Source organism: Streptomyces sp. NPDC058274 (assembly GCF_042881375.1).
GTDB lineage: Bacteria > Actinomycetota > Actinomycetes > Streptomycetales > Streptomycetaceae > Streptomyces.
The window spans coordinates 294,599-497,298 of sequence record NZ_JBHVXW010000004.1 but is presented as its reverse complement, the minus strand read 5'-3'; the positions used below and the strand labels follow the sequence as shown (position 1 = coordinate 497,298).

Here is a 202,700-nt window from a genome sequence, read left to right as displayed (position 1 = left end):
GACCGGGCGGCGCCCCACGCCGTACGGCGCTCCATCCAGTCGCGGGATGGCGTGGGGCGACGGGCCCCGCGGCCGACAAGGCGCGGGGCCCGTCGCCGTGCGTCCGCCGAGGACAGCCGGCGTCCGCGCGGCCGCCGCCCTGCTCGGGCTCGTCCTGGCACGCACCGGGCTCGGCTTCCGCATACACCGGGCCCGGCTTCCGCATCGCGGCACCGGTGGTACGGCGGCGGAGGCGGGCAGCGCCTCCGCCGCCGTGGCCCGCCGTGGCCCGCCGTGGCCCGCCCAGGGGTGAAGCCCCGGCGCAGGCGGCGAAGGTCAGTGGCCCGTCTGTGCGGGTCCCCCGGGCGTCGCCTCCAGGTCGGGACCCTTGGCCGCCTCTGCCTCGCTGTAGATGTCCGGCTCCAGGTAGATGACGCGGGCGATCGGGACCGCTTCGCGGATGCGGGACTCGGCGGCGTTGATCGCCGAGGCGACCTCGGCAGCCGTGTCGTCGTGCTGGACGGCGATCTTCGCGGCGACCAGGAGCTCCTCCGGGCCGAGGTGCAGCGTGCGCATGTGGATGATGCCGGTGACGGTGTTGCCGTCGACGAGGGCGGTCTCGATCTTCTTGACCTCGTCGACGCCGGCGGACTCGCCGAGCAGCAGGGACTTGGTCTCGGCGGCGAGTACGAGCGCGATCAGGATGAGCAGGATGCCGATGCAGAGGGTGCCGATGCCGTCCCAGACGCCGTCGTCGGTGAGCAGGGCCAGGCCGACACCGCCGAGCGCGAGGACCAGACCGACCAGCGCGCCGAAGTCCTCCAGGAGGACGACCGGCAGCTCGGGGGCCTTGGCGCGGCGGATGAACTCCTTCCAGGAGTGGTCGCCACGCAGCGGGTTGGACTCCTTGATGGCCGTACGGAACGAGAAGCCCTCGGCGATGATCGCGAACACCAGGACGCCCACGGGCCAGTACCAGTTGTCCAGCTCGTGGGGGTGGCGGATCTTCTCGTAGCCCTCGTAGACGGCGAACATGCCGCCGACCGAGAAGAGGACGATGGAGACGAGGAAGGCGTAGATGTAGCGCTCGCGGCCGTAGCCGAACGGGTGTTGCGGGGTCGCCTCCCGCTGGGCCTTCTTGCCGCCGACCAGGAGCAGGGCCTGGTTACCGGAGTCGGCGAGCGAGTGCACGGACTCGGCGAGCATCGATGACGAACCGCTGAAGAGGAACGCCACGAACTTCGCTGCCGCGATCGCGAGGTTGGCGCCGAGTGCCGCCACGATCGCCTTGGTGCCGCCTGACGCGCTCATGTGTCCGGGGTGTCCCTTCGCCCTCTGTCAGTCACCGGGCCTTTGCCCGTCCTTTGCGATGGGCCATTCTTGCAGCCCGGTCCGACATCGGCGCGGCAGCCCGTCGCGCCGGCCCCGGTCAGACCACCACGGTGGCCCGGAAGATCGTGCCAGGCCCGGACACTTCGGCATGTTCCGCCGCCGGTACGAACACGGACTCGCCCGGGGACAGCGTGAATTCGCCTGCCTGGACGGTCCCGGCCGTGCACAACAGGATCTGCGGGGTGGCACGGGTGAGGTCCCGCGGAGCCGCACCCGCCGGGAGGGCGTACCGGGAGAGGCGGAACTCGTCGATGGGGGTCTCGTAGACCTCCTCGCCGTCCGGGGACGCCTCCGGCCGCAGCACTCCGGGGTCGCTCGCCTCGAAGCGGACGATGCGCAGGAGTTCGGGTACGTCGACGTGCTTGGGGGTCAGGCCGCAGCGCAGGACGTTGTCGCTGTTGGCCATGATCTCGACGCCGAGGCCGCTCAGGTAGGCGTGCGGGACTCCCGCGCCGAGGAACAGGGCTTCGCCGGGCTGGAGTTGGACGTGGTTGAGGAGCATCGCCGCGATGACGCCGGGGTCGCCCGGGTAGTGGTGGGCGATGCCGGCGTACGGCGTGTAGGCGCCGCCGAGGCGGGCGCAGGCGGCCGCGGTCTCGGTGACCGTGTGGGCCATCTCCTCGCGGTCGGCGGTGAGGACCGCCGTCAGCACCTCGCGCAGGGCGGCCTCTTCGGGATGCGCGTGCAGCAGGTCGACGTACGGCTTGAGGGAGTCGACGTCCAGGCCCGCCAGCAGGTCGGCGGCGGCACCGGGCGACCGGAAGCCGCAGAGGCCGTCGAACTCCGTGAGCGCGCAGATGAGTTCGGGCTTGTGGTTGGCGTCCTTGTAGTTGCGGTGGCCCGCGTCGATCGGGATGCCGCGGCGCTCCTCCTCCTCGTAACCCTCCTTCGCCTGCGCGAGGTCGGGGTGGACCTGGAGGGAGAGCGGCGCGACCGCGGCGAGGATCTTCAGCAGGAACGGCAGCCGGGGGCCGAACTTGGCGACGGCCGCCGGGCCGAGCTCCCGCTCGGGGGCCTGGTCGATCACCTGGTTGAGCGGGCCGCGCGCGGTGCCCGAGGGAGCTCCCGGGTGGGCGCCCATCCACATCTCGGCCTGTGGCTCACCGGTCGGCTCCACGCCGAGCAGTCGCGGGATGGCGGTGATCGAGCCCCAGGCGTAGGGGCGGACGGTGTTGTCGAGGCGGTCCATCGAGTGTTCTCTCCGTACGTACGCTGCTCAGCGGGCGCTGGTCGTCAGGCGCGGGCGGGGGCCGGGGGCTCGGCTGTCCGGGGCTCGGCTGTCCGGCTCGGTGGCCGCCCGGCCCGGGTCATGGCTGTCCGGCTCGGTCGCCGTCCGGCCCGGGTCATGGCTGTCCGGGCCTTGTCGCCGTCGTGTCCGGGCCGTGTCGGCCGAGCCGTCCGGCGTGGTCAAGATCAGGCCCCCGAAGCGAGCGCGAGGTAAACAGCGGCGAAATCGGTGATGGCGATCAGTTCGGCGAGGGTCTCCAGTTCGGGGCCCTCCTCCGGTTCGAGCTCGCTGATCGCGGTGTCGTGGCTGAGGGCCAGCTCGCGGGCGGCCGGGGCGGCGGTGAGGCCGCCGATGGGACGGTCGCGGAGCAGCACCACGCGCGCGTGCAGGACCTGCTGTTCCTCGACGCGGTCGCGGAAGAAGTCCTCGGGGTCGGCACCGGCGGCGAGCGCGCCGGAGAGCAGGACACTGTGCGAGGAGAGCGCCTCGGGGAGCTCGGCGGCGAGCGCGGGACGGCCGGCGAGCTCGGCGAGCGCTGCGACGAAGCGGCGCCCGGCGGGGCCGGCGGAGGCTCCCTCGGTCCAGATCACCGGAAGCGCCTCGGCGAGTTCCGAGGCCAGCGTCTTGGCGGGGTTGCTGTACGTCGCGATGGCGGGCCCGCAGCGTTCGGCGACCTGGTCGAGGCGGTCGGCGACCTTCTGCAGGCCGTCGGGCGGCGCGGAGAGCAGACCTGCGCGGTCGAGGATCGCGAGCAGCGGGGTGAGCAGCGCCCACAGGACGCCGGGGGCGGACGCGGCGGCGGGCTGGTCCGCCTCGTACGGGGCCGTGGCCATCGGCACGAACAGGCCGTGCGCGCCGTCGACGGCCTCGGCGATCGGGGTGCCTGCGGGGGCCACGGCGACGACGCTGCTGCCGCGGCGGTAGGCCTGTTCGACCAGGAGTCCGAGGCCTGGTTCGGTGCCGTCGGGGGTGGCGACGAGGACGAGGTCCACCGGGCCCGCCCAGCCGGGCAGTTCCCAGCGCAGGGCGCCTGCGGCGGGGGCCACGCCGGTGGGGTGCAGCCGGGTCACGGGGCAGCCGGCGCCGGCGAGGGTGCCGAGCAGGTCGGCCACGCCCGCGGACGCGATGCCGGGTCCCGCGATCAGGACGGCGCGCGGACGGCCGTCGGGCTTCAGCTCGTTGACGCCGGCTTCGGCGGCGAGCCGGACGGCGGTGCGGACCCGGGCGCCGGCCTCGGCGGCGCCGCGGAGCAGGCCCCGGCGGTCCGCCTCGGACAGTGCGTCAGGGGTGTCGAGGAGCGATTCGTCGAGCATGGGCGGCAGCCTCCGGTCCTCGTCGTTACGCGGGGCGGCGGGCCTCGTCGACGAGGAGTACGGGGATGCCGTCCCGGACAGGGTAGGCGAGGCCGCAGTCCTGACCGGTGCAGACCAGCTCGCTCTCCTGCTCCTTGAGCGGGGCGTGGCAGGCCGGGCAGGCGAGGATCTCCAGGAGGCCGGCTTCGAGCGGCATGGGGTGTCCTTCCGAACAGGTGGATGCGGCCTGGTCAGGGTACCGCCGTGGGCCCGGGGGTGCCCCGGCCGGCAGGACGGTCGCCCGGGGCGCCGGGCGACCACCTGCACGTGTGGCCGTCTGCCCGTCAGGGCGTCAGGGCGTCAGGGCGTCAGGGCGTCAGGGCGTCAGGGCGTCAGGCCGAGGAGCAGGCCCGGTGCCCGCAGGTGGGCCGGCACCCAAGGGCCCGGCGCTCGCGGACCGGCGCCCACGGCGGCGTACGACGCCTCAGCCCCTGATGATCTCCAGCACCTCGTCCCGTACCTTCGCCACCGTCGCCTCGTCCCGCGCCTCCGCGTTCAGGCGCAGCAGGGGCTCCGTGTTGGACGGGCGGACGTTGAACCACCAGTCGGCGGCGGTGACGGTCAGTCCGTCGAGCTCGTCCAGGGTGACGCCCTCGCGGCCCTCGTACGCGGTCTTGATGGCAGCGAGACGGGCCGTCTGGTCGTCGACCGTGGAGTTGATCTCGCCGGAGCCCGCGTAGCGGTCGTACTGGGCGACGAGTCCGGAGAGCGGGCCGTCCTGGCCGCCGAGCGCGGCGAGGACGTGCAGCGCGGCGAGCATGCCCGTGTCCGCGTTCCAGAAGTCGCGGAAGTAGTAGTGCGCCGAGTGCTCGCCGCCGAAGATGGCGCCGGTCTTGGCCATCTGCTCCTTGATGAAGGAGTGGCCCACGCGCGTGCGGACCGGCTTGCCGCCGTTCTCCCGGACGACCTCCGGCACCGACCAGGAGGTGATGAGGTTGTGGATCACCGTGCCGCCGCCGTGCTTGGCGAGTTCGCGGGCGGCGACCAGGGCGGTGATCGCGGACGGGGAGACGGGGTCGCCGTGCTCGTCGACGACGAAGCAGCGGTCCGCGTCGCCGTCGAAGGCGATGCCGAGGTCGGCGCTCTCCTGGCGGACGCGCTTCTGGAGGTCGACGATGTTCTTCGCGTCGAGCGGGTTGGCCTCGTGGTTCGGGAACGTGCCGTCCAGCTCGAAGTACATCGGGACGAGCTCGAGGGGCAGGCCGGCGAAGACGGTCGGCACGGTGTGCCCGCCCATTCCGTTGCCCGCGTCGACGACGACCTTCAGGGGGCGGATGGAGGTCAGGTCGACGAGACCGCGGAGGTACGCCGCGTAGTCCTCCAACGTGTCACGCTGGGTGATCGTGCCCGGTGTGGCGTCCGACTTCGGGGCGCCCGAGTCGACCCAGGACTCGACGAGTTCGCGGATCTCGGAGAGGCCCGTGTCCTGACCGACGGGTGAGGCGCCCGCCCGGCACATCTTGATGCCGTTGTACTGGGCGGGGTTGTGGGACGCCGTGAACATGGCGCCCGGCAGGTCGAACGCGCCCGACGCGTAGTACAGCTGGTCGGTCGAGCAGAGGCCGATCTCGGTGACGTCGACACCGCGCGCCGCCGCCCCGCGCGCGAAGGCACGCGACAGGCCCGGGGACGAGGGCCGCATGTCGTGACCGATCACGATCGCGTCGGCATCGGTCACCTGGGCGAAGGCCGCCCCGAACAGCTCGGCCAGCGTCTCGTCCCACTGGTCCGGGACCACCCCCCGGACGTCGTACGCCTTCACGAGCTGTGACAGATCAGCAGCCACGGCCAACCCTCCTGGAGTTCTCGGCAGTGAACCCAAACTACCCGCACGAACCGACAATCGGCTGTGAAGGAGCTGAGCGGGCACACACCGTTTGACCTGAGGTTCAGGACGACACGCCCTCAGAACCGGACCCACGTGACCGGAACCGCGCGCCTCCGGGCTCACGGCCCACCTCACCCACTCACGGGCTCCCCTGCTCCCCGGCTCACGGCAGCATCCAGTCCAGGACCGGTGAGCTCTGCGCCATCACGATCAGACACATGACCAGCAGCAGCCCGATGCTCCAGGGCAGCACCTTGCGCAGCAGGTCGCCCTCGCGCCCCGCGAGTCCGACCGCCGCGCACGCGATCGTCAGGTTCTGCGGCGAGATCATCTTCCCGAGGACACCGCCGGAGCTGTTGGCGGCGGCGAGCAGTTCGGGCGAGAGTCCGGATTCCCGTGCCGCGCTGACCTGGAGGGCACCGAAGAGCGCGTTGGCCGAGGTGTCGGAGCCGGAGACGGCGACCCCGAACCACCCCAGGACCGGTGACAGGAAGGCGAGTCCCGCGCCGGCCGCCGCCACGAAGTGACCGATCGTGGCCGCCTGTCCGGACAGGTTCATGACGTAGGCGAGCGCCAGCACGGACGTCACGGTGAGGATGGCGAACCTCAACTCGTACACGGTGGCGGCCCACTCCTTGACCGCCACGCGCGCGTGCACCCCGAGAACGGCCGCCGTCAGCAGCCCCGCCAGCAGCACGAGCGTGCCGCCCGTCGACACGATCGGCCAGGTGAAGACGTTCCCGCCGACCGGCTTCCCGTCCGGGCCGACGACGTTCAGGAACGGCCAGTCGAAGACCCGGGTCGCCTTGGCGAGCCAGTCTTTGACCACCGGGATCTGCGCGACCGAGAAGATCACGATGATCAGGACGTACGGGGCGTAGGCGCGGACGACTTCGGGGCGCGGGTCGTCCTCGTCCAGGTCCTCGCTGCGTACGCCGGTCAGGACCGCGACCCGTACGGGCTCGGCGGCGGGCCTGCGCGCCTGCGGTACGGCGACCAGGGCGGCCGCGCCCGCCAAGGAGGCGCCGATGTCCGCGAGTTGCGCGGAGACGTAGTTGGACGCGGCGAACTGGGCGGCGGCGAAGGCGATTCCGCACACCAGGGCGGGCACCCAGGTCTCGCGCAGTCCGCGCCGCCCGTCGACCAGGAAGACGAGCACCAGGGGGACGGCGAGAGCGAGCAGCGGGGTCTGCCGGCCCACTACGGAGGCGACGGAATCCAGGGACAGACCGGTCACTTGGGCCAGCGTGACCACGGGAGTGCCCATGGCGCCGAAGGCGACCGGCGCGGTGTTGGCGACCAGCGCGACGACCGCGGCGCGCACCGGGTCGAAGCCGAGCGCCACGAGCATGACCGAGCAGATCGCCACGGGCGCACCGAAGCCCGCGAGGGCCTCCAGGAGCGCGCCGAAGCAGAAGGCGATCACGAGCGCCTGGATGCGCGGGTCGTCGGACAACTGCCCGAACGAGCGACGCAGGATGTCGAAGTGCCGGGTCCGGACCGTCATCCGGTACACCCAGAGGGCGTTGACGACGATCCACAGGATCGGGAACAGGCCGAAGACGGCTCCCTGAGCCGCACTGGAGAGCGTCTGGCCGACCGGCATGCCGTAGGCGAGCCAGGCGACCAGAGCCGCCGCCAGCAGGCCGATGAGCCCGGCGAGATGCGCCTTCATCCGGATGCCGCCCAGCAGGACGAGGACGATGACGAGGGGCAGGGTCGCGACGAGCGCGGACAGGCCGAGCGAGCCGGCGACGGGTTCCAGTTCCTGGACGTACACGGGCGCCTCCCCGGATTCCGCACAGCGGAAAGCGATTTCTCACGGGCGACGGAATGGTCGGGTCCACGACAGGGTCACGTCAATGGCTGTGCAGGGGTGATCGCAATCGGCACGCGGGGTGCGGGGTGCGGGGTGCGGACGGAAGGGGCCCAGTTGCCCGAGATGACAGCTCGGGGGCGTCAGTTGCCCGAGACGACAGCTCAGGGACGTCAGTTGTCCGGGGAGCGCAGTACCCGCAGATGACCGCGGCGCGCGACCTCCATGGGGTCCGCCGTACGCGGGTTGGCGCCGCCGGCCTCCGCCGTGCGCTGCTGCGGGCGGGCCGCCTCGCGGACCGCGTTGGCGAGCGCTTCGAGGTCGTCGCCGCTGGGGCGCGAGGGAGCCGAGCCGTCGGAGAGCCGGACGACCTCCCAGCCACGAGGGGCGGTGAGGCGCGCGGAGTGCTCGGCGCACAGGTCGTAGCAGTGGGGTTCGGCGTAGGTGGCGAGCGGGCCGAGGACCGCGGTCGAGTCGGCGTAGACGTACGTCAGCGTCGCGACGGCGGGACGGCCGCAAGCGGTTCGCGAACAGCGACGTACAGGGCTCACGACGTTGGACGGTACCGCACTCTTGAGCGGGCCGCGACGACTCTCCCCCGGGTCACTCCACCGTGTCGTGCTGTGAGACCGCTCACGCGCACATCCGAACAGGCGCCGCTGAGCTGGGAGTACGCCCACCGACCCGATCTTGAACGGACCTGAATTCGATCACCACTCGGCGCAAACCCCGTCAATTGCCATGAGATCAACGGTCTTGGAGGGCTACGGAAACGAGCCCAACCTTGGCCGGAATGGTCATCGAGCGACATGAGGTGCGGTGCACGGGCGATGTCCCCCCACGGCGGAGAACACAGCGGCGACGGACCTCCCGGCACGGCACCAGGGGCGCTTCCCGGCGCGGCACCGTGAGTACCTCCCGGTGGCCGCTCCCCCGCCGTCCCCGGGCGGCAGCGTGGGGGCCGGGCGCGTAGTCCCCGCGGGGACTACGCTTCGTCAGTGATGGACAACCCCGTACCGCCCCGCGCCGCAGCACCCGGGCCCCGCCGCCGCGACCGCCACGGCAGGGGCATGCGCGGCCCCGTCGCGCCCCCTCAGGTCCCGCTGGCCGCGAGCCGCGCCGAGGTCTTCGCCGACCTGGTGCAGGACTCCGTGGAGCGTCTGGAGCGGCGCTGGCCGCAGCTCTCCGAGATCGACTTCCTGGTCCTGGAGGTGCCCCGCATCGACGCCCCCGGCGAGACCTGGAACGACGAGGCGGTCCCCCTGGGGGGCACGATCCCGGCGCACGAGGACCGCCCCGCGCGCGTGGTCGTCTACCGGCGCCCGGTCGAGATCCGCACCAAGAACCGCGACGAGCGCGCGGCCCTGGTGCACGAGGTCGTCGTGGAACAGGTGGCGGAGATCCTCGGGCTGACCCCGGAGACGGTGGACCCTCGGTACGGCGAGGACTGAGGGTCGCGGGTAGGGCGAGGGGCGCCGGCACGGCGAGGACAGAGGATCGCGGGTACGGCGAGGACCGAGGATCGCGGGTACGGCGAGGGGCGCGGGCACGGCGAGGACCGAGGATCGCGGGTACGGCGGCACGAGCCGCTCCCCGCGACGGGCCGTCCGCCTGGTCACCTGTGAGGCCGTCCCAGTCACCCGTGGGGCCGTCTTCACCCCGCCGAGGCCGGGTGGGTCACGCGCGCCGACCCACCCGACGCGATCGCTACTTCTGCAGCACCGACAGATCCTGCTCGGCCCTCGGCACCGCCACCGTCCCGCGGTCGTCCGGAAGGGTCTGCACCGTGAAGGCGGGCACGCCCTCGATCGTCTCGGCCAGCGTCCGCGAGGCGTAGACGGAGCCTCCGGAGACCGGCTCCACCGTCAGCGCGTACGTGCCCTTGAGGCCGGCGGGGACGGGCGCGGCCACGTTCTGTGTCGTACCGCCCTTGATCGTGTACGTCTTCGTCACCGCCGTACCGCCCTCGCTGCCCGCCGATGCCGTGACCTTGACCTCGGCGGTACGGCCCGGGGCGGTCAGGGCGAGCGTGCTGCCCTTGGAGCGGTTGTCGGCGACCGTCGCGCGCGTGCCGATCGCGGCGGTGGCCGGGATGAACGCCGTCTCCTGCTTGTCGCCCTTGCCGCGCACCACCCGCAGCGCGGCCACGACCGGCACCGGGGTGTCGGTGGGCGTGAGCACCAGGGAGCCGGCCTCCCCGCGGGTGACGTCGCCGAGGTCGACGGCGGCGGTCATGCCGGCCTTGACGTGCAGCGTCTCGTTCCCGGCCGGGGTGATCGGCCCGGACGGTGAGGCGAGGCGCACCTTCAGGTCGGCGTCGCTGTCTCCGGGCGCGAAGGCGACCAGACGCACCGACGTGGCGTCCTTGGGGATGCCCGGCAGGACGAGTCCGGCCGCCGGGTCGGTGGCGGCCTGCAGCCAGTCGCCGCCGAGCTTGTCGTCGAGGGCCTGCACCGCGGCGGCCACCCGCCCGCTGCGGACACTCACGTGCACGGTCAGGTTGGTCTGCGACTCGTCGCTGAGCGTGGACAGCAGGATCGCCTCGCTGGAGTGCGGCTGGACCGTGATGCCCTCCCCCACCGTGGACTTGAGGGCGCCGTCCTTGCCGTACAGCTCGATGTCGACGACGGCTGCCGAGTCGTCGGGGTTGGTCAAGTGCGCATAGTCCGTACGGTCGTCGGAGGTGCTGGCGCCCGGGAACCAGAACTCCGTGTCCGGAGCGGTGCAGTTGGCGCCGAGCAGCCCGCGGCCGGTGCCCGCGGCGACCTCGGTGGTCTCCTGGACGGTCCAGCCGGGGGCGAACCTGCCCTCCGCGGTGCCGACGAGCGCGGGCGCGTCGGCACCCGAAGTCGCGCCGGTGACCGGCTTGCCGGGCTCCTTGGGCGTCAGGACCGGCTTGTCGGCCTTCTTCTTGCCCGTGCCGCTCTTGGCGCCGTCCGCCGACTTCCCCGTCGCCGACTGGAGTTGGGCCGTACCGCTGCTGTCGGTGCCCTTCGAGACGGGCGTGAAGGACGTGTACGCCGTCTCCGCGAGGTCGGAGGTGCTGGGCTGCGGGCAGAGCAGGCTGGTGCGCTCCACGGGCAGTTGAGCGGCCGCTTTCGCCGTGTCGCCGCCGGAGGCGTCGGGCGCGGTGAGCGCGGCGAATCCGGTGACGGCGGCGAGCGCGGCGGTGCCGGCGATCAGGGACAGGGTCGTGCGGTTCACTGCTGGCTCCCGTCGGGGCGCTCACTGTCGGTGCCATGGGGCGGCTGCGGCGGCACGGGGGGCTGCTCCGGGTCGTACGGCATCTCGTAACCCTGGTGGTACGTCTGGTCGTACGGCGTCGTGCCCCCGTACGCGTAGGGGTCGTACTGGCCGCCCTGGTAGGGGTCCGCCTGGTACGGCTGCTCGTACGTGCCCGCCGGGTACTGCTGGGTGTTCTGGTACTGCTCGCCCCCGTAGGTGCCGTACTCGGCGCCCGCGTAACTCGCCGTGTCCCATTCGCCGTACGCCTGCTGCTGCGGGACGGCGGCGGCCGGGACCTCCTCGGCGGGAGGCGGGAAGGCGGGGTCGTCCGGGTCGGTGAGCTCGGCCTCGGCCTGGGCGCGCAGCCGGCGCGCGCGCCGGCCCTCGCCGGTGACCTCCTGCGCGGGCACGACCGGTTCCTCGGGGAGGTCGTCGTCGACATCGCGGCGCCGGCCCGGCAGGGCGAGCACCACGAGGACGACGGCGAGGGGGCCCTGCACCCACAGCCAGGCGGTGTGCCCGACCGGGTCGTCGAAGGCGACGTCCAGCTTTCCGCCGGCCGCGGGCAGTTCGAAGCCCTGCGCCCAGCCGTCGACCGTGGTGCGGGTGAGCGGCTGCCCGTCCAGGGTGGCCGTCCAGCCCTCGTCGGCCGAGTCGGCGATGCGCAGCACGCGGCCCGCGGCGCCCGCGGGGACGGTCGTGTGCAGTTCGACGGGTCCGGCGGCGACGGCCTGGGGCTCACCGGACTTGGTGACGATGGCGGCCCGGGAGACCTGCCGGTCCACGCGCCACAGGGCGCTGCCGTCCGCCTGGCTGAGCCGGCTCAGGCCCGGCGTGGCGTCCAGGACCCGGCTGACTTCGCGGGGCGCGCCCTTGCGGACCAGGACGTAGCGCACGGCGAAGCCGCCGAGCTGGTCGGCCTGGTCGGCGCCGGAGCCGGCCACGAGGTTGGCGACGACCTTGTCGAGCTTCTGGTTCTCGCCGCCCGCCGCGGCGAGTTCGGCGTCGCCGAGCCGGGCGCCGGAGCCGCGGACGAGGGTGTAGCCCACGCGGGCCGTGGTGTCGCTGTCGAGGACGAGGGTGCGGGCCTGGTCGCGGGTGCCGCTCTCCTCGGCGACGAACGCCGGCACCTGCACCGGGTCGCGCCGCTCCACGGGTCCGTCGGCGCCGCCGATCATCCAGCCCGCGGCGACGAGCAGCGGACCGGCGGCCGCGCTGAACGCGATGAGCGCGGCCACCGGCTGACGCCAGCCGAAGCTCTGCTCGGCCACACGCGCGCGTGCCCCGTCGGCACCGACCGCGGCCGCGGCCAGCAGGGCGAGGCCGTAGACGAGGGTGGCGGGACCGGCCCAGGCGGAGCTGTTCGACAGCGCGGCGAAGACGAGGGCGACCAGGGCGACGGCCCAGGCGCCCCACACCGCCCGCTGCCGCTCGCCGCGCAGCAGGGCGGCCAGCGCGGCCAGCACGATGCCGATGAGCATCAGCCCGCTGACCGTGCCGGGACCGCCCGGGCTGGCGCCGAGCAGATCGAGCGAGGAGGCCGCGCTGTCGCCGTACTCGAGGCCGGCTTCCCTGAAGAAGCCGAACGGAAGGAGCGTCAGCGACCAGGGGGCGAGGATCAGCAGCGGCGTGCCGAGCTGGGCCAGGAAGCGGGGGCCGTAGGCGGTGATCTCGCCGCGGCGCACGGCGAGGAGGGCGATTCCGAGGACCAGCGCGAGCGGCCACACGATCGGCGTGAAGGCGGTCGTGAAGGTCAGCAGGAGTGCGTACGCCCAGGTGGCACGCCAACTGCCGCGCGCACCCGAGGAGTGCGCGAGGCCGCTGGCCGCGACGCCCGCGCGCGCGATGAGCGGGAGCAGGATCGCGAGGACCGCGGTGCCGATCCGGCCGCCGGCGAGAGCGCCGGTGGCGGCGGGCAGGAAGGCGTACGCGACGGAGGCCCAGGCGCGCAGCAGTCGCGACTCGGCGAGGGGCCGCGAAGCGAAGTACGCCGCGAAGCCGGCCAGCGGCACGGAGCAGACGAGGAGCACGGTGACCGCGAGCCCGGTGGAGCCGAACAAGAGGCTCGACAGCATGGCGACGAGTGCGAGATACGGCGGCGCGGACTGCGTACCGCCTGCGCCCACCGGATGCCAGCCGTCCAGATACCGCGACCAGAGCTCGGAGGAGTCGGCGGGCGCGGGCAGCAGCGCGCCGCCGGCCAGCGCGCCACCGCCGAGCAGCGCGCGGCAGGCGATGAGCGAGACGAACAGCAGGACCACGAAGAGCACCGGGCCGGGCTTGCGGGCGACGCGCTTGAGCCGGGCGAACTGTTCGACCTCCAGGAAGTCGGCGTCGTCGCCGCCGGGTCCGGACTCGACCGCGCCGCCGTGCCGTCCGGCGCCGGCGGTGACCTCGGGGTCGGAGCGGCCGACGAGACTGCCCGCGGCCTGTTCGACGGTGGCCCGGACAGTGGCTCCGGGCGGCGGGAACAGCGCGCGCAGCTCCCCCTTGTCGACCTGCGGACGGCCGCGCCTGCGCCGGCCCGCGATGATCCGTTCGGGCCTCAGCAGGGTCCCCAGGAGGCCGCGGATCTCGTCGACGGCCTGTCCGGGGACCTTGCCGACCAGATACGCGACCGTGCGCACCAGGGTGCCGAGCACGAGCCGGATCAGGATCCAGGGCAGCTGTGCCGTACGCGCGTTGACGAGGAGGGTGTAGGCGGCGCCCGCTTTGTCGACCTTGTGCGGGGAGGCGGAGGTGCGGCCCACGCAGTCGACGGTGCGGCGCTCGCGGGAGGCGGCCTCGGCGTGCCGGACGACCGCCTCGGGGGCGACGAGGACGCGGTGTCCGGCGGCCTGGGCGCGCCAGCACAGGTCCACGTCGTCACGCATCAGGGGCAGCCGCCGGTCGAAACCGCCGAGCTCCTCGAAGACATCGCGCCGGATCAGCATGCCGGCGGTGGACACGGACAGCACGGGGTGGACGTGGTCGTGCTGGCCCTGGTCCTGCTCGCGGCGGTCCAGGCCGGTCCAGCGGCGCCCGGAGTTGGCGATGGTGACGCCTACTTCCAGGAGCTGCCGGCGGTCGTACCAGCCGCGGAGCTTGGGGCCGACGACGGCGACTTCCCTGCCGAGCTCCTGTTCGTTCTCCACGACGCGCAGCAGCTGGGCCAGGGCGTCGGGGTCGGGGGCGCTGTCGTCGTGCAGCAGCCAGAGCCACTGCTCGGGCTCGCCGTGCGGGAACTCCGGCAGGTCGTAGGCGTCGTCGCGCCAGGTGCGGGTGACGGGGTCCCACCCGCTGGGGCGCTTCAGATACGGCAGGTCGTCCGGGGTGAGCACGCCCGCGTTGCGGGAGGCCTCTTCCACGGCCTGGCCGAAGCCGGTCCGGCGGGCGAGGTGCAGCACTCGCTCGGCGCCGAGCGCGTCGGTGAGGAGCTGGGCGGAGTCGTCCGCGCTGCCGGTGTCGGCCGCCATCGCGTTCTGTACGGGGCGCTCCTGGCCGAGCAGGCCGGCGAGCGCCTCGGGCAGCCAGCGGGCGCCGTCGTGGGAGACGAGCACCGCGGTCACCACGTGGCGCGGGAACTCAGGAGTGGCAGCGTCGTGTTGGGCTGCCGGATGGCTGTGCACGGACATCGAGGTACAGGCCCCGGTTCGATGGACTGCGGTGGACGTCTGTGTCCGGCGGGGACAGCGGGACGTCTCGGACGAGGGCCCACACTAACGGCTGAGCAGCACAGCGGCCCGCCGCCTGTGGACAACCCACACGCGACGGGCCGGTCTGACGTCTCGGAACGGATCGGTACCCGGAGCCGTCGGCACTCAGGAACGGCGCCGTCCGGTCAGACGGCGGCCTTCTTCAGACGTCGGCGCTCCCTTTCGGACAGACCGCCCCAGATGCCGAACCGCTCGTCATTGGCGAGCGCGTATTCAAGGCACTCGGAGCGGACCTCACAGGCGAGGCAGACCTTCTTGGCCTCGCGGGTGGAGCCGCCCTTCTCGGGAAAGAAGGACTCGGGGTCGGTCTGGGCGCACAGCGCGCGCTCCTGCCAGCCGAGTTCCTCGTCCGCGTCGTCGACCAGCAGTTGCTGCACCAGCTCGGTCATGTGCGCCCCTCGTCTGTCTTTCGCGTCCCCGTGATGCTGCCGTTACCGATTTCGGCTGAACGACACGAGTGAAATTACAAGTGTGCCGATCCGGGCCAGTCAAGCCGAGATCTGCTATTGGGCCCCTTATTCACTCTGCGGAACCAAGGCTATGCGGAAAGTGTTCAAATCGGCATAAACCCAGACAGCCGCAGGACCCAGGCGGGGCGCCCGATCCCTCGAAGGGAGAGACGCCCAGGAGTTCGATCTCGTTCCGACACGTACGACGAAGCGAACCGGATCACATATGGATCACGGGATCGCGGCGAGGTTTGCGCGCCCGGTTGTGCGCCATGTGTCCGGGGAGCCTCCTGAACAAACCTTTCGCCTGCGAGTTGAACCGGATGAGGTGAAACATCTCCCACATGGCGGACGTGAAGTTGACAGTCGAGGTGTGAACCGATGTGCTTGTGGGCATGCTCGCGAACTTGGCGCCCGCCTCGACCCGCACCGCCGGGTCACACGGCGCTGCCCGGGCTCGCTGTTGCTGTTGCTGTCCCAGCTGTTGAGCCGTACCGCGCTCCGGCTGCCTCGCCCCACCGAGGCGACATCCCGCCCGCACCAGGGCGGCCCCTCCCGCCCGTGATCCGGTCGGAACCCGTCTGCGACACCCCAGCACTCTCCCGCCGAGGAACCACCGCACCCATGAACAGCGACAGCGACCTCCAGATCGCCGGGGACATCCTCGAAGTCCCGCACCTGCTCCAGCCGCCGCGCGAACATCCCACCACGGTGGCCGAGTTCGTCGGTCTCGCCCGCTCCATCGCCGCCGACCGCTCCCAGTGGGAGCACCTCGTCCAGTACGACGCGACCTCGCGCTGGTACCACCGGCTGCAGACCGGGCCGGGTTACGAGGTGTGGCTGCTCTCCTGGGTGCCCGGGCAGGGCAGCGGACTGCACGACCACGGCCGCTCCTCCGGCGTACTGACGGTGCTGGACGGCGCGCTGACCGAGCGCACCGAGCGCGGCACGCGCGCGTTGCGCGCCGGAGCACAGCGGGTCTTCGCGCCGGGATACGTCCACGAGGTCGTCAACGACGCGCTCGAACCGGCCGCCAGCCTGCACGTGTACTACCCCGGGCTCACCGAGATGCCCATGCACGCCGCCCGGTGCGCGGTCGCCGAGGTCTCGTAACCGGCTGACACGTTGTCGTAGCCGCCTGCAAGACTGAACCCCATGCGCATTGTGGTTCTGGCAGGCGGCATCGGTGGTGCCCGGTTCCTGCGCGGTCTTCAGCAGGCCGTGCCGGACGCGGACATCACGGTCATCGGCAACACCGGGGACGACATCCACCTCTTCGGGCTGAAGGTCTGCCCGGACCTCGACACGGTGATGTACACGCTCGGCGGCGGTATCAACGAGGAGCAGGGCTGGGGGCGGGCCGAGGAGACCTTCCACCTCAAGGAGGAGCTGGCGGCGTACGGGGTCGGGCCCGAGTGGTTCGGGCTCGGCGACCGCGACTTCGCCACCCACATCGTGCGGACGCAGATGCTCGGGGCCGGCTATCCGCTCAGCGCCGTCACCGAGGCGCTGTGCGACCGGTGGAAGCCGGGCGTCCGGCTGATCCCCATGTCCGACGACCGCATCGAGACGCATGTCGCCGTCGAGATCGACGGCGAGCGCAAGGCGATCCACTTCCAGGAGTACTGGGTGCGGCTGCGGGCCTCCGTCGAGGCGCAGGCCGTGGTGCCGGTCGGAGCCGAGCAGGCCAAGCCCGCGCCGGGAGTCCTCGAAGCCATCGCCGAGGCGGATGTCGTGCTCTTCCCGCCGTCCAACCCCGTGGTGTCCGTCGGCACGATCCTCGCGGTGCCCGGCATCCGGGAGGCGATCGCCGACGCGGGCGTCCCGGTGGTCGGCCTCTCCCCCATCGTCGGGGACGCGCCCGTGCGCGGGATGGCCGACAAGGTGCTGGCCGCGGTGGGCGTCGAGTCGAACGCGGCGGCGGTCGCCGAGCACTACGGCTCGGGGCTCCTGGACGGCTGGCTCGTCGACACGGTGGACGCCTCCGTGGTCGAGCGGGTGGAGTCGGCGGGCATCCGCTGCCGGGCCGTACCACTGATGATGTCCGGTCTCGAAGCCACGGCGCAGATGGCGCGTGAGGCGCTGACGCTGGCGGAGGAGGTGCGGGGCGTTTGAGCGACGACCTGTCCACGCGCGCGGGGGCGGCCCCGGGCTACCGGGTGTGGGCCCTGACCGGTCTCCCGGAGGTGCAGCCCGGCGACGACCTCGCCAAGCTCATCGCCGCGGCCGAACCGGATCTGGCCGACGGGGACGTGCTCCTCGTCACCTCGAAGATCGTCTCCAAGGCGGAGGGCCGGGTGATCGAGGCGGCCGACCGTGAGGCGGCCATCGACGCCGAGACCGTACGCGTGGTGGCACGGCGCGGCGCCCTGCGCATCGTCGAGAACCGGCAGGGGCTCGTGATGGCCGCCGCCGGCGTCGACGCCTCCAACACACCGGCCGGGACCGTACTGCTGCTGCCCGAGGACCCCGACGCGTCCGCGCGCGCCCTGCGGGACGGGTTGCGGGACGTGCTGGGTGCCGACGTCGGCGTGGTCGTCACCGACACCTTCGGGCGGCCGTGGCGGACCGGGCTCACCGATGTCGCCATCGGGGCCGCGGGCGTACAGGTGCTCGACGATCTGCGCGGGGGCACGGACGCGTACGGCAATCCGCTCAGCGCCACCGTCGTCGCCACGGCCGACGAGCTCGCCGCCGCGGGCGACCTGGTGAAGGGCAAGGCCGCCGGGCTGCCCGTCGCCGTCGTGCGCGGGCTGGCGCATGTGGTGGCCGAGGACGGCGGGGAAGGAGCGCGGGCGATGGTGCGCGGCGCGCGCGACGACATGTTCCGGCTCGGTACGTCGGAGGCCGTGCGCGAGGCGGTGACCCAGCGGCGCACGGTGCGGGCCTTCACCGACGAGCCGGTCGACCCGGGTGCGGTCCGGCGTGCGGTGGCCGCTGCGGTGACCGCCCCGGCGCCGCACCACACCACCCCCTGGCGGTTCGTGCTCCTGGAGTCCGAGGAGTCCAGGACCCGGCTGCTCGACGCCATGCGGGACGCGTGGATCGCGGATCTGCGCCGGGACGGGAAGTCGCAGGAGTCGATCGCCAAGCGCGTGAGGCGCGGCGATGTGCTGCGCGCGGCGCCCTACCTGGCGGTGCCCTGCCTGGTGACGGACGGCTCCCACACGTACGGGGACCCGCGCCGGGACGCGGCCGAGCGGGAGATGTTCGTGGTCGCCGCCGGCGCCGGGGTGCAGAACTTCCTGGTGGCGCTCGCCGGTGAGCGGCTCGGCTCGGCGTGGGTGTCGTCGACGATGTTCTGCCGGGATGTCGTACGCGAGGTGCTGGGGCTGCCCGACGGGTGGGACCCCATGGGCGCCGTCGCCGTCGGGCACGCGGCCGAGGAGCCGAAGGCGCGGCCCCCGCGGGACGCCGCCGACTTCATCGAGGTGCGCTGAGTCACCCGGCTCAGACCTCAGGACCGCCTACTCTCGTAGGGCACCCCGAGCCCCCTAGGACCCCATCCGTGGCTGGACGTTTCGCTCCCCGGCCGACGCGTACGACCGTGCGCGGCGGGCATGTCGCCGTGCCCGGAGGCGTGCCGGAAGGTGCGCCGAGGGGTGTGCCCGGAGGTGTGCCACGGCCTGCGGTCGCGCCCGGGCGGCGGCGGACCTGGGTGCCCGAGGGCCCGCTCGACCTCGGACTCGTGCTCGGACCGCTGCGCCGGGGGCCGGGCGACCCGACCTTCCGTACGACGCCGGACGGGTCCGTGTGGCGGGCCAGCCGTACACCCGCCGGGCCCGGAACGCTGCGGGTCGCGGCGCGGGGCGGGGCCGTCGAGGCGACGGCGTGGGGGCCCGGGGCCGAGTGGCTGCTGGAGCAACTCCCGGCGCTGCTCGGGGCGCTGGACGACCCGAGCGCCTTCGCACCACGGCACCGGCTGGTGGCGGTGGCGCAGCACCGGCGCCCCGGACTGCGGCTGACCCGGACCGGCCTGGTCCTGGAGTCCCTGATTCCGTCGATCCTCGAACAGAAGGTCACCACGGACGAGGCGTACCGGGCCTGGCGCTTGCTCGTACGGAAGTTCGGGGAGCCGGCGCCGGGTCCCGTGGACGGGCGGATGCATGTCATGCCGGCTCCGCGGACCTGGGCGCTGATTCCCTCCTGGGAGTGGCACCGGGCCGGGGTCGACAACAAGCGGGCGTCGACGATCCTGCGGGCGGTGCGGGTGGCTCCGCGGCTGGAGGAGGCCGTCGCCTTCGACCCCGTGCGGGCTCAGGCCCGGCTGGAGCTGGTGTCCGGGATCGGGCCCTGGACCTCCGCCGAGGTCGTGCAGCGCAGTCATGGGGCCGCGGATTCGGTGACGGTCGGAGACGTGCACCTGCCCGGGATCGTCGGGTACTCGCTGGCGGGCGACCGCGATGCGGACGACGCGGTGATGCTGGCGCTGCTGGAGCCGTATGCCGGGCAGCGGCATCGGGCGGCGCGGTTCATTCTGCTGGGTGGGCGTACGCCGCCGCGGCGGGTGCCGAAGATGCCTCGATGGGACATCGGGCGGCTCTAGCCGGGAGCGGTGGCCGGCCCCGGCGCCCCTGCGGAAGCCAGTGCGGAAGCCAGTGCGGTTTTCGCCCCCTCCGCCCCTGCCCGTCCCGTGTCCGGGGGCTCCGCCCCCAGACCCCCGTATCGCGCTGCGCGCTCGTCCTCAAACGCCGGACGGGCTGAAACCCAGCCCCTCCGGCGCGAGTGTGGCGCGGCTACTGGTCCGAGGAGAACCGGACCGCGCCCGCCGGGATGCGGGCGTCGCACCACACGCGGACGCCTGCGCGCAGTTCGTTGTCCGGGCCGATGAGGGCGGCGTCCCCGATGACCGCGCCGGTGAGGATCGAGCGCCGGCCGATGCGGGCGCGGGCGCCGACGAGGGAGTCGGTGATGACGGCGCCGGGTTCCACCACGGCACCCTCGAGGATCGTGCTGCCGGCGATACGGGCGCCCTCGCCGACGTACGCGCCCTCGCCCACCACCGTGCCGCCGGTGAGTTTGGCGTCGGGGGCGACCGTGGCCGTGGGGAGGACGAGGCGGTCGCCGCAGCGGCCGGGGACGGCCGGGGAGGGGGCGCGGCCGAGGACGAGGTCCGCGGAGCCGCGGACGAAGGCCTGCGGGGTGCCCAGGTCGAGCCAGTACGTGGAGTCGACCATGCCCTGGAGGTGGGCGCCCGTGGCGAGCAGCTCCGGGAACGTCTCGCGTTCCACCGAGACCGGGCGGCCCGCGGGGATCGTGTCGATGACCGAGCGGCGGAAGACGTACGCCCCCGCGTTGATCTGGTCGGTGACGATCTCCTCCGGGGTCTGCGGCTTCTCCAGGAAGGCGGTCACGCGACCCGAGGAATCGGTCGGGACCAGGCCGTACGCCCGAGGGTCCTCGACCCGGGTGAGGTGCAGGGAGACGTCCGCGCCGCAGGTCTCGTGGGTGCGGACGAGAGCGGGGATGTCCAGGCCGGTGAGGATGTCGCCGTTGAAGATGAGCACCGGCTCGTCCGGGCCCGAGTGCAGGCGCGAGGCCACGTTGCGGATGGCGCCGCCGGTGCCGAGGGGCTCGTCCTCGGTGACGTACTCGATGTGGAGACCCAGCGCCGAGCCGTCACCGAAGTACGGCTCGAAGACCTCGGCCAGGTACGAGGTCGCCAGGACGATGTGCTCCACGCCCGCCGCCCTCGCCCGCGCCAGCTGGTGCGTGAGGAACGGGACCCCGGCCGCCGGAACCATCGGCTTGGGGGTGTGCACGGTGAGCGGGCGCAGTCGGGTGCCTCTGCCGCCGACCAGGAGGATCGCTTCTGTCACCTGTCGTCTCTGCTTCCTGCTGGGGCCGGCCGAACTGAGTTTCGGCCGGCCAGTGTATGCAGACCGTTCGACGGCCGATCCGACGGCCGTTTCCATCGACGTGCGGTGTCACCGGTCCTCATCGGCCCTGGTAGCGGGCCGCCGTGGAACGGGCCGTGCCGAGCTTGCTGTAGAGACGGCGTCCCGGACACTCGGTGGCGAATCCGTCCCGATGGCCGGAGATCACATTCAGTCGTACGTTCTTTCCTTTTCGGTAGAGATTGCCACCACCGGACTTCAGGTATGTCTTGCCGCGCGGATTGGCGCCGAACAAGCCCAGCTTCCAGGCCGTGAGCCTCGCGATGGCCTTCACCGCCGCGGCGGTCGGCTTCGCGGAGCCGAAGCTGCCGAGGACGGCGATCCCCATGCTGTTGGTGTTGAACCCGAGGGTGTGGGCGCCCATCACGGGCTTCGCCACGCCCCCGGCGCGGCCCTCGTAGATGGTGCCGCACTTGTCGACGAGGAAGTTGTAGCCGATGTCCCGCCAGCCGCTGCTCTTGACGTGGTAGCGGTAGATACTGCGGATGACCGAAGGGGCCTGGGAACAGCTGTACTTGTTGCCCGACGCGGTGTGGTGCACGAAGGCCGCCTTGACCTTCCCCGTGTAGATGAAGCCCCGCTCACGGAGGCTCTCGTTCGCTCCCCAGCCCCGGCGCGTGACGATGCGCGGGCGCGGGCCGATGTACGGCTGCGCGCGCCGCTCGCTCTCCTGCTGTACGCGCCGTGCGCTCCCCACCGCGCGCTGCTCACTCCCCTGCGCCGCGCCCGGCGCGCTCCCCGCGTCCCGCGCCCCTTGCGTGGCGAGGAACTCCTCCTCGGTCCGCTCCTTGGAGAGCGCGGGGATCTCGGCGGCGCCCAGGGGCGCGAGATCGGCGTTGGCGGCGGACGCAGCGGCGCTTTCTTCGGCCTGCGCGCCCGCGCGCGGCGCCTCCATGGGGGCGCGCGTGGAGGGTCCCGCGCCGGGGTCGACGAGTTCGAGGTGCAGCCCCCTGGGGAGCGGCGAGTCGTCGGCGGAGGTGGACCGGTCGTCCGTCTCCGCCTGCACCCGCACCTCGACGCCGTTCGAGTTGCCCACCCACAGCGGCGCCGTGGCCCCGCGCACCCGGCCCGAGTCGCGCTCGGCGGTGTCGGGGTCGGCCGCGTGTTCGTGGTTGTGCGTCTCGACGTCCTGCCAGCCGGACCAGCGGTTGCCGCCCGCGGACCGGGTACGGACCTGGACCCGGCCGCGCAGCTCGGTGTCCGGGTCGTCCCAGATGACGCCGACGAGCGAGAACGGCCGTACGTCCCGACGGGTCACGCCCTGTTCGGACGCGGCGGATCCGATGGCGCGGTCGCGGGTGAGCGGGGCGAGCGGGAGGGACTGGGTACTGCCGGGGACGGCCGCTTCCGCCGCGGCGGCGTTGGCGGCGTTCGCGGCACCGGAGGCCTTGGACGCGTTGGAGGCAGCGCGCGTCCCGGCCGGGGACGACGCCTCGTCCGCCAGGAAGGCGGAAGCCGTCCGCCCCCCGGGCACGGAGGCCGAAGCAGGCAGGGCGCCCGGAAGGGCCAGGGCCGCCGCACACGTGACACCGATCGAGGAAGCAAGAAATCCACGCATGCCAAGGATCGTGGACATAGTCATACATATCTGTCCATCGGGGAATTGACGGGCCGTCGGCCCCACTCGTCCGATCCGGCGACCCGTCAGCTCGGACGCGCCCGGCGCCCCCGCGTACGCTTGCCCGCGTGACCGCCACCGACCGCACCCCTGCCGACCTGCTGCGATCCGCGCTCGCCGCGGACCCCGCGCGCCCCCTGGTGACCTTCTACGACGACGCCACGGGCGAACGCGTCGAACTGTCCGTGGCCACCTTCGCCAATTGGGTGGCCAAGACCGCCAATCTGCTCCAGGGCGAGCTCTCCGCCGAGCCCGGCGACCGGGTCGCGCTGCTGCTGCCCGCGCACTGGCAGACGGCGGTGTGGCTCCTCGCGTGTTCCTCGGTGGGCGCCGTCGCGGACGTCGGGGGCGACCCGGCCGCCGCGGACCACGTGGTCGCGGGGCCCGGCGAGTTCGAGGCCGGTCTCGCCTGCTCCGGCGAGCGGATCGCGCTCTCGCTCGCGCCCCTCGGACGCCGTTTCCCGACGCCGCCGGCCGGCTACGCCGACTACGCCGTCGAGGTACCGAGCCAGGGCGACCGCTTCCAGCCGTACGCGCCCGTGGATCCCGAGGAGCCCGCGCTGATCGTGGCCGGGGCCGAGTACACCAGCGCCGAGGTCATCGAGCGGGCCCGCGGCGGCGCGCCCGCGCTCGATCTGACGGGACCGGGCTCACGGATCCTGTCCGCGCTGCCGTACGACACCTGGGAGGGGCTGAGCGCCGGGCTGTACGCGCCGCTGGCGGCCGGCGGGTCGGTGGTGCTGTGCCGCAACCTCGACCAGCTGGGCGAGGACGCCCTGGCGAAGCGGATCGAGAGCGAGCGGGTGACGGCGACGGCGCGGTAGCCCTCCGGGCGAGCACCGGCCCCCGGGGAGCGCCGCCCGCCCGCGGCAGCCGGGGTCGTCCGACCGCGCGACGGCCCCTCCCGGGCAACCCCGCACGCCGCCGGGCACCAGAAAGCCCCGCCCACCCACGAAATCCGGGGCGCCCGGCCGCGCGACACCTCCCGGCGGGCCGGCTCCGGTCACCCCGCGCCAGGCCGCTCCGCAAGCGCCCGCCGTCGCCCGTTCGGCCCACAGCCACCCCCCGCCCACGGGCCCCCCGGCGCCGCCCGGGCGATGGTCGTAAGAGCACGTCACGCACCACGCTCGTACGCCAGGAGGGGTGGATCCAGAAGTGACCGACACGGCAGGCACGCCCTCCGGACGTCCGGACGACGACGCGCCTGAGGCGGCGGCCACGCTGGGACCCGGGGTGGGGGCGTCCCCCACAGGTGCCGGGCTCATACGTCGTCGGCGGCGCTGGCTGCGCTACGCGGCGATCGGCGTCGTCGTCGCGGTCGTCGGTGCCGCGGGGGCCGGCTGGGCGGTCTACGAGAAGCTGAACGCGAACATCACGGCGGACAACGACACCGCCGCCGAGCTGGCGCGCTACGACAAGGAGCGGCCCACGGCGCTGGTGCGCGGTGCGCAGAACATCCTGCTGATCGGGTCGGACTCGCGCTCCGGCGACGGCAACGCCGAGTACGGGCGGGACTCCGGCACCGAGCGCTCCGACACCACGATCCTGCTGCATCTGGCCGCCGACCGGCGCAGCGCGACCGCCGTCTCACTGCCGCGCGACCTGATGGTGGACGTGCCCAGCTGCCGCCGCCCGGACGGCACCCGGACCGACGCGGTCTTCACGATGTTCAACTCCGCCTACGAGACGGGGGGTTCGGCCTGCACGATCCGTACCGTCGAGAAGCTCACGAACGTCCGCGTCGACCACCACATGGTCGTGGACTTCCACGGGTTCAAGGAGATGGTCGACGCGGTCGACGGTGTCCAGGTGTGCCTGAAGGAGCCGATCGACGACAAGGCGGCCAAGCTGAAGCTGCCCGCGGGGAAGGTGCGCCTCAACGGCGAGCAGGCGCTCGGCTACGTACGCGCCCGCAAGAGCATCGGCGACGGCAGCGACACCGACCGGATGGACCGGCAGCAGCGGTTCCTGGGGGCGCTGGTCAACAAGGTGCAGAGCAACGACGTCCTGCTCAACCCCACGAAGCTCTATCCGGTGCTCGACGCCGCCACCTCGTCGCTCACCACGGACCCCGACCTGGCGAATCTGCGCGGGCTGTACCAGCTGGTGCGCGGCATGCGGGACATCCCCACCGACCGGGTGCAGTTCCTGACGGTGCCCCGGACGTCGTACGTCTACAACGCCAATCGCGACCAGCTCGTGGAGCCGGACGCCGACAGACTGTTCGCGCGGCTGCGCTCGGACGCGCCGCTGGAGGTCGTGAAGAACGTTCCGGAGGATTCCGCCACGAAGAGCAGTAATGAGGCATCCCGGAACAAGAAGAACTCGTACGAGGGCGGTGACGAGGAGTCGTACGACTCCTCGTACGACTCCTCCGGCGACGACGCGTACGACGGCGAAGAGGGCTCGTACGACGACGGGAAGCCGGGGAGAAAACGGCCGGACGTACCCGTCGACGCCCCCGATCCGACGCCCACTTTCCGCGGCAACACGGCCGCCGAGGACGGCTGCGGGTAAAGCGCGCACCAAGCCGGGGAACTCCAGTCCCAAGAAATGGGGCGGATTGCCCAGTTGTAGGGAAGTGGAATTTGTCACCGTCGTCGCTCCACGCTGAACTGGGCGGATAGTGTGAGCGATCCGGTGCACCCGGCCACGAGGTCAGTCCTGGGGTCGCGCACTGCATGACCGAGACCCGAGCGCCTTTTTGGAGGGGGAAAAAGGGCGCCGCGTGGCCCCGACGGAGGATTCAGACAACCGTGGACGCGCAAGGCCGTGGGCGGGCGGACGACATCGACCCCGCAGACCAGTGGGTACTCAACCCGACCACCGGTGAATACGAACTGCGACTGACTCCTTCCGCACCGCAATCAGGAGTCCCCAGACCGCGCAGGACGTCCTCCGGTGGATCGGCTCGCACGCGCACCGCGCCGGGCCGGGAGCCGCGTGAGTCTCCCGCACCCGACACGGTGCCCGGACCGCGCAGGCGCCGTGGTGCGCCCGCCGAGCCGCCGCCCGGCCGGCGCCGGTCGCGGACGCAGCCGAAGAAGTCCAAGAAGTCGAAGGCCAAGAAAATACTGCTGTGGACCGGCGGCACGATGGCCTTCGTGCTGGTCGCGGTCTCGGCGGCGGCCTACCTCTACATCAAGCACCTAGAGGGCAACGTCAACACGACGGACGTCGGCAGCGCGGGCAAGAAGGGCTTCAGCAAGGACGAGGCCTTCAACATCCTGATCATCGGCACGGACAAGCGCACCGGTGCGGGCAACGAGGGCTACGGCGACAAGAACAGCGTCGGTCACGCCGACACCAACATCCTGCTGCACGTGGCCAAGGACCGTTCCAACGCGACCGCGTTGAGCATCCCGCGTGACCTGATCACCGACATCCCGGACTGCCCGGTCAAGCAGGCCGACGGCACCGAGAAGGTGGTCCCGGGCACGGACGGCGTCCGCTTCAACACGAGCCTCGGCCAGGAGGACCGCAACGCCGGCTGCACCATGCTCACGGTCAAGGAACTCACCGGCATCGCGCCCGACCACTTCATGATGGCGGACTTCAACGCGGTCAAGACGCTGACCACCGCGGTGGGCGGCGTCGAGGTCTGTGTGGCCCACGCCGTCGACGACAAGGAGTCGCACCTCAAGCTGCCCGCCGGCAAGTCCACGGTCGAGGGCGAGCAGGCGCTGGCCTTCGTCCGCACCCGGCACAGCTTCGGCAATGAGGGCGACCTCGACCGCATCAAGGTGCAGCAGCAGTTCCTGGGTTCACTCATGCGGAAGATGGCCTCCAGCAACACCCTGACGAGCCCGAGCAAGCTGCTGAAGCTGGCCGAGGCCGCCACCAAGGCGCTCACCGTCGACACCGGCATCGGCAATGTGAGCACGCTCAAGGACGTGGCGCTGGAGCTGAAGAAGGTCCCGCCGAAGAACATCACCTTCACCACGCTGCCGGTGCTCGACAACCCCGCCGAGAAGGTGAAGGCGACGGTCGTCGTCAACCCGGCCCAGGCGGACCCGCTGTTCGAGATGATCAAGAGCGACACCTCGCTGACCGAGGTGAAGCAGAAGGAAAAGAAGGAGAAGGCCGAGGACGCCGCCCGCCTCAAGGGCTCGAAGTCCGCCGCCTCCGACATCCGCGTCGACATCTACAACGGCGGCGCCCAGGCCGGCTCCGCACAGGAAACTCTTAACTGGCTGCAGAATGATGAGGGCGTGCTCAAGTCGAGCCAGCTCGGAAACGCTGACGAAACCCTCAGCAAGACGACCCTGGAGTACTCTCCCGACCAGGCCGATCAGGCACGCAAGCTGGCGGACATCATGGGGTTGCCGGGGTCCGCGCTGAAGCCCGGCAAGAGCGAGAAGAACGCTCAGGGTCTGCCCGCGATCGTGCTGACTCTGGGCAAGGACTTCAAGGGTGCCGGGGTGCCGCTGACGGCGCCCTCGAAGGCACCGGAGGGGATCCAGAAGTCCACGGCGGACAAGCAAGAGTGCGCCAGTTGATGACCTGACGGGTCTGTCGAGCGTCTAACAGGACGCAGGCGTCCAACCAACATGGGCGCTCGCGCGTCCAAAGGGACGCGGGACGGACCCGTTTGTCAGGCGCGGGGTGGGGAGGGGCAGGGAGATGGCGCGGAGCAGTGTGCGTGGTGAGGGGGCTCGACCACGTGTCCGGCACGCCGGTGAACTGGGCTGGGACGACAGTCTGTACGACGAGAACGGCGATCCGACTCAACCGGACGGGGATCCGGCTCGACGGGACGGCGATCCGGCTCGGCGGAAGGGCCGTGCGGCGCGGGAGGACGGCCGCCGGACCGGCGGGGACGGCGGGCCGGCCCCGGAGAACGGTCAGGAGAGCGACGACGGGCCACAGCCCGAACCGCAGGGCCGCGGCCGGCACGGCGGCGGCGGGCGCCGCGGCGGCGGAGCACGCCCGCGCCGCAGACGCCGCGCGCTGCGCTGGTCGGCGACGGTTCTGGCGGTACTGATACTCGGCACCGCGGGTGCCGGTTATCTCTACTACCAGCACCTGAACGCCAACATCAAGAAGGACCACCTGAACATCGGCGACGCCAAGGACAGGGCCGCCGAGTCCAAGCCGAACGCGGCGGGCCAGACCCCGCTGAACATCCTGCTGATCGGCTCCGACGCACGGGACTCCGAGGAGAACCAGAAGCTCGGCGGCGCCAAGGACACCTTCGGCGGGGACGCACGCGCGGACGTCCAGATGCTGCTGCACCTCTCTGCGGACCGCACCAACATGTCGGTGGTCAGCATGCCGCGCGACACGCTGCTGCAGATCCCCAAGTGCACCGACCCGGACTCCAAGGAGACGTACGCGGCCAGCACTCTGCTCACGATGACGAACGACTCGCTGCGCCGCGGCGGCCCCGGCTGCACGGTCGCCACCTGGGAGAAGCTCACCGACATCCACATCGACCACTTCATGATGGTCGACTTCGCGGGGGTGGTGTCGATGGCCGACGCCATCGGCGGTGTCCCGGTCTGCGTGGACGCCAACGTCTACTCCCACACCTCCTCCGGCCACGGCTCGGGCCTGAAGCTGAAGGAGGGCACCACGTCCATCAAGGGCAAGCAGGCCCTGCAGTGGCTGCGGACGCGGTACGGCTTCGAGGACGGCTCCGACATAGGCCGGACCAAGGCCCAGCACCAGTACATGAACTCGATGGTCCGCCAGCTGCGCGCGAACGCCACGCTGAGCAACCCGAACAAGCTGCGCAAGCTCGCCGAGACGGCCACCGACGCGCTCACCGTCGACGACGGTCTGGGCACGGTGAAGAACCTCTACGACCTCAGCAACGAGCTGAAGAAGGTCCCGACGAAGCGCATCACCATGACCACCATGCCGTGGGTGTACTCCTCCGACGGCAACCGGGTGCTGCCCAAGCCGACGGACGCGGAGAAGCTCTTCCGGCTGGTGCGCGAGGACATCGCGCTGGACGGCAAGGACAGCAAGAAGAAGACCGAGGACAAGGCGTCGTCGGACCCGGCCGCGGCGGACGACAGCATCGCGGTGCAGGTGCAGAACGGCACCCGGACCAGCACGCTGGCGCCGGTGAGCGGACGGGCGAGCGCGGTGGCGCAGCTGCTCGTGGGCAAGGGCTTCACCACCGCGACGGCCGACTCGACGACGGCGCTCACCGAGGACGAGACGGTCATCCGCTATCCGAGCGCCGACCTGGAAGGTGACGCGCAGCGGATCGCCAAGTCCCTCGGCGTCCCCTTCAGCGCGGTGGAGAAGTCGACGAACGTCTCCGGCGTCACGCTGGTGGTCGGCGCCGACTGGCGGGAGGGCAACACCTACACCCCGCCGGAGGACAACGACAAGACGCCGAAGTCTGCCGATGCCCTCAACGGTTCGGACACCGAGGCGTGCATGCACGTCGACCCGGACTACACCTGGTAGGCGGGCCCGCGCACAACGGCAGTTGGGCCCCTCTCCGCCGGAGAGGGGCCCAACTGGCGTACGACGGGATTCAGTTGGAGCTGCGTACCGCCGGGCGGCGCGAGGCGATGACCCGCTTCGCCAGCGCCCTCGGGCTGGTGAGGTAACCCCAGCCCCACGACATGTGCATGGTGGCGAGGGCGAGCGGGATCTGCAGCCGCGCCTTCAGCGGCAGGCCCTTGCCCGCCGGCACCGAGCCGAGCGCGATGGCCGCGAGATAGCCACCGGGAACCACCAGGCCCCAGGGCGTCAGCGCGAGGCCGACCACGACACCCGCGACTATCGCGCACACCGCGGTCGGCGGGGCGAGGTAGCGCAGGTTGATGGAGCCCTCGTGGTAGCGGGCGACGACATGGCGCCAGCGCCCGTAGTCCTTGTACTGCTTGGCGAGCGCGCGCATCGAGGGGCGCGGCCGGTAGGACACCCGCAGCTCGGGCGAGAACCAGATCAGTCCGCCCGCCTCGCGGATCCGGAAGTTCAGCTCCCAGTCCTGGGCGCGGATGAACTCCTCGTTGTAGCCGCCCTGCTGTTCCAGGGCCTCGCGCCGGAAGACACCGAGATAGACGGTCTCCGCGGGACCGGCCTCGCCGCCCGTGTGGAAGGCGGCGTTGCCGACACCGATCTTCGACGTCATCGCGGCGGCGACGGCGTGCTCCCAGTCGTTCTCGCCCTCGGCGTGCATGATCCCGCCGACGTTCTGCGCGCCGGTCTCCGCGAGGAGGCGTACGGCGGTCGCGATGTAGTTCGGCGACAGCATCCCGTGCCCGTCGACGCGTACGACGACGGGATGCCGGGACGCCTTGATCGCGGCGTTCAGCGCGGCGGGGGTGCGGCCGGTCGGGTTCGGCACGGTGTGGACGCGCGGGTCCTCCCGTACGAGCTCGGCGGCGATCTCGTCCGTACGGTCCGAGGACGGACCGATGGCGATGACCACCTCCATCTCGCCGTCGTACTCCTGCGCCAGGATCGCTTGGACGGCCCCGCGCAGATGCCGCTCCTCGTTGAGGACGGGCATGATCACAGAAACAGCGGGGGCTCGCACGTCAGACTTCTCGCTCATCGGACGTCACGTTACCGCGAATGGGGGACACGGTCGCGCGCCGCCGGCGCTATGGGGCCGGGCCGCAGATCGTATGGGCCTACGGTGCTCACGGATCCCCACGCCCGGCCTACGCGGAGGTGTCCCCCGTGCCCACGCCGCCCCGCTCCCCAGCTCCCCCTGCCCGCCGTCCGCAACCGCCCGGATCCCGGCGGCCGCCCCTGCGGCCGAAGAAGCCGCGCTGGGCCATGCGGATGGTCACCACGCTCTCCGTGGTGGTCCTCGCCTCCGCCGGCATCGGACACGCGGTGGTCACCAGCCTCGACGCCGACATCGCCCGGGTCGACCCCTTCAAGGACATGAAGAACCGTCCCGAGGCGGGCAACGGGATGAACGTCCTGCTCGTCGGCACCGACGGCCGCGACAAGATCACGGAGGCGGAACGGCAGAAGTACCGGCTGGGCGGCGCCCCCTGCCACTGCACGGACACGATCATGATCGTGCACATCTCGGAGGACCGGGAGCGGGCCAGCGTCGTGAGCCTGCCGCGCGACTCGTACGCCGAGACGCCCGCGCACACCGACCAGACCACCGGCAAGCGGCACGGCCCGCACCCGGTGAAGCTGAACGCGGCGTACGCGGAGGGCGGCCCCCAGCTGACCGTGCGCACCGTCGAGAACATGACCCACGTCAAGATCGACCACTATCTGGAGGTCGACTTCACCAGCTTCATGAAGACGGTCGACGTGCTCGGCGGCGTGGAGATCTGCACCGCGGAGCCGATGAAGGACGCGTACACCGGCCTGGACCTGCCGGCCGGCTCGCACCAGCTCAACGGCGGCGAGGCCCTGCAGTACGTGCGCTCCCGGCACGTCGACAGCGCCTCCGACCTCGGCCGGATGCAGCGTCAGCAGCGTTTCCTCGCGGCGCTGATCGAGCGGGCGACCTCGTCCGGGGTGCTGCTGAACCCGATGAAGTTCCGTGACGTCACCCACGCCGTGCTCGGCTCGGTCCGCGCGGACAAGGGGTTCGGCACGGACGAACTCCTCGACCTGGGGCGGGCGATGCGGAACTTCTCGCCCTCCTCGTCCGAGTTCACCACCGTGCCGATCGGACAGATGGCCTTCATGGTGAAGGGCATCGGCGAGACCCTGAAGTGGGACGAGCCGAAGGCGCAGAAGCTCTTCCGGGCCCTGCGCGACGACCAGCCGCTCGCCCGGCACAAGAAGAAGAGCAAGGCGCTGCGGGTCGACGTCGCCCCGCAGCAGATCCGGGTCCAGGTGGAGAACGCGACGCCCACCGAGGGGCTCGGCGGCCGCGTCGACGCCTCGCTCGCCGCCACCGGCTTCCTCACCACCCGCCTCCCCACGGATGCCGCCGACCGGACCGCCCGCCGCACCGTCGTCGCCTACGACCCCCGCTGGGACCGCTCAGCCAAGTCCCTCGCCACCGCCCTGCCCGGCTGCGAACTCCGCGCCGTGAAGGACCAGGGCCCCACCCTCAAGGTGATCGCCGGCGCCGACTACAAGGGCGTCCGCCGAGTGAAGGCGGCCGACCCGTACCAGGGCGAGTTCGGCGTGGTGACGGGCGACCAGGTGGTGTGCCCGTAAGCCCCTGGGAAGGGGCCACCCCCTCTGAGCCCAGCCGGTCGGGCCCGCTTGACGAGCCCACCCAGGCCCCCACAGCCCGTCCGCTTGCCGACGAGCCCGCCCAGGCCCCCACAGCCCGCCTGCCCGACGAGCCCGCCCAGGCCCCCACAGCCCGTCCGGCGCTTGAGGACGAGGCCGTCCAGGCCGAAGCGGGGGTCTGGGGGCGGCAGCCCCCGGGGACGGTCACACCAGGGGGTCGGCCATACCGGAGGACAGTCGCACCAGCGCCCGAGTCACCGGCAAAGTGGGCGACAGCCTAGTCGTCCAGCCCCTCAGCCGCCCGCTTCTCCCGGAGCTCCATGATCGCCCGCCGCCGGGCGAGCCGGTGGGTGCGACGGATCTGCGCCTCCTGGTACCGCCGCTCGTCCCGCTCGGTCTCCGGAAGCACCGGCGGCACCCGCCGCGGCTTCCCGTCGGCGTCGACGGCGGCGAAGACGAGGTAGGCGGAGCCGACCTGGGTGGCCGGAGCGGACTCGTTCCAGCGCTCCGCGAGGACGCGGACACCGACCTCCATGGAGGTCCGCCCGGTCCAGTTGACCTGGGCCTTCACATGGACGAGGTCGCCCACGCGGACCGGCTCCAGGAAGGCCATCTCGTCCATGGACGCGGTGACAGCGGGCCCACCGGAGTGCCGCCCCGCGACGGCGCCTGCCGCATCGTCGACCAGTTTCATGATCACGCCGCCGTGCACCGTACCCAGAAGGTTGGTGTCGTTGTGGGTCATGATGTGGCTGAGCGTGGTCCGGGACGCGGAGGTCGGTTTGCCCGGAATGTCTTCCGGAGCATCTGATTCCGGAACGACGGCCTGATCTGTCATGACCTCCACCTTATGCCGCGGTCATTTTGTGTCAGCTTCGCAACAGCACTGGTCCTATTTTCCTTCGACCCTTGTAAGGCACATAGCCGGGCACTGCACACTGGCGGCATGAGCGATTGGCCCGACGGGCGGGATGACAGGCGGAGCAACCGGTACGGCGCCGGCAGCGCCGGCGCACAGCCGGAGAGCGCCCGCGTGATGCGGCAGGTCCGGCGTGACCCGGCGACGCCCGGTCCGGGCCCGTCGGCGCCGCCGTACAGCGGAGTACCGCAGCAGCCGTCGTACGTCGACGGACAGGGGTACGACGACGGCTACGACAGCGGATACAACACCGGCCAGGTCTACGGCGGCGGCCCGCAGGGACCGGGCGGTCCCGGCGGCCGGGGCCCACGCCCCGCGCCGAACTGGCGCCGGCGGATCAAGTGGACCGCGCTCACGCTGGTCACCCTGCTGATCGTGGTCTCCGTCGGCACGTACTTCTGGGCCGACTCCAAGCTCCACCGTGACGTCGATCTCTCCAAGGTGATCGACCGGCCGGAGTCGGGAGCGGGCACGAACTACCTGATCGTCGGCTCGGACAGCCGCGCCGGCATGTCCGCCGAGGAGAAGAAGAAGCTCCACACCGGGTCCGCCGAGGGCAAGCGCACGGACTCGATGATGATCCTGCACACCGGGAGCAACGGCGACACCCTGGTCTCCCTCCCCCGCGACTCCGACGTCGAGATCCCCACCTTCAAGGGCTCCGACAGCGGCAAGACGTACCCGGGCACGGGCCGGCACGTGAAGCTGAACGCGGCGTACGCGGAGGACGGGCCCGAGCTGCTGGTGCGCACGGTCGAGTACAACACCGGCCTGCACATCGACCACTACGTGGAGATCGGCTTCGCGGGCTTCGCGAACATCGTCGACTCGGTGGGCGGCGTCGAGATCGACATCCCCAAGGGCGGCATGAAGGACACCAAGTCCGGCGCCGACTTCGACGCGGGCAAGCAGACCCTGAACGGCGAGCAGGCGCTGGCGTTCGTACGGACCCGGTACGCGCTCGCGGGCAGCGACCTGGACCGTACGAAGAACCAGCAGAAGTTCCTGTCGGCGCTGGCCAACCAGGTCGCGACGCCGAGCACGATCCTGAACCCCTTCAAGCTCTACCCGACGATGAGCGCGGGTCTGGACACCCTGGTCGTCGACAAGGACATGGGGCTGCTGGACCTGGGTGACATGTTCTGGGCCATGAAGAGTGTCAGCGGCGGCGACGGCAAGTCCATGAACATGCCGATCTCCGGCTCCACCGGCGGCAACCTCGTCTGGGACAAGGCCAAGGTCAAGACCCTGGTGAACGAGCTGAAGAACGACGACAAGGTGACGGTCTCGGGCAACTGAGCCGCACCGCACACGAAGGGCCCCGCCGGACGCACCGGCGGGGCCCTTCGGCCGTAAGGCGGCGGACTACGGCAGGTTGCGCGCCATCACGATCCGCTGGACTTGGTTCGTGCCTTCATAAATCTGGGTGATCTTGGCGTCGCGCATCATGCGCTCGACCGGGTAGTCGCGGGTGTAGCCGTAGCCGCCGAGGAGCTGGACGGCGTCCGTGGTGACCTCCATGGCGACGTCCGAGGCGAAGCACTTGGCCGCGGCGCCCTGGAAGGTGAGGTCGCGGTCGCCGCGCTCGGACTTGGCGGCCGCCGCGTACGTCAGCTGCCGCGCGGCCTCGATCTTCATGGCCATGTCGGCGAGCATGAACTGGATGCCCTGGAAGTCGCCGATCGGCTTGCCGAACTGCTTGCGCTCCTGGACATAGCCCTTGGCGTAGTCGAGGGCGCCCTGGGCGATGCCGAGGGCCTGCGCGGCGATGGTGATGCGGGTGTGGTCCAGGGTCTTCATCGCGGTGGCGAAGCCCGTGCCCTCCTCGCCGATGATGCGGTCCGCAGGGATGCGCACGTTGTCGAGGTAGACCTCGCGGGTCGGCGAGCCCTTGATGCCGAGCTTCTTCTCCGGGGCGCCGAAGGAGACGCCGGGGTCCGACTTCTCGACGACGAAGGCCGAGATGCCCTTGGAGCGCTTGGTCGGGTCGGTGACCGCCATCACCGTGTAGTACTCGGAGACGCCGGCGTTGGTGATCCAGCGCTTCACGCCGTTGAGGACGTAGAAGGCGCCGTCACGGACCGCCTTCGTCTTCATGCCCGCCGCGTCCGAGCCCGCGTCCGGCTCGGAGAGGCAGTACGAGAACATGCCGTCGCCCTTGGCGAGCGGGCCGAGGTACTTCTTCTTCAGGTCCTCGGAGCCGGAGAGGATCACCGGGAGCGAGCCCAGCTTGTTCACCGCGGGGATCAGGGACGACGACGCGCAGACGCGGGCCACCTCCTCGATCACGATGACCGTGGCCAGCGCGTCCGCGCCCGCGCCGCCGTACGACTCGGGTACGTGCACGGCGTGCAGGTCGGAGGAGACCAGAGCGTCCAGGGCCTCCTGCGGGAAACGGGCTTCCTCGTCCACCACGGCCGCGTACGGCGCGATCTTCGCCTCGGCCAGCGAACGGATCGCGTCACGGAGCATGTCGTGCTCCTCGGACGGGCGGTACAGGTCGAAATCAGCCGATCCGGCCAAGGTCTCTCACGCTCCAAAGACGCTAATTACCGTTAAGTAACCCAAATTTTAGGGGGCCGCTCACGGGAGGGATACGTGAGCTTGGCGACAGAGGTCGGGACAAGGGGGAAAGTGCCCGGTGAAGGGGGCCGTCAAGCCCCGACTATGCTCGGGCACCGCACCCACGGCCGCTGAACCCAGGAGCACCCATGGCCCTCAAGATCACCGTGATCGGCACCGGCTATCTCGGCGCGACCCACGCCGCGGCCATGGCCGAGCTCGGCTTCGAGGTTCTCGGTCTCGACGTGGTGCCGGAGAAGATCGAGATGCTCCAGCGGGGCGAGGTCCCGATGTACGAGCCCGGTCTCGAGGAGCTGCTGCGCAAGCATGTCGCGGGCATCGAGGGATCCAGCGGGCGGCTGCGCTTCACCATGGACTGGGCCGAGGTCGCGGACTTCGGCGACGTCCACTTCGTCTGCGTCAACACCCCGCAGAAGCACGGCGAGTACGCGTGCGACATGTCGTACGTCGATGCCGCCTTCGCGTCCCTCGCCCCGCATCTGAAGGGCCCTGCCCTCGTGGTCGGCAAGTCCACGGTGCCGGTCGGCTCGGCGGACCGGCTGGCCCGCACGCTGACCGAGCTGGCGCCCGCGGGTGAGGACGCCGAGCTCGCCTGGAACCCGGAGTTCCTGCGCGAGGGCTTCGCCGTGAAGGACACGCTGCACCCCGACCGCATCGTCGTCGGCGTACGCAGCGAGCGCGCCGAGAAGCTGCTGCGCGAGGTGTACACCACGCCGGTGGCCGGGGGCTCGCCCTTCGTGGTGACCGACTTCCCGACCGCCGAGCTGGTGAAGACCTCGGCGAACTCCTTCCTGGCCACCAAGATCTCGTTCATCAACGCCATGGCCGAGGTCTGCGAGGCCGCCGGCGGCGATGTCGCCAAGCTGGCCGAGGCGATCGGGCACGACGACCGGATCGGAAGGAAGTTCCTGCGGGCCGGCATCGGCTTCGGCGGCGGCTGTCTGCCCAAGGACATCCGCGCCTTCATGGCCCGGGCCGGTGAGCTGGGTGCCGACCAGGCGCTCACCTTCCTGCGCGAGATCGACTCCATCAACATGCGCCAGCGCGGTCAGATGGTGGAGCTGGCGCGCGAGGCGCTCGGCGGCGGGTCCTTCCTCGGCAAGCGGGTCGCCGTCCTCGGCGCGACGTTCAAGCCCGACTCGGACGACGTACGCGATTCGCCGGCGCTGAACGTGGCCGGGCAGATCCACCTCCAGGGCGGCCAGGTCACCGTCTACGACCCGAAGGGCATGCAGAACGCGCGCCGGCTCTTCCCGACGCTCGGGTACGCCGACTCCGCGGTGGAGGCTGTGCGCGGCGCCGATGTCGTCCTGCACCTCACCGAGTGGCGCGAGTTCCGCGAGCTGGACCCGGCGGCGCTGGGCGAGGCGGTCACGGCCCGCGTACTCCTCGACGGCCGCAACGCCCTCGACCCGGAGCTGTGGCGCCGGGCCGGCTGGACGTACCGCGCGATGGGCCGTCCCACGGCCTAGTCCCGGTTCTCCGGGAGGCCACTTCCACCCGCACGGCACGGCACGGCACGGCACGGCAGCAGAACGGCACGCACGGCACGCACGGCAGCAGAACGGGCCATGGCACAGCAGCCGGCCCGGCACAGGAGCAGAGCTACCGGCACCGCACGCAAGGCGGACGCCGGTCCGGCCGAGGCTCAGTCGGCCGGACCGGCGTCCACGCGCATTCTCCCACCGCTCTCCCTCCGCTCCGGCGAGGTGGCCCGGAGGCGTCACTTCGCGCGGTAGCGGCGCATCTTCGCGCGGGCTCCGCAGACCGACATCGAGCACCAGCGGCCGCGGCCGGCCGGGCTGCGGTCGTAGTAGGCCCAGAGGCAGGTCGGGGCCTCGCAGGCCTTCAGACGCAGCCAGGTGCCCGCGACGAGGGCCTCGGCGACCGCGACGGCCACACGTGCGGTGAGCGACTCGGGCCCCGCGACGTCTCCGGAAACGAGGGCAGGCCCGGCAGCCTCCCCCGAAGCAGGCGCGGACCCCGCAGCCTCCCCCGAAGCAGGCGCGGACCCCGCAGCCTCCCCCGAAGCAGGGGCGGACCCCGCAGCCTCCCCCGAAGCAGGCGCGGACCCCGCAGCCTCCCCCGAAGCGGGGGCGGCCCCCACGGTGTCTCCGGAAGCGGGTGCGAGGGCCGCGTCCCCGCTCGCGGACGCGAGGAGCGCTTCCCCGCTCGCCGGCGCGAGGGCCGCCGCGCCGCCCTCGGTGTCCACCGTCACCACCAACGGTGCCCGCGCCAACAGCCGTCCCAGCGGGGTCACTTCGCGGTGCGGGGGATGGCCCGCGTGGGCCAGGCACACCGCGCGCAGCGACTCGCGCAGTTCGCGTGCGTCCGCCACGTCCGCCGCCGCGAGGCCGAAGCGGGCCCGTCCGTCCGCCGTGTCCAGGGCGTCGACGTTCCCCTCGATGTCGAGCGTGTTGACCAGCGCCTGGACCAGAGCCAGGCCACCGGGTGCGGGCGCTCTGTCATTCATGCTTGCGACGTTACCGCCTTTGCGGGAGCATGAGGTAACCGTTGCCGGTTGAGCCCTTCTACCGGTAACCCCTTCAGCGGACGCTGTTCCGCAGACACAGGAGGAAGTCATGGCTCTCGCCCACCTGGGTGCCGTCGTCCTGGACTGTCCCGACCCGCGCGCCCTCGCCGACTTCTACGCCGGCATCCTCGGCGGCACGGTCGAGGGCGAGGGCAGGTGGGTCGACCTGAAGGTGCCCGGCGGCGCGACGCTGGCTTTCCAGGCCGCCCCCGGACACGTACCGCCGAAGTGGCCGGCGGCCGACGACTCGCAGCAGTTCCACCTGGATCTGACCGTCGAGGACCTCGACGCGGCCGAGCGGGACGTGCTCGCGCTCGGCGCCACGGCACTGGACGCGGCCGACCACACCCGCACGTTCCGTGTGTACGCGGACCCCGCGGGGCACCCGTTCTGCCTCTGCGCCTGCTGAGGCAGCAGAGCCGCCGCGCGCCCGGGGCGGCGGCGTCCGAAGCCGGCACCGGCCGGGCCCCCTCACAAGGAGAAGACATGGCACCCGTCGTCAAGATGCGTTCCGTCGTACTCGACTGCCCCGACCCGCGCGCGCTCGCGGACTTCTACGCCGGCGTCCTGGGCGGCACGGTCGCTGCGGAGGACGACACCTGGGTCACGCTCGAAGCCCCCGGCGGCCATCGGATCTGTTTCCAGCAGGCGCCGGGGTACGCGCCGCCGGACTGGCCGAGTGCGGACAGCAACTCGCAGCAGTTCCATCTCGACTTCGACGCCGGCAGCACCTGGGAGGCGCTGGAGGCGGCCCAGGAGAAGGTCCTGGCCCTCGGCGCCCGGCCGCTCGACCTGGACGACGACGGCGGCAAGCGGGACTGGCGGGTGTACGCGGATCCGGCGGGGCATCCCTTCTGCCTCTGCCGGATCGAACACTCCTAGGCCCTGCCGAGCGGGTCCGTCGTCAGCTGTCCAGCTCGGCGATCTTGGCCGTGGACGGTTCGCGGCGCTGCTGGGCGGCACGGGCCGTGAAGTCCGCGCTGCGCAGCACTCGCTGGACATTGCCCCAGGTCAGCAGGGCTAGATCGGACTCGGGCCAGCCGCGGTCGAGGAGTTCCGCGATCAGGTGCGGATAGCAGGACGCGTCGGCCAGATCCTGCGGATGCGCGGTCCCGGAGTCGTACGTCCCCGACAGGCCGACGCACTCCGGGCCCGCGATGGCGCGGATGTGGTCGAGGTGGTCGGCGACGTCGCGCACCGACGGGCCGGTCTGCTCGGCCGTGAGCGGCACCAGGCACAGGCCGTGGGCGACGCCCAGTTCGGCGAGGACGTCGTCCGGCAGGTTGCTGGGGTGGGGGCGCAGGGTGCGGGCCGCGGAGCGGGTGAAGACGACCGGGGCCTTGGAGACCGCGAGGGTGCGGTGGATCGTGGCGTCGGAGGCGCCGGAGAGGTCGGGGAGCACGCCGAGCCGGTTCAGCTCGCGGACGACCTCCTCACCGAACCGGGTCAGGCCCGTCGGGCTCGCCCAGGACGTGCCGGAGAGCGTGAGGAGGCGCAGCCCGAGCGAGTGCAGGGCGCGCAGGATGCCGAGGGAGTCACCGAGCGCGGGGGCACCGGCGGGGCCGAGCAGGACGGCGATACGGCCGCAGTTGCGGGCGTCGGTGATCTGGCCCGCGCTGAAGGCGAGCCGCAGCCCCTCGGGATGCACCTGGACCACCGTCTTCACCAGGTCCAGCTGCTCCAGGGTCGCGCCGATGGCCCGGTCGCCCGCGAGGCCCTCGGGCAGATGCAGCGACCAGAACAGCGCGCCCACATGGCCTTCCCGCAGCCGTGGCACATCCGTGTCGACGGCGCTCTCGCCCAGCTCCAGGTCGTACCAGGGCAGGTGGCGCAGCGCCCAGGGCAGCCCGCTGTAGCCGTCGGCGACGGGGTGTGTGGCCAGGAAGGCGTGCGCGCGCTCCAGGGTGCCGGAGGCAGCGGCTGCCTCCTCCGTACGGAGCTCCGGGCCGGCCCGCCGCACGGCTGCGGCGGGGCCTTCGAGTCCGCCCACCTCGGCGGTGGTGTGCAGTTCGTCCTGCAGGTCTGCCATGGCGGGGCTCCGTACGTCAACGAGATCGCAGTACGGTCACCGTCGCACGGAGCCCCGGGGGCTTCCTGGTGGGTGGGGCGTTCGGGGGTATGCCCGCCGGTTCAGGATCTGTCCGGCGGATCACGCGGCAGGCCATGAGGACGGACCCGCAAGATCCGCCGGTCAGGCCCTAGCCGTCCAGTTGCTCCGGTGTCGCGTTCGACGGCCCCCGGGTCGCCCGGAGACCCCGGGCCACGTCCTCCGCGGCGCCCAGCACCCGTACCGCGTTCTGCCAGGTCAGCTTGGCCAGGTCGGCCTTCGACCAGCCGCGGTCCAGCAGTTCGGCGATCAGGTTCGGATAGCCGGAGACGTCATCGAGGCCTTCGGGGGTGAACGCCGTCCCGTCGTAGTCGCCGCCGATGCCGAGGTGGTCGACGCCGGCCACCTCGCGCATGTGGTCCAGGTGGTCGGCGACCGTGGAGACCGTGGCGACGGGGCGCGGGTGCGACTCCTCGAAGGCGCGGTGGACCTTCATCGCCTCGGCGGTGGTGGCAAGGTGGTGGAAGCCGTGCATGCGCATGTTCTCGTCGGCCGCCGCCGTCCAGTCGACCGCCGCCTGGAGGACGAACTTCGGTACGAACGTCACCATCGCCACTCCCCCGTTGGCGGGCAGCCGCTCCAGGACGTCGTCCGGGATGTTGCGCGGGTGGTCGCACACCGCGCGCGAGGAGGAGTGGGAGAAGATCACCGGCGCGGCGGTGGTGTCGAGCGCGTCCCGCATCGTCGTGGCGGCCACGTGCGAGAGGTCCACGAGCATGCCCTCGCGGTTCATCTCCCGCACGACCGCGCGGCCGAAGGCCGACAGGCCGCCCACGGCCGGGACGTCGGTCGCCGAGTCCGCCCAGGAGATGTTGTCGTTGTGGGTGAGCGTCATGTAGCGGACGCCCAGCGCGTACAACCCCCGCAGCGCGCCGAGGGAGTTGTCGATCGAGTGACCGCCCTCCGCGCCCATCAGTGAGGCGATACGGCCCTCCGCGCGCGCCGCCTCCATGTCCGCCGCGGTCAGCGCGGCGCGCAGGCCGGCCGGGTGACGCTCGATCAACTGCCGTACGCAGTCGATCTGTTCGAGTGTCGCGGTGAGCGCGTCCGGCAGATCCGAGCGCACGTACACCGACCAGTACTGCGCGCCGACGCCGCCCGCGCGCAGCCGCGCCAGGTCGGTGTGCAGGTGCGCGCTCTGGTCGGCGGCGATGTCGCGGGCGTCGAGGTCGTAGCGGACCTGCTCCCGCAGCGCCCAGGGCAGGTCGTTGTGACCGTCGACGACGGGGAACTCGGCGAGGAGTTCGCGGGCGGGACCGAGGGAGGACATGCGCGTCACTTCCCGGAACCGAAGCCGAAGCCGCCGGCCGCGCCCTCGACCTTGGTGCGCAGTCGCTTGCCCTTCTCGGTGGCCTGGTCGTTCAGCTCCTGCTGGAACTCCCGGATCCGGGCGAGGAGTTCCTCGTCGTGGACGGCGAGGATACGGGCGGCCAGCAGGCCCGCGTTGCGCGCGCCGCCGACGGAGACGGTCGCGACGGGGACGCCCGCGGGCATCTGCACGATGGACAGCAGCGAGTCCATGCCGTCGAGGTACTTCAGCGGGACCGGCACGCCGATGACCGGCAGCGGGGTGACGGAGGCGAGCATGCCGGGCAGGTGGGCCGCGCCGCCCGCGCCCGCGATGATCGCCTTGAGTCCGCGCTCCGCGGCCTGCTCGCCGTACGCGATCATCTCGCGCGGCATCCGGTGCGCGGAGACCACGTCCACCTCGTAGGGGATCTCGAACTCGTCGAGGGCCTGCGCGGCGGCCTCCATGACGGGCCAGTCGGAGTCGGATCCCATGACGATGCCGACGACGGGCGACTGCGGGGACGTGCTCATTCGGTGATCGTGCCTCTCAGGTAGCCGGCTGCGTGCCGGGCGCGATCGAGGACGTCGTCCAGGTCGTCGCCGTAGGTGTTGACGTGGCCGACCTTGCGGCCGGGCTTCACGTCCTTGCCGTACATGTGGATCTTGAGCTTGGGGTCGCGGGCCATGCAGTGCAGGTACGCGGAGTACATGTCCGGGAAGTCGCCGCCCAGGACGTTCACCATGACCGTCCACGGGGCGCGCGGGCGCGGGTCGCCCAGCGGGAGGTCGAGGACCGCCCGGACGTGGTTGGCGAACTGGGAGGTGATCGCGCCGTCCTGGGTCCAGTGGCCCGAGTTGTGCGGGCGCATCGCCAGTTCGTTGACGAGGATGCGGCCGTCGCGGGTCTCGAAGAGCTCCACGGCCAGGTGACCGACCACGTCGAGTTCCTTGGCGATGCGCAGGGCGAGTTCCTCGGCCTGGAGCGCCAGTGTCTCGGCGATACCGGGCGCGGGCGCGATCACCGTGTCGCAGACGCCGTCGACCTGCTGGGACTCGACGACGGGGTAGGCGACCGCCTGTCCGTGCGGCGAGCGCACGACGTTCGCCGCGAGCTCCCGTACGAAGTCGACCTTCTCCTCGGCGAGGACCGGGACCCCGGCGCGGAAGGGGGCGGCGGCGTCCTCGGCGGAGCGCACGAACCACACGCCCTTGCCGTCGTAGCCGCCGCGGACCGTCTTGAGGATCACGGGGAACCCGTCGCCCTCGGCCGCGAACGCGGCGACGTCGTCGACGTCGCGCACGATCCGGTGCCGCGGGCACGGCACGCCGATCTCGACGAGCTTCGCCCGCATCACGCCCTTGTCCTGGGCGTGCACGAGCGCGTCGGGCCCGGGGCGGACGGGGATGCCGTCCGCCTCCAGGGCACGCAGATGCTCGGTGGGTACGTGTTCGTGATCGAAGGTGATCACGTCGCAGCCCCGTGCGAAGTCACGCAGCGTGTCGAGGTCGCGATAGTCGCCGATGACGACATCACCGACGACCTGCGCAGCGGAATCCTGTGGGGTGTCACTGAGGAGCTTGAACCTGATGCCGAGCGGGATGCCCGCCTCGTGTGTCATACGAGCGAGCTGCCCCCCGCCGACCATGCCGATTACCGGGAACGTCACCCTCCAAGAGTATCGGCCGCGCCACGGCGGCTGGATTCCGTCCCTCCGAGCCGGTCGCCGCAGGCCCCGCGAGCCGCTCCGCGCACCTTCCCCGATCCCCCTTTTTGCGTGCCCCTGAGCCGGTCTTTGCCCGCGTGTCCCCCTGTACACGGGCGCCGCGCAGGGCCGCTGGTTAGCATGGCTGGGTTGACGTATCCGACTGATGCATCCGACCGACGGGGGCTGGCGACACGATGGGCAGTGGTTCCACGGAGCTGCGCGACCGGCCCCGCAGCGCGGTACGCGAGCGATTCGACCTGCTCGTACGGGAGGTCGCGAAGTTCGGGGCCGTGGGTGCCCTGGGCACCGTGGTGAACTTCGGAGTCTCCAATCTGCTGTGGCACACCACGAGCCTGCAGGCCGTGCGTGCCAACGTGATCGCGACCGTCGTCGCCATCGCCTGCAACTACGTGGGCTTCCGGTACTTCACCTACCGCGACCGCGACAAGAGCGCCCGGACGAAGGAGCTCACGCTGTTCCTGGCGTTCAGCTTCGTGGGCCTGATCATCGAGAACGGCGTGCTGTACGCGGCGATCTACGGCTTCGGCTGGGACAGCCCGGTGCAGCGCAATGTCTTCAAGGTGCTCGGCATCGGCATCGCGACCCTGTTCCGGTTCTGGTCGTACCGCTCGTGGGTGTTCCGCGCGCTGCCGGCCCGGGAGACCGTGGCCAGTGCGGAATCGTTCCTCGACACGGAGCCGGAGCGGCCGCGGCCGACCCACCGGGTGAGCTGAGGACGTCCCGTCCACCAACGGAACGGCGGCGGGGCCGGGGTCTAGCGGACCGTCGGCTCCTCCTCCTGGCTCGCTGACGGCTTCTTCAGCGGCGTACGGGACAGGAAGAGCCCGAAGACCGGGGGCTGGGCCTGGAGCATCTCCAGGCGGCCGCCGTCGGCCTCGGCGAGGTCGCGGGCGACGGCCAGCCCGATGCCCGTCGAGTTGCGGCCGCTGATGGTGCGCTCGAAGATCCGCGCGCCCAGGTCGGCCGGGACGCCGGGGCCCTCGTCCGTGACCTCGACGACGGCCTGGTTGCCGGTGACGCGGGTGCGCAGGGCGACGGTGCCCCCGCCGTGCATCAGGGAGTTCTCGATGAGGGCCGCGAGGACCTGGGCGACCGCGCCCGGGGTGCCGACCGCCCGCAGGTGCTGCTTCCCGGAGCTGACGATGGCGCGGCCCACACCGCGGTAGGCGGGGCGCCACTCGGCGAGCTGCTGCTGGATGACCTCGTCGAGGTCGAAGGAGACGGCGGAGCCGGTCCGCGGGTCGCGGGCGTTGGTGAGCAGCCGCTCGACGACGTCCGTGAGCCGCTCGACCTGCGTCAGCGCGATCGTCGCCTCCTCCTTCACCGTGTCCGGGTCGTCGGTGAGGGTGATCTCCTCCAGCCGCATGGAGAGGGCTGTCAGCGGCGTACGGAGCTGGTGGGAGGCGTCGGCGGCGAGGCGGCGCTCGGCGGTGAGCATGCGCGCGATCCGCTCGGCGCTGCTGTCCAGCACGTCCGCGACCCGGTCCAGCTCCGGGACGCCGTAGCGCTTGTGGCGGGGGCGGGGGTCGCCGGAGCCGAGCCGTTCCGCGGTTTCCGCGAGGTCGGTCAGCGGCGAGGCGAGACGGTTGGCCTGCCGTACGGCGAGGAGGACGGCGGCGATCACGGCGAGCAGCGCGACCGCGGCGATGATCAGGAGCGTACGGCCGACCTCGCGGGTGACCGACGAGCGCGGCTCCTCGACGAGGACCGTCTCGCCCTGCTCACCCCTGGCCGACTTGGAGCGGATGACGTCGCCGGTCGGCTCGGTGCCGACCTCGATCGCCGCCCTGCCGGGGATCCTGATCACGGCGTACCGGTCGTCCGCGACCTGGTCCTTGAGGATCTCCGGGCTGATCCGCTCGTCCCCGAGGATGCGGCTGTCGACGATGCTGGCGAGCCGCTGCGCCTCGGAGTCCACGCGCTCCTGCGCGCTGGTGCTGATCGTGCGGGTCTCGACGATGACGAGGGACACACCGAAGACGGCGATCACCACGAGCACGACGGCGAGCGTGGACTGGATGAGTCGGCGGCGCATGTCTCGTTACCTGTGGGGGCGGCGGAGGGGGTTCAGCTCTTCTCGAAGCGGAAGCCCACTCCTCGTACCGTCGCGATGTAGCGGGGGTTCGCCGCGTCGTCGCCCAGCTTCTTGCGCAGCCAGGAGATGTGCATGTCGAGGGTCTTGGTGGACGACCACCAGGTGGTGTCCCAGACCTCGCGCATCAGCTGGTCGCGGGTGACGACCCGGCCCGCGTCCCGTACGAGGACGCGCAGCAGGTCGAACTCCTTTGCCGTGAGCTGGAGTTCCTCGTCGCCCATCCACGCGCGGTGCGACTCGACGTCGATCCGCACGCCGTGCGTGGCGGGCGGCTGCTGCGGCTCCGCGGCGCCGCGCCGGAGCAGGGCCCGGACGCGGGCGAGCAGTTCGGCGAGCCGGAACGGCTTGGTGACGTAGTCGTCGGCGCCCGCGTCCAGGCCGACGACGGTGTCCACCTCGTCGGCGCGCGCGGTCAGGATGAGGATGGGGACGGTGTGGCCTTCGGCGCGCAGCCGCCTGGCCACCTCCAGGCCGTCCATGCCGGGCAGGCCCAGGTCCAGGACGCACAGGTCGATGCCGCCCTGGATGCCGGCGTCGAGCGCGGTCGGTCCGTCCTCGCGCACCTCCACCTCGTACCCCTCCCGGCGCAGGGCGCGGGCCAGCGGCTCCGAGATGGACGCATCGTCCTCGGCGAGCAGTACACGGGTCATGAGGTGATGGTAGTCCGCCTGGGACAAGAGCTGTTGCCTGATCGGCGCGCATGATTCTTACCTTCGGCGGGAGCCGGGCCGCCGCGCTCCCGCCGGGGCCGCCTGGCGCGGCGACCGCGGTACGACCGCACCCCGCTCCGTGCACATGCCGTGTCGCCGCCGTGGATGTGTCGTGCGGCAGTCGCCGTGGAGGGCACGGGTGGCGCCGGCGGCCGCGGCGAGGCCGCATGGTGGAGGGGGTACGGCTCCACTGTGGACGCGCAGGGACCCGTCGGGCCTGCGGCTGTGGGATGCGATCCTGATAAGCACCTTCGAATGGGTGTACGCGGTTCCATTCTCACCTGTGATCCATGTCTCAAGTCCTTCCATATGCGGCATTGCCATGTCGTATGGTGACCAGACGCCTGTAGCACCACACGGGGACCTTTGGCGCCAGTTCGATGCTGAAGGTCTCTTTTGTGTGCGGGCTGGTGTTCGCCAGCCTTGAAAGGAATGACCTGTGGCCGGGCCCCGAGCGCGCCGATGCGTGAAGGGGCGTGGATCCCGGTGGTCGCCGTCCGCCGCTTCGTGACCCGGAGTGGACTCCCCGTGGGCGTGGGGTGGACGGAGAAACCCCGCCGGTGCCGGCCGCCCCCACCGGGCGCGCATGCTCCCCCAGACTCTCGGCCCCGCCCGAGCCCGGGGACCCCCAGGGCAGCCCGCCCCGACCAGCAAGGAACGACCATGGCGTCCAGCCTGACGAAGGACTCGGTCACTCCGGGCACCCCCGGTTCCGAGAAGTCCTTCTTCGGCCACCCCCGCGGACTGGCCACTCTCTTCATGACCGAGATGTGGGAGCGTTTCTCCTACTACGGCATGAGGGCACTGCTCCCGCTGTACCTCGTCGCTCCGGGTGGCCTGCACCTCAGTGCGGCGACCGCGACCGCGATCTACTCGGTCTACCTGTCCCTGGTGTACCTGCTCGCCCTGCCGGGCGGCTGGGTCGCGGACCGCATCCTCGGCCCCCGCAAGACGGTCGCCGTCGCGGGCCTCGTCATCATGCTGGGCCACCTCACGCTGGCCCTGCCGTCCTCCGGCACCTTCTACGGCGGCCTCGGTCTGGTCGCGATCGGTTCCGGTCTGCTGAAGGCCAACATCTCGACGATGGTCGGCCACCTCTACAACGGCCCGGACGACCCGCGCCGCGACGGTGGCTTCACGCTCTTCTACATCGGCATCAACCTCGGTGCCTTCGTCGCCCCGCTGGTCATCGGCACCGTCGGTGAGAACGTCAACTGGCACCTCGGCTTCGCCCTCGCCGCACTCGGCATGGCGCTGGGTCTGGCCCAGTTCCTGCTCGGCGGCCGTCACCTCAGCGCACGCTCCAGCGTCGTCCCGACGCCGCTGTCCGCCGAGGAGAAGACCGCCACGCTGCGCAAGTCCGCGCTGTGGGCGGGCGTCGCGATCGTGTTCTACGCGATCGTCGGCTTCTCCGGCCACTACACGCTGAACTGGCTGCTGGTCCCGATCACGCTCGCCGGTCTGATCATCCCGATCATGGTGATCGCGCGGATCAAGCGGGACAAGGAACTGGACCGCGTCGAGCAGTCGAAGATGTCGGCGTACATCTGGTTCTTCGTGGCCGCGGCCGTGTTCTGGATGATCTACGACCAGGGCGGTTCGACCCTGTCGCTGTTCGCCGAGGGGTCGGCGGAGAACAGTGTCTTCGGCTGGACGTTCCCGGTCTCCTGGTACCAGTCGGTCAACCCGGTCATGATCATGGCCCTGGCGCCGGTGTTCGCGTGGCTGTGGCTGTCGCTGAACCGGCGCGGCAAGGAGCCGAGCACGGCCGTGAAGTTCGCTTCGGGTCTGATCCTCGTCGGCGCCTCGTTCTTCCTCTTCCTCGCCCCGCTGACGATCGCCGAGGGCGGTCACAAGGCGGCCGCGATGTGGCTGGTCGCGATCTACTTCGTGCAGACCGTCGGTGAGCTGACCGTGTCCCCGGTCGGCCTGTCGCTGACGACGAAGATGGCGCCCGCGAAGTACGCCTCGCAGATGATGGGTGTCTGGTTCCTGGCCGTCACCGCCGGTGACGCCACCACCAGCCTGCTCTCCATCGCCGGGGTCGACCTGAACAAGACGGGCATCGTCACCCTGGAGGCCACGCTCGCCGCGGTCGCCGGTGTCGCGGTGTGGATGTACCGCAAGAAGGTCAAGCAGCTGATGGGCGACGTCCGCTGACGCACCCACGGCCCGGACCGTGAACGGAGGGCCGCCGCACCGGATCGGTGCGGCGGCCCTCCGGCGTTCGCGGGGCCGGCCGGCCCGTCGCCTCAGCGCATACGCCGGCTCGGCAGGAACGTGAAGATCGCTCCGCCGAGGAGGACGACCGTGCCCGCGACCAGGCCCAGGGCCTTGAGGGCGCTGTGGCTCTCGGCGCCCGTCTCGGCGAGGCCGCCGCTGGACGACGTACCGCCGGAGGTGGTGGAGCCGCCGCCCGAGGAGCCGCCGCCCGATGCGCCACTGGCCTGTTCCGTGGTGTCGAGGGTCAGGGAGACCTCGGCCTTCTCCGGGGTGCAGGTGGTCGTCGTCCCCAGGGCCTGCACCGTCAGGACACCCGGCGAGAGGGTGGACTCACCGTTGGCGCCCGGCTTGTAGGTGCCGGTCAGGTCCGGGATCTCGATCGGGTCGCCCGACTTGATCGCCTTGGCGTTGGTGGGCCCCTCGACATGGACCGTGCCCTTGTCCGCGCCGCCCAGGGCGACCTCCATCGAGGGCTTCACCGAGTCCGCGGGGATGTCGGCCGGGCTGTCCATCACGGACTTCTTGAACTCGACGGTGAGGTCGAAACTCCCGCCGTTCTTCCTGGCGTTGATCTGCACGGGAGACGTGGCGTTCTTGTCGCCGATGGGCGTCTTGCAGGCGTAGGCCACGGAGACCTCCTTGCCGGTGAAGTCCGTCTGGCCACCGCCGCCGGTGGAGCCGCCCGTGTCACTCCCCCCGGAGCCGCTCGCACTGGCCGTCGGCGACGGCGAGCCCGTCGGCACGGTCGGGCTCACCGTGGGCGTGCCGCCCGTCCCGCCGCCCGAACTCGCCCCGCCCGCGGTCACCTTGATGGTCGCCGCGGACTTCACCGTCTCCTTCGGGGAGCACTTCGTGTCGGTCGACAGCGGCTTGCTGACGTTGACGTTGTACGCGTCCGGTGTCAGCGTCACCTCGCCCGCCGTCGTCAGCTTGAGCTTGCCGGTCATGTCGGACAGCTTCATGTCGCTGTTCTTGGGGATCGGCGGGTTGGTGCGCGGCCCCTCCATCGCGATGTCGGCCGTCTGCGCGCCGGCCGCCTTGAGGGTGCCGGTCGGTTTGACCGTGTCCTTCTCCAGGTCGAGGATGTCCGGATTCTTGGAGGCACCCTGGACGAACTTCCACGTGATCGTCACCTCGTCGCCGACCTTCGCCTCGGCCTGCGCCGTGATCTCCACCTTCGAGGTGCCCTGGACCGGGGGCAGACCCGAGATCGCGGGCGGAATGCACTCGGTCGCGTACGACACCTCGGCGGCCTGGGCCGGCGCCGCGGCCACTCCCAGCAGGATGCCCGCGCCGGCGAGCATCAGCGCGGCCCCGGCCGCGCCCGTTCGCCGGCCCCCCGCACCGCTTCCCGCCGCTCTCCGGCCGCCCGCCGGCAGAACTCTCCGTTGCGTGCTCACGTGTTTCCCTTCGTCGTGGGGCTGTTCTCTTGCGGTGCGGAGAGCTGACCGGCCGCCGGGGTGCCCGGATCGCTGTCCGGGGTGAACCACGGCAGAGTCGGAGTCGTGGACGTCCGGGCCCGCGCGGACGGGGCCGGGGACGAGGTCGCGGGGGTGATCGACTTGGGCAGTCGTACGGTCAGTTCGGGCAGCCGCAGCCCGCGGTGCCGGCCGCCGCGCCCCGGCCTGCGCGGCCGTACCCGCTCCACCAGGGCCATGCCGATCCGGAACACGGCCGCCGGCACGACGACGCACAGCAGCAGCCAGAAGAGGGTGACGCCCCAGGGGCGGCCGACGCCCCACGGCTGCTCGGCGAGCACCTTCCCGCCGTACTTCAGGGAGACCGAGTAGTCGCCGTGCGCCCCGGCGGAGAGCTCCACCGGCAGGCTGATCCGCGCCTTCTTGCCGGGCGCGATCGTGCCGCGCCACTGCTGCTCCTCCCACTGCGGGGCGAACACGCCGTGGGCGGTGCCGACCTGGAAGACCGGGTTCTTGATCGCGGACGTGCCGGTGTTGCCGACGGTGAAGGCGAAGCTGCGCGAGGGCGGTGCGCCGAACCAGGTCAGCAGGCCGCTCGAGCCGTTGAGCCGGGTGTCCGTCAGCACGGAGAGCCGCCCGCCGGTCTCCTCCGGCGGCAGCGGCTCGACCGAGTGGCCGGCGACCATGAAGATGGCGTCCGCCGCCGCCTTCTCGCCGGTGACCGTGGCGACGTGCACCACGCACGGGCACGGCCTGGGCGGTTCGGCGACGGGCAGCTTCTTGCTGAAGGTGCCCTTCGCGTCCGTGGTGACGGCCCGGCCGTCCGCGTTGGCGCAGGAGTTGGTGCCACCGATCACGCCCCTGCTGGGCACGGACTGGCCGCAGATCAGCATCATCAGCAGCCGCTTCGAGCCCCAGCCGCTGCCGGTCACGGTGATCGAACCGCCGGTGCCCGCCTGGGACTTGGACAGTTTCACGCCGGGCTTGTCCGCCGCCGCCGCGGGTGCGGCGGACAGGGGCAGCAGGACGATGGCGAGCATCGCAACCCACGCCGGAATCCGCGACTTCACTGAAATCCACCTCGCAGGGACGTCTCGGGCACGCCGTTCGGCCTGCTTCTTTGGCCGGGGGTCCGGGGGTTGTCCCCCGGGAGAGCGCGGCACGTCGCCGCTCCCGTCAACTCGACTTCCGTACGCGGCTGTTCGGAGGGTTCACCGACAGGCGCGGGACGCCTGCGCCGTCGTACGGCGAACAGGGCGGCGAGGGCCACGAGGCCGGCGCCGGCTCCCGCCAGGGGTGCCCGGGGCACGAAGCGCGCCGACGCGGACGCCGTGTCGCGTGCCCCGCCCGCCGCCGTCACGGTCAGCCGTACGTCGACCGAGTCCAGCGCCGGGGTGTCGGGCCACGGTTCGCGCAGCGTGATCCGGCGGCCCGGCAGCAGTTCCACGGGGAGGGTGCGCGGGGCACGGTCCAGGACGGTGCCGAAGACGCCGCCCGCGTGGACCGTGAGCCGCGGCACGAGGACGGTGTTGCCGCGGTTGACCAGCTCGTAGGAGATGCGGCCGCCGGACACCGTGACGTGTTCGACGGTGAGCGCGGACAGCGTCGGGCCGCCGACCCGCAGCTGGACGCGGACCGCCGAGGACCGGCCGCCGCCGCTCGCCAGGATCGCGCCGGGATGGTCCCCGGGCACCGCGCCCGCCGGGACGCTCATGGTGAAGGGGACGTCGGCGCGGGTGTGCGCGGGGACTCGCACCGAGACCGTCCTCACCGGCACCCGGCGTTTGCCCTCGGTCCCGGCGAAGCCGATCCACGCGCCGGTGTCCGTCGCCCGCTCGCGGACGGTGAAGCCGCCGCCGGCCGTGTTGTCGGCGTCGGCGCCCCGCAGCCGGACGGTGAGCGGCTGCGCGCCCGGGTTCAGCACGGACACCGTGTCCTGCAGCACGGTGCCCGGCTCGCCCTCCGCGTAGACGTACGGCCGGCCGTCCGCGCCGGACGCGGCCGGCACGGCGGACCAGCTCTCGCCCGCCGCGGCCGGCGGCGCGGCGGCCGCCAGCGTCAGGGCGGCGAGACAGAGGACACGGGCGCAGGCGGGGGCGTACGGCATCGGCGGCTCCTGGTCGGCGTACGAGACGTCAGCGGCGTACCGCCTGATGCCTGCGCGTCAGCCACAGCGCGCCGGCCGCACCCGCGAGCAGCACCGTGCCGCCGAGCGTGCCGAGGGCGATCGCCGAGTCCTCGGGGCCGGTCTGCGGCAGCTCGCCGGAGCCGGAACCGGTCTGTGCCTGGTCGCTGGGAGCCGAACCGCCGCCCGCGGCCGTGACGTCGAGGGTCAGCGAGGGCTTGGGGCTGTTCCCGGGGGTGCACGTCGTGGTCGTGCCGAGCGCCTTGATGGTGAGCACGCCCGCGGTGAAGGTGACCTTGCCGCTCTTCCCGGGCGTGTACGTGCCCGTCAAGTCACTGATTTTGATGGGGGTGTTGGCGGGGATGGCGGCCGCGTTGGCCGGACCCTTCACCGCCACCGTGCCGCTTTCCGCGCCGCCCAGCTTGATGACGGCGCTGGGGTTCATGGCGCCCTTGCCGAGCTCGACCGGGCTGGAGGAGACGCCCTTCTGGAAGGACATGGTGAGCTGGTAGCCGCTGCCGCTCTTGACGCCCTTGATGTCGATGGGCGAGACGGCGCTCTTGTCCCCGATCGGCGTCTTGCACTGGTAGTTGACGTCCACCACGTCGGCCTGGGCGGCGGGGGCGGCCATCAGCACCGCCGAGCCGGCCAGGGCCGCGGCGAACGCGAGCGCGGCGGTTCGTTTCTGGTACATCCGGTACGACACCTCGAGTCCCCTCGTCGCCGAAATTTCTGACGGCACATCAGATTGGGCGCTCAAAGTACGCCCGGGGACTTGGAGAGGGAAGACAAAGTGCGCGCCGGATCTGAGGAGATCCGACGCGCACGAGGCGACGCTTCAAGGGGGATTCGAACCGCGGGTAACACCCTGCCGGTGCCTGGCGGACGCCCGTCGCCGCCGTCCGCGCCGTCGCTGCCGGGCGGACGGCCGGCGCGTCAGGCAGGTGCCCCCAGCTCGGCCCAGACGGTCTTGCCCGCGACGTCCTGGGTCCGTACGACTCCCCAGTCCAGGCACAGCCGCTGCACGATGAACATCCCGTGCCCGCCGGGCCGCCCGGCGCGATGCGGAGTGCGCGGGGCCGGCTGGCCGGTGCCGCGGTCGGAGACCTCGATCCGCAGCACCTTGTTGTCGCAGGCGATCCGCAGCTCGTGCGGGCCCCCCGCGTGCAGACAGGCGTTGGTGACGAGTTCGGACACGACCAGCAGGACGTCCTCTGCGGCGGCCCGCCGATCGGCGGAGTCGGCCGGGAGCCAGCCCCAAGCATAGAGCGCCTGACGGGCGAAGTCCCGGGCGAGCGGGACGACTCCACTGTCGTCGTCAAAGGTCAGCCTGCGGGCGTGGCGGCCTGTCGAGGGCACGGCCGCACCCGCTTCGGACGCCCCGGAAGCGCCGCCTGCGCCCGGCTCCGGGCCGCGGTCGCCCGGCGAGTAAGGCCGGGTGGTGCTCATCAGCGCTTCACCTCACCGATTCACCAGTTCATGATTCAAGACTCGGTCTCAGTACGTTTCGATCAACGGCGCGACCGCCCCGCGGGCTGCCGACATACGTGGTGCCAACATATTCAGGATGTCTCCTGCCCGACCGATCCGTCCGAACACCCACTTGTTCGGCACGGAACCTGTGACGCGGAGAACGCGACCGTCACACAGGGGCATCCGGGGCCCATCTTTGACGCAGAAGGGCTGGTCAAGCTAGTCCGCCTGGTCGGCCAGGGCGGCGTCCAGCGTCTCGTGGACGGTGAAGACCGCCTCCGCCCCGGTGATCTCGAAGACCCTCGCGACCACCGGCAGCATGCCTGCCAGGTGCACCCCGCCCCCGGCGGCCTCGGCCTTCAGTCGCGCACCGAGCAGCACATTGAGGCCGGTGGAGTCGCAGAACTCCAGGCGTGAGCAGTCCACCACCAGGCGTGCGAAGCCCTTGGCGAGGCACTCCTCGAGCGGCTCGCGCAGCAGATCGGCGGTGTGGTGATCCAACTCACCTGCCGGCGTCACGACGGCGCTCGTGCCCTCTTCTCGCACTTCGACAAGAAGCCGGCCCGACTGTGCGCTGCCGACCGTCCCGCGGTCCATGCCGTCTCTCTCCCGACCGTCGTGGCTGTTGCTTGATGCACTCGAACATTACGCCTTCCCCACGCACCCCGACACCCGAACAACCACCCCAAAATGGACATTTCGCAATGAAACGCACTTGCGGCGGTGTTGCGAAACCGGGTAGGGCTAGTAGGGACACCTAATCGACACGGCCGGCTTTGGAGGCGCCGCACACCGCAGTGCACGTATAGGCATCGGCGGCCATATGCCGAGAACGATGGAGGACATCATGTCACCCCGGCTCGACGAATCGCATACCCAGAGGGCGACGTCGACACCCCCTCCGGTCAGTCCGGAGAGCGGGCCCCTGTCCGAGTCTCCTGTGGAGTGCGACGGGCTCGCCGGCCTTCCGGAGATCCCTCCGTACGAGAAGGTGGGGCCGGTTGATGCACGGGCCCTGTCCAAGACACTCTTCGAGCGGCTGGAGTCCCTCGAGGAAGGCACGTACGAATACTCGTACGTCCGCAACACCCTCGTCGAACTCAACCTCGCCCTGGTCAAGTTCGCCGCCTCCCGGTTCCGCTCCCGCAGTGAGCCGATGGAGGACATCATCCAGGTCGGCACCATCGGTCTGATCAAGGCCATCGACCGTTTCGAACTGAGTCGGGGAGTCGAGTTCCCGACCTTCGCGATGCCAACCATCATGGGTGAGATCAAGCGCTTCTTCCGCGACACCTCGTGGTCGGTACGCGTCCCGCGCCGGCTTCAGGAACTCCGCCTCGACCTGGCCAAGGCGGGCGACGAACTCGCCCAGCAGCTCGACCGCGCTCCGACGGTGGGAGAGCTGGCGGAGCGCCTGGGCATCACCAAGGACGAGGTCGTCGAAGGCATGGCCGCCTCGAACGCCTACACCGCCAGTTCGCTGGACGCCCAGCCCGAGGAGGACGACTCCGAGGGCGCGCTCGCGGACCGCATCGGTTACGAGGACCACGGGCTCGAAGGCATCGAGTACGTCGAGTCGTTGAAGCCGCTGATCGCCGAACTCCCGTCCCGGGACCGGCAGATCCTGTCCCTGCGCTTCGTCGCCGGCCTGACCCAGTCCGAGATCGGCGAGGAGCTCGGCATCTCCCAGATGCACGTCTCCCGGCTGCTGTCGCGGACGCTGGTACGGCTGCGGAAGGGTCTGACCGTCGAGGAGTGACGGGTTGGGCCCTGGTCCCCCGGACCGCTGCCCGCCGAGGCCGCCGAAGTCGTCGAGACCGTCGAAGTCGCCGAGACCGTCGTCACCCAAGCCGTCGATCGCGTCCGGTGCCCGCTGTTGGGGCGCCGGACGCGTGGCGTTTTCGGGGGCTTCGGCCGGGGAGTCCCATGCGGGTGTGCGGGCGCCGGACGCGGCGGTGTGCCGGGCCTCGGCCGGGGAGCCCCGGGCCGCTGTTCGGGCGCCGGACACCTCGGTGTTCCGGGCCTCGGCCGGAGAGTCCCCTGCCGTTGCGCGGGCGCCGGACGCGGCGGCGTACGCGGCAGCGTTCGAGCCCTCGTCCGGCGAATCCGGCCGGTATGAGCGCCCGTGCCGGAGCCGGTCGACTGTGGGACTAGTCACAGCTTTGCATCGGGCGCGGTTACCCGTGGAAACCCCTTTTCTCGCAGGGAGCCCTCCACCACCATGGGCACCCCCATACCCACCGGTACGCACAGGCTCCGGCGGGGAGTTGGACAGGGTGCGAGGAGGCGGACATGGCTCGGGCCGGCCGGACCGACGACGACGAGGCCGATGCCGGGGGCGGGAGCGGGAGCGGGATGCACACCGCGGCGTCCGACGCACGGCTCACCGAGCTGCTGCGGGCGGACACCTCGACGGCGTATCCGGCGCTGCGCGAGCTCCGCGTCCGGCACCGGTCCGCCGTCCTCGCCCATGCCCGGCTGTACACCGTGGACGAGCCCGCGGCGCGGCAGCTGACCGCGCAGGCGTTCGCGCTCGCGGCCCGTGACGCGGCGCGCGGGATCGACCCGCGCGGGCCGTGGCGCCACCAGCTCCTGCTGCTGACGGGCCGCGCGGCCGTGTCCTGGGCGGCGGACGAGCGGGCCACCCGGCTCGACCCGGGACTGTGCGCCCGGCTCCGTGAGTCGGGTCACCCGGGACCGACGGGCCTGCGCCGGTTCGGTGCGGCGGCGGATCCGGCCGGCTTCGACGACCTGGACGACCTGGACGACCTCGACGGTCCCCCCGGCTTCGGCCCTCCGCAGCGCGCCCTGCTGCCCGCCGCCGCGCACCACGCCGGCGACCCCTTCGGCTCCTACGGCATCGACGGCAGCGGCGGCCCCGACGTCCTGGTCCCACCGATGCTGGACGCCTTCCACGCGCTGCCGGCCCGCGTCCAGGGCCTGGTCTGGTACGCCGTCGTGGACGAGGAACCGGACGACAGGACCGCCGGCTTCCTCGGGTTCACCCGCGCGGACGTGACGTACGGGAAGGAGCCGGCTCTCCAGGCGCTGCGCCACTCCTGCCTGAAGACCCGCCTCGCCCGTTCCGGGGACCCGCGCTGCCAGGACTTCCGGCGGCTGATCGAGCAGGCGGTCCGCCCGGAGAGCCCCCGCCGCAGCGCCGACCTGGACGCCCACATGGCGCGCTGCGCGCACTGCGGCGAGGCCTACGAGGAGCAGGCCGCCCTGCGCAGCACCCCGCGCACCGCGCTGGCGGAGGGCCTGCTGCCCTGGGCCGGTGCGGCGTACGTCATGGACGCCCGGGCGGGCCGGCGATCCGCCGCCGGCGCGGTGGCCGGCTGGGCCCGGTGGCCCTCGCGCCGCTACGCGCTGGCCTCAGCCGCACTCGGCGTCGCCCTGGCCCCGCTGCTGGCGTACCTGCTGTTCTCGGGTGGACCGGAGCCGGCCCGTACGGCCAGTGCCGTGAGTACGCCCCTGCCGCTGCCGGCGGTGACGGTCACCGCCACCGTGTCCACGACCCCCTCGCCCGAGCACACGGCCAAGTCCCCGAAGCCCACGAGGACTTCGACGCCCTCGAAGACGGCGCGCCCCACTCCCCCGAAGCCGAAACCGAAGCCGAAGCCGAAGCCCACCCGCACCCCGCCGCACCCCCCGAACGGCACCTACGCCCAGGTGGTCAACGTGGACTCGGGCCTGTGCCTGGACATCCGCGACGGCGTGCTGGACCTGGGCACCGACGTCATCACCGTCCGCTGCACCTCGTCCCGCACCCAGCGCTGGCGCGTCGACACCCGCCGCGGAGTCCTCCAGTCCGCGGCCGACCCCGACTACTGCCTCGACAGCCGCGGCTCCACGGACCGGGGCGTCGGGATCTGGGAGTGCCAGGCCGTGTACAGCTCTAACGGCAGGAACCTGATGTTCCAGGTGGACGACCGCGGGCTGATCCGCCCGGCCATCGCCCCGGACCACGCGGTCACCCCGTACGGCGACAGCCTGTTCCTGACCCAGGCGTGGGACCGCGACAACCAGCGGTGGCAGGCGGGACGCGCGTGACGCGGGCTCACGTCCCGGGCTGCCGCACCCCCCGCCGCCACACGTCCGCGACCAGCGGGACTCCGGGCCGGTAGGCCAGGTGTACGTGGCTCGGCGCGTCGAGGAGTGCCAGGTCCGCGTAGGCGCCGGGGACGAGGCGGCCGACGTCGTCCCGGCGCAGGGCCGCGGCGCCGCCGGCCGTGGCCGACCAGAGAGCCTCGTCCGGTGTCATCCCCATGTCGCGGACGGCGAGGGCGATGCAGAAGGGGACCGAGGACGTGAAGGACGAGCCCGGGTTGCAGTCGGTGGACAGGGCGACCGTCGCGCCCGCGTCCAGGAGGCGGCGGGCGTCCGGCCACTCGGCGCGGGTGGAGAACTCGGCCCCCGGGAGGAGCGTGGCGACCGTGCTGCCCTGGGCGAGGGCGTCGACGTCCGCGTCCGTGAGGTGTGTGCAGTGGTCGGCGCTCGCCGCGTCCAGCTCGACGGCGAGCTGCACGCCCGGTCCGTACGACAGCTGGTTGGCGTGGATGCGCGGGTGCAGGCCCTTGGCCCTGCCCGCCGTGAGGATCGCGCGGGCCTGATCGCCGTCGAAGGCGCCCTTCTCGCAGAACACGTCGATCCAACGGGCGTGCGGCGCGCAGGCGTCGAGCATCTCGCCGGTGACGAGGGCCACGTACGCGGCGGGGTCGTCGGCGAAGTCGGGCGAGACGATGTGCGCGCCCAGGTAGGTCACCTCGTCGGTGTGGCGGGCGGCGATGCGCAGGGCGCGGGCCTCGTCCTCGACGGTCAGGCCGTAGCCGGACTTGGTCTCGAAGGTCGTCGTGCCCTGGCGGAGCGCCTCGCGCAGATAGCGGGTGAGGTTGCGCTCCAGGTCCTCGTCGCTCGCGGCCCGGGTCGCCGCGACCGTCGTACGGATGCCGCCCGCCGTGTAACCGCGGCCGGACATCCGGGCGTTGAACTCCTCGGTGCGGTCGCCCGCGAAGACGAGGTGCGAGTGGGAGTCCACGAAGCCCGGGATCACCGCCCGGCCCTCGGCGTCGACCCGGTTGTCAGTGGCGGGTGCTTTGCTTGATTCACCGATCCACGCGACCCGGTCGCCGTCGATGACGACGGCCGCGTCGTGGATCAGACCGAGGGGGGAATTGTCACCGAGGGAGGGGTCGTTGGTGACCAGACTGGCGATGTTGGTGATGGCGGTCGTGCTGCTCATGGCATCCTCGCGGGCCTTGTCGGCTCTGTTGGGGCGGTCGGCTGTGACGGGGCTGCGGGTTCTGTCGGGTCCGACGGCTCGTCCGGCTGCCCGGGCGTCGGCGGGAGCGCGGCGGGGTGCCTGGATCAGGCGCGCAAGGCTTCGACGGCGTCCGCCAGCGCCGTCGCCACATCCGGTACGAGGGTGTGCGCACCATCTCGCACGACCTGCCGGCCGGCCACGACGGTATGCCGCACATCGGCCGCGGTCGCCGCGAATACGGCTGTCTCGGCGCCGAGTCGCGGCACTGGCCCCGCGGTTCTGACCGAGTCGAGCGCGATCGTCGTGAAGTCGGCGAGCGCGCCGGGCTCCAGGGTGCCCGCGTCGTCCCAGCCGAGGGCCGCGTGGCCGTCCGCCGAGGCGGCGCGCAGCAGGGCGGCGGCCGTCCAGTGGCCGCGGGTGCGGGAGCGCAGCCGCTCGTTCAGCTCCATCGCGCGGGCCTCTTCGAGGAGGTCGATCACGGCGTGGCTGTCGGAGCCGAGTGACAGGGGCGAGCCGGCCTGCTGCAGGGCGACGGCGGGTCCGATGCCGTCGGCCAGGTCCCGTTCGGTCGTCGGGCACATGCAGGTGCCGGTCCCGGAGCCGCCGAGCAGGGCGATGTCCTCGTCCGTGAGGTGCGTGTTGTGGACGCCGGTCGTGCGCGGGCCGAGGACTCCGTGGTCGGCGAGCAGCCGGGTGGGGGTGCGGCCGTGCGCGGCCCGGCAGGCGTCGTTCTCCGCGGTCTGCTCGGACAGATGCACATGGAGCGGTGCCCGCCGTTCCTCGGCCCACCGCGCCACCGTCGCCAACTGCTCGGCGGGCACGGCCCGTACGGAGTGAATGGCCGCCCCGATCCGTGCGTGATCCCGCTCCTTGAGAACTGCACAGCGTTCCGCCCAGGCCTCCGCCGACCCGTCGGAGAACCGCAGCTGGTGGCGGTTCGGGGGCTGCCCGAAGCCGGCCGAGACATAGGCGGTGTCGAGGAGGGTGATCCGGATCCCGGCCTCGCCCGCCGCGGCGATCAGAGCCTCGCCCATGGCGTTGGGGTCGGCGTAGGGGGTGCCGCCGGGCGCGTGGTGGACGTAGTGGAACTCACCGACGGCCGTGACGCCGGCGAGCGCCATCTCGGCGTACACCGCGCGGGCCAGCGCGTGATAGGTGTCCGGCGTCAGCTGGTCCGCGAAGGAGTACATGACCTCGCGCCAGGTCCAGAAGGTGCCGGAGCCGACCTGGACGGTCCCGCGCAGGGCCCGGTGGAAGGCGTGCGAGTGGGCGTTCGCCAGACCGGGCAGGGTGAGGCCGCGGAGGATCTCGGCGCCGGGCGGCGGCCCGTCGGTCCCGGTGGCGATGGTGGTGATGCGTCCGTCCGCGACCTCCAGGACGACCCCCGGCTCGACATGGGTGTCGAGCCAGGCGTGCTCCAGCCAGTACGTCTGCGTCACCTGCAGGCCAGCCCTTCCAGTACGTCGGCGAGCGCGGTCACCCCGGCCTCGCAGTCGTCCTCGGCCGCGTGTTCGGCCGGGGAGTGCGAGACACCGGTGGGGTTGCGCACGAACAGCATGGCGGTCGGGATCCTCCCGGAGAGGATTCCGGCGTCGTGTCCCGCGCCGGTGCCCAGGACGGGGACGTTCAGCCCCGCGTTCCGGTCCTTGCCCAGGATGCGGGCGAGCTCGTCCCGCAGGGCGTGCTCGAACTCGACGACGGGGGTGAACGACTCGCGGACGACGTCGAGCTCGACGCCGTGCGCGTCCGCGTACTCACGGGCCGCCTTCTCGATGCCGGTGACGACCGTGTCGAGCGTCGGCTGGTCGGCGGCGCGGGAGTCGAGCCAGCCGCGGACCAGGGAGGGGATGGCGTTCACGCCGTTCGGCTCGACGGCGATCTTGCCGAAGGTGGCGACGGCACCGGCGAGCTGGGCCTCGCGACGGGCCGCCAGGACCGTCTCCGCGTACGACAGCATCGGGTCGCGGCGGTCCACGAGCCGGGTCGTGCCCGCGTGGTTGGCCTCGCCCCGGAAATCGAAGCGCCAGCGGCCGTGCGGCCAGATGGCGCTGGCGATGCCGACGCGGTCGCCGCTCAGGTCCAGCGCGCGGCCCTGCTCGACGTGCAGTTCGACGAACGCGCCGATGCGGTCGAGCCGCTCGGGGTCCGGGCCGATGGCGTCCGGGTCGTATCCGGCCTGTTCCATCGCCCGCGGCAGCGTGACGCCGTCCGCGTCCGTGAGGCGGTGCGCCTGCTCCACGGTGAGCTCGCCCGCGGTGAGCCGCGATCCGACACAGGCGAGCCCGAAGCGGGCGCCCTCCTCGTCACCGAAGTTGACGAGGGCGAGGGGGCGGGTGAACTCGGCTCCGCGGGCGCGCAGTTCGTCGAGCGCGGCGAACGAGGACACGACACCGAGGGGCCCGTCGAAGGCCCCGCCGTCGGGCACGGAGTCCAGATGCGACCCGGTGACGACGGTGTCACCCGCGGTGGGGTCGCCGAGCCAGGCCCACTGGTTGCCGTTCCGGTCCAGCTCGTAGGTCAGCCCGCGCGCCTCGGCCTGCGTCCTGAACCACGCCCGGCAGTCGGCGTCGGCCCCGGTCCAGGCGAACCGGCGGTACCCGCCGGAGGCAGAACTGCGGCCGATCGGCAGCAGCTCCGCCCACATGCTGTGGAAGGTCACGCGTCGTCACCTTCGCGCATCGGGATGCGGACACCGCGCTCGTCGGCGACGGTCTCGGCGATGTCGTAGCCGGCGTCGACGTGCCGGATGACGCCCATGCCGGGGTCGTTGGTGAGGACGCGGCGGATCTTCTCACCGGCGAGCTTCGTGCCGTCCGCGACGGAGACCTGGCCCGCGTGGATCGAGCGGCCCATGCCGACGCCGCCGCCGTGGTGGATGGAGACCCAGGAGGCACCGGACGCCACATTGACCATGGCGTTGAGCAGCGGCCAGTCGGCGATCGCGTCGGAGCCGTCGAGCATGGCCTCGGTCTCGCGGTACGGGGAGGCGACCGAGCCGCAGTCGAGGTGGTCACGGCCGATCGCGAGGGGGGCGGCGAGTTCGCCGGAGGCGACCATGTCGTTGAAGCGCTCGCCGGCCTTGTCGCGCTCGCCGTAGCCGAGCCAGCAGATGCGGGCGGGCAGGCCCTGGAAGTGGACGCGCTCGCCGGCCAGCTTGATCCAGCGGTGCAGGGACTCGTTCTCCGGGAAGAGGTCGAGGATCGCCTTGTCGGTCTTGTGGATGTCGGAGGCCTCGCCGGACAGGGCGGCCCAGCGGAAGGGACCCTTGCCCTCGGAGAAGAGGGGCCGGATATAGGCGGGGACGAAGCCGGGGAAGGCGAACGCGCGCTCGTACCCTGCGAGTTGGGCCTCACCGCGGATCGAGTTGCCGTAGTCGAAGACCTCGGCGCCGGCGTCCATGAAGCCGACCATGGCCTCGACGTGCTTCGCCATGGACTCACGGGCGCGGGTGGTGAAGCCCGCCGGGTCCTTGGCGGCCGCGTCGGCCATGTCGTCGAAGTCGACGCCGACGGGGAGGTAGGCGAGCGGGTCGTGGGCCGAGGTCTGGTCGGTCACGATGTCGATGGGGGCGCCCTCGGCGAGCATCCGCGGCAGCAGTTCGGCCGCGTTGCCGAGGAGGCCGATGGAGAGCGGCCTGCGCTGGTCGCGGGCCTCGACGGCGAGCTGGAGGGCGTGCTCCAGGGAGTCGGCCCTCACGTCGAGATAGCGGTGCTCGATACGGCGCTCGATGGCGCGCGGGTCGACGTCGATACAGATCGCGACGCCGTCGTTCATCGTCACCGCGAGCGGCTGGGCGCCGCCCATGCCGCCGAGTCCGGCGGTGAGCGTGATCGTGCCGGCCAGCGTGCCGTTGAACTTCTTGGCGGCGACGGCGGAGAAGGTCTCGTACGTGCCCTGGAGGATGCCCTGGGTGCCGATGTAGATCCAGGAACCGGCGGTCATCTGGCCGTACATGGTGAGGCCGAGGGCCTCCAGGCGGCGGAACTCCTCCCAGTTCGCCCAGTCGCCGACCAGGTTGGAGTTGGCGATGAGGACGCGCGGGGCCCACTCGTGGGTCTGCATGACGCCGACGGGCCGGCCGGACTGGACGAGCATCGTCTCGTCCTGCTTCAGGGTCCGCAGCGTGCGGACCATGGCGTCGAAGGAGCGCCAGTCACGCGCGGCCTTGCCGGTGCCGCCGTAGACGACGAGCTTGTCGGGGTGCTCGGCGACCTCGGGGTCGAGATTGTTCTGCAGCATCCGCAGGGCGGCTTCCTGCTGCCATCCCAGGGCGCTCAGTTCCGTACCGCGCGGCGCTCGGACGGGGCGGGGTCCTGACATGGTCTGCCTCCTGGCGGACTGCCGCACGCGGGCTGCGGCATGCGGATAGTTGCAGTGGTTATTCACATCCTGGACTCCTGAATAGAGCTAGTCAATACGTTCGTACGTCAGCGAGGGCGCGCCGCGGGTGTTTGGCTGGGATGTATGGGCGCGGACACGGACACGACGGGGGATTCGGTGGGCAACGGGGTGGAAAGGACCGCGGCGTCTTCGGGGACGCCTTCGGGGACGCCTTCGGGGACGTCTGCGGGGACGTCTTCAGCGGGCGGGGGCGAGCGGGGCGGCGACCGGATCACTCGGCGCGACGACGCCGTACGGGCCGCCGTGGAGCAGGGGCTGCTCGGGACGGCTGCCCCCATCGTGGCGCTTCTCGACGTGCCCGGCATCCGGGCCTCGGCGGCCGCGCTGCGGACCGCCTTCGAGGCGGTGGCCGCGCCGGGCACACCGGTGCTGCACGCCTTCGCGGTGAAGGCGACCCCGCTCGTGCCGGTGCTGCGGCTGCTGCGCGAGCAGGGCATCGGCGCCGAGGTGGCGAGCCCCGGCGAGCTGGCCCTGGCCCGGGCCGCCGGCATCCCGCCGGCCCGGACGGTCCTCGACTCGCCCGCCAAGACCCCGGCCGAGCTGCGCGAGGCGCTGGCGCTGAACATCGCCGTCAACGCGGACAATCCGCAGGAGCTGGCCCGCATCGACGGCCTGGTGCGCTCGGCCGCCACCCGCTCCCCCCTCGGGATACGGGTGAACCCGCAGGTCGGCGGCGGTTCCATCGAGGCACTGTCCACGGCGACGGCGACCTCCAAGTTCGGGGTCGCACTGCGGGACGAGGGAGCCCGTGAGTGGATCGTCCAGGCGTATCTGGACCGGCCCTGGCTGACCCGGCTGCACGCGCACTCCGGCTCGCAGGGCATGCCCCTCTCCCTGCTGGCGCAAGGCGTGGCGGAGACGTACGCGCTCGCCGAGGAGATCAACGGGCGGATCGGCCGACGGCAGATCGACACCCTCGACATCGGCGGCGGACTCCCGGTCAACTTCGGCTCCGAGGCCACGGCGCCGACCTACGCGCAGTACGCACGTCTGCTCGCCGAGGCCGTGCCGGGACTCTTCGACGGGCGGTACGGGCTGGTGACCGAGTTCGGCCGCTCCCTGCTCGCCAAGCACGGGACGGTGCTCGCCCGGGTCGAGTACACGAAGAGCGCCGGGGGCCGCTCCATCGCGGTCACCCACGCCGGTGTGCAGATCGCGGCCCGCACGGTGTACGCGCCGGCCGCCTGGCCGCTGCGGATCGCCGCGTACGACGCGAAGGGGCGCCCCAAGCCGGGTCCCGACGTCGTGCAGGACGTCGCGGGTCCCGCCTGTTTCGCGGGGGACCTCCTCGCCGAGGGCCGCGCGCTCCCGCTGCTCGAACAGGGCGACCACGCGGCGGTGCTGGACACGGGCGCGTACTACTTCGCCCACCACTACGCGTACAACTCCCTGGCCCGTCCCGGGATCTACGGCTTCGCTCCGGACGGCGAGGGCGGGGTGCGATTCGCGGTCGTGAGGAAACCGCAGACCCTCGATGAGATCGTGGCGGAGTCGGGCGGGGACCATGCGGCGGGGCTTACGGGGCTGTAGCGGGGCCCCTGCCGGGGCGCCGGGGGCGCGACTTCGGCGCGGTCCTCGCGCCCGTGCCCGGACCCGTGCCGCACCCGGACCGTGCCGCACCCGCACCCGCACCCGCACCCGCACCCGCACAGCCTGGTCGGAGGCCTGCTCGGAGGCCTGACCAGAGGCCCGTTCGGGCATGGTCAACTTGCCGGTAATTGAGGGCAGTTGACCCACCTTAGTCAGTCCGGGCATGTTCCACTGGAAAATGCCGGAACCCTCACCCCTCGCGCACACGTTGCGTAGCCTCTGCGTCACTCAGCCGAACCCGAGGCGGGAGGGGACAGGGTGCCCGGAATCGACGAGTGCCTGCTGGAAGCCATGAGGCTGCCCGGTGCGCGGGGCGCGGCGGTGGTCGACTGGACCAGCGGGCTGGCGCTGGGCACGGTCGGGGACGCCCCGGGCGGAGACCACGAGACAACCGCGGCGGAGGCCGCGGAGCTGGCCCGGCTCGCCGCGGAGCACCACGCCTTCGCACCGGCCGACGGCTCCGACTGGTCCGAGCGGGAACCACCGGTCGAGGACCTGATCATCAGCAACCGCGACAGCTATCACGTCCTCCGGTTCGTGCGGACGACGTTCGACAGCAGCGTCTTCCTGCATGTGTGGCTGGGCCGCGCGGACGGGAATCTCGCGCTGGCCCGCATCAGACTCGGGGAGCTGGCCGGACGGCTGGTGCTGGGATGAGCACGGTCAGAACGCCTCCCCCGCCCGCCCCCGTGCGGGACGACTCGCGGGACACGGCAGCTCAGGACAAGCCGACCGGAACCGGTACGGGCACCCCCACCGGAACCGGTACGGGCACCCCCACCGGAACCGGTACGGGCACTCCCACCGGAACCAGTGCGGGCACTCCGACCAGAACCGATGCGGGCACTCCCACCGGAACCAGGGCGGGCGCTCCGACCGGAACCCGTGCGGCCGTCTCGCCCATGCTCAGTCGGCTCGCCGCCGAGCGGGCCACCGGCGTGCTGATGCGCGAGCGCGGCACGCTCTACCTCTGTGACGGTGAGGTGGTGCACGCCGAGAGCCCGGCGACCCCCGGCCTCGACGTCCTGCTCACCGTCCGCGGGGCCCTGCACGCCGAGGTCTGGCGGCAGGCGGTCGCCGAGGCCGGAGCGCGCCGCCGGGTCGGGCGGTTCCTGGTCGACAGCGGCCGGATCGCCGAGGGCGCGCTGGAGCTGTGCCATCTCGGGGCGCTGTACGACGCGGCGTACTTCGTGCTCGGCCCGAGCAGTTCCCCGGCTCGCTTCCGTTACGGAGCGGCGCACTGGCTCGGCTCCGTCCGCCCGGTCCCGGTGGCCGCGCTGGAGCGCGAGACGCTGCGCCGCCGGGAGCTGCTGCACCGCATCTGGCCCGACCCGGCGACCGACACCGCCCCACTGGTCCGCTCCCGCGGGCTCGCAGAACCGGCGCTCACCCCGCGCCAGAAGGCCGTACTGGACCGGGTGGACGGCGACCGCACCGCGGCGGAGATCTCACTCGCCCTGGGCCGGCCCGCCTTCCACACCCTGGTCGACCTGCGCAGACTGGCCGCCGCCGGGATCATCACGGCGCCGCACGCGTCGGCGCAGGCTCCCGAGCCCGTCGTGGCCGCCCTGCTCACCGGCACGACCGACGACCCCGATGTCGCCCTGCTGCGCCGGCTCAGAGACGCCCTGGAGGCCCTGTGATCCGCGCGCTCCGACAGCGTGCCGAAAGGAGACTGCTGATGGCGGCGGAGACCGAAGTACTCGAAGAACTGCACCGGTTGAGAGCCCGGGTACCCCAGGTGACCGGTGCGCTCGCGGCCAGTGCCGACGGACTGGTGCTGGCCCACGACACCCCCGGAGTGGAGCCGGAGGGCGTCGCCGCGCTCACCGCGGCCGCGCTGGGTGTCGCCCTGCGGATGACGGACGCCACCGGGCAGGGCGACTTCCGCGAGCTGCTCGTGCGCGGGGTGTACGGCTATGTCGCGACGTACGCGGCCGGCGGCTCGGCCGTGCTGACCCTGCTGGCCCAGGACCGGGTCAACGTCGGCCGGCTCCACCTGGAGGGACGCCGGGCCGGGACCCGGATCGGTGAGCTCGTGGACGCCGCGACGGCACGCGGCGAACCGGCGGGGCCGGCCCGGGCCGCCGCGAAGCCGGCCGCCCGGAGCACCGGCGCACGGACCAGGACCCCGCGCACCGCACCGGCCGCCCGCACCCCGCAGACCCCCGCGACCAAGACCCCTACCGGAACCCCTACCGGCAAAGCCCCTACCACCACGGAAAGTTGAAGGGAAAGAGATCATCATGACCAACACCGAAACGGCGTTGAAAGAGGCACTGGCCTCCATCGAGGGCGCGACCGGAGCCGCGCTCGTCGACTACACCAGCGGAATGGCGCTCGGCACGATCGGCGGCAGCAAGGGCTTCGACCTCACGGTCGCCGCGGCCGGCAACACCGATGTCGTACGCGCCAAGCTGCGCACGATGGAACACCTCGGCCTGAAGGCCGAGATCGAGGACATTCTGATCACCTTGAGCGACCAGTACCACCTGATCCGGCTGATGAAGGGGCGCGGCGGCAACGGCCTCTTCCTGTACCTGGTCCTCGACTCCAAGCGGGCCAACCTGGCGATGGCCCGGCATCAGCTGAAGCGGATCGAGGCGGACCTGGAGGTGTAGGGCGTACCCGAGGGTGCGTCGCGGGCCGCGGGAGGCATCGCGCCGCGGTGCGAGCCTCCCGCGGCCGGGAAGACCGGTGGCGCGGACCCTAGACGAGGGCGTCCGTGCGCCGGCGGGAGCCGCCCGGTGCCGCGTCGCCCGCGGCGATGCCGGTGGAGCGGTACGCCTTGACCGGCTTGCCCGCCGGGGCGCCGGCGCGTCGGCCGAGCCAGTCCACGCGCACCCACAGCAGGGCCTGGCCGGCGCGCTCGCGGCGACCGAGCCAGGCGGCCTTCAGCCACAGGCCCACGGCGGCGCCGGCCAGCAGCAGACCGCCCGCCGCGGGCACCGCGAACGAGCTGCCGAGCGCGGCGGCGAAGGCGAGCAGCAGCCACCAGCGGTGCCCCCGGCGCCAGTTGCGTACGGACACGGCACGGTCCTGGAGCACATCGTGCTTGCCCGCGCGGGCCGCGGAACGGGCCAGCGACCCATACCGCTTCCTGCGCGTGTACGTCACGACGGCCGCCGCGACGATGAACAGCGCGGCTCCGGCCATGACCCCGATCCGGCGCCCCGTCACTCCTGGCGGCAGTACGCCGATGCCCGCCGCGAACACTCCGCACCACCACAGCGGTGCCGCCCCGGCCCTCACGACGACCGCCACCCGAGCCAGTCCCTGCCCTCCGCGCACCACGTCCGCCTCCCGTCTCCGCCTGTTCCGGCGGGCAGATTAGCGAGGGAAGGTGAAACGAATCTGAGAATCCGCGGCCGCCCGACGACTCCGGGCACCCTGCTTGCCGCTTCCTGGCTCACCGCGTCCTGCCACGCCCCCTACTCCACGAAGAGGGAGCGGGCGGCGGCCCGCGCGTCGAACTCCTCCAGCCGCGCCTGCGCGTCCGGCAGGTCGTCGCACATGGCCTCCAGCAGGACGCGGCCGAGCAGCATCGGGGCGCAGGCGGTGTCGAAGGCGAGGCCGGTGCCGACGGCGGCGGGCAGCAGCAGGTCCGACACCTTCGCGACCGGCGCGAAGGCGGAGTCCGCGACGGTGACGACGGTCAGCCCGGCCTCCTTCGCGTAGGCGAGCGAGTCCACGACCTCGCGCGGGTGCCGGGGCAGCGCGAAGCACAGCAGGGCGGTGGCCCCGGCGTGCACGGCCGCGTCGATGCGGTCGTGCAGCATCGTGCCGCCCTCGTGCAGCAGCCGTACGTCCGGATGGACCTTGGCGGCGAAGTACGCGAACCCGTATGCCTGGGAGGCGGCGGCCCGCAGGCCGAGGACCGGGAGGGGCCGGGAGGCGGCGAGGAGCCGGCCCGCGCGGGCCACCGGCCGGGGATCGGCCAGCACCTCGGCGAGATGCTTCAGGTTCTCGATCTCGGCCTCGACGGCCTGCTGGTACTCGTTGTACGAGGCGGTGTCCACGGCGGGCTCCGCGGGGGCGACCTCGCGCAGGTGCTTGCGCAGGGCCGGGTAGCCGTCGAAGCCGAGCGCGACCGCGAAGCGGGTGACGGACGGCTGGCTGACGCCGGCGAGTTCGGCGAGCTCGACGCTCGACAGGAACGGCACGTCGGCGGCGCGCCGCACCATGCTGTGCGCGATGCGCCGCTGCGTCGGCGTCAGCCGGCGTCCCTCGAAGAGCGCCTGCAGCCGCGCGGCAGGGCTGTCGGTCACGCTCATTGCGTGGTCCCCCTCCAGATGTCCGTGAACCGGTCGAGCAGTGCGGCCGCCGTCGTCACGTCGTCCGTGAGCGGCCGGTCGGCCTGGTCCGGGTCGAGTGCCGACTCGGCGAGTTCCAGCGCCCGGCCGACCGGCAGCTCCGGGTCGGGCCGCAGGTCGCGCTGGCGCAAGGCCCGTACGGCGGCGACGAGTTCGCAGCCGACGACGAGACGGTACGCACCGCACGCCCGCAGGGTCTGGCGTGCCGCGAGCGAGGCGAAGCTGGCCTGTTCCTCGACGCCCCGGGAGAGTACAGCGTGGCCGAGCGAGGCGGGCGCGGAGAAGGCACGCAGGTCGCCGAGGGCGGCCCCGGCGGCGTACTCCAGGATCATCACGCCGGAGGACGCGGGCTCCTGGTCGGCGAGGAAGGGGCGCAGCCGGGTGTAGGCGGGCTCGTTCAGCGTCGAGAGCCGCGAGGTCGAGAGGCGGGCGACCTGGGTGACGGCCAGCCTGAAGTGGTCGAGGGCGAGGGCGAGTTGGGCCTGGTAGAAACCGCCGTGGTGGTAGGCGGCCAGGTCCTCGGCGCAGATGAGGGGGTTCTCGGCGGCGGCGTTCATCTCGATCGTGAGGACCTCGTCGAGCGCGTCCGCCGCGTCGTGCGCGGGCCCGTGGATCTGCGGGATGCACCGGAAGCCGTACGGGTCCTGGATCCGCCCCAGGGGCGGGGTGGGCCGGTCGGCGGCCCCGATCAACTCCCGCATGCGCCGGGCCACTTCGGTGGACCCGCGATGCGGGCGGGCGGCATGCACCGGAGCCGCGTACGCCTCGTGCGATCCGTCGACCGCGACCAGCGACAGCGCCGCGACGACCTGCGTGGCGACGATCAGGCCCCGCAACTCGTCCAGCGCGAGCGCGGCCTGCCCCAGGGTCAGGGCGTTGCTGCTGATGAGCGCGAGGGCGTCGTTGTTGTCGAGGGCCTGCGGCGCGGGCGGCGCGCCCTTCACCCGGCCCCCGGAAGCCACCCGTCGAACCCGGTCCCCACCGAGCCCGGCACCCGGCGCCACGCCCTGCGCCCCGCTCCCCGGCCCCGAGGGCCGGTCGCCCCCCGGCGGCACGGCGAGAGCCACCGGGCCGGACGCGACCCCGGGCGCCGAACCGATCGCCGAACCGATCGCCGAGCCGGCCGCCACCCCGGCCGGCACCCCGTCCGGCACCCCGTCCGTCGCCCCGCCCGGCACCCCGTCCGGTGCCCTGTCCGTCGCCCCGCCCGGCACCCCGTCCGCCACCCCGGCCGACACCCCGTCCGGTGCCCTGTCCATCGCCCCGCCCGGCACCCCGCCCGGCACCCCGTCCGGTGCCCTGTCCGGCGCCCCGCCCCGCACCCCGTCCGCCACCCCGCCCGGTGCCCGCCACGGATGCTCCCCCGCCAGCGCCAGCCCCACCTGGGCGAGTGCCGCGATGTCCCCCGTGCCCACGGATCCGAACTCGTTCACCACGGGATACGCGCCGCTCTCCAGCGCCTCGCACAGGGCCGTGACCACGCTGGGCCGCAGGCCCGCCCCGCCGGCGAGGACCTGGTTGGCCCGCACCGCGAGCATCGCCCGGACCTCGCGGGCCGGCAGCTCCGCCCCGATGGCGCCGGCGTGGCTGCGCAGCAGGCGCAGGCCGTGGCCGGCGGCGGCCTCGGTCGGGACGTCCTCGTTCCGGTTGGCGCCGACGCCGGTCGAGCGGCCGTAGACCCTGCCGGTCGCGGCGATCTGCCGGGCCGCGTCCCAGGACTCCTCGGCGCGCTTCATCGCCTCGGCGGCGGGTACGGGACGCGCGACCCCGTCGGCGAGACGCACGACGTCGACGGCGTTGACACCGCACCCGTCCAGGACCACGGGCCCGGCCGCGTCCGGACCCGCCACCGCGTCCACCGCGTCCACGATTCGAGACGACATCACGCGCAAACTCCCCTCAACCGCGACAACGGGTCTTACCGGTCGGCCATAAGTAACCAGCGATTAACGCCGGAGCATTGACAACCTATTCAGACACCGAGAACTCTGCATGACGATATGCAGGCCGGGCAAGGGACACCTCATGATCCAGTTCGACGCGGTCCACAAGCGCTTCCCGAACGGCACCACAGCAGTCCACGATCTCTCCCTGGAGATGCCGGAAGGCGGCGTGACCGTCCTCGTCGGGTCCTCCGGTTGCGGTAAGACGACCACCCTGCGGATGATCAACCGGATGGTCGATCCGACGTCCGGGACCATCCGGGTGGGCGGCAAGGACGTCCTGCGCCAGGACGCGGCCGAGCTGCGCAGATCCATCGGTTACGTCATCCAGCAGTCGGGGCTCTTCCCGCACCGCACGGTGCTCGACAACATCGCGACCGTGCCGCTCCTGCTGGGCTGGGGCCGGAAGAAGGCGCGGGCCAGGGCGGCCGAGCTGCTGGAGACCGTGGGCCTGAGCGCCGACGCGGGCAAGCGCTACCCGCACCAGCTCTCCGGTGGCCAGCAGCAGCGCGTCGGTGTGGCCCGCGCGCTCGCCGCCGACCCGCCGGTCCTGCTCATGGACGAGCCGTTCGGCGCGGTCGACCCCGTCGTGCGCACCCAGCTCCAGGACGAACTGCTGCGCCTGCAGAAGGAGTTGAGCAAGACCATCGTCTTCGTCACGCACGACATCGACGAGGCGGTCCGGCTCGGCGACCAGATCGCCATCTTCCGTACCGGCGGGCATCTGGTGCAGTGCGCCGCACCGGCCGAGCTGCTGGCCCGGCCCGCGGACGACTTCGTCGCCGACTTCCTGGGCGCCGAGCGGGGCCTGAAGCTGCTCTCCCTGACGACCCTGAAGGACGTCCCCAGCACCCCCCTCCCCGAGGGCGGCCCCTGGGAGCTCGTCCTGGACGACGCCCGCAGGCCCCGGCACTGGCGCGCCAAGGACGACGAACTCCCCGTACGGCCGCTCAAGGACACCGACTCCCTGCTCGCGGCGCTCAACGAGTCGATCGCCTCGCCGACCGGCCTGGTCGCCCGCGTCGACGCCGACGGTGCGCTGACCGGCGTCACCTCGCGCGACGCCGTGCACGAGTACGCGGGCCGGGCCCACAGCACGGCGGGCACCGGCACGACGGGCACGGGCACGACGGGCACGGGCGCCGGCACAGCGAGCAAGGTCACCGGCACCGGCACCGGCACCGGCACCGCAGACTCCCCGAGCAGCGAGAGCGCCGCGATATGACCATCGACTGGTCGTGGATCGGCGACCACACCGACGACCTCACCACGCTCACCCTCTCCCACCTCTCCGCCGCCCTGTCCGCCGTCTTCTTCGGACTGCTGGTCTCCCTCCCGCTGGCCGTGCTGGCCCATCGGGTCCGCCCGCTGCGCGGCTTCCTGCTCGGGCTCTCGAACGTCCTGTTCACGATCCCGTCGATCGCGGTCTTCGTCCTGCTGCTGCCGGTCTCCGGCCTCACCCGCACCACCACGGTGACCGGCCTGACGATCTACACCCTGGTGGTCCTGCTCAGGAACACCGTCGAGGGCCTCGACTCGGTCCCGGCGAGGACGAAGGAAGCCGCGAAGGCCATGGGCACCCGCCCGCTGCGCACGCTGCTCACCGTCGAACTCCCCCTCGCCCTCCCGGTGATCATGGCGGGCGTCCGGATCGCGACCGTCATGTCGATCTCGCTCGTCTCGGTCGCCACCTACATCGGCGACGGCGGCCTCGGCCAGCTCTTCACCGACGGCTTCCAGCGCAACTTCCCGACGCCGGTCATCGTCGGTGTCGTCCTGACGCTCCTGCTGGCCCTGGTGGCGGACGCGCTGCTGGTCGCGCTGCAGTACGTACTTACTCCGTGGACGAGGCGGCGAGCCTGATGTACGAACTCTTCAAGAACCTCGGCAAATGGCTGGTCAGCGGCGACCAGTGGGCCGGCACGGACGGCATCGCCCACCGCCTCGCCGAGCACCTCCAGTACTCCCTGCTGGCCACGCTCGTCGCGGCCGCGATCGCGCTGCCGGTCGGCCTGCTGATCGGGCACACCGGCAGGGGCGCGTTCCTCGCCATCAACCTCTCGTCGTTCGGGCGGGCGCTGCCCACCGTCGGCCTGGTGGTACTGGTCTTCCTGGCCAGCGGTCTGTCGATGTGGCCGGTGTACATCGCGCTGGTCGCCCTCGCGGTCCCGTCCATCGTGACGAACACCTACGCCGGAATGACCGCCGTCGACCCGGACGTGAAGGACGCGGCGCGCGGCCAGGGCATGCGCTGGCACCAGGTCCTCTTTCAGGTCGAGTTGCCCCTCGCCCTGCCGCTGATCATGACCGGCCTGCGGCTCGCGCTGATCCAGGTGGTCGCGACGGCCACCATCGCCGCGTACGTCTCCTTCGGCGGTCTCGGCCGCTACGTCTTCGACGGGCTCGCCCAGCGCGACCTCGTCCAGGTGCTCGGAGGCGCGGTGCTCGTCGCCGTGGTCGCCGTCGTCCTGGACCTGGCCCTGAGCGGCCTGCAGCGCTTCCTCTTCCTCCCCCACTCTCGACTTCGCTCGACCGGGGGGACCCCCATCGCACCGCGCAGGGAGAACCCGTGAATCGTCGTACTCTCCTCGGCGGCCTGTTCGCCGCGGCCTCCGTCCCCGCCCTCGCCGCGTGCAGCGGCGGCATCACCTCCCTCGACGGTCAGGGAGGCGGCGGCAGCGGCGGTGGCTCCAGCAAGGGCGGTGTCACCATCGGCACCGCCAACTTCACCGAGAACCAGGTGCTCGGCTATCTCTACGCGGCCGTCCTGGAAGCGGCCGGTGTGCAGACGAAGGTCCGTCCGAACCTCGGCACCCGCGAGATCCTGATCCCCGCGCTCAAGGGCGGCGACATCGATCTGCTGCCCGAGTACCAGGGCGCCCTGCTGCACTACCTCGACCCGAAGGCGAAGGCCACGGAGGAGGGCGAGATGCAGAACGCCCTCGCGATCGCCCTGCCCAAGGGACTCCAGATCCTGCCGTACGGCATGGCCGAGGACTCGGACGCGTTCGTGGTCACCCGGGAAACGGCACAGAAGTACGGCCTGACCTCCCTCGCCGATCTGCGCAAGCAGAACGGCAAGCTCGTCATCGGCGCCGCCGCCGAGGTGAAGAAGCGCCAGGTCGGTGTGGTCGGCCTGAAGGACGTCTACGGCGTGGAGTTCAAGGAGTTCAAGTCGCTCGACTCGTCCGGGCCGCTGGTCAAGGGCGCCCTGAGGAAGGGCGATGTGGACGTGGCGAACCTGTTCACCACCGACACCGACATCCAGGCCAACCACTGGGTCGTCCTCACCGACCCGAAGAACCTGGTCCCGGGTCAGCACGTCGTCCCGCTCATCGCGGACCGCAAGGCCGACTCCACGGTCCGCAAGGCGCTCGCCGCACTCGGCAACGTCCTCACGACGGCCCAGCTCACCGAGCTCAACCGCCAGGTCGACAAGGACAAGAAGGACCCGGAGGACGTGGCGAACACGTACGCGAAGCAGCACGGGCTGGCCAAGTGAGGGCGGGCTCCCTCATCGAGCGGCGCTCCATCGACGTGGTGCCCGACGAGGAGCGCCACGGCACCGCGTTCAGCCAGTTCACCCTCTGGCTCGGCGCCAACCTGCAGATCACCGCCGTCGTCACCGGCGCACTCGCGGTCGTCTTCGGCGGTGACGTGGTCTGGTCGGCCGTCGGACTGCTCGCGGGCAATCTGCTCGGCGGCGCCGTGATGGCCCTGCACTCGGCGCAGGGCCCGAAGCTGGGACTGCCGCAGATGATCCAGTCGCGGGCGCAGTTCGGCGTCCGCGGGGCGGTCGTTCCGCTGCTGCTGGTGATCCTGATGTACGTCGGGTTCTTCGCGAGCGGCAGTGTGCTGGCCGGGCAGGCGGTCGGCGAGCTGACGCACACCGGCGACACGGCCGGCATCGTGCTCTTCGCGCTCGTCACCGCGGTGACGGCGGCCGTCGGCTACCGGGTCATCCACACCCTGGGCCGGGTGGCGAGCGTGATCTGCGCGCTGGCGTTCGTGTACCTGGGCATCCGGCTGCTGGACCGCGTGGACCTCTCCGCCCTGCTCGGCGACGCCCACTTCGACCTGCCCGTGTTCCTGCTCGCGGTGTCGCTGTCGGCCTCCTGGCAGCTGGCGTTCGGCCCGTATGTCGCCGACTACTCGCGCTATCTGCCGCGGACGACGTCGGGCCGGGCGACCTTCTGGTGGACGCTGGCCGGTTCGGCGCTCGGCTCGCAGTGGTCGATGACCTTCGGTGTGCTGGTCGCGGCCACGGCCGGCGAGAAGTTCCTGGCGAGCCAGGTCGGTTACGTGGTCGCCCTCGGCGGCACCGGCCTCGTCGCGTCCTTCTTCTACTTCGTGATCGCGCTCGGCAAGCTGACCATCAACGTGCTGAACACGTACGGCGGTTTCATGTCGATGGTGACGAGCGTCAGCGGGTTCCGCGGCCGGCGGGTGCTGTCCCAGCGCGGACGGGCCGTGTACATCGCTGTGATCATGGCGGCCGGCACCGCGGTCGCCCTGCTCGGCAAGGACAGCTTCCTCTCCTCCTTCAAGGACTTCCTGCTCTTCCTGCTGACCTTCTTCACCCCGTGGTCGGCGATCAACCTGGTCGACTACTACCTGATCTCCAGGGAGCGGTACGACATCCCGGCCCTCTTCGACCCCCACGGCCGTTACGGAGCGTGGCGCTGGGACGCGCTCGGGGTCTACGCGACGGGACTGCTCGCCCAACTCCCGTTCCTCGCCACGAGCTTCTGCACGGGGCCGTTCGTGGCGCCGCTGGGCGGTGCGGACGTGTCGTGGATCGTCGGTCTCGTCGTACCGGCGCTGCTGTACTGGCTGCTCGCACGGCGCCACACGGCGCACATCCCGGAGCGGACGGCGGACGCGCCGCTTCCCGATCAAGAGCCGGTATCGCGGGAGCGATGATCTGACGACGAATCAACCAAGTGTCGTTAAACGGACACTCAGGGTGACATGTGCGTGCGTACGGTGAGTGAGCGCTACAAGCACATCTCCTGAGGGAGCGTCATGCCCTCGAACCGCAGGGCTTTTCTGGCGGCGACCACCGCCACACTCGCGGCGCCCCCGGCTTCGGCCGCCGCCGCGATCACCACGACCCCGGTGGCCACGGCCGCTTCCACGTCGCCACCGGACCCACGTCCGGCTCCCCCACCGGACCGGCTTCCGGGCCCCGGCCCGCGCCCGGCCCCGGGTCCGGGACCGCATCCCCGTCCGGCCGACGCCCCGGCCGCGCTCGCCGAACTGCTCGCGGGCAACCGGCGGTACGCCGCCGGGCGTTCGCGGCATCCGGACGAGGGGCGCGCCCGGCGGCAGGTCCTCGCCGCCGGACAGCACCCCTTCGCGGTGGTCGTCGGGTGCATCGACTCCCGGGTGCCGCCCGAGCTGGTCTTCGACCAGGGGCTCGGGGACCTGCTCTGCATAAGGACAGCCGGCCAGGTGCTCGACGAGGCGGTGCTCGGGTCCATCCAGTACGGGGTGGCGGAGCTGGGCATCCCGCTGGTGCTCGTGCTCGGGCACGAGCGGTGCGGGGCCGTCGCGGCGACGCTCGGGCATCTGCGGACCGGAGCGCCGGTGCCGGGGCATCTCGCCCTGCTGGTGGACGAGATCGTCCCGGCCGCGCGGCGGACCCGGGGCCTGCCCGGGGACTGGGCGGACCACACCGTACGGGCCCACACGCGGTGGGTGCGCGACGCCATCCGGGCGGACCCGGCGTTCGCCCCCGCCACGGTGACCGCCGCCCGCTTCGACCTCGACACCGGAATCGTCGGCCTGCTGCCCTGAGCCGCCGTCACCAGGGCAGCGCCGTCACCGCCGGCCGCGCCCGCCTTCCCCCGCCGCCCGACTGCCCACGGCAGGCCCGCGGACGGCTCCCCCTGCCCCCACGCACCCGAAGAAGTCACGCATCCCCCATGAAACAAACTCCCGCCCTCTCCCGGGCCCTGGCCGTCCTGCCCTCGGTATCCGACCTCCGGTCCATGGGCCGTGCGCCGCGCCGGGACCTCCTCTGCGGGCTCACCGTCGCCGTGGTCGCCCTCCCCCTCGCCCTCGGATTCGGGGTGACGTCCGGACTCGGGGCCGCCTCGGGGCTGGTCACCGCGATCGTCGCGGGGGCGCTCGCCGCGCTGTTCGGCGGTTCGGCGCGGCAGGTGAGCGGGCCGACCGGGGCGATGACCGTCGTCCTGGTGCCGATCGTCCACCGCTACGGCGCCGACGGAGTGCTGACCGTCGGGCTGATCGCGGGCGCATTGCTGCTGGTCCTCGCGTTCGCGCGGGCCGGCGCGGCGATGGCGTACGTGCCCGCGCCCGTCATCGCCGGATTCACCCTCGGCATCGCCTGTGTGATCGCGCTGCAACAGATGCCGTCGGCCCTGGGCGTGCCCGTGCCGCACGGGGAACAGGTCGCGGCGGTGGCGCTGCGGGCGGCCGAGGAGTTCGGCCGGTCACCGCGGTGGCCGGCGCTCGCGCTGTCCCTCGGGGCGGCCGCGGTGATGCTCGCCGGCGCCCGCTGGAAGCCGGGCCTGCCCTTCTCGCTGGTCGCGGTGGCGGCCGCGACCCTGGCGGCGGAGGGCCTCGGCCTGCACGTGACCCGGATCGGCTCCCTGCCGTCCTCCCTGCCCGCCCCCTCCCTCGCCTTCTTCGATCCGGCCCGGGTGCCGTCCCTCCTCGCCCCGGCCGCCGCCGTCGCCGCCCTGGCCGCCCTGGAGTCCCTCCTCTCCGCCTCCGTCGCGGACGGCATGCGCCCCGGTGAACGCCACGACCCCGGCAAGGAACTGTTCGGCCAGGGCGTCGCCAACCTCGCGGCCCCGCTCTTCGGCGGCGTACCGGCGACGGGCGCCATCGCCCGTACGGCGGTGAACGTCCGTACCGGCGCGGTCTCCCGGCTGGCCGCGCTGGCGCACGCGGTGATCCTCGCCGGGATCGTGGCCGCCGCTGCCCCGCTCGTGGCCCGGATCCCGCTGGCCGCGCTGGCCGGCGTGCTGCTCGCCACCGCCGTACGGATGGTGGAGACGGACGCCGTACGGGCCATGGCGCGGGCGACCCGCGGGGACGCCCTGGTCCTGACGCTGACCGCGTGCGCGACGCTCGGCCTTGACCTGGTGCGGGCGGTGCTGCTCGGGCTCGCGGTGTCCGTCCTGCTGGCCCTGCGAGCGGCGGTACGGGGCAGCCGGCTCACCCCGGCCGCGGCCGACGAGGCACCGGGATGCGCGAACGTCACCTACCGCTTCGACGGCCCGCTCCTGTTCGCCGCGGCCCACCGCTTCCGGGCCGGTCTGGCGGAGCTGCACGGGGTCACGGCGGTGGATCTGCGGATGTCGGGGCTCACGGCGGTCGACGCGACGGGCGCGCTGGCCCTCAAGGACGCCGTGGGCGATCTGCGCGACCGGGGCATCGAGGTCAGGATCACCGGGGTCGAGCGGGGTCACCGCCATGTGCTGGAGTCGGTCGGGGTCCTGCCGGCGGGGGTGCAGCCCAGCTCCAACAGGGGGGCTATCCCCAGTGTCACCGGGGTCCCGGCTCCCTAATCTGGGTCCCATGACCGGTATGGAAGCCCCTGACGCCGAACTGAAGAAGGAACTCGACGCCACCCTGCACGCGCGCAGGGAACTGGGCGAGGACTACGAGCCCGCACTCGTCGAGTCGTTCCTGGAGAAGGTCGAGCAGCGCCTCGACGGAGCGGTCGACCGCCGGGTGCGCCGGCAGCTCGCGGAGCAGCAGATGGTGGTGGCCCGCGGCGCCCGCTCACCCCAGTCGGCCGACTCGTGGGGCGAGCGCTTCGGCTTCGGGATCGTCTCGCTCGTCCTCGCGGTCCCGCTGTCCGCGATCGGCGGCGGCGTCGCGGGCCTGCCCGGCCTGTTGGTCGCCTGGGTGGGCATCGTGGGCGTCAACGCGGTCCAGGCCCTGCGCCACACCGGCCTCCCGCTGCGCAGGCCCGGCGAGAAGTCCGGCTCGGACTGGGAGGCGTAGCCCACCGGAGCTACGCCTGAGTGGTCGGCAGGACGATGACCTGCCGCAGGTTGACGCGGGGCGGCCGGCTCGTCACGTACGCGACGACGTCCGCGATCTCCTCCGCCGACAGCGCGTCGATCGCCCCGAACATCCCGTCCAGCTCCTCCAAGAGCCGGGCGTTGTCGATGTGACCGCGCAGTTCCGACTCCGTGAGCCCCGGCTCGATGTTGGTGACCCGCACCCCGCGCGGCCCCAGTTCCGTGCGCAGGGACTGCGAGAGATAGGTCAGCGCGGCCTTGGTGGCGCCGTACACCGCGTAGTTGGGGAAGGCGACGTGCGCGCCGATCGAGGAGATGTTCACCAGGTCCGCGGTGCGCCCCTCGGCGGCCGCGGCGAGCAGATCACCGTTGAACGCGCGGATGACCCTGAGCACTCCGGTCACGTTCGTGTCGAGCATCCGCTGCCATTCGTCGATCCGCCCGCCCTCGATGGGGTTGGGCAGCATCACGCCCGCGGAGTTCACGACCAGGTCGACGCCCCCGTACACCTCGTGGACCCGCTCGACCGCTGCCTGGACCGACGCGTCGTCCGTGACGTCGGCGACCACGGCCAGCGCCCGGCCGCCGTCGGCCTCGATCTTCGCGGCGAGTTCAGCAAGGCGCTCCTCGCGCCGGGCCAGCAGAACGACGCGCGCCCCCTGCGCGGCGAGCAGCCGCGCGGTCGCGGCGCCCATCCCGCTCGCGGCTCCGGTGACGACGGCGGTGCGGCCGGCCAGTGTCTCGTACGACATGTGAGTACTCCCCGAGTTCCCGTCGCCCGGTCTCTCCCGGCGACGAGAACCACCCTGGCCGTCCGCACCTCGGCTACCCAGGGCTGAGCTTTTCCTGGGTCTGCCAGTACCAGGCTGCGTTCCGGCCGCGACCTCTACCATCGAACGCATGGACGGGGATCTCGGGGACTTTCTGCGCTCGCGCCGCGCTCGTATCCAGCCCGAGGAGGTGGGGCTGCCCTCGCACGGACGGCGCCGCGTCCCGGGCCTGCGCCGCGAGGAGGTCGCCCAACTTGCGGGCGTGAGCGTCGACTACTACATCCGGCTCGAACAGGGCCGGGGTGCCGGGGGTGCCGCCCGGACGAAGTCCGGAGGAGTCTCGGACGCGGTCCTGGACGCGATCGCGCGGGTGCTGCACCTGGACGAGACGGAACGGGCCTATCTGCACACGGTGGCCCGCCCGGCCAGGAACCCGGCCCGCCCGGCCGCGCTCCGCGTCCGCCCCGGTGTGCAACTCCTGCTCGACACCGTGGAACAGGCCCCCGCCTTCGTCCTCGGCCCCCGGCTCGACGTGCTGGCCTGGAACACGCTGGGCGACGCGGTCACCGGCTACAGCAGGATGACGTCCGAGGAGCGCAACATCCCGCGCCATGTCTTCCTCGACCCCGCGTCCCGCGACCTCTACCCGGAGTGGCCGGCGGTGGCCGCCGAGTCCGTCGCGTATCTGCGCCTGTACGCGGCCCGCCATCCCGAGGACGCGAAACTGTGCGCGCTCGTCGGCGAACTCTCGCTGCGCAGCGAGGACTTCCGCCGGCTGTGGGCGGACCACCTGGTCAAGGAGAAGACGTACGGCGTGAAGCGCATCCAGCATCCCGAGGTGGGTCTGCTGACCTTCCCGTACGAGACGCTGGCGCTGCCCTCGGAGTCCGATCAGCTGCTCGTGGTCTACACCCCCGAGCCGGGCTCGGAGACGGCCGAACGCCTGGCGCTGCTGGGCAGTTGGGCGACGAGCCGCACGGGGTGACGGGGCGGGGCCGCGAAGGCGGCAGCCAGGAGCCCGGAAGAGGGCCGAAAAGAGTTGGCGCGGGGACCGCCGCACCCCCGTTGCCGGGGGGCGGGACGACGGCGGTCCCCGCGAGGGACGCGTGCCGGGTCAGGGCCGGGCTGGCGCGTCCTTGGCGTCCATGGAGGTCCGGGAGCCGCTCCGGAGGTCCTTGACGCCGTTTTGGTGTCGGCCGGGGCGGGGAGCCGCTCCCGCCCTTGCCGACAACCACCAATGTGCCGGACCCGTGTTAAGCGGGTGCTGCGCGGACGTGACGCGCTCGTACCACTTCCGCGAAGTTCCCCGCCGAAAGGGCCGGAAGATCCCTTTCGGCGCGGAACGGGGGAGATCTCGTCCTGTCTCCCGCGGTGTCACTACTGCCTGGCGCCGCCCTTGGCGAGGAAGGCCAGCAGGTCCTGGCGGCTGATGACCCCGGTCGGCTTGCCCTCGACCAGCACGATCGCCGCGTCGGCGGAACCGAGCACGGACATCAGGTCCCCGACCGGCTCGCCGGAGCCGACCTGCGGCAGCGGCGCCGACATGTGCTTCTCCAGCGGGTCGTCGAGCGAGGCCTTCTTGGTGAACAGGTGGTCGAGCAGCTCCCGCTCCACGACGGACCCCACGACCTCGGCCGCCATGACGTCCGGGTGACCGGCGCCGGGCTTCACGATCGGCATCTGCGAGACGCCGTACTCGCGCAGCACCTCGATGGCCTCGCCGACCGTCTCGTCCGGGTGCATGTGGACGAGCGAGGGGATGTGGCCGCCCGCCTTGTCACTGAGCACGTCGGCGACGCGGGCGCTCGGCCCGGTGTCCTCGAGGAAGCCGTAGTCGGCCATCCACTCGTCGTTGAAGATCTTGCTGAGGTAACCGCGGCCGCTGTCCGGCAGCAGGACGACGACGACGTCGTCCGGGCCGAGCCGCTCGGCCACCCGCAGCGCGCCCACGACGGCCATTCCGCAGGAGCCGCCGACCAGCAGCCCCTCCTCCTTGGCCAGCCGCCGCGTCATCTGGAAGGAGTCCTTGTCGGACACGGCGACGATCTCGTCGGCGACGGTCCGGTCGTAGGCCGTCGGCCAGAAGTCCTCGCCGACGCCCTCGACGAGATACGGCCGCCCGGACCCGCCGGAGTACACGGACCCCTCGGGGTCGGCGCCGATGACCTGGACCCGCCCGTCACTGGCGTCCTTCAGGTACCGCCCGGTCCCGGAGATGGTGCCGCCGGTGCCCACACCCGCCACGAAATGGGTGATCTTCCCCTCCGTCTGCTCCCACAGCTCGGGGCCGGTGGAGTGATAGTGCGACAGGGGGTTGTTGGGGTTGGAGTACTGGTCCGGCTTCCAGGCGCCCGGCGTCTCGCGCACCAGCCGGTCGGAGACGTTGTAGTACGAGTCCGGGTGCTCGGGGTCGACGGCCGTCGGGCAGACGACCACCTCGGCGCCGTACGCGCGCAGCACGTTGATCTTGTCGGTGCTCACCTTGTCAGGGCACACGAAGATGCACTTGTAACCCTTCTGCTGCGCCACGATGGCGAGGCCGACACCGGTGTTTCCGCTGGTCGGCTCGACAATGGTGCCGCCGGGCTTGAGGGCGCCGCTCTCCTCCGCGGCCTCGATCATGCGCAGCGCGATGCGGTCCTTCACGGATCCGCCGGGGTTGAAGTACTCAACCTTCGCCAGGACGGTCGCCTGAATGCCCGCGGTCACGTTGTTGAGCCTCACCAGCGGGGTGTTGCCGACGAGACTGATCATCGAGTCGTGGAATTGCACCGTTGTCTCCGGAGCTGTGTATCAAGGGATGGTTCAGCCAGCCTAAGGCCCCACGTGGGAGGGGGGTCCCACGGTTGCTTCCGGAAGGTGCCGCACACGCCGTTGAGATTGGCCGACCCGCTCTACGGGGCAAGCAGTGGTTGTACGGCTACGAGGAGGTGGCGGCTACGCATGTCGAGCTTGTCGAGGGCGAGGGTGGCCCGGCGCATCGCGGCGGGAGCGGCGTACGGCGGCGGCGGGATCGGGCTGGTGGGCGCGGCAGCGGTCGGTGTCGTGCTGGCCGAGGTGCAGCTGGCGAAACGCCATGTGGGAAACGGTCACAGTCATCCGCCGCGCGCGGACGGACTCTACGGGCACGCGTACGCCGGTCTCGACGAGACTCCGCTGCGGCTGGCCATGCTCGGTGACTCCACGGCCGCGGGGCAGGGGGTGCACCGGGCCCGCCAGACACCGGGGGCGCTGTTGGCCTCCGGGCTCGCCGCGGTGGCGGAACGCCCGGTGGAGCTGGTCAATGTGGCGCTGCCCGGGGCCCAGTCGGACGACCTGGACCGCCAGGTAGCGCTCGCCCTCGCGGACACCGGCCGAGTACCCGATATCTGCGTGATCATGGTGGGCGCGAACGATGTCACCCACCGGATGCCGCCGACCCGCTCCGTCCGCCATCTGTCCTCGGCGGTACGGCGGCTGCGGACCGCGGGTGCGGAGGTGGTCGTCGGCACCTGTCCCGACCTCGGCACCGTCGAGCAGGTCCAGCAGCCGCTGCGCTGGCTGGCCCGTCGCGCCTCCCGGCAGCTGGCCGCCGCCCAGACGATCGGCACGGTCGAGCAGGGCGGTCGTACGGTGTCGCTGGGCGACCTCCTCGGCCCCGAGTTCGAGGCGAACCCCCGGGAGCTGTTCGGGCCCGACAACTACCACCCCTCCGCTGAGGGGTACGCGACGGCCGCGATGGCGGTCCTTCCCACGGTGTGTGCCGCGCTCGGCCTCTGGCCGGCGGACGAGGAGCGGCCGGACGTCTCCCGCCGCGAGGGCTTCCTGCCGGTGGCCCGGGCCGCCGCGGAGGCCGCGTCCGAGCCCGGTACCGAGGTCACGGCCGCGATGCCCACGGGCCCGCGCGGCCCCTGGGCCCTCCTCAAGCGCCGCCGCCGCCGGCGCCTCCCCGCCACCGACCCGGCCGCTACGCCGGCCCCGTCCGCCCCGTCCACTTGACCCCCTGGGGGGCTCCGCCCCCAGACCCCCGCATCGGCCTGCACGGCCTCGTCCTCAATCGCCGGACGGGCTGAACCCCTTTCCCTCACCAGGCACCCATGAACTCGGGGAGTGATATTCAGCCCCTCCGGCGTTTGAGGAGCGGGGTCCGGGGCGGAGCCCCAGGTCGGGACGGGACCGGCGGAACCAGGTCAGGGGGCCAAGCCCGGACCCCGCTCAAGGCGCCCACGCCAGCGAAAAGCAAGCGCTTGGAAAGTGCGTCCCGAGTCACACGCCAATATCGGTGACCGAGCGGGTACGGCCGGGTAACTTCCAAGCAGCCGTGCACAACCCCCGTCCCACTGGAGCCGTGATGCCCGAAGCCGTGATCGTCTCAGCCGCCCGTTCCCCGATCGGCCGCGCCTTCAAGGGCTCCCTGAAGGACGTGCGCCCCGACGACCTGACCGCCACGATCATCCAGGCGGCCCTCGCCAAGGTCCCGGAGCTGGACCCGAAGGACATCGACGACCTGATGCTGGGCTGCGGCCTGCCCGGCGGCGAGCAGGGCTTCAACCTCGGCCGCATCGTCGCCGTACAGATGGGCATGGACCACCTCCCGGGCTGCACCATCACCCGCTACTGCTCCTCGTCGCTGCAGACGTCCCGCATGGCCCTGCACGCCATCAAGGCGGGCGAGGGCGACGTCTTCATCTCGGCCGGCGTCGAGGTGGTGTCCCGCAGCGTCAAGGGCAACAGCGACAGCCTCCCCGACACCCGCAACCCCCTCTTCGCGGAGGCGGAGGCCCGCACCCAGGCCGTCGCGCAGAGCGAGGGCGCGTCCTGGCACGACCCGCGCGAGGACGGCCTGCTCCCGGACGCGTACATCGCGATGGGCCAGACCGCGGAGAACCTCGCCCGCGTCAAGGGCGTCACCCGCCAGGACATGGACGAGTTCGGCGTCCGCTCGCAGAACCTCGCCGAGGAAGCCATCAAGAACGGCTTCTGGGAGCGGGAGATCACCCCGGTCACGACCCCCGACGGCACGGTCGTGAGCAAGGACGACGGCCCCCGCGCCGGCGTCACCCTCGAAGGCGTCCAGGGCCTCAAGCCGGTCTTCCGCCCCGACGGCCTGGTCACGGCGGGCAACTGCTGTCCGCTGAACGACGGCGCCGCCGCCCTCGTCATCATGAGCGACACCAAGGCCCGCGAGCTCGGCCTCACCCCGCTCGCCCGCATCGTCTCGACCGGTGTCACCGGCCTCTCCCCCGAGATCATGGGCCTCGGCCCGGTGGAGGCGTCCAAGCAGGCCCTGGGGCGCGCCGGCCTGACCGTCGACGACATCGACCTCTTCGAGATCAACGAGGCCTTCGCCGCCCAGGTGATCCCCTCCTACCGCGACCTGAACATCCCGCTGGAGAAGCTGAACGTGAACGGTGGCGCCATCGCCGTCGGCCACCCCTTCGGCATGACCGGCGCCCGCATCACCGGCACGCTCATCAACAGCCTCCAGTTCCACGACAAGCAGTTCGGCCTGGAGACGATGTGCGTCGGCGGCGGCCAGGGCATGGCCATGGTCATCGAGCGCCTCAGCTAGGACATCTCTAGTCCCGGATGGGTAACCGCAGTTGAACCCTCCGTGACCGAACCGGCCCGGAACCCCGGAAACTTCGGGGCTCTGGGCCGTTTTGTGATCCAATCTCCCCCAGGATGTGACCTATCTCCCTTCGGAGAGCGATTTACGCAGGTCAGAGCCGTTTCACGAGTAAACCCCGGGCCCAAAGTCCTGTCCTATTCGTGACGTTACGCACTGACAGCTGGTTAGTCCGCCCTTCAAGCTGATGTAGGAAGTCGGGGGTCGACTTTGAACCGGGAGTACGTCAGTGAGCGCCATGCCGATTGCTTTGCTGCTCACCACAGCCGCCACCGCGGCTGTGGGCGTCGCCGTTCTGCGCACCCTGCGGGGTCTGCGCCGGCAGGTCGCAGCCCTGCACACCGAGCTCGCCGAGAACCGCGCCTCCGCCGCGCGCGGACTCGTGCCCGCCGCCCGCTCCACCACCGACGCCGAGGAGATACGGTCCGCGGTGGCCGAGGCGCTCGCCGAGGAGCGTGAGCGGGAGCTCGCCGAGGCGCGGGCCTTCTGGGCCGCCCAGGAGGCGCGTGACGCCTCTGACGCGCCTTCGCTGCTCGGCCTGCCCGACAGCGAGCTGTTCCTGCCGCGTCAGTCGGACTTCGTGGGTCTGGAGCACCTGGAGCCGGTGACCGAGCCGGGCCTGGACGCCGACGACTTCACCGGTGAGTCCCCGGAGCTGGCCGCGGCCCGCCGCCGCCACCCCTCGCACCCCGACTTCGTCCCGGTCCAGTCACCCGTCGTGAACGACCATGAGCGCACGGTGGCTTGCCTCGAAGAGCTCGCCGAGTCCCGGACCGAACTGGCCGACGTCCGCCCGGGCCCGCTCGGCACCCTTGACGTCTACGTGTTCGCGGACGGTACGACGCTGTGCATGACCCCGGGCCACCGGGAGACCGCGGAGCAGCTGGCCGCGGCCCTGCAGGCGGGCCACACCCCCGTGCTGCTGGGCGGCTCCGGCGTCTCGGGCGCCTACGCCCTGACCTTCGCGTGCGGCGAGGAGAACGTGTACATCCTCGCGGACCGCGTCATAGCGTCTCTGTAGGCCGCCGTAGGTCCCCGTAAGGGACCGTAGGTGCTGCGGGAACGCCCGCGCTCACTCCGTACCCCCGGCAACGCATCCGCGCCGGAGTCGATCAGACTCCGGCGCGTTTCTGTGCCTCCGCCACGAGTGTCACGGCTTCTGCCAGCTCGTCCTCGTCTTTCAGTGCGAGCGCCAAATCGTGCCCGGCGACCGTGATTTGGTCGGCGGCCGCGAACATGCCCGCGTCGGGCATCTCCCGGGGGGTGCCGTAGGGGTCCTCCAGACGCTGGGCACGCAGTGCCAACTCCCTGGCCAGACCCAGTGCCTCGGTGGCCGCTCCCCGTTGCAGCCGGCTCTGCGACGCGGCCCGCAGTCGGTCGGCGAAATGGTCCACGGCTCGGGTCAGCGGCGTCGTATCAAGCACGCCGCGAGACTACGCGCCGCAGCAGGACTGTTGCCAACACCCCAACCCTCAGGCACCGTGGCGTGAAGGATCGGCTTACATCCCATTGCGTCCGGAGGCGCCGATGTCCCAAGTCTTCTCTGAGGAGACCCATCGCAATCTGCTCGCCCGCATCCCCCACTGCACCGGTCGTGAGATCTCCGACTGGCTTCGCACCGTCGACGACGGCCCCGCTCTCTTCCGCTTCGAGGAGAAGGTCAGCTGGCTCCGCGCCGAGCACAATCTCGCGTACGGCCACGCCAAAGCGATCATTCACGAGTACGACCTGAGGAGGGCCGCGCGCAAACTGCTCTGAGCGCGCACCACCGAGATGACATCGGATCCGACGACGAAGGGCCCGCGAACCAGTGGTTCGCGGGCCCTTCGGACTACCTGTGCACCCTGCGGGCGCGTGTGCCGGACGGGCGCTAGTCGCTGCTGCTGAAGATGGCGGCCAGCCGCAGCATCTCGACGTAGATCCACACGAGGGTCATGGTCAGGCCGAACGCGGCCAGCCAGGCCTCGTCGCGGGGTGCGCCGTACGCGATGCCGTCCTCGATCTGCTTGAAGTCGAGGGTCAGGAAGAACGCGCCGAGGATGATCGCGATGATGCCGACGATCGCACCGAGCGGGCCCATGCTGCGCAGTCCGCCGCCGTCGGCGACACCGAAGACGACCAGCAGCAGGTTGACCGCCATGGCCAGGACGAAGGCGATGGCGATGGCCATGCCGATGCGCGCGTACCGCGCGGTCACCCGGATCCAGCCCGCCTTGTAGACGAGCAGGGTGGCACCGGAGACCGCCATGGTGCCCAGGACCGCCTGGAAGGGCGCGCCGGACCACCTGCTGTTGTACATCTCGCTGATGACCCCGAGGAAGACACCCTCGAAGGCCGCGTAGCCGATGATCAGCGCGGGCGAGGCCTTGCGCTTGAAGGACTGCACGATCGCCAGCACGAAGGCCACGAGGGCGGAGCCGATGGCCAGCCCGTAGCTCGTCGACGACACCGGCAGCAGCGCCCAGGCGAGGATCGCGCCGACGGCGACGGTACCCAGCGTCATGGACGTGCGCATGACGACGTCGTCCATCGTCATACGGCCGGTGGTGACCGGTGCCTGCGGCGGGACGCCGGGGCCGTACTGGTCCTGCTGCGCGTAAGGGTTCTGCGCGTAGGGGTTGCCGCCGCCCTGCTGGGCGTACGGGTTGCCCTGCGTGCCGACTGCTGCTCCCCCGGCCTGCGGCGCGGTGTTGAAGCCCGCGTAGCCGTTGTCGCGGCTGAACCCCCGTCGCGAGAAGACCGGGTTGCTGCTCCTCATTTCACTCCTCCATGGCCACCCTGCGTGGCCTTGGCTCAAGAGTAATAGGTAGGCAAAGGAATGACCCTACTGCTTGGGGAGGATCTTTCCCTTCTGCTGCCAAGGTACGCGGCCGCCCCCTGCCCGGCGAGCACTGGTACTAAGCCGTGACAAGGGCGCTCCGGGGTACCCCGGCACCCTCCTGTTGCCCGCTCAGTCCAGCGGAAACCCCGTGTAGGCGTCCGCGAGGTCCGTCTCGGCCGCGCGCGACGTGGCGACCCGCTCCAGACGGGCCAGCTGCAGCCGGTCCTCGAACGGGGTCGCGTCGGGGGCGCGGTGCAGCAGCGTCGTCATGTCGTACGAGAACCGCTCGGCCTGCCAGACGCGGCGCAGGCAGGTCTCCGAGTACGCGTCGAGCCGCTGGGCCGATCCGGTGTCCCGGAGGTCGGCCAGGGCGCGGGCGAAGGTGACGACGTCGCCGACCGCGAGGTTCAGGCCCTTCGCTCCGGTGGGCGGCACGATGTGCGCGGCGTCCCCGGCGAGGAAGAGCCGGCCGTGCCGCATCGGCTCGTGGACGTAACTGCGCATCGGGGTCACGGACTTGGCGGTGATGGGGCCGCGCCGGAGGCGCCAGTCGTCGGCGGTCTCGAAGCGCCGCTCCAATTCGTCCCAGATCTCCTCGTCGCCCCATGCCTCGGCGTCGGTGCCCTCGGGGACCTGGAGGTAGAGGCGGGAGACGACCGGCGAGCGCATGCTGAGCAGCGCGAAACCGCGGTCGTGGCGGGCGTAGACGAGTTCGTCGTGCGAGGGGGCGACGTCGGCGAGGATGCCCAGCCATCCGAAGGGGTACGTCCGCTCGAAGACGCGGGAGAGCTCGGCCGGGACCGCCCGGCGGGCGACGCCCCAGGAGCCGTCGCAGCCGACCACGTAGTCGCACTCCAGCACGTCCTCGCGGCCCTCGTACCGGAAGCGCACCCGCGGCCGCTCGCTCGCGGCGTCCTCCACGGCGAGCGCCTCGGCCTCGAAGAGCAGCGGGCCGCCCTCCTTGAGCTGGAGCGCGATGAGGTCCTTGCACACCTCGGTCTGCGCGTACACCATCACGGAGCTGCCGCCGGTCAGGGCGGGGAAGTCGACGCGGTGGCGCCTGCGGTCGAAGCGCAGCTCGATGCCGTCGTGCCGCAGGCCCTCCCGGTCCATGCGCTCCCCGGCCCCGGCCGCGCGCAGCACGTCGACGGTGCCCTGCTCCAGGATTCCGGCGCGCTGCCGGTGCTCCACGTAGGCGCGGTCGCGGCTCTCCAGGACCACGGAGTCGATCCCCGCGTTGTGCAGCAGCCGCGCCAGCAGCAGTCCGGCCGGTCCGGCCCCGATGATCCCGACGGTGGTACGCATCGAAACGCCCCTTGTTCCTGAGCCCCGCTCGGCCTTGTTCGCTGTCGTTCGTCCAGTGAAGTTTCTTTCACTGAACACTCCGAGTGTCGGACGACCCTGGCCGACTGTCAATGGGGGCGATCAGCGCGTCTACGCTGTCTCGGAACACGACCCTTGCGCCCATAGCGGTGGTTTCGTCCGCGTGATGGTCGGAGGTGCCCGGAACCGGACTTGAACCGGTACGCCCGCGAGGGGCAGCGAGGTTTAAGCTCGCCGTGTCTGCATTCCACCATCCGGGCAGGCCATGGGCTCCGCATCGAGGTTCCGAGCCTATCGGGGACCATCCCCCGAACGGTCAAAGAGTGACCCGATGTTGTCTTATTTTATTGACGTCTGAGGGTGCATCAGCACTGGGTACGGGCCATCCGCACTTGCCAATAGCCTTTCTGGTCGCCGAACGCCGCGCACACGGAATGACGGAATTTCACCGCCCGGACGTGAACGTTCACCACGCGCGAGGCTGATCGCCCCTCAGGGGTGGCCGTCATCCCCAGGTATGACACAACCGCCCCCGGTCCGCCCCGAGTCTGCCCCGGGAACCGGAACAACGGCTGACTACACGGCGCCGTACGGCCGTGAGGATGGGTGACGTCCCAGAACGTCGTCGTCCCGACAGGAGCACCCTCCCGTGACCACCACTCCCCTCGCCGGCCGGACCACCGCGGTGGCCGCCCGCGCCACGGAACTGTCGAAGGTCTACGGACAGGGCGAGACCCAGGTGGTCGCCCTGGACCGGGTGACCGTCGACTTCCGGCAGGCCGAGTTCACCGCGATCATGGGTCCGTCGGGGTCGGGCAAGTCCACGCTGATGCACTGCGTGGCCGGCCTGGACACCTTCTCCTCCGGCTCCGTGCGCATCGGTGAGACCGAGCTCGGGTCCCTCAAGGACAAGCAGCTCACCAAGCTCCGCCGGGACAAGATCGGCTTCATCTTCCAGGCGTTCAACCTGCTGCCGACGCTGACCGCGCTGGAGAACATCACGCTTCCCATGGACATCGCGGGCCGCAAGCCGGACAAGCAGTGGCTGGACACCGTGATCGGGATGGTGGGGCTCGCCGACCGGCTCGGCCACCGTCCCTCCGAGCTCTCCGGCGGCCAGCAGCAGCGGGTCGCCGTGGCCCGCGCGCTCGCCTCCCGGCCCGACATCATCTTCGGCGACGAGCCCACCGGAAACCTGGACTCCCGGTCCGGCGCGGAGGTCCTGGGCTTCCTGCGCAACTCCGTCCGGGAGCTGGGGCAGACCGTCGTCATGGTCACCCACGACCCGGTGGCCGCCGCCTACGCCGACCGCGTCGTCTTCCTCGCCGACGGACGCATCGTCGACGAGGTGTACGAGCCCACCGCCGACGCGGTCCTGGACCGGATGAAGCAGTTCGACGCCAAGGGCCGTACGAGCTGAGGCGCCCGGCGCCCCCTCCCTCCGTACCCGCCGCCCGGCGCCCCTCCCTCCGCACACACCGCCCGGCGCGCCTTCCCTCCGACACACGCCCGGCCGCGGCGGACACGAGCCTCTACTCTCCCTGGACTGAGAAAACCCATGTTCCGTACCGCCTTGCGCAATGTCTTTGCGCACAAGGCCAGGCTGCTGATGACCGTGCTCGCCGTGATGCTCGGCGTGGCGTTCGTGTCCGGCACGCTGGTCTTCACCAACACCATCTCGGACGCCTACCAGAAGAGCTCCGCCAAGGGCTTCGACCAGGTCGACGTCGCCATCCAGCCCGAGGGCCGGCAGGACGAGGGCGACACGATCGGCAAGGAGCCGAAGCTCACCCAGGCCCTGCTGGCCAAGGCCGCCGAGGTGCCCGGCGCCGAGTCCGCCGTCGGGGTCGTGAACGGCTTCACCGCCATCGCCGACAAGAACGGCAAGCTGATCGGCGGCGGCTTCCAGTCGCAGGGCGGCAACTACTGGGGCGACAAGGACCCGCGCTATCCGCTGACGAGCGGTCACGCGCCCCAGGGCAGGAACGAGGTGGCCGTCGACTCGGAGACCGCACGGCGGGCCGGTTACAAGGTCGGCGACACCGTACGGCTCTCCGTCGACGGACCGGTCCTGAAGCCCGTCATCACCGGCATCTTCACCACCGACGACGGCAACGTCGCCGCCGGCGGCAGCCTCGCCCTCTTCGACACGGCGACCGCGCAGCAGCTCTTCGGTTCGGCGGGCGAGTACGACGAGATCGACGTGAAGGCCGCGGCCGGCACCACCCAGACCGCACTGCGGGGCGCGCTCGACGAGGTCGTGCCGAAGGACGTCGCCTCCACCACCACGGGCAAGCAGCTCGCCGACGACCAGGCCACGCGGATCTCCGAGGCGATGAGCGGGATGAAGACCGGCCTGCTGGTCTTCGCCGGCATCGCGCTCTTCGTCGGCACGTTCATCATCGCCAACACCTTCACCATGCTGGTCGCCCAGCGCACCAGGGAACTGGCGCTGCTGCGCGCCGTCGGCGCCTCCCGCCGGCAGGTCACGCGCTCGGTGCTGCTCGAGGCGTTCGTGGTCGGCACGGTCGCGGCCGTCACCGGTCTGGCCGCGGGCATCGGCATCGGCGCCGGAATGCGCGCCCTGATGGGCACGTTCGACGCCACCGTCCCGGACGGTCCGCTGGTCGTCTCGCCGGGCACCATCGCCACCGCGCTGCTCGTCGGCGTCCTGATCACCATGCTGGCCGCCTGGCTGCCGGGCCGCCGCGCCGCGAAGATCCCGCCGGTCGCCGCGATGAGCAGCGTGCACGCCAAGGCGACCACCAAGTCCCTCGTCGTACGCAACACCCTCGGCGCGCTCTTCTCTGCGGCCGGTGTCGCCGTGGTCCTCTACGCCACCACCATGGACGGCTCCGACGGCCAGGCCCCGATGGGCCTCGGCGCGGTGCTGCTCATCATCGGCGTCTTCATCCTGACGCCCCTGCTGTCGCGCCCGCTCATCGCCTCCGCGGCGCCGGTGCTGCGCGCCTTCGGTGTCTCCGGCAAGCTCGCCCGCCAGAACTCGGTGCGCAATCCGCGCCGTACCGCCGCCACCGCCTCGGCGCTGATGATCGGGCTCACCCTGATCACCGGCATGACGGTGATGGCGGGCAGTCTGCAGTCGGCGATCGACAAGATGGCCAGCTCCGCCGTCAAGGCGGACTACGTGGTGTCGATGGCGAACGGCAACATGCTCTCCCCGGCCGTCGAGAAGAAGCTCGCCGCCACCGACGGGGTCACCGCCACCAGTCCGCTGCGCGACGCGCCCGCGCGCATCGACGGCGAGACCGAGTACCTGACGGGTGTGAACGGCGGGTCCATCACCTCCCTCACCGACCTGACCCTCGACGAGGGCGCCTTCAAGGTCGGCGGCAGCCGGGTGGTCGTGGACGACGACACGGCGAAGTCCCACGGCTGGAAGACCGGTTCGCGCTTCACGGTCTCGTACGAGGACGGCAAGAAGCAGGAGCTGAGCATCGCCGGTGTCTACCGGAGCACCGAGATCATGCGCGGCATCATGCTCGACAACGCGGTCCTCTCGCCGCACCAGAGCGACCCGCAGGACATGCAGGTCATGCTCAAGACGTCCGGCGGCGCCTCCGGCCAGGCCAAGGACAGGCTGGAGAAGGCCCTCGGCAACAACCCGGCCATCAAGGTGCAGGACAAGAAGGACATCTCCAACGACATCGCGCAGATGTTCACCCTGATGCTGAACATGCTCTACGGCCTGCTGGCGATGGCGGTCATCGTCGCCGTCCTCGGCGTCATCAACACGCTCGCCATGTCGGTCTTCGAGCGCTCGCAGGAGATCGGGATGCTCCGCGCGATCGGCCTGGACCGCAAGGGCATCAAGCGGATGGTCCGGCTGGAGTCCCTGGTGATCTCGCTCTTCGGCGGGGTGCTGGGCATCGGCCTGGGCGTCTTCTTCGGCTGGGCAGCAGGTGAGCTGCTGGGCACCAGGATGGCGACGTACGAACTCGTCGTGCCCTGGGGCCGGATGGCCGTCTTCCTGCTGCTGGCCGCGACGGTCGGTGTGCTGGCCGCGCTGTGGCCGGCCCGCCGGGCGGCCCGCCTGAACATGCTGGCGGCGATCAAGTCGGAGTAGCGGTGCACGGCAGGGGGCCCCGTCCGGATGCCGGGCGGGGCCCCTTGTCTGTTCCGTTCCTCTGTTCCGTGCCCCTACGTCCCGGGGTTCCAGGTGCGGGCGCGCAGCGGCAGGCCGGACGTGCCGGGCTCGGGTGTCCGGACCGCCAGTACCTGGTTGACGCCGATGCGGTTGCGCTCGAAGGCGAGGGCGCTGGCGGCCATGTAGAGGCGCCAGACACGGGCGCGGCCGGGGCTGGTGAGCCGTATGGCCCGCACCCACTGTGCCTCCAGGTTGGCGACCCAGCGGCGCAGAGTGAGCGCGTAGTGCTCGCGGAGGGCCTCGACGTCGCGCACCTCGAAACCGGCCCGCTCCAGCTGCATCACGGTGGTGCCGAGGGGCGCGAGCTCACCGTCCGGGAAGACGTACGCGTCGATGAACTCGTCGACGCTGTACGCCGATTCGTCCATCTGCGGGCGACGGGCGATCTGGTGGTTGAGCAGCCGGCCGCCCGGCTTCAGCAGGGCGTGCAGCACCCGGGCGTACTCCAGATAGCGGTCGGCTCCGACGTGCTCGGCCATGCCGATGGAGGAGATGGCGTCGTACGGCCCGTCGGTGACGTCCCGGTAGTCCTGCACCCGGATCTCGACCCGGTCGGTCAGCCCCTCGTCCGCGACCCGCTTACGGGCGTACGCGGCCTGTTCCTGCGACAGGGTGACGCCGACGACGAAGACGCCGTACTCACGGGCCGCGTGGATGGCCATCGAGCCCCAGCCGCAGCCGACGTCCAGCAGCCGCAGACCCGGTTTCAGGGCCAGCTTGCGGCAGACGAGGTCGAGCTTGTCGCGCTGGGCCTCCTCCAGGGTGCCGGCCTCCTCCCAGTAGGCGCAGGAGTACACCATGGACGGGCCGAGGACGATCTCGTAGAAGTCGTTGCCCACGTCGTAGTGGTGGCTGATGGCGCGTCTGTCGCTGCGCTTGGTGTGCAGATGACGGCGTCTGCGGACCTCCTCGCGGGGCGGGGCGGGCGGCAGCGGGGGGCCGCCCATCCGGACGAGCCCGCGTACCGCGGCCCGTACGCCCGGGTCCCGCAGGGCCTCACGCAGCCCCTTGGCGCCCTCGCCGCGCTCCCATACGAGCCCGGCCATCACCTCCAGCGCGGCGTACAGGTCCCCCTCCACCCCGAGGTCCCCGGCGACCCAGGCCCGGGCGAGCCCCAACTCGCCCGGTTTCCAGAGCAGTCGGCGCAGGGCCCTGCGGTTCCTGAGCACCAGCGCGGGGGCGCCCGGGGGCCCTGCCTCCGAGCCGTCCCAGGCACGAATACGCACCGGGACGGGAGTCCCCAGCAACTGCTCGAAAAGGCTCTTCAGCCGCAGCGCGGCGTCGGGCATGGCCACACCTCCGTGACAACAGATCCCGGAACGTCCAACACCACGTAAACACCAACCGCCCCCGCGCGCAGTCCCCCTTCCGCGTTACGGCTGAGCAAAATACCTGTAGATGCCATGCGCTTGGCGCCCCGGGACCCCTGGACCAAGAGGGCCCGGGGCCCCCCGGAAACGCCGAAGAGGCCCCCCGCACCACGGATGGCGGGAGGCCCCTTCGGGGCGTTCAGTGACCGGCGGCCAGGAGACCGGCGGTCGGGCGACCGATGGTCAGTGACCGGCAGTCAGGCGACCGGCGGTCAGTGACCGGCAGTCCGGCGACCGGCGGTCAGTGACCGGCGGTCAGGAGGCCTTCGCCTCGGTCTTCGCCTCGGCCTTGGTCTCGGTCTTCGCCGGAGGCAGCTTCGCCTCGGCCGCCTTGGCCGCGGCCGGCGCCGGCTTGGCGGCCTCGTAGAACTCCTCGCGCGGAGTCTCCATGGCACCGAGCGAGACGACCTCGCGCTTGAGGAACATCTGCAGCGTCCAGTCGGCGACGACGCGGATCTTCCGGTTCCACGTCGGCATCGCCAGGCCGTGGTAGCCGCGGTGCATGTACCACGCCAGCCGGCCCTTGAGCTTGATCTTCACCTTGCCCATGACGATCATCGCGACGCCCTTGTGGAGGCCGAGCCCGGCCACCGCACCCTTGTTGGCGTGCGCGTACTCCTTCTGCGGGAAGCCTCGCATACCGGAGATCACGTTGTCACCGAGGACCTTCGACTGCCGCAGCGCGTGCTGGGCGTTCGGCGGGCACCAGGCGTTCTCCACGCCGGCCTTGCGGGCGGCGATGTCCGGCACCTGGGCGTTGTCGCCCGCGGCCCAGATGTAGTCCGTGCCCTGGACCTGGAGGGTGGCCTGGGTGTCCACGTGACCGCGCGGGCCGAGCGGCAGACCGAAGCGGGAGAGCACCGGGTTCGGCTTGACGCCGGCCGTCCACACGATCGTGCTGGAGTCGACCTCGAGCCCGTTCTTCAGGACGACGTGGCCGTCGACGCAGGAGTCCATGGAGGTGGAGAGGTAGACCTCGACCCCACGGCTCTCCAGGTGCTCCTTGCCGTACTGGCCGAGCTTGGGGCCGACCTCGGGAAGGATCTTGTCCGCGGCGTCGACGAGGATGAAGCGCATGTCCTCGCGCGACACGCTGGAGTAGTACTTGGCCGCGTCGCGGGCCATGTCCTCGACCTCACCGATGGTCTCCGCACCGGCGAAGCCACCGCCCACGAAGACGAAGGTCAACGCCTTGCGGCGGACGTCCTCGTCGGTCGTGGAGTCGGCCTTGTCGAGCTGCTCGAGGACGTGGTTGCGCAGGCCGATGGCCTCCTCGATGCCCTTCATACCGATGCCCTGCTCGGCGAGGCCGGGGATCGGGAAGGTGCGGGAGACCGCGCCCATCGCGATGACCAGGTAGTCGAAAGGCAGCTCGTACGCCTCGCCCACGAGGGGGGCGATCGTGGCGACCTTGCGGTCCTGGTCGATGGTGGTCACGCGGCCGGTGAGAACTTCCGCCTTGGGCAGCACGCGTCGCAGCGGGACGACGACGTGCCGAGGCGAAATGCTGCCGGCGGCGGCTTCGGGGAGGAAGGGCTGGTAGGTCATGTACGACCGGGGGTCGACGACCGTGACGGTCGCCTCGCCGTAGCGCATCTTCTTGAGGATGCGCCGAGCTGCGTACAGGCCTACGTACCCACCGCCTACTACGAGGATCCTGGGACGCTCCGTGGTGCTCATGCCATCGAGTATCCACCTGCATCTGGGGGGTCGCTCGTGCGCCCCTTCACAAGCTTGGGTGGGGCCTCTGCTACACTGCGCGGCTCACGTGACCCAGGTCATGCCCGCGGCGGGGAACCAGCGTGCCGCGCGGACCGTTGTCAACACCGCGTGAGCTGCCGCTCCGGCCCTTCGGACCCGCTGGACCAGGCCCTCGTTTCACACCCCCGAAACACCCCCGGAACACCCCCGCGGGTACCCCTGAAGGCCTATGGGGGCACCGGGAGGGGCTCATGGACCGAAATCCGCGCCCAACAGGGCTGATTTCCTTGTGAAGAACTTCACGAACTTTCCCGACGGCACGTCACCGAGGGGGTCCCCAAGGCCCCTCGGGCGCGCTCATACGTTATATGACCTGCTCAGCCGAGGGCTACCAATGGGTAGCAAAGGTCGGTTCCGAAGCAGTCCCGATCGCTTCCGCAGCGCCCTGCGGGCACCGGCGTCGGCCGCTCAGGCCCTCGCCCCCTGCGCCTCTTCCGCGGCCCGGTAGGCGATGCCGTCGAGGATGTCGTGCTCGCTGACGACGACCTCGCGGGCCCCGGTCCGCTCCATGATCGCGAGGAGTACGAGGGCTCCGGCGGCGATGACGTCCACGCGGCCGGGGTGCATCGAGGGGATGGCCGACCGCTCGGCGTGCGTCGAGGCGAGCAGCCAGTCGCTGATCTCGCGGACCCGGTCGAGGGTGACCCGGGAGTGGTGGATCACCGTGGAGTCGTACGCGGGGAGCTCCAGGGCGATCGCCGCGACCGTGGTGACCGAGCCGGCGAGGCCGACCAGGGTGCGGGCCTCGCGCAGCGGGACCGTCCGCTCGGCGAGGTCCAGCGCGGCCTCGATGTCGGTGCGCACGGCCTCGATCTGCGCGGCCGTGGGCGGGTCGGTGACCACCCCGTCGTGCACGAGATGCCGCTCGGTCATCCGTACGCAGCCGATGTCGACCGACCGCGCGGCGCGCACGTGGTCCTCCCCGACGACCAGTTCCGTGGAACCGCCGCCGATGTCCACCACCAGGTAGGGCTTGTCCAGGTCGTCCCGCCCGGTCAGCTCCCTGGTCGCACCGGTGAAGGAGAACTCCGCCTCCTCGTCGCCCGTGATGACCTCCGGCTCGACGCCGAGGATGTCCAGGACCCCTCGTACGAACTCGTCGCGGTTCTCCGCGTCGCGGGAGGCGGAGGTGGCGACGAAGCGGATCCGCTCGGCGCCGTGCTCCTTGATGACCGCCGCGTACTCACGGCAGGCGGCGAAGGTCCGCTCCAGCGCCTCGGGCGCGAGCCGTCCCGTCCGGTCGACGTCCTGGCCGAGCCGGACGATGGTCATCCGGCGGTCCAGGTCGACGAGTTCACCGGTCGCCGGGTCCGCGTCCGCGACGAGCAGACGGATCGAGTTGGTACCGCAGTCGATGGCGGCGACCCTGGTCATGCGTTCGGTCTCCTGTCGTGATGGATTTCGCCCCGGCCCGTCCCTGGGGGCTCCGCCCCGGACCCCGCTCCTCAGACGCCGGAGGGGCCGGAAACGGGCGGGCGGCTCCGGAGGGGGTCAGCTCTCGCCGGCCGGCACGACACACGCGCCCTTGCGCCACCACTCCGGCAGCAGCGCGATCGCCTCGTCGCCGAGGGGGTTCACACCGGGGCCAGCGGCCAGCGAGTGCGCCACGAGCACATGCAGGCACTTCACCCGGTCCGGCATGCCTCCCGCGCTCGGGAAGCCCTCCAGGACCTCGATGGAGTCGCGGCGGGCGATGTAGTCCTCGTGGGCGGCACGATAGGCCGCGGCCAGCTCGGGGTCGGTCGCCAGCCGGTCCGTCATCTCCTTCATGACGCCGTTCGCCTCGAGGGTGCCGATCGCCGACGCGGCGCGCGGACACGTCAGGTAGTACGTCGTCGGGAACGGCGTGCCGTCGGGGAGCCGGGGGGCCGTCTCCACCACGTCGGGCTGACCGCAGGGGCAGCGGTGCACGATCGCACGCAGTCCGCGCGGCGGCCGGCCGAGCTGCTGCTTGAAGGCCTCGACGTCCGCGTCGGTCGGCTCGGTGCGCGGGGTGTGCGGCGGAGGGGTTTCCATGCCTGTGCTTTTGTCTCTCTAGTCAGTTCAGTGGTCGGAGCGGGTGAGCGGCCGGGGCGCCGGCCCGCTCACCGGGCGGCGCGGTCGGACTTGTCCACACCGTCCCAGACGTTGGCGTACCAGGGACGGGCGGCCGCCCCCTGGTCGGCGCGGGACTGCTTCGCGGCGTCCGGGTCGATCACGATGTAGCCGGTCTCGCCCGGCATCACATAGTGCAGCCGCAGCCGGATCTGCTGCTCGGCGTACGCGTCGTCCTGCCAGCGTGCCTTGAGGTCGCGCAGCTGCTCGACCCGCTCCCTGGCCTGGTCCTGCTGCCGCTCCAGGTCGGCGACCTCGGCGCGCTGGGACACGTACTGCCTTATCGGGTACGCCAGGGCCACGATCAGGGAGCAGAGGACGAGCGCCAGGAGCGCCGCCCGGCTGGTGAGCCGGGAGCGGCGGGCCTGGCGCTTGGTCTGCGAGCGGTAGACCCGGGCCGCGGTCTGCTCACCGAGCGCCCGCAGCCTGGTCGCGGTGGAGAACCGGTCCCGGTCCTTCACGGCCATGAATCCCGCCTCCCCGGAACAAGCCCGTCACGTGCGTACGTCCCCGCACACGGTACGGGACCGAGTACGGGGACGTACGTACGACGCTTCCTACGCGGCTGAGGCTCAACCCTTGCTGTGCTTACTGGTTCGCGGAGCGAAACCGCGGGAAGGCGCTACGGCCGGCGTACACCGCGGCGTCGTCGAGGATCTCCTCGATGCGCAGCAGCTGGTTGTACTTGGCGACGCGGTCCGAGCGGGCCGGGGCGCCGGTCTTGATCTGGCCGCAGTTCACGGCGACCGCGAGGTCGGCGATGGTGACGTCCTCGGTCTCGCCGGAGCGGTGGGACATCATGCACTTGAAGCCGTTGCGCTGGGCCAGCTCGACGGCGTCCAGCGTCTCGGTCAGCGAACCGATCTGGTTGACCTTGACGAGCAGGGCGTTGGCGGAGCCCTCCTCGATGCCGCGGGCCAGGCGCTCCGGGTTGGTGACGAAGAGGTCGTCGCCGACGATCTGGACCTTGTCGCCCAGCTTGTCGGTGATGACCTTCCAGCCCGCCCAGTCGTCCTCGTACAGCGGGTCCTCGATGGAGACGAGCGGGTACGCGGAGACGAGCTCCTCGTAGTACTCGGTCATCTCGGCGGCCGAGCGGGACTTGCCCTCGAACTCGTACTTGCCGTCCTTGTAGAACTCGGACGCGGCGACGTCGAGCGCGAGCGCGATCTGCTCACCGGGGATGTAGCCGGCCTGCTTGATGGCCTCGACGATGAGGTCGAGGGCGGCGCGGTTGGACTCCAGGTTCGGGGCGAAGCCGCCCTCGTCGCCGAGGCCGGTGGACAGGCCCTTGGTCTTCAGCACCTTCTTGAGGGTGTGGTAGACCTCGGCGCCCCAGCGCAGCGCCTCGGAGAAGGACTCCGCGCCGATCGGGGCGATCATGAACTCCTGGATGTCCACGTTCGAGTCGGCGTGCGAGCCGCCGTTCAGGATGTTCATCATCGGGACGGGCAGCAGGTGCGCGTTCGGACCGCCCAGGTAGCGGAAGAGCGGCAGGTCGCTGGCCTCGGAGGCGGCGTGCGCGACGGCGAGGGAGACGCCGAGGATGGCGTTGGCGCCGAGCGAGCCCTTGTTGTCGGTGGCGTCCAGGTCGAACATCGCCTGGTCGATCAGCCGCTGCTCGGTGGCGTCGTAACCGACGAGCTCCGGGCCGATCTGCTCGATGACGGCGAGGACGGCCTTCTCGACACCCTTGCCGCCGTAGCGGTTGGGGTCACCGTCACGCAGCTCGATGGCCTCGAAGGCTCCGGTGGAGGCGCCGGACGGGACGGCGGCACGACCCGTGCTGCCGTCGTCGAGGCCGACCTCGACCTCGACGGTGGGGTTGCCTCGCGAGTCGAGGATTTCCCGGGCTACGACGACGTCGATGGACGGCACGAGCATCTCCTTCTTGGATGTGACGCGGGTACGCGGGGCCGCTCGGCCCCCCAAGCACGGAGCCGCGGTCGGCTCCGCGACATGAGCCTAACCGGCTCGGGGCGATCGGCCAGCCGGTCGACCAACCCATGGACGGAACCGAGAGTAAATTGTTTCCGAACGGAACAAAAACCTGCCCCCTACAAGAATGCGACCCCCGGACACGAAAAAGCCCCGCCCCGGTGCGTACGGGGGAGAACGCACCGGGGCGGGGCAGCCCGTGGGGGACGGGGGGCCCTCACGTGACCTCCACGATGGAGGTCACGGATGTGAGGGCGCTGTGGTTCAGCTGCGAGCTTCCCCAGCCTCGCGACCGGTCCGCCGGCCGGCCGGGGGGCTGTTTCGGCTCAGGGGTGTCAGCTCAGGTGGAGCTGCTGGCCCGGGAAGATGAAGTCGGCGTCGTCGACGATGTCCTTGTTCAGCTTGAACACCTTCTGCCAGCCGCCCTTGACGTTCTTCTTCTCGGCGATCGAGCTGAGGGTGTCACCCTTGACGACCTTGTACTCGCCGTCGCCCTTCTTGACCTTCTTGCCGGTCGGGGTCTCGACGGTCTTCTTGGCCGCGGGACGCTCCTGCGAGCGGGAGGCGCGCTGCTCCTGCGACTGGGTGCTCTGCTGCTGCGAGGGGGTCGTGCTCTGCGAGCTGCCCGAGTTCGACGGGGAGGCGCCGGACAGGCCGGTGCCGCAGGTCGGCCAGGCACCCTTGCCCTGCGCGGCGAGGACCTTCTCGCCGACGGCGATCTGCTGGGACTTGGAGGCCTGGTCGGCGGTGGAGGCGTACGAGGTACCGCCGTACGCGGCCCAGGTGGAGGACGAGAACTGCAGACCGCCGTAGTAGCCGTTGCCGGTGTTGATGGACCAGTTGCCGCCGGACTCGCACTGGGCGACGGTGTCCCACTCGGAGGTGGAGGCGGCGGAGGCGTTGCCGGCCGCCATCAGGGGGGCGGCGATGGCGACGCCGGTGACGCCGGCGAGCGTGGCGACACGGGTGGCCTTGGACGGGCGACGGTGCTTGCCCTTGCTGGAAAGCAGCATGAAGTGATCCCCTCACCGACGCCTGCGAGGTGAGCTGTCGGGTTCGGGCCGAGTGAGTTGCCCGGCCGCGCACTCTTCAGTGCGCGGCTTAACCCCAAGCCGTCCCGGTCAACTGTCCGGTGCGGCACTTACCTTGGGTCCCCCGCTCCTGCCTACGGCGCTTGAAGCGACGACTGTTCCCGTACGGCCGCTGGCAGGATTCGGCGTTGCGACCATCGGGGCCCGCTGTGGCGAGCGGTCACGACCGTAGACACGCGACCGACGGAATTTCAAAGACGATCAGGGCTTCTGAGACCCTTGTCTCATCTCGCCAAACCGGACATTACACGTCGAATCATGACGTGAACTGCCGCTGATTTGTACCCGATTCGCCAGCTGACAGCTACTTAGTCACTACCGAGCTCAAGGCTCTGACCGGGCAGGATGAGGTCGGGGTCGGCGCCGACCGACTTCTTGTTGTCGGCGTAGAGCTCGGACCATCCGCCCTGGAGGTCAAGGGAGTCGGCGATGGTCCAGAGACTGTCGCCGGGGCGGACGGTGTAGGAGCCGTCGGCGGCGTCACGGGCCGCACCGGAGTCGCGTGAGGCATGCCGCCCGGCCGCCCCCACGTCGCGCCCGTCGGACGAGCCGTTCGCATCGCTGCCGTCGGCGCTGTCACCGCGGTGGCGCCCCGAGCCGGCCGCGCCGGTCCCGGTCGCGTCGGTCGCCTCCGAAGAGTCGCCACTCTGCCCGGACTTGTCTGAGTCGTCACCCTTTGCCGTACCGGCGTCCGTGCTCGCCTCATCCGAGCTGCCGCTCGAACCCGAGGAGGCGTCGGACTTCGTCGAGTTTTCAGCCGAATCCGAAGAAGCGCCAGAAGAGGACGAATCGGGCGAGGGGGACTCGGACGGAGAGGAACTGGAGGAATCGGCCGGCGAGGAGTCGAGCGAACCCGACGTGCCGGACGAGTCCGTCGACCCGGACCCGTCGGACGACGAGGAGTCGCCCGCCACCCCCGTGTCGACCTCGACCGAGCCGGAGTCCTTGCTGAGCCCGGAGAGCGGCCCACAGGTGGGCCAGACGGCCAGACCCTCGCCGTCGAGGACCTTCTCGGCGACGGCGATCTGCTGGGAGCGGCTGGCCTGGTCGGCGCTCGGCGCGTACGCGAGACCGCCGTACTTCTCCCAGTTCTCCTGGGTCAGCTGCAACCCGCCGTAGTACCCGTTGCCGTCGTCCGCGCTCCACGTACCGCCGCTCTCGCATTCCGCGACCCGGTCCCACGTGGTGCCGTCGGCCGCGCTCGCGCCGGTGGCGCCGAGCAAGGGGATCGCGATGGCCGACCCGGTCACTCCTGCCGCGACGAGGAGGGCCGGAGCCTGACGGGGGCGACGGTGACGACCGTTCCCGGAGAGCATGCGGTTGCCTTTCGGTGACAGCAGTGAGGGGCGCGACGAAAGATCCATCGCGCTGATGCGTGAACGTAGCCGCACTCGAACGCTTGTCACAAGTCGATGCAGCGTAGATCACGTGAAGATCACATCTTTGACGGTGTGTCAGCTTTCGATCGGTCCGTGTGTCTGTCACCTGCGTGTGAGCCGGCTGTTGGCGGGGGTGCGGATCGGGGGGTGCGCTGCCGTCGGGGGGAGGTGCGTTGCCGTTGGGGGGCATGCGTTGCCGTTGAGGGCGGGCGGCTTGTGGCGGGGGCGGGTTGACTTGTGGTGGGGCGGGCGGCTTGTGGCGGGGGCGGGTTGACTTGTGGTGGGGCGGGCGGCTTGTGGTGGGGGCGCTGGGGAAAGGCTCGCGCGCCGTGCGAGTGGGGCGCGGGCCTGGGTGGGGGGCGTGTTGGTGAGGGGTGCGTGTTGGTGAGGGGCGTGTTGGTGAGGGGTGCGTGTTGGTGGGGGGCGCGCTGGTGAGGGGCGCGTGTTGGTGGGGGGCGTGTTGGTGAGGGGTGCGTTGGTGGGGGGCGCGCGCCCCAGGGCGGGCCGCGGGGCGGCTAGTGGCGAGCGCGCGCCCTCTGCGCGACTCGCGCGCCCCTCAGCACGGCGCGCGCTCGATGGTGCGGCGCGCGCCTAGGCGCGGGGCGTGAACTGCACCGGGAGCGTGCGGAGTCCGCGCATGATGAGACCGCCGCGCCAGCGCAAATCGGCGGGGTCCGCCGCGAGTTGCAGGTCGGGCAGCCGGGTGAGGAGCGTGGCGAGCGCGCTCTGGCCCTCCAGCCGGGCCAGGGGCGCGCCCAGGCAGTAGTGGATGCCGTGCCCGTACCCGAGGTGCTGGTTGTCCCGGCGGGAGAGGTCGAGCGTGTCGGGCCGGTCGAAGCGCTCGGGGTCACGGTCGGCGGCCGCGAGCACGACGAGCACGGGGTCGCCGGCCGCGATGTCCTGGCCGCCGATCCGCACGGCCTCGGTGGCGAAACGCCAGGTGGCGAGCTCGACGGGCCCGTCATAGCGGAGGAGTTCCTCGACGCCGGTCTCCAGCAGGCCGCTCTCCCCGGCGGCGAGGGAGGTCTGCAGCCGCTGTCGCTGTTCGGGGTGGGTGAGGAGGGCGTAGGTCCCGTTCCCGATGAGGTTGACGGTCGTCTCGAAGCCGGCGAACAGGAGGATGAAGGCCATGGCCGCGGCCTCGTTCTCGGTGAGGTGTTCACCCTGGTCCGAAGCGCGGATGAGACCGGAGATGAGGTCCTCGCCGGGCGCCGTCCGGTCGGGCAGCGCCTCTCGCTTGCGGTGGATCAGCTCGGCGAGATATCCGCGCATCTTCTTCACGGACCGGGCGACCCCGCCGCGCGGTCCTCCCCCGTGCCGGATCATCATCCCCGCCCAGTCCCGGAAGTCGTCCTGGTCCTCCTGCGGGACGCCCAACAGATCGCAGATGGCGTAGATGGGCAGCGGAAAGGCGAACTCGTGAATGAGGTCGGCGGAGCCCTTGTCGGCGAACTGGTCGATGAGCTGGTCGGTGAGCGCCTGCACCCTCGGCGCGAACTCGGCCACGCGCCGGGGCGTGAACGCCTTGCTCACGAGCCGGCGCAGACGGGTGTGGTCCGGCGGGTCGATATTGAGCAGATGGGTCATCAGCTCGGCCTTGCGCTCGCCGGGAATGCCGGTCTTGCCCTTGGCGTGGGCCGGCTCGTCGTGGTGAGCCGGATTCTTGCTGAGCCGTCCGTCGGCGAGGGTCTGCTTGGCGTCCGCGTAGCGGGTGACCAGCCAGGCCTCCACCCCGCTAGGCAGCCGCGTCCGGTGCACGGGCGCGTGCTCCCGCAACCAGGCGTACGCCGGGTACGGGTCGGTGGCGAACTCCCAGGTGAAGAGCTCGGGAGCCGGATTTTGGGCGGAAGGCTGGGCGGAGGGCTGGGCAGGGTGCTGGGCGGAGGGCTGGGCAGGGTGCTCGGTCACGCCCCCGACGGTATCCGGGTCGTCCGGGCTTCCGGCGCGGGCCGTCCGGGGTCCTCGCACGGGCGCTTCCGGCGCGGGCCGTCCGGGGTCCTCGCACGGGCCGTCCTAGCTCCCGGCGCGGGTTGTCCGGGTTCCTCGCACGGGCCGCCCGCCCACCGAGGCGACCGCCAGACGCGGTGGCGTCCGCCGGCCATCGCATCCCGGCCGTTGAGCGGTTCCTCCCGGGCTGTCCGGAAATCGCCTGGCACTTGACTCCAGGGCTCGATGACTCCCTACATTCCGCCCGTGGACCCCGAAATACTCAGATCCAGCTTCGCGGTCGTCGAGAGACGGGCCGAGTTCGCGGTCAAGTACTTCTACGCGCATCTGTTCCGGCACAACCCGGACGTCCGCGGGCTCTTCCCGCTGGACTTCCCGGAGGACATGGAACGGCAGCGGGACCGGCTGTTCGCTGCGCTCACGCACGTCGTGAGGCGGCTCGGGGATCCGGCGCTGGCCGGTTACCTGGGAGATCTGGGACGGGACCACCGGAAGTATCTCGCCGAACCGGAGCACTACGCGGCCGTGGGGACGAGTCTGATCGCCGCCTTCGCCGCCGTCGCGGGCTCGGCCTGGAACACCGAGGTCGAGAAGTCCTGGGCGGAGGCCTACACGACCGTCATGGACGCGATGCTCCAGGGCGCGTGGGAGGCCGAGAACGAGGGGGAGCCGCCCTGGTGGGACGCCGAGGTCGTCGCCCGCCGGCGCCACGGGGACGACCTGGTCGTGCTGACCCTGCGGCCCGACCGTCCGCTCCGCTATTTCCCGGGTCAGTACGCCAGCGTCAACTCGCCCCACTTACCTGGCATCTGGCGCCCGTACTCGCTGGGCAACGCGCCCCGGCCCGACCACACCGTCGACCTGCACATCAGCCGTGTCGCCGAAGGCGTCCTCTCCACCGCCCTCGTCCGGCAGACCAGGCCGGGCGATCTTCTCAGGCTCGGCGCGCCCGGCGGCGGACTCGTCCTGCGCACCCCCGCGGAACGGCCCATCACCTTCATAGCGGCCGGCACCGGATGGGCACCCGTCAAGGCGCTCCTGGAACAGCTGGAGCAGGCGGAGCGGCTCGACCCGGCCCAGGACCGGGCCCCGTACGACTCCCGGCTCTTCGTCGTCGCCCGGGACCTCGCGTACGTCTACGACCGGGACGCCATCGAGGAGTTGCAGGCACGGCTCCCCCGTCTCGTCGTCACCTTCATCACCCCCGCGCCCGGCCGGCCCAAGGCGCAGGCCACCGACCGCCTCCTCACCGCCCTGGGCAACCGCGCCAACTGGGCCCAGCACGACGTCTATCTCGCGGGCCCGCCCAAGCTGGTCGAGGAGATCGGTGACGCCCTCCCGTCCCTCGGCACGCTTCCCGAGCGGATCTTCCACGATCTCCTGCCGCCCACCGGGCAGGACGAGCCCCGCCCCCGGGGCGCGGCCGAGTGGCTCCTCGCCCGCCCCCAGCCGAGCTGGCACAACCCGGCGGGCCGCGAACCGGGCCACTAGGACCTGCCCCGGAGCAGGTCCTGTGCCGCGCCGTCCGGATCAGCCCGGACCAGCCGGGGTCACGTCCCGGACGAGCCCGTCCGGGCCGCCCGGGCCGCCTCCGCCGCCCGGATCGCATCCCGGTACGCCCGCGCCGCCGCGCGCAGGGCCGCCTCCGGATCCACGCCGGCCGCCTCCGCGCCCGCGGCTGCCGCCAGCAACTCGTAGCCGACCCCCTCGCCCTGCGGAAGCGCCACGTCGAGGCCCGCCGTACGCACCCGCGAGGAGAGCTTCGCCGCCAGCGCCAGACCCGGCTGCCCCAGCGGAACCCCCTCGGTCACGGACGTCCGCTGCTTCTCGACCGCCTTCGTGCGCAGCCAGTGCTCCTTGACCTCCTCGGGGGTCGAGGCGGTCTCGTCGCCGAAGACATGCGGGTGGCGGTGGATGAGCTTCGCGACGATGCCACCCGCCACGTCGTCGATCGAGAAGGGCTCGCTGCCGTCCTCCGGGCGGCCTTCCTCGGCGATACGGGCATGGAAGACGACCTGGAGCAGTACGTCGCCGAGCTCCTCCCTCAGCTCGTCGCGGTCGCCCTCCTCGATCGCCTCGACCAGTTCGTACGCCTCCTCTATGCCGTACTTCGCCAGGCCCTCGTGGGTTTGGCGGGACGACCAGGGGCACTCGGCGCGAATGCGGTCCATCACCTGGACGAGGTCCAGGAGGCGGGCGCCCGGCAGGTCGTAGGAGGCGGGGAGCAGCTCCAGCTCCGGCATCTGTATGCGCCCGGAACCGGCGAGCCGGGCCAGGCCGTCGGTCAGCCGCGGCTCACCCTCGCCGGTGGCGACGACGACCGCCGTACGGCCGCCGGCGCAGGCGTCGACCAGCTCCTCGGCGGTCGGGGAGGCCTCGTCGACAGAGATGCCCGCCTCGCGCAGATACGGCAGTTGCGGGTGCGTCCCGTCCGCGCACAGGACCCGGTCGGCGCCGTGCAGCGCCTGCCAGGCCGGCCAGGACAGCAGCCCGGGCGCCACACGGTGGCTGGTGGTGAGCAGGACAATGCGGCCGGGCGCGGAGGCGTCCTGTCCGGGGGCGCCGGCGTCAGGGCGGGGGGCGGTGGCGTCGGGGCGGGGGGCGGTGGCGTCGGGACCGGTCCCGTGCGGGTCGCCGTCGAGGCTGGTTGCGTTCACCCTTCGAACGTAACCCACCCGTCCGACGCCACCAGCGGTTATCCACAGGCCGGGCGGCCGACGTGCCCGTGCACAGGTTCCGGCCGCACCCGCCGAGGGTGCACCGCCCGGGTGCCGAACCGTTTGTCCACAGGCTGAGGACGCCGTAACCGCGTCGGTGTCCCGGACGGGTCCTAGGCGGTCTGCTGGGCCGCCGTCGTGACCTCGCGCAGCCAGGGCGTCTTCGCGTCGACGCGGCTGCTCTTCTCGACGTCCCAGGTGCCGTAGCGCGGGTTCAGGTCGACGTCGAGCTTCTTGGAGGCCTCGGACATCGCCTTCCAGAACGAGGCCTTGCCCGCCTCGGTGTTCATGTCGGCGCCCAGCGCGGCGGCGAGCTTCTGGGCCTGGATCTCGGTCCGGAGGCTGTCGTCGAGCCGCTGCGGGGCCACGCCGTACTGCTGGAGCCAGGCCGTCTCCAGCTCCTTGGCGCCGCCCGCCTGCTGCTCCAGGCCGGCGCGCATCTGCTGGGTGTCCTTGCGGGAGACGGTCACGCCGGCGTCCTTGGCCGCACGGTCCAGGACCCGGTCGAGGACCAGGCTGTGCAGGGTGTCGCGGGTGAGGCTGCCGGTCTTGGCGATGGCCTGCTCGTACTGGGCGTCGTCCTTGGTGGCGGCCCGCTGCGCCGTGCGTACCTCGTTCACCCGGCTCTCCAGCTGGCCGACCGTGATCCGCTGGCCGCCGACGACGGCCGCGGCGCCGGGGTGGGCGTCGCTCCCGCAGGCGGTGAGGAGAGGGGCCGCGGCAAGGATCGCGGCGGAGAAGGCGAGCGCGGTGCGACGGCGGCGGTGCAAGGAAGCCTCCCGAGGAGATGGTGAAGACAGGTACGACACGCGCCGTCTCACTAAAGGGTGGCGGTCGGGCGACGGGCGGGCGCACAAGGTCTTGCGGTGATCGATGTTAGGCAGTGGCCCAGCTCTCGGCCACCCATTCGACCAACGATTCGCGAGGACTTCGGGCACCCTCGCACCGGCAAGTCCGCCCACGGGCCGCACGTTGTCCCCGGACCACCCACTCCCCCGCGCCCCGCCGGGCTGCAGGTCAGCCCGTGATCACCTCCGGCGCGTCCCACGCGTCCCACGCGTCCGGCCCACGGCGATCGCGCAACCACCACGCGGCTCACCTTGCTGTCACGGCACACGCGCGTGGCGCCCGGAACGCATGGCACGCGCGCGTGCCGCCCGGAACGTACGGCACGCGTGTGAGGCGGTTGCGAAACCCGGGGACCGTCCCGGTCAGCCGCGTACCTGGCCCAGCCACTGCAGCGTCCGGCGGATCTCCGCAGCGAGCGGGTGCCCGGGGCCCCGCAGCCGCTCCACGTCGTGCAGCAGCCGTGCCAGGGTGTCGTGGGCCGCGGCCCGGTCGCCGAGCGCGAGCAGCAGGTGGCCGATGCGCCGGCGGACTTCGAGCGCGAGCTCGGGGTCACCGGCGACGTACTGGTTCTCGTAGTACGGCAGCAGCGCGCGGTACTCCGCGAGCGCGGCGGCGGGTTCACCAAGCTGTTCGAGGCACTGGGCGGCCTCGTAACGGAAGCGCAGGGACTGCGGGTCGGCCTGGCCTGCCTCGGCGGCGCGTTCGTCGGCGAGACGGCGCAACTCGGGCAGCGCGCGCCGGTACTGACCGTCGTCCATCAGCGTCGCCGCGTACTGCTTGCGCAGGGTGCGCACGACGGGTGAGTGCTCACCGTGCTGTGCGGCGGCGGTGGGCAGGATCGCGCCCAGGATGTCGACGGCCTGGGTGATGCGGCCCTCGCCGAGCAGCCGCTTGACCTCGTCGACGGCTCCGGCGACGTCGGGCTTCTCGACCGCGGGCGGGGAGGCGGACACGGAGGGCTGGGGCGCGGGCGTGCGCGCCCGGTCCGGCCAGGGGGCGTGCGGGCGCAGGAATGGGCGCGTGGGATCCAGGGGGGCGCCCGACGGCATACCGCGCGCCGGGAGCAGCGGAAGCAGCTGTTCGTACGTCTCCTGCGCGGAGGACGGGCGGTGCTGCGGGTCCTTGGCGAGCAGGCGCAGCACCAGGCGCTCGAGGGCCTCGGGGACCTCGGGGCGCAGGCGGCGCACGGGGAGCGGCGGCTCGTAGAGGTGCCGGTGCAGCACCCCCAGGGCCGTCGAACCGGAGAACGGCACGTCCCCGCTGAGGAGTTCGTGCAGCAGCACACCGAGCGCGTACAGATCGGTGTACGGGCCCACCGCGCCACCCATGGCCTGCTCGGGGGCCATGTAGGCGGGGCTGCCGATGGGCGAACCGGTGTGGGTGAGGCGGGTGGTGTCCGTGTCCATGACGGAGGCGACGCCGAGGTCGAGAACCGTGACCGTGCCGTCCTGCTTGACCATCACGTTCCGCGGCTTGAGGTCACGGTGGACGATCGGCACGGCGTGCACGGCGGACAGCACGGCGCACAGTTGTGCCGCGACCGCGACGGCCCACTGCCAGGGGTAGGGATCGTGCTCGGCGAGATGGTCGGAGAGGTCGGCCCCGTCGACGTACTGCATGACGAGGAAGAGCTCCTCGCCCTCGCTGCCCGCGTCGTGGACCGTGACGAGTCCGGGGTGGTCGACCTGCGCCGTGACCCGGCACTCGCGCACGAAGCGGCGGCGCAGTTCGTCGGCCTCCTGGCCTGCGACCTTGTCGGGGCGCAGCAGCTTGACGGCGACGCGCCGGTCGAGGCGTCGGTCGTAGGCCGTCCAGACCTGGCCCATGCCGCCCTGTCCGATGAGCGTGGACAGTTCATAGCGGTCGGCGACCACCCGCCCTGTCGCCACGCTCACCGGCCGTCCTCGGGGTTGCTCTCGTGCTTGCGCAGATAGTCACTGAGCTCGTCGAGCTCGGCGCGCACCTGGTCGATCCGGGCGGGCGCGGGGCGCGCGGGCTGCGGGGGCGGCGCGGGGGTGTGCGGCACGGGGGTCTGCGGCGCCTGCGTGGGGGGCACGGGCGTGTGGATCACCGATGCCGTCGGCTGCTGGTGCGTGGCCCCGTACGGCGAAGCGGACTGCGGGTAGCCGTAGTGCGCGGCCGGGTGCTGGAGCGGCGGGAAGCCTGCGGGGCGCAGCCGGTGGTGGTGGCGTATGTCCGCGTACAGGAAATAGCCGGCACAGGCCGCGGCGTTCAGCAGCAGGATGATCATGCCGATGTTGCCGTTGCGGCTGCTGAAGTCGTCGGTGTGGTCGGTGCTGAGGAAGGCGAAGCTCGTGCCGAGGACCGCGAGCGACGCCAGGAAGACCCACCAGTCCGCCCGCCGGTGGGTCACGAGGGCCACCCGCAGTGTCGCGCCCCAGGCCAGGAACCCGATGCTCAGCAGGGGCAGCGCCGCGAAGATCACGCGCAGCACGACCAGCGCCCCCGTAGAGGGTCGCTTCGGCGGTGGCGGCGCGTAGCCGTGGCCGTGCATGGCTGCTCCCGGAGGCCTGATGGGGACGGACGTACGAGGTGGAAGTCCGAGCGTATAGGCCGACAAGGACAAGCGGTCACGGGTTGTACCGAACCGTTGTCGTGCTGATCACCCCGTCCGCCTCACGGGGGCTCAGCCGGGCGCGACCGTCCCGTCCGTCAGCCCGTCGTACATACCGCGCACGAGTTGTTCACCGAGGCGCCCCGCGAGCCTGAGCGTCTCCTCGAACTCGGCCAGCGCGCGGAACCGTTCGCCGAAGCGGCGCTGTTGGTCGAGCGGGAGCCGGGGCAGCTGGAGGCGGCGCACGTCGAGCCGGGTGGCGGTGGACGCGTAGCTGCTGGCCTGCCGGTTGTTGGCGGTTCCGCGCAGGAAGCCGGCCAGGAACCAGGGGTCGAGCGCCGTGCGATCGGGGCGCAGGAGCGTGAGGTTGCGCCCCAGGGCGGCTCCGGCGGTCTTCTCGTCCACCACGCGCGCGACGGACCCGCCGCCGAGCACGGGGACGACGACGTCGCCCGCCTCGACCAGCACGGGCTCTTCCTCGCCTTCGGGGAGCGTGCCGGAGGGGGCGGTTCCGGAGAGAACGTCCTGGTCGGTGAGCACCGGCACGCGCGCGGGGGCGCTCGTCCCGCCGGCGCGCAGCAAGAGCGCGCCCCCGCGCGCGAGTTCACCGACGGTGGTGAGCGGCCAGCGCGCGCGCCCCTCTTCGTCGACGGCCGCCGGCGCGAGGTCGGCGGTCAGCCGGAGGGTCTCGCCGAGGCGTTCACGGACGGTCGCGAGCTGCTCCGCGCCCCCGGCCCCGGCGGGCGGCGGAAGGTGGCGGGCGGGAGCCAGGTCGACGTCGTCGTCGAGGAGTTCGATGACGGCGACCGAACGGCTGAGGCCCGGGTTCTCGGTCGCCGTACCGGCCCGCTCGAAGGGCCGCCAGGCGTCCAGGACGGCGGCGTGCACGGCCTGCCAGTCGAAGCCGCCGCGGCCGTCGGCGGACAGGGCCGCGGTGTCGGCGAGCAACAGCTCGGGCTGCGCGGGGGACTTGTCGGGCCGGCGCAGTACCCACAGGTGCAGCGGGATGTTGTGCGGGGGCGCCGCGCCGGCGGGCAGGGCGATCACCGCGCGCAGGGCGCCGCGGCGCAGCAGGTCCGCGCGGATACGGCGGCCCGAACGGCGGGAGGCGGCGGCCGGCGGCATGAGTACGACGGCGGTGCCGCCGTCCCTGAGACGGGCCAGCGCGTGCTGGACCCACGCCAGTTCGGACTCCGTACGGGCCGGGAAGCCGTACGCCCAGCGGGCGTCGTAGGCGAGCTCGTCGTGGCCCCAGTTGCGTTCGTTGAACGGCGGGTGACACAGCACCACGTCGGCGCGCAGCGTCTCGTACGCGTCGGCGCGCAGGGTGTCGTCGACGGCACTGCGGACCGTGGCCTTCGTGTGCAGGGCAAGGCGGAGCGCGGTCAGCGCGGCGAGCTCGGGGGCGGTGTCTTGGCCGTACAACTCCTGGTCGGGACGGGGCGCGACGGCGCGCAGCAGTGCGCCGGTGCCGCACGCCGGGTCGAGCACCGTCCGGGCGGGCCCGGCCAGTTCGGCCATCAGCGCGGCGAGGCCGCCCGGGGTGAGCGTGTACTGGCGCGGGTTGGCATCGAGGTGCCGCCCGAGAAGGAACTCGTACGTCTGCCGGGCGCCCAGTTCGGCGGCGAGCTCGGCCGCGCCGCGCAGCAGGGGGGCCGACGGGAGGAGTTCCGCGGCGGACGGGGTGTTCACGGCGCGCTTGCGGATCAGGCCGAAGCGCGGGGTGATCACCTGGTCGAGCGCCGCGGGGAGCAGGGCGGCGAGGCGCTCGTCGGAGCCGGCGCTCAGCTCGAGCCACACGGTCGGGCGGTCATGGATCAGCAGCAGCGCACAGCCGGCGTGCACCAGCGCGGCGACGGGGCCCTCGGGGTGCCCGGAGAGGTGCTGCCCCACGCGCTCGCGCAGCGGGACTTCGGCGAGCTTGCCCTGCCTGCGCAGCCATTCCTCGATCTCCGCCAGTGCGAAGGACGGGCTGGTCTCGGTGCCGCCGACGGGCTTGGGGAAGTCGGCATGGCGGCGGCGCCAGTTGCTGACGGCCGCACGGCCGACCCCGGCCAGCCGCGCGATGCCCGCGGCGGTCACCTCTGTCCCGTTCTCCTGCACCCGCCCGGCTCCCCTCTACCTGGTGTGTGGCGTCGAGCATACCGACGTGCGCAAGATCCCCCGATTCACGGCCGTGTACACAACTGATTCAGTGAACCGTGTTGACTCGGTTCACAGCCTCTGCTGTTATTGACCCACCGAACAGGGTGATCGCCGCACAGAACGCGATCACTGGCACAGGGGGGACCTGTCATGGGTATGAAGGGCAAGATCGCGCTCGGCGCCGTGGTCGGCGTGGCCGTCATCGGCGCGGTATCGGTGAACTCGGCGGACGGCGGCGGCGGTCACCAGAGCGACGGGGACAGCAGCTCGTCCGCCTCCGCCGGCCGGAAGCCGGGCAAGGAGACGGACACCGACGGGCGGACAGCCGAGGAACGGTCCGCGAAGGAGCGGTCGGCCAAGGCGCCGGACGCCGAGAAGAAGGTCGCGTTCCGGGGCGACGGCTCCTTCGAGGTCGGCACGGACATCAAGCCCGGCACCTACCGGACCACCGGCAACACGGACGGCATGTGTTACTGGGAGCGCGCGAAGAACGCTTCCGGCGAGGTCGCCTCACTCATCGCCAACGACAATGTCAGCGGCACGAGTTACGTCACTGTCAAGGCCGGCGACAAGCTCTTCAAGTCCAGCGGCTGCAAGGACTGGGAAGCCGTGGACGGGCGGACCGGGAAGACGAAGAGCCCGGCAGCCACGCGGTTCGAGGGCGACGGCGGTATGTACCGAGTCGGTTTCGACATCGCTCCCGGCACCTACAGGTCCACAGGCAACTCGGACGACCTCTGCTACTGGGAGCGCGCCAAGGACGCCCTGCACTCGATCTACTCGATCCGTGCGAACGACAACGTGACCGGCACCGCCGTCGTCACCATCAGCGCCGGCGACGCCTACTTCAAGACCACGGGCTGCCAGGACTGGAAGAAGACGTCCTGAGGCGCAGGGGCCTGACGCGGAGCGGGACTTGACGCGAGGGGGACCTGAGGCAGGACGGGACCTGAATCGGGACGGGACCTGACCCGCCCGGCACGCGGACCTCAGTCACGTGACGCGCGGCCCGTCCGCCGGTACGGGGATCCGGTCCGCCGACACGCGAACCCGCTCCGACGGCACGGGGATCCGGTCCACCGGCCGCGAACCCGGTCCGCCGACACGCGAACCCGGTCCGACGGCACGGGGATCCGGTCCACCTGGCCCACCGCCCGTCCACCCGGCACCGCCACCACGGACCACCTACGTCACCTGAACTGCCCTGTCCTGCCTTGCCTTGCCTTGTCTTGCGCCGACGCCGACGCCGACGCCGACGCCGACGCCTGCGCCACCTCACCTCACCTCACCTCACCTCACCTCACCTGAAGGAATTCCCATGCGCCGTACCGCATTTGCCGCTCTCTGCCTCGCCGCCGCTGCCACCGTCGGTCTCACCGGCTGCCTGCCGGACGAGGGCAAGGCGGACAGCAAGCCGAAGGGCCCGTTCGCCGGGCTGACCGGGGGCGAGATCGCCAACCGGGCCGTGAAGGCCAGCACGGGCGCCAAGTCGCTTCGCATGACGGGTGATGTCCCCGACGAGGAGGACGGCGGCACGATTCAGATCGACATGGCCCTGAACAAGAAGGGCGAGTGCGCCGGCACGATGAGCCTGGGCGGCCAGGGCAAGGCCGACCTCATCAAGACCGGCGACACCCTCTACATGAAGTACGACGAGGCCTTCTTGCGCGCGCAGGACAAGGGCTCGTCCAAGGAGGAGACCGACGGTGTCGTGGAACTGCTCGCCGACAAGTGGACCAAGATGTCCGCGACCGGCTCGGACGCCAAGGACCTCGCGAGCTTCTGCGACCTCGACACGGTGCTGTCGGGCGCCGAGGACGTGAACTCCGACGCCACCCGGGGCAAGACCACCACGGTCGAGGGCACCCCGGCGATCGTCCTCAACGAGAAGGACGGCAAGGACCGTTACACCCTCTACGTCGCGACCGAGGGCAAGCCCTACCTGGTGAAGGTCATCAGCAAGTCCGCCAAGGACCCGGGGACCCTCACCTTCACCGACTACAACAAGCCGGTGCCCGCCAAGGCCCCCAGCGGCAAGGTCATGGACCTCGACAAGCTGGGCGGCTGACGCCCTGTCCGGGCGCCGGCCCGGAGTGACGGGTCAGCCCGCGTGGAACCGCTCCGGTGCCCGCGTGGGATTGCCGCCCGACGGGAGCTTCTGGCCCGGGCACCCGGTCAGCACCCGCTTCATGGCGTCCTTCTCGGCGCCGGTGACCCAGAGCCCGTACTTCTTCTTCACGGCCACCTGGGCGGCGACATACGTGCAGCGGTAGCCCTTGTTGGGCGGGAGCCAGGTCGCCGTGTCCCCGTCGCCCTTGCTGCGGTTACGGCCGGCGTCGACGGCGAGGAGGTTGAGCGGGTCGTTGGCGAGCGCGATGCGCTTGCTCGCGTCCCACTTCTGGGCGCCCTTCTGCCAGGCGTCCGAGAGGGCGACGAGGTGATCTATGTCCACCTGGCTGCGACCGCGCGCGAAGGTCACCTCCTTGCCGGTGTACGGATCCGGGTCGAGCGTCCCCGAGGAGACCTTGCACTTCCCGTCGCTGAACTTCACGTCCTCCAGGTCCCGTTTGAGGATGTCGTCGCGGGTGTCGCACCGGTTCGAGTCGGTGTCGGCCCAGGCGGTGCCGAACCGGTCCCGCTCGAACCCCGTTTTCGGCGCACGCCCCTTGACGGTCAGCGAGTCCACCGCGGCGAGGGCGGCCCCGCCGGCCGCCGTCTGCTGCGGCCCCTCCTGTCCCACCGAACCCGGCGTCTGCTCCACGCACCCACTGACGGCGAACAGCACAGCGGCAGCGGCCACCCCACCCCTCAGACGCACCACGACGCCCCTCCCCTTGGCTTCCGACTGCTTCCGATCCGCCTCCGCACAGGCGGTTTCCCCTGGCCCCACCGTAGCGGCCAGGGGGTCTTGGCCATACCGGCCCTCGATGGGCAATCGGAGCACGCGGGGGCGCTGTCGGGTCAAGAGCCACCCCAGGTGGGAGTTCTGGTGGGACTCAATCGGACCCGCTGCCCTCAGGTGCCCAACCTTTCCCTACGTCACACCTTCCCGATCCCCAGCGTCGTCTCCGACGGCAGGAGACCGGAGCCGAGGACCGCAACCCAGAACTCGCCGAGGAGTTCGGCGAGACGGGCGGTGTCGTCCGGGCCCAGGGCCTGCCAGGGTGCGGCGGCGAGTTCGTCCGTGTGCCGCTCGATGCGGCGGCGCAGCTCACGGCCTTCCTCCGTGGCGGTGCCCTCCTCGGTCAAGAGGCCGCGCCCGACGAGCCGTTGACGCCCTGCGGCCCATTCCCCGGCGCTCCAGCCGCGGCTCTCGAAGCGCTCCGCCGAGGCCGCGCCAATCCCGGCGAACGACACCAGCGACTCGACCGGGTCCAGGCCGGCGACGAGGAGTGCCGCCAGATGCCCGTCGCCGCGGTGCTCCCGCAGGATCGTCGCCGCGTGCCACAGCTGAAGGTGCGGGGCCACGGGCCAGGCCAACTCCGCGTTGGCCGCGGCCAGGGGGCGGCCCGCCCTGTTCACCGCCTCGGCGGCGCGGCGGGCGAGGGCGGCGGCCTCGGCGAGTTCGGGAGATGTGATGCGGTCGCCGAATATCGCGGCGTACGCCCGGTCGATCCCCCGCTCACGCGCCTTCAGCATGTCGCCCGGGCTCGCCGTGCCCCAGGCCGAGTCCATGTGCTCGGCGACCATGCGCGGGCTGAAGCTGTAGAAGGCGGAGGCCACGCGCTCGCTGCCGACGGGCCCCAACGGCGCCGCGCGCAACGGGAAGTAGCTCGGCCAGCGCTCCCGCGTCGCATACCCGAGCGCGGCCGACTCCTCGAAGACCTCCGGCGCGTAATAGACCACGGCGTGCAAAGGCTCCAGCAGGTGCCACATCTGGCGCACCCGGCCGAGCTCCACGCCGCCGGTCCGCCCCGGCTCGCTCACGCCGCTCGCCTCGACCGCCCCCGCCTCGCCGGCCGTACGTGTCCCGCTGACGCTCTCCGACATGACCCCGTCCCCCTTCGTCGCGCTCTCACTCGCTCCACAACTTGACACTGACAAGATTGCCCGACACTCCTCGAACTTGTCAATGCCTAGATCCCGCGTACGCTGCTGTCCATGACCAGTTCCGAGGACGGCGACCGCCGCCCTTACCACCACGGCAATCTGCGGCGCGCGATCCTCGGCGCGGCCTTGGATGTCATCGCCTCCGACGGCCCTTCCGCGCTGAGCCTGCGCGACCTGGCCCGCCGGGCGGGCGTCTCGCACGCGGCGCCGGCCCACCACTTCAAGGACCGCACGGGCCTGCTGACGGCCATCGCGGCGGAGGGTTTCGCACTGCTGTCGTCAGGCCTCACGGAGGCGGCGGACCTGCGGGACGCCGGCGTCCGCTACGTACGCTTCGCGCGCGAACACCCCGCGCACTTCCAGGTGATGTTCACGCCGGGCCTGCTGCGGGAGAACGACGTCGAGCTGACGACGGCCAAGGCGCTCGCGGCGGAGGGGCTGCGCGCCGCGGTCGCCGCCGTACCGGCCGGGGGCCGCGGCTCCGACAGCCGGCTCGCCGGTGTCGCCGCGTGGTCACTGGCGCACGGCTTCGCCACGCTGCTCCTCAGCCACAACCTGGACGGCCCGGTCGGCGACCAGGACCCCGAGGAGGTCTTCCACGCCCTGACGGGACTGCTCTTCCGGCCGGGCTGAGGGACGCCGGGTCCGCATCGGGCGCCCCGGGCCCACCTCGCGCAGCGGACTCACCTCGGGCGCACCTGTCCCACCTCGGGCGCCGGACTCACAACCCGCCGCCCGACGCCGGACTCACGCTGGACTCACGCCAGGCTCGGCCTCACACCGCGCCGCTGCAGCCCGCCGCCACGCCAACGGTTGACGCGAACGGTCGTCACACCACCTCAACCGCTCCTCCGAACGGTCGCCACGCCACGCCAACCGAGGCCACGACCGGTCGCCACACCACCTCAACCGAGGCTACGAACAACCGTCACAACCCCCGCTACGACCCCAGAATCGTCGCCAGGAACTCCCCGGTCCAGCCCAGCAACTCCCGTCCGACCAGCGGCTTTCCGCCGACCTTCGCCGTCTTCGGGCGGGGGACGAGGAGCTGGTGGGCGGTCGGCTTGATGACCGTTCCCGGGTGGAGCCGCTTCAGGCGCAGCTCCTGCGACTCGCGCAACTCCACCGGTGAGAAACGGATGTTGTTGCCCTGGAGGACGATGTCGCCGACACCGCACGCGCGGGCGAGCATGCGCAGAGCCGCGACCAGCAGCAGGTTCTCGACCGGCTCGGGCAACTTGCCGTAGCGGTCGACCAGTTCCTCGCGTACGGCCTTGATGTCCTCCTCCGTGTTGGCGGAGGCGATGGACCGGTAGGCCTGGAGGCGCAGCCGCTCGCCCGGCGCGTAGTCGTGCGGGACGTGCGCGTCGACCGGGAGCTCGATCTTGACCTCGAGCGCCGGCTCTTCCTCGACGCCGCCTTCGAGGGAGGCGCGGTAGTCCGCGACCGCCTCGCCGACCATGCGGACGTACAGATCGAAGCCGACGCCCGCGATGTGGCCCGACTGCTCGCCGCCCAGCAGGTTTCCCGCGCCGCGGATCTCCAGGTCCTTCATGGCCACGTACATGCCTGCGCCCATCTCGGTGTGCTGGGCGATGGTGGCGAGCCGTTCGTGCGCGGTCTCCGTGAGGGGCTTCTCCGGCGGGTAGAGGAAGTACGCGTAACCGCGCTCGCGGCCTCGGCCCACGCGGCCGCGCAGCTGATGCAGCTGGGAGAGACCGAAGTTGTCGCCGCGCTCCACGATCAGCGTGTTCGCGTTGGAGATGTCGATGCCGGACTCGACGATCGTCGTCGACACGAGGACGTCGAACCGCTTCTCCCAGAAGTCGACGACGACCTGCTCCAGGGCCTGCTCCCCCATCTGGCCGTGCGCCGTCGCGATGCGCGCCTCGGGGACGATCTCGCGCAGCCGCGCGGCCGCCCGGTCGATGGACTCGACCCGGTTGTGGATGTAGAAGACCTGTCCCTCACGGAGCAGTTCGCGGCGGACGGCCGCGCCGATCTGCTTCTCCTCGTACGGTCCGACGAAGGTCAGTACGGGGTGCCGCTCCTCGGGCGGGGTGGTGATCGTCGACATCTCGCGGATGCCCGTGACGGCCATTTCCAGGGTCCTGGGGATGGGGGTCGCGGACATCGTGAGGACGTCGACGTTCGCGCGGAGCTTCTTCAGCTGCTCCTTGTGCTCGACGCCGAAGCGCTGTTCCTCGTCGACGATGACCAGGCCCAGGTCCTTGAACTTGGTCTCGGAGGAGAAGAGCCGGTGGGTGCCGATGACGATGTCCACCGAGCCCTCGCGCAGCCCCTCCAGGACCGCCTTGGCCTCGGTGTCCGTCTGGAAGCGCGACAACGCCCTTACGTTCACCGGGAATTGGGCGTAGCGCTCGGAGAACGTGCCGAAGTGCTGCTGGACGAGCAGCGTCGTCGGGACGAGTACGGCCACCTGCTTGCCGTCCTGCACCGCCTTGAAGGCCGCGCGGACCGCGATCTCCGTCTTGCCGTATCCCACGTCGCCGCAGACGAGGCGGTCCATCGGGACCGTCTTCTCCATGTCCTCCTTGACCTCGGCGATGGTGGTGAGCTGGTCGGGCGTCTCCACGTACGGGAACGCGTCCTCCAGCTCGCGCTGCCACGGGGTGTCCGCGCCGAAGGCGTGTCCGGGGGCCGCCATCCGGGCCGAGTACAGCTTGATGAGGTCGGCGGCGATCTCCTTGACCGCCTTCTTGGCGCGCGCCTTCGTCTTCGTCCAGTCCGCGCCCCCCAGCCGGTGCAGGGTGGGCGCCTCCCCGCCGACGTACTTGGTGATCTGCTCCAGCTGGTCGGTGGGGATGTAGAGGCGGTCGCCGGGCTGGCCGCGCTTGGCGGGCGCGTACTCCACCACCAGGTACTCGCGGGTCGCGCCCTGGACCGTGCGCTGCACCATTTCGATGTAGCGGCCCACGCCGTGCTGCTCGTGGACGATGTAGTCGCCCGCTTCCAGGGTGAGCGGGTCGATGGTCTTGCGGCGGCGGGCCGGCATCCGGGCGCCGTCCTTGACCGCCGAGCGCTGTCCGGACAGGTCGGTCTCGGTGAGGACGGCGATCTTGAGCCGCGGGTCCACGAAGCCGTAGTCGATCGAGCCGCAGGCGACGTGGACGACGGAGGGACTGATGTCGGCCAGGTCCGAGTCGAGCCGGGCCGCGATGCCCTCGCCGCCGAGGACCTCCACGGTGCGGGCGGCCGGGCCGTGGCCCTCGGTGACGAACACCGTGCGCCAGCCGTCCGCGATCCAGCCCTTGGTGTCGGCGAGGGCGCGGGCGGTGTCGCCGCGGTAGGTCTCGGGCGCGTGCATGCCGAGCTTCAGGGTGTCGGCCTCTTCGACGGTCTCGTCCGTCTCGTCGGCCGCGAACGGCGACACCGACCACCACATCATGTCCAGCTCGCGGGCCCGCTCGCGGACGTCCGCGATGGACCAGAGCGAGGCCGCGTCGACGTCGATGGGGGCCTCCCCGCCGCCGGCGGTCGCCGCCCAGGACGCCTGGAGGAACTCCTGTGACGTCGCCACCAGGTCCGCGGCCCGCGTCCGCACCCGTTCCGGGTCGCATACGACGGCCATCGAACCCTTCGGCAGTACGTCGATCAGCAGCTCCATGTCGTCGACGAGGACGGGCGCGAGGGACTCCATGCCCTCCACGGCGATGCCCTCGGCGATCTTGCCGAGCAGTTCGCCCAGCTCCGGGTGCGCCTCGGCCAGGGCGGCGGCCCGCTCCCGTACGTCGTCCGTGAGCAGCAGCTCGCGGCAGGGGGGTGCCCACAGGCCGTGGTCGGCGACCTCCAGGGACCGCTGGTCGGCGACCTTGAAGTAACGGATCTCCTCGACGTCGTCGCCCCAGAACTCCACGCGGAGCGGGTGCTCCTCGGTCGGCGGGAAGACGTCCAGGATGCCGCCGCGGACCGCGAACTCGCCGCGCTTCTCGACGAGCTCGACCCGGGAGTACGCGGCTGCGGCGAGCGCTGAGACGATCTCGCCCAGGTCGGCGCTCTGGCCCGTGCGCAGCGCTACCGGCTCCAGGTCGCCGAGGCCCTTGACCTGCGGCTGGAGCACGGAGCGTACGGGGGCGACGACGACCGAGACCGGGCCGGTCTCCGGGTCGTCGGTGCGCGGGTGCGCCAGGCGGCGCAGCACGGCGAGGCGACGGCCCACGGTGTCGCTGCGTGGCGAGAGCCGCTCGTGGGGGAGCGTCTCCCAGGAGGGGTACTCCACGACTCCGTCGGCCGGCAGGAGGGTGCGCAGCGCGGCGGCCAGGTCCTCCGCCTCACGGCCCGTCGCCGTCACCGCGAGCACCGGGCGGCCGGACTCGCGCGCGAGGGCTGCCACGGCGAAGGGGCGGGCCGCGGGCGGGCCGACCAGGTCGACGTGCATCCGGTGACCGTCGGCTGCCGCCTTCACCGCTTGTGCGAGTGCGGCGTCCTTGACGACGGCGTCGAGCAGACCGTGCAGGCTCATGAAGGGCTTTCCCGTCCGGGGGTGGGCATCGCGAAGCGCCCGGCGCGAGTTTCTGGCCGGGGGCCTCCAGCGTACGTCGGTGGGCTCGACGGTGCCTCGACCTGTGGACAACGTGCTCCTGGCCCCGGGGCCCGCACGGGTTTCGGCTCGGTCTTCGGGTGCCCCCTGTCTTCGGGTGCCCCCTGTGTCTTCGGGTGCCCCCGGTCTTCGAGTGCCCCTTGTCCGGGGCTGGTGTCCCCAGGGGCTCCGCCCCCGGACCCCCGGTCGGCCTGGCGGCCTCGTCCTCAAACGCCGGACGGGCTGAAATCTCTCCCCGCCGGCGCCCGGAGATGCCGCCCTGCCCCAGCGTGGGGCAGGTCCCGGACAGGCTGAAAATCCCCCCGCCGGCGCCCGAAGGTGCCGCCCGGCCCCAGCGTGGGGCAGGTCCCAGACGGACTGAAAACCCCTCCCCACCGACGCCCGGAGGTCCCGCCCAGCCCCAGCGTGGGCAGATCCCGGACGGGCTGGATCACCCGGCTCGGGCTCGTACCGCAAAGACCGGCTCGGGCTCGTACCGCAAAAACCCGCCCGGGCCCGGAGAGCCGAAGCTCTCCGGGGCCGGGCTTCCTCCTCCGCGACCCCCGTACGCGGTGGCTAATCGGTGGCGATGGCGTTCAGGATGTTCATGCGGCCGGCGCGGAAGGCCGGGACGAGGGCGGCGAAGAGGCCTACGAAGGCCGAGCCGATGAAGACGCCGATGATGGTGGGCCAGGGGATGTCGAGGACCTTGAGGCCCTCCAGGGCGAGGAGCTTCTGGGCGGTGGCGCCCCAGCCCATGCCGAGGCCCAGGCCGAGCAGGGCGCCGAAGAGGGCGATGACGACGGACTCCATGCGGATCATGCGGCGGAGCTGGCGGCGGGAGAGGCCGATGGCGCGCATGAGGCCGATCTCGCGGGTGCGCTCGACCACGGAGAGGGCCAGGGTGTTCACCACACCGAGGACCGCCACGATGATCGCCAGGGCGAGGAGGCCGTAGACCATGTTCAGGAGCTGGCCGATCTGGTCCTTGAGCTCCTGCTTGAAGTCCGTCTGGTCGCGGACCTGGTACTGCGGGTACGGCTCCATGGACTTCTTCAGTGCCGCGTAGGCCTGCTTCTCCTGGCCCTTCCTGGCCTCGGCGAACATGATCTCGTTCGGCGGGATCTTGTCCGCGGGGACGTACCGCTCCATCGTCGCCAGGCTCAGGTAACGCGCGCCCTGGTCGATGGAGGTGTCGTCATCCGTGATGGCCGCGACCTTGAGCTCGGCCGTCTTCCCGTACTTGAAGGCGACCGTCATCGTGTCGCCGACCTTGACGTGATGCTTCGTCGCGTAGTCGGAACCGAGCGACATCGCGTTCTTGCCGTAGGCGGCGGACAGGTCACCGGCTGTCGTCTCGCGCCGGAGGTCGTCGGCGTACGAGGGGTCCGCGGCGGTCACCGAGGTGTCCTCGGTGACCCCGTCGGGGGCGGTCAGCTTGGCCTCGACGTCCTTGTAGCGCGTGACGTGGGCCAGGCCGGGCGTCGACTGCATGGCCTTCTCGGCCTGCGGCACGATGCGCTGATTGCCCTGGACGATGAAGTCCGCGCCGACCGTCTTGTCGAGCTCCTCGGTCGCCGAGGCCACCATGGAGGAGCCGACGACGGACAGGCAGGCGACCAGTGCGAGGCCGATCATCAGGGCCGCACCGGTGGCGCCCGTGCGCCGCGGGTTGCGCAGCGCGTTGCGCTCGGCCAGCCGGCCGACCGGACCGAAGGCCCGCAGCAGTACGGCGCTGAACGCCCGGACCACACCGCCCGCGAGCAGCGGGCCGATGATCACGAACCCGATGAGGGTCAGCACCACACCCGCGCCCAGGACCCGGGAGCCGTCGGCCGCCTTGTCCGCGGTGCCCGCCCAGTAGAGGGCGCCGCCGCCGACGACGGTGAGGACCAGCCCGATCAGGCCCCGTACGCGGCCGGCCCTGCCGTCCGCCGGGGTGCCGGCGTCGCGCAGCGCGGCCATGGGAGAGACCTTGCCCGCGCGGCGGGCGGGGAGGTAGGCGGCGAGGACGGTGACGATGATGCCGAGCGCCAGGCCGGCGACGGCGGTCGTCCACTTCACGGTCAGGTCGGCCGTCGACAGTTCCATGCCCATCGACGACATGAGCTTCATCAGACCGACGGCGAGGCCGACGCCCGCGCCGACACCGAGGACGGATCCGAACACGCCGAGCAGCAGCGCCTCGACCAGGACCGAGCGGTTGACCTGCCCGCGGGAGGAGCCGATGGCCCGCATCAGGCCGATCTCCCGGGTGCGCTGGGCGACCAGCATCGAGAAGGTGTTGATGATCAGGAAGATGCCGACCAGGAACGCGATCCCGGCGAAACCGAGCATGGCGTACTTGATGACCTTCATGAACGAGCCGACGCCCGAGCGGTTCTCGTCCGCGGTCTCCTTCTGCGTCTGCACCTTGTAGGTGCCGTCGAGGGAGGCGATGACGTTCTGCTTGAGGCGCGCGTCGCTGACACCGGTGGCGGCCGCGAGGTTGATGTGGGTGAACCGGCCCCTCTCGCCGATCAGTTCGCGCTGCGCGGTCGCGGTGTCGAAGTAGACGACGGCGGCACCGGGGTTGGTCACCTTGAAGGAGGCGACACCGACGATCCTCGCCTTGAAGTCACCGGTGACGGCGATGGTGCGCAGTTCGTCGCCGATCTTCAGGTGGTGCTTGTCGGCGGTGTCGGAGTCGACCATCACCTCGGTGGGCCCGCGCGGGGCGTGGCCCTGGGTGATCTCCATGGAACGCAGGTCGTTCTTCGTCCAGTTGCCGGCGATCGTCGGGGCGCCGGTGGTGGAGCCCATGTTCTTGTTGTCACTGTTGACGACGGTCACGTTCATCGAACTGACCGCGCCCTCGGCGGACTTGACGCCCTGTGCCTTCTTCGCCTGCGCCAGCACGGAGGCGGGCATCGACTCGGGCTTGCCGTTCTGCGGGGTGTCGTCGGTCTTGGCCGCCTTCGGGGAGACCGTGACGTCGGAGGAGGTGGCGGCGAAGAGCTTGTCGAACGTCGTGTTCATGGTGTCGGTGAACACCAGGGTGCCGCAGACGAACGCCACCGACAGGAGCACGGCGACGGCCGACAGGGCCATCCGCCCCTTGTGCGCGAAGAAGTTGCGCATCGAGGTCTTCAGGACGGTCATGACGTGCGCCCCCGGGCGTCGAAGTCCTTCATGCGGTCGAGGACCTGATCGGCCGTCGGCTGGTACATCTCGTCGACGATCCGGCCGTCCGCGAGATACAGCACCCGGTCCGAGTACGAGGCGGCCACCGGGTCGTGCGTGACGATCACGATGGTCTGGCCGAGCTCGTCGACGGAGCGGCGCAGGAAGCCCAGCACCTCGGCGCCGGCCCGGGAGTCGAGGTTTCCGGTCGGCTCGTCACCGAAGATGATCTCGGGGCGGGCGGCCAGGGCGCGGGCCACGGCTACGCGCTGCTGCTGGCCGCCGGAGAGCTCGGTCGGCCGGTGCTTGAGCCGGTCGGCGAGCCCGACCGTCTCCACGACCTGGCTCAGCCAGCCCTTGTCCGGCTTGCGCCCGGCGATGTCCATCGGCAGCGTGATGTTCTCTATCGCGTTCAGCGTCGGCAGCAGGTTGAACGCCTGGAAGATGAAGCCGATCCGGTCCCGGCGCAGCCGCGTGAGCTTCTTGTCCTTGAGGCCGGTGATCTCCGTCTCGTCCAGGTGGATCTGCCCGCTCGTCACGGTGTCGAGCCCGGCGAGGCAGTGCATCAGCGTGGACTTGCCGGACCCCGAGGGGCCCATGATCGCGGTGAACTGGCCCCGCGCGATGTCCACGTCGACGTGGTCGAGGGCGACGACCCGGGTCTCCCCGGACCCGTACGCCTTCACGACCTGCCGCGCTCGCGCGGCAACGGCCGTACGCCCTCCAGTGCCCCCGTGCCTGGGAATGGTCACAGCCGATGTCACGGTAAGTCTCCTATGTCGGTCAGCAGATGGTTCAGAGTGGTGCCGTACGCGGATCGCTCGCGGATGGTTCGCGGTGGTGCCGTACGTGGATCGGTCAGTGACTGATTCACGTGCCGTACGCGGATCGGTCAGCGGATGGTTCGCGGTTGTGCCGTACGTGGATCGGTCAGCGACTGATCCACGTGCCGTACGCGGATCAGTCTGGTCGCGGGAGGGGGTCCGGCGCGCTGGTGCTCAGCGCAGTCTTCTGCTGGGGAAAACCCCACCCCCGAAGGTGCGGTCCGTACGACCCGGCCCGGTCGCGGCCCGCTCCCCAGCGGCATAAAGCCAGGTTAAGGACGGGCCCGGCCCTTCTCGTCCTCCGTCGGTACGAGCCCTCCCCGGGCCGTAGTACGGAGAGACCCCTAGGGGCTGTCCACCCATCGGTGGATCCTTTCTCGGGGTCGCCTCCACCCTCGAGCCCCTTCAGCGTCCACCCTCCCGCGACGTGAGGGTCAAGTGGGAAGCTGTGGTGCGGCAGATAGATGCAGGGGGAAAGAATCAAGCCCCCAGGGCTGAGGGGGAGGCACCCGGTGGACAGCGCGACACCCGGTCTGCGAGCGGCGGCGACGGACCGCTCCCCGAGCCCCCGTTCACGCCGTGCCGTCGTCGCCGCCCTCATGCTGTGCATGGGCCTGGCGGCGCTCGACTCCACGATCGTGTCGACGGCCGTCCCGCAGATCGTCGGCGACCTCGGCGGTTTCTCCGTCTTCTCGTGGCTGTTCTCCGGCTATCTGCTCGCCGTGACGGTCACCCTGCCCGTCTACGGCAAGCTCTCCGACACCTTCGGCCGCAAGCCGGTCCTGATAGCTGGCTCGGTCCTGTTCCTGCTCGGCTCACTGCTCTGCGCGGGCGCCTGGAACATGGCCGCGCTGATCGCGTTCCGGATCGTCCAGGGCCTCGGCGGCGGTGCCCTACAGGGCACGGTCCAGACCCTCGCCGCCGATCTCTACCCGCTCGACCAACGGCCCAGGATCCAGGCCAGGTTGTCCACGGTCTGGGCCACCTCGGCGGTCGCGGGCCCGGCGCTCGGCGGGGTGCTCGCCGCGTACGCCGACTGGCGCTGGATCTTCCTCATCAACCTGCCGCTCGGCGCGGTCGCCCTCTGGCTGCTGGTCCGCCACCTCCACGAGCCCCGGCGTGCGAGGCTCGCACGCCCGCGCATCGACTGGGCGGGCGCGCTCACCGTCTTCGCCTGCGGCGGCATACTGCTGACCGCGCTGGTGCAGGGCGGCGTGGCCTGGCCCTGGCTCTCGGCACCCTCAACGGCCCTGTTCGGCACGGGACTCGCGCTGATCGCCACCCTCGTCCTCATCGAGCGCCGGGCCGCCGAACCGATCATCCCCGGCTGGGTCTGGCGCCGCCGCACCATCGCCGCCGTGAACCTGGCGCTGGGCGCGCTGGGCCTGCTGATGGTGGCCCCGACGGTCTTCCTCCCGACGTACGCGCAGTCGGTGCTCGGCCTCGCCCCGATCACCGCCGGATTCGTGCTCTCCGTATGGACGTTGAGCTGGCCGGTGTCGGCGGCCCTCAGCCAGCACGTCTACCGGCGGATCGGGTTCCGCAACACGGCGATGCTCGGCATCGGCACGGCCACCCTGATCCTGTTCGCCTTCCCCTTCCTCCCGTACCCCGGCGAGGCCTGGCAGCCCACTCTCCTCATGCTCCTGCTGGGCGGCGCGCTCGGTCTCTTCCAACTCCCCCTGCTCGTCGGCGTCCAGTCGACCGTCGGCTGGTCCGAGCGCGGCACGGCCACCGCGTCCGTACTCTTCTGCCGCCAGAGCGGCCAGACGATCGGCGCCGCGCTCTTCGGCGCGGTCGCCAACGGGGTGCTGGCCTCCCGGCTCGGCGGCGCGGGCGACCTGGACTCGGTCACGAAGGCCCTGGACTCGGGCACCCCGGGCGAGGAACTGCGCCGCGCGGTCGCGGCGGCCGTCCACTGGGTCTACTTCGGCGCGGCCTGCGCGGCCGGACTCGCCTTCCTGGTCCTGCTGTTGCTGGCCCCGCGCCGCTTCCCGGTGCTCGACACCCCCGGGGAGTGAACGGCACGCCCGCCTGACGGGTCCCTGGGTTCACCAAGGAAGTTCGGTGAGGCCCTCCTCACGCCCCAGTCACAACCGAAACACAGCAGACGCACAGCCACAGAGGGGTAAACGCGGGTAACACCGCAGGTCACCGCAGCAAGCGCGTACCGACCGATCAGTTTGGTGAAAGGGCTTCGCGCCCGCGCCGGCAACGCGTAGCGTGCCTCGCTCACCGCCCAGCTCCCTGCGGTCCGCCCCCGGACCCGAGCCGCGCAAGGAGATACGGGATGCCAGACGCGTTCTCGTCCCCCGAGTACCAACCGCCCCAGTACCAGCCGCGCCACCAGCAGTCCCCGCCCAACTCGTCCCCGCAATACGCCACTTACCCCTGGCAGCCGCCGGTCCCCGAGCCCGGCCACCGGCGCAGGCCGCGCCACCAGGCCCTCGGGCAGCACAGCGACATCCGTGTCCTGCGCAGCGCGTACCGCTGGCAGCGGCGCGTGGCCACCTTCACGGCGCTCGGCTACTTCACCCTCTTCCTCCTCCTCTCCGCGTTCGCGCCGTCCCTGATGACCAGCACCGTCTCCGGCGGACTGTCCACCGGGCTGCTGCTCGGCCTGCTCCAAGTGCCCGTCACCTGCCTGGCGATCTGGCTGTACGAGCACACGGCGCACCGGCGCGTCGACCCGATCGCCGACCGGATCCGCAAACAGTCCGAGCTGGACGCGAAGCGGGAGGCCGCGCGATGACCGGGTTCAGCAGTTCCGCCCAGGCCATGTCCCTGGTGGCCTTCACTGCCGTCGCCACCATCACGCTGCTGCTGTGCGTGATGACCGGCCCCGACCGCGACGACCTCGACGAGTTCTACACGGGGTACAGCTCGCTCTCCCCCCTGCGCAACGGCCTCGCCATCGCCGGGGACTACATCTCCGCCGCCACCGTGCTCGGCGCCAGCGGCATCATCGCGCTCGCCGGGTACGACGGTGTCGTCCTCGCCCTGAGCACCGCGCTGTCCCTGATGCTGCTGATGTTCCTGCTGGCCGAACCCCTGCGCAACGCGGGCCGGTTCACCATGGGGGACGCCCTCGCGCGACGGATGCCGGGGCGTGCGGTCCGGATGACCGCGTGCGGCGCGACCATCGCCGCGCTGCTGCCGCTGATGCTCGTCCAGCTCGCCGGCACGGGCGATCTCATGGCCTTCATCCTCGGCTTCTCCGGTGACTCACTGAAGACCGGCTGCGTCATCGGGCTCGGCGCCCTGATGATCAGCTACGCGGCGATCGGCGGGATGAAGGGCACCGCTCTCATCCAGATCATGAAGATCGTGATGCTGCTCGGCTCGGGTGCCGTGGTCGCCGTCCTCATCATGAACCGCTTCGACTGGAATCCGGGCGCCCTGCTCGACGCCGCCGCGAAGGGCAGCGGTGTCGGACCGGCCTTCCTGCGGTCGGGACTGCAGTTCTCCGGCGGCCCCAACCCCCGCCTGGACATGATCAGTTCGGAGCTGACCGTGGTACTCGGCGGCGCGTGTCTGCCGCACATCACCATGCGCATGTACACCGCGAACAGCGCCCGGCAGGTGCGCCGTTCGATGTCCTGGGCGGTGCCCGCCGTCGCCCTGTTCGTCCTGGTCCTGTCGGTCGTCGGTTTCGGCGCGACGGCGCTGATCGGCCGCGAGACGATCGCCGCCGCCGACCCCCAGGGCAACACGGCCTATCTGCTCGGCTCCCGGGCCGCGTTCGGGCCCGACGTCTCCACCGCCGAGACCCTGCTGTTCACGACGGTCACCACGGCCATCTTCCTGACGGTGCTCGCCTCGGTCGCCGGAATGATCCTGGCCTGCGCCAACTCCCTCGCCCACGACGTGTTCGCCGCGCGCGTCCAGGAGATGTCACCGCGCCGCGAGATGACCCTGGCCCGGGTATCGGCACTCGCGGTCGGCGTACCGGCGATCCTGCTCGCCACCCTCGTCCAGCACCACAGCCTGCAACCGCTGGTCACGCTGTCGTTCTGCCTGGGCGCCTCCGCGATAGCGCCCGCGCTGGTCTACAGCCTCTTCTGGCGCCGCTACACCCGGGCGGGCCTGCTGTGCACCCTCATCGGCGGCACGCTCACGGTCCTGGTCCTGATGACCGGCACCAACCTGGTCTCCGGCTCCCCCGTATCCGCCTTCCCCGAGGCCGACTTCAACTGGTTCCCCTTCACCACCACCGGCATCGTCTCCATCCCCCTGGGCTTCGCCTACGGCTGGCTCGGCACCGTGGCCTCCGGCCGCCGCAAGTCGGAGGAACAGCGACGCCAGTACGAGGCAGTGGAGGGCTGGATCCTCGCGGGCGCCGTACGCCGGGCCGAGGCGGGGCGGCCTCGCTGACGGAGCGGGGGCGGGGCCTCGCTGATGAGGCGGGGGCGCTGCCTCGCTGATGAGGCGGGGGCGGGCGGCCTCGCTGACAGGGCGCGGGCGGGGCGGGGATGTACCCCGTAGCCCTCGTCCCGGTCGCCGTCGAGGACTCGTTCGGCGGGCACCCGGCCGGCCCAAGCCGTCACCCGACGGTGGGCGCCCGCCGCGGGCGTCACTCCGCCGGCGCCCGGCCCGTCAGGGTCATGAGGCTGTCGCGTACGTGGTCCATCTGGGCGCGTACGTCGTCCCACTCCTCGCCGTGCTCCCGCAGTACGCGCTCGGTGTCGCGGGCGATGCGGTCCTCGCGGATCCGGGCCTCGGCGAGGAGTTCGGCGGCGCGCGCCTCGGCGTCCCGCTGGGACTGCCCGGTCGACTCCTCGGCCTCGGCCAGAGCGCGTTCGGCCTCGGCGAGGGCGGCCTCGGCGCGCCCCTCCCGCTCCTCGTGGTCCGCGTCGAGCGCCGCCGCCCGCTCGGCGGCCGCACGCTCGGCCTCCTCCCAGCGCTCGGCGTGCTCCTTCTCCTGATCGGCGAGGAGCACCTCCGCGCGCTGCCGCGTCTCGCGCAGCGCGGCCAGCGCCTCGCCGCGCCCCTCCTTCACCCCGCGGCGGGCGGAGATACGCAGGTCATCGGCCTCGGCGCGGGCGGCGAGCAGCCGGTGCCTGGCGCGTTCGTCGGCCTCGCCGAGCACTTCGTCGGCGTACGCCTGGGCCTCGTCCCGCAGGCGCCGGCCCGCCTCCTCGGCCTCGCCGACGATCCGCTGCGCCTCCCGGCGAGCGTTCTCCCGTACGCCGTCGGCCTCCTCCTGGGCGAGCGCGAACAGGTGCCGGGCGCTCTCACCGAGGGTCTCGTACGACTGCGGGGCGAGCTGGGCGACGGCCTCGCGCAGCCGCTCCGCGTCGGCCTCCATCTCCCTGGCCAGCACGGTCAGCCGGGCTGCGCGTTCCCAGGCGGCGTCACGGTCCTGGGAGAGCGCCTCGGCGTACGCGTCGACCTGCTCGGGACGGTAACCCCGCCGTACGGCCACGAAGTCGTGCGGCGACATCGATGCGCTGTTCATCCTGGAACCCCTCTCCGCCGGACACACACGAAATGACGAACGATTTCGCGCACATCTTGATGGATCACACAGAAGTGTTCATAACGCGACACTCCGCCCATCCATTGCGGTCGAGTTGCATAAGAAAAGGGGCGGGCCCGGTCATATAACCGGGTCCGCCCCTTGCGTGCGGTCCGCCGACGCTCAGCGCCGCGACGTCACAGCAGGCCGTCCCACATCTGCTCCAGCAGGACCGACCACCAGCTCTCCGGGGAGCCCAGGGCCGCCGGGTCGAGCGAGGCGAGCTGCGCCTGGAAGTCGACGGTCCAACGGCCCGCCTGCTCCTGGTTGAGCCCGAACCGCAGCCGCCACATCCGGCCGAGCAGCGCGAGACACCGCGCGAACTCGGGCAGCCCCGTGTTCACGAACTGCGGCGGCACCGGAGTGCCGCGCGGACCGGCCTCCACAGGCACGGCCACGATGTTCGCCGTGCCGTACTGCACACAGATCGCCTTGCCGAAGTCGCTGCCCATGACGAGGTACGAGCCCGCGTCCGACGCCGGCTGCACCCCTCGCTCCTGCGCCAGTTCCGCGAGTGTCGGCACGGGGCGGCCGGGCTGCGCCTGCGCCCAGAAGAACGGGCCCATGTCCACCGGGAGCCCGGCCACGACCAGCGTGTGCGCCACGATCGGCGGTACGCCCTGCCGGGAGACCGCCGCCTGGTCGAAGTGGAAGACCCCCGGCCCGAACGCCGCCGCCAGCTCCTGCGCGACACCCTCCGGCGGGATCGGCGGCGCGGGCTGCACCGGCGGGATCGGCGCCCGCGCCGGCGCGAGCCGGGCCGGACCGTCCGCGACCTGGTGCAACTCACCCTGGTGCGCGATGAGCTGGTGCATCCCCTGCTGACGGCTCGCATGGTCCGTGCCGTACGGGGCGATGCTGGTGATCCGCGCCTGCGGCCAGGTCTCCCGGATCATCCGCGCGCAGTACGCGCCCGGCAGCTCGCACGACTCCAGCTCCGTGTGCAGCTCCAGCACCTGCTGCGGCGGCACGTTCATCGCCCGCAGCTCGTGCAGGATCTGCCACTCCGGGTGCGGGGTGCCCGGCGCCGAACGCCGGATCAGCTGCTGCTCGGAACCGTCCTGCGCCCGAAAACGCAGCACGGCCTGATAACCGGGCCCCACCGTCGGCTGCCCACCCTGCGGGTAGCCGTACGCCGGAGGCTGCTGCCCCGGCATCGGCTGCCCGGGCATGGGCTGTCCCGGCATCGGCTGACCAGGCATGGGCTGCCCGCCCATCGGCTGCCCCGGCATGGGCTGCGGGGGCATCGGCTGCCCCGGCATCGGCTGAGGCGCGGCCGGGGGCATGCCGGGGGCTTGCGGCGGTGGGGGTACGCCGGGGCCGCCGACCGGGGGGCCGGCCAGCATGGTCGCGGCATGGTGCACGGGGGCGCCCGGGGCGCCTGGTGCGCCGGGCGCTCCGGGTGCACCAGGGGCGCCCGGGGGCCGGAGTGCGCCGGGTGCGCCCGGCGGTTGTGGAGCGCCGGGACCGCCGACTGCGGGGCCGGCCAGCATGGTCGCGGCGTAGTGGGCACCGCCCGGAGGCGTACTGCCAGGCGGATTGGGGGCGCCCGGAGGCGCCTGCGCGCCCGGCGCGGACGGCACACCCGGGGCGCCCGGCTGACCCGGTGCGCCGGGCGGACCCGGCGGCAGGGGAGCGCCGGGACCGCCGACTGCGGGACCGGCCAGCATGGTCGCGGCATGGTGGACGCCGCCCGGAGGCGTACTGCCAGGCGGATTGGGGGCGCCCGGAGGCGCCTGCGCGCCCGGCGCGGACGGCACACCCGGGGCGCCCGGCTGACCGGGAGCGCCCCCGGGGGCGCCGGGAGCCGCGGGCGCGCCAGGCGCACCCGGCCCCGCGAGTCCCTCGGGCCCGTCCGGGCCGAGCTGCGACACGAGTTGCGTCGGCACGTAACCACCCGCCGGCGTGCCCGGAGCACCGGGCCCGGACGGCGGCGGCGTACTGCCAGGACGCGCACCCGGCACCCCGGGGGCGCTCGGCGGAGGCGGCGCGCCCGCACCACTGCCTCGCGCGCCCCGCGGAGGCCGCTGCGCCTTGCTCGTCGCGGCGTCCGCGATGTCACCGGCGTTCGGCGGCAGCGGACGCCCGGGAGCGGCCGAACCGGCGGACGACTGCGGCGCACCGGGAGCGCCGGGAGCGTGCGGGTGTCCGTAGGACGGGTCACCCGGCGGAGGCGTGCCCTGCGGACCACCGGGAACGGGCGCCCCGGGAGGCGGAGTTCCAGGCGCCGCGCCCGGACCCTGCGGGTAGCCGTAGGAGGACGCACCGGCCGGAGGCGTACCGGGAGCACCCGGCGCCTGCGGGGTCCCCGCCGCACTCGGCGGATAGCCGTACGTCGGGCCGCCCGGCGCAGGCGTGCCCTGCGGACCGGGAGCCGGCGGCTGAGCGCCCGCGCCCTGCGCGCCAGGACCCTCCGCGCCAGGACCCTGCGGGGAACCGGACGGAGCCGAGGCGTCGGGGTCGTCCAGCGCGGGCGCCAGCGCCGTACGCGGAAGTTGGCTGCCGCCCGAGATCAGGGCGGTCTTCGCGTCCGGGGTCACCCCGGGCGGCGGCGTGGGCTCGTCGCCGAGGTCGGGCAGCTGCGGCGCGAACACGGTCGCCGGCAGCGGCACGGAACGGTCCTCGCCCGCCTCGGCGTTGGTGTCGGTCCCCGCCCAGGGCGTCGCCCCGGGAGGAGGTGCGGCCGACGGCACCCGGTCCCGCGGAGCCGCGTCCTGAGGCGGCGCGTCCTGCACATCGTCGGCCTCGCCGGCGGCGGCAGGCCACGGCGTGGCACCGCCGGGAGCGGCGGGCGCGCCGGCGCCGGAGGACCCCACGGGCACCCCCGCGCCGGAAGACCCGCCGGTCGCGCCGGCACCCGCGGACGCGGCGCTCACGCCCGCTCCCGAAGACGCAGCGTGCGCCCCCGGCGCGGACGGCACACCGTGCGCCCCCGCATCACCGCGCACGCCCGAATCCGCAGGCGCACCGGCCTCACCGCGCGCCCCCGAATCCACACCCGCAGCAGCACCCCCGCGCACACCGGAATCCGCAGGCGCACCAACACCGTCGCGCGCCCCCGCATCACGGAACGCACCCGGCGCACCGGCCCCCGAACCGCCACCCGCGGAAGCCCCGTTGGACCCGGCACCCACGCCGGCCCCATGAGACCTCCCGGCCCCGTCCGACGCACCCGCACGACGATCAGGAATACCCAGCTTGTCCGCCGCCTCCTGGAGCCACTCCGGCGGGCTCAACAGGAACGACGTCTGATTCAGATCCACCCGTGCCGCAGGCGCCGGCGCAGGCTCCGCGGCCGCGTCCGGCGCCCCGTACTCCTCCTCGTACCGGCGGATCACCTCACCCACCGGCAGACCCGGCCACAGCGTCGCCTCGCCACTGTCCCGCGCGATCACGAGCCGCTGCGCACCACCGTCCGAACGCGGACCCTCGGCACGGTCCTCCGCCCAGACCACGAACCCGAGATCGAACTCCCGCACCCGCACCTCACGATGCTGATACGAGGCCACATCCCCGTTGATCCACTCTTCCGCGCGCTCCTGCGCCTGCGCGAAGGTCACCATCGGACGTTCACTCCCCCACCGAAGAGACGGCCACGGCGTGCGCGAAGCCACCGTCCACCATCAGGTTCGCCACGGTCTCCAGCTCCGGCGGATTACCCGCGAGCCGGGACAGGAACTGGTCGAAGTCATCACCGCACGGCAGCAACAATCGCTGCACCCGCTCGGCCGGCGGCCACGCGTCCTGGTCACGGGCATCGTCGTACGCACAGAACCAGACCGACCCGATCCGGTCGCCCTTCACCTTCACGGCCAGCAGACCGCCCTGCACGAACCCGACACACAGATAGTCCTTGGTCAGATGGTCGCGCAGACACTTGTTGATGTACACGAGGTCATTGACCGCAGCCTCGTCCCGCACCGTGAACAGCGGCTGGTCCACCAGCAGACCCAGCTCCGCGTCGAGCGCGGCACCCACCGGCGCACAACCACCCGCCGCCTTCAGGAAAGACCGATAGGCACCCGGAAGCCGGTACCCCAAGTCCTCCTCCACACCGAGCACCTGCTGCTCGGTCACCGCCACCGACGCCTTCGGCAGCCCGAAATGCGCCGGACGCGTCTCCTGAAGCGGCCGCGTGCCCCGCTTGTCCTGGTCGACGGCCGCCGTGGCGAGACCACCGTGATGACGCAACAACGCCTTCACCTCGACCGGAACCAACTCCAGCCGCCGCGAACCCGGCACGTGATGCCACGTCCACCCGTGCGGCGTCGCCACCGGCGGAATCGTGTCCCACAGGTCATGCCCCGTGGCAGCGAGCGCGGCATTCGCGGACACATAGTCCGTCAGCCGCAACTCGTCGACCCCGAAACCCTCCGGAGGCTCCGCGATCTCCGCGGCTGCACGCGCATACGGCGAAAAGTCGGGAAACCCGTGCTCATCGATCCGCACACCCCTAGGGTGACGGGCGGCCCGGACCGGATCCGGGAAATGCACGACCTGCCCGGCGTAAGCCGCATTCGGCGGCGCGGCTTGCTGCCCGAGCCGACCTGTCGTCATGGCGGTTGCCCCCTGCGGCGTTCTGTATGGCGGTATGGATCGCGGATGTCGACAGCCTATGCGGTACGACGACACCGGTCACCGGGCCTCCAGTTCCGTGACCTGCCGTCACCCCGCAGTGACCGTGCGCCGAAGACCGGGCGTGTCGCGCCGCCCCAGCTTCCCCACCCGCCACGGCGTTTGGCAGTCTGTCTCTCCGCACCGGGGGACGGTCACATCAGTAGCCGCCACCGCGGGTTGGGAGGGGATGACAACCATGAACGCGACACAGACGAGCACGTCCGGGGACCCACGCGTCGGCTGGAGCAGCACCGGCACACCCGAGGCCCCCGACCTCCTCCACCGCCGCGACGGCATACTCCCCACCGTCGCCGCCGCCCTCTCCGTACGCGGCGCCACCCTCACCGGCACCGCCGCCCGCGGCGACCAGCCCCCCGCACTCCACCCCCTCGTCCAGGACTACCTGGACACCCTCGGCACCGCCCAGCGCGACCGCTTCACCGGCCGCTGCGCCGAAGCCATCCTCATCTCCCGCCACATCGCCTCCGTCGACGCCGCCCGCAGCAAACGCGCCGCACGCAAACCGATGACCAACGGCGAAGCCCGCAAAGCACTCAAGCAGGCCAAACTCACCACCCGCCGCATCCGCGAGGACGGCGACCCCCTGCACGGCAGCTTCGCCGCGCCCTGCCACTCCTGCACCGCACTCAGCGACCACTTCGGCGTACGCATCGTCGACCCCGGCGCCCAGGACGACTGAACTCCCCCACAGCACACGACACATCACCGGCACCGCCCCCACGCAGGGACACACCCCCCCCACCCCCGCGCACACACCACGGCGGCCACACCGGCCCACGGCACTCGACGAACGAAGGGCAGATGCACGCCGACCGCACCTCCACCACACGCTTCTCCGTCCCCGTGGACGCCGCACTGCGCGCCGCCGGATGGCAGCCTGGACGCTGGGACATAAAACAAGCCGAATACTGGGCCGACACCCTGCGCGGACACGTTTCCCCCGCCGGACACCGGCACACCGTGTTCCCCGCAGCCGTGGAAGCCTGGGCCGAATTCGGCGGCCTCCTCCTCACCGCACAAGGCCCCGGCCGCCGCATCGCCCCCGTCGCCCTGCACCTCGACCCCCTGCACGGCCTCCACATGGCCCGCACCCTCGGCGACCTCGGCCGCGCCCTCGACACCGAGGTCTGCCCCCTCGGCGAGGAAACCGACACCCGCGCCGCCCTCGCCATCGACACCGAAGGCCGCGTCTACACCCTCGACCACACCGGCGACTGGTACCTCGGCCCCGACATCGACCAAGGCCTCACCACCCTGCTGTCAGGCATCGAACCCGTACGCCTCACCGCCGCATAAACCCCCGGGCGACCAGCCCGCCGCACCGCGGCGGGCACCACACCCCCGGACCCCACTCGCCCGCCGCGCCCCGGCGAGCACCACACCCCCGGACCCCACATGCCCGCCGCGCCCCGGCGAGCACCACACCCCCACCCCGACACCCGGCGCGCGCCCCTGGGAAAAACCCAGGCGATACCCCAGCCACGCCGCCCCCAGCAGCCGGAGAACCCTCAGCCACCCGCCGCCGGCAGCACCGCCGACACCCGGAAACCCCCCGCATCCGTCGGACCGGACACGAACACGCCCCCCAGCGCCGTCACCCGCTCCTTCATCCCCAGCAGCCCGTTCCCACCGCTCGGCAGACCCGCCGACGACGCCGAACCCGGCTCCGGCGGCGGCTCGTTCTCCACCTGCATCGCGATCTCCGACGACCGATGCGCAAGCCGGACATACGTCTTCGCACCCACCGCATGCTTGTGCACGTTCGTCAACGCCTCCTGCACCACCCGGTACGCCGTCTGCTCCACCTCCGCCGCATACACACGCACCTCACCCTCCACCGACAGATCCACAACCATCCCCGCGGCCGCCGACTGCCCCACCAACTCCTCCAGCTCCGCCAGAGACGGGCCGTCCCCCACCTCGTCCACCACCCGCGACGCCGCCACCGCCGCAGCCACCCCCACCGCCGCCAACGGCACCACCGAACTCGCCCCCACCCGCGCCGCCTCGCCCGTACGCAGCACACCCAGCATCTCGCGCAGCTCCGTCAACGCCTGCCGGCCCATGTCCCCCACCAGCGCCGCGTTCCGCACCGCCTTCTCGGGATCCTTCCGCGCCACCGCCTGCAGAGCCGCCGCATGCACCACCATCAGACTCACCCGATGCGCCACCACGTCATGCATCTCACGCGCGATCCGCGTCCGCTCCTCATTACGCGCCCACTCCGCGCGCTCCTCCGCACGCTCCGCGAGCAACTGCAACTCCCGCTCCAGCGAATCCGCCCGCTCCCGCAGACTCTCCATCAGCCGACGCCGCGCCCCCACATACAGACCCAGCAGCACCGGAGGAGCCGTCATCCCCAGCGACGTCGTGATGGAAAGAAACGGAACGAACCAGTCACCTATCGTCAGATCGCCGCGCACCACATCCTGATGCGCCCGCACGAACGTCACGATCAGCGTCCCCACCAGGGACATCCCCGCCAGCGCCCCGATGATCCGCCGCGGCAGCTCGGACGCCGCGAGCGTATAGAGCCCGACAACCCCCATCAGAAAACCCATCTGGGCCGGCGTGATGGCGATCGACACCAGCACGACCGCGATCGGCCACTTCCGCCGCAACACCAGCACGGAACCGGCGACAAGCCCGAACACCATCCCCGCCGCGACCGGCACACCCGCGTCCCGCGCGAACGGAAAACCCTCCGCCGCGCACTCGATCGCCGACGCCAGCGCCAGACACGCGTCCAGCACCGCACTGCGCCACCTCGCCCACCACCACGGCCCTCTCCCGGCCGCGGTGTGGTCTTCCCCCGTCGTGGTCATGCCTCCAGCCTACGGGCGCCGGCCGCCCGTTTTCCGGTGAGTTTCGGGGACTGGCCTACACCACACTCCGTAATCGAACAGAAGCGAAACCTGCCGGTATCCCTCGAACTGCTGATTCGCTCACCGTTCGAACCCGGACGCCCCCATTCCGCCGCGAGGGTATGCCTATGGCACACGCACCCAGCAAATACGCCGACTTCGAAGGACTACGGGAACGGGCGGTGGCATTACGACGGGCGGGGCTCAGCCGGCGCCAGATCCGCGACCGGCTCCAGGTCGACAACAACGACATCCTCAACCGCCTCCTCGACGGCGAACCGGCCCCGGAGTGGACGAAGCGCCCCAACGCGAAGGACGACCTCCGCGACCGGGCCCGCGAGCTGCGGCTCCAGGGCTGGACCTACGACCGGATCCAGCTGGAACTGGGCTGCTCGAAGGGCTCGATCTCCCTGTGGGTCCGGGACCTGCCCAAGCCGGAGCGACGGGATCCGTCCGAGCAGGCGAGACTTGCCGGACGGAAGCGGTGGGAGCACGAACTGGCAGTACGGGACGAGGAGCGGCAGCGTGCGAAAGCCGCCGCCGCCGCGGAGATCGGCGACCTGTCCGACCGCGAGCTGTTCCTCCTGGGGGTCGGCCTGTACTGGGCCGAAGGCGCCAAGGACAAGTCGTACGACCGTCGCGAGAAGGTCACCTTCGTCAACAGCGACCCCGGCATGATCGAGGTCTTCCTGCGCTGGCTCGACCTGCTCGGAGTGGAGCGGGACCGCCTCCGCTACTCCGTCATGATCCACGAGAACGCCGACGTCGCGGGCGCCGAACAGTACTGGGCGAACCTCGTCGAAGCCGAACCCTCCGCCTTCTACAAGACGACGCTCAAAAAGCACAATCCCAAGACGGTCCGCAAGAACGTGGGCGCGGCCTATCACGGGTGCCTGGCGGTCAATGTCCGCCAGAGCGCCGACCTCTACCGTCGCATCGAAGGCGCTTGGTACGGCATAGTGTTGTCCGCGCGCGAAGCCGATCAGCGGAATCGGACATAACGCGTAGACCATCCCGGGTCGTCTAATGGCAGGACAAATGGTTTTGGTCCATTGAATGAGGGTTCGATTCCTTCCCCGGGAGCTGTGCGCGAGCGGGCCCTGACAGTCAAGTCAGGGCCCGCTCTCATGTCCCCCCTGATACGCCCCGGTATCCTGCGGATGTCCACCCCGCCATCAGTAGCCGAAGGGCATCCCGTGAGCGCCAACCGCCCGGCAGCCGTCGTCGTCCTCGCAGCGGGTGAGGGCACCCGTATGAAGTCGGCCACACCGAAGGTCCTGCACGAACTCTGCGGTCGCTCGCTGGTGGGTCATGTACTCGCCGCCGCGCGCGAGTTGGAGCCCCGGAATCTGGTCGTCGTCGTGGGTCACGCCCGCGAGAAGGTCACTGAGCATCTCGGCGGGATCGATCCGGATGTCCGTACGGCCGTGCAGGCCGAGCAGAACGGGACCGGGCACGCCGTGCGCATGGGCCTGGAGGAGTTGGGCGGCCGGGTCGAGGGGACCGTCGTCGTGGTGTGCGGGGACACTCCGCTGCTGCGGGGGGAGACCCTCACGCGGCTGGCGGCCACGCACAGCGAGGACGGCAACGCGGTCACGGTGCTGACCGCCGAGGTTCCGGACGCGACGGGCTACGGCCGGATCGTGCGGGACGAGGCCAGCGGCGCGGTGACGGCGATCGTCGAGCACAAGGACGCGAGTGTGTCGCAGCGCGCGATCCGGGAGATCAACTCCGGGGTGTTCGCGTTCGACGGGCAGTTGCTGGCGGATGCGCTGGGCAAGGTGCGTACGGACAACAGTCAGGGTGAGGAGTACCTGACTGATGTGCTCGGGATTCTGCGGGAGGCGGGGCATCGGGTCGGGGCGTCGGTGGCGGCGGATCACCGGGAGATCGCGGGGATCAACAACCGTGTGCAGTTGGCCGAGGCGCGCCGGATTCTGAATGACCGGTTGCTGGAGCGGGCGATGCTGGCGGGTGTGACGGTGGTTGATCCGGCGTCGACGTGGGTGGATGTGTCGGTGACGTTCGAGCAGGACGCGGTCGTGCATCCGGGGACGCAGTTGGAGGGGCGTTCGCATCTGGGTGCGGGTGCGGAGGTGGGGCCCAATTCGCGGTTGCGGGATACGCGGGTGGGTGCGGGTGCCCGGGTGGACAACACGGTGGCGGATGGCGCCGAGGTGGGTCCGCAGGCGAGTGTGGGGCCGTATGCGTATTTGCGTCCGGGGACGCGGCTTGGTCTGAAGGCCAAGGTGGGGACGTATGTGGAGACGAAGAACGCGTCGATCGGTGAGGGTACGAAGGTGCCGCATCTGTCGTATGTGGGGGATGCGACGATCGGTGAGTACTCGAACATCGGTGCCGCGAGCGTGTTTGTGAACTATGACGGGCAGGACAAGCACCACACGACGGTGGGTTCTCACTGTCGTACGGGTTCGGACAACATGTTTGTGGCGCCTGTCACGGTCGGGGACGGCGCGTACACGGCGGCGGGCTCGGTGATTACGAAGGATGTGCCGCCCGGTTCGTTGGCTGTGGCCCGTGGCCAGCAGCGGAATATCGAGGGCTGGGTGGCTCGTAAGCGTCCGGGGAGCGCGGCTGCGAAGGCGGCGGAGGTTGCTTCTCGGGAGCCGGAGGGCGAAGCCTGACCGGATTCAGGTGCGTCTGACACGGCGTACCGTGATAAGTGCACATCGACACCCCCAGCTGATACCACCTCGCATGACCAGCTGAGAGACCTCTGAGGAGACAGTGCTGTGACCGGGATCAAGACGACCGGCGAGAAGAAGATGATGTTCTTCTCCGGCCGCGCCCACCCCGAGCTTGCTGAGGAGGTCGCCCACAAGCTGGGGGTCGGGGTAGTCCCGACGAAGGCCTTCGACTTCGCGAACGGTGAGATCTATATCCGTTATCAGGAGTCGGCGCGTGGTGCGGACTGCTTTTTGATGCAGAGCCATACGGCTCCGATCAACAAGTGGATCATGGAGCAGTTGATCATGATCGATGCGCTGAAGCGGGCGTCCGCTCGGAGCATCACGGTGATCGTGCCGTTCTATGGTTACGCGCGGCAGGACAAGAAGCACCGGGGGCGTGAACCGATTTCGGCGCGTCTGATCGCGGATCTGATGAAGACGGCGGGTGCGCACCGGATTCTGACGGTGGATCTGCACACGGATCAGATCCAGGGCTTCTTCGACGGTCCGGTGGATCATCTCTTCGCGCTGCCGATCCTGGCGGACTACGTGGGGGCGAAGGTCGACCGGAGCAAGCTGACGGTGGTGTCTCCGGACGCCGGCCGGGTGCGGGTGGCGGACCGTTGGTGCGACCGGCTGGACGCGCCGCTGGCGATCGTGCACAAGCGTCGTGACAAGGACGTCGCCCATCAGGTCACCGTGCATGAGGTGGTCGGTGATGTCGAGGGCCGGGTGTGTGTCCTGGTGGACGACATGATCGACACGGGTGGCACCATCTGTGCGGCGGCGGACGCGCTGTTCGCGCACGGTGCGGAGGATGTCATCGTGACGGCGACGCACGGTGTGCTGTCGGGTCCGGCGGCGGACCGGTTGAAGAATTCGAAGGTGAGTGAGTTCGTGTTCACGGACACGCTGCCGACGCCGGGTGAGCTGGAGCTGGACAAGATCACGGTGCTGTCGATCGCGCCGACGATCGCGAACGCGGTGCGTGAGGTCTTCGAGGACGGTTCGGTGACGAGCCTGTTCGAGGAGCAGTAAAGATCCTTTTGGGTGTGGCCTTCCTGCCGAGTAGACTGCTGAAGTTGCTCGGCGAGGGAGGCCGCACTTTTTTGTGTGGTGCTCCGTTATCGACGCGCTCTTCGTAGCAGGCCGTTCGTGGCCGGGTGACCACCTTCCCCATGTACTACGAGGAGTGAACATGTCCGAGGTCAAGATCGCCGCTGAGACCCGCAGCGAGTTCGGCAAGGGTGCCGCCCGTCGTATCCGCCGTGAGAGCAAGGTTCCGGGTGTGCTGTACGGCCACGGTGCCGACCCGGTCCACATCACGCTGCCGGGTCACGACCTGCTGCTGGCGCTGCGTACGCCGAACGTTCTGCTGTCGCTGGACATCGACGGCAAGAGCCAGCTGGCCATCCCGAAGGCTGTGCAGCGTGACGCGATCAAGGGTTTCCTCGAGCACGTCGACCTGCTGCTGGTCCGTAGCGGTGAGAAGGTCAACGTCGAGATCTTCGTGCAGACCGAGGGTGAGCTGGCTCCGGGTGCCTACCTGCTGGAGCACGTGCTGAACGCGCTTCCGGTCGAGGCCGAGGCCACCCACATCCCCGAGTCGGTCACCGTCTCCATCGAGGGCCTGGAGGCCGGTGCCTCCATCCACGCGAAGGACATCACGCTGCCGTCGGGCACCACGCTGGCGATCGACGGCGACGCGGTCGTGCTGCAGGTTCTGGCCGCGCAGGCCGAGGAGGCCGCTGCGGACACCGAGGGCGAGGGTGACGCGGCCGCCGAGGCCTGATCCCTCCGTATTTCTCAGCTGTCAGCCGCCGCTCCCGTCCGGGGCGGCGGCTGGCGCGTATCAAGGACGTATGGGAGACGCGGACGTGACGACCGATGCCAGTGCCCCTTGGCTGATCGTGGGGCTGGGTAATCCGGGGCCCGAGTACGCCATGAACCGCCACAACGTGGGTTTCATGGTGGCTGATCTGCTGGCGGGGCGGATCGGCGGGAAGTTCAAGCGGGCCGGGAAGGCTCAGGCGCAGGTGATCGAGGGGCGGATCGGTCCGCCGGGTCCGGCGAACCGGCGGGTGATTCTGGCCAAGCCGATGTCGTTCATGAATGTGTCGGGCGGTCCGGTGAACGCTTTGCGGGAGTTCTACAAGGTGCCGGTCGAGCGCATCGTGGCGGTGCATGACGAGCTGGACATCGATTACGGGGTGCTGCGTCTGAAGCTGGGCGGGGGCGACAACGGGCACAACGGGCTGAAGTCGATGACGAAGGCGATGGGTTCGGAGTATCACCGGGTGCGGTTCGGCATCGGGCGTCCGCCGGGCCGTATGCAGGTCGCGGATTTCGTCCTGAAGGATTTCGCCTCGGGTGAGCGCAAGGAGCTGGACTACTTCGTGGACCGGGCGGCGGATGCCGTGGAGTGTCTGGTGATCGAGGGTCTGGAGCGGGCGCAGGGCACGTACAACTCCTGAACCTGTAGGGGGTTTTGGGGGCGGGCCGGCCGGAGGACGCTTTTGCCTCGGGTGTGGCTCTGGGCGAGTTCGGTGGGCGAGGGCGCGGGCTCCGGTGCGGTGGAGCAGGTGCACGGTCAGGACGCCGGCGCCGCAGGCGGCCGCCGCCGGGTATCCGCAGACGCCCCGCCGCGATCGCCGACCAGACCAGCCTCTTCGTCCTCCCCGCCGCCGACACCCGGGAGTGCGGACGCCGACCCCCGCGTGCCGGGCGCCCGACGTACGCGTACAACTGGCGACTTGTCCCCGTCCCACCTCCCGCTCGGGTTGACCGAGCGCAGCGCCATGGCCAAGGATCGCGGCCATGCCTGCCACTGCGTCCTCCCGTCAGAGCGCGTCCACGGCGCTGCGGTTCGGACGGATCGCCGTGATGGGCACGGTCGCGGCGCTGATTCTGGTCGCGGGGGTCTGGGGTTCCTGGGGCACCGCCCAGCACGTGATGCTGACGAAGGGGCGCGAGCAGGGGGCGATGGCCGTGACGGCGTGCGGTGAGGACACCTGCACGGGCCCGTACACCCCGACGTCGGCCGGTTCGCGGGCCCGTGAGCGGGTCGTGATCGAGCGGTCGGTCGCGGTGCGGAAGGGGCGGACGTACACGGTCGCCGTGAAGCCGGGCAGCAGCCATGTCGTCCGTACCGGCCCCGCGGGGCTCCTGTACGCGTGGGTTCCGCTGGCCGGGGCGCTGCTGCTCGCCTCGGTCGTGGTGGCCGGGGGTCTGCGGCTGACGCGCGCGGCGTGGCTGATGGCCGGCGTGGGGGTGGCCTTCCTGACGGCCACGTTCCTGGCTCTTTGACGTCACTCGCCGAGCGCCGCCGAAGGTCACATGGCGGTGCCCCTGCCGGGTCCGTACAAAAGACATGACGGTGCCCCCTGCCCAGGTCCGGGCAGGGGGCACCGTCATGTCAGGAGGCGGGCCCGAGGAAGCGGGCCCTCTGGGGCCGTCAGCCCGTGTTGCGCAGTCCCGCCGCCACTCCGTTGACGGTGAGCAGGAGTGCCCGCGACAGGAGCGGGTCGGGGGCGGAGCCCGCGGCGGCCTCGTCGCGCTGGCGCTTGAGCAGGGCGACCTGGAGGTAGGAGATCGGGTCCAGGTAGGCGTCGCGGATGGAGAAGGTCTGCTGGAGGACGGGGTTGGTGTCCAGCAGCTTTTCGCCGCCCGTGATCCGCAGGACCTCGCGGACGGTGAGTTCGTGCTCGGCGCGGATGTCGTCGAAGACGTGCTTGAGTTCGTCGGGCACCAGGGTGTCGACGTAGTGCGAGGCGATCCGCAGGTCGGTCTTCGCGAGGGTCATCTCCACGTTGGAGAGGAAGTTGCGGAAGAAGTGCCACTGCTCGTACATCTCGTCGAGCACGGTGTCCCCTTCCTGCCGCAGGCCTGCCTCGCGCAGTGCCTTCAGGCCCGAGCCGACTCCGAACCAGCCCGGCACGATCTGCCGTGACTGGGTCCAGCCGAAGACCCACGGGATGGCGCGCAGGCCGTCGAGCGAGACGCCCGAGCCGGGGCGCCGGGAGGGCCGCGAGCCCAGGTGCAGGTCGGCGAGCTGGTCGACCGGCGTGGAGGCGAGGAAGTACGTCGGCAGGTCGGGGTCCTCGACGAGCTTGCGGTACCTGGTGTGCGCCGCGTCGGAGACGACGTCCATGGCGGCGTCCCAGCGGGCGAGGGCCTCGTCGGACTGGCGCGGTGCGGTGTGCAGCGCGGAGGCCTGGAGGGTGGCGGCGACCGTCAGTTCCAGGTTCTCCCGGGCGAGCGAGGGGACCAGGTACTTGTCGGAGATGACCTCGCCCTGTTCGGTCACCTTGATCTCGCCCTCCAGCGTGCCCCAGGGCTGCGCGAGGATCGCGTCGTGCGAGGGGCCGCCGCCTCGGCCGACGGTGCCGCCGCGGCCGTGGAAGAGCCTGAGGCGTACGCCGTAGCGGTGGGCCACGTCGCGCAGCCGGCGCTGGGCGCGGTGGATCTCCCACTGCGAGGTGGTGATGCCGCCGAACTTGGAGGAGTCCGAGTAGCCGAGCATGACTTCCTGGACGTCCCCGCGCAGCGCGACCAGGCGGCGGTACGAGGGGTCGGCGAGCATGTCGTCGAGGATGACGTCCGCGGCGCGCAGCTCGTCGGTGGTCTCCAGCAGCGGCACGATGCCGATCTTCGCCCAGCCGGCGTGCAGGTCGAGCAGTCCGGCCTCGCGGGCGAGGACGGCCGCGGCGAAGACGTCGTCCGCGCCCTGGCACATGGAGATGATGTACGACTCGATGACCTCGGGCCCGAAGATCTCCAGGGCCCGCTTGACGGTCTGGAAGACGCCGAGGGTCTTTTCCCCCGCCGCGTCCACCGGTGCCGGGCTCGGGGCGAGCGGGCGCCGGGAGCGCAGTTCCTTGGCGAGCAGCTTGGTGCGGTAGTCGCGGGGCATGTCGGCGTAGCGCCAGGACTCCTCGCCGAGCCGGTCGAAGAGCTGGCCGAGGGCGTGGTGGTGGGCGTCCGCGTGTTCGCGTACGTCCATGGTGGCGAGCTGGAGGCCGAAGGCGGCGAGCGTGCGGATCGTACGGTTCATGCGGCCGTCGGCGAACAGCGCGCCGCGGTGTTCGCGCAGGGAGCTCTGGATCTGGGCCAGGTCGTGGAGGAGTTCGGCGGTGCCGAGGTAGTCGCGTCCGTCCACGTGGGGGGTCCCGGTGGCTAGCCGCTTCTTGGTGTTCTCCAGCTTCTGGCGGATGCAGGTGGCCTTGAGGCGGTAGGGCTCCTCGGCGTTCAGCCGCTTGTAGCGGGGGCTGATCTCGGGGAGCCGTTCCAGGTCGGTCTGCAGGGAGGTGAGGAGCTCTTCGGTGGCTCCGGTGTACCTGATCGAGTTGGAGAGGAAGCCGCGCAGCTCGTCGATCAGCTCCAGGGCGTCGTTGATGCCGTGTTCGTGCTGGAGGATCAGGACGTCCCAGGTGACCTGAGGCGTGACGTTCGGGTTGCCGTCGCGGTCGCCGCCGATCCAGGTGCCGAAGGTGAGCGGGCGGCTCGTCTCGGGCAGTGTCACGCCGACGCGTTCCAGCTCGGCGGTGAGGTCCTCCAGTACGTCGCCGACCGCGCCGGCGTGCAGCTCGTCGAGGTAGTAGATGGCGTTGCGGGCCTCGTCGGCGGGCTCGGGGCGGACCACGCGCAGTTCGTCGGTCTGCCAGACGAGGTCGATGTTCTCGGCCAGCCGGGTGTCGTAGCGGCGGCGGTCGGCCTCGATGACCGGGGTCTCCAGGAGCGCGGCGATGCGCCGCAGCTTGTTGAGGACCGAGCGGCGGGCGGCCTCCGTCGGGTGGGCGGTGAAGACCGGCCGGACGTTGAGGTGCTTGACGGTCTCGCGCAGGTGGTCGGGGTCGGCGTCCTTGAGCCGGTCCGCCGTCCGGGCGAGGAGTCCGCCTTCGGCGGCCCGCTTGGCGCGTAGCTCGCGGCCGCGGTGCACCTGCTCGGTGACGTTCGCCAGGTGGAAGTAGGTGGAGAAGGCGCGGACCAGCTTGGCGGCGGTCTCCAGTTCCGTGCCGCGCAGCAGCTCGGCGGCGGCCTCGCCGTCCTCGCGGGTCAGGCTGCGGACCTTCTCGACCAGTTCCAGGAGCTCGGGGCCCTCCTGCCGGACGAGGGTCTCACCCAGTAGGTCGCCCAAACGCCGGATGTCGGCGCGCAGCTCGCTGCTGGTCGTCGTGGTCTGATCGTCGGCACTGCTCACAGGTGCGGCTCCTTGCAGTGTTGAAGCTCGTCTGAAGCTCGTCTGGGAGGGAACCCGGGTGGCGACCGCGCGGCGGGTGCCGCATAGGGACCGTGGCATCCGGGAAGAAATCAGAGCGGACCGCGCTGTCCGACCGACTCCAAGGATAGGTGTCCATGCGGACGCGCAGACTCTCGGGCTCTTGCCGCCGGCCTGCGCGCTGCCATACTTACGACGCCGTAGGTTACGGAACCGTAGGGAATCCCGTCTGCTGCCGGGACGCCCCCGGGATCCGTACCCCGGACATCCGTCTCCACCCACGACCCCACAGGGGACGCCCATGACCACGAGATCCGATGTGATCGACGACGCCCCGCAGGCGAACGACGACAACCCGATCCCGGCTGCCACGCTGGGCGGTGAGAAGAAGGGTTCGCTCGAGCAGATCGCGCTTCTCCTCTTCATCACCGTTCCGTTCCTCGCTCTGGTGGCCGCGGTGCCGCTCGCCTGGAACTGGGGAGGAGTGAGCTGGCTCGACCTCGGCCTGCTGGTCTTCTTCTACTACCTGGGTTGCCACGGCGTCACGATCGGTTACCACCGCTACTTCACCCACGGTGCGTTCAAGGCGAAACGACCGCTGCGGATCGCGCTCGCGATCGCCGGCTCGATGGCGGTCGAGGGACCGCTGGTCCGCTGGGTGGCGGACCACCGCAAGCACCACAAGTTCTCGGACGCGGAGGGCGACCCCCACTCGCCGTGGCGCTTCGGTGAGACGCTTCCCGCCCTGATGAAGGGCCTGTGGTGGGCGCATATCGCCTGGATGTTCGACGAGGAGCGGACGCCGCAGGACAAGTACGCGCCTGATCTGGTCAAGGACCCGGCGCTCCGCGCGATCTCCCGTCAGTTCATTTTCTGGACGATGCTCTCGCTGGCCCTGCCACCGCTGATCGGCGGTCTGGCCACGATGTCGTGGTGGGGCGCGTTCACCGGTTTCTTCTGGGGCTCGCTGGTGCGAGTGGCGTTGCTGCACCACGTCACGTGGTCGATCAACTCGATCTGTCACGCGGTGGGCAAGCGGCCCTTCAAGTCGCGTGACCGTTCGGGCAACGTGTGGTGGCTGGCGGTGCTGTCGTGCGGCGAGTCCTGGCACAACCTGCACCATGCCGACCCGACGTCGGCGCGGCACGGTGTGGACCGCGGTCAGGTGGACTCCTCGGCCCGGATCATCCGCTGGTGCGAGCAGCTCGGCTGGGCCTATGACGTGCGCTGGCCGTCACGCTCGCGTATCGATTCCCGCCGCAACCAGGACGGGACCGGCAACCGACGCAAGCCGGAATCCGCCGACGCGGCATGATGGACGCTGTGGCGACCGACTCCAGCAGCACCCCGGGCAACGAGAAACCGCGGCGCACCCGCCGCACCCGTATGACCGGGGCCGAAAGACGGCAACAGCTCCTTGAGATCGGTCGCACCCTGTTCGCCGCGAAGGGCTTCGAGGGCACGTCGGTGGAGGAGATCGCGGCGAAGGCCGGGGTCTCCAAGCCGGTGGTGTACGAGCACTTCGGCGGCAAGGAGGGCTTGTACGCGGTGGTGGTGGACCGCGAGATGCGGCGGCTGCTGGACATGGTGACCAGCTCCCTGACGGCCGGCCACCCCCGCGAGCTGTGCGAGCAGGCCGCGTTCGCGCTCCTCGACTACATCGAGGAGTACACGGACGGCTTCCGGATCCTGGTCCGCGACTCCCCCATCCCGCAGTCGACGGGCACGTTCGCCTCGCTCATCTCGGACATCGCGACGCAGGTCGAGGACATTCTGGGCCGCGAGTTCAAGAGCCGCGGTTTCGACCCGAAGCTGGCGCCCGTGTATGCGCAGGCCCTGGTCGGGATGGTCGCGCTCACCGGCCAGTGGTGGCTGGACGTGCGCCGTCCGAAGAAGGCCGAGGTGGCCGCCCATCTCGTCAATCTGGCCTGGCACGGCCTGGACGGCCTGGAGGCGAAACCGCGCCTGATAGGCCACCGCAAGTCCTAGCCACTGGGCCCAGGCTCCGGCAGCGGCTCCAGGAATTCCAGCCGGTTGCCGACCGGGTCCTCGGAGTAGAAGCGGCGGTGGCCGGGGAGGCCGTCGTCCCAGCTGACGGCCGCGTGATGGGCGAGGAGCCGGGCGGCGTACGCCTCGATGTCGCGCACCCGCAGCCCCGGGTGCGCCTTCTTCGCGGCCCGGAAGTCCGGCTCGATCCCCAGGTGCAGCTGGGCCGCGCCCGCCTGGAACCAGCAGCCGCCGCGGGCGGCGAGCACGGGCGGCTTGGGGATCTCGGTCATGCCGAGGACGTCCACGTAGTAGGCGCGCAGTGCGTCCTGCGAGCCCGGCGGCGCGGCCAGTTGCACATGGTCGACGGCGGTGATCATCGGGCCGGCCTGCGGGCGACGGCGAAGATGCGGCGGAAGGGGAACACCGTGCCGTGTCCGGTGGCCGGGTAGGCCTCGCGGAGGGCGGCGCGGTAGTCGGTGAGGAAGGCCTCCGACTCCGCTCCGAGTTCGGTGAGGATCGGCCGCAGGCCGGTCCCCTTCACCCAGTCCAGCACCGGGTCCTCGCCCTGGAGGAGATGGAAATACGTCGTCTCCCACACGTCCACCGCGCAGCCGAGGGCGGTCAGGTGGTCCAGGTAGGCGGCGGGGGTGCGGACCGCGTCGTCGTGGCGCAGGGTCTCACCGAGGCGGTCCTTCCAGCGGGTGGAGTGGGCGAGGTCGCGCATCAGCTGGTGACTGGGCGAGTCGAAGTTGCCGGGGACCTGGAAGGCGAAGGTGCCGCCGGGGGCGAGGCTCTGCACCCAGGCGGGGAAGGAGTCGGTGTGCCCGGGCACCCATTGCAGGGTGGCGTTGCTGATGATCAGGTCGTACGGCTCCGAGGGGACCCAGGTCCGGGCGTCGGCGGCGGCGAAGTCGAGGCGTCCGCCGCCGGCGGTGGGGCCCTCGTGGCCGGCGCGTGCCGTGGTGAGCATCTCGGGCGAGTTGTCGTAGCCGGTGATGTGCGCGGTGGGCCAGCGTTCGGCGAGCAGGGCCGTGACGTTCCCGGGGCCGCAGCCCAGGTCGGCGATGCGGGCCGGTTCCCCGGGGAGCGCGGGGACGCGGGAGAGGAGGTCGGCGAAGGGGCGGGCGCGGTGGTCAGCGTGGCGCAGGTACTGGGCGGGATCCCAGGTGGGAGCGGGCATGGCGGGGCCTCCTCGACGTCACTGGCTGAGGTACGTCTCCACCCTCACACCCGAAGTATCTTGACGTCAAGAGACTTCATGTCGACACAACCACTACACTGATCGTCATGGAGGACGAGGTCGATCGGCTGGTCGCAGCATGGCGCCGGGAGCGCCCTGACCTCGACGTGGAACCGCTCGAAGTGCTCAGCCGGGTGAGCCGGCTGGCCCGGCACCTGGACCGCGCCCGTCGGCTGGCGTTCTCCGAGCACGCCCTGGAGCCCTGGGAGTTCGACGTCCTGACGTCGCTGCGGCGCGCGGGAGCCCCGTATCAGCTCTCCCCCGGACAGCTGCTCACCCAGACCCTGGTCACGTCCGGCACGATGACCAACCGCATCGACCGGCTGGCGAAGAAGGGCCTGGTCGAGCGGCTGCCCGACCCCAGTGACCGCCGTGGCGTGCTCGTCCGGCTCACCGACGAGGGCCGCGACCGCGCCGACCAGGCGCTGGCCGGCCTGCTGGACCAGGAGCGCGCGATCCTGGCGGAACTGAGCCGCGCCCAGCGGGGTGAACTGGCCGGGTTGCTACGCCAGTTGACCGCCCCGTTCGACAACATCCCCGGTTAGGTCGACCGGCCCGACGCCCGCGCGGCGCGCGAGGGCTACGGCGGCCAGGGTGGAGTGCACCCCGAGCTTGCCGAGGACGTTCTGCATATGCGTACGGACGGTGTGCGGGGAGAGGAACAGGCGCTCGGCGACGGCCTTGCGCCCCAGCCCGGCCACCATGCACCGCAGGACTTCCCGCTCCCTCGGCGTGAGGGACTCCACCAGCCGCTCGCTCTCGGTGCGGTGCTTGCGGGCGGCCGTCAGCTCGCGCAGCACCCCGGTGAGCAGGGCGGGCGGCAGATGTGTCTCGTCGCGCAGGACACCCCGTATGACGGTCAGCAGCCGGGACAGCGAACAGTCCTTGGCGACCCACCCCGAGGCACCGGCCTGCAGGGCGAGCGCGGCCCGGCGCGGATCGTCCTTTTCGGCGAGCACGACCGTACGCACACCGGGTTGACCGGAGCGGACCCCCGCGACGAGCGAGATCCCGTCGACGAGCCCGTCCTCGTTGCTCGCCTGGACGGGTACCGCCGGGCGTATCCCGGTCACATTGCCGCCGAGGTCGGCGTCGACGAGCATCACATCGAATCTGCGGCCTTCCGCGGACGCCCGCTCCAGGCAGCGCAGCGCGGCGGGCCCGCTGCCCGCGGCGGACACGTCCACGTCGGGCTCGGCGGCCAGGGCGGCTGCGAGCGACTCGGCGAAGATGCGGTGGTCGTCGACGACCAGGACTCGAATGCGAACCACTGAAACCCCCACTGTCGGAGGACGACCGAGGCAGGTACGGCGCCCGGAGCGACCCCACGCCCCTAGGGCCCGGGGTGGGCCGGCGCAGCCGCACGGCCGCCGCCGTGCTGGAACTGCTACCCCCACACCGGGCGTCGTACCCGACTGTCTCGCCCCCTGATCAGCACCGGCCCCCACCGGCGCTGTTCATCAGGGTAGGGCCGGGAGCGGGGAGCGGAAGGCGAATCGCAGAACTGATGGGCCGGGCCCGTTTATGGTGAGCCGTATGTTTCGTATGGAGACAGGAGTCGACAAGGAGCGGCGGGATCTGCTGCATGTGCGGCTGCGGGACGCCAACACCCGGGCGTCGCCGGTTCTGCGTTCGCTGCGGGGGACTCCCGGGGAGCGTGAGGTTCCGCTCCATGTCTGGGCGTTGGACGACGCGGATGCCGTTGCCGGGGGGCTGGTCGGGTACACCTGGGCCGGGTGGCTCCATGTGACGTACCTCTGGGTGGACGACCGGTACCGGGGGGCCGGTCTCGGGTCGCGGCTGCTGGCCTCGGCGGAGCGGCTCTCCGTCGAGGAGCGTGGGTGCCGCAGCTCCCGGCTGGAGACCTGGGACTTCCAGGCCCCCGAGTTCTACAAGAAGCAGGGGTACGAGGTGGTGTGCGTGATCCCCGACTACCCGCCGGGGATCACGGAGTACACGCTGACGAAGCGGTTGGCTTGAGCGGAGGGGTTTTCGCCCCCGCCGCCCCTACCCGTCCCTTGTTCCTGGGGGCTCCGCCCCCAGACCCCCGTATCGCGCTGACGCGCTCGTCCTCAATCGCCGGACGGGCTAAGAACTTTCTCCGCACCGGCGAAGGAATTCAGCCCCTCCGGCGCTTGAGGAGCGGGGGTCCGGGGGCTGGCCCCCGGTACGGGACGGGCAGGGGCGGAGGGGGCGAGACAACCCAGGGCTCAGGACAGGCGCCGGGCCCCGGCCGAAGGGAGCCCCGGGAACACCCGGGGCGCGGTGAAGCCCGCGGCGGCGAACGCCTCGGTGACCGCCTTCGTGACGGTGTCGACGTCGGCGGCCTCCACGAGGACGACGGCCGAGCCGCCGAAGCCGCCGCCGGTCATCCGGGCCCCGACGGCACCCGCCGAGTTCGCGGCGGACACGACGAGATCCAACTCCGGGCAGGAGATGCGCAGATCGTCGCGGAGCGAGGCGTGCCCGGCGGTCAGGACGGGCCCGATGCCCCGGACGTCACCCGCGTCGAGCAGGCCGATGACCTGCTCGACCCGGTGGTCGTCGGAGACGACATGGCGCACATAGCGGCGCACACGCTCGTCGGTGAGCCGGTCGAGCGCGTCGGACAACCCCGCGTACGCCACGTCGCGCAGATGGGACACACCCAGCTGCCGCGCGCCCTCCTCGCACCCCGCGCGCCGCTCCGCGTACGCCCCGTCGCCGAGGGCGTGCTTCACGCGGGTGTCGACGACGAGGAGGGCGAGGCCGTGGGCGGCCAGGTCGAAGGGAACCTGGCGGATGGACAGGTCACGGCAGTCGAGGTGCAGGGCGTGCCCCTCGGTGCAGCACGCCGACGCGGTCTGGTCCATGATCCCGCAGGGCACGCCGACGAAGTCGTTCTCCGCGCGCTGGGCCAGCCGGGCCAGTTCGGGCCGGGTGAGGCCCAGTTCGCAGAGGTCGTTCAGGGCGAGGGCCGTGACCACTTCGAGGGCCGCCGAGGAGGAGAGGCCCGCGCCCGTGGGCACGGTGGAGGCCAGATGCACGTCCGCGCCGGTGACCGTCAGGTGCCCGGCCTCGCGCAGCGCCCACACCACACCGGCCGGGTACGCGGCCCAGCTCGTGTTGGTCAGCGGCTCCAGCGCGTCCACGTGCAGCTCGACGACCGGTCCCTCGATGTCGGCCGAGTGCAGCCGCAGGACGCCGTCGTCGCGCCGGGACACCGCCGCCACCGCGGTGTGCGGCAGGGCGAGCGGCATCACGAACCCCTCGTTGAAGTCCGTGTACTCGCCGATCAGGTTGACCCGGCCGGGGGCCGCCCAGACACCCTCCGGCGCGGTCCCGTACAGCTCCTCGAACCCTTCGCGAACCCCCACCGGCTACTCCTCCGAGATGTTCTGCGCGAACGCCCACGCGTCCGCGACGATTCCCGCGAGATCCGCGCGGGACGGGTTCCAGCCGAGTCGCTCGCGCGCGGTGGCGGCCGAGGCGACCAGGACGGCCGGGTCGCCGCCGCGGCGTGGGGCCATGACTTCCGGGATCGGGTGCCCGGTGACCTGGCGGACGGTCTCGATGACCTCGCGGACCGAGAAGCCGTTGCCGTTGCCGAGGTTGCAGATCAGGTGCTCGCCCGAGGTGGCCGCGTCCAGCGCCAGCAGGTGCGCCTCGGCGAGGTCGGCGACGTGGATGTAGTCGCGGATGCAGGTGCCGTCCGGCGTCGGGTAGTCGTCGCCGAAGACGGAGATCGCCTCGCGGCGGCCCTGGGCGACCTGGAGGACGAGCGGGATGAGGTGCGACTCGGGGTCGTGCCGTTCGCCGCTGCTGCCGTACGCGCCCGCCACGTTGAAGTAGCGCAGGGACACCGCGCCGAGTCCGTGCGCGACCGCCTCGCCGCTGATCATGTGGTCGACGGCGAGCTTGGAGGCGCCGTACGGCGAGGTCGGGGCGGTCGGGTCGGCCTCGGTGATCGGGGTGTTCACCGGCTCGCCGTAGGTGGCGGCCGTGGAGGAGAAGACCAGCTTGCGCACGCCGGCCTCGCGCATCGCCGCGAGCAGCGCCATCGTGCCGCCGACGTTGTTGTCCCAGTACTTCTCGGGCTTCACGACGGACTCGCCGACCTGCGAGAAGGCGGCGAAGTGCAGGACGGCGTCGTACGAGGAGTCCAGCCACTTGGCGGCATCGCGGATGTCGCCCTCGATGAACGAGGCACCCGCCGGGACGCCCTCGCGGAAACCGGTGGAGAGGTTGTCGAGGACGGTGACGTCATGGCCCGCCTCCACCAGGTGCCGCGCGACCACACTGCCCACATAGCCCGCACCGCCGGTGACCAGGTACTTCCCACTCATGAACTCGCTACCTCTCGCAGTCGCTGGGCCGCGGTCTCCGGCGGCACGTCGTTGATGAACACGCTCATGCCGGACTCGGAACCCGCGAGAAACTTCAGCTTGCCGGAAGTGCGGCGAATGGTGAAAAGCTCGAGGTGGAGCGCGAAGTCGTCCCGGCTGATGCCGTCGAACTCCTCCAGCGCACCGAACGGCGCCTGATGCCAGGCGGCGATGTACGGCGTCGCGGGTTCACCCTCGCCGAAGATCCGGTCGAAGCGCCTCAAGAGTTCCAGATAGACCTGGGGAAACTCTGTGCGTGCGCCCTCGTCGAGGCCCAGCAGGTCGGGCACCCGGCGGCGCGGGTAGAGGTGCACCTCGTAGGGCCAGTGCGCCGCGTACGGCACGAAGGCCACCCAGTGCTCGCTCGTCAGGACGAGCCGGGAGCCGTCGGCGAGTTCCCGCGCGACGACCTCGTCGAAGAGGTTCTCCCCGCCGGTCGCCTCCTTATGAGTTGCCAGTGAACGCAGCATCAGAGCCGTACGCGGAGTGGTGAACGGGTAGGCGTAGATCTGGCCGTGCGGATGGCCGAGGGTCACCCCGATCTCGGCGCCGCGGTTCTCGAAGCAGAAGACCTGCTCGACGGAGGGCAGATGGGACAGCTCGGCGGTGCGGTCCGTCCACGCGTCCAGGACCAGGCCCGCCTGGTCCTCGGTGAGGTCGGCGAAGGCCGCGTCGTGGTCGGAGGTGAAGCAGACGACCTCGCAGCGGCCGGAGTCGCCGGCCAGCGAGGGGAAGCGGTTCTCGAAGACCACGACGTCGTACGAGGAGTCGGGGATCTCGCTGAGCCGCTCGCCCTGGGACGGGCACAGGGGGCATTCGTCGGCCGGCGGATGGTAGGTGCGGCCCTGGCGGTGCGAGGCGATGGCGACCGAGTCGCCGAGCAGGGGATCGCGCCGGATCTCCGAGGTGGTGACGGTCGGGTCGAGCGGGCGCCGGTCGACCGCGTCGCGGACGGTGTCGTCCCGTGAGTCGTAGTAGATGAGCTCACGACCGTCGGCCAGCCGGGTCGAGGTCTTCTTCACGTGGGACTCCCCATCCGCACCCATCAAACAGAACCGAACACAACAAACCACAAGACACCACGGACGTCAACATCACAATCAAACAAAGAACATCACCCTAAGTGTTCATTTTCTAAAGATGGAGGCGTAGGTTCCGGTCGGATACGTTCACGCAACGAAGCGAGCTCCTATGCAGTCCCCCACTTATCTGGCCGAAGGGCTCCGTCTCCCGACGAACGGACTCGACTACACGATCCTGGCGATCTATTTCGTCGTCGTCCTGGGCATCGGTTTCGCGGCCCGCCGCTCGGTGAAGACCAGCCTCGACTTCTTCCTCTCCGGGCGCTCCCTGCCCGCCTGGGTCACCGGTCTCGCGTTCATCGCGGCCAACCTGGGCGCCACCGAGATCCTGGGCATGGCGGCGACCGGCGCGCAGTACGGCGTCGCGGTCGTCCACTGGTACTGGATCGGCGCCATCCCGGCCATGGTCTTCCTCGGCCTGGTGATGATGCCGTTCTACTACGGCTCCAAGGTCCGTTCGGTGCCGGAGTTCCTGCTCCAGCGCTTCGACAAGTCCGCGCACCTGCTGAGCTCGGTCCTGTTCGCCTTCGCCGCCGTACTCATCGCCGGCGTCAACCTGTACGCCCTGGCGATCGTCGTCGAGGCGCTGCTCGGCTGGCCGCAGTGGGTGGCGATCGTGGTCGCCGGCTTCCTGGTGCTCGCGTACATCACGGTCGGCGGTCTGTCCTCGGCGATCTACAACGAAGTACTCCAGTTCTTCGTCATCCTCGCCGCGCTCATCCCGATCACCATCCTCGGCCTGAAGAAGGTCGGCGGCTGGGACGGCCTCAGCGACTCGCTCACCAAGAGTCACGGCGACAACTTCCTGTCGGCGTGGGCCGGTACGGGCATCGGCCACGCGAACCCGCTCGGCGCGAACTGGCTGACGATCATCCTCGGACTCGGCTTCGTGCTCTCCTTCGGTTACTGGACGACCAACTTCGCCGAGGTGCAGCGCGCCCTGTCCGCGAAGAACCTCTCGGCCGCCCAGCGCACTCCGCTGATCGCCGCCTTCCCGAAGATCTTCATCGTCTTCCTGGTGATGATCCCGGGCCTGGTGGCCGCGGTGCTGGTCCCCAAGATCGGCACCAGCGGATCGAGCCTCCAGTACAACGAGGCGATCCCGTACCTCATGCAGGAGTTGCTCCCCAACGGCGTGCTGGGCATCGCGGTGACCGGTCTGCTCGCCGCCTTCATGGCGGGCATGGCGGCCAACGTGTCGTCCTTCAACACCGTGTTCACCACGGACATCTGGCAGCGGTACGTGGTCAAGGACCGCGAGGACGGCTACTACGTGAAGTTCGGCCGGCTGATCACCGCGGTCGGCGTGCTGGCCTCGATCGGCACGGCCTTCATCGCGTCCAGCTTCTCGAACATCATGAGCTACCTCCAGACGCTCTTCTCCTTCTTCAACGTGCCGATGTTCGTGGTCTTCATCATCGGCATGTTCTGGAAGCGCGCTTCGATGAAGTCCGGTGTCTGGGGCCTGTTCGCGGGCACCACGGCCGCGATGGTCAACTACTTCTGGATCTACAAGCAGGGCGTCATCAGCATCCCCAGCGACCAGGGCGCCAACTTCGTCTCGGCGATCGTCGGGTTCGTCGCGGGCGCGGTCGTCATGGTCGCCGTCACCCTGTTCACGGCCCCGAAGCCGGAGGCCGAACTGGCCGGTCTGGTCTACGGAACGACCTCACCGGGCATGGCGGAGCCGCCTGCCACGGGCGACGACGCCTGGTACCGCAGGCCGTCGCTGCTCGGCTGGGGCGCGGTCGTCCTGGCGGCCCTCTGCTACATCCCGTATTCCTTCTGACCGATCGGAGGCAGACACACCATGTCCGAACTGCAACGCGAAGTCTCCGAACTGGAGAGCAAGTCCACCACCGCCGCCCGTCTCTTCGACATCCGGCGGATCATCGGCGGCCTGTTCGTCGTCTACGGCATCATCGTCACGATCGCCGGGATCAACCCGTCCGACGCCGACCTCAAGAAGGCGCAGGACGTCAACATCAACCTCTGGACGGGCCTCGCGATGCTCGCCCTGGGGCTGTTCTTCCTGGTCTGGATGAAGCTGCGCCCCGTGGTGGTGCCGCCCGTCGAGCCCGACACCGCCGAGGAACCCTCGAAGTAACAGAGCGAAACGCGACGCAACACCCTTGCACGGGGCCGGAGTTCCCTCTCGGAACTCCGGCCCCGCATGCGTGGCACCGGCAAGGGCCACCTGTGCAGAGGCCGCGCCTCCGAGTACCTCAGTCCCTCAGTCCCTCAGTGCAGGCCCGGCTCCTCCGCCGTTCCGAGAGAGGTCGGCAGGGGCCCGGCCCGGTCGAGCAGACCCGTCCGCGCGGCGAGCGCCGCCGCCTCCAGGCGGGACCCCACCCCGAGCTTCATCAGGACCCGCTGGACGTGGGTGCGCGCGGTGCTGGGCGCGATCCCCATGCCCGCCGCGATGAGCCGGGTGTCCTCACCGTCGGCCACTCTCACCAGCACCTCCACCTCGCGGGGCGTGAGCATCTGGAGCAGTCGCTGGCCCTCGTCGTCGGGCTGAGCGGCCGGATTGAGCAGCTCGCTGAAGGCCCCCTGCAGCAACTGCGGTGCCACGGCGGCCTCCCCGGCCCTGGCCTTCATGATCGCGCGCTCCACACCCTCGATGCGCTCGTCGTGCCGTACGTAACCGGAGGCACCGGACGCGAACGCGGCGGCGATTCCCCGCGGATTGGGCACCGGGCCGAGCACCAGGACCGCCACCTGCGGGCGCTCCTTCTTGATCTTCACCACCGGGTCGAAGATGCCCGGCTCGTCAGGTGTCGCCGTGCCGATCAGGCACACCTCGGGTGCCCGTGCGATCACCAGTTCCGCCGCTCCCGCCGCGGGCGCGGCCGCCGCGAGCACCCGGTGCCCGCGCAGCTTCAACGCCGAGGCCAGCGCCTCGGCGAGCAGTCGGTGGTCGTCGACCACCATGAGCCGAACCCCCATCGAGCAACCCCCCAGTCCCCCTGAGCATCCCCACTGGTTCCCCGTGGAAGGAGCCCCCCGGCTCTCCATCCCCCGGAAGCTACACGCTTGTTCGACGTTGCGCTTCCCCTACTGGAGAGAAGTGCCCGGAATACCGAAATCCCTCCCATACGCGAATGATGCGGGGTACGCGCACGGCCCCGCCCCTGAGCAGGGGCGGGGCCGTCGGCCGGGGTGCCGACGCCGGTTACTTGGCGCCGAATCCGAGCGCCGTGTATTCCTTCTCGTCCGCGGAGTACGGCTTGCTGACGAGTTCCTTGCCCATGAAGAGCCGGCCGTCGGTGTAGAGCAGCTCGGCGGACTCCGGGACCATGCTGCTGATCGCCTTCAGGACGCTCTCGGACGAGGGGGTCTCCAGGAGCTCGCTCGCCTTCAGCGAGGTGCCGTTGACGGAGATGACCTGGGCTCCCTTGTCGTAGGGGCCGTCCTTGTACGCGATGACGTTGCCGCCGTCCATGCGCATCGGGAAGATCGTGTAGCCGTCCCCCGCGTCGATCTTGTCCCCGGTGGTCTTCCCGGTGGCCAGCGAGAAGGAGATGATCTCGTTGGTCTGGCTGTACTGGGCGCTGCCGTCGTGCTCCTTGGTCGGGACGTAGAGCTTGTCGTTGCCGACCGTGATCCCCTTGCAGTCGTGGACCTTGCCGACACCGCAGTCGTGCTCGTACTTGCCGTCCGCCAGCGTGATCTTGGTGCGCAGCTTGCCGCTGCCGTCGAGCGAGAAGACGTCCGTGACACCGGACGCGGTGATCTCACCGGCGTCCACACCGAAGACCACCGGCTTGGTGGAGATCACCTTGGCGTTGTCGATGCCGGCGGGGACGTTGTACGTCCACTTGACGCTGCCGGTCTTCGGGTCGAGCAGCTGGACCTGGTACTTCTCGTCGCCGTAGTCGCCACACTTGCGGACCGCGACGAGCTGGTCGCCGCCCGCGTAGCCGACGTCCTCGCAGGAGCCGACCTTCGGCTGCCACAGCACCTTGCCGCTCGTGGCGTCGAAGGCGGCACCGCCGGAGTAGCCGCCGCCGACCGCGACGGTGCTGCCGCTGATGGTGATCTCGCCGAACGCGACCTTCGAGCCGCTGATGTCGACGCTCTTCGTCCACAGCTTCTTGCCGGTGCTCACCTCGAAGGCGGTGACCTGGGTGCAGGACTGGTGGTCGCCCTTGCTGTTGCGCTTGGCCGCCTCGGTGACGACCGCGGCGACACCGTCCTCGGTGATCTCGGGCGAGCCCGCGCAGGTCTGGCCGGGCAGCGGAAGCGTCCACTTCGCGGAGCCGCTGTCGGGGTCGTAGCCCACGATCTTGTAGACGCCGGCCTTGGCGTAGACCGAGTCGGTGAGCCAGGAGCCCGCGACGCTGTCGATCTGGTTCTTGTCCTTGACCTCGGGCGCCGGCACCTGGAAGAGAACCTCGGCGCTCGGGTCGGCCGGCGCCTTCTCCTTGGCGCCGCCGGAGGTGCCGGTGTCGCCGCCCTTGTCCTCGTCGCCGTCGGAGCCACCACTGGGGTTGCCCGGACCCGCGGAGGTGTCCTTGCTGTTGTCGTCCTTGCCGGAGGAGGACGCGTACCAGATGCCGCCGCCGACGATCAGGGCGATGGCCACCACCGCGGCGACGATGATGAGCAGCTGCGGGCTGGCCTTCCGGCCGCCGCCCTGCGGCACCTGCGGCTGCATGGGGTAGGTCTGTGGCTGCGGGTAGCCGTAGGGCTGCTGGGGCTGCTGGCCCGGGTAGCCGTAGCCGGGCGGGGCGGGCGGCGCCTGCGGAGGCTGGGGTGCCTGCGGATAGCCGTACCCCGGGCCCTGCGGCGGCTGCGGGGGCGGGCCCTGCGGCGGGGCGGGCGGCGGTGCCTGCGGGTAGCCGTAACCGGGGCCCTGCGGGGGCTGGGGCGCGCCGAAGCCGCCCGGGGGCGGGGGCTGGGGGGCGCCGAAGCCGCCCGGCGGCGGGTCCTGCGGTGCGCCGAAACCGCCCGGCGGGGGCTGGTTGGGCGGCGGGGGCGGCGGCTGGCTCATGACGTGTCTACCTCGGAGTACTCGGTATGCGCGGGGCGCGAAAGGACGGGCGGGAGGATCGATTTCCGTTGGCCGGCGGTCACTTGCCGTAGGCCAGCATCAACTTCTCCTTCGATTCGTCATTGCCCGTCAGCCGGGTCGTGGAGATGTAGAAGCGCCCGTCCACGTAGTCGATCGCCCTGGAGAAGAAGCTGTTCTCGATGTCGGCGGCGCCCTGCGGGTTCTGCAGCAGCTTCGTCGCCTTGTGGCCGCCGCCGGTCGGGATGGAGACGATCTCGCCACCCGCGTCGTACGACGGCTCGACGTACGCGACGAGGTTGCCGCCGTCCAGCTTCAGCGGCAGCATCGACTGGTCCGTCGGCGACTTGGTGCGCCACTTCTCCTTGCCGGTCTCCAGGCTGATCGCGACGACCTCGTTGGGCCCGCTCTTCGCCTCGGTCGGCAGGTAGAGGGTGTTGGCGTCGGCCGCGACACCGGTGCAGCCCTGGAGGTCACGGGCCAGGATCGCCCAGCCGCACTCCGGCGCGAACGACTCGTCGATGTCGACCTGCGAGCGGATCGTCCCGTTGCTCTTCAGCGTGGAGATGTTCCACTGCTTCTTGTCCTCGTTGGTGAGGTAGAGGACGACGGGGTCGACGGAGTAAGTGCGGGCGACCTGCCAGCCCTTGGCGACCTTCTGGGTCCACCTGACCTTGCCCGTCTTCGGGTCGAGCTCCTGCACCTCGTCGTGCTCGTTCGAGGTGCTGGCGCCGCAGGACGCGACGGAGATCAGCTTGCTGCCGCCGGCGAACGCGGTGGGGAAGCAGGCCGAGCCGTACTTCTCCTTGTCCCACAGCTTCTTACCGGTGCCGGCGTCGTACGCGGTACCGGACTGCGAGCGGCCCACCATCAGGGTGTCGCCGGTGAGGGTCAGCTCGATCGAGAGGGCGCTGTCGAACAGGCCGCCGTCGGCGACCTTCGTGGTCCAGCCCTTCTTGCCGGTGGCGAGGTCGATCTCCTGGAGCTGGTTGCACTTGGCGCTGTCGCTGCTGCCGCTCTTGTACGCGACGACGATCTTGTCGTCGGACGTCTTCTGCGGGGTGGTCGCACAGATCTTCTGCCCGAACGTGACCGGGTCCCACGTGGGCCTGCCGTCACCGACGTTGTAGGCGAAGAGCTGCTTGTACGCCGCCTTCACCGCCGTCTTGCCGGTGATCCACATGCCGTCGGCGTCGGCTCCGGAACCGGGCGCGTCCGGCGCCTCCTTGTACCAGAGGACCTTCGCCTCGCCGGGCTTGCGGCCGTCGTTGAGGTTGTCCGGGTCCGCACCGCCGTCGCCGCTGCCGTCACCCTCGTTGACCGGGGTGGACGCGGACGGCTTGGCGTCCTGGCTCTTGTCGGCGGCCGGCTTCTTGTCGCCGCCGTCGTCACCACTCGTGACGGCGAACACCACGCCGCTCAGGACGAGCAGCGCGGCGACCGCGGCACCGATGATGACCGCGGGCCTGCCCTTGAAGGGGTTCCTGGACCCGCCGCCGGGCGGCGGGGTGCCAGGACCGCCGGGGTACTGGGCCTGCGGATAGCCGTAACCGGCCTGCGGCGGCTGCCCGTAGGGACCGGGCTGGCCGTACGGGCCCGGCTGCTGGGGCTGCCCGTAGGGGCCGGGCTGCTGGGCGTACTGGCCCGGCGGGGAGTACGGACCCGGCTGGGCGTACGGGCCGGGCTGCTGCGGATAGCCGTAACCGGGCTGCGGAGGGCCGGCCGGCGGGGCCCCCGGAGCGCCGGCGGGCGGGCCCTGCGGGGGCGGCGGCGCCTGGGGCGGCTGCGCGGGCGGCGGAGGCGTCGCTCCCTGCCGCGGATCCTGCGGCGGGTTCTGGCCCGGGTCCTGCGGTCCCCCGAAGGACTGCGTCGGCTGGTCGTGCGGTGCTCCGAAGCCGCCCTGAGGCGGCTGGTTGGGCGGCTGAGTCATCAGCGCTCCCCCTCTGTCACTGATTTTTAGCCACCCACGGTCGCGCTGGAGTGGTCCTCAGACTGTTCTCAGACGGCCCTTTCTATCACTGAGCCGGCCTCGAACAGAGGGCCGGTCCTCCCCCTGTTCCCAAGGGAGGACCGGCCCGTGATGCCGCCGTTACGCGCCTTCACGCGTCCTTCACTCCGCTCACGCGTCTTCGGCGAGCTCCAGCCAGCGCAGCTCGAGCTCCTCGCGCTCCCCGGTCAACTGCCGCAGCTCGGCGTCCAGTTTGGCGACCTTGCCGAAGTCCGTTGCGTTGTCGGCGATTTGGGCGTGCAGCCTGGTCTCCTTCTCGGAGACCTTGTCCAGCTGCCGCTCGATCTTCTGCAGCTCCTTCTTGGCGACGCGGGCGTCGGCGGCCGATCCGGACTTCGCGGGGGCCGGTGCGGCGGCGAGGACGGCGGCCGCGGCGACCTCCTCCATCTTGTGCCGGCGCTCCAGGTACTCGTCGATGCCGCGCGGCAGCATCCGCAGGGCTGCGTCGCCGAGGAGCGCGAACACCTTGTCGGTGGTCCGCTCGATGAAGAACCGGTCGTGGGAGATCACCACCATCGACCCGGGCCACCCGTCGAGCACGTCCTCCAGCTGCGTCAGCGTCTCGATGTCGAGGTCGTTCGTGGGCTCGTCGAGGAAGAGCACGTTCGGCTCGTCCATCAGCAGCCGCAGCAGCTGCAGCCGCCGCCGCTCACCACCGCTCAGGTCCCCGACCGGCGTCCACTGCTTCTCCTTGTTGAAGCCGAACGTCTCGCAGAGCTGGCCGGCGGTCAGCTCGCGCCCGGTGCCGAGGTCGACGCGGTCGCGCACGGCCTGGACGGCCTGCAGGACCCGCCAGGTCGGGTCGAGTTCGGCGACCTCCTGCGAGAGGTAGGCGAGCTTGACGGTCTTGCCCGTCACGATCCGGCCGGCCGCGGGCTGGACGTCCCCGTCGCTGCGCGCGGCCTCGGCCATGGCGCGCAGGAGCGAGGTCTTGCCGGCGCCGTTCACCCCCACCAGGCCGACCCGGTCGCCCGGGCCGAGCTGCCAGGTCAGGTGCTTGAGCAGCACCTTGGGTCCGGCCTGGACGGTCACGTCCTTCAGATCGAACACCGTCTTGCCGAGGCGGGTCGAGGCGAACTTCATCAGCTCGCTGGTGTCCCGCGGCGGCGGCACGTCCGCGATCAGCTCGTTGGCGGCCTCCACCCGGAAGCGCGGCTTGGACGTACGGGCGGGGGCGCCGCGGCGCAGCCAGGCCAGCTCCTTGCGGACCAGGTTCTGCCGCTTGACCTCCTCGGTGGCGGCGATCCGCTCCCGCTCGGCCCGCGCGAAGACGTAGTCGGAGTACCCGCCCTCGTACTCGTAGACATCGCCCTTCTGCACGTCCCACATGCGGGTGCAGACCTGGTCGAGGAACCACCGGTCGTGGGTGACGCAGACCAGTGCGGACCGCCGCTCGCGCAGGTGCTGGGCGAGCCAGGCGATGCCCTCCACGTCCAGGTGGTTGGTGGGCTCGTCCAGGATGATCAGGTCCTGCTCCTCGATGAGCAGCTTGGCCAGCGCGATGCGCCGCCGCTCGCCGCCGGAGAGCGGCCCGATCACCGTGTCCAGGCCCTGCGGGAACCCGGGCAGGTCGAGACCGCCGAAGAGGCCGGTGAGTACGTCCCTGATCTTCGCGTTGCCGGCCCACTCGTGGTCGGCCAGGTCCCGGATGACCTCGTGCCGGACGGTGGCCTCGGGGTCGAGCGAGTCGTGCTGGGTCAGCACCCCGAGGTGCAGGCCGCCGGAGTGCGTGACCCGTCCGGTGTCGGCCTCCTCCAGCTTGGCGAGCATCCGGATGAGGGTGGTCTTCCCGTCGCCGTTGCGGCCGACCACACCGATCCTGTCCCCTTCGGACACGCCGAGGGAGACCCCGTCGAGCAGGGCACGAGTGCCGTACACCTTGCTGACGGACTCGGCATTGACCAGGTTGACGGCCATTTCTCTCCTGACGAGGGGGACGATCGACCCTCCAGGATAGTCCGCGCCCGCCGTCGCCCCCGCCGCGGTCTCAGCGCACGGTCGCGCCGGGGGCGGGTCCCTCGGTGATCCGTACGGCGCGGCAGGTCCCGGAGACGCGCAGGGCGCCCGCGACCGTCCCGGCGGACTCCGCATCGCGCGCGAGGAAGGCCGTGGTCGGACCCGAACCGGAGACCAGTCCGGCGAGGGCGCCCGCGGAGCGTCCGGCGGCGAGGGTGTCCGTCAGCGCAGGGAACAGGGACAGCGCCGCGGGCTGGAGGTCGTTGGAGACGGCGGCCGCGAGAGCCGTCGCGTCCCCCTTCGCCAGCGCGTCGAGCAGTTCCTGCGAGGCGACCGGCTCGGGGACGGCAAGGCCCGCGGTGAGGCGGTCGAACTCCCCGTACACGGCCGGGGTCGACAGTCCGCCGTCGGCGACCGCGAAGACCCAGTGGAAGCTGCCGCCGACCTCCAGCGGCCGCAGCCGCTCACCCCGGCCGGTCCCCAGCGCCGCCCCGCCCACCAGGCTGAACGGCACGTCACTTCCCAACTCGGCGCAGATGGCGAGGAGTTCGTCGCGCGGGGCGTTCGTGCCCCACAGTGCGTCGCAGGCGACCAGCGCGCCGGCCGCGTCCGCGCTGCCGCCCGCCATGCCGCCCGCGACGGGGATGTCCTTGGCGATGTGGAGATGGACGTCGGGCGCGAGGCCGTACCGCTCGGCGAGCGCGAGCGCCGCGCGGGCCGCCAGGTTCGTCCGGTCCAGGGGCACCTGTCCGGCGTCCGGTCCCGAGCAGGTGATCCGCAGCTCGTCCGCCGGGGTCGCGGTCACCTCGTCGTACAGACCGACGGCGAGAAAGACATTGGCCAGGTCGTGGAAGCCGTCGGGGCGGGCGGCGCCCACCGCGAGCTGGACATTGACCTTGGCCGGGACGCGTACCGTCACCGTCACCGTCACGACTGACCGCTCTCCTTGTGCTCGGGGTGCTCGGCGCGCTCCGGGTTCGCGGTGACGCGGTTCTCGGCGATCCGGGCGAACTCCTCGACCGTCAGGGACTCCCCGCGGGCCTGCGGTGAGACGCCGGCGGCGACGAGCGCGGCCTCGGCGGCCGCGGCCGACCCGGCCCAGCCCGCGAGGGCCGCCCGCAGCGTCTTCCTGCGCTGCGCGAACGCGGCGTCGACGGCGGCGAAGACCTCGCGCCGGGTGGCCGTGGTCGTCAGGGGCTCCGCGCGCCGCACCAGCGAGACGAGCCCGCTGTCGACGTTGGGCGCGGGCCAGAAGACGTTCCGCCCGATGGATCCGGCGCGCTTCACCTCGGCGTACCAGTTGGCCTTCACGGACGGCACGCCGTACACCTTCGAGCCGGGCGGGGCGGCGAGCCGGTCGGCGACCTCGGCCTGCACCATCACGAGTGTCCGCTCGATGGACGGGAAGGTCTCCAGCATGTGCAGCAGCACGGGCACGGCGACGTTGTACGGGAGGTTGGCGACGAGCGCGGTGGGCGCGGGGCCCGGCAGTTCGGCCACCTGCATCGCGTCGGAGTGCACCAGCGTGAACCGTTCCGCGCGTTCGGGCATGCGTGCGGTGATGGTCGCGGGCAGGGCCCCGGCGAGCACGTCGTCGATCTCCACGGCGACCACCCGGTCGGCCGCCTCCAGCAGGCCCAGGGTCAGCGAGCCGAGCCCCGGCCCCACCTCGACGACCACGTCGTCGGGCCGCACGCCGGCGGTCCGCACGATGCGCCGGACGGTGTTCGCGTCGATCACGAAGTTCTGGCCGCGCTGCTTGGTGGGCCGTACGCCGAGGGCACCCGCGAGTTCGCGGATGTCGGCGGGGCCCAGGAGGGCGTCGGAGGTGGGGCTGGTCACGCACCAAGGGTACGGGGGTGGGAGGGCAGGTCTTGGCCCCGGCGGGGAGCGAACCAGCGCCTCCGGCGTTCGAGGAGCGGGGGCCCGGGGGCCGGCCGCCGGTACGGGACGGGTAGGGGCGGCGGGGGTGAAACCCGCGAGAGCGGAAACCCCCCCTCACCCCTGCAACCGCGCCCCGCAGTGCGGCCAGGGGCTCGACCCCCGTCGTACATAGAGCTTCTTCGCCCGGAACGTCTGCTCCGCGGCCGTGGCGTCCTGCGGCCGGCCGGCACCGCCCAGGCTGTGCCAGGTCCGCGTGTCGAACTGGTAGAGCCCGCCGTACGTACCGGAGGGATCCACCGCCCCGGGCCGCCCCCCGGACTCACAGGCGGCGAGGCCGGACCAGTTGAGGTGATCGGCCCCGGCGACCGAGACCGGCGGCGGTTTCGTCCCGACCTTCACCACCTGCGTCCGCGGCTCGCGCACCACCTCGGACTTCAGCCGCCGCGGCTTCTGCCGCACGCCGTTCACGGTCCGCAGCGCGTACGTGACCCGGCGGGCCCCGGGCTGCCCGGCCCGCTCGACGACCTCGGTCCCCCGGAACAGCGAGGGGTCCCGCGTCCGCTCCACCGCGAACGGGATCGGCTCCTCGCGGACCTCCTTGGTCCCGGTGACCCGCATGACGGTGACGGTCTGCCCGTCGCGCGGGAAACTGCCCGGCGGGACGGACGTGGTGTCCTGCCCGCGCAGGGTGATCCCGGCCTCCTCGACGGCCTCACCGACGCTCGCGGCGTTCGTGCGGATCGTGCGGGTCCGCCCGTCCGCGAGGATCGTGACGGTCCGCTCCGTACGGACGTCGAGCGCCAGCCCGGCCCGGCCGATCCGCTGGGAGCGCGAGGTCGACACGTACGCGCCCTCCGCGCGCACCCCGAGCTGTCTGAGTGCGCCGTCCACCGTGTGCGCCGTCGTCCACACCTTGCGCCGGTGCCCGTCGAGGGTGAGGTGCACGGGCCGCCCGTAGCGCACGGCGACCTCGTCCCCGCTCGCCAGGGGGGTGCCGGGAGCGGGCGCCACGATGTCGTGGGCGCCCACCTCGACGCCCTCGTCGGCGAGCAGTTCGGTCACGTCGTCCGCGAAGGTGTGCAGCGTGCGCGGCGTCCCGTCGACGCTGAGCTCGATCGCCTTGTCCTTGGCGACGAACGCGGTGGTGCCGCCCGCGAGGAACGCCACGACCAGCGCCTGCGGCAGCAGCCGGCGCAGCGGGTCGGGCCGTACGGCGGAGCGCTTGCGGCGGGCGGCCCGGCGGGCCTCGGCCCGGCCGCCGGAGCGCGGGGCGGCGCCCTCGGGGATGCTCTGCCGCGGCAGCCGGGGCTCCTCGTAGGCGGGCTGGTACGTGTCCTCGAGGAGCCCGTAGGGCAGGGTCGGCGCGGCGTGGGCGGCATACGGCGCCGGGCGCGGCTCATGGGTCGGTGCCGCCGCTCCGACGGGTGCGGCGGGTCCGTACGTCTCGTACTGCGAGTTGCTCACGACGACGCTCCAGGGGGATCGGGCGACCAGAACCTAGCGGAGTGGTCGTCACTCTCCAAAGCAACGCGGCTACGCAGTGTCGCGACACGCCCTGAGGTAGGCGCCGGGAAAACCCCTGGAAGCGTTATCCGTCAGTAATCGAACGCGCGGGCCGTGTTCGCCGCGAGCGCCGTCGCCAGCGCGTCCTCGTCGATGCCCCGCACGGCCGCCATCGCCCGGACCGTGACCGGAATGAGATAGGGGGCGTTGGGCCGTCCGCGGTACGGCACCGGCGTCAGGAAAGGCGCGTCCGTCTCCACCAGGACCAGCTCCAGCGGCGCCACGGCGAGCGCGTCGCGCAGCGGCTGGGCGTTCTTGAAGGTCATGTTGCCGGCGAAGGACATGAAGTAGCCGGCGCGGGCGCAGACCTGGGCCATCGCCCCGTCGCCCGAGTAGCAGTGGAAGACGGTGCGCTCGGGGGCGCCCTCCTCCTTGAGGACGCGCAGCACGTCGGCGTGGGCGTCGCGGTCGTGGATGACCAGGGCCTTGCCGTGCCGCTTGGCGATCTCGATGTGCGCGCGGAAGGACCGCTCCTGGGCGGCCTTGCCCTCCGGGCCGGTGCGGAAGTAGTCGAGCCCGGTCTCGCCCACGCCCTTCACCTGCGCGAGGCCGGCCAGCCGGTCGATCTCGGCCAGCGCCTCGTCCAGTGCGGCGTCACCGCCCGCCACCCGCGCCCCCTGCCGGGACCAGCCGTCGGGATCGCCGTGCACGATACGGGGCGCCTCGTTCGGGTGCAGGGCGACGGTCGCGTGGACGGCGTCGTACTCCTGGGCCGTCCGCGCCGCCCACTGGGAGCCCTTCACGTCGCAGCCCACCTGGACGACGGTGCTCACGCCGACCGACGCGGCCTTGGCGAGGCTCTCCTCGACCGTGCCGGACTGCATGTCGAGATGGGTGTGCGAGTCGGCGACCGGGACGCGCAACGGGTCCGGCAGGGGTGGGGCTTCGGCGTTGGAAGGCATGCCCCGATCCTACGAAGGGGGCATGCCCGACCTCATCTCGCGGGGAGCCAGGAGGCCACCCCACCGTCCGGCGGGCCCGTCCCGCACAGCGGTGGGGGAACGGGGGCCGGCGGTGTCAGCCCGCCTTGCGGTGGTGGAACGGGTGCAGCAGATCCGAGAAGTGCCAGTGGTGGTGCTCCTTGAGGGCCGCCGCCTCGGCCCCGGTGAGGGCCTCCTGCGGTGCTCCCGGCTCCGCTTCCGCGCCGGCCTCCTCGGGCTGCCTCGGCACGCCTCGCCGCTGCCGGTCCTGGCGCTGCTGCTGACGCTGCATGGAGTTCAGCACGGACGACACCTGTCCGGCGCGCATGATGCGCACCACGTGGTTGTCGCAGTTCTGGCAGGTCGGCCGGCTCAGGGGCGACGGCACCACCCGCCCGTCCGCCACGTACGTCACGAACTCGCTGCCCTCGGCGTCGAGGTGGTGCTCAATCTCGTACGACTGCTCCCAGCCGTGCCCGCAGCGCATGCAGGCGAAGGAATACGACTCATGAACGACGTCCGCCGCCGCGACGCGACGACCGGTCTGCCCTGCGATCTCACTCATTCCAGCTCCTCTTGTCCGCTGGACAAGCGCCTCCGTGACGGGATTCCCCCGGAATCCCACTGCGTCCACCGAAGGCGAGGGACGGGTGCGTCCCTTCGACCAGTGGACGCTTCTCCCGGCGTGAATGCATCAGGCCTGTCGACTGTTGGAGCCGTTTTGGCCTTTCCTTGCCGCAAGGCCCCGGTCCACGGCCTGAGCTTTGCCTTTCACGATAGTCCTTTGCCCTCCTATGGGGCGCTGTGCGCCGCATTCTTTGCCGCGACGACGGCATCGAAGACCTCGCGCTTGGGAATTCCCGCTTCGGCGGCGACGGCGGCGATCGCCTCCTTGCGTCGCTCCCCCGCCTCCTCGCGCACGCGCACCCTGCGCACCAGCTCACCGGCGTCCAGGTCCCCGGCCGGCTTCGCGGGCGCGCCCTCGACGACGACGGTGATCTCACCGCGGACGCCCTCGGCGGCCCAGGCCGCGAGCTCGCCCAGCGGGCCGCGCTTGACCTCCTCGTACGTCTTCGTCAGCTCGCGGCAGACCGCGGCCCGCCGCTCCTCGCCGAACGCCTCGGCCATCGCGGCGAGGGTGTCGTCGAGCCGGTGCGGTGCCTCGAAGTAGACGAGGGTGCGGCGCTCCTCGGCGGCCTCGCGCAGCCGCGACAGCCGTTCGCCCGCCTTCCTGGGCAGGAAGCCCTCGAAGCAGAACCGGTCGACGGGCAGCCCGGACAGCGCGAGCGCGGTGAGCACCGCGGACGGGCCCGGTACGGCGGTGACCTTGATGTCCTTCTCGACGGCGGCCGCGACCAGCCGGTAGCCGGGATCGGAGACGGACGGCATCCCGGCGTCGGTCACCAGCAGCACCCGCGCCCCGCCGACCAGCGCCTCCACCAGCTCCGGCGTGCGGGCCGCCTCGTTCCCCTCGAAGTACGAGACCACGCGCCCGGTCGGCTGCGCGTCCAGCGCCTGTGTGAGCCGGCGCAGCCGTCGCGTGTCCTCGGCGGCCACGACGTCCGCGGCCACCAGCTCCTGTGCGAGCCGGGGCGGAGCGTCGCTCACGTCGCCGATGGGGGTGCCTGCCAGTACTAGGGTTCCTGTCACGTTTCCATCCTCGCAGGGCCCGGGGGCGGGACTCCCACAGCGAGGTTCCCTACGATGGCGCGGTGACCAGTACCGCGTCCTCCACGGACACCCTGCAGGGCCAGGCCACCGAAGAGCAGCCGCCGACGTGGCAGCAGCGGCTGCGCCGGTTCGGCTACACGGCGAAGCCCCGCAGCGACGTCCGCGAGCGGCTCGTGCCGCCGTACGCCGAGCCCAGCCCGCGCATCTGGGCCGCGCTGGGAATGCGCCACGAGGTCGCCGCACGCGTCACCCGCTGGTCGGCGTGGGGCGGTCCGCTCCTCGTGACCCTGCTCGCCGGGGTGATGCGGTTCTGGAACCTGGGCAGCCCCAAGGCGGTGATATTCGACGAGACGTACTACGCCAAGGACGCCTGGGCGCTGGTCCACCGCGGATACGAGGTCAACTGGCCCAAGGACGCCAACGACCTGATCCTGCAGGGCAACGGCCATGTGACGATCCCCGCGGACGCCGCGTACGTCGTCCACCCGCCGGTCGGCAAGTACGTCATCGGTCTCGGCGAGCTGATGTTCGGCTTCGACCCGTTCGGCTGGCGCTTCATGACGGCGCTGCTCGGCACGCTCTCCGTGCTGATGCTGTGCCGGATCGGCCGCCGGCTGTTCCGCTCGACGTTCCTCGGCTGCCTGGCGGGCGCCCTGATGGCCGTGGACGGGCTGCACTTCGTGATGAGCCGCACCTCGCTGCTCGACGGCGTGCTGATGTTCTTCGTACTGGCCGCCTTCGGCTGTCTGGTCATCGACCGTGACAAGGCCCGGGCCCGGCTGGCGGCGGCGCTCCCACCGGATGAGGACGGAGTCGTGCGCCCCGACGCACACACCGCCGAGACGGCCCGGCTGGGGTGGCGCCCCTGGCGCTGGACGGCCGGTCTCATGCTCGGCCTGGCCATCGGCACCAAGTGGAACGGGCTCTACATCCTGGCCGCGTTCTGCGTGATGGCCCTGCTGTGGGACATCGGCTCGCGCCGGGTCGCCGGCGCCCGGCACCCGTACTCGGCCGTCCTCAAGCACGACACGGGCATCACGTTCCTGGCCACGGTGCCGGTCGCCATCGCCGTCTACCTCGCCTCCTGGACCGGCTGGATCCTCTCCCCGACCAACGGCAGCGGCGGCTACTTCCGCAACTGGGCGGCGACCGACGGCAAGGGCGGCACCTTCGCCTTTCTGCCCGACTGGCTGCGCAGCCTGTGGCACTACGAGCACGAGGTCTACAAGTTCCACGTCGGGCTGTCGTCCCCGCACACCTACCAGTCGAACCCGTGGAGCTGGCTCGTCGCCGGCCGCCCGGTCTCGTACTTCTACGAGTCCCCGGCCCCCGGCAGCGACGGCTGCCCGGCCGACGCCGGCGGGAAGTGCGCCCGCGAGGTCCTCGCCCTGGGCACCCCCCTGCTGTGGTGGGCGGCCTGCTTCGCCCTGCTCTACGTGCTGTGGCGGTGGGCGTTCCGCCGCGACTGGCGCGCGGGCGCGATCGCCTGCGGCATCGCGGCCGGCTACCTCCCCTGGTTCATGTACCAGGAGCGCACGATCTTCTACTTCTACGCCGTCGTCTTCGTCCCGTTCCTCTGTCTGGCCGTGGCGATGATGACCGGCGCGATCCTCGGCCCGCCGGGTTCGAGCGAACGCCGCCGCGTCGCAGGCGCCGCCGGCGCGGGCGTCCTCGTCCTCCTGATCGCGTGGAACTTCATCTACTTCTGGCCCATCTACACCGGCACCGCGATCCCGATCGACCAGTGGCGGTCGCGGATGTGGCTGGATACGTGGGTGTAGGGCACGCCAGGGTCTAACGATCGGGGAAACTCCCTCCCCGCGTGTCACTCCCCCCGCTTAGAGTGCAACCGCTTACGGGGAGGGGAGCGCGCATGCGCAAGGGGGCCAAGGCTGCCATCGTCGGCAGTGTGTTCGCAGTGATGGTGGGGGGCGCCGGGTACGGCGCGTACAACGTGGTGACCGCGATCGGCGGGGGCGGCGGTGCGGCCGGGCCTGCGGCCGTCAGGACCGGGCCGCCGAGCGGCGACGAGGTCAAGGAGACCTCCGACAAGTTCTTCGCGGCCTGGGAGAAGGGCAGCGCGACCGCCGCCGCGGACTACACGGACAACGCGGCCGACGCCCAGCCGCTGCTGGCCGGCTACCGCGACGACGCGCATCTCACCGACGTGCGGATCACGCCGGCCGAGCCGTCCGGCGCCACCGTGTCGTACTCGGTGAAGGCGACGGTGTCGTACGAGGGGAAGACCAAGCCCCTGGCGTACGACTCCGAACTGACCGTCGTCCGCGGGCAGACGACCGGGAAGGCGCTGGTCGACTGGCAGCCGTCGGTCGTGTATCCCGGGCTGGAGAAGGGCGACACCCTGGTCACCGGTGAGTCGGCGAGCCCGCCGATCGAGGCGGTGGACCGCAACAACGTTGTCCTGACCAAGGAGAAGTACCCGTCGCTCGGCCCGATCCTGGACGTCCTGCGCGCCAAGTACGGCGACGAGGCGGGCGGTACGCCTGCCGTCGAGCTGGCGGTCCGGCACGCGGACGCGAACGCGGGCGCCAAGACGCTGGTGACTCTCGCCAAGGGCAAGGCGGGCAGGCTGCGCACCACGATCAGCGCGACCGCGCAGGCGGCGGCCGAACGGTCCGTCACGAACTACGCCGAGTCGTCCGTGGTCGCCGTGAAGCCCAGCACGGGTGAGGTGCTGGCGGTCGCCAACCACCGCAAGGACGAGTTCAACGCGGCCTTCGAGGGCGAGCTCGCACCCGGCTCCACAATGAAGATCATCACTGCGGCGATGCTCATCGACAACGGTGTGACCTCGATGAACGGCCCGGCACCGTGCACGGACACCGCCGTCTGGCAGAGCCAGACCTTTCACAACCTCACGGGCATGAAGGCCAACGAGAGCGCCACGCTCGCCAACAGCTTCCTGCGGTCGTGCAACACCGCTTTCGTGAAGCTCGTCGACGAGAAGCCGCTGACGGACGAGTCACTGACCACCGAGGCCGAGGAGCGGTTCGGTCTCGGCAAGGACAACTGGAAGACGGGGATCACGTCCTTCGACGGCAGTGTCCCGGCCTCCGGCGGCTCGGACCGCGCGGCCAACGCGATCGGCCAGGGCGACATCCAGATGAGCCCGCTGAACATGGCGTCCGTCACGGCCACGGCCATCACCGGCGCCTTCCGCCAGCCGTATCTCGTGTCGCCGAAGCTCAACGACCGCCAACTCGCCACCGCACGCGGCCTCTCGCACGGCACCTCCGCCCAGCTGAAGGAGATGATGCGCCTTACCGCGGCCCAGGGCACCGGCGCCACGGCCATGGCCGGGCTCGGCCCGGACTACGGCGCCAAGACCGGCTCCGCGGAGGTCGACGGACAGGCGAAGTCCAACAGCTGGTTCACCGGTTTCCGGGGGGACATGGCGGCCGCGGCGATGACCGAGGAGGGCGGGCACGGCGGGGACGCGGCCGGTCCGATCGTCGCAGCTGTGCTACGAACTGGTGGCTGAAGTCACTCCGGTCACACCGGGAACCTAGGGTGGTGCCTCTCGTTGAGAAGCGTGAGGGCACGGGGGCACCAGGGTAACCAGCGGAGGATCTGTAGCTGTGGGCAAGCGAGGGCGCGCCGCCGAGCGCGGTAAGAAGAGGCCCGCCGTCATCGGCGGGCTGATCGCCGTGGTCGTCGGCGGCGGGGCGGTCGGCGCCTACAGCCTCTACGGCGGCGGTGGAGCCGCCGCCGAGGACCGGACGACAGCGACCGCCGACCACAAGGCGGTCAAGACCGGGCCGGTGTCGGCGACCGAGGTGCGCACCGCCGCACGCACGTTCCTCGCCGCCTGGCAGGACGGCAAGGTCGCGACGGCGGCCGCCGCCACCGACGACTCGGCGGCCGCGACCGCCGCACTGACCGGTTACCGCAAGGACGCCCACATCACCGGCGTGACCCTGACGTCCGGCACGCGCGCGGGCGCCTCCGTCCCGTTCTCCGTCAAGGCCACCGTCACGTACAAGGGCAGGAGCAAGCCTCTCGCGTACAGCTCGAAGCTGACCGTCGTGCGACGGGCCGAGGACGGTGTCGCGCTGGTCGGCTGGAAGCCGTCCGTCGTGCACCCGGACCTGCGGGACGGCGACCGGCTCGTCACCGGCGAGTCGGGCACCCCGCCGGTCAAGGCCCTCGACCGCGACGGCGGCGAACTGACCACCGCCAAGTACCCGTCGCTGGGCACGGTGTTGGACGGACTGCGCGAGAAGTACGGCAAGAAGGCGGGCGGTACGGCGGGCATCGAGCTCCGGGTGGTCCGCAAGGCCGCCGCGAAGGGCGCCGAGAAGACCCCCGACAAGACGCTGGTGGCGCTGAGCGAGGGCACTCCGGGGACGGTGCGTACGACGCTCAGCCCGGCTCTCCAGGCGGACGCCGAAAAGCAGGTGACCACCAAGCCGCGGGCGTCGGCGGTCGTGATGCGCCCGTCGACCGGCGAGATCCTGGCGGTGGCGAACTCGGGCCACGGCTTCAACACCGCCTTCCAGGGCTCCCTGGCCCCGGGCTCCACGATGAAGATCATCACCTCGTCCCTGCTGATCGACAAGGGCCTGGCCTCGGCGGACAAGCCGCACCCCTGCCCCAAGTACGTGACGTACGGCGGCTGGAAGTTCCAGAACGACGACAAGTTCGAGATCAAGAACGGCACGTTCAAGGCGAGCTTCGCTGCGTCCTGCAACACGGCCTTCATCTCGCAGGCCAAGAAGCTCGAGAACGACGACCTCACCAAGCAGGCCCAGCAGGTCTTCGGACTCAGCATGAACAACTGGTCCATCGGCGTCCCGTCCTTCGACGGAGCGGTGCCGGTGCAGAGCGCCGCGCAGATGGCGGCCTCGCTGATCGGCCAGGGCGGGGTCCGGATGAACCCGCTGAACATGGCGTCGGTGGTCTCCACGGCGAAGACCGGCACCTTCCACCAGCCGTACCTGGTCGCCCCCTCCGTGGACGACCGCACCCTCGCCAAGGGCTCCCGCTCCCTCACCTCCACCACTCAGGCCCAGCTGCGCGAGCTGCTCCAGTACACGGCCTCCTCCGGCACCGCCGCCAAGGCCATGTCCGGTCTCGGCCCCGACTTCGGCGCCAAGACCGGCTCCGCCGAGGTCGACGGCCAGAAGGAGCCGAACGGCTGGTTCACGGCCTGGAAGGGCGACTTGGCGGCCGCGGGCGTGGTCCAGCAGGGTGGGCACGGCGGCGACTCGGCGGGCCCGATCGTGGCGGCCCTGCTGCGCGCCGGCAGCTGACGTCCGCTCCCTGGAACCCGGTCGCGTGGCTCGTACACCCACCGCTAGCGTGCCGTGCATGACCGCCGACGAACAGCAGCACGCCGCTCACCCCCGATTCGCCGAGGCCCTGCGTGAGCTGGGTCTCGGCGAGGTGCTTCCCCGCGTCCGCCGGTTCCCGGACGCCACCAGGACCGCCGCCGAGGCCGCCGCCGCGATCGGCTGCGATCTCAGCCAGATCTGCAAGTCGCTGATCTTCGCGGCGGACGGGGTCCCGGTGCTCGTGCTCATGGACGGCGCGTCCCGGGTGGACCTGGAGCTCGTACGGCGGGAGCTGGGCGCCGCGAAGGTCACGCGGGCCAGGGCCGACCTGGTCCGGGAGACGACCGGGTACGCGATCGGCGGGGTCCCGCCCTTCGGGCACCGGACGCGGACGCGGGTGCTGGCGGACCGTTCGCTGCTCGGCCACGACACCGTGTGGGCCGCGGCCGGCACGCCGTACGCCGTCTTCCCGATGGACCCCAAGTCCCTGGTCGCCCACGCGGGCGGCACGCTCGTCGACGTCCGTGAACAGGACGCCAGTGACGACGGTGACGACGGTGATGCCCCGGACGGCGACGGCCCGGGTATCCGCGAGCCGGCCAAGTGACCCCGCTCGTCACCGCTGCGGTCCTGCTCGCCGCGGTCACGCACGCGGGCTGGAACGCGATGGCGCACCGCATCACCGACAAGCTCGTCGGCTTCACGCTGATCGCGGGCGGCGGCACGCTGCTCGGGCTGGCCGCGATCCCGTTCGTCGCGGTCCCGGCGTCCGGGGCGTGGCCGTATCTGATCGCGTCCGCCGTCATCCACGTCGTGTACTACGTGCTGTTGATGCGCTCGTTCCGGCTCGGCGACTTCGGGCAGGCGTATCCGATCGCCCGCGGCACCGCGCCGCTGGTCGTGACCGCGCTGGCCGCGGTCTTCGCGCACGAGGTCCCGGACCGGTGGGCGGCGGCGGGCATCGCACTGTCCTGCGCGGGGCTGACCGGCGTCGCCCTGTGGGGCCTGCGCGGGAGCCGGCCGCACTGGGCGGCGATCGGCGCGGCGCTGGCCACGGGCCTCTCCATCGCCGCGTACACCGTCGTCGACGGCCTCGGCGTCCGCGCCTCCGGCTCCTCCCTCGGCTACACCGCCTGGTTGATGGCCCTGGAGGGCGTGGCGATCCCGGCGTACGCGGCGTACCGCTGGCGCGGTGAGTTCGTGACGGTCCTACGGCCGTTCGCCGCGGTCGGTCTGCTCGGCGCGGTGCTCTCCGTCTCGGCGTACGGCCTGGTCCTGTGGGCACAGACGCGCGCGGAGCTGGCGCCGATCGCCGCCCTGCGCGAGTCGTCGATCATCGTCGGCGCGGCCATCGGCGCCGTCTTCTTCAAGGAGCGCTTCGGAGCGCCGCGCCTGGCGGCGGCGGGTCTGCTGGTCGCGGGGATCGGCCTGATGCTGCACGCGGGGTGACGGGGTCGCGCGCGGGCGCGCGGGCCTGGCTTCGCGCCCCTGTGACGGGGGCGTACGAGCTGGCCGCGGGCGCCCCCGTGACAGGCGCGCGCGCCGGACATCCGCGCCCCCGTAGCGGGCGCGCGGGCCGGACATTCGCGCCCCCGTAACGGGCGTGCGCGCCGGATATCCGCGCCCCCGTAAAGGGCGTGCGCGCCGGACATCTGCGCCCCCGTAACAGGCGTGCGCGCTGAACCCCCACTCCCCCGTCGCAAGCCGGGGGCCCACCAAAGCTCCTTGTGCACCACCGCATACAGCGCGCGCGAACCTCCGTACGCCCCCGCAGTGGGTGAACACGCCCGCCCCCTCGCGCGCCCCCGAAAACGGCGCGCACGCCGAACCCCCGCGCCCCCTCAGCCGGCGATCGCCGCCCGCACGCCCCGTACCAGCGCCTGCGCTCGTGGGTCCGCGGTGACCGTCTTGCGGAAGCCGTTGGTGACGTAGCCGAAGGCGATGCCCGAGTCGGGATCGGCGAAGCCGAGGGGGCCGCCGCGGCCGGGGTGGCCGAAGGAGCCTGGGGCCAGCAGCGGGGACGCCGTGCCGTGGAGCATGTAGCCGAGGCCGAAACGGGTGTTGATGACGAGGACGCGGTCCGGCCCGGCGGACTCCTCCGCGCGGGCCGCCTCGACCGTGGCGGACGCGAACAGGGGCTCACGGCCGTCCACCGCGCCGATGAGGGAGGCGTAGAAGCGGGCGAGGCCCTCCGCGGTGGCGATCCCGTTGGAGGCGGGCAGCGCGGCGGCCCGGTACGCGGGGTCGTTGTCGTCGGGGGGCGGGGTGATCGCGGCGAAGGCGCGGCTGGTCAGCGACGACGGATCGGCGTAGGCGTCGGCCACCGACCGCTTCGGCCGCATCCGCACGCTGCCTGCCGTCTCCGGCGACGTGACGCGCCCCGACCGGCCGACCCGGCCGGTCACCGCGTCCGGCAGCCCGACCCACAGCTCGGCCCCGAGCGGCCCGGCGATCTCGTCGGCGATCCAGTCACCGACGCCCCGTCCGGTGACCCGGCGCACCAGTTCGCCGACGAGCCAGCCGTAGGTGTGCGCGTGGTACCCGTGGTCCACGCCGGGCGCCCAGGCGGGGGCCTGCCCCGCGACCGCCTCCGCCGTACGGGCGGGATCGGCGGCCTCCTGCGGCGTCAGCGGCCGGTCCACCACCGGCACGCCGGCCCGGTGCGACAGCACGTGCCGCACGAGGACCGTCTCCTTGCCGCGGGCCTTGAACTCGGGCCAGTACACGCCGACCGGAGCGTCCAGGTCCAGTTGGCCGCGCTGATGCAGCAGGAGCAGTACGGCGGCGGCGACGCCCTTGGTCGCGGAGTGCACGACGTGCGCCGTCTCGCGCTGCCAGGGCTCGGAGCCGTCCACGTCCCGCGTGCCGCCCCACAGGTCGACGACCTTGCGGCCGTGGCGGTAGACGGTCACGGCCGCGCCCCGCTCGCCGAGCGTCTCGAAGTTGCGCACGAACGCCGCCCTGACCGGCTCGAAGCCCTCGGCCACTGTGCCGTTCACGTCCACGCCCACGCCCCCGCCCTGGTCATCTCTGTCCCGCCGTGCCCTGCCGGTCCCGCTCGCCGGCAACAGTCGATGCAACCGCCAACGACCGCACGGGATTCCCAGGGTCCTGAGGCCTGTCCTAGCCGAGCAGGATCGTGACCTCGATGTTGCCCCGGGTCGCGTTCGAGTACGGGCAGACCTGGTGGGCCTCGTCCACCAGCTTGCCCGCGAGCTCCTGGTCGACGACCGGCAGCGAGACGCTGAGGGCGACCGCGAGGCCGTAACCGCGCTGCTGGTTGGGGCCGATGCCGACCTTCGCGGCGACCGTGGAGCCGGACAGGTCGTAGCCGGCGCGGCGGCCGACGAGCACGAGCGCGTTGTGGAAACAGGCGCTGTACCCGGCGGCGAACAACTGCTCCGGGTTGGTCCCGGCGCCGTCGCCGCCGAGGGCGGGCGGCATCGCCACCCTCAGCTCCAACTGGCCGTCCTGGCTGGTCACATAGCCGTCCCGGCCGCCGTGCGCGGTGGCTTCGGCGACGTACATGATCTTCGTGGGACGCGTGTCGACAGCGGCGCCGTCGATCATGGCCGGTCCTCCCCAAGGACAAGTGTGCACAAGTACATTGCGCACAAGCTATCCACCGGCACGGCTCTCTTGTTACCCGGGGGTAGAAACCGCCGGTAACCCACGGCTCTCCGGCCCGGGTGACCCGGCGAAGGCGGTCAGGTCCGCGCGAGGGACTTGTGAACGACACCGGTCGAGACGCCGGCAGGGCGGCGTACGCCGACGCGGTGTCGGAGTGCGTCGCCCTGGGGCGGGGGCGCCGAACCGGCGGCGCCGCCGAGCCCGGCTCAGAGGCTGCGCGCGTCGATGTCCCCGTAGCCCGTGGTCGCGTGGATGTTCAGGCCGGCGGCGCCGTCGGTGTTCTTGAGGGCGTTGTGGATCCGGCCGTAGCCGGTGCCGGCGTCCAGGGAGGCGGAGGCTCCGCGGGCCGCGCCGACCGAGATCTCGCCGGCCTCGGTGCGCAGTTGGACCGTGCCGCGCACGGCCTCGGCGATGCGGAGGTCGCCCTTCTGGGTGCTGATCTCCGCGGAGCCGCCCAGACGGCCGACCGAGACGTCACCGGCGAGCAGGGTGAGGCGCGCGCTCGCCGCCTCGTCGAGCTTGACCGAACCCTGCGCTCCCTCGAAGGCGACGTCGCCGAGCCGCCCGACGCCCCGGAACTCGCCGCTGGCCGCCTTCGCCTCGATGCGGGAGCCGGCGGGCAGCTGGACGGTCACCTCGACCGACCCGGAGTTGCCGAGGAGCCGGCTCTTCGCCGGGGAGGCCTCGATCCGCAGGACGCCGTCGCCGTACTCGACCGTGATCTGCTCCGCCGCCTTCACGTCGCGGCCCTTCGAGGCGTCCGCGGGCAGGACCTCGACCGTGGTGTCGGCCCGGTCGGCGGCGATGAACCGGATGCGCCCGGCGGGGATGTCGAGGACGGCGGAGACGGGAGCGGGGGTGTCGAACTTCTGCATCGTGCTCTCCTCGGTTCGTTGTCTGGTTCGTTGTTTCCGATGAGGGAAAAGCTACGTTGCGTTCACGGATACGGCAACACACTCGTTGCGTCTATTCAACATATTCGCAGTTCACAGGCGTGTAATCGTTGCGTTGGTTCTGAATCTAACGCAACAATCGCCGACCCGATCGTTGCAATGATGAGGAAGTTAACGCTATGTTGGAGACACCACCGACCACGAAGGAGACCGCGATGCCGGGAGGCAGGCTCACCCAGCAGGAACGCCGGCAGATCGCGCTGGGACTGGCCGACGGCCTCGCGTACGCGGAGATCGCCAGAGGCCTCGACCGCCCCACCTCGACGATCACGCGCGAGGTGATGCGCAACGGCGGTCCCACCGCCTACCGCGCCGACCTCGCCCACCGCGCCACCGAACACCGCGCGCACCGGCGCAGGCAGACCGCGCCCCGGGGGGCGGAGGCGCCCCCGCAGGCCCACGGACGCGACGCCGAGGCCGTACGCGAGTACGAGGAGGTGTTCACCACCGTCTTCATGGCTTCGGGCGCGCCCAAGATGATGTCCCGGGTGCTGGCCTGCCTCTACACCACCGACGCGGGCACCCTCACCGCGTCCGAACTCGTCCAGCGCCTCCAGGTCAGCCCGGCGTCCATCTCCAAAGCGATCGCGTTCCTCGAGAGTCAGGGTCTCGTCCGCCGGGAACGCGACGAGCGGCGCCGCGAGCGTTACGTCGTCGACGACGACATCTGGTACCAGTCGATGATCGCCAGCGCCCGGTCCACCGCCCAGGTCGTCGAGACCGCACGGCAGGGCGTCGGCATCCTCGGCCCCGGCACCCCGGCGGCCGTCCGTCTCGAGAACGTCGCCCGCTTCCTCGACTTCGTCTCCGAGAGCCTCACCCGCGCCGCGGAGCAGGCCCGCGAGGTCCTCCACACGAAACCCGAAGCGGCCTCGGGCGACACCGCCGAGTCAAGCTCGGATCAGGGGTAGCAGCGCCCGGGCGTCAACGCCCCCGCGTCGCCGCCCCCTCCGCCCGTTCCGCGAGCCGCCACAGCTCCTCGCGCAGCCGGGCGACGTCGCCCCCGTCCACGCCGGTCGCCGCCAGCAGCGCCTGGGGCACGCTCTCCGCGCGCTCGCGCAGCGCCTCGCCCCGCCCGGTCGGCGCGACGAGCACCGACCGCTCGTCGCGCGCCGAGCGCTCGCGGCGCAGCAGACCGGCCGACTCCAGCCGCTTGAGCAGCGGCGACACCGTGCCGTAGTCGAGGCGCAGGCTGCCCGTCAGCTCCTTGACCGTGGTCTCGCCGCGCTCCCAGAGGACGAGCATGACCAGGTACTGCGGGTAGGTGAGGCCGAGTTCGTCGAGGAGCGGGCGGTAAGCGGCGGTCACCGCACGCTGGGCGGCGTACAACGCGAAGCAGAGCTGCTCGTCGAGCACCAGCGACCCCGGCCAGTTGTCCGGCGAGCCGGTCTCCCGCACCGGAGCACCCGCCCCACGGACCGGGGCGATCCCCGTCCCCCGCCCCGCGGCACCCACCCCCCGGACCGGAGTCGCACCCGCCCCCCGGACCGGAGTCGCACCCGCCCCCCGGACCGGAGTCGCACCCGCCCCCCGGACCGGAGTCGCACCCGCCCCCCGGACCGGAGTGGCACCCGCCCCCGGGACCGGACGGGCGCCCGCGCCCGCGGCACCTACCCCCCGGCCCGGGCCGCCCGCCACACCGCTCGAACCCGTCTCGTCGTTCGTCACGCGCCCATTGTCACGGAGCGCGGGTCGAAGCCGAAGGGGAGCTCCAGACGGTGGGTGCGCATCAGTTCGTCGTCCGAGAGGAGTTCGCCGGTCCGTCCGTCGGCCGCGATCACGCCCTCGCTGAGGATCATGGCCCGGGGGCACAGTTCGAGGGCGTACGGCAGGTCGTGCGTGACCATCAGCACGGTCACGTCCAACGACCGCAGGATGTCGGCGAGTTCGCGCCGTGAGGCGGGGTCCAGGTTGGACGACGGCTCGTCCAGGACCAGGATCTCCGGTTCCATCGCAAGCACTGTCGCCACCGCCACCCGGCGGCGCTGGCCGAAGGAGAGGTGGTGCGGCGGGCGGTCCTTGAACTCCGCCATGCCGACCTGCGACAGCGCCTTGTCCACCCGTCCCTCGAGTTCGGCGCCCCGCACGCCGGCCGCCGCGGGCCCGAAGGCGACGTCCTCGCGCACGCTCGGCATGAAGAGCTGGTCGTCCGGGTCCTGGAAGACGATGCCGACCTTGCGCCGGATCTCCGCCATGTGCTTCTTGCCGACCGGCAGCCCGGCGACCGTCACGCTCCCGGCGCCGCCGCTCAGGATGCCGTTGAGGTGCAGGACGAGTGTGGTCTTGCCGGCGCCGTTCGGCCCGAGCAGCGCGACGCGTTCACCGCGGCCGACGGTGAAGTCGACACCGAAGAGGGCCTGGTGGCCGTCGGGATAGGCGAAGGCCAGCCCGGCCACGTCCAGCGAGGGGGTCGCGGCGGGGGAGGGCAGAGCAGTGGAGGTCACAGGGTCCATCCCAGCAGACATACGGCGAGGGCGGCGACGGGCAGGGCGAGCGCGTACGACCACTGTGCCCGGGACGCGGTCACCTCGTCGATCACCGGCATCGAACCGGCGTACCCCCGGCTCACCATGGCCAGATGCACCCGCTCCCCGCGTTCGTACGAGCGGATGAAGAGCGCGCCGGCCGACTTGGCGAGGACGCCCCACTGCCGGACACCGCGGGCCTCGAAGCCGCGCGACTCACGGGCGATCCGCATCCGGCGCATCTCGCCGGTGATGACATCGCCGTAGCGGATCATGAAGGAGGCGATCTGCACGAGCAGCGGCGGCAGTTTGAGCCGCTGGAGGCCGAGCAGCAGTTCGCGCAGCTCGGTGGTCGAGGCGAGCAGGACGGACGCGGCGACGCCCAGTGTCCCCTTGGCGAGCACGTTCCAGGCGCCCCACAGGCCGTTCACGCTCAGCGAGAGGCCCAGCACGTCCACCCGCTCGCCCTCGGCCACGAAGGGCATGAGTACGGCGAAGGCGACGAACGGGATCTCGATCAGCAGCCGCTTGAGCAGGAAGCCGGCCGGTACGCGGGCCTTGTACGCGACGCCGGCGAGCAGGAGGGCGTACAGCGCGAACGCCCACATCGCCTCGCGCGGGGTGGAGACCACCACGATCACGAAGGCGAAGACCGCCGCGAGTTTGGTGTGCGGGGGCAGGGCGTGCACGGGCGAGTGCCCGTGCCGGTAGAGCCGGTGGGTGTGGCCCGCGCCCACGTCAGACGCCTTCGGGAAGCGAGGCCGGGGAGGAGGTCTCGCTGCTGCGGCGCCTGCGGACGGCCCAGAAGACGCCGGTGCCCGCGACGATCGTGACGCCGACGCCGATCACACCGGCGAGACCGCCGGAGATCCGCGCGTCGGAGACGTCCTTGACGCCGTACCCGGCGAGCGGGGAGTCGTCCGAGGCGTGCTTCTGTGCCTTCTTGTCGATGCCCTGGTCCTTGGCGACCTTCTCCAGGCCGTCAGGGCTGGCGGAGGCGTAGAAGCTGACGAACCCGGCGAGCACGAGGGAGGTGACGAGTCCGACGGCCCACACCTTGCGGCGGGAGGTCCGGACGGCGACCGGCACGGCGACGGGCTCCGGTACGTCGACCAGCTCACCCCGCACCCGCAGCTTGAGCCGCTGCTGAAGGCCCCGCGCGCCATAGACGAGATCCGGGCGTACGGCGATGACGGCGCCGACGGTGAGTGCGGTGATCGCGGCCTCGCCGATGCCGATGAGGATGTGGACGCCCACCATGGCCGTGGCGACCTTGCTGATCGGGACGTCGGTGGTGCCGCCGATCGCGTAGATAAGGGTGAAGACGACCGCCGCGGCGGGCACGGAGAGCAGCGCGGAGACGAACGCGGCGACGGTGACGGAACGCCGCTTGCGCGGCAGCACCTTCACCAGCCCGCGGAAGACGAGGTACGACACGACCGTCGTGGTGATCGCCATGTCCGTGATGTTCACGCCGAGGGCGGTGAGGCCGCCGTCCGCGAAGAGGATGCCCTGCATCAGCAGCACCACGGAGACACAGAGGACTCCGGTGAAGGGGCCGACGAGGATCGCCGCCAGCGCTCCTCCCAGCAGATGTCCGCTGGTCCCGGCGGCGACCGGGAAGTTCAGCATCTGTACGGCGAAGATGAAGGCGGCGACCAGGCCGGCGAGCGGCGCGGTCCGCTCGTCCAGTTCGCGGCGGGCCCCCTTGAGGCTCACGGCGATGGCACCGGCGGCGACTACTCCGGCGACCGCGGAGACCGGGGCGTTGATGAATCCGTCAGGCACATGCACCGTTCGAGGATAGCGCCTTGTTGCGAACGGCTTGCAAGAGCGTGTGCCCAGGAATAGTCGCGTCCGGCCAGGTGACGGCCCAGGGGCGAGTTCCGCGAAGTGTGCGACATTGGATGAAGAGCGCGGATTCACAGCTTCTGTTTATGTTACGCAGCGTGAGGAGCCGTCCGATGTCCGTCGTCGAACAGTACGCACGAGCCCACATCGTCACGGAGACCCAGGAAGGCGAGAACGCCGTCCCGGTCGTCCTGCGCTACGACCCCGAGACCGACCCGCGCTCCGTCCGGATCGGTCTGCCCGGCCCCCACGAGTGGGAGTTCTCCCGCGAGCTGCTGGAACGCGGTCTGCGCGCACCGGCCCGCAGCGGCGACGTGGAGATCTGGCCGTGCGGCCGGGTCCAGGCGGTGCTGGAGTTCCACACCCCCCAGGGCGTGACCGTCGTCCAGTTCGACGCGAAGGCTCTCATACGGTTCCTGCGGCGCACGTACACGGTGGCGGCCACGCCGGTTCCGCACTGACGCTGCCGCTCAGTATCTCCGAGCGGCAAACCCCGTCCCGTTGGCAGTCGAGGTGCCGCCAGGCCGATCGGACCGTTTACGACGTTGCCCGGAACGCTTTGCGTCCCGGGCAGCATGCGTGGGAGGCAGTCGCGAAGCCGGCGGGGGCCTCGGGGCAGCCGCCTCAGACCGCGGCCGTTGAGCTCGCCGATACGGCGGCGCGGCGGTGTTCGGCGTTGATGCGCTGGGCTTCCTCGAGCTGGTCTTCGAGGATGATGATGCGGCAGGCGGCCTCGATGGGGGTGCCCTGGTCGACGAGTTCCCGGGCGCGGGCGGCGATGCGCAGTTGATAGCGGGAGTAGCGGCGGTGTCCGCCTGCGGAGCGGAGCGGGGTGATGAGGCGGGCTTCGCCGATGGCACGGAGGAAGCCCTGGGTGGTGCCGAGCAGTTCGGCGGCCCGGCCCATCGTGTACGCGGGATAGTCGTCGTCATCGAGACGGCCGAACGAGTCGTCTGCTGTCATTGCACCTCTCTGTGGAACGTGTTGAGGGGCCCTGGCGCTATTGTCGCCAGGGCCCCGAAGGAACTGCTACACCATCCGCCGGCCCTGATACTGCGCCGGCCTACTGTGTCCGCAGACCCGACCGAGATGCTGTCGGGTGTGCTGGGATCGCGGTTGCTTGACCGGAGACCACCCCACTATCGATGTCCTGCGGTACCCGGGCTCAAGACTTCGACCCGGGCGATCCTGATGGCGCTCGGCTCCTCCGTTCTTCCCTCGGTGATCAACTGCTTGCCGAACTGGGGACTGCGACTGCGTAACTGCTCTACCGCACAATGCTGGTGATGCGAACTGCTCAGTGGCCTGCGACAGCACCACTCTTCGGCAGCCAGCCCCGTCGCCCGTCCTGCGTCTGCTCTGGCTTAGAACCCCACTGCCGAACTTCCCGGTGCGCGCGTCCGCAGCCGACGCCTTCACCGAGGTGCTGCTCACTCACTGCCGCTGCTGGGTACTGCGAACTGCACTTACGCGTACTGCGGTACTGCTCACGGCGGCCCCTGATCACTGCGGGCCACCCGGTCCGGTCGTCAGTCCCGTCGCCGCCCTGCAACAACCCTGGCTTCGAAACTCCACCACCGCACCGTCCTGCGCACTGCAACTGCGTGTACTACTGGCCGGCAGTTCGTTTCTGCCAGGCCCTGTCGATCTCGGCTACGAGAGAAACCATAACCACACGGCCCACCAATGTCTACCCCGGCCAACATAGATTTCCGCGCGTTCGGCGATGAGGCAATCGGCCTCGAACAGAGAAGCGGACAGCTACGAAGCCGTCCCGGCCCGGTCGACGGCCATCCCGGGGAACAAGCACTTGGCGCCAACGGCTCTGACGCCGGCGCCCCTAGGCACCTGTGTCAGGCACTCAGCTGCCCGAGACGTACGCCACGAACTCCGTCCACGTGGTGGGGTCCACGGCGAGGCGGGGACCCCGGGTGTTCTTGGAGTCCCGGATGTGGATGGTGGCGGGGGTGGGGGCGACCTCTACGCACTCGCTGCTGTTACTGCTGTCGCTGTAACTGCTCTTGCGCCACTTCAGCTCGGAGCCGTCCCCGGCAGAGGGCTTAAGGGTCATGTCTCTCCCAGCATTTGCTCGATGAGGGCCGCCGACTCCCGCGGAGTGAGAGCCTGCGCCCGGATCATGCCATGCCGTAATTCCAGGATTCGCAGTTGCCTGGGCTCGGAAACCGGGCGGCTGTTGAAGGCACCCTCGGACCGCCCCACCGCCGTACCGTCCTCGAACTTCAGCACCTGGGTCTCACCCTGCATCCCGGCATGCTCCTCGCGGTCCGTCGGCATCACCTGAATCGTGACGTTCCGCAACTGCCCTACCTCCAGCAGCCGTTCAAGCTGCCGGCGCAGCACCATTCTCCCCCCGAGAGGGCGTCGCAGGGTCACCTCCTCCTGAACGAAGATGAGCGCTGGAGCTGGTTCCCGCTCGAAGATCGACTGTCGCGCCATGCGCGCTGATACCGCTCGCTCCACCTCGTCACGCGAATACGCCGGTTGCCGCATCTCGAAGAGCGCCCGGGCGTACTCCTCCGTCTGCAGAAGGCCGTGCAGGTTGTGGTCCCCGTAGGCCACGAGCTCAACCGCCCGCTCCTCCAGCATCTTCAGCTCGCGCACCTTCTTGGGATACCGGGCTTTCTCCATGTCCTCGCGGAACGCCCTGATGCGGCCCCCGGCGTTCAGCGCCTCGTCCGCACGGTCCAGGAACTCCGCGCGGGGAATGCGCGCCCCACGCTCCACCTTGCGGATCAGGTCCTCGCCGTATCCGATGGCTTCCCCGAAGTCGGCCACCCGCATCCCGGCCGCCTCGCGCCAGAGCTTGATCTGACGACCCGTCGACTCCACCACCGGAGCGATCTCGTCCTCCGGACTCACGTCCCACCCGGGCTCGTCCGCACCCTCGCTGTTCATACCCACCCACCTCCAACGCGCACCCGTACCCGCACGGCCCCCGGGACAGCCAGGACAGAACGGGACAACGACGGGACAGTCCCCGTACGCACCGGCGTGATCACCGCTCAGAGTAGGCAAGGTCCGCCACGCTGAGTGACGTGAATCAGGAAACCGTCGGGGCGCGGCCCCAACTCGGCCGGCCCATCCGTAACTTCAGCGTCCTGCTGTCCCCCACGCCCCGCGGCGCCCGCCTCGGCAGGCTGCTCGCGGTGGAACAACTCCGCTGCTGGGGACTCCCGTTGGACCCGGCGAGTCAGATCGTCGCCGAACTGGCGGCCAACGCGGCGACCCACGGCCGGGTGTCGGGCCGTGACTTCCGGCTGACGCTCTACGTGGTCGGCGACACGCTCCGGATCGAGGTGACGGACACGCGCGGTGACCGTCTGCCCGCGCTGCCCGAACAGGCGCCCCCGGACGCCGAGTCGGGTCGGGGGCTACTCCTGGTGGACGCGCTCGCCGACCGCTGGGGTGTCACTCCGGGCCCGCCGCCGCGCAAGACGGTCTGGGCGGACGTACTGACGGCAAAAGGCGACCGCCGGTGAGGGGGCGCTCACCGGCGGTCTGGTCAGAGGGGCGGTCGGGTCAGACCCGTACCAGCTCCCGGTCCTCGTTCCCGTCGCTTGCGGACTCGGCGTCGTGCTTGCGCAGGCCCTCGCCCTCGACGTCGACGTTCGGCAGGGCGCGGTCCAGCCACTTCGGCAGCCACCAGGCCCACTTGCCCAGCAGGGCGAGCACGGCCGGGACGATCGCCATCCGGACGATGAAGGCGTCGAAGAAGACGGCGATGGCGAGGCCGAAGCCGATCATCTTGATCATCGACTCGCTGGAGCCGATGAAGCCGGAGAAGACGGCGATCATGATGACGGCGGCGGCGGTGACCACACGGGCGCTGTGCCGGAAGCCGGTCACGATGGCCTGCCCCGGCCGCTCCCCGTGGACGTACGCCTCCCGCATCCGGGTCACGAGGAACACCTCGTAGTCCATCGCGAGACCGAAGACCACACCGACCATGAAGATCGGCATCATCGACATGATCGGGCCGGTCTCCTCGACCCCCATCAGCCCGGACAGCCAGCCCCACTGGAAGACCGCGACGACGGCGCCGAGCGCGGCCAGCACCGAGATCAGGAAGCCGAGGGCCGCCTTCAGCGGGACCAGGATCGAGCGGAAGACCACGATCAGGAGCAGGAAGGCCAGGCCGACGACGAGCGCCAGATACGGCACCAGCGCGTCGTTGAGCTTCTGCGAGAAGTCGATGTTCATCGCCGTCGAGCCGCTGACCAGCACGTTCGCGTCGGTGTTGGTCTTGACCGTGCCGCCCGAGTCGCGGATGGCGTGCACCAGGTCCTCGGTCTTCGTCGAGGACGGCTTCGAGTCCGGAATCACGCTGATCATCGCCGTGTCACCGGCCTTGTTGTACGTCGGCGGGGTGACCGACACGACGTCGTCGAGGTCCCTGATCTTGTCGGACACCGTGGTGACGGCGTCCTTCGGGGCGTCGCTCGACTTGGCGTCGACGACGACCATCAGCGGGCCGTTGAAGCCGGGGCCGAAGCCCTCCGACAGGAGGTCGTAGGCGCGGCGCTGGGTGGTGGACGTCGGCTGCGAGCCGTCGTCCGGCAGACCCAGTTCCAGCGAGGCCGCCGGGATCGCGGCGGCACCCAGGCCGATGACTCCGAGGAGCAGGACGGCCAGCGGCCGGCGGACGACGAAGCGCGCCCAGCGCGTACCCATGTTGGGGCGCTCACCGGCCGCGGCCTGCTGCGCCTTCTTGCGCCCGCCGCCGAGCAGCCGGCTCTTCTGGCCCGCGGGCTGCACCTTGCGGCCCACGTAGCCGAGCAGCGCGGGAATCATGGTGAGTGCGATCAGTACGGCGATGGCGACCGTACCGGCGGCCGCGACACCCATCTTGGTGAGCATCGGCACGTTGACGACGGCCAGGCCGACCAGGGCGATCACGACGGTCAGGCCGGCGAAGACCACCGCCGATCCGGCCGTGCCGACGGCGCGTCCCGCCGCCTCCTCGCGTTCCCGGCCCTCGGCCAGTTCGGCGCGGTAGCGGGAGACGATGAAGAGGGCGTAGTCGATGCCGACCGCGAGGCCGATCATCATCGCGAGCGTGGAGGTGGTGGTGCCGAGGTCGAGCGCGTTCGCCAGGGCGGTGATGGTCGAGACGCCGATGCCGACGCCGACCAGCGCGGTCAGCAGCGGCAGTCCGGCCGCGATCAGCGAGCCGAAGGTGATTACCAGGACGACCGCGGCGACCGCGATACCGATGATCTCGGTGGACCCGGTCTCGGGCACGGCCTGGAGCGCGTCACCGCCGACCTCGACGGTCAGTCCGGAGCCCCGCGCGTCCTGCGCGGCCTCCTTCAGCGCGTCCTTGGAGGCGTCCTTCAGCTCCATGCCGGAGACCTTGTACGACACCTGCGCGTACGCGATCGTGCCGTCCTTGCTGAGGGCCTTGGCCTTGAACGGGTCGGTGACGGAGGTGACCTCGGAGCCGTCGCCGAGCTCGTCGACGGCCTTCTCGACGGCGGCCTTGTTCGCCGCGTCCGCCATCTTCTCGCCGCTCGGCGCCTGGAAGACGACGCGTGCGGTCGCTCCGTCGGCGCTCATTCCGGGGAAGCGCTGCTCCAGCAGGTCGAAGGCCTTCTGGGCCTCGGTGCCCGGGATCGAGAAGGAACTGGTCCCCGCGGTGGGGGCGGAGGCCGCTCCGACGCCGGCGAGCGTCAGGAGGGCCACCCATATCAGGGCGACGAAATGCCGTCGCCTGAAGGCGAGTCGGCCGAGTTTGTAGAGGAACGTGGCCACGAGGGCGTACTCCCGGTCAGGTCGTGGGACGACAGAGGGCTGGTGAGATCCCCGCTGGACGTGGGGGACGGCAGCGGGAATCAGCCCGACGACGTGAGCGGTCGCGTCAGGTGGGTCTGCAGATGTGGATCTACAAGGGGTTTCAGGATGTCACTTGAACAGCTGGGGCTTGAGAGGGGGTCGAGGGAATCAGGCGCCGAGCGCGGGGAGAACGACGGCGTCGATGTACGAGGTGAGGAAGTCCTGCGTCGGTGGCAGTTCGTCGATCATGGTCCGGGCCGCGAAGCCGCCGACCATCATGTGCACGACGTAGGCCATCGCGGGGTTGTCCGGGCGGACTTCGCCCCGGTCGATGGCGCGTCGCAGCACCACGCGCATCTCTTCCATCTCCGGCTCGATGAGCAACTCACGGAAGGCGCGCAGCAGATCGGGGTTCCCGTGCATCGCCATGGCCAGACCTCGCATCAGCGCGGAGTCCTGCTCCATCTGGCAGTCGTCCGCGCGCAGGACGAGCGCGTGGAGGTCACCCCGGAGGGATCCCGTGTCGAGGTTGGTGAAATCGGCCCGCTTCTGGTGCCGCATCGCCCTCGCCACCAGCTCGGCCTTGCCGCCCCACTGGCGGTAGAGCGTGGCCTTGCTGGACCGCGTACGGGCGGCGACGGCGTCCATCGTCAGGGCGTCGTAGCCGACCTCTCGAAGCAGATCGAGCACAGCCGCGTACAACTCGGCCTCGCGCTCGGGTGTGATCCGACTGCGACGCACCGTTGCGGCTTCAGTCATCCCACTCACCTTCCTCTGCTTCGACTGCTTGATTCCTGTGCCGGTTCCTGCCTCTCTGAACATACCCTGAGAACCTGCGAAACGAAACCGTTTCGTACGTGTGCTGGGTCACGGGTTCGACGCCACGAGGTGAGGGGGCACGAGTTGCCGGGGGCCGCCGGGCGGAAAAGCATGGGGAGGTGAGCGACGCGTACGAGAAGGCGACCCCCGGGGAGAACGCACCCGGATACCTGCGCTTCCCGCACCTCAGCGGCGACCGGATCTGCTTCGCGACCGAGGACGACCTGTGGGTGGCCCCGCTCGACGGGCCCGGGCGCGCCTGGCGGCTCACCGTCGACCGCACCAAGGTCGGCCACCCCCGCTTCTCCCCCGACGGCCGCCACATCGCGTACACGAGCTGGCGCAGCCTCGTCCCGGAGATCCATCTGGCACCGGTCGACGGCGGCCCCGGCCGGCGGCTCACCTACTGGGGCAGCGCGGACACCCAGGTCTGCGGCTGGACACCCCCCGACAAGGACGGCCACTGCGACATCCTCGCCGTCGCCTCGCACGGCCAGCCCTTCTCCTACTTCACCTGGGCCTACAACGTCCCCACCACGGGCGACCCCGGCGGCCGGCTGCCCTGGGGCCCGGTCTCCGAGATCCAGGTCGCCGACCTGGCGGGCGAACGCAGGACTCTGCTGCTCACCGGCACCCCGCCGCACGAGCCGGCCGCCTGGAAGCGGTACCGGGGCGGGGCGACGGGACGGCTGTGGCTGCACGGGCAGCGGATCCTCGACGGTCTCGACGGCCACCTGCACTCACCGATGTTCGTCGGCGACCGCATCGCCTTCCTCTCCGACCACGAGGGCATCGGCAATCTGTACTCGTGCGCCCACGACGGCTCCGATCTGCGCCGGCACACCGACCACGACGCCTTCTACGCCCGGCACGCCGCGAGCGACGGCGCCCGGGTCGTCTACCAGTGCGCCGGGGACCTGTGGATCGTCGACGACCTCTCCCCCGACTCGCAGCCGCGCCGCCTCGACATCCGCCTGGGCGGACCCCGCGCGGGCCGGCGCAGGTACCAGGTGCCCGCCGCCCAGCACATCGACGGCATCTCCGTCGACGAGACGGGCCGCGCCGGCGCCGTCGTCGTACGCGGCAGCCTCTACTGGCTCACCCACCGCGACGGTCCCGCCCGCACCATCACGGACACCCCGGGGGTACGGGTCCGGCTCCCCGAGATGCTCGGCTCGGGCGGCCAGGTCGCCTACGTCACCGACGCGGAGGGCGAGGACGCCGTCGAGATCGCCTACCTGCCGCGCGCCAGCGGCGACCGCAAGCCCCGCCGGCTCGCCTCCGGCGAACTGGGCCACGTACTGGAACTCGTCTCCGACCCGCAGGGGGAACGGCTCGCGATTGCCTCGCATGACGGGCGGCTGCTTCTTATTGATGCGGCTGAGGGGGCGGGGGAGGACGAGGGGGCTGAGGGGGCTGAGGGGGCGGACGGGACTGAGGGGGCCGAGGGGACTGGTACAGCTGAAGAGGCGGGAGAGGCTGGAGAGGCTGAGGGTGGAAGGACGGATGGGGCGGAGGGAGGCGGGACCGAGGGGTCGGGCGGCGAGACGGCCGGAGTGAGGGGCGGCGAGACGGCCGGAGTGAGGGGTGGGGAGACGAACGGGCGGGTGACCGAGCTGATCCAGTCCATCAACGGGCCGGTGCGGGACCTCGCGTTCTCGCCCGACGGGTCGTGGCTGACCTGGTCGCACCCCGGCATCGGGCGCTCCCTGCGGCAGATCAAGATGGCCCGGATCGACGGACCGGGCGCGCGGCTGATCGTCGACGTCACCAACGGCCGCTTCGAGGACGAGAATCCGGTCTTCACCCGGGACGGGCGGTATCTGGCGTTCCTGTCCTGGCGCGGCTTCGACCCTGTGTACGACGTGCACACCGGGGACCTGTCCTTCCCGCTGGGCTGCCGCCCCTACCTCGTCCCGCTGTCCTCGGCCACCCCCTCCCCCTTCGCCCTGAACCCCGACGGGCGCCCGGTCGCCGGCGGCCTGGACCCGGTCGAGGACGAGCCGGGTGACGGCAGCGCCACCACCGTCGAGGTCGAGGGCCTGGAGAGCCGGGTGACCCCCTTCCCGGTCACCGCCTCCAAGTACTCCGCGCTGCACCCGGTCGCCGGCGGCGGACTGGTCTGGCTGCGCTGGCCGATCTCCGGCGCCCTCGGTGAGACCTTCGCCAACCCGGACGACATGACCGGCCGCCCCACCCTGGAGTACTTCAACATCGCCAAGGCGAAGAAGTCCGAACTCGTCGACCACCTCGACTGGTTCGCGGTCAGCGGCGACGGCAGCCGGCTGGTCGTCGTCGACGAGGGCGACCTGCGCGCCGTCCCCTCCACCGAGTCCGGCGACGGCGACTCGACCGTCTGGATCGACCTGCGCCGCATCCTGCACGAGGTCGACCCGCCCGCCGAATGGCACCAGGCGTACGAGGAGGCGGGCCGCATCATCCGCGCCTACTACTGGGACCCGGACATGTGCGGCATCGACTGGGACGCGGTCCTCGCCCAGTATCGCCCCCTGGTCGAACGCGTCGCCTCCCCCGACGAGTTCGCCGACCTGCTCCGCGAGGTCCTCGGCGAACTCGGCACCTCCCACGCCTACGTCTCCGCCGCCCGCCGCAACGAGGGCCCGCCCCACTACCAGCGCCGGCAGGGCCTGCTGGGCGCCAACTTCGTCCGCCGGGACGGCAACTGGACCCTCAAACGCATCCTCCCCGGCGACTCCTCCGACTCCAAGGCCCGCTCCCCGCTTGCCGGTTCCGGCATCCGCGAGGGCGCCGTCCTGACCCACGTGGACGGCCGCCCGGTGGACCCGGTGACGGGTCCGTACCCATTGCTCGCGGGCGCGGGCGGTACGACGGTGGAGCTGACCTTCATCCCGGCCGAGGGCGAGGGCCGCTCCCGCCGGGTGGCCGTCGTCCCCCTCATCGACGAACGCCCCCTGCGCTACCAGGACTGGGTGGCCAAACGCCGCGAAGTCGTCCGGGAGTTGAGCGGCGGCCGCTGCGGCTACCTCCACATCCCGGACATGGGCGGCTCCGGCTGGGCCCAGTTCAACCGCGACCTGCGGATGGAGGTGTCCCGGCCCGCACTCCTCGTCGACGTCCGCGGCAACGCCGGCGGCCACATCAGCGAACTGGTCGTCGAGAAGCTCACCCGCAAAATCCTCGGCTGGGACCTCACCCGCAACGCCCAGCCGGTGTCCTACGCCTCCAACGCCCCCCGCGGCCCGGTCGTCGCCCTCGCCGACGAGGCCACGTCCTCCGACGGCGACATGATCACCGCCGCCTTCAAACTGCTCAAGCTCGGCCCGGTCGTCGGCCAGCGCACCTGGGGCGGCGTCGTCGGCATGACCGGCCGCCACCGCCTCGGCGACGGCACCGTCATCACCGTTCCCATGAACGCGGCCTGGTTCGACGCCTACGGCTGGTCCGTCGAGAACCACGGCGTCTCCCCCGACCTCGAGATCCTCCGCACCCCCCTCGACTGGGCAGAGGGCCGCCACGCCCAACTCGACGACGCCATCCGCCTCGCCCTCGACCTCCTCTCCACCCACCCCGCAGCCTCTCCCCCGGACCACTCCTCCATCCCAGACCGCAGCCGGCCGGGGTTGCCTGGGAGGGGGTAGGGGTGGGGGACCGGGGGGCGTGAGCGGAGGAAGGAGGGGCGCAGGCGGACGAAGGAGGGTGGGGGCGTGGGAAGGGGGGTGGGCGCGCCTGATGCGATTCGCGTGGGGCGTGTGGAGCGAAGTGGAGGCGCACGGGATGCGAGAGGCGCGGGGCGCGCACGGCGCGCGATCGGCAGGGCAGTACGACGTGTGGGCCGCCGGGGGCGCGTACGAGCGGTACATGGGCCGGTGGAGCCGCCTGGTCGCGGAGCGGTTCGTGGCCTGGGTGGGCCCGGCCCCCGGCCTGCGGTGGCTGGACGTCGGCTGCGGCACCGGCGCGCTGACGTCCGCGGTGACCACACGATGCCGCCCCCACCTGATCGTGGGCGTGGACCGGTCCTGGGCGTTCGCGGAGGTGGCGGCGGCAGCGATGGCGCCGGGCAGTGGGGCCACAGCTGTGGCCGACGCCCAGGCACTCCCCTTTCGTGACGCGACCTTCGACGCGGCCGCCGGCGGCCTGGTGCTCAACTTCCTCCCCGAGCCCGCCGCCGCACTGTCCGAAATCGTACGAACCGTGCGCCCGGGCGGCCTGATCGGCGCGTACGTCTGGGACTACGCCGAGGGCATGGCGTTCCTGCGCCACTTCTGGGACGCGGCGAGCTCCGTGGACCCGTCGGCGGCCCCACTGGACGAGGGACACCGTTTCCCCCTGTGCCGGCCGGAACCCCTGCGTGCGCTGTGGACGGACGCGGGACTGGACGACGTACAGGTCACGCCGATCGAAGTGCCCACCCACTTCGGCGGGTTCGCCGATCTGTGGGAGCCGTTCCTCGCCGGTCAGGGTCCGGCGGCCGGGTACGTCGCCGCGCTTCACCCGGAGTCGCGGGACCGCGTACGCGAGGCGTTGCGCACGTCGCTCGCGACGGCGCCCGACGGATCGATCGCGCTCACGGCGCGAGCGTGGGGGGTGAAGGGTCGGGCACCGGAGCGCTAGCGCCGAGGAGCGAGCACCGGGGCGCCACGGCGCACTGACGGAGGCGCCCACCGGAGCACCAAGCTGCCATGCACGCCCGTTGACAGCCCGCACGCCCCTCAATGAGGCGTACAAGCCTCGCGCGCACGCCCCTCAACAGCCCGCACGCCCCTCAAAGCGGCGCACACGCCTCACGCGCACGCCCCTCAACAGCCCGCACGCCCTTCAAAGCGGCGCACACGCCTCACGCGCACGCCCCTCAAAGGAGCGTGCGCGCAGAAGGGGCGCCCCCAACTACACGAGGGCACCCCCCTTCCGGCAAGGCCGGCCGCAGCGTCAGACGTCGTAGTCCTCGTCGAGACGCTCCCGCGCGGTGCGCTCACCGCGCTCCATCTCCTGCTCGGCACTCTCGCGTCCCTGCGAAGAGCGCTCGCTCGCCTCGTCCTGCTGCTCGCCGAACTTCTTCTTCGCCTGCTGCTGCATCTGCTCGGCCTTGTCCTGGAACTGGTCCTTGATGCCCATGGAATTCACTCCCGTAGTGGGTGAGGGGATCGGGGCTCGACCAGATTGACACGCACGGACATACCGCGCATTTCGATCAGTTACTCACGGTGAAGTCCCCTGCCGCTCCGCCTCGTCCGCGGCCCCGCCCGCACCGACGAGCCCCCGGGAGACAGCGTTCAGCCGCGTGTCGAACCGCCGCATCTCCCGCTGTCCCACCGCCCCGATGAGCCCCGGGAGATACCCGCGGATGCCCTGCATCCCCCGCAGCCACCACTGCGCGTACACATGGCTCGACCTGCGCTCGATCCCGTCCACGATGCGGTCGACCGCCGGCCCCAGGGGATACGTCTTGTTGGACGGCCACGGCAGCCGCTGCCGCAACTCCCGCATCACGTCGTCCTGATCGGCACCGCGCACCATGTCCGTGTCGGTCCAAGACAGATAACCCACCCCGACGCGCACGCCCTTGTAGCCGACCTCGGCGCGCAGACTGTGCGCGTACGCCTCCACACCCGACTTGGACGCGCAGTACGCGGTCATCATCGGCGCCGGCGTGATGGCGGCGAGCGAGGCGATCTGCAGCAGATACCCACGGCTCTCCATCAGCACCGGCAGGAACGCGCGCGCCGTCACCGCCGAGCCGATCAGGTTGACCTCGATGACCCGCCGCCAGGCGACCGGATCGGAGTCCACGAAGGGACCGCCGTTCGCGACACCGGCGTTGGCGACGACGATGTCGACCTTCCCGAACCGCTGCTTGACCTCCTCGGCGACCCGCGCCATCGCCTCGTGGTCGGTGACGTCGGCGTACCAGTGGTCGCTCTCGCTGTGCAGGCGCTCGGAGACCTCCTTGAGCGCGTCCGCCTCCAGGCCGACGAGCGCGATCTTGGCGCCGCGCGCGGAGAGCTTGCGCGCGAGGAGCTCACCGACACCGCGCGCCGCCCCCGTGACGACCGCGACCTGCCCTTCCAGACTCACCTTGCTCATGCGCCCGCTTCCTTCAGCTCGTCCCGCACATCCACCGGCGCCTGCGCGTCGGCCCGCGCCTCCGCCTGCGCCTGTTGCCGCCCCGGAGCCACCCCAGGCCCCTCGCCAGCTCCCTGCCCCTGCTCCCCCTGTACCTGTTGTCCCTGTACCTGTTGTCCCTGTACCTGTTGTCCCTGTACCTCTTGTCCCTGTATCTGTCCCTGCACATGCTGTCCCTGTCCCCGGACATACGCGCCGACCAGTTCCCGGATCCGCCCGGTCACCGCCTCCGGCGCTTCGACGGGGGTCATATGCCCGAGCCCGGGCAACTCCGTGATGCCGACACAGTTCGGCAGCGCGGCAACGAGGGCGCGCGCGTGGACGACGGGCGTCATCCGGTCCGCCGTACCGACCACCACCGCGGTGGGCATCCGCAACTCCCGCACTCCATGGTCGAGATCGAGCAGATCGAGCACCTGCGACCAGGAATGCCGCACACCCCGGGGACACGCGTGCACGATCCGCGCGCACGCGTCGACCATGGCCGGCGACGAAGCGCGCCCCATGGTCGCGTACTTGAGAATCCGCTTCGCCAGCGGCGAGACCGGCCCGAGCGGCGCCCGCGAACCCAGCACGGACTGCGTGACACGGGTCCGCAGCCGCCCGGCACGCATCGGGATCACCAGCGACTCGGCGACCAGCCGCGAACTGCCGGTGCTGCACAGCAGTACCGCCGCCGCATGCTCCTGGAACCGGGGCCGCCCGGCCGCGGCCATCAGCGTCATCCCGCCCATGGAGTGCCCCACGAGCACGGCCTGCTCACCGGGCGCGAGCGTGGCGGCGAGCACCGCCTCCAGGTCGTCGGCGAGCGCGTCGGTGCTGCACGCGGCGCTCGCGGGACTGCGCCCGTGCCCGCGCTGGTCGTACGCGATGACCCGGTGGTCGACCGCGAGGTCCCGTATCTGCGCCGCCCAGAAGGCGGTCGAACAGGTCCACCCGTGCGCGAGGACAACGGGGGGCGCGTCCTCGGGCCCGTGCGCCTCTACGTGCAATCGGGCGCCGTCCGGGGACTCCACGGTCAGCACGCGCGCCGGCACAGGGGGCGCGTAAGGCCCGCTCGCCACATGCATCAGCCTGCTCACGCCCCCGCCTCCACCGTCTTCTTCGTACGGGACTTCCCGGGCGCCGGCGCCTCCGGCGCCTCAGGGGCGCGCAGCACGTCGTACTCGGCGAGGTTCACGCGCCGGGTGGCGTTGCGGAACTCGGTCGTCGTACCGGGCCAGATGGTGGTGTTGCGGCCGTTCGCGTCCAGGTACCAGCTGTTGCAGCCGCCGGTGTTCCAGACCGTGCGCTTCATGCGCTCCTGGACCTGGTGGTTCCAGCCGTCGACAGCCGTGGGACGCGGGTCGAGGGCCACCCGGCCGCCGAGGACGTCCAACTGCCGTACGTAGTCGGCCAGGTAGTTCAGCTGGGACTCGATCATCAGGATCATGCTGGAGTTCCCCAGGCCCGTGTTGGGCCCGATGATCGTCATCCAGTTGGGGAACCCGTCCGCTGTGGCACCGCGCAGCGACCGCATGCCGTCCTTCCAGGTCTCGGCAAGCGTCCTGCCGTCCGCGCCCACGACCCGCTCCGCGATCGGCATGTCGGTGACATGGAAGCCGGTCCCGAAGATGATCGCGTCGACCTCGGCCTCGCTGCCGTCGGCGCCCACCAGAGTGGAACCGTCGATCCGGGCCAGACCGGAGGCCACCACGTCCACATTGGGCCGGGCCAGCGCCGGGTAGTACGAGTTGGAGAGCAGGATGCGCTTGCAGCCGATGCGGTAGCCCGGGGTGAGCTTGGCGCGCAGCGCCGGATCCTTGATGGCGCGCGCGATGTTCCGCTTGGCCAGCCGCTCCACCAGACCCAGCTGGTCGGGACGCTTGGTGAACGCCTGGACCTGCAATTCCCGGATCCCCCACAGCAGTCCGCGCCTCGCCTGCGTCGTGAACGGCAGCTGCCGGTGCAGCCACCGCTCCGCCGGGCCGATGGCGCGGTCGACGCGAGGCATGACCCACGGCGGCGTGCGCTGGAACAGCGTCAGCCGCGCGACGTCGGGCTGGATGGACGGCACGATCTGAATGGCCGAGGCCCCGGTGCCGATCATCGCGACGCGCTTGCCGCGCAGGTCGTAGTCGTGGTCCCAGCGGGCGGAGTGGAACACCTCGCCGGTGAACGTGTCGATCCCCGGGATGTCCGGGATCTTGGGGTCGGAGAGCGGCCCGGTGGCGGAGACGACGAGGTCGGCCGTGAGCGTCCCGCTCGCCGTCTCGATCTCCCAGTGCAGTTGCTGGGCGTCCCAGCGCAGCATCTTCACTTCGGAGTTGAAGCGGAGGTGCGACCGCAGCCCGAAGACGTCGGCGACGTGCTCCAGATAGGCGCGGATGTGCTCCTGGCCCGAGAAGGTCCGCGGCCAGTCGGGATTGGGCGCGAACGAGAACGAGTAGAGGTGGGACGGCACGTCACAGGCGCAGCCGGGATAGCTGTTGTCGCGCCAGGTGCCGCCGACGCTGCCGGCCCGCTCCAGGACGACGAAGTCGGTCACGCCTTCGCGGCGCAGTCGCACGGCGGCCCCGAGGCCCCCGAACCCGGACCCGATCACCGCCACCCGTACATGCTCGTGCTCGGTCATCCCGACGCCTCCCTGGTCCGCACGACTCTGCCAGTGAACACTGGCACAATGGGGAGAGTAAGGGAGCTTCGTACTCATGGGTAGGGGTCGGGGCGGGGAAAGTTACCCGAGGTACGACGTAGGGTGCCGACGTGGCTGAGGGATCAGGAAACCGGGGGCGCGAGGCACAGGCGCGAGCGCGGGCGCGCGACAGCACATCCGCGCCCCCCGAGCCCGCCAAGCGCGAGTACCGCATGGAGGAGCTGGCCAAGGAAGCCGGCATCACCGTGCGCACCCTGCGCTTCTACCGCGAACGCAAGCTGATCCCGCCACCCCGCCGCGAGGGCCGTATCGCCTGGTACGACGACAGCCACCTGGCCCGCCTGCGCACGATCTCGGCACTACTGGAGCGCGGCCACACCCTGAACGGCATCGCGGAACTCGCCGAGGCCTTCGACCACGGCCGGGACGTGCGCGAGCTGCTCGGCCTCGGCGAACCCACCGAGGAAACCCCCGTCCGCCTCTCCCCCGAGGAACTGGCCGACGTCTTCGCCGGCCAGGCCACCCCGGAGAACCTCGCCGCCGCGCTCGACCTCGGCTACCTCGGCACCGACGGCACGGAGATCGTGCACATCAGCCGCCGCCTCCTCGACGTGTCGGCGGCCCTGGTCCGCGAGGGCATCCCGCTCGCGGACGTCCTGGGCGCCGCCCGCCGCGTACGCGAGCACACGGACGCCCTCGCCGAACTCTTCACCGACCTGGTCCTCACCCAGGACCGCACCCCGGAAGACCTCCAGCGCCTCCGCCCGCTGGCGAAGAGCGTCGTAGAGGCCGAACTGTCGATGGCACTCGACCGCCGCCTGCGCAATCCGGAAGGCACGCCGTAACACCCCCGGTCGCCGCCCCCGGCGGGCCGACCCCTGCTCGGCCCCAGAGGCCACACCTGCCTTACAGGCCCGTATCCGCCCTACAGGCCCGTATCCGCCGTACAGGCCTGTATCCGCCCTACAGGCCCGCATCCGCCCTACAGGTCGTAGACCACCGTCACCGGCGCATGGTCGGACCAGCGCTCCTCATGGGTCGCCGCCCGCTCCACGAAGCCCTTGACGGCCTTCCCCGCCAGCCCGGGCGTCGAGACGTGATAGTCGATGCGCCATCCGGCATTGGTGTCAAAAGCCCTCCCCCGGTACGACCACCACGTGTACGGCCCCTCCATATCCGGATGCAGGGCGCGTACGACGTCCACGTACCCGGCGCCCTCCTCGAACACCTGCCCAAGCCACTCCCGCTCCTCCGGCAGGAAACCGGAGTTCTTGCGGTTGCCGCGCCAGTTCTTGAGGTCGGCCTCCTGATGGGCGATGTTCCAGTCGCCGCAGACGACGACCTCGCGCCCGTCGGCGGCGGCGCGCTCGCGCAGCCCCTTCAGATAGCCGAGGAACTCCGCCATGAACCGGAGCTTCTCGTCCTGCCGCTCGGTCCCGACCTCACCGGAGGGCAGATAGAGGCTGGCGACGGTGACACCGGGCAGGTCGGCCTCGACGTACCGTCCAGTGGCGTCGAATTCCGCGGATCCGAACCCGACCTGCACGCGGTCCGGCTCACGCCGTGTGTAAAGGGACACGCCCGCGCGCCCCTTTGCCGCGGCGGGCGCGTGCACGACGTACCACCCCTCGGGCTCTCGCACGCCGTCCGGGAGCTGCGCCGGCTCGGCCCGCACCTCCTGAAGGCAGAGCACATCCGCGGAGGTCCCGGCGAGCCACTCCACGAAGCCCTTCTTGGCGGCGGCCCGAAGCCCGTTTACGTTCACAGAGGTCACAGTCAGCACCCGGGCACGATACTTAATCCGCCCACCCTTCCCGACGCATAGATGTACGATACTGCGCATGAATATCCGCCCGGTCCCGTTCGACCACCCCGACGCCGTCAAGCTCAATGACCAGGTGCAGCTCGAATACGCCGAGCGCTACGGCGACGAGGGCGACCTCACACCCCTCGACCCGTCGATGTTCGAGCCACCGCTCGGCCGCTATCTCCTGGCGTACGACGAGTGGGAGCGCGCGACAGCGACGGGCGGCTGGCGCACCCAGAACGAGAACACCGAGGGCTACTCGGACGGCGATGCCGAG

General features: G+C 71.4%; 167 protein-coding genes, 2 tRNA genes, 3 pseudogenes and 1 riboswitch (1 of these 173 cut by a window edge). Of the genes and pseudogenes, 73 read left to right on the top strand and 99 right to left on the bottom strand.

Translation table 11 applies throughout. From position 1 onward, the window contains the following. Positions 1-292 (top strand): hypothetical protein (locus ACFVYF_RS12050; protein ID WP_389454692.1); only part of this gene is annotated, 292 nt, incomplete at its 5' end. A 23-nt stretch (positions 293-315) separates the two neighbouring features. Here ACFVYF_RS12050 and ACFVYF_RS12045 read toward each other — a convergent pair. The 7 genes from ACFVYF_RS12045 to ACFVYF_RS12015 all read right to left on the bottom strand — a co-directional run bounded on the left by ACFVYF_RS12045 (position 316) and on the right by ACFVYF_RS12015 (position 8,146). Continuing rightward, positions 316-1,290 carry a cation diffusion facilitator family transporter gene (locus ACFVYF_RS12045; protein ID WP_389454689.1) on the bottom strand — a complete coding sequence of 325 codons (975 nt, stop codon included), beginning with the start codon at positions 1,288-1,290 and terminating at the stop codon, positions 316-318. Between the two features lie 118 nt (positions 1,291-1,408). Beyond that, positions 1,409-2,560 carry a mannose-6-phosphate isomerase, class I gene (gene manA, locus ACFVYF_RS12040; RefSeq protein WP_389454686.1) on the bottom strand — a complete coding sequence of 384 codons (1,152 nt, stop codon included), beginning with the start codon at positions 2,558-2,560 and terminating at the stop codon, positions 1,409-1,411. A 224-nt stretch (positions 2,561-2,784) separates the two neighbouring features. Further along, on the bottom strand, positions 2,785-3,912 hold the full coding sequence (locus tag ACFVYF_RS12035; protein ID WP_389454682.1) for an SIS domain-containing protein: 1,128 nt from the start codon (positions 3,910-3,912) through the stop codon (positions 2,785-2,787). A 25-nt stretch (positions 3,913-3,937) separates the two neighbouring features. Beyond that, entirely contained in the window at positions 3,938-4,108 is a 171-nt protein-coding gene (locus tag ACFVYF_RS12030; protein WP_266699539.1) for a Trm112 family protein, read from the bottom strand. A gap of 267 nt (positions 4,109-4,375) precedes the next feature. Next, positions 4,376-5,737, bottom strand: coding sequence for a phosphomannomutase/phosphoglucomutase (locus tag ACFVYF_RS12025; RefSeq protein ID WP_389454679.1), 1,362 nt, complete (start codon positions 5,735-5,737; stop codon positions 4,376-4,378). Between the two features lie 205 nt (positions 5,738-5,942). Continuing rightward, positions 5,943-7,559, bottom strand: coding sequence for an L-lactate permease (locus tag ACFVYF_RS12020; RefSeq protein ID WP_389454676.1), 1,617 nt, complete (start codon positions 7,557-7,559; stop codon positions 5,943-5,945). Between the two features lie 209 nt (positions 7,560-7,768). Then, complete coding sequence (locus tag ACFVYF_RS12015; protein WP_383278232.1) at positions 7,769-8,146, bottom strand: DUF3499 domain-containing protein; 378 nt, start codon at positions 8,144-8,146, stop codon at positions 7,769-7,771. A 450-nt stretch (positions 8,147-8,596) separates the two neighbouring features. Here ACFVYF_RS12015 and ACFVYF_RS12010 point away from each other — a divergent pair, with 450 nt between their 5' ends. Next, positions 8,597-9,046 (top strand): metallopeptidase family protein, encoded by a 450-nt coding sequence (locus tag ACFVYF_RS12010; protein WP_383278352.1) that lies wholly within the window; start codon positions 8,597-8,599, stop codon positions 9,044-9,046. 256 nt (positions 9,047-9,302) lie between these two features. On the opposite strand, the gene ACFVYF_RS12005 is transcribed toward ACFVYF_RS12010, so the two are convergent. From ACFVYF_RS12005 to ACFVYF_RS11995, 3 genes are all read right to left on the bottom strand, one after another. After that, positions 9,303-10,799: a DUF5719 family protein gene (locus ACFVYF_RS12005; protein ID WP_389454672.1), complete on the bottom strand. Its 1,497-nt coding sequence runs from the start codon at positions 10,797-10,799 to the stop codon at positions 9,303-9,305. Then, complete coding sequence (locus ACFVYF_RS12000; protein WP_389454669.1) at positions 10,796-14,434, bottom strand: glycosyltransferase; 3,639 nt, start codon at positions 14,432-14,434, stop codon at positions 10,796-10,798. The genes ACFVYF_RS12005 and ACFVYF_RS12000 overlap by 4 nt, the downstream gene beginning before the upstream one ends. Before the next feature lie 206 nt (positions 14,435-14,640). Continuing rightward, the gene (locus tag ACFVYF_RS11995) at positions 14,641-14,904 is read right to left on the bottom strand and encodes a WhiB family transcriptional regulator (RefSeq protein WP_003975777.1); all 264 of its coding nucleotides are present in this window, start codon (positions 14,902-14,904) and stop codon (positions 14,641-14,643) included. Positions 14,905-15,588: 684 nt separating this feature from the next. Here ACFVYF_RS11995 and ACFVYF_RS11990 point away from each other — a divergent pair. From ACFVYF_RS11990 to ACFVYF_RS11975, 4 genes are all read left to right on the top strand, one after another. Beyond that, positions 15,589-16,077 (top strand): cysteine dioxygenase, encoded by a 489-nt coding sequence (locus tag ACFVYF_RS11990; protein WP_389454666.1) that lies wholly within the window; start codon positions 15,589-15,591, stop codon positions 16,075-16,077. A gap of 42 nt (positions 16,078-16,119) precedes the next feature. Further along, a complete protein-coding gene (gene cofD / locus ACFVYF_RS11985) occupies positions 16,120-17,079 on the top strand; it encodes a 2-phospho-L-lactate transferase (protein WP_389454663.1) in 960 nt (319 codons plus the stop codon). Continuing rightward, positions 17,076-18,404 carry a coenzyme F420-0:L-glutamate ligase gene (locus tag ACFVYF_RS11980; protein WP_389454660.1) on the top strand — a complete coding sequence of 443 codons (1,329 nt, stop codon included), beginning with the start codon at positions 17,076-17,078 and terminating at the stop codon, positions 18,402-18,404. Before cofD ends, ACFVYF_RS11980 begins: the two co-directional genes overlap by 4 nt. Positions 18,405-18,472: 68 nt before the next feature. Next, positions 18,473-19,510, top strand: a complete 1,038-nt coding sequence (locus ACFVYF_RS11975) for a DNA-3-methyladenine glycosylase family protein (protein ID WP_389454657.1) — start codon at positions 18,473-18,475, stop codon at positions 19,508-19,510. A gap of 190 nt (positions 19,511-19,700) precedes the next feature. Here the strand turns inward: ACFVYF_RS11975 and ACFVYF_RS11970 are convergent, their stop codons facing one another. Both ACFVYF_RS11970 and ACFVYF_RS11965 read right to left on the bottom strand, forming a co-directional pair. After that, complete coding sequence (locus tag ACFVYF_RS11970; protein ID WP_389454649.1) at positions 19,701-20,783, bottom strand: sugar phosphate nucleotidyltransferase; 1,083 nt, start codon at positions 20,781-20,783, stop codon at positions 19,701-19,703. Between the two features lie 118 nt (positions 20,784-20,901). Beyond that, entirely contained in the window at positions 20,902-22,437 is a 1,536-nt protein-coding gene (locus tag ACFVYF_RS11965; RefSeq protein WP_389454741.1) for a peptidoglycan recognition protein, read from the bottom strand. 110 nt (positions 22,438-22,547) lie between these two features. Between ACFVYF_RS11965 and ACFVYF_RS11960 the strand changes: the two genes are divergently transcribed. The 4 genes from ACFVYF_RS11960 to ACFVYF_RS11945 all read left to right on the top strand — a co-directional run bounded on the left by ACFVYF_RS11960 (position 22,548) and on the right by ACFVYF_RS11945 (position 28,902). Then, positions 22,548-23,303 carry a TIGR03089 family protein gene (locus ACFVYF_RS11960; protein WP_389454646.1) on the top strand — a complete coding sequence of 252 codons (756 nt, stop codon included), beginning with the start codon at positions 22,548-22,550 and terminating at the stop codon, positions 23,301-23,303. A 331-nt stretch (positions 23,304-23,634) separates the two neighbouring features. After that, a complete protein-coding gene (locus tag ACFVYF_RS11955; protein WP_389454643.1) occupies positions 23,635-24,996 on the top strand; it encodes an LCP family protein in 1,362 nt (453 codons plus the stop codon). Between the two features lie 239 nt (positions 24,997-25,235). Then, complete coding sequence (locus ACFVYF_RS11950; protein ID WP_389454640.1) at positions 25,236-26,978, top strand: LCP family protein; 1,743 nt, start codon at positions 25,236-25,238, stop codon at positions 26,976-26,978. A gap of 124 nt (positions 26,979-27,102) precedes the next feature. Continuing rightward, positions 27,103-28,902: an LCP family protein gene (locus tag ACFVYF_RS11945; RefSeq protein WP_389454637.1), complete on the top strand. Its 1,800-nt coding sequence runs from the start codon at positions 27,103-27,105 to the stop codon at positions 28,900-28,902. A 70-nt stretch (positions 28,903-28,972) separates the two neighbouring features. On the opposite strand, the gene ACFVYF_RS11940 is transcribed toward ACFVYF_RS11945, so the two are convergent. Then, positions 28,973-30,001, bottom strand: a complete 1,029-nt coding sequence (locus ACFVYF_RS11940) for a glycosyltransferase family 2 protein (RefSeq protein WP_389454634.1) — start codon at positions 29,999-30,001, stop codon at positions 28,973-28,975. A gap of 227 nt (positions 30,002-30,228) precedes the next feature. Here ACFVYF_RS11940 and ACFVYF_RS11935 point away from each other — a divergent pair, with 227 nt between their 5' ends. Then, on the top strand, positions 30,229-31,590 hold the full coding sequence (locus ACFVYF_RS11935) for an LCP family protein (protein ID WP_389454631.1): 1,362 nt from the start codon (positions 30,229-30,231) through the stop codon (positions 31,588-31,590). Positions 31,591-31,885: 295 nt separating this feature from the next. On the opposite strand, the gene ACFVYF_RS11930 is transcribed toward ACFVYF_RS11935, so the two are convergent. Continuing rightward, a complete protein-coding gene (locus ACFVYF_RS11930; RefSeq protein ID WP_389454628.1) occupies positions 31,886-32,446 on the bottom strand; it encodes an acyl-CoA thioesterase in 561 nt (186 codons plus the stop codon). Between the two features lie 108 nt (positions 32,447-32,554). Between ACFVYF_RS11930 and ACFVYF_RS11925 the strand changes: the two genes are divergently transcribed. Continuing rightward, positions 32,555-33,826: an LCP family protein gene (locus ACFVYF_RS11925; RefSeq protein ID WP_389454624.1), complete on the top strand. Its 1,272-nt coding sequence runs from the start codon at positions 32,555-32,557 to the stop codon at positions 33,824-33,826. 66 nt (positions 33,827-33,892) lie between these two features. On the opposite strand, the gene ACFVYF_RS11920 is transcribed toward ACFVYF_RS11925, so the two are convergent. After that, positions 33,893-35,050, bottom strand: coding sequence for an acyl-CoA dehydrogenase (locus tag ACFVYF_RS11920; RefSeq protein ID WP_389454621.1), 1,158 nt, complete (start codon positions 35,048-35,050; stop codon positions 33,893-33,895). 188 nt (positions 35,051-35,238) lie between these two features. Here ACFVYF_RS11920 and ACFVYF_RS11915 point away from each other — a divergent pair, with 188 nt between their 5' ends. Continuing rightward, entirely contained in the window at positions 35,239-36,582 is a 1,344-nt protein-coding gene (locus ACFVYF_RS11915) for a UDP-glucose dehydrogenase family protein (protein WP_389454618.1), read from the top strand. 251 nt (positions 36,583-36,833) lie between these two features. Here the strand turns inward: ACFVYF_RS11915 and ACFVYF_RS11910 are convergent. After that, a pseudogene (locus ACFVYF_RS11910) lies at positions 36,834-37,031 on the bottom strand (CGNR zinc finger domain-containing protein); the annotation flags it as partial. A gap of 249 nt (positions 37,032-37,280) precedes the next feature. Next, positions 37,281-37,583, bottom strand: a pseudogene (locus ACFVYF_RS11905) (ABATE domain-containing protein); the annotation flags it as partial. A 109-nt stretch (positions 37,584-37,692) separates the two neighbouring features. Here ACFVYF_RS11905 and ACFVYF_RS11900 point away from each other — a divergent pair. Both ACFVYF_RS11900 and ACFVYF_RS11895 read left to right on the top strand, forming a co-directional pair. Beyond that, on the top strand, positions 37,693-38,052 hold the full coding sequence (locus ACFVYF_RS11900; protein ID WP_389454615.1) for a VOC family protein: 360 nt from the start codon (positions 37,693-37,695) through the stop codon (positions 38,050-38,052). 77 nt (positions 38,053-38,129) lie between these two features. Next, positions 38,130-38,525 (top strand): VOC family protein, encoded by a 396-nt coding sequence (locus ACFVYF_RS11895; protein ID WP_389454612.1) that lies wholly within the window; start codon positions 38,130-38,132, stop codon positions 38,523-38,525. Positions 38,526-38,547: 22 nt separating this feature from the next. Here ACFVYF_RS11895 and ACFVYF_RS11890 read toward each other — a convergent pair whose 3' ends face one another. From ACFVYF_RS11890 to ACFVYF_RS11875, 4 genes are all read right to left on the bottom strand, one after another. Next, positions 38,548-39,672, bottom strand: coding sequence for a dipeptidase (locus ACFVYF_RS11890; protein ID WP_389454609.1), 1,125 nt, complete (start codon positions 39,670-39,672; stop codon positions 38,548-38,550). A gap of 169 nt (positions 39,673-39,841) precedes the next feature. After that, positions 39,842-41,020: a dipeptidase gene (locus ACFVYF_RS11885; protein ID WP_389454606.1), complete on the bottom strand. Its 1,179-nt coding sequence runs from the start codon at positions 41,018-41,020 to the stop codon at positions 39,842-39,844. A gap of 5 nt (positions 41,021-41,025) precedes the next feature. Further along, positions 41,026-41,571, bottom strand: coding sequence for a 5-(carboxyamino)imidazole ribonucleotide mutase (gene purE, locus ACFVYF_RS11880; RefSeq protein ID WP_389454603.1), 546 nt, complete (start codon positions 41,569-41,571; stop codon positions 41,026-41,028). Beyond that, positions 41,568-42,707: a 5-(carboxyamino)imidazole ribonucleotide synthase gene (locus tag ACFVYF_RS11875; RefSeq protein ID WP_389454600.1), complete on the bottom strand. Its 1,140-nt coding sequence runs from the start codon at positions 42,705-42,707 to the stop codon at positions 41,568-41,570. The genes purE and ACFVYF_RS11875 overlap by 4 nt, the downstream gene beginning before the upstream one ends. Before the next feature lie 233 nt (positions 42,708-42,940). Between ACFVYF_RS11875 and ACFVYF_RS11870 the strand changes: the two genes are divergently transcribed. Beyond that, positions 42,941-43,480: a GtrA family protein gene (locus tag ACFVYF_RS11870; protein ID WP_389454597.1), complete on the top strand. Its 540-nt coding sequence runs from the start codon at positions 42,941-42,943 to the stop codon at positions 43,478-43,480. 41 nt (positions 43,481-43,521) lie between these two features. Here the strand turns inward: ACFVYF_RS11870 and ACFVYF_RS11865 are convergent, their stop codons facing one another. Together ACFVYF_RS11865 and ACFVYF_RS11860 are read right to left on the bottom strand one after the other, a co-directional pair. Then, positions 43,522-44,802: an ATP-binding protein gene (locus ACFVYF_RS11865; protein WP_389454594.1), complete on the bottom strand. Its 1,281-nt coding sequence runs from the start codon at positions 44,800-44,802 to the stop codon at positions 43,522-43,524. A gap of 32 nt (positions 44,803-44,834) precedes the next feature. After that, complete coding sequence (locus tag ACFVYF_RS11860; RefSeq protein ID WP_037748267.1) at positions 44,835-45,512, bottom strand: response regulator transcription factor; 678 nt, start codon at positions 45,510-45,512, stop codon at positions 44,835-44,837. A gap of 723 nt (positions 45,513-46,235) precedes the next feature. Here ACFVYF_RS11860 and ACFVYF_RS11855 point away from each other — a divergent pair. Beyond that, a complete protein-coding gene (locus tag ACFVYF_RS11855) occupies positions 46,236-47,732 on the top strand; it encodes an oligopeptide:H+ symporter (RefSeq protein WP_389454591.1) in 1,497 nt (498 codons plus the stop codon). A 92-nt stretch (positions 47,733-47,824) separates the two neighbouring features. Here ACFVYF_RS11855 and ACFVYF_RS11850 read toward each other — a convergent pair whose 3' ends face one another. The 6 genes from ACFVYF_RS11850 to ACFVYF_RS11825 form a co-directional block, all read right to left on the bottom strand. Continuing rightward, entirely contained in the window at positions 47,825-49,099 is a 1,275-nt protein-coding gene (locus ACFVYF_RS11850; RefSeq protein WP_389454739.1) for a hypothetical protein, read from the bottom strand. Positions 49,100-49,191: 92 nt separating this feature from the next. Further along, on the bottom strand, positions 49,192-50,253 hold the full coding sequence (locus tag ACFVYF_RS11845; protein ID WP_389454737.1) for a hypothetical protein: 1,062 nt from the start codon (positions 50,251-50,253) through the stop codon (positions 49,192-49,194). Between the two features lie 26 nt (positions 50,254-50,279). Next, positions 50,280-51,320 (bottom strand): hypothetical protein, encoded by a 1,041-nt coding sequence (locus ACFVYF_RS11840; protein WP_389454588.1) that lies wholly within the window; start codon positions 51,318-51,320, stop codon positions 50,280-50,282. 28 nt (positions 51,321-51,348) lie between these two features. Next, positions 51,349-52,032: an LPXTG cell wall anchor domain-containing protein gene (locus ACFVYF_RS11835; RefSeq protein WP_389454585.1), complete on the bottom strand. Its 684-nt coding sequence runs from the start codon at positions 52,030-52,032 to the stop codon at positions 51,349-51,351. A 242-nt stretch (positions 52,033-52,274) separates the two neighbouring features. Further along, positions 52,275-52,787: an ATP-binding protein gene (locus tag ACFVYF_RS11830; protein WP_389454582.1), complete on the bottom strand. Its 513-nt coding sequence runs from the start codon at positions 52,785-52,787 to the stop codon at positions 52,275-52,277. A gap of 243 nt (positions 52,788-53,030) precedes the next feature. Then, positions 53,031-53,408 (bottom strand): STAS domain-containing protein, encoded by a 378-nt coding sequence (locus ACFVYF_RS11825; RefSeq protein ID WP_389454579.1) that lies wholly within the window; start codon positions 53,406-53,408, stop codon positions 53,031-53,033. Between the two features lie 250 nt (positions 53,409-53,658). On the opposite strand from ACFVYF_RS11825, the gene ACFVYF_RS11820 reads away from it, so the two are divergent. After that, positions 53,659-54,570: an RNA polymerase sigma factor SigF gene (locus ACFVYF_RS11820; protein WP_389454735.1), complete on the top strand. Its 912-nt coding sequence runs from the start codon at positions 53,659-53,661 to the stop codon at positions 54,568-54,570. Between the two features lie 596 nt (positions 54,571-55,166). After that, positions 55,167-56,864, top strand: coding sequence for a ricin-type beta-trefoil lectin domain protein (locus tag ACFVYF_RS11815; RefSeq protein WP_389454733.1), 1,698 nt, complete (start codon positions 55,167-55,169; stop codon positions 56,862-56,864). A gap of 7 nt (positions 56,865-56,871) precedes the next feature. On the opposite strand, the gene hutI is transcribed toward ACFVYF_RS11815, so the two are convergent. The 4 genes from hutI to hutU form a co-directional block, all read right to left on the bottom strand. Continuing rightward, positions 56,872-58,053, bottom strand: a complete 1,182-nt coding sequence (hutI, locus tag ACFVYF_RS11810) for an imidazolonepropionase (RefSeq protein WP_389454576.1) — start codon at positions 58,051-58,053, stop codon at positions 56,872-56,874. Positions 58,054-58,178: 125 nt separating this feature from the next. Beyond that, the gene (locus ACFVYF_RS11805) at positions 58,179-59,513 is read right to left on the bottom strand and encodes a formimidoylglutamate deiminase (protein ID WP_389454573.1); all 1,335 of its coding nucleotides are present in this window, start codon (positions 59,511-59,513) and stop codon (positions 58,179-58,181) included. Next, positions 59,510-60,733: an allantoate amidohydrolase gene (locus ACFVYF_RS11800; protein ID WP_389454571.1), complete on the bottom strand. Its 1,224-nt coding sequence runs from the start codon at positions 60,731-60,733 to the stop codon at positions 59,510-59,512. Before ACFVYF_RS11800 ends, ACFVYF_RS11805 begins: the two co-directional genes overlap by 4 nt. Continuing rightward, positions 60,730-62,394, bottom strand: a complete 1,665-nt coding sequence (gene hutU / locus ACFVYF_RS11795; protein WP_389454568.1) for a urocanate hydratase — start codon at positions 62,392-62,394, stop codon at positions 60,730-60,732. Before hutU ends, ACFVYF_RS11800 begins: the two co-directional genes overlap by 4 nt. Before the next feature lie 144 nt (positions 62,395-62,538). Here hutU and ACFVYF_RS11790 point away from each other — a divergent pair, with 144 nt between their 5' ends. The 5 genes from ACFVYF_RS11790 to ACFVYF_RS11770 all read left to right on the top strand — a co-directional run bounded on the left by ACFVYF_RS11790 (position 62,539) and on the right by ACFVYF_RS11770 (position 66,686). Further along, positions 62,539-64,005, top strand: coding sequence for a diaminopimelate decarboxylase (locus tag ACFVYF_RS11790; protein WP_389454565.1), 1,467 nt, complete (start codon positions 62,539-62,541; stop codon positions 64,003-64,005). 318 nt (positions 64,006-64,323) lie between these two features. Next, complete coding sequence (locus tag ACFVYF_RS11785; RefSeq protein ID WP_389454562.1) at positions 64,324-64,722, top strand: hypothetical protein; 399 nt, start codon at positions 64,324-64,326, stop codon at positions 64,720-64,722. 245 nt (positions 64,723-64,967) lie between these two features. After that, positions 64,968-65,708, top strand: coding sequence for a transcriptional regulator (locus ACFVYF_RS11780; RefSeq protein ID WP_389454560.1), 741 nt, complete (start codon positions 64,968-64,970; stop codon positions 65,706-65,708). A gap of 38 nt (positions 65,709-65,746) precedes the next feature. Then, a complete protein-coding gene (locus ACFVYF_RS11775; RefSeq protein ID WP_389454558.1) occupies positions 65,747-66,295 on the top strand; it encodes a roadblock/LC7 domain-containing protein in 549 nt (182 codons plus the stop codon). 16 nt (positions 66,296-66,311) lie between these two features. Further along, positions 66,312-66,686: a hypothetical protein gene (locus tag ACFVYF_RS11770; protein ID WP_389454555.1), complete on the top strand. Its 375-nt coding sequence runs from the start codon at positions 66,312-66,314 to the stop codon at positions 66,684-66,686. Between the two features lie 88 nt (positions 66,687-66,774). Here the strand turns inward: ACFVYF_RS11770 and ACFVYF_RS11765 are convergent, their stop codons facing one another. The 3 genes from ACFVYF_RS11765 to ACFVYF_RS11755 all read right to left on the bottom strand — a co-directional run bounded on the left by ACFVYF_RS11765 (position 66,775) and on the right by ACFVYF_RS11755 (position 70,261). After that, positions 66,775-67,359, bottom strand: coding sequence for a hypothetical protein (locus tag ACFVYF_RS11765; RefSeq protein ID WP_389454552.1), 585 nt, complete (start codon positions 67,357-67,359; stop codon positions 66,775-66,777). Between the two features lie 137 nt (positions 67,360-67,496). Continuing rightward, entirely contained in the window at positions 67,497-68,339 is an 843-nt protein-coding gene (locus ACFVYF_RS11760) for a MurR/RpiR family transcriptional regulator (protein ID WP_389454549.1), read from the bottom strand. Next, positions 68,336-70,261, bottom strand: a complete 1,926-nt coding sequence (locus ACFVYF_RS11755; RefSeq protein WP_389454731.1) for an aromatic amino acid ammonia-lyase — start codon at positions 70,259-70,261, stop codon at positions 68,336-68,338. The genes ACFVYF_RS11760 and ACFVYF_RS11755 overlap by 4 nt, the downstream gene beginning before the upstream one ends. 142 nt (positions 70,262-70,403) lie before the next feature. On the opposite strand from ACFVYF_RS11755, the gene ACFVYF_RS11750 reads away from it, so the two are divergent. From ACFVYF_RS11750 to ACFVYF_RS11715, 8 genes are all read left to right on the top strand, one after another. Then, positions 70,404-71,546 carry an ABC transporter ATP-binding protein gene (locus ACFVYF_RS11750; RefSeq protein WP_389454546.1) on the top strand — a complete coding sequence of 381 codons (1,143 nt, stop codon included), beginning with the start codon at positions 70,404-70,406 and terminating at the stop codon, positions 71,544-71,546. Next, complete coding sequence (locus tag ACFVYF_RS11745; RefSeq protein WP_389454543.1) at positions 71,543-72,184, top strand: ABC transporter permease; 642 nt, start codon at positions 71,543-71,545, stop codon at positions 72,182-72,184. Before ACFVYF_RS11750 ends, ACFVYF_RS11745 begins: the two co-directional genes overlap by 4 nt. After that, on the top strand, positions 72,184-72,894 hold the full coding sequence (locus ACFVYF_RS11740; protein ID WP_389454729.1) for an ABC transporter permease: 711 nt from the start codon (positions 72,184-72,186) through the stop codon (positions 72,892-72,894). The genes ACFVYF_RS11745 and ACFVYF_RS11740 overlap by 1 nt, the downstream gene beginning before the upstream one ends. After that, a complete protein-coding gene (locus tag ACFVYF_RS11735) occupies positions 72,891-73,823 on the top strand; it encodes an ABC transporter substrate-binding protein (RefSeq protein WP_389454540.1) in 933 nt (310 codons plus the stop codon). The genes ACFVYF_RS11740 and ACFVYF_RS11735 overlap by 4 nt, the downstream gene beginning before the upstream one ends. Continuing rightward, complete coding sequence (locus ACFVYF_RS11730) at positions 73,820-75,244, top strand: purine-cytosine permease family protein (protein WP_389454537.1); 1,425 nt, start codon at positions 73,820-73,822, stop codon at positions 75,242-75,244. The genes ACFVYF_RS11735 and ACFVYF_RS11730 overlap by 4 nt, the downstream gene beginning before the upstream one ends. 102 nt (positions 75,245-75,346) lie before the next feature. Beyond that, entirely contained in the window at positions 75,347-76,120 is a 774-nt protein-coding gene (locus tag ACFVYF_RS11725; RefSeq protein WP_389454534.1) for a carbonic anhydrase, read from the top strand. Positions 76,121-76,248: 128 nt separating this feature from the next. Continuing rightward, on the top strand, positions 76,249-77,862 hold the full coding sequence (locus tag ACFVYF_RS11720) for a SulP family inorganic anion transporter (RefSeq protein ID WP_389454531.1): 1,614 nt from the start codon (positions 76,249-76,251) through the stop codon (positions 77,860-77,862). A 19-nt stretch (positions 77,863-77,881) separates the two neighbouring features. Next, positions 77,882-78,304: a hypothetical protein gene (locus ACFVYF_RS11715; protein WP_389454727.1), complete on the top strand. Its 423-nt coding sequence runs from the start codon at positions 77,882-77,884 to the stop codon at positions 78,302-78,304. A gap of 10 nt (positions 78,305-78,314) precedes the next feature. On the opposite strand, the gene ACFVYF_RS11710 is transcribed toward ACFVYF_RS11715, so the two are convergent. Beyond that, on the bottom strand, positions 78,315-79,076 hold the full coding sequence (locus tag ACFVYF_RS11710) for an SDR family oxidoreductase (RefSeq protein ID WP_389454529.1): 762 nt from the start codon (positions 79,074-79,076) through the stop codon (positions 78,315-78,317). Positions 79,077-79,224: 148 nt separating this feature from the next. Between ACFVYF_RS11710 and ACFVYF_RS11705 the strand changes: the two genes are divergently transcribed. Beyond that, positions 79,225-80,079, top strand: coding sequence for a helix-turn-helix transcriptional regulator (locus tag ACFVYF_RS11705; RefSeq protein WP_389454526.1), 855 nt, complete (start codon positions 79,225-79,227; stop codon positions 80,077-80,079). 392 nt (positions 80,080-80,471) lie between these two features. Here ACFVYF_RS11705 and ACFVYF_RS11700 read toward each other — a convergent pair whose 3' ends face one another. Then, positions 80,472-81,866 carry a cystathionine beta-synthase gene (locus ACFVYF_RS11700; RefSeq protein WP_389454523.1) on the bottom strand — a complete coding sequence of 465 codons (1,395 nt, stop codon included), beginning with the start codon at positions 81,864-81,866 and terminating at the stop codon, positions 80,472-80,474. 171 nt (positions 81,867-82,037) lie between these two features. Between ACFVYF_RS11700 and ACFVYF_RS11695 the strand changes: the two genes are divergently transcribed. The 3 genes from ACFVYF_RS11695 to ACFVYF_RS11685 all read left to right on the top strand — a co-directional run bounded on the left by ACFVYF_RS11695 (position 82,038) and on the right by ACFVYF_RS11685 (position 85,723). Further along, complete coding sequence (locus ACFVYF_RS11695; protein WP_389454520.1) at positions 82,038-83,072, top strand: SGNH/GDSL hydrolase family protein; 1,035 nt, start codon at positions 82,038-82,040, stop codon at positions 83,070-83,072. 352 nt (positions 83,073-83,424) lie between these two features. Continuing rightward, complete coding sequence (locus tag ACFVYF_RS11690) at positions 83,425-84,645, top strand: acetyl-CoA C-acetyltransferase (protein ID WP_389454517.1); 1,221 nt, start codon at positions 83,425-83,427, stop codon at positions 84,643-84,645. 295 nt (positions 84,646-84,940) lie between these two features. Further along, positions 84,941-85,723 carry a hypothetical protein gene (locus tag ACFVYF_RS11685; RefSeq protein ID WP_389454514.1) on the top strand — a complete coding sequence of 261 codons (783 nt, stop codon included), beginning with the start codon at positions 84,941-84,943 and terminating at the stop codon, positions 85,721-85,723. Positions 85,724-85,814: 91 nt separating this feature from the next. Here the strand turns inward: ACFVYF_RS11685 and ACFVYF_RS11680 are convergent, their stop codons facing one another. Next, positions 85,815-86,126 carry a hypothetical protein gene (locus ACFVYF_RS11680; RefSeq protein WP_389454511.1) on the bottom strand — a complete coding sequence of 104 codons (312 nt, stop codon included), beginning with the start codon at positions 86,124-86,126 and terminating at the stop codon, positions 85,815-85,817. Positions 86,127-86,229: 103 nt separating this feature from the next. On the opposite strand from ACFVYF_RS11680, the gene ACFVYF_RS11675 reads away from it, so the two are divergent. Continuing rightward, positions 86,230-86,460 carry a DUF4287 domain-containing protein gene (locus tag ACFVYF_RS11675; protein ID WP_055612668.1) on the top strand — a complete coding sequence of 77 codons (231 nt, stop codon included), beginning with the start codon at positions 86,230-86,232 and terminating at the stop codon, positions 86,458-86,460. A 112-nt stretch (positions 86,461-86,572) separates the two neighbouring features. On the opposite strand, the gene ACFVYF_RS11670 is transcribed toward ACFVYF_RS11675, so the two are convergent. The 3 genes from ACFVYF_RS11670 to ACFVYF_RS11660 all read right to left on the bottom strand — a co-directional run bounded on the left by ACFVYF_RS11670 (position 86,573) and on the right by ACFVYF_RS11660 (position 89,106). Continuing rightward, positions 86,573-87,460, bottom strand: a complete 888-nt coding sequence (locus ACFVYF_RS11670) for a Bax inhibitor-1/YccA family protein (protein WP_389454509.1) — start codon at positions 87,458-87,460, stop codon at positions 86,573-86,575. A gap of 192 nt (positions 87,461-87,652) precedes the next feature. After that, positions 87,653-88,828, bottom strand: a complete 1,176-nt coding sequence (locus ACFVYF_RS11665; RefSeq protein ID WP_389454506.1) for a 4-hydroxybenzoate 3-monooxygenase — start codon at positions 88,826-88,828, stop codon at positions 87,653-87,655. Between the two features lie 195 nt (positions 88,829-89,023). After that, positions 89,024-89,106, bottom strand: a tRNA-Leu gene (locus ACFVYF_RS11660). A 389-nt stretch (positions 89,107-89,495) separates the two neighbouring features. Here ACFVYF_RS11660 and ACFVYF_RS11655 point away from each other — a divergent pair. Together ACFVYF_RS11655 and ACFVYF_RS11650 are read left to right on the top strand one after the other, a co-directional pair. Then, positions 89,496-90,266 carry an ABC transporter ATP-binding protein gene (locus ACFVYF_RS11655; protein ID WP_383278055.1) on the top strand — a complete coding sequence of 257 codons (771 nt, stop codon included), beginning with the start codon at positions 89,496-89,498 and terminating at the stop codon, positions 90,264-90,266. 138 nt (positions 90,267-90,404) lie between these two features. Beyond that, a complete protein-coding gene (locus tag ACFVYF_RS11650; RefSeq protein ID WP_389454503.1) occupies positions 90,405-92,933 on the top strand; it encodes an ABC transporter permease in 2,529 nt (842 codons plus the stop codon). Positions 92,934-93,007: 74 nt separating this feature from the next. Here ACFVYF_RS11650 and ACFVYF_RS11645 read toward each other — a convergent pair whose 3' ends face one another. From ACFVYF_RS11645 to ACFVYF_RS11605, 9 genes are all read right to left on the bottom strand, one after another. Further along, positions 93,008-94,303 carry a class I SAM-dependent methyltransferase gene (locus ACFVYF_RS11645; RefSeq protein ID WP_389454500.1) on the bottom strand — a complete coding sequence of 432 codons (1,296 nt, stop codon included), beginning with the start codon at positions 94,301-94,303 and terminating at the stop codon, positions 93,008-93,010. A gap of 336 nt (positions 94,304-94,639) precedes the next feature. Further along, positions 94,640-96,064 (bottom strand): NAD(P)/FAD-dependent oxidoreductase, encoded by a 1,425-nt coding sequence (locus ACFVYF_RS11640; protein WP_389454498.1) that lies wholly within the window; start codon positions 96,062-96,064, stop codon positions 94,640-94,642. Positions 96,065-96,553: 489 nt separating this feature from the next. Continuing rightward, positions 96,554-97,519: an exopolyphosphatase gene (locus ACFVYF_RS11635; RefSeq protein WP_389454495.1), complete on the bottom strand. Its 966-nt coding sequence runs from the start codon at positions 97,517-97,519 to the stop codon at positions 96,554-96,556. A 117-nt stretch (positions 97,520-97,636) separates the two neighbouring features. After that, positions 97,637-98,161, bottom strand: a complete 525-nt coding sequence (locus ACFVYF_RS11630) for a DUF501 domain-containing protein (protein ID WP_389454492.1) — start codon at positions 98,159-98,161, stop codon at positions 97,637-97,639. A gap of 68 nt (positions 98,162-98,229) precedes the next feature. Beyond that, the gene (locus ACFVYF_RS11625) at positions 98,230-98,706 is read right to left on the bottom strand and encodes a septum formation initiator family protein (RefSeq protein WP_389454489.1); all 477 of its coding nucleotides are present in this window, start codon (positions 98,704-98,706) and stop codon (positions 98,230-98,232) included. A gap of 121 nt (positions 98,707-98,827) precedes the next feature. Next, positions 98,828-100,123, bottom strand: a complete 1,296-nt coding sequence (gene eno / locus ACFVYF_RS11620; protein WP_389454486.1) for a phosphopyruvate hydratase — start codon at positions 100,121-100,123, stop codon at positions 98,828-98,830. A gap of 389 nt (positions 100,124-100,512) precedes the next feature. Continuing rightward, positions 100,513-101,190, bottom strand: coding sequence for a transglycosylase family protein (locus ACFVYF_RS11615; RefSeq protein WP_389454483.1), 678 nt, complete (start codon positions 101,188-101,190; stop codon positions 100,513-100,515). 4 nt (positions 101,191-101,194) lie between these two features. Further along, positions 101,195-101,360, bottom strand: a riboswitch (cyclic di-AMP (ydaO/yuaA leader). A 216-nt stretch (positions 101,361-101,576) separates the two neighbouring features. Further along, on the bottom strand, positions 101,577-102,584 hold the full coding sequence (locus ACFVYF_RS11610; protein WP_389454481.1) for a transglycosylase family protein: 1,008 nt from the start codon (positions 102,582-102,584) through the stop codon (positions 101,577-101,579). 654 nt (positions 102,585-103,238) lie between these two features. Then, complete coding sequence (locus ACFVYF_RS11605) at positions 103,239-104,555, bottom strand: cytochrome P450 (protein WP_389454478.1); 1,317 nt, start codon at positions 104,553-104,555, stop codon at positions 103,239-103,241. A gap of 285 nt (positions 104,556-104,840) precedes the next feature. Between ACFVYF_RS11605 and ACFVYF_RS11600 the strand changes: the two genes are divergently transcribed. After that, the gene (locus ACFVYF_RS11600; RefSeq protein WP_389454475.1) at positions 104,841-106,085 is read left to right on the top strand and encodes a globin domain-containing protein; all 1,245 of its coding nucleotides are present in this window, start codon (positions 104,841-104,843) and stop codon (positions 106,083-106,085) included. A gap of 59 nt (positions 106,086-106,144) precedes the next feature. Here the strand turns inward: ACFVYF_RS11600 and ACFVYF_RS11595 are convergent, their stop codons facing one another. The 5 genes from ACFVYF_RS11595 to ACFVYF_RS11575 all read right to left on the bottom strand — a co-directional run bounded on the left by ACFVYF_RS11595 (position 106,145) and on the right by ACFVYF_RS11575 (position 112,838). Further along, positions 106,145-107,251 carry a nucleoside triphosphate pyrophosphohydrolase gene (locus tag ACFVYF_RS11595; RefSeq protein WP_389454472.1) on the bottom strand — a complete coding sequence of 369 codons (1,107 nt, stop codon included), beginning with the start codon at positions 107,249-107,251 and terminating at the stop codon, positions 106,145-106,147. Positions 107,252-107,424: 173 nt separating this feature from the next. Continuing rightward, positions 107,425-108,081 (bottom strand): SurA N-terminal domain-containing protein, encoded by a 657-nt coding sequence (locus tag ACFVYF_RS11590; protein ID WP_389454469.1) that lies wholly within the window; start codon positions 108,079-108,081, stop codon positions 107,425-107,427. A 441-nt stretch (positions 108,082-108,522) separates the two neighbouring features. Further along, positions 108,523-110,013, bottom strand: a complete 1,491-nt coding sequence (locus ACFVYF_RS11585) for a protein kinase (RefSeq protein WP_389454725.1) — start codon at positions 110,011-110,013, stop codon at positions 108,523-108,525. Between the two features lie 38 nt (positions 110,014-110,051). Next, positions 110,052-110,675, bottom strand: a complete 624-nt coding sequence (locus ACFVYF_RS11580; RefSeq protein WP_389454466.1) for a hypothetical protein — start codon at positions 110,673-110,675, stop codon at positions 110,052-110,054. 132 nt (positions 110,676-110,807) lie between these two features. Continuing rightward, positions 110,808-112,838, bottom strand: a complete 2,031-nt coding sequence (locus ACFVYF_RS11575) for an N-6 DNA methylase (RefSeq protein WP_389454463.1) — start codon at positions 112,836-112,838, stop codon at positions 110,808-110,810. A gap of 192 nt (positions 112,839-113,030) precedes the next feature. Between ACFVYF_RS11575 and ACFVYF_RS11570 the strand changes: the two genes are divergently transcribed. Beyond that, the gene (locus ACFVYF_RS11570) at positions 113,031-113,768 is read left to right on the top strand and encodes a hypothetical protein (RefSeq protein WP_389454460.1); all 738 of its coding nucleotides are present in this window, start codon (positions 113,031-113,033) and stop codon (positions 113,766-113,768) included. Between the two features lie 430 nt (positions 113,769-114,198). Beyond that, on the top strand, positions 114,199-114,948 hold the full coding sequence (locus ACFVYF_RS11565; protein WP_389454457.1) for a hypothetical protein: 750 nt from the start codon (positions 114,199-114,201) through the stop codon (positions 114,946-114,948). A gap of 33 nt (positions 114,949-114,981) precedes the next feature. Here ACFVYF_RS11565 and ACFVYF_RS11560 read toward each other — a convergent pair whose 3' ends face one another. Then, positions 114,982-115,701 (bottom strand): HNH endonuclease family protein, encoded by a 720-nt coding sequence (locus ACFVYF_RS11560; protein ID WP_389454454.1) that lies wholly within the window; start codon positions 115,699-115,701, stop codon positions 114,982-114,984. Between the two features lie 218 nt (positions 115,702-115,919). Continuing rightward, the gene (locus ACFVYF_RS11555) at positions 115,920-116,870 is read right to left on the bottom strand and encodes a hypothetical protein (RefSeq protein WP_389454451.1); all 951 of its coding nucleotides are present in this window, start codon (positions 116,868-116,870) and stop codon (positions 115,920-115,922) included. 111 nt (positions 116,871-116,981) lie between these two features. Here ACFVYF_RS11555 and ACFVYF_RS11550 point away from each other — a divergent pair, with 111 nt between their 5' ends. After that, a complete protein-coding gene (locus tag ACFVYF_RS11550; protein ID WP_389454449.1) occupies positions 116,982-117,563 on the top strand; it encodes a TetR/AcrR family transcriptional regulator in 582 nt (193 codons plus the stop codon). 307 nt (positions 117,564-117,870) lie between these two features. On the opposite strand, the gene mfd is transcribed toward ACFVYF_RS11550, so the two are convergent. The 3 genes from mfd to ACFVYF_RS11535 form a co-directional block, all read right to left on the bottom strand. After that, positions 117,871-121,413, bottom strand: coding sequence for a transcription-repair coupling factor (gene mfd / locus ACFVYF_RS11545; protein WP_389454446.1), 3,543 nt, complete (start codon positions 121,411-121,413; stop codon positions 117,871-117,873). A gap of 633 nt (positions 121,414-122,046) precedes the next feature. Next, the gene (locus ACFVYF_RS11540; RefSeq protein ID WP_389454443.1) at positions 122,047-124,611 is read right to left on the bottom strand and encodes an ABC transporter permease; all 2,565 of its coding nucleotides are present in this window, start codon (positions 124,609-124,611) and stop codon (positions 122,047-122,049) included. Beyond that, positions 124,608-125,396: an ABC transporter ATP-binding protein gene (locus ACFVYF_RS11535; protein ID WP_389454440.1), complete on the bottom strand. Its 789-nt coding sequence runs from the start codon at positions 125,394-125,396 to the stop codon at positions 124,608-124,610. The genes ACFVYF_RS11540 and ACFVYF_RS11535 overlap by 4 nt, the downstream gene beginning before the upstream one ends. Positions 125,397-125,920: 524 nt before the next feature. On the opposite strand from ACFVYF_RS11535, the gene ACFVYF_RS11530 reads away from it, so the two are divergent. The 3 genes from ACFVYF_RS11530 to ACFVYF_RS11520 all read left to right on the top strand — a co-directional run bounded on the left by ACFVYF_RS11530 (position 125,921) and on the right by ACFVYF_RS11520 (position 129,830). Continuing rightward, complete coding sequence (locus tag ACFVYF_RS11530; RefSeq protein ID WP_389454437.1) at positions 125,921-127,477, top strand: MFS transporter; 1,557 nt, start codon at positions 125,921-125,923, stop codon at positions 127,475-127,477. 269 nt (positions 127,478-127,746) lie between these two features. Further along, positions 127,747-128,208, top strand: coding sequence for a DUF485 domain-containing protein (locus tag ACFVYF_RS11525; RefSeq protein WP_389454435.1), 462 nt, complete (start codon positions 127,747-127,749; stop codon positions 128,206-128,208). Beyond that, positions 128,205-129,830, top strand: a complete 1,626-nt coding sequence (locus ACFVYF_RS11520; protein ID WP_389454432.1) for a cation acetate symporter — start codon at positions 128,205-128,207, stop codon at positions 129,828-129,830. The genes ACFVYF_RS11525 and ACFVYF_RS11520 overlap by 4 nt, the downstream gene beginning before the upstream one ends. A 199-nt stretch (positions 129,831-130,029) precedes the next feature. Here ACFVYF_RS11520 and ACFVYF_RS11515 read toward each other — a convergent pair whose 3' ends face one another. The 3 genes from ACFVYF_RS11515 to ACFVYF_RS11505 all read right to left on the bottom strand — a co-directional run bounded on the left by ACFVYF_RS11515 (position 130,030) and on the right by ACFVYF_RS11505 (position 135,531). Then, positions 130,030-130,914, bottom strand: a complete 885-nt coding sequence (locus tag ACFVYF_RS11515; protein ID WP_389454430.1) for a DivIVA domain-containing protein — start codon at positions 130,912-130,914, stop codon at positions 130,030-130,032. 197 nt (positions 130,915-131,111) lie between these two features. Beyond that, positions 131,112-134,537 carry an SUKH-4 family immunity protein gene (locus ACFVYF_RS11510; RefSeq protein ID WP_389454428.1) on the bottom strand — a complete coding sequence of 1,142 codons (3,426 nt, stop codon included), beginning with the start codon at positions 134,535-134,537 and terminating at the stop codon, positions 131,112-131,114. A gap of 7 nt (positions 134,538-134,544) precedes the next feature. After that, on the bottom strand, positions 134,545-135,531 hold the full coding sequence (locus tag ACFVYF_RS11505; RefSeq protein ID WP_389454425.1) for an SMI1/KNR4 family protein: 987 nt from the start codon (positions 135,529-135,531) through the stop codon (positions 134,545-134,547). Positions 135,532-135,778: 247 nt separating this feature from the next. On the opposite strand from ACFVYF_RS11505, the gene ACFVYF_RS11500 reads away from it, so the two are divergent. Then, entirely contained in the window at positions 135,779-136,291 is a 513-nt protein-coding gene (locus tag ACFVYF_RS11500) for a YwqJ-related putative deaminase (protein WP_389454422.1), read from the top strand. A gap of 122 nt (positions 136,292-136,413) precedes the next feature. After that, positions 136,414-136,908 carry an SUKH-3 domain-containing protein gene (locus ACFVYF_RS11495; RefSeq protein WP_389454420.1) on the top strand — a complete coding sequence of 165 codons (495 nt, stop codon included), beginning with the start codon at positions 136,414-136,416 and terminating at the stop codon, positions 136,906-136,908. A gap of 212 nt (positions 136,909-137,120) precedes the next feature. On the opposite strand, the gene ACFVYF_RS11490 is transcribed toward ACFVYF_RS11495, so the two are convergent. Beyond that, positions 137,121-138,437 carry a sensor histidine kinase gene (locus ACFVYF_RS11490; RefSeq protein ID WP_389454417.1) on the bottom strand — a complete coding sequence of 439 codons (1,317 nt, stop codon included), beginning with the start codon at positions 138,435-138,437 and terminating at the stop codon, positions 137,121-137,123. Positions 138,438-138,604: 167 nt separating this feature from the next. On the opposite strand from ACFVYF_RS11490, the gene ACFVYF_RS11485 reads away from it, so the two are divergent. The 7 genes from ACFVYF_RS11485 (at position 138,605) to ACFVYF_RS11455 (ending at position 144,472) form a co-directional block, all read left to right on the top strand. After that, entirely contained in the window at positions 138,605-139,477 is an 873-nt protein-coding gene (locus ACFVYF_RS11485) for a hypothetical protein (protein ID WP_389454413.1), read from the top strand. 11 nt (positions 139,478-139,488) lie between these two features. Further along, positions 139,489-139,559, top strand: a tRNA-Gln gene (locus ACFVYF_RS11480). 113 nt (positions 139,560-139,672) lie between these two features. Next, positions 139,673-141,121, top strand: a complete 1,449-nt coding sequence (gene glmU, locus ACFVYF_RS11475; RefSeq protein WP_389454723.1) for a bifunctional UDP-N-acetylglucosamine diphosphorylase/glucosamine-1-phosphate N-acetyltransferase GlmU — start codon at positions 139,673-139,675, stop codon at positions 141,119-141,121. Positions 141,122-141,229: 108 nt separating this feature from the next. Further along, complete coding sequence (locus ACFVYF_RS11470; RefSeq protein WP_389454410.1) at positions 141,230-142,204, top strand: ribose-phosphate diphosphokinase; 975 nt, start codon at positions 141,230-141,232, stop codon at positions 142,202-142,204. Positions 142,205-142,364: 160 nt separating this feature from the next. Next, on the top strand, positions 142,365-142,958 hold the full coding sequence (locus ACFVYF_RS11465; RefSeq protein WP_389454407.1) for a 50S ribosomal protein L25/general stress protein Ctc: 594 nt from the start codon (positions 142,365-142,367) through the stop codon (positions 142,956-142,958). Between the two features lie 70 nt (positions 142,959-143,028). Further along, positions 143,029-143,640, top strand: a complete 612-nt coding sequence (gene pth, locus ACFVYF_RS11460) for an aminoacyl-tRNA hydrolase (RefSeq protein WP_383277951.1) — start codon at positions 143,029-143,031, stop codon at positions 143,638-143,640. A 343-nt stretch (positions 143,641-143,983) separates the two neighbouring features. Next, the gene (locus tag ACFVYF_RS11455; protein WP_389454404.1) at positions 143,984-144,472 is read left to right on the top strand and encodes a hypothetical protein; all 489 of its coding nucleotides are present in this window, start codon (positions 143,984-143,986) and stop codon (positions 144,470-144,472) included. Between the two features lie 148 nt (positions 144,473-144,620). Here ACFVYF_RS11455 and ppc read toward each other — a convergent pair whose 3' ends face one another. Next, positions 144,621-147,365, bottom strand: coding sequence for a phosphoenolpyruvate carboxylase (gene ppc / locus ACFVYF_RS11450; protein ID WP_389454401.1), 2,745 nt, complete (start codon positions 147,363-147,365; stop codon positions 144,621-144,623). Positions 147,366-147,684: 319 nt separating this feature from the next. On the opposite strand from ppc, the gene ACFVYF_RS11445 reads away from it, so the two are divergent. Both ACFVYF_RS11445 and ACFVYF_RS11440 read left to right on the top strand, forming a co-directional pair. Further along, the gene (locus tag ACFVYF_RS11445) at positions 147,685-148,698 is read left to right on the top strand and encodes an acyl-CoA desaturase (protein WP_389454398.1); all 1,014 of its coding nucleotides are present in this window, start codon (positions 147,685-147,687) and stop codon (positions 148,696-148,698) included. After that, positions 148,695-149,372 carry a TetR family transcriptional regulator gene (locus ACFVYF_RS11440; RefSeq protein ID WP_389454395.1) on the top strand — a complete coding sequence of 226 codons (678 nt, stop codon included), beginning with the start codon at positions 148,695-148,697 and terminating at the stop codon, positions 149,370-149,372. Before ACFVYF_RS11445 ends, ACFVYF_RS11440 begins: the two co-directional genes overlap by 4 nt. Here the strand turns inward: ACFVYF_RS11440 and ACFVYF_RS11435 are convergent. Both ACFVYF_RS11435 and ACFVYF_RS11430 read right to left on the bottom strand, forming a co-directional pair. Continuing rightward, entirely contained in the window at positions 149,369-149,749 is a 381-nt protein-coding gene (locus ACFVYF_RS11435; protein ID WP_389454393.1) for a VOC family protein, read from the bottom strand. The two genes, ACFVYF_RS11440 and ACFVYF_RS11435, sit on opposite strands and share 4 nt — an antisense overlap. Further along, the gene (locus ACFVYF_RS11430; protein ID WP_389454390.1) at positions 149,746-150,552 is read right to left on the bottom strand and encodes a trans-aconitate 2-methyltransferase; all 807 of its coding nucleotides are present in this window, start codon (positions 150,550-150,552) and stop codon (positions 149,746-149,748) included. The genes ACFVYF_RS11435 and ACFVYF_RS11430 overlap by 4 nt, the downstream gene beginning before the upstream one ends. Before the next feature lie 107 nt (positions 150,553-150,659). Here ACFVYF_RS11430 and tamR point away from each other — a divergent pair, with 107 nt between their 5' ends. Then, on the top strand, positions 150,660-151,157 hold the full coding sequence (gene tamR, locus ACFVYF_RS11425; RefSeq protein ID WP_389454387.1) for a MarR family transcriptional regulator TamR: 498 nt from the start codon (positions 150,660-150,662) through the stop codon (positions 151,155-151,157). On the opposite strand, the gene ACFVYF_RS11420 is transcribed toward tamR, so the two are convergent. After that, positions 151,116-151,883 (bottom strand): LuxR C-terminal-related transcriptional regulator, encoded by a 768-nt coding sequence (locus tag ACFVYF_RS11420; RefSeq protein WP_389454384.1) that lies wholly within the window; start codon positions 151,881-151,883, stop codon positions 151,116-151,118. The genes tamR and ACFVYF_RS11420 overlap by 42 nt on opposite strands. A gap of 253 nt (positions 151,884-152,136) precedes the next feature. On the opposite strand from ACFVYF_RS11420, the gene ACFVYF_RS11415 reads away from it, so the two are divergent. Further along, positions 152,137-152,592 carry a GNAT family N-acetyltransferase gene (locus ACFVYF_RS11415; protein WP_389454381.1) on the top strand — a complete coding sequence of 152 codons (456 nt, stop codon included), beginning with the start codon at positions 152,137-152,139 and terminating at the stop codon, positions 152,590-152,592. A 230-nt stretch (positions 152,593-152,822) separates the two neighbouring features. On the opposite strand, the gene galK is transcribed toward ACFVYF_RS11415, so the two are convergent. From galK to galT, 3 genes are read right to left on the bottom strand one after another with little or no spacing between them, the layout of a single operon-like run. After that, positions 152,823-153,968, bottom strand: a complete 1,146-nt coding sequence (gene galK, locus ACFVYF_RS11410) for a galactokinase (protein WP_389454378.1) — start codon at positions 153,966-153,968, stop codon at positions 152,823-152,825. A gap of 3 nt (positions 153,969-153,971) precedes the next feature. Further along, positions 153,972-154,937 (bottom strand): UDP-glucose 4-epimerase GalE, encoded by a 966-nt coding sequence (galE, locus tag ACFVYF_RS11405; protein ID WP_389454375.1) that lies wholly within the window; start codon positions 154,935-154,937, stop codon positions 153,972-153,974. Beyond that, positions 154,934-155,998, bottom strand: coding sequence for a galactose-1-phosphate uridylyltransferase (galT, locus tag ACFVYF_RS11400; protein ID WP_389454372.1), 1,065 nt, complete (start codon positions 155,996-155,998; stop codon positions 154,934-154,936). The genes galE and galT overlap by 4 nt, the downstream gene beginning before the upstream one ends. A 169-nt stretch (positions 155,999-156,167) precedes the next feature. Between galT and ACFVYF_RS11395 the strand changes: the two genes are divergently transcribed. Both ACFVYF_RS11395 and ACFVYF_RS11390 read left to right on the top strand, forming a co-directional pair. Next, positions 156,168-157,847, top strand: coding sequence for a sodium:solute symporter family protein (locus ACFVYF_RS11395; RefSeq protein ID WP_389454369.1), 1,680 nt, complete (start codon positions 156,168-156,170; stop codon positions 157,845-157,847). Between the two features lie 21 nt (positions 157,848-157,868). Then, positions 157,869-158,165 (top strand): hypothetical protein, encoded by a 297-nt coding sequence (locus tag ACFVYF_RS11390; RefSeq protein ID WP_389454366.1) that lies wholly within the window; start codon positions 157,869-157,871, stop codon positions 158,163-158,165. 134 nt (positions 158,166-158,299) lie between these two features. Here the strand turns inward: ACFVYF_RS11390 and ACFVYF_RS11385 are convergent, their stop codons facing one another. The 10 genes from ACFVYF_RS11385 to rsmI form a co-directional block, all read right to left on the bottom strand. Beyond that, complete coding sequence (locus ACFVYF_RS11385; RefSeq protein ID WP_389454363.1) at positions 158,300-159,007, bottom strand: LuxR C-terminal-related transcriptional regulator; 708 nt, start codon at positions 159,005-159,007, stop codon at positions 158,300-158,302. 226 nt (positions 159,008-159,233) lie between these two features. Continuing rightward, complete coding sequence (locus tag ACFVYF_RS11380; protein ID WP_389454360.1) at positions 159,234-161,054, bottom strand: PQQ-binding-like beta-propeller repeat protein; 1,821 nt, start codon at positions 161,052-161,054, stop codon at positions 159,234-159,236. A gap of 79 nt (positions 161,055-161,133) precedes the next feature. Next, positions 161,134-163,002 carry a PQQ-binding-like beta-propeller repeat protein gene (locus tag ACFVYF_RS11375; RefSeq protein WP_389454357.1) on the bottom strand — a complete coding sequence of 623 codons (1,869 nt, stop codon included), beginning with the start codon at positions 163,000-163,002 and terminating at the stop codon, positions 161,134-161,136. A gap of 189 nt (positions 163,003-163,191) precedes the next feature. Next, a complete protein-coding gene (locus tag ACFVYF_RS11370; RefSeq protein WP_389454354.1) occupies positions 163,192-164,997 on the bottom strand; it encodes an ABC-F family ATP-binding cassette domain-containing protein in 1,806 nt (601 codons plus the stop codon). Positions 164,998-165,067: 70 nt separating this feature from the next. After that, positions 165,068-165,961 (bottom strand): 4-(cytidine 5'-diphospho)-2-C-methyl-D-erythritol kinase, encoded by an 894-nt coding sequence (locus ACFVYF_RS11365; protein WP_389454721.1) that lies wholly within the window; start codon positions 165,959-165,961, stop codon positions 165,068-165,070. Positions 165,962-165,963: 2 nt separating this feature from the next. Continuing rightward, positions 165,964-166,878, bottom strand: coding sequence for a 16S rRNA (adenine(1518)-N(6)/adenine(1519)-N(6))-dimethyltransferase RsmA (gene rsmA / locus ACFVYF_RS11360; protein ID WP_389454351.1), 915 nt, complete (start codon positions 166,876-166,878; stop codon positions 165,964-165,966). Between the two features lie 156 nt (positions 166,879-167,034). Further along, positions 167,035-168,384 carry a ubiquitin-like domain-containing protein gene (locus tag ACFVYF_RS11355; RefSeq protein ID WP_389454348.1) on the bottom strand — a complete coding sequence of 450 codons (1,350 nt, stop codon included), beginning with the start codon at positions 168,382-168,384 and terminating at the stop codon, positions 167,035-167,037. Between the two features lie 131 nt (positions 168,385-168,515). Continuing rightward, entirely contained in the window at positions 168,516-169,385 is an 870-nt protein-coding gene (locus tag ACFVYF_RS11350; protein ID WP_389454345.1) for a TatD family hydrolase, read from the bottom strand. A gap of 115 nt (positions 169,386-169,500) precedes the next feature. After that, a complete protein-coding gene (locus ACFVYF_RS11345; protein WP_389454342.1) occupies positions 169,501-169,968 on the bottom strand; it encodes a hypothetical protein in 468 nt (155 codons plus the stop codon). Positions 169,969-170,195: 227 nt separating this feature from the next. Next, positions 170,196-171,053, bottom strand: coding sequence for a 16S rRNA (cytidine(1402)-2'-O)-methyltransferase (gene rsmI / locus ACFVYF_RS11340; protein WP_389454339.1), 858 nt, complete (start codon positions 171,051-171,053; stop codon positions 170,196-170,198). Between the two features lie 62 nt (positions 171,054-171,115). On the opposite strand from rsmI, the gene ACFVYF_RS11335 reads away from it, so the two are divergent. The 5 genes from ACFVYF_RS11335 (at position 171,116) to ACFVYF_RS11315 (ending at position 177,817) form a co-directional block, all read left to right on the top strand. Beyond that, complete coding sequence (locus ACFVYF_RS11335; RefSeq protein ID WP_389454336.1) at positions 171,116-172,855, top strand: dolichyl-phosphate-mannose--protein mannosyltransferase; 1,740 nt, start codon at positions 171,116-171,118, stop codon at positions 172,853-172,855. Between the two features lie 92 nt (positions 172,856-172,947). Next, positions 172,948-174,576 (top strand): penicillin-binding transpeptidase domain-containing protein, encoded by a 1,629-nt coding sequence (locus tag ACFVYF_RS11330; RefSeq protein ID WP_389454333.1) that lies wholly within the window; start codon positions 172,948-172,950, stop codon positions 174,574-174,576. Positions 174,577-174,673: 97 nt separating this feature from the next. After that, positions 174,674-176,347 carry a penicillin-binding transpeptidase domain-containing protein gene (locus ACFVYF_RS11325; protein WP_389454330.1) on the top strand — a complete coding sequence of 558 codons (1,674 nt, stop codon included), beginning with the start codon at positions 174,674-174,676 and terminating at the stop codon, positions 176,345-176,347. Between the two features lie 58 nt (positions 176,348-176,405). Next, positions 176,406-176,975, top strand: coding sequence for a YbaK/EbsC family protein (locus ACFVYF_RS11320; RefSeq protein WP_389454327.1), 570 nt, complete (start codon positions 176,406-176,408; stop codon positions 176,973-176,975). Continuing rightward, entirely contained in the window at positions 176,972-177,817 is an 846-nt protein-coding gene (locus ACFVYF_RS11315; protein WP_389454324.1) for an EamA family transporter, read from the top strand. The genes ACFVYF_RS11320 and ACFVYF_RS11315 overlap by 4 nt, the downstream gene beginning before the upstream one ends. Positions 177,818-178,209: 392 nt before the next feature. Here the strand turns inward: ACFVYF_RS11315 and ACFVYF_RS11310 are convergent, their stop codons facing one another. The 3 genes from ACFVYF_RS11310 to ACFVYF_RS11300 form a co-directional block, all read right to left on the bottom strand. After that, the gene (locus ACFVYF_RS11310) at positions 178,210-179,373 is read right to left on the bottom strand and encodes a serine hydrolase domain-containing protein (RefSeq protein ID WP_389454719.1); all 1,164 of its coding nucleotides are present in this window, start codon (positions 179,371-179,373) and stop codon (positions 178,210-178,212) included. 118 nt (positions 179,374-179,491) lie between these two features. Beyond that, positions 179,492-179,938, bottom strand: coding sequence for an organic hydroperoxide resistance protein (locus ACFVYF_RS11305; protein WP_389454320.1), 447 nt, complete (start codon positions 179,936-179,938; stop codon positions 179,492-179,494). Positions 179,939-180,204: 266 nt separating this feature from the next. Beyond that, entirely contained in the window at positions 180,205-180,873 is a 669-nt protein-coding gene (locus tag ACFVYF_RS11300) for a DUF4097 family beta strand repeat-containing protein (protein WP_389454317.1), read from the bottom strand. 233 nt (positions 180,874-181,106) lie between these two features. On the opposite strand from ACFVYF_RS11300, the gene ACFVYF_RS11295 reads away from it, so the two are divergent. Then, positions 181,107-181,862: a helix-turn-helix domain-containing protein gene (locus ACFVYF_RS11295; protein WP_389454314.1), complete on the top strand. Its 756-nt coding sequence runs from the start codon at positions 181,107-181,109 to the stop codon at positions 181,860-181,862. A gap of 13 nt (positions 181,863-181,875) precedes the next feature. Here ACFVYF_RS11295 and ACFVYF_RS11290 read toward each other — a convergent pair whose 3' ends face one another. From ACFVYF_RS11290 to ACFVYF_RS11275, 4 genes are all read right to left on the bottom strand, one after another. Continuing rightward, on the bottom strand, positions 181,876-182,349 hold the full coding sequence (locus ACFVYF_RS11290) for a MarR family winged helix-turn-helix transcriptional regulator (protein WP_389454311.1): 474 nt from the start codon (positions 182,347-182,349) through the stop codon (positions 181,876-181,878). Between the two features lie 266 nt (positions 182,350-182,615). Then, positions 182,616-183,404 (bottom strand): energy-coupling factor ABC transporter ATP-binding protein, encoded by a 789-nt coding sequence (locus ACFVYF_RS11285; RefSeq protein ID WP_389454308.1) that lies wholly within the window; start codon positions 183,402-183,404, stop codon positions 182,616-182,618. Further along, on the bottom strand, positions 183,392-184,153 hold the full coding sequence (gene cbiQ / locus ACFVYF_RS11280) for a cobalt ECF transporter T component CbiQ (RefSeq protein ID WP_389454305.1): 762 nt from the start codon (positions 184,151-184,153) through the stop codon (positions 183,392-183,394). The genes ACFVYF_RS11285 and cbiQ overlap by 13 nt, the downstream gene beginning before the upstream one ends. 1 nt (position 184,154) lies before the next feature. Next, positions 184,155-185,210 carry an energy-coupling factor ABC transporter permease gene (locus tag ACFVYF_RS11275; protein ID WP_389454302.1) on the bottom strand — a complete coding sequence of 352 codons (1,056 nt, stop codon included), beginning with the start codon at positions 185,208-185,210 and terminating at the stop codon, positions 184,155-184,157. A 170-nt stretch (positions 185,211-185,380) separates the two neighbouring features. On the opposite strand from ACFVYF_RS11275, the gene ACFVYF_RS11270 reads away from it, so the two are divergent. Then, a complete protein-coding gene (locus ACFVYF_RS11270) occupies positions 185,381-185,728 on the top strand; it encodes an SsgA family sporulation/cell division regulator (RefSeq protein ID WP_389454299.1) in 348 nt (115 codons plus the stop codon). A 163-nt stretch (positions 185,729-185,891) separates the two neighbouring features. On the opposite strand, the gene ACFVYF_RS11265 is transcribed toward ACFVYF_RS11270, so the two are convergent. From ACFVYF_RS11265 to ACFVYF_RS11255, 3 genes are all read right to left on the bottom strand, one after another. Next, a complete protein-coding gene (locus ACFVYF_RS11265; RefSeq protein WP_389454296.1) occupies positions 185,892-186,230 on the bottom strand; it encodes a MerR family transcriptional regulator in 339 nt (112 codons plus the stop codon). Positions 186,231-187,128: 898 nt separating this feature from the next. Continuing rightward, positions 187,129-187,338, bottom strand: a complete 210-nt coding sequence (locus ACFVYF_RS11260; protein ID WP_389454293.1) for a DUF397 domain-containing protein — start codon at positions 187,336-187,338, stop codon at positions 187,129-187,131. Then, positions 187,335-188,183 (bottom strand): helix-turn-helix domain-containing protein, encoded by an 849-nt coding sequence (locus ACFVYF_RS11255; RefSeq protein ID WP_389454290.1) that lies wholly within the window; start codon positions 188,181-188,183, stop codon positions 187,335-187,337. The genes ACFVYF_RS11260 and ACFVYF_RS11255 overlap by 4 nt, the downstream gene beginning before the upstream one ends. A gap of 140 nt (positions 188,184-188,323) precedes the next feature. On the opposite strand from ACFVYF_RS11255, the gene ACFVYF_RS11250 reads away from it, so the two are divergent. After that, positions 188,324-188,767 (top strand): ATP-binding protein, encoded by a 444-nt coding sequence (locus ACFVYF_RS11250; protein ID WP_389454287.1) that lies wholly within the window; start codon positions 188,324-188,326, stop codon positions 188,765-188,767. 40 nt (positions 188,768-188,807) lie between these two features. Here the strand turns inward: ACFVYF_RS11250 and ACFVYF_RS11245 are convergent, their stop codons facing one another. After that, positions 188,808-191,039, bottom strand: coding sequence for an MMPL family transporter (locus ACFVYF_RS11245; RefSeq protein WP_389454284.1), 2,232 nt, complete (start codon positions 191,037-191,039; stop codon positions 188,808-188,810). Positions 191,040-191,228: 189 nt separating this feature from the next. Next, on the bottom strand, positions 191,229-191,819 hold the full coding sequence (locus tag ACFVYF_RS11240; RefSeq protein WP_389454281.1) for a TetR/AcrR family transcriptional regulator: 591 nt from the start codon (positions 191,817-191,819) through the stop codon (positions 191,229-191,231). A 179-nt stretch (positions 191,820-191,998) separates the two neighbouring features. Between ACFVYF_RS11240 and ACFVYF_RS11235 the strand changes: the two genes are divergently transcribed. Together ACFVYF_RS11235 and ACFVYF_RS11230 are read left to right on the top strand one after the other, a co-directional pair. Further along, positions 191,999-195,499 carry a S41 family peptidase gene (locus ACFVYF_RS11235; protein WP_389454278.1) on the top strand — a complete coding sequence of 1,167 codons (3,501 nt, stop codon included), beginning with the start codon at positions 191,999-192,001 and terminating at the stop codon, positions 195,497-195,499. A 91-nt stretch (positions 195,500-195,590) separates the two neighbouring features. After that, positions 195,591-196,472: a class I SAM-dependent methyltransferase gene (locus ACFVYF_RS11230; RefSeq protein WP_389454275.1), complete on the top strand. Its 882-nt coding sequence runs from the start codon at positions 195,591-195,593 to the stop codon at positions 196,470-196,472. Positions 196,473-196,787: 315 nt separating this feature from the next. Here ACFVYF_RS11230 and ACFVYF_RS11225 read toward each other — a convergent pair whose 3' ends face one another. The 4 genes and pseudogenes from ACFVYF_RS11225 to ACFVYF_RS11210 all read right to left on the bottom strand — a co-directional run bounded on the left by ACFVYF_RS11225 (position 196,788) and on the right by ACFVYF_RS11210 (position 200,595). Then, positions 196,788-196,973 carry a hypothetical protein gene (locus ACFVYF_RS11225; protein ID WP_389454272.1) on the bottom strand — a complete coding sequence of 62 codons (186 nt, stop codon included), beginning with the start codon at positions 196,971-196,973 and terminating at the stop codon, positions 196,788-196,790. Positions 196,974-197,057: 84 nt separating this feature from the next. Further along, the gene (locus ACFVYF_RS11220) at positions 197,058-197,942 is read right to left on the bottom strand and encodes an SDR family oxidoreductase (protein ID WP_389454269.1); all 885 of its coding nucleotides are present in this window, start codon (positions 197,940-197,942) and stop codon (positions 197,058-197,060) included. A gap of 221 nt (positions 197,943-198,163) precedes the next feature. Continuing rightward, positions 198,164-199,063, bottom strand: a pseudogene (locus tag ACFVYF_RS11215) (alpha/beta fold hydrolase); the annotation flags it as partial. After that, a complete protein-coding gene (locus ACFVYF_RS11210) occupies positions 199,060-200,595 on the bottom strand; it encodes a flavin-containing monooxygenase (RefSeq protein WP_389454266.1) in 1,536 nt (511 codons plus the stop codon). The gene ACFVYF_RS11210 and the pseudogene ACFVYF_RS11215, both read right to left, overlap by 4 nt. A 233-nt stretch (positions 200,596-200,828) precedes the next feature. On the opposite strand from ACFVYF_RS11210, the gene ACFVYF_RS11205 reads away from it, so the two are divergent. Further along, a complete protein-coding gene (locus ACFVYF_RS11205; protein WP_389454717.1) occupies positions 200,829-201,461 on the top strand; it encodes a MerR family transcriptional regulator in 633 nt (210 codons plus the stop codon). 137 nt (positions 201,462-201,598) lie between these two features. Here the strand turns inward: ACFVYF_RS11205 and ACFVYF_RS11200 are convergent, their stop codons facing one another. Then, positions 201,599-202,390 carry an exodeoxyribonuclease III gene (locus ACFVYF_RS11200; protein ID WP_389454715.1) on the bottom strand — a complete coding sequence of 264 codons (792 nt, stop codon included), beginning with the start codon at positions 202,388-202,390 and terminating at the stop codon, positions 201,599-201,601. 67 nt (positions 202,391-202,457) lie between these two features. Here ACFVYF_RS11200 and ACFVYF_RS11195 point away from each other — a divergent pair, with 67 nt between their 5' ends. Next, positions 202,458-202,700, top strand: the 5' portion of a protein-coding gene (locus tag ACFVYF_RS11195; protein WP_389454263.1) for a GNAT family N-acetyltransferase. 234 nt of this gene lie beyond the right edge of the window; 243 of the gene's 477 nt are visible here — the first part of the coding sequence; it begins with the start codon at positions 202,458-202,460; its stop codon lies beyond the right edge, outside the window.

What these genes read in the sequence shown, in the direction of transcription:
- ACFVYF_RS12045 (WP_389454689.1), bottom strand. Translation starts at nt 1,290, where the DNA reads ATGAGCGCGTCAGGCGGCACCAAGGCGATCGTGGCGGCACTCGGCGCC.
- manA (WP_389454686.1), bottom strand. Translation starts at nt 2,560, where the DNA reads ATGGACCGCCTCGACAACACCGTCCGCCCCTACGCCTGGGGCTCGATC.
- ACFVYF_RS12035 (WP_389454682.1), bottom strand. Translation starts at nt 3,912, where the DNA reads ATGCTCGACGAATCGCTCCTCGACACCCCTGACGCACTGTCCGAGGCG.
- ACFVYF_RS12030 (WP_266699539.1), bottom strand. Translation starts at nt 4,108, where the DNA reads ATGCCGCTCGAAGCCGGCCTCCTGGAGATCCTCGCCTGCCCGGCCTGC.
- ACFVYF_RS12010 (WP_383278352.1), top strand. Translation starts at nt 8,597, where the DNA reads ATGGACAACCCCGTACCGCCCCGCGCCGCAGCACCCGGGCCCCGCCGC.
- ACFVYF_RS12000 (WP_389454669.1), bottom strand. Translation starts at nt 14,434, where the DNA reads ATGTCCGTGCACAGCCATCCGGCAGCCCAACACGACGCTGCCACTCCT.
- ACFVYF_RS11995 (WP_003975777.1), bottom strand. Translation starts at nt 14,904, where the DNA reads ATGACCGAGCTGGTGCAGCAACTGCTGGTCGACGACGCGGACGAGGAA.
- ACFVYF_RS11990 (WP_389454666.1), top strand. Translation starts at nt 15,589, where the DNA reads ATGAACAGCGACAGCGACCTCCAGATCGCCGGGGACATCCTCGAAGTC.
- cofD (WP_389454663.1), top strand. Translation starts at nt 16,120, where the DNA reads ATGCGCATTGTGGTTCTGGCAGGCGGCATCGGTGGTGCCCGGTTCCTG.
- ACFVYF_RS11965 (WP_389454741.1), bottom strand. Translation starts at nt 22,437, where the DNA reads ATGTCCACGATCCTTGGCATGCGTGGATTTCTTGCTTCCTCGATCGGT.
- ACFVYF_RS11945 (WP_389454637.1), top strand. Translation starts at nt 27,103, where the DNA reads ATGGCGCGGAGCAGTGTGCGTGGTGAGGGGGCTCGACCACGTGTCCGG.
- ACFVYF_RS11940 (WP_389454634.1), bottom strand. Translation starts at nt 30,001, where the DNA reads ATGAGCGAGAAGTCTGACGTGCGAGCCCCCGCTGTTTCTGTGATCATG.
- ACFVYF_RS11935 (WP_389454631.1), top strand. Translation starts at nt 30,229, where the DNA reads ATGCGGATGGTCACCACGCTCTCCGTGGTGGTCCTCGCCTCCGCCGGC.
- ACFVYF_RS11930 (WP_389454628.1), bottom strand. Translation starts at nt 32,446, where the DNA reads ATGACAGATCAGGCCGTCGTTCCGGAATCAGATGCTCCGGAAGACATT.
- ACFVYF_RS11925 (WP_389454624.1), top strand. Translation starts at nt 32,555, where the DNA reads ATGAGCGATTGGCCCGACGGGCGGGATGACAGGCGGAGCAACCGGTAC.
- ACFVYF_RS11915 (WP_389454618.1), top strand. Translation starts at nt 35,239, where the DNA reads ATGGCCCTCAAGATCACCGTGATCGGCACCGGCTATCTCGGCGCGACC.
- ACFVYF_RS11900 (WP_389454615.1), top strand. Translation starts at nt 37,693, where the DNA reads ATGGCTCTCGCCCACCTGGGTGCCGTCGTCCTGGACTGTCCCGACCCG.
- ACFVYF_RS11895 (WP_389454612.1), top strand. Translation starts at nt 38,130, where the DNA reads ATGGCACCCGTCGTCAAGATGCGTTCCGTCGTACTCGACTGCCCCGAC.
- ACFVYF_RS11890 (WP_389454609.1), bottom strand. Translation starts at nt 39,672, where the DNA reads ATGGCAGACCTGCAGGACGAACTGCACACCACCGCCGAGGTGGGCGGA.
- ACFVYF_RS11885 (WP_389454606.1), bottom strand. Translation starts at nt 41,020, where the DNA reads ATGTCCTCCCTCGGTCCCGCCCGCGAACTCCTCGCCGAGTTCCCCGTC.
- purE (WP_389454603.1), bottom strand. Translation starts at nt 41,571, where the DNA reads ATGAGCACGTCCCCGCAGTCGCCCGTCGTCGGCATCGTCATGGGATCC.
- ACFVYF_RS11870 (WP_389454597.1), top strand. Translation starts at nt 42,941, where the DNA reads ATGGGCAGTGGTTCCACGGAGCTGCGCGACCGGCCCCGCAGCGCGGTA.
- ACFVYF_RS11865 (WP_389454594.1), bottom strand. Translation starts at nt 44,802, where the DNA reads ATGCGCCGCCGACTCATCCAGTCCACGCTCGCCGTCGTGCTCGTGGTG.
- ACFVYF_RS11860 (WP_037748267.1), bottom strand. Translation starts at nt 45,512, where the DNA reads ATGACCCGTGTACTGCTCGCCGAGGACGATGCGTCCATCTCGGAGCCG.
- ACFVYF_RS11855 (WP_389454591.1), top strand. Translation starts at nt 46,236, where the DNA reads ATGGCGTCCAGCCTGACGAAGGACTCGGTCACTCCGGGCACCCCCGGT.
- ACFVYF_RS11850 (WP_389454739.1), bottom strand. Translation starts at nt 49,099, where the DNA reads ATGCTCGCCGGCGCGGGCATCCTGCTGGGAGTGGCCGCGGCGCCGGCC.
- ACFVYF_RS11845 (WP_389454737.1), bottom strand. Translation starts at nt 50,253, where the DNA reads ATGCTCGCCATCGTCCTGCTGCCCCTGTCCGCCGCACCCGCGGCGGCG.
- ACFVYF_RS11840 (WP_389454588.1), bottom strand. Translation starts at nt 51,320, where the DNA reads ATGCCGTACGCCCCCGCCTGCGCCCGTGTCCTCTGTCTCGCCGCCCTG.
- ACFVYF_RS11835 (WP_389454585.1), bottom strand. Translation starts at nt 52,032, where the DNA reads ATGTACCAGAAACGAACCGCCGCGCTCGCGTTCGCCGCGGCCCTGGCC.
- ACFVYF_RS11830 (WP_389454582.1), bottom strand. Translation starts at nt 52,787, where the DNA reads ATGAGCACCACCCGGCCTTACTCGCCGGGCGACCGCGGCCCGGAGCCG.
- ACFVYF_RS11825 (WP_389454579.1), bottom strand. Translation starts at nt 53,408, where the DNA reads ATGGACCGCGGGACGGTCGGCAGCGCACAGTCGGGCCGGCTTCTTGTC.
- ACFVYF_RS11820 (WP_389454735.1), top strand. Translation starts at nt 53,659, where the DNA reads ATGTCACCCCGGCTCGACGAATCGCATACCCAGAGGGCGACGTCGACA.
- ACFVYF_RS11815 (WP_389454733.1), top strand. Translation starts at nt 55,167, where the DNA reads ATGCACACCGCGGCGTCCGACGCACGGCTCACCGAGCTGCTGCGGGCG.
- hutI (WP_389454576.1), bottom strand. Translation starts at nt 58,053, where the DNA reads ATGAGCAGCACGACCGCCATCACCAACATCGCCAGTCTGGTCACCAAC.
- hutU (WP_389454568.1), bottom strand. Translation starts at nt 62,394, where the DNA reads ATGTCAGGACCCCGCCCCGTCCGAGCGCCGCGCGGTACGGAACTGAGC.
- ACFVYF_RS11790 (WP_389454565.1), top strand. Translation starts at nt 62,539, where the DNA reads ATGGGCGCGGACACGGACACGACGGGGGATTCGGTGGGCAACGGGGTG.
- ACFVYF_RS11780 (WP_389454560.1), top strand. Translation starts at nt 64,968, where the DNA reads ATGCTCAGTCGGCTCGCCGCCGAGCGGGCCACCGGCGTGCTGATGCGC.
- ACFVYF_RS11775 (WP_389454558.1), top strand. Translation starts at nt 65,747, where the DNA reads ATGGCGGCGGAGACCGAAGTACTCGAAGAACTGCACCGGTTGAGAGCC.
- ACFVYF_RS11770 (WP_389454555.1), top strand. Translation starts at nt 66,312, where the DNA reads ATGACCAACACCGAAACGGCGTTGAAAGAGGCACTGGCCTCCATCGAG.
- ACFVYF_RS11760 (WP_389454549.1), bottom strand. Translation starts at nt 68,339, where the DNA reads ATGAGCGTGACCGACAGCCCTGCCGCGCGGCTGCAGGCGCTCTTCGAG.
- ACFVYF_RS11755 (WP_389454731.1), bottom strand. Translation starts at nt 70,261, where the DNA reads ATGTCGTCTCGAATCGTGGACGCGGTGGACGCGGTGGCGGGTCCGGAC.
- ACFVYF_RS11750 (WP_389454546.1), top strand. Translation starts at nt 70,404, where the DNA reads ATGATCCAGTTCGACGCGGTCCACAAGCGCTTCCCGAACGGCACCACA.
- ACFVYF_RS11745 (WP_389454543.1), top strand. Translation starts at nt 71,543, where the DNA reads ATGACCATCGACTGGTCGTGGATCGGCGACCACACCGACGACCTCACC.
- ACFVYF_RS11740 (WP_389454729.1), top strand. Translation starts at nt 72,184, where the DNA reads ATGTACGAACTCTTCAAGAACCTCGGCAAATGGCTGGTCAGCGGCGAC.
- ACFVYF_RS11725 (WP_389454534.1), top strand. Translation starts at nt 75,347, where the DNA reads ATGCCCTCGAACCGCAGGGCTTTTCTGGCGGCGACCACCGCCACACTC.
- ACFVYF_RS11720 (WP_389454531.1), top strand. Translation starts at nt 76,249, where the DNA reads ATGAAACAAACTCCCGCCCTCTCCCGGGCCCTGGCCGTCCTGCCCTCG.
- ACFVYF_RS11715 (WP_389454727.1), top strand. Translation starts at nt 77,882, where the DNA reads ATGGAAGCCCCTGACGCCGAACTGAAGAAGGAACTCGACGCCACCCTG.
- ACFVYF_RS11710 (WP_389454529.1), bottom strand. Translation starts at nt 79,076, where the DNA reads ATGTCGTACGAGACACTGGCCGGCCGCACCGCCGTCGTCACCGGAGCC.
- ACFVYF_RS11705 (WP_389454526.1), top strand. Translation starts at nt 79,225, where the DNA reads ATGGACGGGGATCTCGGGGACTTTCTGCGCTCGCGCCGCGCTCGTATC.
- ACFVYF_RS11695 (WP_389454520.1), top strand. Translation starts at nt 82,038, where the DNA reads ATGTCGAGCTTGTCGAGGGCGAGGGTGGCCCGGCGCATCGCGGCGGGA.
- ACFVYF_RS11690 (WP_389454517.1), top strand. Translation starts at nt 83,425, where the DNA reads ATGCCCGAAGCCGTGATCGTCTCAGCCGCCCGTTCCCCGATCGGCCGC.
- ACFVYF_RS11685 (WP_389454514.1), top strand. Translation starts at nt 84,941, where the DNA reads ATGCCGATTGCTTTGCTGCTCACCACAGCCGCCACCGCGGCTGTGGGC.
- ACFVYF_RS11675 (WP_055612668.1), top strand. Translation starts at nt 86,230, where the DNA reads ATGTCCCAAGTCTTCTCTGAGGAGACCCATCGCAATCTGCTCGCCCGC.
- ACFVYF_RS11670 (WP_389454509.1), bottom strand. Translation starts at nt 87,460, where the DNA reads ATGAGGAGCAGCAACCCGGTCTTCTCGCGACGGGGGTTCAGCCGCGAC.
- ACFVYF_RS11665 (WP_389454506.1), bottom strand. Translation starts at nt 88,828, where the DNA reads ATGCGTACCACCGTCGGGATCATCGGGGCCGGACCGGCCGGACTGCTG.
- ACFVYF_RS11650 (WP_389454503.1), top strand. Translation starts at nt 90,405, where the DNA reads ATGTTCCGTACCGCCTTGCGCAATGTCTTTGCGCACAAGGCCAGGCTG.
- ACFVYF_RS11645 (WP_389454500.1), bottom strand. Translation starts at nt 94,303, where the DNA reads ATGCCCGACGCCGCGCTGCGGCTGAAGAGCCTTTTCGAGCAGTTGCTG.
- ACFVYF_RS11640 (WP_389454498.1), bottom strand. Translation starts at nt 96,064, where the DNA reads ATGAGCACCACGGAGCGTCCCAGGATCCTCGTAGTAGGCGGTGGGTAC.
- ACFVYF_RS11635 (WP_389454495.1), bottom strand. Translation starts at nt 97,519, where the DNA reads ATGACCAGGGTCGCCGCCATCGACTGCGGTACCAACTCGATCCGTCTG.
- ACFVYF_RS11630 (WP_389454492.1), bottom strand. Translation starts at nt 98,161, where the DNA reads ATGGAAACCCCTCCGCCGCACACCCCGCGCACCGAGCCGACCGACGCG.
- ACFVYF_RS11625 (WP_389454489.1), bottom strand. Translation starts at nt 98,706, where the DNA reads ATGGCCGTGAAGGACCGGGACCGGTTCTCCACCGCGACCAGGCTGCGG.
- eno (WP_389454486.1), bottom strand. Translation starts at nt 100,123, where the DNA reads ATGCTCGTGCCGTCCATCGACGTCGTCGTAGCCCGGGAAATCCTCGAC.
- ACFVYF_RS11615 (WP_389454483.1), bottom strand. Translation starts at nt 101,190, where the DNA reads ATGCTGCTTTCCAGCAAGGGCAAGCACCGTCGCCCGTCCAAGGCCACC.
- ACFVYF_RS11610 (WP_389454481.1), bottom strand. Translation starts at nt 102,584, where the DNA reads ATGCTCTCCGGGAACGGTCGTCACCGTCGCCCCCGTCAGGCTCCGGCC.
- ACFVYF_RS11580 (WP_389454466.1), bottom strand. Translation starts at nt 110,675, where the DNA reads ATGCACGGCCACGGCTACGCGCCGCCACCGCCGAAGCGACCCTCTACG.
- ACFVYF_RS11570 (WP_389454460.1), top strand. Translation starts at nt 113,031, where the DNA reads ATGGGTATGAAGGGCAAGATCGCGCTCGGCGCCGTGGTCGGCGTGGCC.
- ACFVYF_RS11565 (WP_389454457.1), top strand. Translation starts at nt 114,199, where the DNA reads ATGCGCCGTACCGCATTTGCCGCTCTCTGCCTCGCCGCCGCTGCCACC.
- ACFVYF_RS11555 (WP_389454451.1), bottom strand. Translation starts at nt 116,870, where the DNA reads ATGTCGGAGAGCGTCAGCGGGACACGTACGGCCGGCGAGGCGGGGGCG.
- ACFVYF_RS11550 (WP_389454449.1), top strand. Translation starts at nt 116,982, where the DNA reads ATGACCAGTTCCGAGGACGGCGACCGCCGCCCTTACCACCACGGCAAT.
- mfd (WP_389454446.1), bottom strand. Translation starts at nt 121,413, where the DNA reads ATGAGCCTGCACGGTCTGCTCGACGCCGTCGTCAAGGACGCCGCACTC.
- ACFVYF_RS11540 (WP_389454443.1), bottom strand. Translation starts at nt 124,611, where the DNA reads ATGACCGTCCTGAAGACCTCGATGCGCAACTTCTTCGCGCACAAGGGG.
- ACFVYF_RS11530 (WP_389454437.1), top strand. Translation starts at nt 125,921, where the DNA reads ATGCAGGGGGAAAGAATCAAGCCCCCAGGGCTGAGGGGGAGGCACCCG.
- ACFVYF_RS11525 (WP_389454435.1), top strand. Translation starts at nt 127,747, where the DNA reads ATGCCAGACGCGTTCTCGTCCCCCGAGTACCAACCGCCCCAGTACCAG.
- ACFVYF_RS11520 (WP_389454432.1), top strand. Translation starts at nt 128,205, where the DNA reads ATGACCGGGTTCAGCAGTTCCGCCCAGGCCATGTCCCTGGTGGCCTTC.
- ACFVYF_RS11515 (WP_389454430.1), bottom strand. Translation starts at nt 130,914, where the DNA reads ATGAACAGCGCATCGATGTCGCCGCACGACTTCGTGGCCGTACGGCGG.
- ACFVYF_RS11510 (WP_389454428.1), bottom strand. Translation starts at nt 134,537, where the DNA reads ATGGTGACCTTCGCGCAGGCGCAGGAGCGCGCGGAAGAGTGGATCAAC.
- ACFVYF_RS11505 (WP_389454425.1), bottom strand. Translation starts at nt 135,531, where the DNA reads ATGACGACAGGTCGGCTCGGGCAGCAAGCCGCGCCGCCGAATGCGGCT.
- ACFVYF_RS11500 (WP_389454422.1), top strand. Translation starts at nt 135,779, where the DNA reads ATGACAACCATGAACGCGACACAGACGAGCACGTCCGGGGACCCACGC.
- ACFVYF_RS11495 (WP_389454420.1), top strand. Translation starts at nt 136,414, where the DNA reads ATGCACGCCGACCGCACCTCCACCACACGCTTCTCCGTCCCCGTGGAC.
- ACFVYF_RS11490 (WP_389454417.1), bottom strand. Translation starts at nt 138,437, where the DNA reads ATGACCACGACGGGGGAAGACCACACCGCGGCCGGGAGAGGGCCGTGG.
- ACFVYF_RS11485 (WP_389454413.1), top strand. Translation starts at nt 138,605, where the DNA reads ATGGCACACGCACCCAGCAAATACGCCGACTTCGAAGGACTACGGGAA.
- ACFVYF_RS11465 (WP_389454407.1), top strand. Translation starts at nt 142,365, where the DNA reads ATGTCCGAGGTCAAGATCGCCGCTGAGACCCGCAGCGAGTTCGGCAAG.
- pth (WP_383277951.1), top strand. Translation starts at nt 143,029, where the DNA reads ATGGGAGACGCGGACGTGACGACCGATGCCAGTGCCCCTTGGCTGATC.
- ACFVYF_RS11455 (WP_389454404.1), top strand. Translation starts at nt 143,984, where the DNA reads ATGCCTGCCACTGCGTCCTCCCGTCAGAGCGCGTCCACGGCGCTGCGG.
- ACFVYF_RS11445 (WP_389454398.1), top strand. Translation starts at nt 147,685, where the DNA reads ATGACCACGAGATCCGATGTGATCGACGACGCCCCGCAGGCGAACGAC.
- ACFVYF_RS11440 (WP_389454395.1), top strand. Translation starts at nt 148,695, where the DNA reads ATGATGGACGCTGTGGCGACCGACTCCAGCAGCACCCCGGGCAACGAG.
- ACFVYF_RS11435 (WP_389454393.1), bottom strand. Translation starts at nt 149,749, where the DNA reads ATGATCACCGCCGTCGACCATGTGCAACTGGCCGCGCCGCCGGGCTCG.
- ACFVYF_RS11430 (WP_389454390.1), bottom strand. Translation starts at nt 150,552, where the DNA reads ATGCCCGCTCCCACCTGGGATCCCGCCCAGTACCTGCGCCACGCTGAC.
- tamR (WP_389454387.1), top strand. Translation starts at nt 150,660, where the DNA reads ATGGAGGACGAGGTCGATCGGCTGGTCGCAGCATGGCGCCGGGAGCGC.
- ACFVYF_RS11415 (WP_389454381.1), top strand. Translation starts at nt 152,137, where the DNA reads ATGGTGAGCCGTATGTTTCGTATGGAGACAGGAGTCGACAAGGAGCGG.
- galE (WP_389454375.1), bottom strand. Translation starts at nt 154,937, where the DNA reads ATGAGTGGGAAGTACCTGGTCACCGGCGGTGCGGGCTATGTGGGCAGT.
- ACFVYF_RS11395 (WP_389454369.1), top strand. Translation starts at nt 156,168, where the DNA reads ATGCAGTCCCCCACTTATCTGGCCGAAGGGCTCCGTCTCCCGACGAAC.
- ACFVYF_RS11390 (WP_389454366.1), top strand. Translation starts at nt 157,869, where the DNA reads ATGTCCGAACTGCAACGCGAAGTCTCCGAACTGGAGAGCAAGTCCACC.
- ACFVYF_RS11385 (WP_389454363.1), bottom strand. Translation starts at nt 159,007, where the DNA reads ATGGGGGTTCGGCTCATGGTGGTCGACGACCACCGACTGCTCGCCGAG.
- ACFVYF_RS11380 (WP_389454360.1), bottom strand. Translation starts at nt 161,054, where the DNA reads ATGAGCCAGCCGCCGCCCCCGCCGCCCAACCAGCCCCCGCCGGGCGGT.
- ACFVYF_RS11375 (WP_389454357.1), bottom strand. Translation starts at nt 163,002, where the DNA reads ATGACTCAGCCGCCCAACCAGCCGCCTCAGGGCGGCTTCGGAGCACCG.
- ACFVYF_RS11370 (WP_389454354.1), bottom strand. Translation starts at nt 164,997, where the DNA reads ATGGCCGTCAACCTGGTCAATGCCGAGTCCGTCAGCAAGGTGTACGGC.
- ACFVYF_RS11350 (WP_389454345.1), bottom strand. Translation starts at nt 169,385, where the DNA reads ATGCCTTCCAACGCCGAAGCCCCACCCCTGCCGGACCCGTTGCGCGTC.
- ACFVYF_RS11345 (WP_389454342.1), bottom strand. Translation starts at nt 169,968, where the DNA reads ATGAGTGAGATCGCAGGGCAGACCGGTCGTCGCGTCGCGGCGGCGGAC.
- ACFVYF_RS11330 (WP_389454333.1), top strand. Translation starts at nt 172,948, where the DNA reads ATGCGCAAGGGGGCCAAGGCTGCCATCGTCGGCAGTGTGTTCGCAGTG.
- ACFVYF_RS11320 (WP_389454327.1), top strand. Translation starts at nt 176,406, where the DNA reads ATGACCGCCGACGAACAGCAGCACGCCGCTCACCCCCGATTCGCCGAG.
- ACFVYF_RS11305 (WP_389454320.1), bottom strand. Translation starts at nt 179,938, where the DNA reads ATGATCGACGGCGCCGCTGTCGACACGCGTCCCACGAAGATCATGTAC.
- ACFVYF_RS11300 (WP_389454317.1), bottom strand. Translation starts at nt 180,873, where the DNA reads ATGCAGAAGTTCGACACCCCCGCTCCCGTCTCCGCCGTCCTCGACATC.
- ACFVYF_RS11295 (WP_389454314.1), top strand. Translation starts at nt 181,107, where the DNA reads ATGCCGGGAGGCAGGCTCACCCAGCAGGAACGCCGGCAGATCGCGCTG.
- ACFVYF_RS11285 (WP_389454308.1), bottom strand. Translation starts at nt 183,404, where the DNA reads ATGGACCCTGTGACCTCCACTGCTCTGCCCTCCCCCGCCGCGACCCCC.
- ACFVYF_RS11270 (WP_389454299.1), top strand. Translation starts at nt 185,381, where the DNA reads ATGTCCGTCGTCGAACAGTACGCACGAGCCCACATCGTCACGGAGACC.
- ACFVYF_RS11265 (WP_389454296.1), bottom strand. Translation starts at nt 186,230, where the DNA reads ATGACAGCAGACGACTCGTTCGGCCGTCTCGATGACGACGACTATCCC.
- ACFVYF_RS11260 (WP_389454293.1), bottom strand. Translation starts at nt 187,338, where the DNA reads ATGACCCTTAAGCCCTCTGCCGGGGACGGCTCCGAGCTGAAGTGGCGC.
- ACFVYF_RS11255 (WP_389454290.1), bottom strand. Translation starts at nt 188,183, where the DNA reads ATGAACAGCGAGGGTGCGGACGAGCCCGGGTGGGACGTGAGTCCGGAG.
- ACFVYF_RS11240 (WP_389454281.1), bottom strand. Translation starts at nt 191,819, where the DNA reads ATGACTGAAGCCGCAACGGTGCGTCGCAGTCGGATCACACCCGAGCGC.
- ACFVYF_RS11230 (WP_389454275.1), top strand. Translation starts at nt 195,591, where the DNA reads ATGCGATTCGCGTGGGGCGTGTGGAGCGAAGTGGAGGCGCACGGGATG.
- ACFVYF_RS11225 (WP_389454272.1), bottom strand. Translation starts at nt 196,973, where the DNA reads ATGGGCATCAAGGACCAGTTCCAGGACAAGGCCGAGCAGATGCAGCAG.
- ACFVYF_RS11220 (WP_389454269.1), bottom strand. Translation starts at nt 197,942, where the DNA reads ATGAGCAAGGTGAGTCTGGAAGGGCAGGTCGCGGTCGTCACGGGGGCG.
- ACFVYF_RS11210 (WP_389454266.1), bottom strand. Translation starts at nt 200,595, where the DNA reads ATGACCGAGCACGAGCATGTACGGGTGGCGGTGATCGGGTCCGGGTTC.
- ACFVYF_RS11205 (WP_389454717.1), top strand. Translation starts at nt 200,829, where the DNA reads ATGGAGGAGCTGGCCAAGGAAGCCGGCATCACCGTGCGCACCCTGCGC.